The following is a 226,720-nucleotide window of genomic DNA, read 5'->3' on the forward strand; positions in this document are numbered from 1 at the left end:
CGCGGGGATGGGGGCGGGGCGCGGTCCCCGAAGGCGTGCCGGGGTCAGGAGCTCTTGAGGTGGCCGCGGCGGCGGGCGATGTCCAGGCCGAGCTGGCCCGGGCGGGCCGGAGTTCCGCCCGAGCGACCGGGAATGTTGGAGGGGCTGCCCGAGGGCGGGGTCGTGGGTGGCTGCGGAGCCCGCTGGCCGAAGAGTTCCGGGCGGCGCTCCTTCAGCTCGTCGGCGGCCCGGGCCAGTGCGGTGTCGTCCGCATCCGGGTCGACGAGGCGGCCGAGCAGGACGACGGCGTCCTCCAGTTCGGTGCCGGTGGCGCCCAGACCGACGAGCACGGCGCGGCGTGCGGCGTCTCGTTCCCGGGCAACGGCCGCGGCCTCGCGTTCCTGCGCCTGCCGCTCGCGTTCCGCGGCGGTCTGCTCCCGGCGCTCCGCCTCCGAGAGACGGGCCTGCTCGGCGTCCTTCTGCTGCTGGTCAGCCTCGCGCTGGGCCTGCACGTACTCGGTCAGGGCCTTCGCCGACTCGAAACCGAGCTGGCTGAGGAGGTCACGTACGCCGGCGCGGCGGCCCTGGTCCTTCTCGCGGGCGAAGCGGCGGGACAGCTCCTCCTGCGGGATGGTCACAGTCGCTGTGTCGGTGCTCTCCGGTGTCGTCTCCCCGGTAGGTGAGTTCCCAGGGTCGTCGGGGGAAGCGCCGAGGATCGGGAAGATGGGGCGGCCGTCGCGGCGGTAGCCGAGCGGTGCGAGCGGCAGCGGCGGTCGTGTTCGTACGGTCATGGGCAGACTCCTTGCCCAGACGCCCCCGCGTCGGGCGGAGTCTAACCTTCACCGCGCCGTCGGCGTGAGTGCCTCGTGCTGCGGTGCCGGCCGAGGATCGTGGCGAGGCCATGGCCGACTACATCTCGTTGACGGTCCCGCCAGTTCCGAGCTCCGTCTCGCGCTGCTCCCAGATGCGGGCGACCTCTTCTGCCGCGTCCTCGATGGGGAAGCCGGCGTCCACGAGCATGCGCACTCCGGTCTCCAGGGAGAGGACACCGGCAGTGACACCTTTGACCACCAGGTCGAGGACGCTGGCCTGATCGGTCGGCAGATAGGAGCCGAAAGCGATGGACGCCTGGGGCTGCTGCCCTGACGGCAGCACACCGGCGGCCTGGTAGAGGCGCAGCACCATCTTCAGCAGCAGCGGATACTTGGCCGCCCGCGCGAGCCGCATGGAGCGGACCATGGCGTCCAGCGGACCGAAGCTCAGCTGCATTGCGTAGCCGGAGGCCGCCTGCGAGGCGTCCATAGTGCCGAGCACGCTGGCCGGAAGCCGGGTGACCACGGACAGCCGGTCGCGTAGTCCCTCCACATAGGCGCGGAGTTCGGACAGCTGGGCGGAGGTGTCCACCGTGGTGAGCTGGCCGGTCTCCCCGAGTGGCCAGACCATCCCCGGCTCCACCTGTACCGGCAGTGGCCGGCCCGAAGCACGGTCGACCGGCAGCCGGGCGCCGGAGAGGCCGATGATCGGTGACCCGGTTGTCGCCGAAGCACGCTGACTGTCCGTGTCGGCAGCGCCGAGATCGTCAAGGAGTTGGGTGGCCTTCAGCAGGGTCGACTGGCCGAAGTGCTCGGCGCCGTTGATGGTGTTCGGTACATGGACGATCGGGATGAAGTCGATGTGCAGGTCGAGCCGGTCCAGTACCTCCCCGTCCGCGTTGGTGCGGAACCGGGCCCGGCGCGACGAGAGCGCGTCGATGTCGCCCGCGCGGTCGACCTGCTCCAGGTCCCATTCAGCGTCCGTCAGGTAGCAGGTGACGTTGGCGGGCTGGGCGGACCACGGATACGTGCGGACTGCGGCGGAGTCGGTATCGACCGGCCCGAGCTCGTACGTGACACGGCGCAGCGTGCCCTTCCGGCCCGACGCCGGATCGGTCGGTGTCTCCCACGCCAGGTGGACCCGCGTCGGGTACTCGTCCGCGTCGACCGCGTCATCAGACAACACCGGGAAGTAGAAGCCCGGGTCGATGGTCTTCAGATTCGGGCGTCCCTTCGCCCGCGACCACGCCAGGAGGTACACGGTGTCGCCGAGCAGGACGGCGTTGCGCTCAGCGTGCTGCATCCGCATCCACAGATGCTCGCGCTCTGCCCACTCTCGCAGCAGGGACTCGGCCGCACGTGCCGCCTCGCTGTCGTCCACTCCGCCGACGACGATCTGCTGCGTCTCACCGATGAGGTGCGTCAAGGTCTGGTCCACGATCAGCGCCGGATCCCCGTACTCGCGCCGGTCCGTACCGTCCTCGCCGAGCAGGGCGGCGGCCTGGTTGGTGTCGTACGTGGCGAGCACCGTGTACGCGGTGAGGCGACGAAGATCGGCCTCCGGCACCCAGGATGCGCCGACATGGCCGGGCAGGCGTCCAAGGCGGCCGTCTGCGGCCTGCCGAAACGCCGGCTTGTAGGACAACGCCCCCCAGGTATCGATGATCAAGTCGCGCCACCGTCGCATACACCGCTCCCTGCCGGTCGTCAGAAGTCGGCGGAGCCTAATGGGCGTAGCCCGAGGCATTTCACCTCGATCGGCAATCCACCAGCCGGTCGGGGCGTTGACTGGGCATTCGGCGTGGGGCTGGCGGGAGCACCGCGGCCCGTACCGCGTCCAGCGTCCTGCCGGCCTCGCAGGGTGACGGCCGCTCGCCATTGCTCCGCCTACAGAGGCCCGACAACCCGTTCAGGTCAGCCTTCCCCCCGTCAAACGCCTTACCAGTCAGCACAGTTCGAAGGCGTGATGTCGCCCATGACGCCCAGAAACCGAATGTGGCACCCTGACCAGGTGCGCACTCACGTTCGCATGTAAGTACATGGTCAGACTCACGGGGGCGAGAGCGATGTCGTTCGAAGAGGAATGGGCCAGTCTCAAGGAGGCTGCGCTCGCCCGACGGCAAGCTGCTGCGCAGATGCAACTCAACCAGGCGCCGACGGGTGGTGACCACCCAGAGAGCCCGACGGGCCGGGGCGACGGGTACTCGGTCAACGCAGCGTCGCTCGACGGAAGTTCACACCTGCTCATGGAGATCGCCGGACTCCTCTACGAGGGCCGCATGGACGGCGAGAACGCGACCCAGGCCCGCGCGCCCCGCGCGCACACGGACGTCGCCGCGCAGGTGGACACGCTCGCCCGGTTCGCCAAGGACCAGTACAACGACATGGTCGCGCTGCTCGCATCCCTGTCGACGAAGCTGAGGTCCGCCGGCAACAACTACACGACCGTGGACAAGGGTGTACAGGGCCAGATGAACGCCATGCTGGACTGCGGCCGCTTCGTGCCGCCGGAGAACAGGTGATCCGCTGTGGCATACCGTGACGACGTCCAGTTCCTCGAGGACGCGAACCCGACGCTCATCGATCGCAACGCCGCCGAGTTCCGGCGCCTCCACACACTCATCGAGTCGACCGACGACGCCTTCCGCAAGGCCGGAAAGGTCGAATGGGTGAGCGAGGCCCGCGACCTCTACGTCAGGAGGCTCGGTGAGAGCAAGAGCCTGGCCGATGCGCTCTCGGAAGCCTTTCGCAAGGCCGGCTCCGCGCTGGCCAGGTACGCCGATGCGGTCACCACCGCCAAGGTGCACTACAAGAACGGACAGCACACCGAGGGCAGACTCTCCGAGGTCATGGCCCGTGAAGCTCAGGCCATCACTCCCACCGCGCGGGCAGCAGAGCCCCTGCGGCAGTGGGAGGATCTGCGCGCAAGCACGGGGGTCCTGGACTGGCTCGCCGAAGTGACCGTGGACGTCGACGCGATCCGGGAAGACGCCGAGCGCTACTACAACCAGACCAAGGACCACTACGGTGACGCGCTCCGTGTCGAGTCCGCCGCGCGGGAGCTGTGCGTCGCCGACCTCAGGGCGGCGTACAAGTCGATACCCGACTACCAGGGGACTCTGCCCGACGCGGCCGAGTTCCTGAAGAACCTCGGGCCCCTGCAGAAGGAGGCCCGCGAGGCGAGCGACGACCCGAACACACAGCTGCCGGGCTCCGGGCCCAAGGTCGACGCGATCCCCACCATGGGCCGCGACGTGGTCGTCTCCGAAACGCTCTACCGCATCCAGACGCGCGTGGACGGCCTGCCCGAAGGACAGGGCAACAACTACTGGCTCCCGTCGAACGACGACGAGGGGCGCCGCTCGTACATCTCCGCGAACAAGGAGCTCATCAAGGCCGCCGCCGAGGATTCGGGGCTTCCGCCGGAGATGGTCGCAGGCATCGCCTGGCAGGAGGTCGAAGGCGACCCTGGCCTGCTGGACGACCTGGCCTACGAGGGCCGCAAGATCATTCCAGGCAGTGAGGATCCCGACCGGACCTCCATGGGGCCCATGGCCATCCAGGTGCGACGCGCCGCCGAGGTACTCGGCTACGATCCGCACAATCTCACGGATCTCCAGCGGAGCACCGTGGTGAACGCGATCAAGGATCCGGGCACGAACATCTTCATCGCCTCCGAGTACCTCGCCCAGTTGAAGGCCGAGAGCAGCTTCGCCGACGTACCACCGGAGCAGATGACACGCGCGCAGATGCAGGAGCTGGCCGCCCGCTACAACGGGGGCCCCTATTACGAGACCGACGCAGCCCAGGCATACGGTCGTGGCTTCGACAACAGGCTGGATCAGGCCAAGGAGGCGCTGCGGTGAAGGACGTCACGAGCCCTGCTGCACCAGGGCGCCGCGTGGCCGCAGGGAGGCCCCCCGGCCGGATTGGTTCCGCTGTGTGCGCCGTGGTGCTCTTGGTGGCGCACTTCGTCACGGCGTACCTGCTCCTCCTTGCCTACGCGGCCGAGCCGGCGGGGCCCTGGGACAGGGAGACGGTCTCCCACTCGGGCTTCGCTGCGGGTACGGCGCTGGCGGTGACCGTCGTCGCGGCACTGCTGACCGTGCTGTTCGTGAAGGCGCAGTGGCTGCGACGGTGGTGGTTCGCCGTGCCGATGGTGGCAGTCCTGGCCGCCCTCCTGCGACTGACCGTCCTGGCCCCGGAACTCTGACTCGAACCGCTTGACCGGCACACCGTGCGCGAGGGCGCACCCACAAGGGCACGACGTCCCACCCTGTTGTACGCACTCCTACCGTCGTCCCGTGAGCCGGTGATCGGACGGGGTGGCCGGACGACCCGTATCCCCGGCAAGGAACAGGTCGGTGAGCGCCCAGACGCAGGAGTCGAGGAGGTCCGGGGACTTCTCCTGGACCTCTGAGTGCGTTGTGGCAAAGGGAGTCTCTGTTCGATGAGCAGGGGTTTCTTCGTGTGCGGGGCATGTTCGCGGAGGGGTAGGGGCAGGCAGCGGACGGCTTGTTGTGGATCGAGGAGGGCGCGATGCCGTCGGTGCTGGGGTTGATGGAACGGCGTGAGGCGCGGGCGAGGCAGGAGCTGGAGTCCTGGACGGAGGTCCTGGAGCAGGCTCAGGCGGAGGTGGATGCTGCGCGAGAGCGAGTCGAGCGGGCCCGTGTGGGGCGTGAGGAGCTCGTGTCGGTGCTGGCCGAGGAGAGTGCGGTGAATACGCCGGCTTCCGTGGCGTCTGGTGGTGAGGCGGCTGCCGTGATGGGTTCGAGCGGCTCCGACGCGGTGCATGGCGAGCGGCCGCCGGTGTGGCGGTCGGGCATGGGCGAGGAGGTGCTCAGCGGCCTGTATCGGGAGGTGTTCGCCGCGGTGGTGGCCGCTTCGGGGCCGGTGAGCGGGGTGGAGTTGACGCGCGTGGTGGGCCGTGAGGCGGAGATCAAGAACGAGGTGGAGAAGATCCGTCACCGTGCCTACGCGCTGGAGAAGCGGGGCTGGCTGGTGCGGGAGAAGAATGGACGGTTCATGCCTGTGCCCGGGGCCGTCGGCCGGGACGCTTCTCCGGCCAGCGCGGGGCATCGCCGGCCACCTGGCGCGACAGCCTGATCGTGGCTGCCCACCACACCATCTGCTGGTGGTGATCGGGGCGGCGTTCGTGGTCGCGGTTGAGGCGGCGTGAGCGGGAGAGCCAGCTCAGCGTTCGTTCCACGACCCATCTGCGGGCCAGTACGACAAATCCGCGGTGTCCGTCGGATCGGCGCACGACCTCGATCCGGACTCCGTGACGGGCGAACGCCTTGGCCAGGGCCGAGCCCTGGTAGGCGCTGTCGACCCACACCAGTTTCAGCAGCCGACCCGGGTGGTCCATGAACGTCTCCAGCAGGGCGGGGGCGGCCTTGGAGTCGTGGACATCGGCCGTGGTCACGGTCACCTCCAGGAGCAGACCCTCGGTATCGGTCAGGATGTGACGCTTGCGCCCATCACGTGACTTGCCGCCGTCGTATCCGCGACTGTCCTCGCCGACGGTCTCGGAGGCGTCCACCGACTGACTGTCGATGACTCCCGCGCTGGGCTCGGCGTTGCGGCCTGAACGTTCCCTCGCCGAACGTCGCAGGCGTTCGTACAGCTCACGCGCGTAGTCGTAGGCCCGCCAGCGGCGGAAGAAGTCGTAGACCGCCCGCCAGTACGGGAAATCGACCGGCAGAGCCGTCCACTTCACGCCGTTGTCGACGAGGTAGCGCACCGCGTCAAGCATCTCGCGGTGGCAAAACGCCTCCGGACGCCCGCCCAGCTTGAGGAGCCACGCCGGCACCGGCATCGCGGCGCGGACCTCGGCCCACTCCGCATCCGTCATGTCACTGGGGTAGCAGCCTGCCCGCCGTCCCGGAGCGATCGAACCGAACCGGTGCACGTAGCAGTCACACCCAAGGGTGACCGCGGTGGACGCATGCACAGAGATACTGCTCAACTGATCAGGCAACGGGCTTCCTTGGTCGTGCTGGTGTCGTAACCGCGTCACTACCAAGGGGCCCGTTCTCTCATGCCCGCGACCGCACCCGAACCTCCGTCCAGATGATCACCCGCTGCCACTCGAACAAGATCCGGTTTGCCACAACGCACTGAGGCGCCGACGTACGTCGTCATCTGCTCCTCCAACACCGCGAACGTGCGGGGCGGGCCGGCGTGGGTGATGCGGGACTGCTCGTAGAGCATCGCGACCGGGGCGGCGCGGGCGCGTTTGCCGCGGGTGGCGTGGACGACGCGGCACGGGACGGTGGGGTCGACCTCGGCGAGGAGGGCGGGGAGGTAGTCGCCGCCGTTGTTGGCCTCGATGACCACGCAGTCGGCCTGGTGCTCGTGGTAGAGCGCGGCGGCGCGGCGCATCGCGGCTGTCGGGGTGTGACGGTCCTGTTCGGCGTGGAGGACGTAGCCGCGGGGGCGGCGGTCGCCGTACATCTGCTCCAGCGGGTAGGAGCGGCCGGCCACGGTGAAGGCGGTCAGGTCGGCGGAGTCGGTGGTGGTGACGGCGGGGTCGACGGCGACGACCAGGCGGTCGAGTGGTGGGACCGCAGTGCGGGCGATACGGAAACCCTCTACCTCGAACATCCACTGCTTCCACAGGGCGCCTTCGACGTCTTCGAGGAGGACGCCGTCGAGTTCCTGGCGGCCCAGGCGAGTGCCGCCGTACTCGGAGTCGAGCTCGGCGAGCGCGGCCGGGGAGAGGTTGGCGCGGTTGTCCTCGGTGCGGCCGGTGGTCAGGACCACGGTGGAGCCCGGGCGGCGACCGCGCTCGACGAGGCGTTTGACGTGGGGGAGCGGCTTTGGGGTGGTGGAGATGACGACCTGTGGGGTCGGGGCCTCGCGCAGGCAGAACCACAGCATGTCGTACACCGACTGGGCGGTGTGGCGGTTCCAGGCGGCGTACTCGTCGAGCCAGCCCTTGTCGAAGGCGAAGCCGCGGAGGTTGTCGGGGGTCTCGGCACCGAAGCCGTAGATCGCGGAGCCGTTCTTCATGCGCAGGGTGGTCAGGCCGTTGCCGGGGCTGTAGCGGCGGATGTCCTCGGGCGGGATGACCGCGAGGAGGCCGGACTTGGGGGACTCGAAGCAGATCTCCTTCACGAGCGTGGCGTTCTTCGCGACGACCGCGATCATCGTGCCCGGCGTGCTCGTCCACTCGCGTACGGCCTCGGCAGCGGATTTCGTCTTCCCCCAGCCTCGGCCCGTCAGCATCATCCAGGCTGCCCAGGCCCCCTGCGGGCGTTGGGCGGCGCGGGCGTGGTGGTGCAACCAGCCCTCGTGGGGCAGGCCGTCGCAGCCGGGGCGGTCGCAGGCCCAGCGGCGCGACGAGGCGGCGTCGGCCTCGATCAGCGCGGTGATCTCTGCGTGCAGCTCGGCGTCAGACATGCCGGCCGGGTCCGGAAGCGGGCCCGTCGGGTCCAGGGTCACGATGGCTCACCGCCCAGGGTGCCGATGCGGGCCTCCAGTTCGCGGCGCAGCTGCTCCATGCGGGCGCGGCGTTCCTCGTCCGTCAGGCCGGTGACGTCCGCCATCTGCGGGCCGGTGAACGTCGAGGGGACGTCGGCGAGGTCCATGCCGTACGCCTGGCGCTCGATGCGGATCGTGACCTCCAGCCAGCGGATCACGTCCGACGGGCTCAGCCGCGAGGGGTCGAGCTGCTGGAGCTGGGCCACGATCTTCGACTGGGCAGCGGACGCGAGGCGGGCGTGCCGGCGCGCGACCTCGCAGGCGGCCTGGTGCCGCTCGGCTCGCCAGAGCCGGTCCTGCTCCCGGTCCCACGCCTCGGCGCGCAGCACCCAGCGGTGGGACGTCGACCAGCGCTCGATCAGTGTGCGGGACTTCGCCAGCCGTTCCGCGACCTTGCCGATGCTGCGGGACAGGCCGAGGTCTCGGTAGCAGGCAAACGCCTCCCACGCGGCGGACGATTCGCCCGACTGCCGCTCCCATGCCTCGGCGCTGTCCGCCATCCGATCGTCGTGCTCCTACCTGGTGTCTTGCGTCCTCTCGTACGCGGCGAGTTCCTCTGCGGTGCCAATGAAGGCTGGGCCGCAGCCCGGAGGCAGCCGCTCGATAACCATGGCCACGGCCTCCTGCGCGGTGCTCGTGTCCCCGATCCACTCCGTGTCGTAGGGGCCGGCCTTCGGTTGCTCAACCCGATACCCGCCGACGCTGCGCCCGTAGACCAAGGGAATGTCCATGGTGAAGCGGGAGGCCGTGCACCGGCTGAAGCCGAGCCGCCAATGGCTCGTCCAGGGGTACAGCTGCCTGAGCAGCGGCTCCGCGTACGCTGCACGCACCAGCGTCAGGAACGGCTCAAGGGGAGGCGCTCCCGCGGGAAGTTCGGGCTCACCCGCGGTCGTTAGGAGTCTGTGCCACTGCGCTTCCACGATGTCGGTCATCCGGTCATTCTGCGGAGCGTCGGATCACGGAGCCCCAGGTGTTCCAGGAGGTCACGGCATTCGCCCCGGTCGGATGCGCGGGCGGCGACCTGGAGGGCGGCCTTGCGGCGTACGGAGTCGGGCAGGGGGGTGACGGAGACCGTGCGCTCCCACGACGAGGAGTCCTTGGCCAGGTTCACTGTGCGGTCCCTTCAGTCACATCGTCGGGTTCGAGGTCGCCGTCGAGGAGGCGGGCGAGCTGGTCGGCGAGGCGGAACGGTTCGTCGGCGAGATGCTCGGTCAGTGCGCGGGCCAGGCCGGTGGCGGTGCGGTGGACCGTGGTCAGGTGGTCGATCTCGGCGTGGAGCTGGTTCAGCTCCTCCGTGGGTGAGCCGCTCATGGGGTGGGTCTCCGGAAGTTCGGCGGGAGGACGGCACGCTGGCGCTCGGGGCCGAGCACTCGCAGCACGCTGTGCAGATCGCGAGGCCGCCAGACGGCGACCTCGAAGCCGCTGTCGGCCAGGTGGGCGAGCCACTCGCGCTGGGCAGGGCGGAGCCGGCCGGTGTCGGTCTTGAACTCGACGAACAGCGTGCGGCGCTGTCCGAGGTGCCCGAAGACCTCGTCGGGCCAGCCCGCGTCGGAGCGTCGGGAGTCTGCCGTGTGGTACTGCAGCCGCCAGCCGTACCGAGCGGCGATCTCACGGACCTTGCGTCGCCACTGCTCCTCGCTCGTGCCGGTCACTGGCTCCGCCCGGTCGGCGGCCACCGGGAAACGCTCGGCCTCCAGCCGGTCCAGCGGCCCGTACCGTTCGGCGAGCAGCTTGCGGTACAGCTCCCCGCTCACGGCGTACCGTCCAGCAGCCGGTAGCCGGTGCTCGTCGGCCGCATCCGCTCCAGCGCGATCCGGGTCCACTGCCTGGTCCGGCCGCCGGGTGTAGCGGAAGTGAGGACCGTGCAGTACGCGTACCGGACGTCGACACGGTCGACGCGTACAGTGCGGCCTTCGCTGCGCTTGTCGTTGTCGGCCCACACCTGGCCGACCCGCACGTCGGGCTGGGTCACGCCGCACCTGCCAGGTAGTCGGCGGCCCACAGCTCCAGGGCCCGCCACCGCTGCCCCGTCTCGATGTCGCCGTCCCGCTCCATTCGGTCGATGGCCCGCTGGACGACGGCCGCGGCGTCGGCCGGCATGGTGCGGGTGGCCAGCACCGTCTCGATCGGGGCGGTGCCCTTGCGGGTGACGGTCTGCTCGTCCGGGTCGTACCAGCCCTCGGCGAGTTCGCCGAGGTGCCGCTCCACGACCGCGAGGATGATCGCGAACGCGGCGGCGACGTTGCCGATGTTGTGCGCGCCCTTCGTCGTGTCGAGGGTGTCCAGCACGCTGTCGTACTGGTCGATGTGGGTCAGCCAGCGGGCGTCGGCGGACGCCGCCTTCCGGGCCGCTTCCAGGGCCTTCTCCGCGGCCTCCTTCTCGTCCGGCAGGAAGACGATCTGCACGGTCGCGAAGTCCAGGTTCGCCTCCGCGAGACTCGGCACGGTGACCTCGTCGAGGAGTTCGAGGGTCTTGTCGTCAAGGCCGGAGTACAGGCGCATGGAGACGTCCTCCAGCTCCTCGTACAGGGCCTTGAGGGTGGCCGGGTCGTCCTCGCCGGCAATCGCGTTGTGGGCGAGCTGGAGCGCGATCTGCCGCTGCCGGGGGAGCGGTTCGGTGATCTCCATCCACCAGATGCGCTCCAGGCCGGCCTCGATCGCCGCCTTGGTGCGGTGGTTGCCCGACAGCACGATGCGGCGGCCGGTCTCCGCGTCGTTCCACACCAGCGGCGTCGAGGTCAGCGCGCCGTCGTCACGGATGTTCGCGACGAGGCGCTGGAACTGCTCGTGACGCATGAACCGAGCGTTGATGTCCAGCAGCGTCAGCTCGCGCGGGTCGCCCTCCACCATGCGGGGCTTGAGTGGATCGCTCAACGGGGTTCCCCCTCCTTCTGTCCGTGCTTGCTCCTCCACTGCGCGAACCCTTCGGCCAGCGACCAGCGGCCCAGCTCGGAGCCGTAGTCGAGCTGGTAGCGGTAGGCGGGATCGGTGGAGTCCTTGCGCGAGTTCAGGCGCAGCAGCCCGCGGTACTTCATCGACACCGGCCGCTGCGTGAACGCCGTCGTGTTCAGCCGGGTCAGGCGGGTGTTCATGGCGCGCTGCGCGAGGAACTGCGCCTCGGTCGACAGCGCCGCGTACAGCACGAGCTTGGCCAGCCGCCCGTACGACGTCGGCGCGACCGGGAAGTCGGAGAGCAGGTACACGTTGTGCGGGTCGTACTTCGGCGTCGAGTACGCGAACGCGCCCACCACGACGCCGTCGACCAGGACCGCGAGCGCCATCGTCGGCGCGCCCGGACGGATGTTGTGGTTCATGTACTGCGACCGCAGCGTCGCGAACTGCCCCATCGTCAGCGGCGCGAGGGTCAGTGTCCCGCCGAGCTCCCGGCCCGGTACGAGCCGCGGTGCGCGCACCGGCTCCAGCCGCTGGTTCGGGCGTACGATCCGCGAGCGCGGGACCGACGCGTAGACGTTGATCGGCAGCCCGCGGTTGGCGGTCTGCACCTGACCGCGCAGGTGGTCACGCAGCTCCTCGACGTCGAAGTGCAGGCCGAGCACCCAGTGCGGCCGGTCGGTGATGCGCTCGATCAGGGTCTGCTTCGCGGCGTCGTCCAGCGTCGGGTACTCCGGCGCCGGCCAGCCCAAGTGTTTGTCCAGGGCCGCGAACTGGCCCTCGTAGTCCCCTGCGTAGAACGGCGGGAAGGCCACGACCGGCGCGTCCGTCGGCACCTGGTCGGCGAGCCACTGGTTCACGTCCATCGGCGCGTACGAGGCGAGCCGCAGCGGCAGCGCCTCGATCTTCTCGACTGTCTTCGCGTGCAGCTGCGGGAACTGCTGCCGGTAGGCGGCCAGCATCCGGCCGTAGTACGGATGGTCCCCGCGCCCGAGCCACTGGAAGAAGCGCGAGCCGAGCAGCACCACTGCGAGCGTTCCGGCCCGTCCGTCCATGTACGGGTCCAGCCAGTCGAGTTCGTACGCCGACTCGGGACGGATCGTGATGGGGAGCTCCTGCCCGGCGAGGTACCAGCCGATTGCCGACGAGTACAGCTGCACGTCGCAGCCGTGGAGCCGGAACCCGGAGTCGTGCAGGACGCGTTCGATGGTGAAGTTGCCCGAGCAGCCGACGTAGATGTCCTCGGCCTGGCCGCGCCAGGTGGTGGCGTGCTCGTGGATGATCGCGCGGAGGTCCGCGGGGATCGAGCCGTGGAACAACGCTGCCTCCCCTGCGCGGATCTGGTTGAGAAGGACGCGGGTCCGGGGGAGCAGGGGGCTGGTCCTGCCGTGCCGGGCCACCAGGGAACCAGGAGGCGCGGGGGACGCCTGGAGGGGGTGGTTCCTTGGCTGGTCGGCTCCGCACCACATGCCCGTGCGGACGCGTCCTCGAGCGCCGGGCCCGACTCGAACGGGCTCCTCCCCACTGGGGGCGGGGCGTGCTGCCAGGTGCACTACCGGCGCGTGGCGGGGCGGATCCGGGAAGATCACCCGCCATCAATCGAACCGTATCAGACGAAGTATTGTCACAACACATGTGGCGGATGCGATCACGCACCCGCCACATGTCTGGAGTCGCGGTCAGGCCCGCGCGCTGGCTGTCACCGGTCCGGCTGGAGCAGGTCCAGCAGGCTCATCGTCCCGATCGGGCACTCCTCTGGGAGCCGCAGCTTCGACTTCGCTCTTCCGGGCCCGGGCTCGAACAGCTCCATCTGTCCCGGAGGCGCCGGCTTCGGCCGTGGCGGAGCCTCGAAGTCCTCCCGTCTCATCTCCGCCCAGTTGGGCCTGCGCTCCTCGGTCACAGCAGCGTCCCTTGCTCGTACCCGGGCCCCAGCGGCCCGAGTTCCCTTACCTTCGCCCCGGTCTTCTCCTGCCACCACGCGGCGAACATCCGCCGGTGGCACCACTGATCCGGCTTTGCCAGGTCCTCGAAGCACAGCAGCACGAGCCGCAGATCCCCGGCCGCGACCGCGATCTCCTGGAACCGCGACGCGAAGAAGTCCACCCCATGCCGGTCCAGTTGGGACACGTACGCCGTCTCGTACGCCGGCCGTGCCGCACCGAAGTAGTCGCGGCTCGGCGCGGCCTCCCGCACCTGGTGCTCCAGTACGTACGGCAACGTCCACCGCGGCGCGCCCAAGGTGATGCGCACCGGCACGCCCATCGACGGCTCGAAGCCCTGGTACCTGTGTGTGAACAGCTCGAACATATTCCTCCCTCATGCTCACGCCGGACTCGCGACACCGCAGAGCGGGCAGTCCGGGTCCGGCTTCTCCTCGTGGCCCTCGTCGTTGTGGGTGTTCTCCCACCCGGCCAGCTCGTAGCAGCCGTCGCACAGCACACCGAGCGCGTCCCGCGAGACGCTGCCGGAGCCGAACACGAGGCAGCCCTCGCCGTCCACCGCGACGCTGCCGTCCGTGCCGCGTACCAGGACGACCCGCAGTCGCCGCCCGCACACCCGGCACGGGATCTTCGTGGCGAGGGCGGGCGCAACCCATTCGCTGCCGGGCGCCAACACTCCAGAGCACAGCAGCGCGGCCGCTTGATCGGGCGACAGCGTGTCGCCCTCGTTCGTGATCGCTAACATTCCCTGTCCTTCCTCGCTCCTGATTCAAAACGAATGATCGTCAAATAACATTCTATCGTCAATTGGCCTCGCTCGCCAATATTGTTTTATCGTCGAGGGGCTGGGGTCCGCCCCACTCGCACCCCACCACCGCCCCATGCCGCCCGCGCGTCGCCCGGGCCTTCGGAGACGCGAAACAGCCGGGACCCGCCTCGGGGTCCCGGCTGTCGCGCACGGTCGAACGTCAGCTCAGGCCGCGGCCTCAAGCTCCGTCTCCGAGGGCTCCTCGGCGGCGGCCTCGGCGATCTCGGTCTCGCTCGGCTCCTGCTCGGCCTCGGCGTCCTCCGCCTCGGGCTCGACCTTCAGCTCCGGCCGGACCGTCAGCTGCTTCGCCTCGGACATTGCCTTCGCCTTCCGCAGCTTCTTCACCGCCTCGGCCGCCGCCTTCCGCACCCGCTCCACCGCGTCCAGCTGCTTGCCCACCTCGCCCTCGAACAGCTCGGCCAGCTCCGTCGGCGTCAGCTTCGCCAGCTCCTCCAGGAGTGTCCCGGCGCGCTCGACCTGGTCCACCTTGGACTTGGCCTGCTTGCGCTCCTTGGCCTTGTCCTCCTTCTCCTTGTCCGACAGCTCCTTCTCGGAGAAGAAGCCCTCCTGGTTCTCCTTCATCCGCAGGGCCTGCGCGAAGGTGGAGGCGTCGGTCTCCGTCCTGAAGTCGCCCTTCATGTACCGGGTGACGGCCACCTTCTGGTTCGCCGGCGTGAGCTTCGACAGGTACCAGGCGAAGTCGGCCTTGATCTTGCCCTCGGCGACGAGTTCCGCGATGTCGGTGGTGAGGTTGAGCAGGTCCATCCGCCACTTCACGTAGTCGGTGGTCTTGCCGAACATCTCCGCGATGCGCTCCGCCTGGTATCCGAACCCGACCAGGTCCGCGTACGCCTGGGCCTCCTCCATGAGGGTCATGTCCGCGCGGCCGATGTTCTCGGAGATGCCCATGATGAACGCGTTCTCGTCGTCGACGCTCGAGACGACCTTGGCCTCGATGGTGGTGGCGCCCTCCACCAGGTGCATGGCCCGCCAGCGACGCTCGCCCATCACGATCTGGAACGTGTCGCCGGCCGGGCGGACCACGATCGGCTGGAGCTGGCCGACCGAGCGGAACTGGGCTGCCAGCTCCTCCAGCTTGGTCTCGTCGAAGAACTTGCGGGGCTGGTCCGGGTTGGGCTCGATGTCCGCGAGCGGGATCGCGATGACCTCGATGTTCGCCTCGCTGACGTTCATGTCGCTGACTCCTCGCACTCTCGGTCTCGCAGGATGGTTTCCTGTGAGGTGATGACTAAATACTATGATCAATCGATCTTGACCGTCAAGTGTCGTTTGTCGCGGATCGCCAGGGAATGCCTCGTGCGCGATGGGACTTGAACCGAGTGAGCCCCGCCCGCCTGCAGTGGACGGTCGGGGCTCACGGGTAAATGGACTTGCTTAGGCGTCTCTACTCTTCCTCGACACATGTTGACCCCAAATCTTCAGGGTCGAATTCGACGTCGGCCCCCATCAGTACCTTGAGGATCTCCTCGTCGAGCCAGCCGCCCTTGCCCAGCGGATCGGCGTCCGCTGTCCGGTCCATGTCACCCTCGCCGGTCCGTCTACCCGTCTGCGACGAGTCGCGCCGGTTCATGCTCCTCCCCTGAGCCATGGCGCAGGCGTCCGCCTGACGCGCCCCCTGTCCGCTCCCGTGGGACGCCGCCAAGGCGCTCCACAAGCAGTGACGAGACGTTCCACGGAGAGCGAGATCGTCAGCGTATGCCTGTTACTCGTCAGTCGCAAACAAATGTCCAGGCAGAGGGCGTCTGACCCGACAAGCCGAACCTCTGTGATCCGGTTGCCGGTTGCTACTCCCACCTCCAGAAGATCTCGAAGCGGGCCTCGTCGAACTTCCGTGAGCCCCTCACGGTGGCAGGCCCCACGCGCACTTCCCGTACGACGAGCTGAACGAGGTTCCGGCGCTGCTCGCGTCCGGCGGTCTCGTGCCACCAGGTTTCAACACCCTTGGGGGTCAACTCCGGAAGCTGCTCAAGGGCCTTGCCGCGGCGCACCGCGCCCATCGCTTCGGTGCGCCGGCCTTCCAGGGCGGCCTTGGCTGTCCTGTACTCGCCCAGGTTCATCTCCATCGCCCCATAGGCGCGCGCCAACTCGCTCTTGCGGTCGCTCAGTTGCTCCTTCAGGAACCGCTCCGCCTCACGAGCCTCGTTGACGTACTTGTCGCGCAGTGTGGCCAGACGCTTGAGGTGCGTCGGACCTTGCAGGCGGGCGACCACTCGCTCTCCGACGTACTCGTCCAGCGGCTCGGCGGAGATCCGCACCTTCCCGCAGCCCTCGGTCTCGCAGACGTACCCCCGCCCGCCGTTCGCTGTAGACCGGGACACCAGCGGCTGCCTGCATAGACCGCACGTCGCCGGCCCGCCCGACAGGTAGTGGACGTGCTTCAGCTTGGTGCCCTGGCCCTTCTTGTTCTCGCTGAACAGCTCCTGCAGGGCGTCGAACGTCTCGCGGTCGATCAGCTGCTCGGCCGGGCCTGGGATCAGTTCCCCGTTGGCGTTCTCCTTGAGGCCGGCGATCGCCGGGTTGCGCAGTCGGCGCCGCAGTGTCGTGGGCGCCCATGGTCGACCGGAGACCGTTGGTCCCGCGTTCTCCGTCATCCAGTTCGCGGTTTCCGCGAGCGTCTTCCTCTCATCGAGAAGACGCCTGGCTGCCGCCGCCAAGTGGGCAGCCTCATCAGGGACGGCAGTCACTCCGTCCGTTTCGTGGCCGTATGCCCTCATACTCTCTCCAGCCCAAAATCCCCCGGTGTAACCCATATGGTATGCGAAGGCGCAGCACTGTCACCCCTACATGTGAAGTCTGCCACCCATTGCTTACGTATTGGGTTCGATCTGCAGTGCGCAGTATGCCAACTTGCAGTTGGCATACAACCCGCGCGATCGCTGGTTGGATGACGGCTGGAGGGCTCCGGGGGCTGAAAACGCAGATGAGCGGCCTGCGCGGGGCGTCGACGTTCGCCGTCGGCGTCGAGAAGGCCGGAGTTTGCGCCGTCGGTCAGCCTAGCGGGTGACGATGAGCATTGTGGCCCACTCGACCAGGGCGTGCGGGAGGTCGAGTGCGGCAGGACAGGGAGTCAACGAGGGCCCTTGCACCTCTGCGGGTCAGACGGTGCGGCCCCGCCTGCGGGTGCTGCTCTCGTGCGCGCCGGATCCGTACTCCTCGTCCAGCTCCCGCTCGTCCTCGATCGGCAGCCACTCAGGCCGGAAATCGGGATGGTCGGCGTACGCCGCAACGAGTTCGTAAATCACTGGGCTACGGCGGTCCCGCGAGATTCCGGCGACCAAGTCCCCGGCCAACTTCTGCCAGGGGGCGCGCTCCCCGTTGTCCTCTGCCCTCCGCGGATACTCGTCCACCCACTCCATGAGCCTGTGCTTCGCCTCGATGTCGGCGAGGACCCGGTCCCGCAACCTTGCCACGTCCTGGTTCTTGCCGGGCTTCAGTGCTCGAGCGGCAGTCTCATCCTCACGAAGACGGGCCCGGAAGAACTCCATCATGACCTCGAAGTCGTTTCGTCTCATCGCTGTTACCCCCCTTGTCGGCAAGCGCGATGGGGCCATCATTCACCACAACCACGAGGAGCTCGCCATCCTGCGTAGCGGTGACGGGCTCCCCGTGGGGGGAACTTTGGGGTCGGCCGGTCACAGAGATGCTCAGCGAGTGCCGGTGTGGTTTCCCGCTCGGGGTGCCCCGCTGTTACTCCGGACGCACGCCCAGTGCCGCCCACAGCTCCGACGTCAGCACCCTGCGCTTGCCTTTGCCGTACGGGTGTACGGGCACGGGGAACTCCCCGGACTTGATCAGCTCGTACGTCGTGTTCCTGCTGAAGCCGAACGCCTTGCCGGCCGTCAGTACGTCGACCGTGACCGGCAGGGCCAGCACCTCATTCCGCGTCATGGGCACACCGCCACCGTCGCGTTCGAGGTGGCCGGATCGTTTCGATCTCGCATGGTCTGGCTCTCCTGTTCCGCCCCCGCGCCTCCCAGGAAGTCCCGACGCAGTCTAAGTTCTCATCAGGCGGCCGAACAAGATCGCGCTCGACGCCATCTGGTGCGATCGGCCAGGTTTGCTCCCACACATGTGGCAGCGCCTGTTCGGGTGACCGCTGAATCGTCAGCCGCGAAGTTTCGTGATCAGGTCTGACTCGATCCGGCTTCTCTGGCATGCATGCCGCCTCCACTCATCGGACGACGGTGTGTCTGTCTCCACATATGATCGCGCTGCGTGGCTGCTTGCACGACACACAGGAGGGGATGTGTTCAAGGGCTCGGTCTACAGGCGCTGCACCTGCAAGGCGCCGATGACCAACGAGGACGGGGAACCGGTCCTCGGCACCAACGGGAAGCCGAAGCTGAGGGAGCTGGGTGCCGCCTGCCCTGATCTCGGGAAGCGTGATCACGGCAGCTGGTACTACTACATTGAGCTGCCGCCAGGTCCCCGGGGTAAGCGGCGCCGGCCTCGCAAGGGCGGCTTCCTCACCAAGAAGAAGGCCGAGGAGGCGGCGCAGAAGATCTGGGACCAGGCGCAGGACGGCGTCGACGTCCTCTCGGATGAGACCGTCGAGCAGTTCCTCCTGCGCTGGTTCAGTAAGAGAGTCGACCTCAAGCGGTCCACCCGGAGCACCTACGAGGACCACATCAACCGGGTCTTCATCCCGCACCTCGGGCACCTCAAGATGCGCGACCTGCGCACGCGGCACCTCCAGGAGATGTTCGAGCAGATCTGGCGCGACAACGAGCAGCACGCCGCCAACCAGGACGCCGCCGACCTGGCGAAGATCGAGTGCGAAGCGGCCCACCGGGCCTGGAAGCAGGCGGCCAAGCCGCGCCCGTCCGAGCTGCGCCAGCGCTGGAACGAGGCCAAGGAGAAGCTGCGCGCGGCCCGCAGGAAGCCGCGGTACATCACCGGCCCCGGCGTCCAGCTCAAGATGAAGAACGAGCTCAGCGCCGCGCTCGACTACGCCAAGAACACCGAGAAGCTCATCAGCCAGAACTGGACGGAAGACCTCGTCCTGCCCAAGTACACCCCGCCCAAGCCGCTCGTCTGGACCGACGAACGTGTCGCCCACTGGCGCGAGACGGGGGAGAAGCCCGGGCCGGTCATGGTCTGGACGGCTGAGCAGACCGGCGCCTTCCTCGACGCCGTCGCCGAGCACCGGCTCTACCCGATGTTCCACCTCATGGTCTTCCGGGGCACACGCCGGGGCGAGTCCTGCGGCCTGCCCTGGCGCGAGACCGACATGACCGCCGGCACCGTCCACATCAGCGAGCAGCTCGTCGCGGCCTCCTATGACGTCTGGGAGGACACGCCCAAGAGCGACAGTGGCGCCCGCACCATCCGGCTCGACAGCCAGACCCACCAACTCCTGTTGTTCTGGCGGCGACGCCAGCAGACTGAGCGAGCGGAGTGGGAGGAGAAGCATCGCAAGGAGCCGAAGAAGTATGACCCGTACGTCGACTCGGGCCGCGTCTTCACCTGGGAGGACGGGCGCCCGTACCACCCGGAGTACCTCTCCCAGGTCTTCAACCGGCTCGTCCAGAAGCTCGGCCTCCCGCCGATCCGGCTCCACGATCTCCGCCACTGCGCGGCGACGCTGTCCCTCGCGGCCGGCGTTCACATGAAGACCATCCAGGTCCTGCTCGGGCACTCCTCGTACAAGCTCACCGCCGACACGTACACCAGCGTCCTTCCGCAGCTCGAGCTCGAGGCTGCTGACGCGCCCGTGGCGCTCGTGCCGCGCAAGGCCAACCAGCAGGAGCAGGAGGAGGGGGCGGCGGACGACGAGCAGCCGCAGGGGCCGCAGCCGGTCCCGCAGGACCAGCCCGCAGCCTCCGGCGACGCCGAGACCGCTGTTGAGCCGGATTCCGGTGTCGACGAGCACGCGCCCGTCCGCCCGCTGATCCGCTCCGTCGAGCCGGGTGAGGCGGCGGCGTAGCGGAAGCGGGCTCTGTCCCCGCCGAATGCGCCGTGTCCCCGATCTGTCCCCGCACACATGAAAACAGCCCCTCGGAAGATCACTTCCGAGGGGCTGTTCGATGCTCCGTGCCTGGTCAGACACAGTGCCCCCGGCAGGATTCGAACCTGCGACACCCGCTTTAGGAGAGCGGTGCTCTATCCCCTGAGCTACGAAGGCGGGGGCTTGTGCGAAACCTTGCACGGAACTCCATCGACGAGTCGCGGCAAGGTCTCTTGATCAAGCCCTGAGTGACCTGGAGCAGGTTCTGTGACGAGGAGGCGGGTTGAGCCCGCGACGCACGTCACAGCGCCCGCCAGGGCACTCGATCCACAGCGTACCGGATCGAGGCTAGGGCGGGCGCGGGTGTCGGGAGGCGGGAGAGGGATGTGGTCAGGCTGTGTGGCTCAGTAGGGGTTTTCCTCCCCGGTGCAGGGCACGGCTGAGCGAGGACGAAGCCGAGGGGCAAGAGCTGCTGGGCTTCGACTCCGTAGGATGAGGCGCCCGTTCCACAAGGAGGCGTCGAGCTGTGCGTGGCCGGACTCCGCGTCGCTTCTATAGGGGTAAACGAGCTGATGGGTGCGGGTGAACTCCGGGATCTGTTGTAGATGCTCGGCGCGGTGAAAGCCGCGTTCCCCGTCGCTCTCGCCGGGTGGGCGCTCGCCCTTTCGGCTTGTCGTTCCGACGGCGACTCTGTGCTCGTGGACGCCGCGCCGACAAGGAATGGTCAGGACGTGGTACCAGCGGAACGTTCGGCGTCCGCCTCGCTCCAGTCGCTTGATCGGTACCGGAACGAGTTCCGCGGTTCCGTCCGCGTAGTGAACCTTTTCCGCGATGCGTCCGCCGGTCGCCCACAATTCGTGGATGCATCGACCAGGGTGAAGTGATTCATAAAATTGCGGTTCGTTCCCTTTGTGCTGTTTGTTGATAACGAGGCCGCCGAGCCGGGCTATCGCGTCCCGGCCGGCCAGGGCCTCGGCGAACTCGGCCGCCGCGATCACCCGCCGCTCCAACAACGCCTCTGCCTCGGCGAGTTCAGCAAGAACTCGCTCAGCCTCGGCGCGAAGCTTCTCCGCCCGCCCCCGGACAGCCGCTTCCCGCTCCTCCACCAGCGCCATCACTGACGTCACGCTCAACTCCGCATCGCCGAGACCGAACCAGACGCCCGAACTCTCCCGCAGCAGCGCCGACACCATGCCTGACCAGCGGAAACTCAACGATCACATCCGGAAAGACAACGGCTTCTTGTAGGTGGGTGCGGCCTGCTCTTTCTCGGAGTGGCAGGTGACCAGCGTGGCGTCGAGGTCCAGAACCAGGCCGGGAAGCTCTCGTCTGTCGGCCTGAGCGGCAGGTATGCCCTCGCCGGTCTCGGTGGCCTGCGTCCAGGAGACTTCCCGGGCCGTGGCGCGGGCGGCTCGCAGGGAGGCGAGTGCAGCCTCGTCGGTGTCGGCGAGCATCACCGCCAGGTCGGTGGCGACCCGGCCCGGGTCATGCCCGGTCCCGCGCGGCCGAAGTGGCCTGAGCGCGGTGGAGTACGCGAAGGTGAGCCCGGTGGCGTCAGCGAGATCCGCCGGCAACCGTGCCCCGGCATGGCCTACCACCCCCGCACCATCGGCACTGACATGGATCTTGGGACGCAGCCCGATACCCCGCACGTAGAAAGCGCCCTCCGCCTGGACCGACAGAACCCCTCAGCAAGGTTCATCGTTCCAGGTCAGGAAGGCACTTTCGCGTTGCCGCCCCACAGTCAGCCGTACCCAAGTGAAACGGCGAGGCTACACGGCGCCGAACGAGGCCGCCGCGACCGAGCGGTTCAGCGAGTTCCAGGAAGCCCGGGGGAAGAAGTACCCGGCGGTCATCCGGCTCTGGGAGAACGCCTGGGCCGAGTTCGTGCCCTTCCTCTCCTTCGACGTCGAGATCCGCAAGGTCATCTGCTCGACGAACGCGATCGAGTCCGTCAACGCACGCATCCGCAAGGCCGTCGCGCCCGCGGACATTTCCCCAACGAGGCCGCGGCCATGAAGTGCGTCTACATGGCGCCCATGAGCCTGGACCCCACCGGCAGGGGCCGCAAGGGGTGGACCATGCGCTGGAAGGCGCCCCTGAACGCCTTCCAGATCGCCTTCGAAGACCGGCTCACCCCAGCCGCCAACTGAACCCCCACGAAAACTGGATCAGCCGTCTACTGGACACACCCCACCGACCACGTCCACCACCGGCCGGACGGCACCTCCCGGCCGTGGCGCCGCCATCTTCAGAGGCGGCGGGCCACGGTCAGGGGTTGAGGTCGAGGACGCGGACGGGCTCGCCCTCCCACCGGCCGGGGGCGGTGGTGGCGACGACGGCGCCGTCGGGGCGGTCGGCGGTGGGCTGGGCGGCGTGGTGGGCGTGGGCCTGGGCCCAGGTGTCCTGGCGCGCGACGTCCAGGACGGCCGGGAGGTCGAGGTCGAGGACGGTGATGCCGGGCAGGGCGGCCAGGTGCTCGGCGGTGCCGGGGCGGGCACGGTCGGCTTCGACGAGGGCGCAGGCCGGCGCGTAGAGGTACCAGTCGGGCTGGGCGTGGGCGCGGTGGATGAGGCGGGAGGCAAGAATGTTCCCGGAGCCGGCCGCGGCCATGGCGGTCTCGTCCAGGACGATGTGCATGGCGTCGCTCACGGGCGCTGCACCCGGGCGAGGCGGCGGTCGAGTTCGTCGTCGAGGCCGGCTTCCTCGGCGGCGGTGGGGGCGTAGCCGGTCCAGGCGTTCAGCACGGCCTTGGCCTTGTCGGCGCGCTCCGCTCGTTCGGCCGGGGTCAGGACGGTGTCGGCGAGCCGGGCCAGATACGCGCGCAGGGAAAGCCCCTCGGCCGCCGCGACGGCGGCCAGCCGGTCCCGGGCCTCCTCGGGGATTCTCACGTTGGCATCAGGCATGGTGCTCCTTCCCGTCGATCACGGGTACGGGTACGCACCCGTACCCTACGGGAGAGGGTGCCCGATACGGCAACGGGCAGACCGGGGTGATCAGCTCCAGGAAGGAGCACCCCACACCGGCGAGGTCACCGGCGGCCGCCCGGAAAGCCCGGGGTGGAGCGAGGAACAGAAGGCCCAGCACGCCCGCCTCCTCACGCTCGTCCAGGAGCCGTCGGTCAAGGTCGTCGACCATGCCTTCTGGGGGACCCTGCGCTTGACCATGCCCTCGTAGCGTGGAGCCCGTGATTGCAGGGGAAGTTGGGGTTCATGGGGTCCAAGAAGAAGCCGCCGTACGACGCCGAGTTCCGTGAGGGCGCCGTACGCATCGTGATCGAGACCGGGAAGCCGGTCGGCGACGTGGCCGAGGAGCTCGGCATCAACCCGGGCACGCCGCACAGCTGGGTCTCGCGCTGGCGCCGCAACGGCACGACGTCCTCGGACCGGCCCGTACAACCGACAGCCGCCAGTGGCGGTGGCGGTCGGGTGCGGGAGGCCGAGCGGGCCGAGCTGGAGCGACTGCGCCGGGAGATCGGGGAGAAGAACAAGCGACCTGGTGAATCGCCGTTTCGACGCGGTGGCCCCGGACGTGCTCTGGTACGGCGATATGACGGGGATCGAGACCGGCGAGGGCAAGATCTATCTGGCCACGGTCATCGACGCGTTCTCGCGCCGTTGCCTCGGCTACGCCATGGGCGAGCACCATGACGCGGCCCTGGTCGGAGCGTCGTTGAAGATGGCCGCCGCGGCGCGCGGCGGCCGAAGGGATGGGACGATCTTCCATAGCGACAGGGGAAGTGAGTACACGTCAGAGGCGTACAACAGCCTGTGTGACCGTCTGGGAGTGGTGCAGTCCATGGGGCGGGTGGGGTCGGCGCTGGACAATGCCGCCGCGGAGTCGTTCAACTCGCTGATCAAGGTCGAGTGCATACACCGGCACCGGTTCGCGACCCGCACCGAGGCCCGCCTGAAGATCGCCACCTGGATCACCGGGTTCTACAACCCGCGACGCAGGCACAGCGCGGCCGGCGGCCTGCCGCCGGAGGAGTTCGAACGAACCATCACCGAAGCACGCAAGAAGAGCGACCAGAGGTGCCAGGCCGCATAGGAGAGGTCTCTACGAAACCAGGAGATCGACAGTTCTGATCGAACGGGTTCCCTGGTCGCGTGATCTTGACCGGGTGGGCGCATGAAAGCAGGACCTCCGGTGCAGCACGAGGGTTGCGAAGCCGACTCGCGCACCAGGAGGCCCTGTTGTCCCCGTCCTGTGTGACGACACTGTTCCCGTCCAACTCCCGCGTGTCGGCGTGCGATTGCCTCGCTCGCCGGTTCGGGGGCGCGGCAGGCCGTCCCGACCGGGTGCGGCAGTACCCCTCCGACATGACGGACGCCGAGTGGGCGGTGTGTGACGCGCCGCCGGTCCCGGCCTGGCTCGAGGGCCGGGGCGGCCGGCCGGAGGGCTACTGCCACCGGCAGATGTTGGACACGATCCGGTACGTCGCCGACAACGCGGTCAAGTGGAGGAGCTGATTGCCCGAACTCTCACACGACGACACCGGATCCCTGCCTGAACAGCGGAAACTCTGTGATCACATCCGGCAGGGCAACGATGTCTCGCCGGGCTTGCCATGGATCCTCAAGCACCGGCCTTGACCACTGCGGCTAATTCGAATAGCTTTTTAGCTATTGGCATTAGCTGCGGAGGTAGGCATGACTGAGTTCCTGAACGTGGAAGGCGGCACCCTCGCCTACGAGGTGACCGGCTCCGGGCCGCTGATGGTGCTTGCGCACGGGATCGGCCAGAGCCGCGACGCCTATCGGTTCATGGTTCCGGAGCTGGTGGCCGCCGGTTACCGGGTCGCGGCCGTGGACCTGCGAGGCAGCGGCGAGTCGACCGCGACGTGGACGTCCTACACCCGCACCGACATTGCCGCCGACCTGATCGCACTGATCGAGCAGCTTGGCGGCCCTGCGGTGCTGGTCGGCCACTCCATCTCCGGCGGTGCCGCGACGATCGCCGCTGCCAGGGCGCCGGCGCTCGTGAGCGCAGTCGTCGAGCTGGCGCCGTTCACCCGCAAGGTGGAGTACTCGCTGAGCGCCCTGGGCGTGTCCCGCTACCGCAAGGCCGCGACGGCGATCTCGGCCGTCGCGATGTTCGGCAGCCACAAGCGATGGCGGAGGTACCTGGAGATCGCGACCCCGCAGCCGCGCCCGGCGGACTGGGCCGCGAGCCTTGAGCGCACCGACGCGATGCTGCACGAGCCGGGAAGGATGAAGGCCCTGCGGAAGCAGATGAACAGCGCTGCCGACGCCGGTGCCCAACTCGGCAACGTGCACTGCCCGGTCCTGGTCGTCATGGGCACCCTCGACCCCGACTGGGGTGACCCGAAGGCCGAGGGCGAGGCAATCGTGGCCGCGCTGCCGGAGGGCGTCGGCCGGCTCGAGATGCTCCCGGGGGCGGGCCACTACCCGCAGGTCCAATTCCCGACGGCGGTGATCGGCCTGGTGCGCTCGTTCCTGGAGACGGCCCGTGCCTAGGGCCGGACTCGACCGGGCCTCAGTCATCGCGGCCGCGGCGGAACTCGCCGACGAGGTCGGCTTCCCCCGCCTGACCATGGGCCTGCTGGCCGAGCGGGTCGGCGTGCGGACACCGTCGCTGTACAAGCACGTCGATTCGCTGGACGCCCTCCAGCGGGGCGTCGGCCTCCAGGCCGTCCGTGACATCGGCGCCGCCCTGACTCGGGCCGCGGTCGGCCGGTCCGGTCCGGACGCGGTCCGCGCGATCGCCGAGACGTATCGGAAGTGGGCCCTCGACCACCCCGGTCGGTACGCCGCCAGCGTCCGCGCCCCGCGCCCCGAAGACGAGGAATACCAGGCCGTGGCCTACGAAGCGGTGCAGATCCTGGTCGACGCGGTCGCCGGCTTCGGGCTGACCGACGAGCGCGCCATCGACGCGGTCCGAGCCCTGCGCACCGTCATCCACGGCTTCGTCGGCCTCGAAAACGACGATGCCTTCCAGATGGGGCGCGACCCCGCCGACAGCTACCGGTTCGTCGTCGACACGCTCATCAGCGGCATGCAGGCCGAGGCCGCCATCGGCGGGCCCGGCATCATGCCGCTCCATGCCGGGGAGGGGGCGTGACCTACGCCGCCGACTCCCCGAACCGCACCAACGCCGCCTCCCAGCTGCGGTTCCTGACTGAGCTGGTCGGCTGGACGGCCACCCCGTGGGCGCTGCACCGGCTCGGCTGGGCAGTCTCGATCGCCGCGTTGGTCCTGCTGATCGGACTGCCGGCGGTCGTCGGGACACCCGGCGACCGCCCGTTCGACCCGCCGGTGGCGATTCCCGGCGCGGCGATGCTCCTGCTCGTGCTCCTCGAAGTGACCGCCGCAGCCGTGGCGCCGTGGTTCGCATGGCCCACGTGGGCGGCAGTCGCCGCGACAGCGCTGGCCGCGACGTCGGTCTTGCTCGAACAACCCCGCTGGCGTTGGCTGCTGCACCACTAGCCTCGCGCTTTCGCGAGCCCAGCAGACTCGGAGGTCTTCGTGTCGTTCACGTAGCCGCCCGGCAACGAGAATGGCTCAAGCGCCGCGTGCAGCTGTTCCAGCCAGCGCAGGTGCGGGGGACCTACCGTCGCCACCTTCTGCGTCGTCCTGGCTTTCGCGGTCCTCCCACAAGGAGATCAGCTCGACCATCAGGTGCGGTTCGCGTCGGCCGAAAGCCGTCGAGCCGAGGGGCAGACGGGTGGCGGCACCATGGAACTGATGCCACACGATCGCGGAGAACGGTGAGGTGAACTCCCGGGCAGCCCGGTCCAGGACGGTCGCGATGGAGCCGGAGATGGTCTGGACGGTGCGCGTGCGAATAGCGCCCATCCGTCCGGGTGGGAACATGGCGTCCGTCGCGGCCAGTGCGGAGGAACGGGCGACAGGTCCAATCTCGGCCAGCACGGGTGTACCGAGTCTGGCCAGGGCACGCACCGGCCCGTTCTCGGCGTTCCCCACCTCGATGTCCCCTGACCAGATCGGCGCGACGTACACCGTCGGCTTCCCGTCCGGGCCGGGAAGGAACCCCACGTCCACCGTCATCCGGGCAGTCCTGAAGAATCCCACCGAGGTTGGCGAGAATGTCGGCGCTCTGGGCGATCGGGTACAAGATGGTTCCCGACACCACCGTCGGCACGGGGTACAGACGGATCCGCGCCGAGGTCACGACACCGAAGTTGCCGCCGCCGCCGCGCAACGCCCAGAGGAGGTCCGGATGGTGTTCGGCGTCGGTGTTCACTCGTGAACCGTCGGCCAGGACTACTTCGGCGCCGCGCAGGTTGTCGGCTGCGAGCCCGAACTGCCCGATCAGGGGGCCGTATCCGCCGCCGAGCGTGAGACCGACCATGCCGACGGCGCCAGCCGTTCCGGTGACGGCAGTCAGCCCGCCGTCTCGGCGGCGGGTACGACGTCGGACGAGAGCGCCCCGCCACCCACCGTCGCGACCCGGCGGCCGATGTCGACCTGGACTCCCCGCATATCGGTCAGATCGAGAACCAGGCCACCGGGACGGAACACCCGCCCCTAGAAGTCGTGCCCCCCGCCGCGCACCGACAACGGCACCCCGTGGTTGCGAGACGCGCGTATCCCAGCCCGCACATCAGCGGTGGTTGCGCACCACACGACGACAGAAGGACGGACATCGACCGCTGCGTTGAACAACGCCACTGCTTTCGCATACTCCGGTCCGTTGGTGAGCACACGGACCGCAGGGATTCTGGACCGCAGCTCAGCCAGTAGGGCAGTGCCGACCTCGTCGGGGGCATTGGCATTGGCATTGGCACGAGACTGCATGGTCACTCCTGTGTGTCGCTCACGGGTGTGGCCGTTGACGGCGGCGGCATGGAGCCGTAGACCGGCGCGGTCAACGAAGGTCGGTAATGTCCGCCCCGGTCGGCGGGGGCGTTCCAAGCCGCCGACCGGCCTCTCGGCGATGTGTCGGAAACAGAGCTGGCAGAGTCCGGAGAACTGTTCGGTGTCGTTCCTCGGATCAGCCCGCCGGTGATCCGTTGGGCGGGCCACTCGTCGTTCCGTCGCCAGATCTCGATGAGGCATCTGGTGAGTTCGGTCGACACCGGCCAGCCACGGAGATCACCGCTTCACCAGGTCAAGGATCAGTGTGGCGATGTCCTCCGGAGCCTCCTCGGCCATGAAGTGGCCTGCCTGGGTGGTGAAGTGCTCAAGGTCAGCTGCCCACGGCCGCCAGGTCGCAGCGGCGTCGAACCCCAGATGCTGGCCCCAGTCCTGCTGGACGACGGTCACCGGCATGGTGAGCTGGTTGCCGGCGTCAAGGTCGGCTTGGTCGTGTTCGATATCGATGGTGGCGGTGGCGCGATAGTCGGCGACGATCGACGGAACTGCCTCCCGGCATGAGCGAAGGTACTCGGCGCGCACGTCCGCCGGGATCGCCTGGGAGCTCGTGGACCAGGCGTCGAGGAAGTGGCCGAAGAATGCGTCGGCGCTGTTGGCGATCATCTGCTCGGCAAGACCGGGCGGCTGGGCCATCAGGTACAGGTGGAAGGCGACGGCCGCGTTGACCCCGTTGAGGACGTTCCAGGTGTCCAGGGTGGGAACGATGTCCAGGATTCCCAGGTGGCTGATCCGGTTCGGGTGATCCAGGCCGGCCCGGAAGGCGACGTGCGCGCCGCGGTCATGCCCGACCAGCGCGAACCGGTCGAGCCCGAGTGCGTCGGCCAGGTGGATGATGTCCGCGGCCATCGTCCGCTTCGAGTAGGTGTCCTCGCCCACCTCTTCCGGCTTGCTGCTGGCTCCGTAGCCGCGAAGGTCGGGGCAGACCACGGTGTGATGCTGGGCCAGGATGGGAGCGACATGCCGCCACATCAGGTGGGTCTGAGGAAAGCCGTGGAGCAGTACGAGGGCCGGCCCGTCTCCGCCGACCGCCGCGTTCAGCTCAACCCCGTCAGCCACGCCGATCGGCCTGGTCTCGAACCCCGTGATGATGTTGCCCATAGTTGCCGATCTCCCTCTCTTGAACGTGTGAGCTACTGCCGCTCACGCGTAGTTGTATGAACAACAGGAAGGATCGGAGAGCCGGATTAGCAGTGGATCAGCAGCGCATCCCGGAGTCGACGACAATGAGGACATGGAGATCCACGTCAGGGTGCTCGGACCGATCGAGGTCAGGGATGCCGAGGGCCGCCTTGTCGCGGTGGGCAGCCAGCGCCGCCGCGAGCTTCTGGGGCGGCTGGTCACGGCCGGCGGTCGGACCGTCCCGCTTTCGGTGCTGGTCGATGATCTCTGGGAGGACCCCCCGGCCACCGCGGCCGGGACGGTCCGCACCTTCGTCGCCGAGCTGCGCCGCGCCCTTGAGCCGGATCGTCCCCCGCGAACACCCTCGCAGTTCATCAAGACGGTCGGTACCGGATACGCCCTACGGATTCCAAGGGGACACGTCGACGCCCACCGATTCGAGGACACTCTTGCGGCCATGCGCGACGCACCCAGCGGCCAGGTTGCCAGTACCCTCAGCGAATCACTCTCGTGGTGGCAGGGCGAGCCGTACGCAGACCTCGACGCCTCGCGCTGGCTGGCACCAGAACGCGCCCGCCTGACAGAACTCCACTGTCAAGCCGTCGAACTGCGCGCCCGAGCAGTGCTCGACCTCGGACGCGGCGAGCCCCTCATCCCGGAGCTGGAGGCTTTCGCCACCGCACACCCGTGGCGGGAGCATGCCTGGGTCCTGCTTTCCCATGCTCTCTACCAAGCCGGCCGCCAGGTCGACGCGTTGGCCTCGCTGCGTGCCGCACGAGCCAGGCTGCTGGACCAGTTCGGACTGGAATCGGTGGACAGTCTCGACCATCTCGAACGTGACATCCTCCGGCACGCTGCGCACCTCACGCCCGCGCCCCGGGACGAGGAACGGCTACGCCTGCTCACGCGCACAGAAGCGACAGGGACCTACACGCGGCTGCGCTCGATGAGCTCCGTGGCCAGAGCCGCCGCGGTTACAGGCGGCACCAACCTGGTACTTGCCCAGGAGCACCGCGCCGCGGCCGCCGCGGAAGCGGAACGGACTGGAGACCCCGGCCTCACCGCCCGAGTGATCGCGGCGTACGACGTCCCCACCATCTGGACGCGCGCCGATGACCCCGGACGGTCCGAGGCCGTGGTAGCAACCACGCAACGCACTCTCCACCGGCTGGGACCAGGGGCATCACCAGCGCTTCGAGCACGTCTCCTCGCCACCATCGCACTCGAGCATCGCGGAACCAGAGACCAGTGGGCCGCCGAGGCGGCGAGGGAGGCCGAACAACTCGCCCGAGACCTCCACGACCCCAACGTGCTGGTACTCGCGCTCAACGCCCGGTTCGTACAGTCCTTCCAGCGCCCCGGGCGCACCGGCGAACGCGACGCCATCGCCGGCGAGCTCATCGAACTCTCCGCGCGACACGATCTCCCCCTGTTCGAGGTGCTCGGCCATCTGATCAAGATCCAGGTCCATGCGGCACGCGGCGCCACCGGGACCGCGCAACGCCACGTCGAAGCGGCCGAGCGGCTCGCCGCCCTCCACGAGGCCCCACTGGTTCCCGTTCTCACCGCCGCTTTCCGGACCATGTGTCTGGCAGAACGATCAAACGATGCCGCCGAGGTCGCTCACGCCTATCGCACCGTAGCCACCGACCTCGCCGGCGCTGGCATGCCCGGGGTGGAAGCCGGCATCTTCCCGCTCGCGCTCCTCTCCCTCCGCATGCGTCACCACCGTCCCGCGCCAACGGACCCCGACCTGGACTGGGGTCCCTACCGTCCGTGGGTCCAGCCCCTCCTCGACCTCGCCCGCGGCGACCTCGCGGCGGCCCGCCACGCCGCCGACGCCCTGCCCACACCGCCCGCCGACCACCTGTATGACGCGCTCTGGGCCGTCAACGCGCATACAGCGACTCTGCTCCACGACGGATCACTCGCCGCACAAGCACACGACGCCCTCTCCCCCTTGCGCGGCGAGATCGCGGGCGGAACGACCGCCATGGTCACCTTCGGCCCGGTCGCCCACATCCTGTCGGCCCTCGATCAGCACCTCAATCGGCGATAGCTCCCACCTCTTGAGCCGGGGGGCGGCTTGCCCCGGGGCCGGGTCGGGTTCAGGGCGGGGAGGCGAGCTGCCCGCCGGAGTCGCACGGAGAAGAGGACGCGTTGAGCGCTCAGTGACAGGTGCCGGTGCCGCTGTCGTTGTACGTCTTGCCCGCCTGTGACACGAACTCCCAGTCGTAGCTGGCCTCGTGCAGAGTCAGCTTCAGCACACCGAAGGTGTTGCTGTTGCGCGCCTCACTGTTGGGCTGGATGGTGCCGAAGCCGTAGAAGCTGGCGCCCCCATTCCAGCGACGAACTGCCTTATGCCGCGCGCGTTGTCGAGCCGGCCACTCGGGTTCTGCGGGGCGAAGCGCTCGTACTGGTGGTTGTGGCCGGTGAGGATGAGCTCGGCGTCGTAGTCGTACAGTGCCTGGACCAGGGGGCCGGTCGAGGTGCTCGGGCCGTGGCCCGAACTCGATGTCCAGCGGGGCTTGTGCCAGTAGGCCACGGCGCAGGGCTTGTTGCTCGCCGCGAGGTCACCGCGCAGCCACTGTTCCTGGGCGGAGCCAGCGGGCATGCTGATCTCCGAGTTCAGCGAGACGACGTGCCAGTTGCCTAGGTCATACGAGTAGTACCCCCTGCCTGCCGGCCCGGCGTTCGCCCCGAAGTAGCCGTAGTACGCGGAGGCACCCGAGGTGTGGTAGTCGTGGTTCCCCGGCGCCGGCCTGGTGCGGGGTTGCTGCGAGGTGCCGTAGTTCGTGGTGCTGTGGTTCGAGTCGAGGGTTGCCCCGCTGAGCACCGGCAGTTCCGCAGTGCGTCCGCCCACCCCGCCCGGGTACGGTCACTCAGTGCACTACGAAAGCCTGCCGGGCTCGTGCCCTGCCCGTCGTTCGCCGACGTCACACGGGTGGACCGCCGGAGGAAGGCAACCCGATGCCACAACTGTCCACTTGGGGCTCCTTCGTGCGGCGGGCCGCAACGTACGCCGGAAGCCAACAACAGCCCTGGAGAGCGCAAGATGCGCCCGGATACGATCGGTTGCGATTCCACCGCGCCGGACGGTCGGTGAACGTCCGGTCCCGCCGAGCCGTGAGAGAGAAGGAAGCCGGTCAGCCCTGAGGAAGCCCTGATGTCCGTGAACCTCCGCATGGAGGGCGTCGTCGAGAACACCGCCGACGTCCTGCGCCCTGCCCGTGCGGTGGTTGTCGCAGCCGTCTGCGTGATGACGACTGCGTTGGGCCACGCCCTGACTTCCGATGATCCGGTGCCGTGGTGGGCAGTGGGCTTCGCTCTCACCGCGACCGCCGCGGGCTCATGGTGGCTCACCGGCCGAGAACGCGGCCCCGTCACCGTCGTCGGCGCCACGGTCGCCGCGCAGGGTCTGCTTCACCTGCTGTTCAGCCTCGCGCACCCGCCGCTCCGACCGTCAGGGCGAGCCGCGCCAGGGGTTGAAGCCCCGGCGGGATCCGGCACGGGCGCGCATGTTCACCACGTCGCCGGGCATCTCGACCCGGCCGGCGGACTGCACGACTCCTCACCCCTGTTCGCCCTGGCGCACGGCAACTCCACCGGGATGCTTCTGGCACACCTACTGGCGGCGGTCGTGTGCGGGCTGTGGTTGTGGCGTGGTGAGGAAGCGGTGCACCGAACCGTCCGAGCGCTGGCCGCCCTACTGTTCGCGCCGCTGTCTCGGGTGTGGCGGGTAGTGCTCCACACGAGCCCCGGGCAAGAGCCGCGCACGTGCCGGACCCTCGTTGCCGGGCGCGTGTTCCCGCAGCCCACCTCCGTCTCGCTGCGGCACGCCGTCGTACGAAGGGGACCGCCGCAAGAGGGAGCGAAAGTCGCTTTCCCGTCCCCCGCGTCACCGGGTGCTGCCACTGGGACCTGAGACAGGTCCTCCTGGTAGCCGCCTTGGCCGGGGTGCAGGTGGACGACCTGCGTACCCGTAGGGCGTCGGTCACGTCTTTCCAGGCCCGTTCCGCCCACCGTCGGTGATGCAGCCGAGTTTGGTGCGCGCATGCACCACGTCGGGCGTTGGCCCCCGTCAGCAATCAGGAGTTCCCTCTATGAACCACCGCAAGTCCGAGCGCATGGCACATGACACCACTCCGGCGGTGCAGCCGGTGACATCCGATATGTGTGGCCGCCCCCCTGCCGCGCGCAGTTCACGCGGCAGGCTGGCCGTTGTCTGCATGACCCTGGTGGCCTCGGCCGCCCTTCTGTCAGCCTGTGGGGACAACTCCTCCGAAGACGCCGCGGCGGACAAGTCCGCGTCCCCGTCTCACTCCATGGCTACGGACAAGATGGACGGCATGGCGATGGGTGACCCCTCAGCCGTCCCTGCCGACAAGGTTCCCGGTGCCGAAGTGGTCAAGGGCCAATTGGAGTTGCTGGAAACCAGGCCGCCGGGCATGGACGATGTCAAGGGCACGGCCTGGCTCGCCCAGGGCCCGAAGGGCAGCACAGTCACGGTGTCCCTGACCGGCTTGAAGCCGGGCGCCGCCTACATGGCGCACCTGCACGCCAAGCACTGTGCGGACGGCAACGGCGGCCCGCACTTCCAATTCGAGAAGGGCGGCGCGACCATGCCACCCAACGAGGTGCACCTGATGTTCACCGCCGACTCGGATGGCAAAGGCATGACGACGGTGAACAACGCGCGCAAGACGGGCGCGGACGCCGTCGCCCTTGTCGTGCACCCGCGCGAGGCAATGGACAACCGGATAGCATGCGCGGACTTCGACTTCTGAGGGCGTCGGCGGCTCTGCCGGGGTGCCTGTGCGTGTTGTTCCTCCTCGGCGGCACTCCCGCGTACGCCCACACCGCGTTGGAGGACGCCTCACCGGGTCCTGGTGCGAAAGTCGGGCCCGGCCTCGACGTCATCGCGCTGACCTTCGACCAACTCAAGGCCGGCACCACGGCGGAGATCGGTCTGACCGGACCCGGCGGCGCCGCGATGGCCGTCGGTCAGCCGGTGATGGCCGATGACTCCCTCGCCTGCGTCGCCGTCCCTCCGTTGGTCCCGGGCATCACCACGGTCACGTACACCGTCACCGCCGCGGACGGGGACACCCAGACCAACTCCTACCAGTTCCAGGTCCTTGACGGCGCCAAGCCTGCCGTCACACCGCCTGTCTGCCGGGCCCTCAGCTTGCCTGCCCCCGGTGCACAGCGGGTCGGCACGCCGTCGGAGTCCGACCGCACCACGGCGTTGGTGGTCCTCGGGGGAGCTGTTGCGGTGGCCCTGGGCGGCGGTGTCCTCGTCCTGCGCTCGCTGCGCAGGTCGAAGCCCACGGGGAGGAGGAGGGCCAGCACCTGATCGCAGGGCGGCTCTAGCCGAGCCCAACTCCACACGGCCGGGGCCATGACACAGGGACGGTGGCCCGTGGCGCGGGCCACCGTCCCCGCGTCATCCGCCGGGAACCTACCGTGATCGCCCCTCCCAGCACCCCCCGTCGGCTGGATCGCGGGAGCACCCTCAACCTCGCCGTTTCGGTGGGGGCGATGAGGCGTCGTTGAGGGGCGGCTGCCGGGTGGTCGACGCGATTTCGGTGTTCGGGCATGGCGGAGTCCCGGCGCGGTGGTCGGGTTCTCCAGGGTCCTTCGGGTCGTGGGCGGTCAGGGTGGTTGCTGGTCAGCCGGCGGGACGGGGCAGTGCGGCGAGGCGGTGGAAGGCTGTGGCCAGTTCGTTTCTCCAGGGCCAGGTCGCGGAGATCCGCAGGCGCAGGCGTCGGCCGCCGCGGGTGAGGCGGGCGGCGACGTGCAGCAGCCGCTAGCGGAGCTTCTTCGCATCCCGGTCAGCTCGGCGACCTCGGCGCCATCACGTAGGGTGCCGTCCTGGTCCAGGGCGGGATGCCGAGGCGGTCGGGCATGGCCCGGACAGCGCGGCGGAGGGGCTCGGTGATGGCGTATCCGACCGAGAAGAAGGTACGGATTCCTCGTTTCCGCAGGTCGCGGACGTGGGCGAGGAAGGCTTTCGCGGATCCGGCACTGTCGGCGCGAATGAGGATGTCGGTGCCGTGCCGGTGAGCGTCGGGGATCTGCGCGAGAGCTTCGTCCAGCACGGCGATGTGGTCCGCGGCGGTATTGGCTCCGGAGTTCCCGGGCCTCAGCCGTCCCGACACGGCCTCGCCGGTGTTCGCGAGGAAACACAGCAACGGGTGGAAGCCGAAGCCGCCCTTATAGGTCGGGGCGGCCTCTTCCTTTTCCGAGTGGCAGGTGACCAGCGTGGCGTCGAGGTCCAAGACCAGGCCGGGAAGCTCTCGTCTGTCGGCCTGAGCGGCAGGTATGCCCTCGCCGGTCTCGGTGGCCTGCGTCCAGGAGACTTCCCGGGCCGTGGCGCGGGCGGCTCGCAGGGAGGCGAGTGCAGCCTCGTCGGTGTCGGCGAGCAACCGCCAAGCGGTGGGTATGGAGACGACCGGGCCGAACACGCCTGCCTGGTCCCGCAACACGGCCAGATCAGCGATCGTCTCACCGCCGTCGGCGAGCATCACCGCCAGGTCGGTGGCGACCCGGCCCGGGTCATGCCCGGTCCCGCGCGGCCGAAGTGGCCTGAGCGCGGTGGAGTACGCGAAGGTGAGCCCGGTGGCGTCAGCGAGATCCGCCGGCAACCGTGCCCCGGCATGGCCTACCACCCCCGCATCATCGGCACTGACATGGATCTTGGGACGCAGCCCGATACCCCGCACGTAGAAAGCGCCCTCCGCCTGGACCGACAGAACCCCTCAGCAAGGTTCATCGTTCCAGGTCAGGAAGGCACTTTCGCGTTGCCGCCCCACAGCCAGCCGTACCCAAGTGAAACGGCGAGGCTGATACTCCAGCAGGATTTCGGTGTCTGACCTGGTCTTTCGCCGGGTGGGCCGACACGCGCACCCGGAAGATCGCCGAGTTCGTGGCGATGCTGGCGCGGCATGAGACGATCCGCCCTCAGCGAGCCAGGCCGACGGACCCGCCGACGTCGTGACCGGGCGTCCGCCGGAATCGAATCATGCTCGTCGAGAATGGTCAGCACGTGGGCTGAGCGCCCCATGCCGGCGTCAGCCGTATCGCTCGACGAGCGCGTTGCCGATCGAGACCAGTTGGTCTCGCACGGCCGGAGGGCCGATCACTTCGAGCCATTCGACCAGCCCGGAGAGTTCACCGGCGATCGTGTACTCGTCGTAGCCGCGGATCGTGACGTCGATGCGTCCGTCGGTCGTAGTGCCTCCTATTTCGAGCCTGTCGCCGAACCCGATCCGGAGTATGCCGATGCCGTGGGGTGCGCAGACGGCCTGGACTTCGAAGGGCGTTCGTTTGCGGTCGATCTCGTCGGCGATCTCGCGCCAGCTTGCGGCGAGGTCGAAGCCCTCGGGCCGGTGCACAGGGTCGTCGGTCGGATCAACGGACGACACGCGGTCGATCCGGAAGGTCCGCCGACCCGTCTCGGTGTGGCAGACGAGGTACCAGGCCGGGCCTTTGGCAACGATGCCCAGCGGGTGGACGGTTCGCTTCGTTTCGGCACCTTTGCCGTCGACGTAGCCGAGCCGTACCTGGACGCCGCGGATCACCGCGTCTTGGAGTCCGGCGAGGAACCGAGGCGGTCGGAGCTCGACCCGGTTCGATCCCCATCGTTGCGGGTCCATGACCAAGGATGATGCTGCTGCCTCGGCCTGGGCACGGAAGGGTTCCGGCAGAGCCTGGACGAGTTTGCGCAGTGCGGCTTTCACGGCCGGCGTCGCGGCCGAGGCCGGTCCGGCGACCAGGAACAGGGCGCGGGCCTCGCTCGCGGTCAACCCCGACAGATCGGTGCGGGCGCCGCCCACCAGGCGCCAGCCGCCGCCCCGGCCTTGCGTGGAGTAGACGGGCACGCCGGCCATGGCCAGGGCGTCGAGGTCACGGCGGGCGGTGCGCTCGGAGACCTCCAGCTCTCGGGCGACCTCTGCCGCTGTCACCTGCTCGCGTCGTTGCAGCATGAGGAGGATGGCCACCAGCCGGTCGGTTCGCACGCCACGAAACTCCCACATAAACCGGTCATGAGGTGACCGGTTTAGGGCGGCACGATGGCGACATGACCTCAACCGATTTCCCCAAGCCCACCCTCATTCCGGTCAACGGTGTGGCACTCGAAGTCTTCGAAGCGGGCCAGGAGAACGCGGGAAGGCCCATCGTGCTGTGCCACGGCTGGCCGGACCACGCCTTCACCTGGCGCCACCAGATGCCCGCCCTCGCCGCAGCGGGCTACCACGTCATCGCACCGAACCAGCGGGGCTACGGCAACTCCTCCCGCCCGGCCGAAGTGACAGACTACGACATCGAACACTTGTCGGGTGACCTCGTCGCGCTCCTCGACCACTACGGATACGACGACGCCACCTTCGTCGGTCATGACTGGGGCGCGTTCGTCGTCTGGGGACTGACCCTGCTGCACCCCACCCGTGTCAACAAGGTGATCAACCTGAGCCTGCCCTACCAGGAGCGCGGTGAAAAGCCGTGGATCGAATCCATGGAAGCCATGCTCGGCGGCGACTTCTACTTCGTCCACTTCAACCGGCGGCCGGGCGTCGCCGACGCCGTATTCGAGGACAACACCACCCAGTTCCTCCGCAACCTGTACCGGAAGAACCAGCCGCCGCCGGAGCCTCAGCCGGGTATGGCGCTGATCAACCTCGCCCACGCGCGGACAGCCCTCGGCGAGCCCATCATGAGCGACAGCGAACTGGCCGTCCTCGTCTCCGCCTTCGAGACATCCGGGTTCACCGGCGGCATCAACTGGTACCGGAACCTCGACCGCAACTGGCGCCTCCTGGCGGCTGCGGACCCGATCATCCACCAGCCCGCCCTCATGATCTACGGCGACCGCGACCCCGTCGCAAGGTCCGAAAACCTGACAGAGTTCGTACCCAACGCAGAAGTGGTCAGCCTGGACTGCGGCCACTGGATCCAGCAGGAAAGGCCGGAAGAAACGAACCAGGTCATTCTCAAGTGGCTGGACAAGCGGGATACCGCCTAGTACTCCACCACGGCATGCCGCTCGTCGTGGCAGGCGGCAGCGAGGACAAGCCCGCGGTGGCCGCCCGGGTTGCGGACTTCGGCGTCGGTGTCGACCCGCGCACCGGCCGACCGGAGACCGCCGAGGTTGGGCAGGCCGTCCGGCGGGTACCGGACGAGCCGGCGTTCCGAGACCGGGCACGGGAATTGAGCGCGGACTACCAGGCAGCCGAACCGGTGCGCGCCGTCCTCGACATCATCGACGGCGCGTGACATCTCCGACCACCACCCGTCTGCGATGGCTCGTCCGACCTCGTCGACGGTGACTCGCATACCGCTCGCCACGGTCCCGGCAGTGTGGACGCGGGCACGCACCGCGTACCGGAGCTCTGGCTTCGGAGCACGCTGAGGTCTCCTGGCTGTCCCATGTCCTTGATCGTTCCCCGGCCGTGCCGAACCGCGGCGCCTGGAGCGCTGTCGCGGGAGAGGCACAGTACGTGGGGGTTCCCCGCGTACATCCCCTGCCTGCCGCCCAGCAGTGCACTTGATTGCGGAGGGCAAAGCAAAGCCTCTCAAACGACCTCGTGGACGGGTTGGCGTGGCGCGTCGAGACCATGATCGTGATCACAGCGGGGCTGTTGGCGCAGAGCGCCGAAACGGTGCTGGGTGTCCTGCGTGAGCGCGGCAGTCGTGGTCTGCCGTGTGAGGAACTGTAGCGACAGATGTTCGACTCGCAGTTATATCTCCTGGCCTACGGCCGGATCGCTGCGGTCGAGCAGCCGCAGCGCGAGCAGCCCCCCGACGCCCGGTACAAGGGCCGCGATGCTGACGGCCGGGGCAGGCCTGAGGCGCCATGTTGCGATCACTACGAACAGGTATGCGCAGCCGTGTGTGGGGCCCGTTACGGACGAGATGGGCTTGAGATGGATGGTGAACACGTTGGCCAGCATCACGGTCAGGGAGATCAGCTCGGCGTGAGCTGTGATGCGTAGGTGGCGCGGTGAACGCAGAGGAATGGTCATGCTCCTGTGGTCGAGCCGGGGCGGATGATCATGAGGACGGTGACAGTCGCCCAGAGGAGGTTGAAGATGCCGGTGGCCAGGGCGAGACGGCTCGCAGCTTCGTGCGCCAGCGACGGCGTTTCGTCCGGGCTCGCCGTGTCGGTCAGGGCACGGTCCTGGCCGGGCAGGATCAGCAGGATCAGGACCCCGGCGGCCGTTGCGGTCAGCACGATCGAGGTGATCAGCCAGGCGTCGCCGAGGACTCCGAGGCTGCTGGCTGTGGCGAGGCCGAAGACGGGGACCGCGATGCCGATGCCGGAGTAGACCCTGCAGATGCGGTGCAGCGTCTGCAGGGTCGCGCGGGTGCCGTCCCGGTCTCTCGCCGTACGGCGCAGCGTCCCGGGGAACATGCTGGCAGCGACGGTGACGGGGCCGACGGCCAGGATGGCGGCCAGGACGTGCAGGGACAGCAGAATCTTGGTCACGCCTGGTGCTCCGCGGCCGCCCGGCGCTCGCCGGTGACCATCGAGGCCGGGAGGCGACCGGCCTTGGAGGTGCCCTTGAGCGTGTCGCCGTCCACGGTCACGTCGAAGGCCAGGTTGAGCCGCATGGGCTTGGTGATGGCCTGCTTCCAGATGAGCCTGCCGCCGTCGAGGGTGATGTCGCTGAGTGGTACCTCCTCGCCGGTTCCGTGAGCGATGCCGGTCAGGGTGCCGTCGTTCTGCCTGCGCAGTTCCACCATGGTCTTGATCTTGCCGATGGGGGTGGAGATGGACAGGTTCCAGGTGCCTTCAACGGACATGGTGATGCTCTTTCTTGCGATGCGATACAGGCGTGAGGGGCGGCCCGCGGCGGTGGGTGCGGGCCCGGGGGCTCAGAAGGTGGCGGGAGCGGGGCCTTTGGCGCGCCAGACGGTGCCGCGTCGCTCATAGGCGAAGAGTTCCTCGACGGCGTGCGCGATGCGTGGGCCGACCTCGCGTTCCAGCAGGTACAGGCCGAGGTCGAGGCCGGAGGTGACGCCGGCGCCGGTGATCAGGTCGCCGTCGTCGACGACACGGGCGCGTACCGCGTGCGCTCCGGTGGCGTCCAGGATGTCCAGGCCCGTGTGGTGCGTGGTGGCGTGTCGCTCCTCCAGCAAGCCGGCCATGGCCAGGACGAGCGAGCCGCCGCAGACGGTGGCGACGGTCACGTCCGGGGCGTCCATCGCCTCCTTCAGGAGCGCGGGCAGCCCGGTGGTCAGCGTGCGGCCGAGCAGCACGGGGATGAACTCGTCCTGCTTCCACTCGCCGGTCCCCGCTTCCCCCTCCGGGACCTCACCGGGTTCCCCGACGCGGCCGGAGGCTCCGGGCACCAGGATCATGTCCGCACGTTCCGGGTCGAGTGCGGCGGTGGCGCGCAGTACCAGCCCCCCGGTACCGCTGATCACCTCGCGAGGTCCCTCCGCGGAGGCCAGTTCCACGCTCACTGCGCCCTCCGAGGCTGTGCCGCCGGCGTACAGCACCTCGTAGGGGGCGATGACATCGAGGGGGTCGAAGCCGTCGAACAGGCTGATCTGGACGTGCATTGGGTCATTCCTCCGGGATCCGGTTTGCTGCGTCGTGGTGAAGCCAACCGGCTGCGGACTCGATCGCCCAGTGGCACGAGTGCCATATCTCAACGGAAAATTGCCATACCCTTCAACAGGGATAAAAACTGCTGTCACATGGGCACACTGGCCTCCTGGCCCGGGTTCGCCGTGTACCGAACAGGTAGGTTCCCGCCATGCACACCATCGCCGTCCTCGCGCTGGACCAGGTGATCCCGTTCGACTTGTCCACGCCCATCGAGGTCTTTACTCGGACCCGCCTGCCCGACGGGCGGCCCGGCTACCAGCTGCGGGTCTGCGCAGAGCGCGACGAGCTCGACGCCGGCGCCTTCACCCTGCGTGCGCCGTGGAACCTGGAGGGTTTGAAGAACGCGGACACGATCGTCGTGCCGGGAATCGCCGACCCCACGGCCCCGCTTCCTCCTGCCGTACGTGATGCTCTGAGGTCGGCCGCCGCGTCCGGGACGCGGATCGCCTCGCTGTGCGTGGGCACATTTCCCCTCGCGGCCACCGGCCTTCTCGACGGGCTGCGTGTCACGACCCACTGGAGTGCGGCAAACCTACTGGCCGCCCTGCACCCGGACGTCACCGTCGACGCGGACGTGCTCTATGTCGACAACGGCCAGTTCCTCACCTCGGCGGGCGCTGCCGCCGGCATGGACCTGTGCCTGCACATGATCCGTCGTGACTACGGCTCGGCCGTCGCCGCCGACGCCGCCCGTCTTTCCGTGATGCCGCTCGAACGCGAGGGCGGGCAGGCGCAGTTCATCGTCCACGACCATGCCCTCCCTCCGCAGGGGTCCGAGTTGGAGACGCTGCTGGCCTGGCTTCGGGAGAACCTCGCCCGCGACCTCACCCTGGGTGACATCGCCGCGCAGTGCGGAACCAGCACCCGCACCCTGATCCGGCGCTTTCGCACCCAGACCGGCACCACCCCGCTCCAGTGGCTCCACCGGGCCCGCATCCGCCAGGCACAACACCTGTTGGAGACCACGGAGCACTCCGTCGAGCGCATCGGCCGCCAGGTCGGATTCGGCTCGCCCACCGCCTTCCGTGACCGCTTCAAGCGCACCACCGGCGTCAGCCCGCAAACCTACCGGCGCACCTTCAGCTGACTCGTGATCATTCTCCTGAATGGTCATCTGTGAGAATCCTTCCGCCGCTCGGGGCGGGCTGTTACCGCGCGGTGGCGCGGAGTGCGGCGTAGGAGGCGGTGGTGCAGATACCCAGGGCTGCGGTGATGTTGGTGCGGGTGTCGCCGGGGGCGCGGTACTGGGGGTCGAAGGGCTGGCCGGCGACGCCGCCGAACAGGGCGGCCTCGTGGTTGAAGCTTCTAACTACCCGGCCTTGGAAGCTTCCCCTTGATCGTGGACACCTGGAGACTGGGACCTGAGGTTCCAGAGGAAGTAGCACCAGGTGGGAAGCACGTACACGAAGCGGTACACCGAGGAGGTCAAGCGGGACGCGATCGCGCTCGTCGACTCCTCGGGCAAGACGGTCACCGCCGTCGCCCGGGAACTCGGCATCAGCTCCGAGTCCCTGCGCGGCTGGTACCGCCGGGCGGCGTGATCCCCCCGGTCAGGGCAGTACTGCCGTCTCGCTCGTACGGCTCCACGCTGAGTGACGGTCGTCCACGGCTCCCTCTCCGGACCGTCGGGCCTCCGGGTGTCGGGCCTCCGGGTGTGGGGCCGGGCCGGTGTTCTGGGAGACGTCCCTCGCTGCCGTGGAGCCGGCGCTGCCGTCAGGGGTGGAGGTCGGTGGCTTCGAGGCGGACGAAGGGGATGCGTTCCCCCGCCGTGCGGTAGCCGCCGTCCCCTTCGCCTCCCGGGAGCCCCATGAACCGGCACAGGGCCATCGCCGCTCTCGGATGCCGGCGCGCGTACTCGACCATGAGCCGGCCGCCGTCCTCCGAGGTCGGGAAGTGCGCGGTCACCACGTGGTACCGGCGGCCGAACTGGATCGTGGCCTGTGGGGCGTGGCGAAGGCTCCGGTACCAAGGGGTGCCCGGACCGAGGTCCGGGACGATGATCCAGATCCCGCGCTCACGGTCGTGGAGGACGACGCCCAGGACGGCCTCGCGGGACTGCCCGCCGCCCCGGCCGGTGTGGATCAGGCGCAGCAGACGGCCGCCGAAGAGCGGCCCGAGTCCGGCCCGGAAGAGGGTGAGGGGGAAGCGCGCCAGGCGGAGCTTCCACACGGAGGGCGCCCCGGGCCGGCGCGCTGTGGGCCGGGAGAGGCGTACGGGAGACACGTGCCGGTCCTCCTTCGGTGCCGCCCGGCGAGCGGAGCGGCGTCGGTTCGGTAACGGCTCCTGGCGTCCCCTCCTTGACCGAAAGAAACTATTGCATAGTCTAAAAGTGCGTGCGAGGGCTCGACTGACCGACCGGTTCCTCGGTCCCGCGCAGTACGAGGGCCGCGCCCCGCTGTGGCTGGTGACCGAGGGCCTGCTGGTCGCCTGCGCGGGGATGGTGGTGGTCGCGGGGGCGGGGGTCGCCTCCGTTCTGGGCGGTATGCCGCCGTCGTGGTGCACCGCGGCCGTTCTCGTGGCCGCCGCCGCCGTCCTGCTCTATCTGCTGATCACCCGTGCCGGTCATCTGTTCGTGGCGCTGGCCGCCGCGCTCGGGGCGCTGCTCGCGTCGGACGTGCCGGGCGTCACCGCGGACGTGGTGCTGAGGGGAGCCGGACACACCCAGGACGTGATCGTCACGGTGGTGTCCCACGAGCCGACGCAGCGCGGCCGTTCCGGCGCCCCCGCCTACTACTGCTCGGTCAGGCGGCAGGACGGTTCGCCGGTCGCGGCGCGGTTGTGGCGGGGCTGCGGTCCCTCGGTCAGCCCGGGGGATCTGATCGGGATGGTCCAGGATCCGGCGGGACGGGTGCCGCCGCGCGGGGTCGAGGGGCCGTTCACACTACTGAGGGGGGTCACCTGGGTCGTGGCGCTGCTCCTCGCCTTCGCCCTGGTCTGCCTCCTCGCCGTGCTGCGTTCCTACCGGGTGCCTTCCGCGGGGTCGGTCCAGCCGAGGGGGTTCGAGCCCGTGTCGGCGTCGCCGACGGCCGGCTCCTGACCCGCGGAGTTGAAGGCGCTGAGAGCCTCGACGAGCGCGTCGCGCTGCGCGGGCCCGAGGCGCCGCAGGATGGCGGTGATCTCCTCCCGGCGTCGCGAGGTCACGTCGTCCACCACCCGGTTCCCCTCCTCGGTGAGGCTGAGCACGGTCTCCCGGCGGTTCGCGGGGTTGGTCCGGCGGCTCACCAGCCCGGCGGTGATCAGGCGGTCCACCATGCGCAGCGCCGTCGACGGTTTCACCCCGAGGTGCTCGGCGAGGACCACCAGCTTCGACGGGCCGTGGGTGGACAGCACGACGAGCATCCGGAACTGGGGGAGGGTGATGCTCTCCTCGACGGTGGCGAGGGACCGGGCCGAGACGGCGACGAGCAGCCGGGACGCGGTCAGCACCGCGCGGGTGACGGCGTCGATGTCCCGTTCGGCCGGGCCGGCTTCCTCGTGCTCTCGCATACGGACCTTTGTACCGTGCGTCCCCGTACCTGTCGGAGGGGCCTCACTCCATGGTCTCGCGCGAACGGTAGCGCAGCAGCAGCATGGCGGCGTCGTCGCCCAGCGGGCCGCCGGCGTGGGCGGCGACGTCGTGGTGCAGGGCGTCGAGGGCGCCTTCCGGGGTGGCGCCCCGCAGCAGGTGCAGGCGTGAGGCGAGGGGGTAGAAGGTCCCCTCGTCGTCCCGGGCCTCGGTGACCCCGTCCGTGTAGAGCAGGAGCTGGTCGCCCGGACGGAACGTCGTCGTGAGTTTCTGGGGCAGACGGCCCCCGTGGAGCCCGAGGCCGAGCGGGACGGCGCGGACATCCGGGTCGAGGAAGGAGGCCGTGCCGTCGCCGCGGACGAGCAGGGGGGACGGATGGCCGTAGTTGACCAGGGCCAGGCTGCGGTCCTGCCGGATCTCGGCTATGACCGCCGTGACGAAGCGTTCGCCGCGCAGCGTCCGGTTCATGGCCCGCTCCAGCCGTGCGCTGACCCCCGTGAGCTCCGCCTCGTCGTGCGCGGCCTCGCGGAAGGCGCCGAGGACGTCGGCCGCCGTCTCCACGGCGTCGAGTCCCTTTCCCTGGACGTCGCCGACGATGACGCGTACGCCGCCGGGTGAGGTGACCACCTCGTAGAGGTCTCCGCCGATGCGGGCCTCGGCGACCGCGGCGGTGTAGGAGACCGCGATGCTGAGTTCCCCGGCGGTACGCGGAACGGGGCGCAGCAGCACTCGTTGTGCCACCTCCGCGATCGAGCGGACGTTCGCGAGTTCGGCCTCGCGTCGCTGGCGCATGACCGCCGCGAGCAGGCCCGCGGCCGTGACGCCGGCCACCGACACCATGGCCGTCGCCCCGCGGCGGCCGGGGAACAGGCCGTCGTACCACCCCAGTGCGAGGCACAGGACGAGGGCGACCGCGCCGATCAGCGCGGTGCGCCGCGGGCCGCCGGTGAGTCCGGCGAAGGCGGGCCCCAGGGCGATCAGGGGCAGCAGGCCGACCGTGGGGCCGGCGATGATGTCGGCGAGCGCCGTCAGTGCCATCACGGCGTAGGGGAGCAGAGTCAGGACGCGTGTTCCAGCCGCTCGCTGGTCGGGCAAGGCGATCTCCGGGGTCCGGTGGTGGCGCGGCTCGCCGCGGGTCCGGCGCCGTCCCGCGTGCGGACCCGGTCGAGGCGCCCGGATACCTTGAGCCTATGCAACGGTCGGGGGGCCGCCGAGCCGCCCCCGCGCAGGGTTTATCGAATCGAATCCGGGCGTTCCGCCGCTCCCGCCGCTCCCGCCGCTCCCGCCGCTCCCGCCGCGCGGGCCCGGCCGTGGGCCGCCGGGGCGGGCGGGTGACCTGGAGGGCGACAGGGGGGCCTGCGTCGCACGCCGGTCGGCTCACGGGCCGCCCCCGGGGCGTGGCGGTGTGGCCAGGAGCTCCGCGAGGCCGCGGCGGGTCGCGGCGATGACCACGCGGTCCTCGGGCCGCAGGACGTAGCCCGGGTGCAGGTCCCAGAGGAGCTGGGGCTGCTCGCCGTCGCGGTGGGCGGAGGCGAGGTCGGGGCGGCGGGCCGCCGGGGTGGCGGTGTCCAGCGCGAGGATGCGCCAGGCGCCGGGCCGGAACGCCTCATCGACCGTGCGGCCTTCGAACTGGGGGTGTCCGGCCACCAGGAGGGCCGCGAAGAGCAGCACCTTGCGTTCCACGGGTATGGCACCGAGGATCTGACGGCCCATCATGGCTCCGGCGAAGGCGGGGGCGGCGAGGTGGGAGACGCTGCGGCTGCGGGTGAGGGCGTCGGGGTGGGCGGTGCGCAGGGTGCGGTAGACGGCGGTGGCGAAGTCGTCGTCGTACAGCCGCAGTGCCACCCGCAGGTCGGGCTTGAGGGCGCGGGCGTAGAGCGTGGCCTCGAGGTTGGTCGTGTCGGAGCTGGTGAGCGCCAGCAGGGCGTGGGCGCGGTAGCTCTTGGCGGACTCCAGTACGCCCTCCTCGGTGACGTCACCGAGGACGACGGGCACGCCGAGGCTGCGGGCGAGGGGGATGCCGCGGGCGTCGGGGTCCTCCTCCACGCAGACGACGGGGATGCCGAGTTCGCGCAGCCGGGCCAGGACCCGGGTGCCGACCTTGCCGAGGCCGAGCAGGACGACATGGCCGGAAAGTCCCCGGGGCGGCCGGCTCAGCGCGCCCGCGCCGCGGAAGGTTCCGAGCGCTTCGAGGGCGCCGGCGACGAGGAGGGGCAGCAGCGCCAGGCCCACCAGGCCGGAGAGGAGTTGCAGGACCTGACGGGCGGTCGACTGGCCGAGGGCGGGGTCGTTGATGGAGAACAGGTCGAGCAGGGTGAGGTAGGCGGCCTGTACCGGGCCCGTGTCGGTGGCCACCATGGCGGCGGCGGTCAGGGCGAGGACCGAGCAGGCGATGCCCGCGAGGGCCCAGCGCAGGCGGCTGGAGAAGAGTTCGGCCAACGGGGCCCCGCGGGCGAGGCGTCGCCCCGGCAGTGCGGGACCGGCCTGGCGGAGGGTCTCCAGGACGATGGTCCCGCGCCCGGTCGCGGAGCGTACCGTCCGCTCGTCGGGCAGTAGTTGGGGTCCTTGGGGGCCGCTGGAGTCGGAGCCTTCGGCGCCGCCCGGGTCGGCGGTGGTGGAGGACAGCAGGGCCAGTGTGCACAGTCCGGGGTCGGGGACCCGGCCCGGGTCCGGCGGGGTCCGTTCCACGGCGCGCAGGAGCAGGCCGTCGGCCTGGACGACCTTGCTGGTGCCGGCGACGGCGGTGGCGGCGAGCGCGGGGGCGGCGGTGTCCGCGTCCGAGAGCACTGTCGTGGAGGCGTCCAGGACGGCCCGCTCCATGCCCGGCATCGCCACGAGGGCGGCCTGGTCGAGCAGTTCCTCCATGTGCTGGCCGAGCTTGCGGTTGTACATGCGGATCACGAGCCGCAGCCCGGGGCTGAGGCGCCGGGCTGCGAGCGCGGCCCGGACGTTGGTCTCGTCGTCCTCGTACAGCAGGGCCAGCGCCGCCGCCCCGGTGACTCCGGCCCGCAGGAGCGTCGTCTCCGTCGGGGCGTCCGACGTCACCTCCCGTACGGGCGCCGGGGTTCCGCCGATGGTGTCGTCGGGAGCCGGACCGGCGGATCGTCTGGTGGCCGTGCCGAAGCGGCCCATCAGCCCGGCGGCCCGGGTGAGCGCGGCGTGCTGCATGCCGGGCCGTCCCTCGGCGCGGTCGCCGGGGACGACGAGGACGACCTCTTGGCGGTAGACGTCCCGTAACTCGGCTGCCAGCCGGTGCGCGAGGCCGTCTTCGCCGCAGACGACCATGTGGCCGGCCTGGTCCCCGCGCTGGCTCTGGTGCGGCAGCGGCAGCACGACCGTTCCCCCTGTCTCGTTCCCGGGCCGTCCATCCGGCCGTCGGTCCGCGTCACCCCTCGGCGCGACGCGGGCCGGACGGCGCGGCCGGCCCGGCGTCCAAACTATCCGGACCGGATTCGGGGCGGTGACCGCGGGGGCCCGCACCGTGCGGCAGACGGGACCGGCCCGCCGCGTCGGGTGCGATGCACCGTGTCCGACGCGGCGGGCCGGTCCGCCGTGGCCACCCGCCGGGCCGTCAGCCGTTGATCTCGATGGCGCCGTCGTCGGAGGCGGGCGCCGCCGCCGGGGCGGGGACCTGCGGCTGCTTGCCGGTGATGCCCTGCAGCAGGGAGGCGAGGTCGACCCCGGTGGTGGAGCTGAGGAGTTCCATGCCCTGGGCGACATTGTCCGTGACGGTGCGGGACAGCCGGCTGGCGCCGTCGGTCGAGATGACGGTCATCTTGTCGATGGCGGCGAGCGGTTCGGCGGCCTTGCCGACGACCTGCGGGAGCACCTCGACGAGCATCTGCAGGACGGCGGCGTCGCCGTACTGGGCGAACGCGGCCGCCTTCTTCTGCATGGCCTCGGCCTCGGCGCGTCCCTTGGCGGCGGTGGCGGCGGCCTCCGCCTCACCCTCGATGCGTACGGCGTCGGCGAGGGCGGCGCGCTGGGCCTTCTGGCCCTCACCGGTCAGGCGCGACCGCTCGGCGTCCGCCTCGGCCTCCTTGACCAGGGCGATCCGGCGGGCCTCGGCCTCCTGCTCGGCCTGGTAGCGGGCCGCGTCGGCGGGCTTGCGGACCTGGGTGTCGAGCTGGCGGTCGGTCAGCGCGGCCTGTCGTTCGGCGACCTTCTCCTGCTCGCCGAGGATGTCCTGCTGACGGGCGGCCTCGGCGAGCGGACCGGCGGCGTTGGCCTGCGCGGTGGCCTCGTCCGTCTGAGCCTTGATCTCGGCCTGCTTCAGGTAGAGGGTCCGCTGGGCGATCGCGATCTCCTCCTCCGCCTTGAGCCGGGCCTGTTCGGCGGCACGCCGTGCGACGGCCTCGGCGATGTCGGCCTCCTGCTTGGCGCGGGCGGCCTCCGGGCGGCCGAGGTCCTCCAGGTACGAGCCCTCGGTGGCGATGTCCTGGATCTGGAAGGCGTCGAGTACCAGGCCCTGGCCGGACAGGCTGGCCTCGGCCTCCTCGGCGACCTGCCCCGCGAAGACGGCGCGGTCGCGGATGATGTCCTCGACCGACATCCGGCCCACGATGGAGCGCAGCGCTCCGGAGAGCACCTCCTGGGTGAAGCCCACGATGCCGTCCTGCTGCATCAGGAAGCGCTGGGCGGCGGCCCGGATGGAGTCCTCGGTGCCCCCGACCTTGACGATCGCGACGCCCTCCAGGTTCGCCTTCACCCCGCGCAGGGTGACCGCGCCGCGTACCGCGACGGGGATGTGGCGGCTGGACAGGTCGAGGGTGAACTTCTGCTGGACGAAGGGGACGACGAAGACGCCGCCGCCGACCACGACCTTCTGGCCGCTGTTGTCGGTGAAGACCCGGCCTGTGGTCGGGTCGGTGGACTGCTTGCCCCGTCTGCCGGTGATGATGAACGCCTCGCTGGGACCCGCGACCTTGTACCGGGTGATGACGACGAGGGCGAGCAGGACGACGAGTACGACGATGCCCACCACAGCGGTGAGTACAGGGCTCATGACACACATCCCTTTGATTTCGAGCCTGGTTGAACGGGTGAGCAGGACGCGTGGCGCCTCGGAGTCTGCCGGCGGACCTCCGACCGGGCGAAGGTCCCCCGACAGGCTCTCAGCGTTCCACGGGCCGGACGAGGACCGCTGTGGGTGACAGCAGGTTCTCGACCCATACCTCGGTGCCCCGCGCGAGCGGTGCGGCCGACTTGGCGGCGTACTTCACCGGCTGACCGGCGAGGTGCAGCAGCACCTCGCCGTAGCCGTCCGCCGGGATGGCGGTGACGACCGCTCCCGGCGCCCCCGCGAGGTCCTCGCCCCGCGGCGCGGGCGCGGCGTTGTCGTGCATCAACGCCCGGCTGAACTTCCAGGTCAGCCAGGCGACGGCACCCCCCGTGGCCACGCCCGCGCCGGTGGCGACCCCCGCCCCCGTACCGGTGACCCCCATCGTGATCGCCCCCGTGAAACCCAGCGTCGACACGAAACCGGCGATCACCGGCAACGACAGGAATCCGTCCAGTCCCCCGCCGATGCCGTCGAGGATTCCCTCCAGCACGCCGTCGAAGAGCAGGGCCAGGACCAGCAGCACGAGCCCGACCATGCCGAGACCGAGAAACCAAGCCATGCCCAGCTCCTTCGACTACTGAACGTTTCCGCCGTCCAGAGGATTGTTCCACCGGCCCGTACAGCAGTTCACTGCCAGTGTCCGGCAATCTTGACGCGCCTTTGATGCCGTTGTCGAGCGCTCGCGGGTACGGGCGCGGGCCGGGGAGGTGCCCGTCCGCCGGGACAGCCGAGGCCCGGCGGGAAGCGGACCGGGCGGCTCCCCACCGACAGGGTGTCAGAGCGGCTGCTCGGGCCAGTTCAGGAGACGGGCGCCGATGACGGCGGTCTGCAGGGTGTAGCGCTGTACGGCGTCTCCCGGGTTGGCGCCGGTCAACCGGTTGATGCGGTCGAGCCGGTAGGTGACGGCGCGGACGCTCAGGGACAGGCGCCGGGCCGCCTCGGCCGCCACGCAGTTGGTGTCGAAGTACGCGGTGAGGGTGTCGAGGAGGGGCTGGGCGCCGCCGCGGGCTTGCTGGAGGGGGCCGAGCACGCTGCGCACCAGATCGGCCATGGCCTGGCGGTCACGGGTGAGCACGGGGTACACGAGGAGGTCCGCGGCGTGCAGTACCGGGGCGTCCAGATCCATCCGCGCGGCCAGCTCGAGGGCGTTGAGCGCCTCTTCGTACGAGTGGACGACCCCGCCGGCGCCGGGGTGCGGGCGGCCGATGGCGACCTGGCCGCCGTCGGTCGCCGCGTACGCCTGCTTGGCGAAGTACGCCAGGACGTCCGGTTCGTCGCCCGGGGCGATGCAGATCAGCCGGCCGTCCTTGGTGGTGAGCAGGATCCGGCGGTTGCCGAAGCGTGAGACCAGCGCGGACTCGACGCCCCGGGTGACGGCGTACCCGTCGTTGTACGGTTCCGAGCCCTGGGCGACGGCCACGGCGTGGGCGTGCGAGAGGAGCAGCCCGAAGCGTTCGGCACGCTCGGCGAGGCGGCCGAGGGGGCTGCGCCCGTACAGCAGGTCGTCGATGAACTCCCGCCGGGCCGCCTCCTCCTGGCGCATGGCCAGGTGCTGTGCGCGCTCGTGGCCCTCGGCGAAGGCGTCCACGGCCTGTTCGACCGCGGTCAGCAGGTGCTCCGACGCGGGGCGCGGCAGGCCCGCCCGGACCCGCTGGGCCGCCGAGAGGTGGGCGCGGACCAGTGTGCGCAGTCCGATGCCGGCCTCCGCGGCGCGTTCCCCGCGCGACCGCAGCGCCTCCCGCTCCTCGCGGGTCAGCAGCCTGCCGGTGGCGCAGACCCGCGCCAGGATGTCCGGGTACCCCTCCAGGTACGCCAGGACCCGCTCCCCATCCGTCACTTCGCCTCCCCGCCCTCCCCGCGCACCCGGTGTGCGCGATGTGCACGTGACACCCGGTGCCCAAGACTCGCATGCCGCGGCCGAGGTGTCGCCACCGGCATCGAGAAGGCGGCAAGACTGCCGGAAAACGGCAATGTCCCGGGCCTTGTGGTCCTGTCAGGATGGTCCCGCCGGAGGACGCCGGCCCGGACCCATGCCGGGGGCCGGAAGGACCGACATGTCAGGGGGAGGGTCATGAGCGAGTTCCTGGACGTCGCGCTCGGCTTCCCCGCGATGCTGTTCACCGCGGCCCTGATCATCGCCCTGGGGTTCTGGCTGCTGGTCCTGTGCGGGGCGGCCGGGCGGGACAGCTTCGACTCCGACGTGGACGCCGAGGCATGGCACCTCGCCGGGGTGCCGGTCGCCGTGTCCGTCTCGGTGTTCCTGGTGACCGGCTGGTCCCTGAGCCTGCTGGGCTCCGTGGCGCTCGACCGGGCGGGCCTGCCCGGAGCCGTCGACCTGCTCCTCTCCCTGCTTCTGCTTCTCCTCGCGCCCTTCGTCTCCTGGCGCGTGACGCGCCGGATCGTCAGGCCGCTGGCGAAGCTGTTCCCGGACGAACCCGGGCTGCCCGCGCGGCCTTCACCCGAACCACGCGGCACGGCGGCGCACCGCTGAGCGGTGGCGCTCCCGCGCACCGGCCGGTACCCGGCGACCGCCTTCGGCGCGACGCCCGCACCGCCGGGGGCCGGCCGCGCCCTCGTTCCCCCACCTTCCTTCCTCACCTACGGGGTTTCTCATGAATTCCATCACCGTGGGCATCGGCGTGCTCGTCGTCGTTGTCCTGCTCGTCGCCGCGACGCTGCTGTTCGCGGTCAGCCGGCTCTTCCGGAAGGTGGAACAGGGCAAGGCGCTGATCGTCTCGAAGATGCGCAAGGTCGACGTCACCTTCACCGGCCAGGTCGTGCTGCCCGTGCTGCACAAGGCCGAGGTGATGGACATCTCGGTCAAGACCATCGAGATCTCCCGGACCGGACGGGACGGGCTGATCTGCCGGGACAACATCCGCGCCGACATCCGCATCTCGTTCTTCGTCCGGGTCAACAAGACCGTCGAGGACGTCGTCAAGGTGGCCCAGGCCATCGGGACCCACCGGGCCTCCGACAAGGAGACCCTGCAGGAGCTGTTCAACGCCAAGTTCTCCGAGGCGCTGAAGACGGTCGGCAAGCAGATGGACTTCACCGACCTCTACACCAAGCGCGAGGAGCTTCGGTTCCGGATCATCGAGATCATCGGCATCGACCTCAACGGCTACAGCCTCGAGGACGCCGCCATCGACTACCTGGAGCAGACGCCGCTGGCCCAGCTGGACGCCGGCAACATCCTCGACGCCCAGGGCATCCGCAAGATCACCGAGTTGACGGCGGTCGAGAACGTCCGGACGAACGAGCTGCGCCAGCACGAGAAGAAGGAGATCACCCGGCAGAACGTCGACGCCCGCGAGGCCATCCTGGAGCTGGAGCGGCGGCAGGCCGACGCGGAGATCAAGCAGCGCCGCGAGGTCGACACCGTCCGGGCCAGGGAGGAGGCCGAGACGGCCCGGGTGGTCGAGGAGGAGCGGCTCCGGTCCCAGGGCGCCTTCCTCAAGACGGAGGAGCAGCTCGGCATCCAGCGGGAGAACCAGGCGCGTGAGGTCGCCGTGGCGCAGAAGAACCGCGAGCGCGTGATCGCCGTCGAGAACGAGCGGATCGAGAAGGACCGGATGCTGGAGGTCATCGCCCGCGACCGGGAGACCGAACTGACCCGCATCTCCGCGGAGAAGGAGGTCGAGTCCCAGCGCCGGGACATCGCCGAGGTCATCCGCGAGCGGATCGCGGTGGACCGTACGGTCGCCGAGCAGGAGGAGTCGATCAAGCGGCTGCGGGCGGTCGAGGAGGCCGAGCGCGAGCGGCAGGCGATCATCATCGCGGCGGAGGCCGAGGCGCAGGAGAAACTGGTCAAGGACATCAAGGCGGCCGAGGCGGCCGAGCAGTCGGCGGTGCACCGGGCCGCGGAGGAGCTCACCCTGGCCGAGGCCCGGCACAAGGCCGCCGACATGGACGCGCGGGCCAAGGTCAGGCTCGCCGAGGGCATCCAGGCCGAGGCCGCGGCCGAGGGCCTGGCGTCCGTGCAGGTCCGCGAGAAGGAGGCCGACGCGATCGAGAAGGCGGGCCGAGCCGAGGCCGGGGCCACCGAGGCCCGGCTGCGTGCCGAGGCGGTCGGCACCCGCGAGAAGGCGCTCGCCGAGGCGACCGCGATCGGCGAGAAGCTGAAGGCCGAGGCGGCCGGCCTGACGGAGAAGGCGGCGGCGATGGCGGCACTCGACGAGGCATCACGCACGCACGAGGAGTTCCGGCTGCGGCTGGAGGCGGAGAAGGACATCCGTATCGCCGGGCTCGACGTCCAGCGTCAGGTCGCGGAGGCGCAGGCCACCGTCCTGGCGACCGGTCTGGAGCACGCCGACATCAGCATCGTCGGAGGCGAGTCCGTCTTCCTCGACCGGCTGGTGCGGTCGGTCGCGCTCGGCAAGTCGGTCGACGGCTTCATGGACTCCTCGCAGACCGCGCAGACGCTCGCGGGCCCGTGGCTGGACGGCTCGGGTTCCTTCACCGAGGACCTCACGCGGGTGCTCGGCTCGCTCTCCAGCTCCGACGTGCAGAACCTGAGCGTGTCCGCGCTGCTGGCGAAGGTCATGAAGTCCGGGGTGCTCGACGCGAAGACCATCGACAAGGCCGTGCTGAACGGAACGGCCGCCACGAGCTGACCGCCCCGGGGGAGTGGTCAGAAGGAGGTCCGGTGCCGGACACGGGGGAACGCCGGCACCGGACCTCAGTTGAATACTGTACTAGGGAGTGGGACGGTATGAGCACGGGCATCGACCAGGACACCTACGCCGTGCTGCGCGATCGCCTCGCCGCGCAGGCGACCGAACTGGCCCGGCGGGCCGAGGCCCTCAACGAGGCCCGGATCGCCGCCTTCGGGGGCGGAGAGCTCAGCCTCACCCGCACCGACCGCGTCCGCACGGAGCACGCCTGCCTGCCCCGGGACGTCGTCGCCGTCGGCGACCTGCTGCTCCTCGGGCACCACACCCCCTCCACGGGCCGCCCCGAGGCCGCGGTCGCCGACGTGTTCACCCTCTACGACCGAGACCTGAACCCGCTGCCCGAGGACGCGGTGCCCGGTCTCCTCGACGACCCCGCCTTCGTCCGCGAGTTCGCCGCGCTGCACCGCTACTTCCGCGGTGCCCGGCTGCTGCGGCTGCGCCGTGTCGAAGGCCGCCTGCTGGCCGTCTTCCGTACCGGGGAGAAGGCCGACGACCTCCGCGTGCTGCGCTGGTCGCTCGGCCCGTCGGGCGAGACGCGCTTCCTCGACGCCCGAGGGGAGCGCGACCACGTCCTCCCCGCCTCGCAGGACGTCGACTGGGTGGACACGACCCGCGACGACCACGTTCCGGGCCGCCACCCGCACATCTCGCTGGACGGCCGGGTCTACGTCTCCACCGTCGGCGGCACGCTGACCCTCAAGACCGAGAACGACACCGAGACCGGCGAAGGCGTCTACTCCGAGCCCGTCGACGAGCCGCTGCAGTCCCTGGCCGACGCCGCCGTCTCCTACGCGGTCGTGGGCCCCCTGGTCCTGGTGCGCGTCCACCCGTACAAGGAGGAGACCCGACGCCACCTGGTCTTCCACACACTGACCGGCGAGGCGGTGCGGCTCGACGGCATCGGACAGGCGTGCCTGCGGCTGCCCGAGGACCAGGGCATCGTGTTCCCCGGCGGCTACTGCCTCGCCTCCGGCGCCGTGAAGACCTTCGACACCGACCCGGCGGGCGCGGAGTTCGAGCGGACCGTCCGCTCCCCCAACGGAGAGGACCTCCTCTTCGTCTTCCACGACAGCAACCGGAGCCGCACCCTCCTCCTGCCCTACAACGTGATCCGCAAGGAGACCACCAGCCCCGTCTCCTGCCGCGGCCACGCACTCCTCGACGACGGGACGATGGTGGTCCTGCGCGCCGAGGACGAGGAGCCCGGCCGGGCCCATCTCGCGCAGATCTGGCGGACCCCTTACACCGCAGACACCCACGCGGCCCCGCCGGCCGCGGGACCGCTGGCCCGCATCGGCAACCCGGATCTCGTCCGCGGCGTCTCCGACTGCCTGTCCATCGCCCGCCAGGCCGCCGAACCGGCGGCCGCGGCGGGGATGTACGAGGCGCTGGCCGCCGCGTGCGTCCGGGCGACCGACGTCCACCACTGGCTGGGCGACCCGGAGACCGGAGACCTGCTCACCCCGCTCACCGCGCTGCGGACCACGGCCGCGCAGGTGCTCGACGAGTTCGAGACGGTGACCACACTCACCCGGCAGGCGGCCGAGGCCCTGGAGACGTCCACCCGGCAGATCGCCGGCCTGGTGCGGCGGGTCCGCGGCGAGGCGCCCGCCACGGCCGAGGAGTGGATCTCCCGGATCACCGAACTCCGCCGGGCCCAGGGACACCTGGTCACCCTGAAGGAGATGCGCTACGCCGACACCGAGGCCATCGACACCCTGACCGCGGACGTCGAGGCCGACATCGCCGCCGCGGCCCGGCGGGCCGTCGACTTCCTCCGCCGGGACGACGCCTTCCACCCGCACCACGCCGAGGCCGAACGCCTCGCGGGGGAGGCGGCCGGACTGGCGACCGCCGCCGAGGCGGGCCCGGTCCGCGACCGGCTCGACGAGCACACCCTCGGGCTGCGGACGCTCACCGAGATCGTCGCCGGCCTGGACATCGGCGACGCCACCGTACGCACGGCGATCCTGGAGAGCGTCGCCGACGTCCTGGCCACGGTGAACCGCGCCCGCGCCGTCCTCGACGCCCGCCGTGCCGAACTCCTCGACCAGGAGGGACGGGCGGAGTTCGCCGCCGAACTCGCGCTGCTCGGCCAGGCCGTCACCGCGGCCCTGGCCGCCGCGGACACCCCCGAGCACTGCGACGACCAGCTCGGCCACCTCCTGCTGCGGCTGGAGAACCTCGAGTCCCGCTTCGCCGAGCACGACGGCTTCCTCGCCGGCGTCGACGACAAGCGCGCCGAGATCCACGACGCCTTCGCCGCCCGCAGACAGGCCCTCCAGGACGCCCGCGCCCGGCGCACCGAGCGCGTCGCCGAGTCCGCCGGACGCATCCTCGAATCCATCGCCCGGCGGGTCGCGACCCTGACGGGCCTCGACGAGGTGCACACCTACTTCGCCTCCGACCCGATGGTCGCCAAGGTGCGCCGCGCCGTCGCGGAACTGCGCGAACTGGGCGACCAGGTACGCGCCGAGGAGCTCGACGGACGGCTCGCCGCCGCCCGGCAGGAGGCCGGACGGGCGCTGCGCGACCGCACCGAGCTGTTCGCCGACGGCGGCGACACGATCCGGCTGGGCCGGCACCGGTTCGCCGTCCACCACCAGGTCCCCGAACTGACCCTCGTCCCCCACGAGGACACCCTCGTGTTCGCGCTGACCGGCACCGACTTCCGGCAGCCCGTCACGGCAGCGGACTTCGCCGCCACCCGCCCGTACTGGGGACGCACCCTGCCCTCGGAGTCGGCCGAGGTCTACCGCGGCGAGTACCTGGCCGCCCGCCTGCTCGCCGAGCACGGCGCCGACGCCCTGGCCGGCGCCGACCTGCCCGCGCTCGCGCGCCGGGCGGCGGAGTCCGCCTACGACGAGGGCTACGAGCGCGGGGTCCACGACCACGACGCGGCGGCGATCCTCGACACCCTGCTGCGGCTGCGCGACGGCGCGGGCCTGCTGCGCTACGCGCCGGAGGCGCGGGCCGCCGCCCAGGTCTTCTGGGAGCAGGCCACCACCGCCGAGACCCGTGACCTGTGGAGCCGCCGCGCGGTCTTCCTGAACCAGGCCCGCGACACCTTCGGCGTCGCGACGGCCGTGGACGGGCTGTGCGCGGAACTCGCGGAGGAGATCGGAGACCGCGCGGCGGCCGAGTACCTCGTGGAGGAACTGGTGTCCGGGCCGCCGGGATTCGCCGTCTCGGACACGGCCCGCACCTTCCTGGACAAATTCCGCCGGGCCGTCGGGACGTCCGCCTACGACGACGGCCTCGCGGCCTTCACGGACCCGTCCGCGCGGCGGCAGCTCGTCGAGAGCTGGCTCACCTCCTACGCGGCGGGGTCCGGGGAGCGGCCCGACGACGGAGCGCTCGCCGAGGCCGTCGCCGTCGAGCTGTGCCCCGGACTCGACCGCTACGACCTGGGAGTGACGACCGCCGCGACGGTCACCGGGCTCCTCGGCGCCCACCCCCGCATCGAGAACCGCGCGCTGCCCCTGCGCCTCGACGAGTTCCTCGACCGGACCGGGAGCTTCGCCGAGCACGACGCCCCCGGCTTCCGCGCCTACCAGCAGCGCCGCACCGCGCTCGTCGCCACCGAACGCGCCCGCCTGCGGATCGACGAGTACCGCCCGCGGGTCATGTCGTCCTTCGTCCGCAACCGGCTCGTCGACGAGGTCTACCTGCCGCTGATCGGAGACAACCTCGCCAAGCAGCTCGGCGCCACCGGCGACGCCAAGCGGACCGACTCGCACGGCCTCCTGCTGCTCCTGTCCCCTCCCGGATACGGCAAGACGACGCTCGTCGAGTACGTCGCCGACCGTCTCGGCCTCCTGCTGGTCAAGGTGGACGGGCCCGCCCTCGGCCACGACACCACCTCGCTCGACCCCGAGGACGCGCCGAACTCCGCCGCCCGCCGGGAGCTGGAGAAGATCGCCTTCGCGCTCCGCGCGGGCAACAACGTGATGCTGTACGTCGACGACATCCAGCACACCGCGCCGGAGTTCCTGCAGAAGTTCATCCCGCTGTGCGACGCCACCCGGACCCTGGACGGGCACGACCTGCGCGGCAAGCGCTTCGCGGTCTGCATGGCCGGAAACCCGTACACGGAGTCGGGCCGGCGCTTCCGCGTGCCGGACATGCTCGCCAACCGCGCCGACGTGTGGAACCTGGGCGACGTGCTGACCGGCAAGGAGGAGGTCTTCGCGCTCAGCTTCGTCGAGAACGCCCTCACCTCCCACCCGGTCCTCGCGCCCCTGGCCGGCCGCGACCGCGACGACCTCGAACTCCTCGTGCGGCTGGCGGCCGGCGACCCGACCGCCCGCCGGGACCGACTCGTCCACCCCTACGCCGCCGCCGAACTCGACCGTCTCCTCGCCGTGTTGCGCCACGTCCTGACCGCGCGGGCGACCGTCCTCGCCGTCAACGAGGCGTACATCGCCTCGGCCGCCCGGTCCGACGACGCCCGAACCGAGCCGCCCTTCCGCCTCCAGGGCTCCTACCGCAACATGAACAAGATCGTGGCGCGCGTCTCGCCGGCCATGAACGACGCCGAACTCGCCGCCGTCATCGACGACCACTACACCGCCGAGGCGCAGACCCTGACCGCCGAGGCCGAGGCCAACCTCCTCAAGCTCGGCGACCTGCGCGGCACCCTCACCGCCGCGCAGCGGGACCGCTGGACGGAGATCCTCACCGCCCACGCGCGCGTCCGGGCCCTCGGCGGCTCCGGCGACGATCCGCTGGACCGCGCGGTCGCCGCCCTGGGACTGCTCGCCGATCGCATCACGGCCGTCGAGTCGGCGATCACCCGGGCGACGGACCCGCGAAACGTGCTCGCGCGTCCCACGGGACGGCACGCCTCGCGGGACGCCGGCCGGCCGTGACGGGGAACGGGGCGACCGGTCCCGTGCTCATCCGGCGCTCGTGAGGCCCGGCGCGCCCCACACCGGGAACCACCGCCCCAGATCGGCTTCCATCCGCAGGTCGTCCGCGAGGAGCGACCGGACCTGCAGTTCCAGCGGGTTGTCACGCTTCTCGGCCCCACCGGGGAGCGGCGCGAAGGGATAGAAGGTGCCGCGCTTGTAGAGATAGACGAGCGCAAGGGAGCGTCCGCCCGCCGCCGGGCGGAAGCCGATCAGCGAACAGAGCAGCTGCGGGCCGAAGCCGGCGTCCTGGAGCAGGGTGTTGACGGCGTGCAGGTCGTTGACCAGCCCGACGGTGTCCTCGGCGGGGTGGCGGGTGAGGAGCCAGGTGTAGCCGTAGGCGTCCCGGCTGAACTCCACCGGCGTGCCGCCGCGCCCGGTGTCCGCGTCGAGCAGGTCGCGTACGTCCTGCCGGAGCCGGGCGAAGGCGCCTCCCTCGACGCTCGCGAAGCACACCGAGCCGGTACCGGTCGGGGCCAGCCCCGTCCCCGCCTCCAGGGTGATCGCGGCGGAGGGCAGGCCGAAGAGCCGGTCGAGGTCGGGACGGACCGGCTTGCTGCGGCCGAGGATGGCGTCGAGAAATCCCACGGCACGAACCTCCGTCGGTCGTCAGCGGCCGAGCTGCGCCGAGATCCGGCCCAGCTGGTCGAGGCGCTGTTCAAGGGTGGGGTGGGAGGAGAGCAGCCGGCTCAGGCTCTCCTTGGAGGAGAACGCGGGGGCGAACCAGAACGCGTTGAACGGCTCGGCCTTCCGCAGGTCCCGGGTCGGGATCCGGGCCATCTGGCCGGTCACCTTGGTGAGCGCGGAGGCGAGTGCGGACGGCCGGCCGGTGAGCAGCGCCGCCGCGCGGTCGGCGGACAGTTCGCGGTAGCGGGAGAGGACCCGGGTGAGCAGGAAACTGATCACGTAGATGACGGCGCTGACCACGGGGACCAGGATGACCGCGATGGCGGTGTTGCTGTCGCGGCTGCGTCCGAGGCCGCTGTAGAGCGCGACGCGGGTCATCACGCCCGCGAGGACGCCGAGGAACGACGCGATCGTCATCACGGCGACGTCGCGATGGGCGACGTGCGACAACTCGTGGGCGAGGACGCCTTCCAGTTCCTCCGGTTCCAGTCGCCGGAGGAGGCCGGTGGTGGCGCACACGAGGGCGGTCTTCTCGCTGCGTCCGGTGGCGAAGGCGTTCGGTACGTCGCTGTCGGCGATCGCCACCCGGGGTTTGGGCATGTCGGCGAGCGCGCAGATGCGGTCCACGGCGCCGTGCAGCTCGGGTGCCTGCTCGGGTGTGACCTCGCGGGCACCCATGCTGTAGGCGGCGATCCGGTCGCTGAACCAGAACTGCGCGACGAAGAGAGCGCCCGCGATCAGCAGGATGACGGGCCAGGAGCCGCGCAGGAGGACCATCAGGACGCCGACGAAGACCACGTAGAGCAGCCCGATCAGGAACATCGTCGTCACCATGCGGGTGGTGAGCCCCCGATCCGGGGCGTAGCGCGAACGGGACAGGGACCTGGCCATCCGAATCAGCCTCCAGCGAAGACGCCGCACGAGCCCTGCTGCCAGTGTGCTCCTTTCGCGCCGATCCGCTCAGTTCTGGTTACATTCGCTCGGTGACCGGCCGTCCGGGGTTCCCGTAGGGCCCGCACGACATGCGCGTCCGCGGATTACGCTCCTGACCTGCGGAGATAAGTGCCCGGTGAACGGATGTAGGTGTCCGGATAACGGTCGCGTCACGCTCGCTGGGGTTTTCGTAGATCACCTTCCGTAGTGTGACATGCGCCACACACCATTCTGGCGGTGACGTGGTAGGAATGCCCAACTCCGCAGGTGGCACCACCCCTCGCCACCTCGCGCAGCGGCCGGCCGAAGCCGGTCAGCACGACCAGGATGATCACGGTCCGAGTCCACGGGCCAGCACACCCTGGCCCGCCGCTCGGACAAACGGCATTCGCTCAGAGACCGCACATCCACTGGCGCACCCTCCCAGGCGCCGGTCCTGCGTCACGAGGTACTCACCGTGTCACTCGACTCCATGACCCAGTCCGTTGACGAAGCCGTCAGCGGAGTCTTCAAGCCCGTCGCCCAATGGCTCGGGGACGTCGTCTTCTACTCCGTCCCTGTCGCCGGTACGCAACTCCCCCTGATCGTGGCCTGGCTCGTCGTGGCCGGTCTGGTCTTCACGGGCTGGTTCGGGTTCGTCCAGTTGCGCAAGTTCCGCCTGGCCATCGACGTGGTGCGCGGTAAGTACGACGAGAAGGGCGCGACCGGCGAGGTCAACCACTTCCAGGCCCTGACCGCCGCCGTCTCCGGCACGGTCGGCCTCGGCAACATCGCGGGTGTGGCCGTCGCCGTCTCCATCGGTGGCCCCGGCGCCACCTTCTGGATGATCCTGTGCGGCCTGCTGGGCATGGCCACCAAGTTCGTCGAGGTCACGCTCGGCGTGAAGTACCGCGAGGTGCACGCCGACGGCACCGTCTCCGGCGGCCCGATGCACTACCTGCCCAAGGGTCTCGCCGAGCGCTTCGGCAAGAACGGCCTGCGCTTCGGCAAGGTGCTCGCCTTCCTGGCCGCCTTCATGGTCCTGTTCTTCGGTCTGTTCGGCGGCAACCTCTTCCAGGTCAACCAGTCCTACGAGCTGCTCGTCAACGTCACGGGAAGCGACACCCTGGGCTCGTCGACCGGTGCCCTCTTCTTCGGCATCCTGATCGCCTCGCTCGTCGGCCTGGTGCTGCTCGGCGGCATCCGCTCCATCGCCTCGGTCACCAGCCGCCTGGTTCCGGCCATGGCCGCCATGTACATCGTCGCCTGCCTCGTCGTCATCCTGGTCAACGTCACGGCCGTGCCCGCCGCGGTCTCCACGATCATCGAGGGCGCGTTCAACCCCCAGGGCGTCGCGGGCGGTGTCATCGGTGCCCTGATCGTCGGCTTCAAGCGGGCCGCCTTCTCCAACGAGGCCGGTCTCGGCTCCGCGCCGATCGCCCACTCCGCGGTCAAGACCAAGCACCCCGCGAGCGAGGGCCTGGTCGCGCTGCTGGAGCCGTTCATCGACACGGTCGTCATCTGCACCATGACGGCGCTGACCATCGTCATCGCCAACCCGGCCAGCTGGGTCGAGGCCCGCGCGGGCCAGTCCATCGGCGGTGTCACGATCACCTCCGACGCCTTCAGCTCCGTGATGCCGTGGTTCAAGTACGCCCTGGCCGTGGCGGTCCTGCTGTTCGCCTTCTCCACGCTGATCACCTGGGGCTACTACGGCCTCAAGGCATGGTCGTACATGTTCGGCCGCAGCCGCGCCAGTGAGACCGTCTACAAGCTGCTCTACACGATCGTCGCGGTCGCCGGCTCGCTGCTGACGCTCCAGACCCTGATCGACATGGCCGACGCGGTGCTGTTCATGCTCGCGGTCATCAACATCATCGGTCTCTACCTCCTGGCCCCGGTCGTCAAGCGGGAACTCAACTCCTTCCTGGAGTTCGTCCGTGCCCGCAAGGCCGGCGAGTCCACCGACGATGACGACGACGCGGACGAGGAGCCGGTGAAGGCCGGCGTCGGCGTCTGACCGTTCCTTTCGGAGACCTCCCCGAGGGGGTCCGTTCCCGCCACCCACAACGGCGGGAACGGACCCCCTCGGGTGCGTTTCAGCAGGTGAGAACTGATCTGGTGAGATCGGAACAGGGTCGATAGGGTGAAAGAACGCGTCAGTCGACGCTGGTGTGCCGGGAAGTCTGGTCGGCGTCCGAGGGCCCGTGCGCCCATCAGTCGAACCGCCCCGGAGGCCCACCCGTGACGCCCACCCGCCAGCGAGACCCCCTCTTCGGCGTCCTGCCGTGGCCCGAACGGCAGGCCCTTTCCGAAGCCCTCCGCACCGAGACCGTCGGAGGACTGGTCCTCCTCGGCGCGGCCGTCGTCGCGCTCTTCTGGGCGAACAGCCCGTGGAGCGAGGCATACGAGCAGATACGGCACTTCCACTTCGGCATCCCCGCCCTGGGGCTCGACCTGTCCGTCGCGCACTGGACCGCCGACGGACTGCTCGCGGTGTTCTTCCTGATCGCCGGCATCGAGCTGAAACGCGAACTCGTCGTCGGCGAACTGCGCACCCCCGCCACCGCGGCCCTGCCCGTCATCGCCGCGCTGTGCGGCATGGCCGTCCCCGCGGCCCTGTACACCCTGACCGCCAGCGCGGGCGGCGGGAGCCTCGACGGCTGGGCCGTGCCGATGGCCACCGACATCGCCTTCGCGCTCGCCGTCCTCGCGGTCATCAGCACCCACCTGCCGTCCGCGCTGCGGGCGTTCCTGCTCACCCTGGCCGTCGTCGACGACCTCGGCGCCATCCTGATCATCGCCGTCTTCTTCACCTCCGGCCTCAACTTCTGGGCCCTCGGCGGAGCCGTCGCCGGACTCGTCCTCTTCTACTTCCTCCAGCGCTTCCGCGTCCGGGGCTGGTGGTGGTACGTCCCGCTCGGCGTGGCCGTCTGGGCGCTGATGTACAACTCCGGCGTCCACGCCACGGTCGCCGGCGTCGCCATGGGCCTCATCCTGCGCACCACCCGCGACAAGGGCGAGGAGACCACTCCCGCCGCCCGGGTCTCGCACCGCGTCCACCCCTTCTCGGCGGGCGTCGCGGTACCGCTGTTCGCACTCTTCGCCGCCGGGGTCAGCGTCTCCGGCGACGCCCTGAAGCACGTGTTCGCGGACCCGGAGCCGCTCGCGGTCCTCGTCGGCCTGGTCGCCGGCAAGATCCTCGGGGTCTTCCTCGGCACCTATCTCGCCGCCCGGTACACCAAGGCCAGACTCAACCCCGACCTGGCCTGGGCCGATGTGTTCAGCCTCGCCACACTGGCCGGCATCGGCTTCACCGTCTCGCTCCTCATCGGCGAACTCGCCTTCCCGGACCCCGCCGAGGCCGAGCACGTCAAGACGGCCGTGCTCGTCGGCTCCTTCGTCGCCGCCACCCTGGCCGCCGTGCTGCTGCGCCGGCGCAACCGCGTCTACCGGCGCCTGTGCGAGGAGGAGAACCGGGACGAGGACGCGGACGGCATACCCGATATCTACCAGACCGGGGCACGGGCCGACGGGGCCGCGCGGGGCTGACCGCCGTACGGTGCCGTGCCGTGCCCGCGGGGCGGGCGGCGCGGTGCCACCGGCGTGCGATTGCCGTGGACCGGCAAGAACGGCCCCTTCCGGTTGCACGTCAGGGGGCTGTCGATGCCGCGTAGGGAACCTATAAAGTCGGTACCGGTGTGCCGGGAAGCCTGGTCGGCGAACAGGGGACACGTCTCTTCGCCGATCGGAGGATTCCTGACATGGTGCTCGTCGCCGTCTTCGGGGCCGCGCTGCTTGTCGCCGTCCTGCTGTCCGGGCTCGCCGCCCGTACCGTCCTGTCGACCTCGCTGCTCTTCCTGCTCGGAGGGGCGCTGGTCAGCGACGGCTTCCTCGGGCTGATCCACATCACGCCCGACAGCGAGATCGTGTCGGTCACCGCCGACCTCGCGCTGTTCGCGGTGCTCTTCACCGACGGCATGCACGTCTCCTTCGCCAAGCTGCGGGCCAACTGGCGCAACCCGGCCCGCGCGCTGGGCCTGGGCATGCCGCTCGCCTGCGTCGGCATGGCCCTCCTCACCCACTACCTGGTCGGTCTGGACTGGACGACGTCCTTCCTGGTGGGCGCGGTCCTCGCACCGACCGACCCGGTGTTCGCCTCCGCGATCGTGGGGCGCAAGGAGGTTCCGGCCCGGCTGCGGGAGCTCCTGAACGTCGAGAGCGGTATCAACGACGGACTCGCGCTCCCGGTCGTCCTGATCCTGATCGCCGCCGCCGGCCCGACCTCCCCCCACGCCGAGGCGTCCCTCGGGAAGATCGGCCTGGAGCTGGGCCTCGGCCTCGCGTTCGGCGTGCTGATGCCGCTGCTGCTCAACCTGCTCGTACGGGTGCGGTTCCTGGGCGCCGAGCCCAAACTCCAGCCCCTGCTGCCGCTGGCCACCGGCATCATCCTCTACGCCGCCTGTCACCTCACCCACGCCAACCCCTACCTCGCCGCGTTCTCCGCGGGCGCGGTCCTCATGGCCGTCTCACCGGAGTCCCAGAAGGCGTTCGAGCCGCTGGGCGAGTCGCTCGCCGAGCTCGCGAAGTTCGCCGCGCTGCTGGTCTTCGGGGCGCTGCTCACCCCGCGGCTCTTCTCGGACCTGTCCCTCGGCGGCTACGTGGCGGTGATCCTGGCGATCGTCCTGATCAGGCCCGCGTCCCTGCTCATCTCGCTGGTCGGGACCCGGATCGACCGGCGGGAGAAGCTGGTCGGCGCCTGGTTCGGCCCGAAGGGCTTCGCCTCGGTCGTCTACGGGCTGCTGGTGCTCCAGGCGGGAATCCCGCAGGGGCAGGAGGCGTACACCCTCATCGCCGTGTGCATCGCCTTCTCGATCATCGCCCACAGCAGCACGGATGTCCCCATCGCGCGTCTGTTCCACGTCGAGGACATCGTCACCCCGCCGAGCGGCCGGGAGGCTACGGCCGACGCGGCCGGGGGGACGCCCGAGGCCCGGGACACCTCCGACGCGCGCGTGTGACCCGGCTCCCCGCGCCGCCGTGACCGTCACGGCTCGGAGGCCGGCGAGCCGCCGCCGTCCTTCCGCACGCCGTCCCGCCGACCCCGGCGGATCCCCGCGCGGAACCCGCCGCCGGGGGCACCCGTGCCCCGCGGCCGCTCCGACGGCTCCGGAACGCCCGCGCCGCCCCCCGACCGCCCACAGGCACCGCACCGTGCACCCACGCCACCCCTCGACCCACGCATCCACATCGCCCCGAGGCACATCCGCAACCACCGAGGCCGGTCAGGCCGACGCCGCACCGGGTTCCACCGGTACGGCGAGAACGCGACGAAGAACGACGAAGAACGAGGTCAGCCGTATGACGTTCCCCACCCTCGCCCGCACCCCCGCCACACTCCGCCGCCTCGCCGCGCTGGCGGCCGGCGTCGCCCTCACGGCCGGCTGCGCCGCCGGCGGCGTGTCGGTCGACAAGGCCAACGACGAACTGCGCTCGACGTCCTTCCACGGGCGCGGCTCGACGACCGCGCTCGGCGGCGGGTCGCAGGAGATCTGGTCGGATCCGGACCAGGGGCTACGCATCAAGGCGTCCGGAGCGAGCGCGACCGGCGAGATGTACTGCAAGGACGGGAAGACCTACACCAGCGCGCCGATGTTCGCCGACGCCCTCAAGCAGCGGGGACAGGCCATCGACCTGCCTGAGCGGCTGGCCGACGTCTTCGTGACGACCGAGACCGGTCAGGGCTGCGACGTCTACTTCGTGATCTCCGACAGCGCGGAGCACGCGCCGGAGAGCGACAAGACCTTCGACGGCAGGCGGACGACCGCCTTCTCGGTCTCCTCGGGCGCGGCCACCGACACGTACTACCTGGAGAGCGAGAGCTCACGCCTCGTACGCCTGGAGGCTGAGCGCGACGGGCGGACGAGCACCACGCGGTACGACTCCTTCGGGGAGAAGTTCACGATCACGATGCCGGACGAGGACAAGACCATGCCGATGGACGACTTCCGCCGCGAGGTCATGGGCGGCTGACGGCGACCGCGTCCCGGTTCCCGCACGGACGCCGATAGGCGCCGGAACCGGGACGGGGGTCAGCCGAGGAACAGCAGGGCAGCCGCCCACAGAACAGCGGCCGTGACCAGCAGCGGGCCCAGCGGCAGGCCGTGACCGGGCGCGGCGGCCGGGCCGACCGGGCGCAGGTGCGGATGACGGATCAGGACCCCGAGGGTCTCCGCCGCCTCCCGGGCCGCCGGGCGCCGGCCCGAACGCCGGTCGAGCCAGGACCAGCCGGTCGGGGCGAGCCGCAGCTCGTCTCCGTCGGACGTGGCGACGCGGATGCCGTCGCCGACGTGCGAGACCGCCCGGACCGCGTCCCAGGGGACGTGTCGCACCCGCCACGCGCCGCAGACCCACAGACCGGCGCTGTCGGCGGTGACCCGCCAGTTCAGGGCGGTGGCGGCGACATGGGCGAACCAGAGGACGGAGACGGCGGTGAGCCCCCATCGCCAGGAGACGTCGTCCTCGAGCGCGCCCCAGACGCCGCCGGCCCCGATCGCCAGGAAGAAGAGCCCCACCAGCCGTGAGCCCTCGTCCGCCGACCAGGTCAGCGGTGCGCGTGACAGCGGCAGGCCGGCCACGATCCCGGCGGTGGAGCGGCCCGGCCCGGACGCCTCGGCCGCCCAGGCCCGTGCGGGCGGCAGCGTCCGCGCCGGGGCGACGGTGCACTCCGTCAGCGGGCCGCCGTCCTCGTCCGCGGAGAGCAGCACCAGCTCCGCGCCCGTGTGCGGAGTGCCGAAGAGCACCGCCTCGCGCATCCGCCACGCCCCGTCCGGCGCCCCCGCGTCGTACCCCCCGTCCGCGAGACCGGTGTCCTCCTCCGGTACCCGCTCCTCCTCGAAGGCGTACCGGGTGCCCAGCGAGAGCAACGGCCGTTCACCCGCCGCGTCGTCCGCCGCGTACACCCGTGTGCGGGTACCGTCGCGTTCCGTGCCGAGGAGGACCCGCAGGACGGGCAGCGGAGCCGACCGCAGGCGCTCGGTCCGGCGGCGGGCCACCAGACCGCCCGCCAGCAGGGCCAGACCGGACGCGGCGGCCACCAGCAGCGACAACTCCCAGCCGAAGGTGTCGTACGGCTGGGCGGGCAGGCCGGTCCAGCCGCCGTCCACCAGCACGTCCACGTGCGAACCCACGGGGTGGTCCTCGGGGAACGCCACCTTCACCGCGCGGGTCCCGAGCTCCTCCGAGCGCAGGGTCAGGGTCCACGTGTCGGCGTGTCCCACGACCCGCATCGTGGCGGGCGTCGCCCGCGCCGCCCGCTCCTCGTACCCGGCGGCGACCTGCTCCGCCTGCCACCAGGCGAAGACCGCCGCCGCGAGCAGCAGCGAGGACAGTACGAGGGGCGCCCGTCCGCGGCGGAAGGTCCGGGCGGGGCCGGGCAGCGGGGCGCGCGCCTGGCCGGCCGCCGTCAGTACCAGCAACTGCTGCTGCCGCACGCACACCAGACGGTGGAGGAGTGTGGCGCAGGCGTACAGAGCGGCGAGCAGCAGGGCCACGTTCGGCGCGGCCAGCGGGTCGGCGGAGCCGTCCGGCGCCGCTTCGAGGACCAGGGACGCGGCGGACACCACCACACCGGCCAGGGAGAGGGCCGGGTGGCGCCACAGCATCACCAGGGTGAGCACCTGGACCACCGCGAAGGCCAGCCCCGGCCAGTCGGCGGCGCAGGGCGTGGCGGTGGCGCACACGGGGTAGGGAGTCTCGGCGACGGCCCAGACGGCCGTCGCCGACAGAGCGAGGAACGGCCACAGCGGCCGGGCCCAGCGCCCGGGGGCGGCGGCGCGCCAGCGTTCGGCGTCGGACGAGCGCCAGGCGTGCGTGCCCGGCGGTATCCGTTCGGGGGCCAGAGGCAGGGGAAGGTCGCTCACTCGCGCATTATGTGTGCAGTCCGGGATCGACCGGCCGGGCGGGTGGGCATGACGTCCGGCCCGGACCGGGCAGGCAGTGGGAAAGGAACGACGATCGTGGTCGCGTCGCACACCGAGCCGTCCGCGGCGAAGACGACACCCGCCTCGGCGGCGGAACGCCCGGCGGTGAGCGTGGCCGCCGAGGCGGTGGCCGCGCGGCTCTCCGCACCCGGCGCGCCGTTCGCCGTCGAGGAGGGGGTGTACCGCGAGGGGCCCCGGACGCTGCGGGAGTTCGTCGAGGCGACCTGGGCCTACGGCGACCGGCCGTTCCTCCTCTCCGAGGACGGGGTGCTGAGCTACCGGGAGTTCTTCGACGCCGCGTGCGGCCTGGCCCGGCTGCTGACCGACACCTACGGCCTGCGGCCGGGCGACCGGGCGGTCGTCGCCATGCGCAACCACCCCGAGTGGCAGATCGCCTTCTGGGCGGCCCAGCTCGCGGGGCTCGTCGCGGTGCCGCTCAACGCCTGGTGGACGGAGGAGGAGTTCGCGTACGCCCTCGACGACTGCCGGCCCCGCGTGCTCCTCGTGGACGGCGAGCGCGTCGAACGGGTACGCGCCTGGGCCCAGGCGCACCACGTGCCCGGCATCGTGTTCCGCGGGGAGCCCACCGAGGGGTTCCGGGCGTACGTCCGCGCCACGGACTCCCTGCTCGGACCGCCCCTCGTCGACGTGCTGCCCGAGCACGACGCCACGCTGATCTACACCTCGGGCACCACCGGCCGTCCCAAGGGCGCCGTCGCCACCCACCTCGCCCAGGCCGGGGCGGCGATGCACCCGCGCTACTTCGCCGCCGCCTCCGCCGTCGGCCGCGGCACTGTACCCGGGTGCGGTGTCACTCCCGTCTCGCTCACCACCTTCCCGTTCTTCCACGTCGCCGCCTTCACGTCCTTCTACTCCGTCATGGCCGCCGGCGGCTCGCTCGTCCTCATGCGCAAGTGGGACGCGGCCCGCGCGCTGGACCTGATCCGCGAGCACGGTGTCACCCACTACGCGGGCGTGCCGGCGACCGCGCTCCAGCTGCTCGACCTCGCCGAGCGCACCGGCGACCCGCTGCGCACCCTCGTCATGTTCAACACCGGTGGCGCCGCCGCTCCGGCCGGGATCGTCACCCGGCTCACCGCCCGCTTCGGGGAGCGTGTCGAACCGCGCAACGGGTACGGGCTCACCGAGACCTGCGGCGGTGTCCTGGCCAACTTCGGCGCCGAGTACCGGAGGTGGCCCGAGTCCGTGGGCCGGCCCGCGCCCGCCATCGAGGTCCGCGTCGACCGGCCGGACGCGCGGGGCGTGGGCGAGTTGCTGCTGCGCGGCCAGTCCCTGTTCCGCGGCTACTGGGGCGACGAGGCCGCCACCGGGGACGCCTTCACCGAGGACGGATGGTTCCGCACCGGAGACCTCGCCCGGGTCCGCGACGGGCGGGTCACCGTCGTCGACCGGCTCAGGGACATGGTGATCCGGGGCGGTGAGAACGTGTACTGCGCCGAGGTGGAGGCCGTGCTGCACGCGCACCCGGAGGTCGCCGACGCGGCCGTCCTGGGCGTCCCGCACCCGGTTCTCGGCGAGGAGGTGGCCGCCGTGGTGCGGCTGCGCGCGGGCGCCACGGTGACGCCGGACGGACTGCGGGCCCATGTGGGCCGGCGGCTGGCCGCGTTCAAGGTCCCGGCGAGGGTCGTCGTACGGGAGGACGAGCTGCCGCGCAATCCCACCGGGAAGATCCTCAAGCGGGAGCTGAGGGACCGGTTTTCCGCCGGCTGAGCGACCGGCGGTCGGCGTGCGGCCGCGGCCGGGGTCAGGAGCGGGTGATGCGGACGCGGTACGCGCCCGACGCGTCCTCGTCCAGCACCGAGATCCGGATGCCGTTCGCCCGGTCCGTGAAGGTCTCGCCCGGCCGGAAGGGGGCGTCCGACAGCTCCGCGTGGACGTTGGGCCGGCGGGTGCAGCCGCCGCTCTCCCGGTCGCTGTCCGCCACGGTCACGGGGCCGTGGCCGGTGTCCACGTCGGACTCGACGCGGTAGATGAGGACGCCCGGTTCGCAGACGGCCTCGTCGTTGCCGTCCCGGGTACGGACCTCGACCGCGTATCCGGACTTCTCGCCGAGGGGCGCGAAGGCGAGCTTGGGCCCGCCCGCCGTGGCCAGCGGGGTCAGCGTGTGCTCGCTCGTGCCCGGGGCCGACGCGCAGCTCACCTGGTCGTTGTCGAGCCAGCCCAGCTTCCACTTGTGCCAGCCGAGGAAGTCGTTGTTGGCCCCCCAGTCCTCGGACATGATGTCCCAGTGCCCGACGGTGCCGCCGCCGTCCAGGGTGTAGAGGTCGGGCAGGCCGAAGACGTGGCCGTTCTCGTGCGGCAGGACCCGGTAGCCGGTGTCCGCGTACGTGCCGGAGCCGTCGTCCTGCCGGCTGTAGACGAAGGACGTGTTGGCGAGCGGGACGCCGTCGGCGTACGGGGCGTCGTCGTTGCCGGAGAAGGTCACGGACAGGACGGTGTCCAGGGCCGAGGGGCCGGCGTTCGGTGTGACCAGGATGTTCACGAGGTCGTAGGCGCTGAAGTCGACCAGCGGGTCGGCGGACTTCACGACGTCCTCGACGAGCCCTCGGTAGCCCGGTTCGTACGGGGAGCCGCGCTCGATCCCGTACGAGGAGAACGGCCGGGGCATCCGCAGCCAGTCGGTGAGGGGGGCCTCGGGGAGGTAGTGGAGACGCCCGTAGGAGCTGGTGCGGAACCACTCGGCGGTCTGCGGGAAGAACTCCTCGTAGCGCGCCGTCGCCGTACCGGCCGCGGGCGCGTCCGGGAAGTCGACCATCAGGTTGAGGGCCCTGACGCGGCCCGTGGAGCGGGCGTATCCGGGGGCGGTGGGCAGTCCCTCCGACATCTGCACACCCAGCGTCGTCGCGATCCTGCACGGACCGAGTGGCGCCTCTCCCGGACCCGTGGCCACCGGTCCGGCCGAGGCCGGAGCGGGTTCGGGGAGGTTCGCGCTGGCGGAGAGCAGAGCGGCGAACGTGAGAGCCGACGCCGCTGCCAGCACGGCGGGTCTGCGTATCCGCCGGGGGGTCTGCTCCATGCGTCGCCCTCTCTGATCTGCGGATCGTCTGCGGCTCCGCGTTTCGATCAGCCTGTGTCGGGAGGCGCGGGGGCGCGCGCCGGATTGGCCCGATCAGGGGGTGCACGCCCCCGCCCATCGATGTGGTCCAGGTCATACGGGACAGCGGAACATCCGGGGAGTCCTTCCCCGTTTACGCTTGTGTCCGAGCGAAACGGGGACCTGGTCCCCGGATGTTTCCGGCTCGGCGGAAGATCGAAGACATCCGAAGTGGCCGAGGAGGCAGGGCGTGACCAATACCGCCGACACCGCGCCCGTCCGTCGCGCACCCCGCCCGCGGGCCGACGCCCTGCGCAACCGCGAGCGGATCGTGACGGCGGCCCGCGAGATGTTCGTCGAGTTCGGGCCCCAGGTCCCGTTCGACGAGATCGCGCGCCGCGCCGGAGTCGGCAACGCCACGCTCTACCGCAACTTCCCCGAGCGCGCCGACCTCATCCAGGAGGTCGTCGTCTCGGTCATGTCCCGCACCACGGACCTGGCGGAGTCGGCGGCCGAGGAGGGCGACACTCTCGACGCGCTCCGCCGCTTCACCCACGCCGCCGCCGACGAACGCATCGGCGCCCTGTGTCCGGTGCTCGACGGCGCCTTCGACCGGGAGCATCCCGAGCTTCTCGCCGCGCGCGAGCGCCTGGAGGAGGCCGTGCAGAGCCTCGTCCACCGCGCGCAGCGGGCGGGCCGGCTCCGCGCCGACGTCGGTGCGGGCGACCTGATGATCGCCGTCTCCCAGCTCACCCGCCCGCTGCCCGGTACCGCCTGTCCTGACATGGACCGGTTCGTCCACCGTCATCTGCAGCTCTTCCTGGACGGCCTGGAAGCGCCCGCGCGCTCCGAGCTGCCCGGATCGGCCGCCACTCTGGAGGATCTGCGGGGTGGCTCCGGCCGGTCGTGACCACCTCGGACACGGCCGTCCGCACCCCACTGCACTCGTGAACCGTCGCGCCTCGAGCGCTCAGTAAGTCCGTTTTCTCCTCGTACGCACCAAGAGGTGGCTCGTCCATGCCGAAAATCACCGAGACCGCTCCGCCGGTCCAGGCCGACCCCAGCCGCTGGAAGGCGCTGGTCTTCATCGCCCTCGCCCAGCTGATGGTCGTGCTCGACGCGACCATCGTGAACATCGCGCTGCCCTCCGCCCAGCAGGACCTGGGGATATCGGACGGCAACCGGCAGTGGGTCATCACGGCCTACGCGCTGGCCTTCGGCGGTCTGCTTCTCTTCGGCGGACGCATCGCCGACCTCTGGGGCCGCAAGCGCACCTTCGTCGTCGGTCTGATCGGCTTCGCCGCCGCCTCCGCGCTCGGCGGTGCGGCCGGCGGTGAGGGCATGATGCTCGGAGCCCGCGCGCTCCAGGGTGCCTTCGGCGCGCTGCTCGCCCCCGCCGCGCTCTCGTTGCTCGCCGTCATGTTCACCGACGCCAAGGAACGCGCCAAGGCGTTCGGCATCTACGGTGCGATCGCCGGCGGCGGCGGCGCCGTGGGTCTGATCCTCGGCGGCTTCCTCACCGAGTACCTGAACTGGCGCTGGACCTTCTTCGTCAACATCCCGTTCGCGGTCATCGCCGCCGCCGGCGCCTACCTCGTGATCCGCGAGCCGGCCGGTGGCCGCAACCGCTCGTCGCTGGACATCCCCGGTGTCGTCCTGTCGACCCTGGGTCTGGTCGCGCTCGTCTACGGCTTCACCCGCGCCGAGTCCGAGGGCTGGTCGGACGCCACCACGATCGGCCTGTTCGTCGCCTCGGCCGTGCTGCTCCTCGCCTTCGTGGTCACCGAGGCCCGGGTGAAGTCCCCGCTGCTGCCGCTGCGCGTGCTCACCGACCGCAACCGGGGCGGTGTCTACCTCTCCCTCGGTCTCGCGGTCATCGCGATGTTCGGCCTGTTCCTCTTCCTGACCTACTACCTGCAGGTCGTGAAGGGGTACTCGCCGGTCAAGACGGGCTTCGCGTTCCTCCCGATGATCGCGGGAATGATCGCCGGCTCCACCCAGATCGGCGCCCGGCTGATGACCCGGGTCCCGCCGCGCCTGCTGATGGGGCCGGGCTTCCTCACCGCCGCCGTCGGCATGCTGCTGCTGACCCAGCTGGAGATCGGCTCCTCCTACGCCGGGCTGATCCTGCCCGCGCAGCTGTTGCTCGGCCTCGGCATGGGCACGGCGTTCATGCCGGCGATGTCGCTGGCGACCCACGGTGTGGACCCGCGGGACGCGGGTGTGGCCTCGGCGATGGTCAACACCTCCCAGCAGGTCGGCGGCGCGATCGGCACGGCGCTGCTGAACACGATCGCGGCCTCGGCCACGACCGCGTACATCGCCGACCGCGCCGCCGGGGCGACCACCCCGGGCGCCCAGAAGCTGCTCCAGCTCCAGGGCATGGTCGAGGGCTACTCGGCGGCCATCTGGTGGGCGGTCGGCATCCTGGCCGTCTCGGCCGCGATCGCCGTCACCCTCATCACCACCGGCAAGCCCGGTTCCGGTGTGGTGGCCGCCTCCGGCGAAGGGGCCGAGGAGGAGCCGAGGATTCCCGTCGTCGCCCACTGACCCCGACCGCGTCCCCGTACCCGCCGCGTGTGCGCCCGAGCCGTCCGACCGGCCCGTGCGCACGCGCGGCGCGGCCGTGGAGCGGTCGGGGTGGTGAGACGGCCACGGCTGCTGTCGATCCACCGCTGGGCGTTCTGGTAGCCCTGGGCCTTGTACTCGATGCCTGCAGCATGCACTCCAGTTTGTCGACGTCACGGGCGCGGACGGCCTCGGCGGACTCCTTGGTCTGGTGCTCCGAAACCAACTCCCGGATGGTGGAGGCGAGCGGCTCCGGCATGACCTGCGTCTGGTCGGCGGTGGCGGCCTCCGGGTCGGCCCCCTCGGCGTACTTCTTGCCCAGGTGGTTCACATCTCCGGTGCGGGTCTCCTGGGAGTCGTGCCACACCGCGAGGAACGCCGCCCGCGCCGGTCCGCGCCTTCCAGCTTGGCGATGGCCGATGCGATCAGCGAGGTGCGCCAGGAATGCTCGGCCACGCTCTCGGGGTCGCGGACACCGGCCATCCACCAGCCGGTGCGCCTGGCCTGCTTGAGCGTCCCTGCCTCGTACAGGAGTCGGGCCACCGTGGACAGATCGTCTGTCACCGTCCGTCTCCTCTCCTCACGCCTCAGCGAGGCGCATCGCGTACCGGACGCTCTCCGGCTTCTACATCGCGAAGCGTGGAGAACGGCCGTCCCCGCCGTCCCGTGAAGATCCGCAGGTCAGCAGGACGAGTGACCTGCGAGGTTTCGCCGAGCTCAGCGCAGCCAGGGCAGGTCCGCGTGCGGGTCCGCCGGCTGGAGTCCCTCCGCCATCACCCGCATGATCTCGCCGAGCTGCCGCACCTGTGCGGGCGTGAGCCGGTCGAACATGGCCTGCCGGACGGCCGCGACATGGCCCGGCGCGGTCCGCTCCAGTACGGCGAAACCCTCCTCCGTCAGCCGGGCGAACTGGCCCCGCTTGTCGGAGGGGCAGTCCTCGCGCACCACCCAGCCGTTCCTCTCCAGTCGGGCGACGGCGTGCGAGAGGCGGGAGCGGGTGATCTTGGCGTCCTTGGCCAGCTCGGTCATCCGCAGCCGGCGGCGGGGCGCCTGGGAGAGCTGGACGAGCAGGCCGTAGTAGGTGTGCGGCATCCCGGCGTCGCGCTGCAACTGGCGATCGAGGTGGTCCTCGAGGAGGGTGGTGGCGTGGAGGTAGGCGCGCCAGACGTGCTGTTCCTCGTCGCTGAGCCAGCGGGGTTCTTCCGTGGATGCGGTGGTCATGCGTCCATCGTACGACCCATCCTTGAAAGTTGAACTATATCCGGGTAGGCTCGCCCTCCTTGAGCTTGAACTTTCAAAGAAAGCCCTGGAGCCGGAACGGAGGCGGTCACCATGGACGCCACGCTCGAACGGATGCCCGCCCTCTTCCTGTCGCACGGCGCGCCCCCGCTCGCCGACGACCCGGTCTGGCCCGGCCAGCTCGCCGCCTGGGCCGCCGTGCTGCCCCGGCCCACGGCGATCCTGATGGTCTCCGCCCACTGGGAGGAGGCTCCGCTCGCGCTCGGCGCGACCGACACCGTGCCGCTCGTCCACGACTTCTGGGGCTTCCCCGAGCACTACTATCGCGTGCGGTACCCGGCTCCGGGCGCCCCCGGCCTGGCCGCCTCCGTACGCGCGCTGCTCCAGGCCCCCGGCATGCCGGTGCGGGACGTTCCCGGGCGGGGTCTCGACCACGGCGCGTACGTGCCGCTGGTGGAGATGTTCCCCGACGCCCGTCTGCCCGTCCTCCAGATCTCGCTGCCCACCCTGGAACCGCGCCGGCTGATGGACATCGGGCGCCGTCTCGCGCCCCTGCGCGACGAGGGGGTGCTGATCGTCGGCAGCGGCTTCTTCACCCACAACCTCGCGGCGCTGCGGCACACCGACGCCGGGGTGCCGGGCTGGTCGGCGGAGTTCGACGACTGGGGGCACCGCGCCCTCCTCGGCCGCGACGTCGACGCCCTCCTCGACTTCGAGCACGCCGCGCCGGCGGGCCGGCTCGCCCACCCGCGCACCGAGCACTTCGCACCGCTCTTCGTGACGCTGGGCGCCGCCGATGCGGCCGGCGACCTGGACGGCGGCCGGAGCGTCATCGACGGATTCTGGATGGGGCTCGCGAAGCGCTCGGTGCAGTTCGGCTGACGCCCGGACCGGCACGTCCCGGACCCGCTCTCGCGCACCCGCCTCCTCCTGGGCAACCAGGAGGAGGCGGGTGCCGTCCTCATGAGGGGAGCGGGGTCGGGGGAGAGGCGCCGCCGGACGGAAGAGGGGGAGTGTCGACGTGATCGTCGCCTCGGGGGCGTAGCGGCCGCACGGCGCGGGGAGCGGCGCCGGATCGCCTCTCTGACCAGCCTGACCTGCGTTTCCGCGGTAGGCGACGGCGTAAGGACCCCCTCGGCGGCGGCGCAGGATACTGCATGATCGCGAAAATCAATGCGTCGTGTGGGAATTCTGTCCTGATTCCAGTCGTTGTTTCCGTCGGATGCAGGGCACTCGAAAGGGTGTCGCTACCTACTCAGCAAGGGAGCACGCATGGCAACCCGTGCCGTCGCCCGCCGTTCGTCCGCCACGCGCGGAAGCAGCCGGGCAAGCAGCGTTCGCGCCGTGGGCGGGGAGATCGCCGACCGCGACCTGGTCGGCATGTACCTCGACGAGATCGCCCGCACGCCCCTGCTCGACGCCGCCAAGGAGGTCGAGCTGTCCCAGACCATCGAGGCCGGCGTGTACGCCCGGCAGATCCTGGACGGCGAGGTGGAGAGCGAGGCGGGCGGGGCGACGCGCGAGGAGCTCGAAGCGCTGGTCGCCGAGAGCGAGCGGGCCAAGGACGTCTTCATCAAGTCCAACCTCCGGCTCGTCGTGGCCGTCGCCCGCCGCTACCCGCGCAGCGGGCTGCCGCTGCTCGACCTGATCCAGGAGGGGAACGCGGGCCTGGTGCGCGCGGTCGAGAAGTTCGACTACGCCAAGGGCTTCAAGTTCTCCACCTACGCCACGTGGTGGATACGTCAGGCCATCACACGGTCCATAGCCGACCAGTCCCGCACCATCCGGCTTCCCGTGCACCTCGTCGAGGAACTCGGACGGATCCGGCGCGTCCAGCGCGAGTTCAACCGCGAACACGGCCGGGAGCCGGAGCCGGCGGAGATCGCGGCGGAGCTGGACTCGAAGCCCGAGCGCGTGGTGGACGTCCTCGACTGGGCGCGCGACCCCGTCTCGCTGAACATGTCGGTGGACGACGAGGGCGAGACGCAGTTCGGCGACCTGCTGGAGGACACGTCGGCGGTGTCGCCCGAGCAGTCGGTGCTCACGCTGTTGCGCAGCGAGGAGCTCGACGACCTGATCGACAAGCTCGACCACCGCACCGCGTCGATCATCCGCATGCGGTACGGCATCGAGGACGGCCGGGAGCGGACCCTGACGGAGGTCGGCAAGGAACACGGCCTGACCCGCGAGCGGATCCGCCAGATCGAGAAGCACGCGCTGCTGGAACTCAAGAAGATGGCGCGGGACACCGGCTTCGACGCCGTGGCCTGAGGGCCTCTCGGGTGCCCCGCGCGGCGGCGGCGGGCTCCGGGTCGCCTGAGAGCCAGGCTCTCAGGCCCCGGTCGCCGCACCCAGGCGGGCCGAGAGTTCCCGCACGTGGGTGATCAGCGGGTCCGGGGCGTGGATTCTGAAGGGGCAGTCGACCAGGGCCAGGCGCAGCGCGATCCATTCCAGCGAGTCCGCGCAGCGGGCGCGGAGCCGACAGGTCCGCGGGGAGGTGGACTCCGGGGCGAGATGGGCGGGCAGGCGTGCCGCCACGACGTCCGCCGGAGCGTCGAACTCCACGTCCAGCGCGAGGTCCGACGCCGTCCGCGCCATCGACCGGGCCATGTACGCGACCGCACCCCCTTCCGGCAGCTCCCGCGGACCGAAGCGGGCCCCCGTCGCGAAGGGATCGCTCACCCGGTCCACCCGGAACGTCCGCCAGTCCTCGCGCCCCAGGTCGTACGCCACCAGGTACCAGCGCATGCCGGTCGACACGAGCCGGTACGGCTCCACCAGCCGCCGGCTCTCCGTGCCGTCGCCCGCCCGGTAGCCGAACCGCAGTCGTTCCTGACCCGTCACCGCGCCCGCGAGCGTCGTCAGCGTCTGCGGCGCGACCGTCGCGCCGTCCCCGCGTGTCAGCGGGATCGTCGCGTTCTGCAGCGTGGAGACCCGGTGCCGCAGCCGCGACGGGAGCACCTGCTCCAGCTTGGCCAGCGCCCGTACCGACGCCTCCTCCACGCCCTCGATCGCGTGACCCGCTCCCGCCCGCAGCCCGACCGCGATCGCCACCGCCTCCTCGTCGTCGAGGAGCAGCGGAGGCATCGCCGAACCCGCGACCAGGCGGTACCCGCCCACCGCGCCCTTGGTCGCCTCGACGGGATAGCCCAGCTCCCGCAATCGGTCGACGTCCCGCCGGATCGTCCGCGCCGAGACCAGGAGCCGTGCCGCCAGCTCGCTGCCCGGCCATTCGCGCGGAGTCTGAAGCAGGGAGAGCAGATTCAGAAGTCGTGCCGGAGTGTCCGTCATGCCCTCCAGGATGCGGTGCATCTAGGACATGTACTGACCTATTTGGCCTCTAACTTTCTCGTATGAGTTCACACGACGCCACCGACAGAAGGCGCTGGATCGCCCTCGCCATCGTCATGACCGCCGCCTTCATGGACCTGGTCGACGCCACGATCGTCAACATCGCGATCCCCAGCATCGAGCGCGGTCTCGGCGCCTCGTTCGGGGCGATCCAGTGGATCACCGCCGGCTACGCACTGGCGTTCGCCGCCGGTCTGATCACCGGTGGCCGACTCGGTGACATCTACGGCCGCAAGCGCCTCTTCCTCCTCGGCACCGCCGGCTTCACCCTCGCCTCGGCGCTCTGCGGCTTCGCCGCCAACCCGGAGATGCTGGTCGCCTCCCGCCTCCTCCAGGGCGCCGCGGCGGCGATGATGGTCCCGCAGGTCCTGTCGATCATCCACGTCACCTTCCCCGCGCACGAGCGCGGCAAGGTCTTCGGCATGTTCGGCGCGGTCATCGGGCTCGGCGCCGTCTCCGGACCGCTGCTCGGTGCCCTGCTGACCCAGTGGAACCTCTTCGGCCTGGAGTGGCGGCCGATCTTCCTCATCAACCTGCCGGTCGGCATCGCGGGACTGATCCTGGGCCGCAGGTTCATCACCGAGTCCAAGGCACCCAAGGCGCTCCGCCTCGACCTCGTCGGCGTCCTGCTCGTGACGCTGGCGCTGCTGATGCTGGTCTACCCGCTCACACGCGGCCGCGAGCTGGGCTGGCCGCTGTGGGGGCACCTCTGCATGGCCGGCAGCGTCCTCGTCTTCGCCGCCCTCGTCGCCTACGAGAAGTACAAGACGAGGAAGGACGGATCGCCGCTGGTCGAGCTGTCGCTGTTCAAGGTGAAGAGCTTCGCCGCCGGTATCGCCGTGCAGCTGACCTTCGGCGTCGTGCTCGGCATCTTCTTCCTGGTCTGGACGCTCTACATGCAGATCGGGCTCGGCTGGAGCCCGATCAAGGCCGGTCTGACCGGTGTGCCGTTCTCGGTCTCCGTCTCGCTGGCGGCCGGCATGTCGGTGCAGAAGCTGGTGCCGCGCTTCGGCCGCAAGGTACTGCAGGCGGGCGCCCTGACGATGGTCGCCGGAGTGCTGTTCTACCTCTGGGAGGCCGGCCGCTACGGCGACGGCATCCACCCCTGGCAGATGATCCCGCCGCTGGTCGTGATGGGCCTGGGCATGGGTCTGATCGTGGCCCCGCTGACCGACGCCGTGCTCTCCGAGGTCCCGCGTGAGCATGCGGGCTCGGCCTCCGGCCTGATCAACACGACCGGGCAGATGGGCAACGCCCTCGGGCTCGGCCTCGTCTCCGTGGTCTTCTTCGGATCGATCGACGAACGACGGCTGGGGGAGCTGCCGGAGCAGGTCGGCACGGCGTACGCGGGCGCCTTCCAGAACGCCCTGTGGTGCGTGGCCGCCGTGCTCGTCGCGATCTTCCTGGTGATGTTCGCGCTCCCGGCGAAGCCGAAGCAGCACGTGGAGGGTGCGGGGGACGAGGCCGACGGGAACCCGGGCGGGCCGGCCGTCTCCACGGGGGTCCCCGAGCACGGGGAACGCTCCGACGAGAGCTCCGGCCTGCAGGACCGGCCGGTGCTCACGCACTGAGGCGAGTGGTGGGGCGGTGTGGGCCCCGGGGGTACACCCCCGGGGCCCACACCTCTTTCGCACCCTCCCGGTCTCGTCGCACCCCCGGTGCCCCGGCACCACGCTCCGCCGGGGGCGACCAGGAAAGGGGGCGTGTGACGGCGAAATGTCCGCACGTCGTCGGCGTGCCGCCCCCGGGCTGCCTGGTCCCGTGCGTAGCGTCGCCTCCGACCTCCCCCGGAAGCGGTGTCGCCGTGAAGCCGTCCTTCTGCCTGTGCATGATCGTCAAGAACGAGGCCGCAGTCATCGAGCGCTGCCTCGCCTCCGTCCGCGGCCTGGTGGACACCTGGGTCATCTCCGACACCGGTTCCACGGACGGCACGCAGGACCTGATCCGCGACACGCTCGACGGCATCCCCGGAGAGCTGCGCGAGGAGCCCTGGGCGAACTTCGGCCACAACCGGAGCCTGAACATCGCCCACGCCCGCGAAAAGGCCGACTACCTGCTGCTCCTCGACGCCGACCACGTGATCCGCCGGGCCGGAGCCCTGCCCGAACTGACCGCCGACGCCTACCTGCTGCGGCACGCCGGCACCCTGGAGTACCGAAGCAAGCGCCTGGTCAGGGGAGACGTCCCCTGGCGCTACGAGGGTGTCACCCACGCGTACCTCACCGCCGACCGGCACCAGGCCCAGGAGGACCTCGACGCGCTCGTCATCGAGCACTTCGCCGACGGCGGCTCCCGCCACGACAAGTTCGACCGCGACGCCCGACTGCTCGGCGCCGAACTCGACCGCGACCCCGGCAACACCCGCACGGTCTTCCACCTCGCCCGGACCATGCGCGACATGGGCCGCACCGCCGAGGCGATCGCCCTCTACGAGCGCCGCGCCCGGATGGGCGGCTGGGGCGAGGAGGTCTACCACGCGCTGCTCCAGTGCGGCATCCTCAAGGCCGACTCCGACGACCGGCCCGGGGCGATGGACGCCTTCACCCGCGCCTGGGAAACCCGCCCGCAGCGCCTCGACGCCTGCTACGAACTGGCCGCGCGACTGCGCACGATGAGCCGGCAGCACACGGCACACGCCCTGGTCTCCACGCTCCCGGACCGGGAACAGCCGGACGACCTGCTGTTCATGCGGCCCTGGGTGGACCGCTGGGGCCTGCTGTTCGAGTTCTCGGTCACCGCCTCCTGGGTCGGGGACCTCACCGGCGCGCTCGCCGCCTGCGACCGGCTCCTCGCCCTGCCGGACCTGCCGGAACCGTACCGCGAGCAGACCCGATCCCACCGGGAGTTCGCCGTCCGGCGCCTCGCGCCCGTCCCGCACCCCGCCGGGCGCGCGAGCACACCGTCGCGGGTCTGAGCGCCCGCACGGGTGGCCTCCGACCGGTCGAAGGCCACCCGTGCGGGCGCTGACGCCCCGGTGGGCCGGCCGCCGGGCCCCGGCCCGGCACCCGCCGCCGGAGTACCCGGAGACGGGTGCCGGCCGTGGACCGGGCGGGCGTCCGAGGTCAGCCGACCCGCGCGCGGTGCTCCATCGCCTGGCGCGCCGCGCCTTCGTCGGCGTACACCTCGCACATGTGGCGGCCGTCGGGCGTGGCCGTGTGCTCCACCTCCCACAGACTCATCTCACTGCCGTCGATCAGCAGGAACGCGTGCTCGTAGAGGGTGAAACCGGCGTCCCGGCCGCTGCGCACCGGGCAGCGGCGCCCGAACGCCCGCGTGATGTGGTGCGCGAACGCCGTCCGCAGCCGGCGTGCCGTCTCCTCGTCCGGGCGGTCCGCGTTCTCCGCCCTTCGCAGCACCCGGCGCGCGTGGTCCGCGGAGTTGTCCGGCGCGTACGCCCGGGGCCGCGCGGGTATCGACCGGGACAACAGCGCGCTCAGCAGCTCGAGTTCACCGTCCTCGTCGGAGCCCCGGCGCTCGGAGCGCTCCGTGTCGCGGTCGGGCCCCGTATCGGTGGGCAGCCGGGACGCGGCCAGCCGGGCCTCGCCCTCCTCCGCGTACAGCTCGTGGTGCCGGCTGCCGCCCCGGCCGGAGTTGTGCACCAGCTCCCACAGGCTGAGCGCGGTGCCGTCGGCGAGCAGATACGCGTGGCGGTAGGTGGCGCGACGCAGCGACGCGCTGTGGTGCGAGGAGTACAGCGTGCTGGAGTGGGCGAGCGCCGTCTGCAGGCGCTCGACCGTGGTGTCGGGCAGATCGAAGGAGTTGAGCGCCCGTCCGAGGAGCCGCTCAAGGTGCGTCTCGGTGGTCTCGTATGGATCGTGAGGATCCTGCGGATCGTTCAAGAGGGTCTCCAGGCCGTCGCCGCATGTCACTCGGTGCTTGCTTAACGTAGCCCCTGGGTCTGACACCGTGTCCGGGGTTCGGCAAAACGAAGGGCGCGCGGGGGAAGTTCCCGCCCCCCTGGAGGGGCTTGCGCGGGGGATCGCGTAACTCCCCTGCGTGTCAAGGGAGTCGAGCGTGGCGGCTGGTCTCCGAGGGGGTGCGGAGACGCCCGGGGCGGGCCCTCAAACGCCGTCCCCGTACAGCTCGCGGTAGGCCGGAAAGGTACCCCCCGGACCCGAGGAGCCCTCGGTCGTCGCGAGGACCGCCTGGACGATCGCCCGGGTCACCGTGTCCGCGCCCGCGGCCAGCACGTCGTTGAGGGCGAGCGGCCCCGGCCCGGGAGGCAGCGCCCGCTCCCCGGTCGCGAGAGCGAAGACCGTGTCCCCGTCGTTCATCAGGTGCACGGGGCGGATCGCGCGGGCGATCCCGTCGTGCGCCGTTCCCGCCAGCTTCTGGGCCTGCGCGCGGGTGAGGGCGGCGTCGGTGGCGACGACCGCGAGCGTGGTGTTCAGCGGCGGCGCGGTGCTCGTCGCGCGGGCCTCCGCGAGGCGGCGCCGTGCCGCCTCGTGCACCGCCGGTTCGGGGTAGTGCGGCCGGCCCTGGAGGTACGCGCCGTAGAGGACACCGGTCTCCGGATCGACCGCCGAGCCGACCGCGTTGACGACGACGAGGGCGCCGACCGTGAGGCCCGACTCCAGGCGGGTTCCGGCCGTGCCGACCCCGCCCCTGAGGCCGCCGACGACGGCTCCGGTGCCCGCGCCGACGGCTCCCGTCTCCACCCGCGCGTGCGGCTCGGTCGCCGCGGCGGCCTCCACCGCGGCCCGGCCTGTCCCGGCGTCGGGGCGGGCCCGGAAGTCCCCGCCCCGTCCGAGGTCGAAGACACAGGCGGCGGGAACGACCGGCACGACGTGCGCGGGGTCCGGACCGACCCGCACGCCGCGGTGCCGCTCCTCCAGCCAGGCCATCACGCCGGCGGCCGACTCCAGGCCGTAGGCGCTGCCACCGGTCAGGACCACGGCCTCGACCCGCTCGACCACGTTGCGCGGGTCGAGCGCGTCCGTCTCCCGGGTGCCGGGGCCGCCCCCGCGTACGTCCACGGCCGCCACCACCCCACCCTCGGGGGCGAGGACGACGGTGGTGCCGCTGAGGGTGTTCGGCCCCGCCAGGCGCGCGTGGCCGACGCGTAGCCCGGCCACGTCCGTGAGGGCGTCGTGCGGTGCGGATCGCTTCGCCATGTTTCCCTGGGTACCACGCCGGTCGGCTCCGTGCCGAGCCCCGGGCACCCGCGGCACCGGCCGGCCAAGACGCTCCCCGCTCCGGTGCCGCGGTCCTCGTCGCTCAGGAGGCTTCTCCCGGGCCGGTCGCGGGCCGGCGCGTGCTCAGCGTCACGCCGACGGCGACCGTCGCCGCCGCGACCAGACCGGCCGCGAGCACCGCCCAATGGCCGGCGAACGAGCACATCAACAGGGCGAACGCCGATACCGGCAGCACGAGTTGCTGGGCGATGCCGATCTTGTAGTAGCGGGCGTGCAGGACCCAGACACAGAGCAGGAAGAGCGCCGACGGGATCGTCACCGCCGAGGAGGCGGCGAGCCTGGAGATGTGTGCCTCGCCCACGGCCTGCTCCACGGCGATCTCGATACCGGCGCCGATGGCGGCGGCGGAGGCGAAGATCAGGTAGTGGCCGTAGCCCCACAGGAAGCCCTGGCGGTTGGAGGTGAGGCGGTCGTGAGCGGGGACGACGAAGTAGATCCACCATGCCGAGAACACGATGAGCAGTCCGCCTGCGGCGATCGGGAGCAGTTCGCCGAGGGCGTCGTTCTCCTTGACCCCGGACTTCACGGCGACGGTGGACGCCGCGATCGTCTCGCCCAGGACGATGATGGTGAACAGGCCGTAGCGTTCGGCGATGTGGTGGGGGTGCCAGTGCGTCGGGGACCTCCGCTCCGCGTACACCGGTACGGCCATCTCGGCGATCGCCATGACGAGGAAGACCCAGGGCAGGGCGGGCTCGGGCGCGAAGAGGAGAGCGGTCCAGCCGACCTGGCAGAGGGCGACCCCGCCCGCGTACCGAAGGCAGGTCGCGCGCTCGGCGGGACTCGTGCCGTGGTGGGCCGCGCGCAGCCACTGGGAGGCCAGCGCGAGCCGCATGACGACGTAGCCCAACCAGACGACGAAGAAGTCGTGGTCCTCGAAGGCGCGCGAGATCCCGGCGGCCAGGATGAGGACACCGGTGATCTGGACGAAGGTGACGACGCGGTAGAGGACGTCGTCGTTGTCGTAGGCGGAGGCGAACCAGGTGAAGTTCATCCAGGCCCACCAGATCGCGAAGAAGACCATCGCGTAGTCGAGGATCCCCTCCCCGGCGTGGCCCCCGGCGACCGCGTGCACGAGTTCCGCGCCCGCCTGGGCGACGGCGACGACGAAGCAGAGGTCGAAGAAGAGCTCGAGCGGGGTGGCGGCGCGGTGGGACTCGCCGCGGGAACGCGCGATGAGCGGCAGGAACGGTTGCGTCATGTGCTCCAGGACACCAGAGCGCGGCCTTGCGCCGCTTCCACGGCGCGCGGAGCCGTGCCCGCGGCCCGCCTTGCGTCCACTCCGCCGCCGGCCGCCCCGCGGGCGTACCCTGAAAGCATGAGCACCGCCCCCGCCCACGGACCGCGAGACGCGAAGCAGTCCGACGACGCACCGTCTTCCCGACCCAGGCCGGCACTGATCTTCGACGATCCACTGGACCGGCAGTCAGCGGACGATACGGACCGCGGGTGGGGCGAGCGGCCCGCAGGTGGCGGCGGCGCCGCGGATCTCGCGCGCTTCCTCGACGAGAAGCCGCCGCACCACCTCTGACACCGGCGCGGCCCGGTTCGGGCGGTGGGCGCGACCGGCCCGCGGGATCGGTGGGGACTACCCGGCCTACAGCGTCTTGGGCGGGCTCCCCGCGCCGCCGGCCTCCGGGCCCGAGTTCGGTCCACGCTGGGCGACCAGCGCGTCGCGGATCTCCTTGAGCACCTCCAGTTCGCTGATCTCCAGCGTCTCCTGGACGCCTTCCTTCGCCTTCTCGTGGGCGGCCCGCTTGGCGAGGAACCTCGCCATCGGCAGGACCATCAGGAAGTAGACGACGGCCGCGGTGATCAGGAAGCTCAGCACGGCGCTGAGGACCAGGCCCCACGCGATCGGGATTCCGGAGACCACGTTGCCGGCGTCGTCCACCTCGCAGGGGCCCTTGAGACAGGACGAGTAGCTCTCCAGGTCCTTCGTCCCGAAGGCGCCGACCAGCGGGTTGATGACACCCCTGACCACCGCGTTCACGATGTTCGTGAACGCGGCGCCCACGACCACCGCGACCGCCAGATCGATCACGTTGCCGCGTGTCAGGAAGGCCTTGAAGCCAGCCAGCACGCTTTCGTTCTTCGGGCTCACCCGGATGCCTTTCGCCGTATGTGTGGGGGGTGTTGCCATTACGCCGCGATCGGCGCGAAAAGGTCCAATCCGTACACACGTATCGGTTACTTGACAGATCGTCAGTGCGAATCAGCACAGGATCACCGCCAGTGGGGACGACATCCCGGCGCCCGCCAGGGCGGTCGCCGTCGGCCGGGGGACGGACAGCACGACCAGCGCCCCGCGCCCCGTGGCGTCCGGGCCACCATCCCTGTCCGGCCCCGGGCGGGGGACCTCGGCGACCCGCACGCCCGTGGCGACGACCCGCGCCTCGCCGTCCTGGTGCGGGCCGGGCGGCGCGGCGATCACGTCCACCCGGTCTCCCGGGCGCAGTAGCCGTACCGTCGCCGCGTCCGCGATCCGTACCGGAGCCGACACCAACCGCACCGCGGGCGGTTTCCGCTGCGCGGGCGGGGCGTGCGGCGTCGGCGGTCCGGCGGGCACCGCCCCCGCCCCCGCCCCGGTCGCCCCGCTGACCGCGAGCGCCGCCGCCGCCAGGGCGAGCACCCCGGACGGTGTCCCGCGCCCGCGCCGCAGCAGGCGCCGCACGCGCAGCCGCCCCCGCCCTCGGACCCGGAGCGGTTCGAAGTGCGGTACCCCGCGGGTCTCGGGAACGGCGGAGAAGGTGAGAGGGGACGGGTACGCCGGAGAGGGAGGAGGCGGCGAAGAGACCGCCGGGTACGGCGCGGCCGGGAAGGGCGGGGGTGGCGCCGTGTACGGAGCCACCGGGCCCGAGGGCGAGGGCGCGGTCGAGGAATCGGAGGGGGGGAAGGCGGCGAAGGGAGGGGGAGCGGCCGAGGGAGAAGCGGCATGGGGGGAAGCGGCCGAGGGGGAGGAAGGCGAAGGCGTCATGGTGGGCACCACCCGTCAGGCGTCGAGTTCCCCGGACCGTCCGGGGAACGTCCACCGTCCCGTCTCCGCCGGAATCCCGCTCCGGCCTGTGGACGGCCCGCCGCCTGTGGACAACTCCCTCACCCCCTCGGGCGCTTTACGGCAGTTCGATCCCCAGGTCCCAGCCGTCGTGCGCATGGGTGCACAGGCAGTCCCGGTCCGCCGTGTCCGGCAGCGCCCCCACCGCGTCGAAGAGGACCTCGCGCAGTCGGCCGACGTTCGCGCCGAACACCCGGAGCACCTCCGTGTGGGAGACGCCCTCGCCGGTCTCCGCGCCCGCGTCCAGGTCGGTGACCAGCGCCAGCGAGGTGTAGCAGAGTCCCAGTTCACGGGCGAGGACGGCCTCCGGGTGTCCGGTCATCCCGACGACCGACCAGCCGGCTGCCGCGTGCCAGCGGGACTCCGCCCGTGTCGAGAACCTCGGCCCCTCCACCACGACCATCGTGCCGCCGTCCACCGGCTCCCAGCCCTTCCCGCGTGCCGCCTTCAGGGCCACCCGCCGGCCGTCGGGGCAGTAGGGGTCGGCGAACGTGGTGTGCACGACGTTCGGTGTGGCGCCGCCCCAGGCCGTCGGGAGCGGCTCCCCGTCGAAGTAGGTCTGCGCCCGTGTCTTCGTCCGGTCGACGAGCTGGTCCGGGACGACCAGGGTCCCCGGACCGTACTCCTCGCGCAGTCCGCCCACCGCGCACGGCCCGAGCACCTGTCGTACGCCGAGGGAGCGCAGTGCCCACAGGTTGGCGCGGTAGTTGATCCGGTGTGGCGGCAGTGTGTGGCCGCGGCCGTGCCGGGGCAGGAACGCCACCCGCCGGTCGGCGATCTCGCCGAGGAAGAGGGAGTCGCTCGGGTTGCCGTACGGGGTGTCCACGGACACCTCCGTCACGTCCTCCAGGAAGGAGTAGAAGCCGGAGCCGCCGATCACGCCGATATCCGCGAAAGCCTTGGTCGCCATGAAGGTCAGATTAACTGCCGGCGACAGGGCGAAAGCCCCGCCGCGGTGCGCGGCAGGGCTTTCGTGAGTACGGGGCCGGATCCGGCTCAGGCGGCCGAGCTTGTGCTCGACGCGCCGGACGAGCCGGAGCCCGAGGACGTGCTCGACGAAGCGGCGGGCTTCGCGTCGGACGACGAGGGCGAGGCGGACGACGTGTTCGCCGAGGGCGACTTCGAGGCGGCCGGCGAGCTGCTGGACGACGAGCCGCGGCTGTCGTTCCGGTAGAAGCCGGAACCCTTGAAGACGATGCCGACGGCGGAGAACACCTTCTTCAGGCGCCCCTGGCAGCCGGGGCACTCGGTCAGCGCGTCATCGGTGAACTTCTGCACCGCCTCGAGGCCCTCGCCGCACTCGGTGCACTGGTACTGGTAGGTCGGCACTTGTCTTCCTCCTGGCACTCACACTCATCGAGTGCTAACGACGATCCATAGTGACCTATTCCGCGGGTTCAGTCCACCGTCACCGGCACTCGGTGACCGATACCACGCGCGGTCACCCGTCCCGGCACCCGGGGCCTCAGCCGCGAGCGCAGGGCCACCAGGGTGACGAGCGCCAGCGCCGTGCCCCCCAGCGGCACCAGGAATCCGGTGCTCGCGCCGTGTGCGTCGGCGAGCCGGCCGGCGACCGTGACGGCGGCGGCCTGGCCCAGTGCGACCGCGCCCGTGAGCCAGGTGAATGCCTCGGTGCGGGCGGTCGCCGGGACGAGCGTCTCGACGATGGTGTAGCCGGTGATCAGGGCCGGGGCGATGCACAGGCCGACGACGAGGCCGAGCGCGCCGAGCAGGAGCACGGAGTGCGCGGACCACAGCAACGAGGCCGCCACGGTCAGCCCCGTGTAGCCCAGCAGCAGGCGCTTGCGCGGGCCGGTCTTCCAGGCCACGGCCCCCGTCGCGATGCCCGCGAGCATGTTGCCCGCGGCGAAGGTCCCGTACAGCAGGCCGTTTGCGCCGGGGTTGCCGATCTCCTCGGAGAACGCGGTCAGCGAGACCTGCATGCCGCCGAAGACCGAGCCGATCCCCAGGAAGGCGACGGCCAGGACACGGACGCCGGGGATGGACAGGGCCGAGACGCGGGGCCCGGCGGAGGCCGCCGCGATCAGCCCGTGGGCGGGCTGGGTGCGCCGCTGGGCGGCGAAGAACAGGCCGCCGAAGAGGGTCAGGGCGGCCTCGGCGATCAGGCCGGCCGCCGGGTGGACGCCGGTGCACAGCGCGGTGGCGAGCACGGGGCCGACGACGAAGGTGAACTCGTCGGTGACCGACTCGAAGGCCGCGGCCGTCGGCAGCAGCCGTGCCCCGCTGCCGCCGGGGGAGCCGGAGCCGAGGACGGCGGCCCAACGGGCCCGGACCATGGGGCCGACCTGCGGGACGGAGGCGCCGGCCGGGACGGCCGCCAGGAAGAGTCCCCACAGCGGGGCGCCCGCCAGGGCCAGGACGACCAGCAGGGAGACGGAGAAGGTGTGGACGAGCACGCCGGGGACCAGCACGGCACGCTGGCCGAAGCGGTCCGCCAGCTTGCCGCTCTGCGGAGCGAACAGCGCCATGGAGACGCCGGTGACGGCGGCGACGGCGCCCGCGCTGCCGTAGGAGCCGCTGGTGTGCTGGACGAGCAGGACGATGCCGATGGTCAGCATCGCGAACGGCTGCCGCGCGGCGAATCCGGGCAGCAGGAAGGACAGGGCTCCGGGGGTGCGGAGAAGCCGCCCGTAACCGGCCTTCCCGCCGGTTTCGCCGGTCGCCTCGGTGGGCACAGGCGCGTCAGAAGTGACCGTGGATGCCACGGCCCTTGCCTTTCCGCCGCCTGGTAGCGCCCCCGAGCACGGTGGTGCGGGTCGCCGAGAGCTGTCCTCATGCGCGGAACTGCGGTAGATGCCGTGCCCCACTGCGGAGGGGGCCACGGCCGCCATACGGTCGCGCCAGCTCTGCGTCAGGCAGAGTTGGTTCGATCAAGTGTGCCTTCATGATACAGGGAGCGGCGGGTGCCTGCCTGGGAAACTCCCGGCTCGGGCAATCGGCGCCTGCGATCAACCAGATGTTCGCTTGTGCTCGGCGTCGCCGTGCGCCGCGTCCCGGCGGCCGAAACCCTGCCGGCCGGTGATCCGGTGCCCGGAGCCGCGGTGCCCGGAGACCGCGGTCGCGCCGCCCGTTCCCAGCCAGCCGGCCAGCTTGCCGCCCTGCCCGACCGCCCGCAGCCGCCGCTCGGCGGTGTCCCGCACCGGATCGGTGGCGACCACGAGCAGCTCGTCGCCGCGGCGCAGCACCGTCGTCGGCCCCGGCACGAAACTCCTGTCGTCCCGTACGACGAGCGTGACGGCGGCCCCGGCGGGCAGTCGCAGCTCCGCCACCTCCACGCCGTGCATCTTGGAGCCCTCCGGGATCGCGACCGAGAGCAGGTGTCCGCGCAGCCGCTCCAGGGGGGCGGACTCGACCCCGAGGTCGGCCGCCTCCGAGGAGTCCCCGAGCTTGAGGGCCCGCGCGAGCCAGGGCAGCGTCGGCCCCTGGACCAGCGTGTAGACGACGACGAGCACGAAGACGATGTTGAAGATGCGCTCACTGCCCGCGATCCCGGACACCATCGGGATCGTGGCGAGGATGATGGGGACGGCTCCGCGCAGGCCGGCCCAGGACATCAGGGCCTGCTCCTGCCAGGGGATGCGGAACGGCAACAGGCTGAGGAGGACCTCCAGGGGCCGGGCCACCACCGTCAGGACCAGTCCGATGATCACCGCGGGCCAGAAGTCGGCGAGCAGCTTGGACGGCGTCACCAGCAGCCCGAGCAGGACGAACATGCCGATCTGGGCGATCCAGCCGAGTCCCTCGGCGAAGCCGCGGTTGGCCGGCGCGTGCGGCAGCCTGGCGTTGCCCAGGACCATCGAGGCCAGGTAGACGGCGAGGAAGCCCGAGCCGTGCGCCATGGCGCCGGCCGCGTACGCCACCACCGCGATCGCCATGACGGCGATCGGGTAGAGGCCGGAGGCGGGCAGGGCGACATGGCGCAGGCCGTAGGCGCCGAGGAAGCCGACCGCCAGGCCGATGGCCGCGCCGATGGCGAGTTCCAGGGCGATCGTGCCGACCAGGACGTACCAGGCGTCGACGGGGCCGACCGCCGAGAAGGCGACGACGAGGATGACCACCGGGGCGTCGTTGAATCCGGACTCGGCCTCGAGGACTCCGGTGACCCGCGCGGGAAGCGGCACCTTGCGCAGCACGGAGAAGACGGCGGCGGCGTCCGTGGAGGAGACGACCGCGCCGATGATCAGGGCCTGGCGCCATTCCAGGCCGACGAGGTAGTGCGCGGCCGAGGCCGTGACCCCCACGCTCACCGCGATGCCGACGGTCGACAGCACGACCGCCGCGGGCAACGCGGGTTTGATCTCCTTCCACTTCGTGCCCAGGCCGCCCTCGGCCAGGATCACCACGAGTGCGGCATAGCCGATCACCTGGGTCAGCTCGGCGTTGTCGAACGCGACGTTGCCGATCCCGTCCTGCCCTATGGCGACCCCGATCCCGAGGTACAGCAGCAGGCTGGGGAGCCCGCTCCGGGACGAGATCCGTACCGCCGCGACGGCGATGAGCAGCACGAGCGAGCAGATGAGCAGGAGCTCGTTGAGCTGGTGGACAGTCAGTGGCCGTTCCTTCCCCTCACGTGCGGCCGGATCGTTCCTCCCGCAACCGACACTTCGTTACCTTACCTAATCTTTAACGCTTTCTTGACGCCGCTCCGCGCTTCGTTCGTTCACCAGTGCGCTCCGCTTACCGGCACCGCGTCCAGGCGGGTGAGGCGCTGCGCCTAAGGTTGCTCCCGTACTCCAGGACCACCCTGCCCCTCGAAGGACAGCGATGCCCTCCAACACGACCGCGCCTCCCGCCAAGAAGAGGGGGCGCCGCGCCCGCCTGATCGTCTTCGTCCTGGTCCTTGCGCTGGTCGCGGGCTTCGGTTACGGCGGTTACTGGGGCGTCAGCACCGTCCGGGCCTCGTTCCCGCAGACGACCGGCACGATCCGGCTCGACAGCCTCTCCGGGCAGGTCGAGGTCAAGCGGGACGCCTACGGGGTTCCGCAGATCTACGCGGACACCGAGGCCGACCTCTTCCGCGCCCAGGGCTTCGTCCAGGCCCAGGACCGCTTCTACGAGATGGACGTACGACGGCACATGACGTCGGGCCGTCTGTCCGAGATGTTCGGCAAGAGCCAGGTCGACACCGACGCCTTCCTCCGCACGCTGGGCTGGCGTCATGTCGCGCAGCAGGAGTACGACAAGCTCCTGTCGCCGGAGACGAAGAAGAACCTCCAGGCGTACGCGGAGGGCGTCAACGCCTACCTCAAGGGCCGGAGCCCCTCCGGCATCTCGGTCGAGTACGCGGCGCTGGCCTTCACCAACGACTACACCATCGAGCCCTGGACGCCGGTCGACTCGGTGGCCTGGCTCAAGGCGATGGCCTGGGACCTGCGCGGCAACATGCAGGACGAGATCGACCGCTCGCTGATGACGAGCCGGCTGACCACGCGGCAGATCAAGGACCTCTACCCGAGCTACCCGTACGACCTCCACCAGCCGATCGTCCAGAGCGGCGCCGTCGACGAGGACAAGGGCGCCTTCGACCCCGCGGGCACCGCCTCGGACGCCGACGGCTCGACCACGAACCCGGTCGGCGGCGCGCTGCGGGGCATGCAGTCCCAGCTCGGCGCCCTCTCCGACTCGCTCGACGAGATCCCGGCGCTGCTCGGCCCGAACGGCAACGGCATCGGATCGAACTCCTGGGTCGTCTCGGGCGCGTACACGACCTCCGGCAAGCCGCTGCTGGCCAACGACCCGCACCTGGCGCCGATGCTGCCGTCCCTCTGGTACCAGATGGGCCTGCACTGCCGTTCCGTCTCCGCGACCTGCCGCTACGACGTCGCCGGCTACACCTTCTCCGGTATGCCCGGCGTGATCATCGGCCACAACGACACCATCGCCTGGGGCTTCACCAACCTCGGCGCCGACGTCAGCGACCTCTACCTGGAGAAGATCAGCGACGCCGGATTCCTCGTGGACGGCAAGACCAAGGCGTTCACCACCCGCGAGGAGATCATCAAGATCGCGGGCGGCGGAAGCCGGAAGATCACGGTCCGTTCGACCGGGCACGGTCCGCTCGTCTCCGACCGCTCCTCCGAACTGGAGAAGGTCGGCCGGAAGGCCCCCGTCGGCAACGCCGCCCCCGACCGGGGCAACGGCTACGGCGTCTCCCTCCAGTGGACCGCGCTGCAGCCCGGCAAGTCCATGGACGCGGTGTTCGAGCTCAACCGCGCGCAGAACTTCGAGCAGTTCCGTGCCGCGGCCGAGCACTTCGAGGTCCCCTCGCAGAACCTGATCTACGCCGACGCCGAGAACATCGGCTACCAGGCACCCGGCAAGATCCCGCGGCGCGCGAAGGGCGACGGCACCCTGCCGGCCCCCGGATGGGACTCCTCGTACGCGTGGAAGGACTACATCCCCTACGACGAACTGCCCTACGAGAAGAACCCCAAGCGCGGCTACATCGTCACCGCCAACCAGGCCGTGGTCGACGCGGACAAGTACCCCCACCTCCTGACGAAGGACTGGGGCTACGGCTCGCGCAGCCAGCGGATCAACGACCTCATCGAGGCGAAGACCAAGGACGGCGGCAAGATCTCGCCCGACGACATGCGGACCATGCAGATGGACAACCGCAGCGAGATCGCCACCCTGCTGAACCCGCTGCTGCTGAAGATCGACATCTCGGACCCCTACGTCCGCGAGGCGCAGAAGCTGCTGGAGGGCTGGGACTACACGCAGGACTCCGACTCGGCCGCCGCCGCGTACTTCAACGCGGTCTGGCGCAACCTCCTCAAGCTCGCCTTCGGCGACAAGCTGCCCAAGGAGCTCCGCGCCGAGGGCGACTGCATCAACGTCCGCCCGGCGGACTTCACCGGCCCGGCCGACGAGCAGAACAAGCTCGTCCGGGAGTGCGGCCAGCGCGACGGTGACTCCGCGCAGCCCGATGGCGGGGACCGCTGGTACGAGGTCGTCCGCCCCCTGCTGAAGCAGGAGGACAGCGCCTGGTGGAAGACCGAGGCCAACCGCACCGACCAGGCCACCGAGACCCGTGACCAGCTGCTCGCCCGGGCGATGAAGGACGCCCGCTGGGAGCTGACGGCCAAGCTCGGCAAGGACGTCTCCACCTGGAGCTGGGGCCGCCTGCACCAGCTGACCCTGCAGAACCAGACTCTCGGCACCGCAGGACCCGGCTTCGTCCGGACACTGCTCAACCGCGGCCCGTGGAACCTGGGCGGCGGCGAGGCGGCGGTCGACGCGACCGGCTGGAACGCGGCCGGCGGCTACAAGGTCGTCTGGGTCCCCTCGATGCGGATGGTCGTCAACGTCGGAGACTGGGACAAGTCCCGCTGGATCAACCTGAGCGGCGCCTCGGGACACGCGTACCACGGCAACTACACCGACCAGACCGACAAGTGGGCCAAGGGAGAGCTGCTCGACTGGTCCTTCGGAAAGGCCGCGGTCGACGCCTCGACACAGGACACCCTGGTCCTGAAGCCATAGCCGAGCCGGGGCCGCCGGGCAGGCTCTCAGGCCGGTTCGAAACGGCTGACCCCCGCCGGGGTCACCACCGCGTGCACGGGGTGGTCGTGCGGTTCCTCCGGGACCCGCGCGACCACCTCGTGCGCGTAGAGGAGCACCACCAGCGCCGGATGCGCGCCGGCCCGCCCGAGCCGGGCGAGCACCCGGTCGTAGGAGCCGCCGCCGCGGCCGAGCCGCATCCCCCGCCCGTCGACGGCCAAGCCGGGCAGCAGCACCACGTCCGCATCGCACACGGCGTCCGGCCCGAGGCGCGGCCCCGTCGGCTCCAGGAGACCCCGGCCCGCCTTCGCCAGGCCCTCCCCGCCCTCGTACACGGCCCAGTCGAGGTCGTTGTCGGGCAGCAGGACCGGCAGCAGGACCCGGACGCCCCGTGCCCGCAGCACGTCGAGCAGGGCGCGCGTGCCGGGCTCGCGCCCCACGGACACATAGGCGGCGACGGTCGACGCCCGCGCCATCTCGGCCAGCTCCAGCGCGGTCACGGCGATCCGCTCCGCCGCGGCCCCGACGTCCCGGGCGTCCAGCGTGGCACGGGCGGCGAGGAGTTCGCGGCGCACCGCGGACTTCTCGGACGGATCGCCGGAGGACCCGGCGGTCGCCCCGGCGGAAGATCCGGCGGAGGGGCCGGTGGACGGATCACCGGATGGTTCAACGGTCACTGTGGCCTCACCCTGCATTCACGAACCTCTCGTACGCGTCTTTATACGGAGGAAGTCAATGGGAGTCACATCTTCCTCTCATACCCAACGGCTAAGGTGCTCCGCATGACTCAGTCGCTCCCCAGGATCAACAAGGCTGTCATCCCGGCCGCGGGCCTCGGCACCCGGTTCCTCCCGGCCACCAAGGCGACGCCGAAGGAGATGCTTCCGGTCGTCGACAAACCGGCGATCCAGTACGTCGTCGAAGAGGCCGTGGAAGCCGGACTCTCCGACGTCCTGATGATCACCGGACGCAACAAGCGTCCCCTGGAGGACCACTTCGACCGGAACTACGAGCTGGAGGAGGCGCTGACCCGCAAGGGAGACGCCGAACGCCTCTCCAAGGTCCGGGAGTCCAACGAACTCGCCACCATGCACTACGTCCGTCAGGGCGACCCGCGCGGCCTCGGTCACGCCGTTCTGTGCGCCGCTCCGCACGTCGGCGAGCAGCCCTTCGCCGTCCTCCTCGGCGACGACCTGATCGACCCGCGCGACCCGCTGCTCGCCCGCATGGTCGAGGTACGGGAACGCGAGGGCGGCAGCGTCATCGCCCTGATGGAGGTCGAGCCCTCGCAGATCGGCCTCTACGGCTGCGCCGCGGTCGAGCCCACCGCCGACTCCGACGTCGTCAAGGTGACGAACCTGGTGGAGAAGCCCGACCCGTCGGAGGCGCCCAGCAACTACGCGATCATCGGACGCTATGTGCTGGACCCCGCCGTGTTCGGGATACTGCGGGAGACCGAGCCGGGCCGCGGCGGTGAGATCCAGCTGACCGACGCCCTGCAGAAGCTCGCCATGGACGAGAAGGCCGGCGGCCCGGTGCACGGAGTCGTCTTCAAGGGCCGCCGGTACGACACCGGCGACCGGGGGGACTACCTGCGTGCCATCGTCAGGCTCGCGTGCGAACGTGAGGACCTGGGCCCGGACTTCCGGACCTGGCTGCGCAGTTACGTCGACAAGGAGTTGTAACACCGTGAGCAGCAGTACGGCAGCGTCGCCCGGTGACCCCTGCACGGGTCCGTCCCGTGATCTGTGGTCCGTGGACGCACACCTGGAGGACGTCCTCGCGGCGGTCTCGCCGCTCGAGCCGATCGAGCTGCAGCTGCCCGACGCCCAGGGCTGTGTCCTGGTCGAGGACGTCACGGTGCCCGTCGCGCTGCCGCCGTTCGACAACAGCTCGATGGACGGATACGCGGTGCGCGTCGCGGACGTCGCCGGGGCCTCCGAGGAGTTCCCGGCCGTCCTGACCGTGATCGGCGACGTGGCGGCCGGAGCCCGGAGCCTGCCCGAGGTCGGCCCCGGCCAGGCCGCCCGGATCATGACCGGCGCCCCGCTGCCGCCCGGCGCCGAGGCCGTCGTGCCGGTCGAGTGGACCGACGGCGGCGGTGGCGGCGGAGCGGCCGGCGGCATGCGCGCCGCGAGCGACGCCCCCGAAGGCGCGCGGGGTCAGGTCCGGGTCCACCGCTCCGCCGAGGCCCGCGCCCATGTGCGTGCCCGGGGCAGCGACGTCCGGGCCGGCGACCTGGCCCTGGCGGCCGGCACGGTCCTCGGCCCGCCGCAGATCGGACTGCTGGCCGCGATCGGCCGCGGCACCGTCCGGGTCCGGCCCCGCCCCCGGGTGGTCGTGATGTCCACCGGCAGCGAGCTGGTCCAGCCCGGCGAGGCGCTGGGCGAGGGGGAGATCTACGACTCCAACAGCTTCGCGCTCGCCGCCGCGGCCCGCGACGCCGGCGCGCTCGCCTACCGCGTCGGCGCCGTCACCGACGACGCCGAGACGCTCCGCGCCACCATCGAGGACCAGCTGATCCGTGCCGACCTGCTGGTCACCACGGGAGGCGTGAGCGTCGGAGCGTACGACGTCGTCAAGGAGGCACTGAGCGCCGACGGCCAGGTCGACTTCCGCAAGCTGGCCATGCAGCCGGGCAAACCGCAGGGCTTCGGCACGGTCGGCCCCGAGCAGACCCCGCTGCTCGCCCTGCCCGGCAACCCGGTCTCCTCGTACGTCTCCTTCGAGCTGTTCGTACGTCCCGTGATCCGGACCCTGATGGGCCTCCGCGAGCTGCACCGCCCGCGGGTGCGGGCCGAGGTCGTCGCCGACAAGGCGCTGACCTCCCCGGCCGGTCGCCGCCAGTTCCTGCGCGCGACGTACGACGCCCGGTCCGGCACGGTCACTCCGGTGGGTGGCTCCGGCTCCCACCTGATCGCCGCGCTCGCGCACGCCGACGCCCTGCTCGTCGTGCCCGAGGACGCCACGTCGGTGGAGCCGGGCAGCACACTGGAAGTGGTCCTCCTCGGCTGAGGAGGCCCTGGTGGCGGTACCGTGTCGTCCCACACAGCGACCGGGAGTGTCACGGCCATGAGCACGCAGCAAGGACTCACGCACATCGACGAGGCGGGTGCGGCCCGCATGGTCGACGTCTCCGCGAAGGACGTCACCGCGCGGACCGCACGCGCCAGCGGCCGTGTCCTCGTGGCGCCGCGCGTGATCGAACTGCTGCGGGGCGAAGGCGTGCCCAAGGGCGACGCGCTCGCCACGGCCCGGATCGCGGGGATCATGGGCGCGAAGAAGACCCCCGACCTCATCCCGCTCTGCCACCCGCTGTCCGTCTCCGGCGTCACGCTCGACCTGAGGGTCGCGGACGACGCCGTCGAGATCCTCGCGACCGTGAAGACCACGGACCGCACAGGCGTCGAGATGGAGGCCCTGACCGCCGTCTCGGTGGCCGCGCTGACCGTCGTCGACATGGTCAAGGCGGTCGACAAGGGCGCGGTCATCTCCGACGTGCGAGTGGAGGAGAAGACCGGCGGCAAGTCGGGCACCTGGTCGAGGACCGGCCTCGGGGCGGAGGAACCGGCATGACGGCCGCCGCCCCGCGGGTGCGTGCGGGCCGTGTGCCGGAGCCGCACCACGGCCACGACGGACCGCACCGTTCCCCCGGCGGGCCCGGCGAGTCCCCGGCAGGGGAAGGGCACACCGCCCACCCGGACCCCCGCGCGAAGGACGGCCTCGGGGGCGCGCTCACGGCCCCGTACGCGGCACTGGTCGTCACCGCCTCCAACCGCGCGGCGGCCGGCGTGTACGAGGACCGGGGCGGCCCGCTGCTCGTCGAGGGCCTCACCCGGATGGGTTTCGCCGTCGACGGACCTCAGGTCGTCCCGGACGGCGAGCCCGTCGCGGCGGCCCTGCGGGCCGGTGCCGCGGCCGGCTACGACGTCATCCTCACCACCGGCGGCACGGGCATCTCGCCCACCGACGCCACACCCGAGGCCACCCGGCCGCTCCTGGAACGGGAGATCCCCGGCATCCCCGAGGCGATCCGCGCCCACGGACGCCGGAACGTTCCCACCGCCGCGCTCTCCCGGGGACTCGCCGGAGTCGCCGGAGGCACCCTGATCGTGAACCTGCCCGGCTCCACCGGCGGTGTCCGCGACGGCCTGGCCGTCCTGGAGGAACTCCTCGTCCACGCCGTCGACCAGATCCGCGGCGGTGACCATCCCCGACCCGGCCCGGGACAAGGATCATGATCCCGTCCTGGCCGGTGGTCCTCGTCGACGGAGACGTCGTACTCCGCCCGATAAAACTCCGCGACCAGCGGACCTGGCGCGAGGTGAACCGCCGCAACCGCGACTGGCTGCGCCCCTGGGAGGCGACGGTACCGCCGTACGCCCCCGGCGCCCCGGTCGCGCAGCGGCCCACCTACCGCCAGATGGTCCGCCACCTGAGGGCGGAGGCGAACGCGGGGCGGATGCTGCCGTTCGTGATCGAGTACCGAGGCGAGCTGGTGGGCCAGCTCACTGTGGCCGGCATCACCTGGGGATCGATGTGCTCCGGTCACGTCGGCTACTGGGTGGACAGCGCCGTGGCCGGCCGGGGCGTCATGCCGACGGCGGTCGCGCTCGCCGTCGACCACTGCTTCCGCACGGTGGGACTGCACCGTATGGAAGTCTGTATTCGGCCCGAGAACGGCCCTTCCCGGAGGGTCGTGGAGAAACTGGGATTCCGCGAGGAGGGTGTGCGCCCCCGCTATCTCCACATCGACGGCGCCTGGCGGGACCATCTCGTCTTCGCGCTCACGGTGGAAGAGGTCCCGGAGGGGCTGCTGCGGCGCTGGCACCGGGCGCGACCGCCCCACCCCGCACAATGAAATAGATGTTCGAATTCTCTCGACGGTCGATCGACGGTCGGTCGCCAATCGATCCGAACAATCACAAAAAAGTTCAGTGATATCAGCCAGATCGTGCGACACACCGGGCCAATTGGCCGATGCCCTCACCTGAACCCCTCTACGGTGAGAGGCGTGAGCAGCAGCGGCCTCATCTACGCAGTCATCGTCGGGGCCTGGGCCGCCTACTTGGTACCGATGTGGCTCCGCAGGCAGGACGAGCTGAACGAGGCTCGTCCGACGGAACGCTTCAGCACCGCCATCCGGCTGCTTTCCGGACGGGCGGGCATGGAGCGCCGGTACGCCAAGGAGCTGAAGGACCGGGACCGTACGGCGGACCACGCGGAACCCGACGTCGACCCGGACGCCGAGACGGAGCATTTGAGCTCGGTCGACGTCCGGGCCTTTTCCGCGCCTCCGGCCAGGACGGAAGCCCGGCTCGAACTCCCGGCCCCGGCCCCCGCGCCGGCCCCCCGCCGGCCCTCGAAGACGTCGGCCGAGCGGGCCCGCCGGAGCAAGGTGCTCGCACGGCGCCGGCGCACCACCGTCGTCCTCTTCCTCGCCTTCACCCTCGGCGCGGTCGTCGCTGCCGTGGGCGGCCTCACGTTCCTGTGGGCGCCGGCCGTCCCCGCGGTGCTGCTGAGCACGTACATCGTGCATCTGCGGGTGCAGGAGCGGCGGCGTTTCGTCTACGTGATGGACCGCCGCCGCGCCGAGGCGGCGGCGGCCCGGCTCCGCGAGAGCCGGCCGCAGCGCCGGCAGCCCACGTCCTCCTCGTCGTCGGCGTCCTCCGCCGACGACGAGTCGAGCCACCCGGAACCGGCGCCCTCACCCGAGCTCTCCCCGCAGGAGGCCGGCCGCCGCGCGCTCGTCGAGCAGACCGACCACGCGGAGTGGGTGGACCAGCAGCGCGAGCGCGGCCCGGCCCGGGGGGACAGCTGGGAACCGGTCCCGGTGCCACTCCCCACCTACGTCACCGCCCCGGTCGCGCCTCGCGCCACGAGCGGGATCGACATCACGGACCCGGACACCTGGAGCGCCGCCCGCTCCTCCACGGCCGCGGACCCCGCCCCGGCCGCCGCCCCGTCCCCCCGCCGCCGCGGCACCCCCCAGCGCGGCGCCCGCGACCACGGCCGTACCCCGCTCTTCGACCAGTACGCGGACGAGGACCGCCCGCGCGCCGCCAACGAATGAGACCCGTCGACTGACCTGCGGGGAGCGGATTTCCGAGTATCCCGATCGGGGTGCTAATGTTTCACACGTCGCAAGGGCCTGTGGCGCAGTCTGGTAGCGCACCTCGTTCGCATCGAGGGGGTCTGGGGTTCAAATCCCCACAGGTCCACAAGCGACTGTTCTTGAGTTCGCTCAGGGAGAGTTCACGAGATCCCGTCCGATCTGATTGATCGGGCGGGATCTCGGCGTTTCCTGGGTCTGTTCGAGGTGCGTCCGAACGAGGTCGATGCTGGGGACGGGTGTCTGGCGGTCGTCGGCCTGAAGTTTCGGGGTGATTCCGGTGCGTCTGGCGTTTTGGGGCCGTCGGTGGGCGCGTGTGATCCCCGCTTGTGGTGCTGAGGTCTCAGGTGGTCGTGCAGATCTCCGGACCCTTGGGTGGAGGCAGGCCGGCCGCGTCGGGTGGCCGTGCGGCAGGTCCGGCGGTGGGGGCGACTTCATGCATCCAGGCGACTTCCCGGGCCGTGGCGCGGGCCGCTCTCAGCGAAGCGAGTGCGGCCTCGTCGGTGTCGGCGAGCAACCGCCAGGCCGTGGGCGTGGAGGCGACCGGGCCGAACACCCCTGCCTGGTCCCGCGGCACGGCCAGATCCGTATTGGCCTCGCCGCCGTCGGCGAGCATCACCGCCAAATCGGTGGCGATCCGGCCCGGATCATGCCCGGTCCCGCGCGGCCGGAGCGGCCTGAGCGCGGTGAAGTACGCGGCGGTGAGCCCGGTGGCATCAGCGAGATCAGCCAGCAACCGTGCCCCGGCATGACCGACCACCCCCGAACCATCGGCACTGACCTGAACCCTGGACGCAACCCGATAGCCCGCACGTAGAAAGTGCCCTCCGCCTGGACCGACAGAACCCCTCAGCAAGGTTCATCGTTCCAGGTCAGGAAGGCACTTTCGCGTTTCCGCCCCACAGCCAGTCGTCCCCAAGTGAAACGGCGAGGTTAACCGCAGGTTCCTCACGTACACCTTCTGGCCTCGCTTGCCGGACCCGCACCGTCTGGCAGTACCGGCGCGTCCCGTCGTTGTCGGGGCTGCTTCCCGCCCTCCCCGGCATCCCCCGGGTCGGACTGCCCCCAGCTTCTACCGGACCGCTGCGACGGCCCGGCGGTAGTGGTCTTTCACCACCACTCGGTCACACAGAACTTCGTGGCGCACCCATGCATCGCTTGAAGACATCACGCTCCATCTCCAGCTCCCGGATCCGCTTGTTCTTCTCCCCGATCTCCCGGCGCAGCCGCTCCAGCTCGGCCCGCTCGGCCTCCCGCACCCGACCGCCACCGCCACTGGCGGCTGTCGGTTGTACGGGCCGGTCCGAGGACGTCGTCCCGTTGCGCCGCCACCGCGACACCCAGCTGTGCGGCGTGCCCGGGTTGATCCCGAGCTCCTCGGCCACGTCGCCGACCGGCTTCCCGGTCTCGACCACGATGCGCACCGCGCCCTCACGGAACTCGGCGTCGTACGGCGGCTTCTTCTTGGACCCCATGAACCCCAACTTCCCCTGCAATCACGGGCTCCACGCTACGAGGGGATGGTCACCTGGCCGCATAGGGAAGGTCTCTACGTTTCCAGGAGATTGACAATGCCGAGTTCCCCCACGGCTTGTAGATGTCGCACAGCCGCGTCGGGCAATGGAAGGCTCGCTTATCCAGGGCATCGCGAACGGCGTACCGACGCCTGTGGCGATGATGCTGGGTGGCGCGCGGATCAATTTCTCCTCGCCTCAGGAGGTCATCGACTCCGGCTTCGGTACCGACTGGGCCTCGAAGGTCCGGACGGTGCCCACGCGCGCATTCAACATGATCCGTGCCGACGTGCCGGACGACGGCACGCTGGTTCAGGGGACCGGCGGGAATTCTCCCGTCGCGGCGATCATCGGTGGCGCGCGGGTCAACTTCTCCTCGCCTCAGGAGGTCATCGACTCCGGCTTCGGTACCGACTGGGGCTCGAAGGTCCGCGCGCTCCCCGCCCGGGCGTTCAGCCTGATCCCCGACCGGATCGGGGACGGTACGCGGGTGAAGAAGGCCGGTGCCGCGTCGCAGGCCGGCATCGTCGGGGGCGCCAAGGTGCCGTTCGCGTCGATGGACGAGCTGATCGCCTGCGGGTTCGGGGACAAGCGGATGTGGACCGTCCCCGACCGCGTGTGGGAAGCGCTCACGACCAAGATCGAGGACGGCACCCGGCTGAAGAAGGCGGGGTGGTCGTCGGAGGCCGCGGTCGTCGGTGGCGCGAGGGTGGACTTCCACACGGAAGCCGAACGTAACGACGCCGGATACGGCGGCGTCATGCTCCAGTACATCCCGGCCCGGGTGTGGGACGCGATGACGACGAGGATCGCGGACGGCACGCGCATCGCGAAGAGCGGGTGGTCGTCGGAGGCCGCGGTCGTCGGTGGTGCGAGGGTGGACTTCCACACGGAAGCCGAACGTAACGACGCCGGATACGGCGCCAAGCCTCGCCAGGTCGTCCCGGTCCGGGTGTGGGACGCGCTCCCCCGCCAGATCGCGGACGGTACGCGGGTGAAGAAGGCCAGTGCCACGTCACAGGCAGGGATCATCGGAGGGGCGAAGGTGCCGTTCGCGTCGATGGAGGAGCTGATCGCGTCCGGGTTCGGGGACAAGCCGATGTGGACCGTCCCCGACCGGGTCTGGGACGCCCTTCCGACCCGGTTCGCGGACGGCACCCTGCTCAAGGCGCGTGACTCGTCGACGGTTTGGCGAATGCTCGACGGCAAGAAGGCCGGGATCACCGGTCCGGCCGGAACCGTATGGGTCGTTCCCCAGCGCATTCTGGATGCCATTCCACAGGGCTGACCAGCACGTGGCGGCATGGCGGGGCAGGGAGGGTGTTGCTTCCCTGCCCCGCTTCGTTCTCGATGACGGGCCGGTTCCGCATTCCGTTGCCGGGTTGATCACTATCAGGTTCCGAGACGAGCTGTGGAGGCCGCTGGGATCACGCCGTGCGTCCTCTGACAGCTGAGGAAGCCTGGACCTCGGAGAGGTGGGAAACGATCTTCGTCGTTTCGGGGATCGTTCGATGCCTGTTCGGGGGGCGGGTTGATGTGAGATACGGCTTCTGGCCTTGCTCCCAGCCAGGTCACGGTGACTGTGTGTGGTGATCGGCTTCTCGATGGTCAGCGACTGACGACCCGCCCGTAGGCGGGTCCGGCGCGAGAGCGGACACTGATGGCTGATTCGAGTGTCTCGTCCACGCCGTCGCGCTGGCAATCGGCGGGGCGGCGTGCTGCGAGGTGTCTGCGGCGGGCTCGTGCTGGGGGTCGGTCTTCGCGAGGCGGTGGTGGCGGGGCACGCACGCACGACGGCCTTTGACTCGTCCCAACCTCCTGCCCCTGAACGTCGATTGGCTTGTCATGGGGTCGTGATGCAATGGCGTGATGGCATGGGATGAATGGGACCGCGCGAAAGCGGACGTGACCGCCCAACGGCAAGCCTCGATGCGACTCAATCAACTGCCGGGCGGTCCAGGGGGTGGCGGGCAGGCCGATCTCGTCGTGAACCAGGACGACCTCGGCGGCGTCGGCCATGAAGCCTTCGTCCTGCACAGCCAACTGCATAGGGCGGCTGACATCGCCGGTGCCGGTGCCGACAAGGAGGGGGCCGGCTCCACGATGCAGGCGGCATCGGCCTTGAAGGGCAGCGGTTTCGCCCTCGGGGATGAGCTGCAGACGACGGTGTCCATATGGACTTCGCAGGTCAAGAGCGTCCTTCAGGCATGTGCGCATATCTCGAACCACCTGGACTACTCGAAGAAGGCGCACGCGGAGGAGGACGCCGCGATCGCCGCGTCCCTCCGGAACCGGGACGGCTCGGCCGTGCCTGTTTCCCGGCTCACCGAGCACTTCAAGTAGGGGAGGTTCATCATGAACTACACCGAGCTCATGGAAGTCGACCTCGGTAAATTGGGGACGGCGGTCGCCGACTGGAAGCGCGTGGCCGGGGAGATGCAGCGGCTCGGCGGCGAGGCCCGCGACGGTATGAAGGCGAAGGCTGACAAGGCACGGTGGGAGGGCGTAAACGCGGGTGTGACCCGGGACTTCGTCGGCAAGACGGTGAAGGAGTTCGCGGACCTCCACGTGGAGGCGCAGAGCATCTTCAGTGTCCTCGATGATGCGCACACCGAGCTGAAGAGCATCCAGCAGCATGCCAGGAGCGTGACCGCCGAGGCCAAGGAGAAGGGCTTCAGCGTCACCGGACGCGAGGACGGCACCGTAGTGATCGCGGACGCCCTCATCTGCGAGGTGGATGGGCCCGGGCAGAGGAAACGCGACATGATGCAGTGGTACGCCGACACGCTGACCGGGATCGTGAGCCATGCCTCCGAGGTCGACGCGGCTGCGGTACGGGCGCTGCGCGCGAGCCACGGCGGTGATCCGAACAATGCCGGCCACGCGGCGTACACGTCGCTCGACCAGGACATGCTGCCCCGCGCCGTGAAACTCGCCGGTCTGGGCGAAGACGCCAACGACAAGCAGCGCGCGGAGCTGCGGCGGCTGTGGCAGTCCCTGAGTCCCGAGGCCCGGGCGCAGCTGTGGACCCAGAGCAAGGACGACCTGCTGGCCGCCGGCCTGTTGACCCCGACGGTGAAGCGGGTGGCCGCTGACGACGGGGCCGGACCGTACGACGCCGATTCACCCGGTCTCGGGGACTACTGGAAGGAGTTCCAGGCCAACGGGATCTCGAACAGCGGTGACTTCATCGGCAAGACGGATGCGGCCCGGCACATGGATCACTATCTGAACGGGACTGGCAAGACCCTCGACCTTGACGTCGACAGGATGCTGACAGACGACGGGAAGCTGCGAGATGCGGCGGCGAAGGCGCGCGCCGCAGAGCAGGATGAGTGGCGCCGCCAGGCGTTGGATGCCTTCGCGCAGTCGGGCGGCAAGGCCGTCGCGATCCCCGTGGAATCCTTGGGCCAGTCGTATACCCACGAGGACCGCAACTGGTACCTGGCTGTGGGTAGTGCAATGTCGAACACAACGGGTGTGGTGACAGCCGTGCCCGGTCCGGACGGCAAGCCGCAGGTGACCATCGACTACCAGGTGAACGTGTGGGACCGGTACAACTGGGACCCAGGCAAGGCAACCCCCATTGGTCCGACCACGGTGACCGACTCCGACATGGCCCGGATGCACACCACTGGGCTTGCGAGGGAGTTCGACATGAGAGGCAGCAGTTCGGTGCAGCAGCACGAGATGAGTTCGGGCGACGCCTGGCCCGACCCGAAGGAACCGGGGCGGGACGGTACGCGCACGGATATCGGTCGGAACGGGGACGCCCGTTGAGCTCGACACGAGCACGGACACGGCGCCCGCTGCTCATCGCCGGTGCGGGATTGCTTGCTTGTCTGCTGGCCGGCTGCATGGGGTCGACAGCCGAACACGGGAGTCAGAAGGAGAGCCGCTCACCGGGACGGCAGGTTCCGTACTGGGTGGACGGGGCCACCGTGGAGTCGGTCGCCAAGACGCTGCGGGTGCAGATTCCCTCGACAGCGACCGAGGCCAAGTCCGCTTACCAGAAGGGCTTGCAGGACGACGGCCTGCTCTTGTCCTTCGTTCTGCCCACCGACGCGGTGGACGGATTCCTCACACAGCTGAAGCCGGAGCGGCCCCTGCGTCTACGGGAACAGCCATTCGTGGGGGAGGGGAAGACGACGCCGTTCTCGCACCTGGGCCTGCCGGAGCCGGATTCGCTCGCCGGCGTTCGCGAAGGCATGGTGTGCGCACCCTGCAAGGGTGACCTGAACGCGCTGGAGGTCGCCGTGGCAAGGATCGATGACCACAGCAGCCGCGTGTACCTGAGCGGCGTGGACTGACGAGCGGTATACGGCGTGCCGTCGGGGTTGCGGTCTCATGATCGTTTCGCTGTTCCGCGTGATCGCGGCATCATCCGCTGACAGGTCACGACGGAGCTCCGCACCGGAGGCGTCCCTCGGGGCGGGTCCTGGTGGGGGCGGGTGCCGGGAGGTTTGGGTCCGATCGTGGAGCGACTTCGCGTCGTCGCCGATGTACTGCCGAACGCGCGGTTCGGCAGTATGGCGCATCCGAAGTCGTTCGAGGGGACCTGGAAGCCCGTTCCGGTGGACTGGTCTCAGCGGGGAACCGCCGGCCGTCGCTGGAACCGCCGGTCATGTCTTAGGTCAGGCTGTGGTCCCGCGAGGGGAGGGCGTCCTTCGGGGAGTTCACGGGGCGGTGGATCAGCCTGCTGCCGTCAGGGGACGAGGCGGCCGGGAGCCGAGGCGTACATCGGTCCGTCGGCTTGTCGTCGCCGTCGTTGAAGCGGACGCCCTGGGCTCCGGCGGCCGAGGTGAGGGTTCGGCCGTTCGGCAGGGCGCAGACCGCCGACGAGAGGGCTGCGGCTGTGCGATGGCGTCTCGCGCATGTCTTCTTCTGCCGGGGCGGGTCGGGAGGGGGCGGTGCGGATCGACGTGCGTGAGAAGGGTGCCGGAGAAGCCCCCGAATGTCAGGGGCGTGTCAGGCTCTTGGCGTAGCAGCGACTGCTCTCGTACTCCCGGTAGTGGCCGAACTTGGCGCAGGGCGCGTAGCCGCTGGACTCGTAGAGGGTGATGGCCTCCGGCTGCATGGTCCCGGTCTCCAGGACCATGCGGGTCCGCCCCGCGGCGCGGGCGTCGTCCTCCAGGGCCGCCAGGATGCGGCGCGCCAGGCCGAGGCCGCGGGCCTCCGGGATCACGTACATGCGCTTGAGCTCGGCGTCGCCGTCCGAGTAGCCCTCGTCGTTCTCGTCCTGGGTGCGCCAGCCGCCGGTGGCCACCGGGCGGTCCTCGGTGTCGTACGCGAGGAGGTAGAGGCCGAGCGGCGGCGCGAACATCGCCGCGTCGAGGGGCGTGGCGTCGCCCTCGTCGCCGTATCGGGCGATGTACTCCAGCTGGACGGCGTCGTCGAGTTTGACCGCGTCGGGGTGGTCGTACGGGGTGGGGTGGATATTCATGCGAGCCATCGTACATGTATGCGCCACCCGTCGTCGGGTGGCTCGTGTCGGTATTCTCCCGGGATGCTCACTGTGACGAGTGCGAATGTCAATGGTCTCCGTGCCGCCGCGAAGAAGGGGTTCGTCCCGTGGCTGGCCGGAACCGCCGCCGACGTGGTCTGCCTTCAGGAGGTGCGCGCCGAGGAAGCCCAGCTTCCGGTGGAGGTCCGGTCGCCCGAGGGGTGGTTCACCGCCCACGCGCCGGCCGCCGCCAAGGGGCGGGCCGGGGTGTCCCTCTACACCCGCCGCGAGCCGGACCGCGTCCAGGTCGGCTTCGGGTCGAGCGAGTTCGACGGCAGTGGCCGGTACATCGAGGCCGACCTGCCCGGTGTCACCGTGGCCAGCCTCTATCTGCCCTCCGGCGAGGTCGGCACCGACCGGCAGGACGAGAAGGTCCGCTTCATGGACGCCTTCCTGCCCTACCTGTGCGAGCTCAAGGCGCGTGCGGCGGCCGACGGCCGCGAGGTCGTCGTCTGTGGCGACTGGAACATCGCCCATCGCGAAGCCGACCTGAAGAACTGGAAGAGCAACCGGAAGAACTCCGGCTTCCTCCCCGAGGAGCGGGCCTGGCTCGATCGCGTCTTCGGAGAGGCCGAGTACGTCGACGTCGTCCGTGCCCTCCATCCCGACCAGGAGGGTCCGTATTCGTGGTGGTCCTACCGTGGACGCGCCTTCGACAACGACAGCGGGTGGCGCATCGACCTGATCGTCGGTTCGCCTCGCCTGGCCGAGCGCTGCGTGAAGGCGTATGTGGAGCGGGCGGCGAGCCACGCGGAACGGTGGAGTGACCATGCGCCCGTGACGGCTGTCTTCGACCTGTAGTCAGCGACGGCGGAAAGCCCCGCCCGGCCGTGTTGCTCGGCGTCGCCGGACGGGGCCACGCCGGCGCGCTCGGCGCGCTTCACGCTGTCGGGCGGACCGGCCACTCGGGCCCCCCGCCCCCACCCTCGACCGCGGGGACGCCGTAGGGCGCTTCCATCGCCTGCTCGCCTGCTCGCCTGTTCGGCAGCTCGGTGGCCTGGCGGCTCGGCGGGGCGCGCGGGTCGTCAGGGCAGGTCGCGGAGTCTCCGGTCGAGGGCCAGGGACAGTTCGGACTCCACGACGCTCTTGGCCAGCGGGCGCAGCCGCTCGATGTCCTTCTCCTCGGCGTGGCTGCGCAGCAGGTCCGTGAAGAGCGCGGCCAGGGCGTCGGCGTGCTCGCGGACCCGGCCGCCCGCTTCCAGTACAGCGGCCAGCGGCACGCCCTCCCGGACCAGGGTGGCCGAGACGTCGAGCAGTCGGCGGCTGATGTGGATGAGCTCCTCGCCGTCGGTCGCCAGGTAGCCGAGGTCGAGTGCCGCGGCGAGGTTCTCCGGGGTCACCTCGCCCGCGAAGTGGTCGGCCAGCTCCCCCGGCGTGAGCCGGACCGGCTCCTCCTCGGTGGGTTCGCCCAGGCTCAGCACCTCGCCGACGTCCCGGCCGCTCTCGAAGGCGGCGGTGAGGTCGGCGATGCCGTTGAGGGTGTGGCCGCGTTCCAGCAGGGCGGCGATGGTGCGCAGCCGGGCCAGGTGGTGCTCGTCGTACCAGGCGATGCGGCCCTCGCGACGGGGCGGCGGGATCAGGCCGCGTTCGCGGTAGAAGCGCAGGGTGCGCACGGTGATGCCGGCCGCCGCGGCCAGTTCCTCCCTGCGGTACTCGCGGACGCCGTCCGTCCGGTCCGTCCGCTGCGTGCGGTCCGCCCCGTCCCGGTTCCCCCTCGTCCGCCCCGCCGACTGATCCGTCACGTGATCCGATCCTTCCGCCACGCCCGCCAGCCTATGTTGTACCGCCGGTAACTTTCCCTTGTCGTACCCCTACCGCCCGGTAGCGGGCTGCTCTACCCTCCCAATCGTGCCAGTGATTGCTGGCGGAGTCTTGGGTGCGGCGGAGGCGGCATGACGAACCACGAGCACGTTCGGGTGGCGGTGATCGGATCGGGCTTCGGTGGCCTCGGCGCGGCGGTGCGGCTGCGTCGCGAGGGGATCACCGACTTCGTCGTTCTGGAGCGGGCGGACTCCGTGGGCGGCACCTGGCGGGACAACAGCTACCCCGGCTGCGCCTGCGACGTCCCCTCGCACCTCTACTCCTTCTCCTTCGCGCCGAACCCGGACTGGCCGCGGACGTTCTCGGGCCAGCGCCACATCCGCGCGTACCTGGAGCACGTCACCGACACCTTCCGGCTCCGCCCGCACCTGCGGCTGGGACACGAGGTGCTGATGATGCGATGGGACACCGACGCGCTGCGCTGGGAGATCGAGACCTCCCAGGGCTCCTTCACCGCCGACGTGGTCGTCTCCGCGACCGGCCCGCTCTCCGACCCGAAGATCCCGGAGATCCCCGGCCTCGCGGACTTCCCGGGCAAGGTCTTCCACTCGGCGCGCTGGGACCACGACTACGACCTCGCGGGCAAGCGGGTCGCCATGATCGGCACCGGCGCCTCCGCCATCCAGATCGTGCCCGCGATCCAGCCCCGGGTGGGTTCGCTCACCCTCTTCCAGCGCACGCCCCCGTGGGTGATGCCGCGTATGGACCGCGCCATCACCGCCCCGGAGCGCTGGCTGCACCGCAGGCTGCCGGCCACCGGGACGATGCGCCGCGGACTGCTCTGGGGTATCCGGGAACTCCAGGTCAGCGCCTTCACCAAGCGTCCGACCGAGCTGGGCCTGGTCGAGTCCCTCGCCAAGGCCAACATCGCCAGGGCGGTCAAGGACCCGGTGCTGCGCGCCAAGCTGACCCCCTCGTACCGCATCGGCTGCAAGCGGATCCTGCTCTCCAGCGAGTACTACCCGGCCGTCGTACGTCCCAATGTGGACGTGGTCGCCTCCGGGCTGCGCGAGGTCCGCGGCAGCACGCTCGTCGCCGCCGACGGCACCGAGACCGAGGCCGACGCGATCATCTTCGGTACGGGCTTCCACGTCACCGACATGCCGATCGCCGAGCGCGTCGTCGGCGCCGACGGCCACACGCTCGCCGAGGCGTGGAAGGACGGCATGGAGTCGCTGCGCGGCGCCACCGCCGCCGGCTTCCCCAACTGGATGACGATCATCGGTCCCAACACCGGACTCGGGAACTCCTCCATGATCCTCATGATCGAGTCCCAGCTGAACTACCTCGCCGACTACCTGCGGCAGCTCGACGTGCTGACCCGCGACGGCGCCGAGGGCCGCGCCGCCCTGGCCGCCAGGCCCTCCGCCGTCGGCGCCTGGAACCGCAAGGTGCAGTCCCGGATGGAACGCACCGTGTGGAAGGCCGGCGGCTGCGACAGCTGGTACCTCGACGCAGGCGGCCGCAACACCACGCTGTGGCCCGGCACGACGAGCGAGTTCCGGCGGGAGACGCGGCAGCTCGACCTCGCGGAGTACGAGGTGCTGCGGGTCCCCGGCCCGGCGGCGTCCGCCCCCGCCCGGCGGCCCGCCAGGAAGAAGGAGACGGCCAAGTGAGCCGCCCCGCCGCCCCGCGGCCCGTCCGCGAGCTGACCGCCGTCTCGGCCGACGGCTCGACGGTCCACGTCGAGGTGTCCGGGCCCGAGGACGCCCCGCCCGTCGTGCTCGCCCACGGCTGGACCTGCTCGATCGCCTTCTGGGCCGAGCAGATACGCGACCTGTCCGCCGACCACCGGGTCATCGCCTACGACCAGCGCGGTCATGGCCGTACGCCGCCGGCCGGCCGGTACGGGTACTCGACCACGGCCCTCGCCGACGACCTGGAGGCCGTGCTCGCCGCGACCCTCGCACCCGGCGAGAAGGCGGTCCTGGCGGGCCATTCCATGGGTGGCATGACGATCATGGCCGCCGCGGACCGTCCCGGGCTGCGGGAACACGCCGCCGCCGTCCTGCTCTGCTCCACCGGCCCGGCGCGGCTGACGGCGGAGTCCCTCGTCGTGCCGATCCGGGCCGGCGGCCTGCGGACCCGGCTGACCCGGTGGATCCTGGGGGCGAGGGCGCCGCTGGGGCCGGTGACGCCCGTCTCCCGGCGGATCCTCGAGTACGCCACGATGGGGCCCCGTTCCGCTCCGGAGCGGGTCGACGCCTGCGCCCGGATCGTGCACGCCTGCCCGCGGGCCTCCCGGGTGGCCTGGTCGCGTGTCCTGGCGGAACTCGACCTGGAGGCGGGGCTCGCCCGGCTCACCCCGCCGGCGGCCGTGCTCGTGGGCTCGGCCGACCGGCTGACCCCGCCCGTCCACGCCCGCACCCTCGCGGCGGCGCTGCCACGGTGCGTGGGGCTCGTCGAACTGCCGGGCATGGGCCACATGACACCGGTGGAGGCCCCGGAGGCCGTCACCGCGCAGATCCGCGAACTGACCGCCACGTACCTGGGTGTGAAGGAGGACACATGAGCAGGGTGAGCCTGGAGGGACAGGTCGCGGTCGTCACGGGCGCGGCCCGTGGTGTCGGCGAGCTGCTCGCCCGCAAGCTGTCCGCGCGCGGCGCGCGGATCGCGCTGGTCGGCCTGGAGCCGGAGGAGCTGAAGCAGGTCGCCGGGCGGCTGCACACCGAGGCCGACTGGTGGCACGCGGACGTCACGGACCACGAGGCGATGACCCGGGTCGCGCGGGAGGTCAAGGAACGCTTCGGCAAGGTCGACATCGTCGTCGCCAACGCGGGGGTCGCGTCGGGCGGGCCCTTCGTGGACTCCGACCCGGTCGCCTGGCGCCGGGTCGTCGAGGTCAACCTGATCGGCGGAGCGGTCACCGCCCGGTCCTTCCTGCCGGTCCTGATGGAGTCGCGCGGCTACTTCCTCCAGATCGCCTCGCTCGCGGCGATCACCCCGGCGCCGATGATGACGGCGTACTGCGCCTCGAAGTCGGGTGTCGAGGCATTCGCGCACAGCCTGCGGGCGGAGGTCGGGTACAAGGGGGTGCGGGTCGGCGTCGGCTATCTGTCCTGGACCGACACCGACATGGTCCGGGGGGCGGACCAGAACGACGTGATGCGGGAGCTGAGGTCCCGGCTGCCCTGGCCGTCGAACCGCACCTACCCGCTGGGCCCGGCCGTCGACCGGATCGTGGCCGGCATCGAGCGGCGCTCGCCGCATGTGTACGCGCAGTGGTGGCTGCGCGGGATGCAGTCCGTGCGGGGCGCTCTGCCGGGGCTCATCGCCACCGTCGGGCAGCGTGAGATGAAGCGCTTCGAACCACGGCTCTCCGGGGTCTCCCGGGGGCTGGTGGGGGCGGGCGGAGCGGCCGACGAGCAGGCCCGTGGAAGGGGCGACGCGGCCCGGTAGCTCGCCCCGTCTGATCGAAATGCGTGGATTGTCCTGCCGTGCCACGCTGGTCGAGGCCCCAGGGGCGACACGCCCCGTATCCCTCACCCACCCAGGAGTGAACGTTCATGGGCAAGGCAGAACAGTTCAGGGACAAGGCGCAGGACCTCGCCGGTCAGGCGAAGGCGAAGATGGGCAACGCGAAGGACGAGGCGTCCGAGCGCGCTTCCCAGGCCAAGGACCGCTCCGACGAGGAGCGCCGGGCCCAGACGGAGGCGCAGGACCGTTTCGACCAGGACTACGACGTCTGACGGCCGTTCCCTGAGGAAGGCGCACCCGGGACGCCGGGTGCGCCTTCGCGTGGTCCGCCCGCGCCGTGACGCCGCGATGCCGCCGTCCCCGGTCCGTCCCCGTCCGTCACCGCGCGGTCGGGCCGTCGGGCGCCCGCGGGTCTGTTCGCCGCGCCGCCGGGGCGGCAATCCGGATGCCTCCGCCCGCCGTGGCGCGTAGCGTCCCCCCATGCCCGGACTCGAAGCCCTCCGCCCCGACCACGCGCCCGCCCTGCTCGCCTTCGAGCGGGAGAACCGGGCGTACTTCGCCGCGTCCGTACCCGATCGCGGGGACGCCTACTTCGCCGCGTTCGACGACCGGCACCGGGCGCTGCTCGAGGAGCAGCGGACCGGCGCGATCCTCTTCCACGTGCGGGTCGGGGACGACGGGGAGATCCTCGGGCGGTTCAATCTCGTCGACGTGGCGGACGGCTCGGCCGAACTCGGCTACCGCGTCGCGGAGAAGGCCGCCGGGCGGGGTCTGGCCACCGCCGGTGTACAGGAGCTTTGCGGGCTGGCGGCCCACGTGTACGGGCTGCGGACGCTGCGCGCCGCGACGACCCTCGACAACGCGGGCTCGCGCGCGGTGCTCGCCCGGACCGGTTTCCGGCCGGTCCGGGACGAGCGCTTCGACGGCCGGCCGGGCGCCGCCTACCTGCTGGACCTCGGCGGCAGCTTCGGGCGCGAACGGTCGGGCACCGAGTCGTAGTCCGGCGGGCTGGCTGCGGGGTTCCCGGCCAGCAGCGACAGCGCCAGGGCGACCGCGTCGTCCAGCTGCGCGTGCCGGCCCTCCGCCCAGTCCAGGGGGGTGCGGAGGATCTCCAGGTCCGGTTCCACGCCGTGGTTCTCGACGGACCAGCCGTACTCGGGGAACCACGCGGCGTTCATCGGCACCGTGATCTGCGTTCCGTCCACCAGGCGGTGACGGCCCGTCATGCCGACGACGCCGCCCCAGGTCCGCTGTCCCACCACCGGGCCGAGGCCGAGCAGCTTGAAGGCGACCGTGATCATGTCGCCGTCCGAGGACGTGGCCTCGTCGGCGAGGGCCACGACAGGCCCGCGCGGCGCGTTCGAGGCGTAGCTGACGGGCTGCGCGTTCCGGGTCAGGTCCCAGCCCAGGATTCTGCGGGTGAGCTTCTCCACGACGAGCTCGCTGATGTGGCCGCCGGCGTTGCCGCGCACGTCCACGATCAGGGCCGGCCGGGAGACCTCCATCCGCAGGTCGCGGTTGAACTGGGCCCAGCCCGAACCGCCCATGTCCGGGATGTGCAGGTAGCCGCACGCGCCGCCGCTGATCCTCCGGACCACGGCACGTCGTTTCGCCACCCAGTCCTGGTAGCGCAGCGGCCGTTCGTCGACCAGCGGGACGACCGCCACCCGCCGCGCGGGCCCCTCGCCCTCGGCCGGCCGGAAGGTGAGTTCGACCGTGGTGCCGCCGCAGGACGAGAGCAACGGGTACGGGCCGCACACGGGGTCCACCGGGCGGCCGTCCACATGGGTGAGGACCGCGCCCTCCCGGATGCCGGTGCCGGCCAGCGGAGAGCGGGCCTTGGAGTCGGAGGAGTCGCCGGGCAGGATGCGCTTGACCGTCCAGCCCTCGTCGCGCCGCACCAGGTTCGCGCCCAGCAGCCCCATCGGCCGCTGGTAGTGGGGCGGGCCCTCGTTGCGCCGGGCGGGGGTGACATACGCGTGCGAGGTCCCGAGTTCACCCATGACCTCGCGCAGCAGATCGGCGAACTCGTCCGGCGAGGCGACCCGTTCGACGAGCGGGCGGTACTGGTCGAGCACCGCGGTCCAGTCGACACCGCCCAGATCGGGCTCCCAGAAGTAGGAGCGGACGATCCGGCCCGCCTCGTCGAACGCCTGACGCCACTCCGCCTTCGGGTCGACCTCGTGCAGGATCCGCCGCAGGTCGATGTAGACGGTCGAGTCGCCGTCGCCGGGCTCCGTCGCCGGTACCGCCCGTAGTTCGCTCTCGTCGGCCACGACGAGCCGTGAGCCGTCCCCGCTGACCGCGAACCAGTCGAGGTGCTGGACGAGTTCGGTCTTGCGGGCCTTGGTGATGCCGAAGTGCTCCAGGGTGGGGCGTCCGGAGGTGTCGGAGGGGTTGGCGAAGGTCTCGCCGAGCGCCCCCGAGATGGGCCAGCGCAGCCAGACCAGGCCGCCGCCGCTCACCGGCTGGAGCGCCGAGTACTTGGAGGCCGTCACCGGGAAGGGCGTCACCCGGCTCTCCAGCCCTTCGGCCTCCACGGTCACCGTGCCGTCGCCCGCCTCACCGGTGTCCTCGACCGGGTCGAGGCCGCCCGCCACGGGGCGGCCGTCCGGCAGCAGCGCGAAGGGGGAGGGGGTGGCCGAGGACAGCGGGACGAGATAGGGACGGCAGCCCAGCGGGAAGGACAGGTCGCCGGTGTGCACGTCGTACACCGGGTCGAAGCCCCGCCAGGAGAGGAAGGCGAGATAGCGGCCGTCGCGGGTGAAGACCGGGTTCTCGTCCTCGAAGCGGCCGTTGGTGACGTCGACGATCGTGGGGGCACCGGGGCCCGCGATCCTGGCCATCTTGATCTGCCGCAGGGAGCGGCCGATGCCTGGATGGGACCAGGTCAGCCAGGCGCCGTCGGGCGAGAAGGCGAGGTCGCGCACCGGTCCGTTGAGCGAGCGGATCAGCTCGGTGACCTCGGCTCGCCCGGACTCCTCGGGCGGGGAGGCGTCCCCGGGGTCCTCGGCGGTGTCGACGAGCAGCAGCCGGCCGTCGTCGGAGGCGATGGCGAGGCGTTCGCCGTCGGGGTCGGCGACCAGTTCCTCGACCCGGCCGAGTTCCCCGGCGGCGAGCCGACGCGGGGGCCGGGCGCCGCTGGCCCGCGGGAGGTAGGCGAGCTCCACGGCGTCGTCGCCCTCGGCGTCGGTGACGTAGGCGATCCGGCCGCTGCTGCCCAGCATCTCGGGCAGCCGGACCCGGACGCCCGGGGTGTCGGTGATCGTGCGGGCGGGCCCGTCGCGATGAGTCAGCCAGTAGAGACTGCCCCGGACCGAGACGGCGCCGGCGCGCCCGGTCTCGTCGACGGAGAGCGCGTCCACGTGGTGGGAGGCGGGGACGTGATAGCGGCGGCGCCCGGCGCGCGGGCCGCCGAGCCGGACGTCGAGCCTGCGGGGCGTGGCGTCCGGGGAGGTCAGGTCCTCCACGATCCACAGGTCGCCGGCGCACTGGTACACGACCCGGCGTCCGTCGCTGGAGGCGTGCCGGGCGTAGAAGGCGTCGTGGTCGGTGTGGCGGCGCAGGTCGGTGCCGTCGGGGAGGCAGGAGTAGAGGTTGCCGACGCCCTCGTGGTCCGAGAGGAACGCGATCCGGCCGGCGACGAACATCGGCGCCGCCAGGTGGCCGCCGATGTCCGGGAGCAGTCGCCTGCCGTGCATCCACAGCCGTCCCGTCGCGCCGCCCCGGTACCGCTTCCAGGCCGCCGGTTCGTGCGGCGGTTTGCCGGTGAGCAGCAGGGTGCGCCGTTCGCCCTCGATGTCGGCGACCGCGATGTCGGAGACCGGACCCCAGGGCATCCGGCCGCCGGGGGAGCCGTCGGTGGGGACGGTGTACGCCCAGGAGTAGTACGAGAAGGGCTGTCCGTGCGAGGAGACGGCGAGGATGTCGCCGTCGGGTGACCAGCCGCAGACCCGGGTGTCGGTCGAGCCCCAGAAGCCGAGCCGGCGCGAGGGTCCGCCGGCGACCGGGGCGAGGTGGATCTCCGGGTCGAGACTGCGCCAGCTCGTGTAGGCGATCTGGCGCCCGTCGCCCGAGAAGCGCGGGTGGCCGACCCGGGTCCGGTCGACGGTGATCCGCCAGGCCCGGCCGGACGGTTCCCCCTCGGGGGCGAGGGGCGCGACCCAGAGATCGTCCTCGGCCGCGAAGCACAGCAGGTCGTCGTGGAGGTGCGGGAAGCGGAGATACGCGAGGTCGTCACTCACTCCCCAATGCTTTCCGCGGGGAGGGGGCGCGGCAACTCGGGAACGTGACTCTTTCGGGCGGAGTTCCGCCTTCCGTGGCCGGGCCGGTGTGGGACACGACACGTACGAAACGGTTTCGTTTCGCAGTGGGGTCGGGTAGCGTCATGCCGTACGAAACGGTTTCGTTCGGAAGGAGGGTCCCATGGCCCGCAGCAGGCTCACCCCGGAGCGGGAGGCCGAGCTGTACGAAGCCGTGCTCGACCTTCTGCGCGAGGTCGGATACGACGCCCTCACCATGGACGCCGTCGCCGCCCGCACCCGCTCCAGCAAGGCCACCCTCTACCGCCAGTGGGGGAGCAAGGCCGAACTCGTCGCCAGGGCCCTGCGCCACAACAAGCCCGTCAGCCTCGCCGACATCGACACCGGCACCCTGCGCGGCGACTTCCACGCGATGCTGGAGCGGACCGACGACTGCCAGATGGAGAAGGACTCCGCGCTGATGCGGGGTCTGGCCCATGCCGTCCACAACAACCCCGAACTGCTCCAGGCACTGCGCGAGCTGCTCGTCGAACCCGAGATGACCGGACTCGACGAGGTGCTGAGGCGAGCGGTGGACCGGGGCGAGGTCAGTGCCGGGAACCCGGCTCTCAAGCTCGTGCCCCACCTCCTGATCGGGGCGTTCATCGCCCGCCCGCTGATCGAGGATCAGCCGGTGGACCACGCCTTCCTCACCGGCTACGTCGACGCCGTCGTGCTCCCCGCACTCGGCGTCTGACCCGGAGGCCCCGGCCTCCGACCCGGCCCCGTCACGACGCCGAGGTGCCCCCTCACCCGGCGTCCGGCGCCCCTTCGACCGCAGTACCTGACGTCGCACCGCTCACGCCGTCGGGCCGGCTCCCCATGCCCTTGTCCCCCTCACCAATGGGAGTACGCCCCCGTGGCCACGTTCCTCTACAAGCTGGGTCGCTCCGCCTTCCGGCGCCGACGGCTCGTCGCCCTGCTCTGGGTCGCGCTGCTCGCGCTCGCCGGGGTCGGCGCCGCGTCCGCGCCCGCCGCGACCTCCGGCTCCTTCTCGATCCCCGGCACCGAGGCCCAGCGCGCCTTCGACCTCCTGGAAGAGCGTTTCCCCGGCGGCAGCGCCGACGGCGCCACCGCCCGGGTCGTCTTCAAGGCCCCCGAAGGGCAGAAGATGACCGACCCGGCCCCCAAGGCCGAGGTCCAGGAGACCGTAGCCGCGCTGAAGTCCGGTTCGGACCAGGTCGCCTCGGTCAACGACCCCTACGAGGCCAAGGCCGTCTCCGAGGACGGCTCCACCGCCTACGTCTCCGTCAGCTACAAGGTCTCCGCCATGGAGCTGACCGACGAGACCCGCGAGGCGCTGAAGGAGACGGCGCACGACGCCCAGGGCAAGGGCATGACCGTCGAGATCGGCGGTGACGCGCTCCAGGCCATGCCCGAGACGGGTGCCGGCGAGATCGTCGGCGTCGTCATCGCCGGCATCGTCCTCGTCATCACCTTCGGCTCGCTGGTCGCCGCCGGACTTCCGCTGCTGACCGCGATCATCGGCGTCGGCATCGGCGTCTCCACGATCACCGCGCTCGCCAGTGTGCTGGACCTCGGCTCCACGACGTCCACCCTCGCGATGATGATCGGCCTCGCCGTCGGCATCGACTACGCCCTCTTCATCGTCTCCCGCTACCGCGCGGAGCTCGCCGAGGGCCGCGAGCCCGAGGAGGCTGCCGGCCGGGCGACCGGAACCGCGGGCTCCGCCGTGGTCTTCGCGGGCCTCACCGTCGTCATCGCACTCGTCGGTCTCGCCGTCGTCAACATCCCGATGCTGACGAAGATGGGCTTCGCCGCCGCCGGCACGGTCCTGATCGCCGTGCTGATCGCGCTCACCCTGATCCCCGCCCTCCTGGGCTTCGCCGGTTCCCTGGTCGTGGGCCGCAAGCAGCGCAAGGGAACCCGGAAGGACGACGGCACGCCCAACATGGGCACCCGCTGGGCCCGGTTCGTCATCCGCCGCCCCGTCATGGTGCTGCTGGCCGGTGTGATCGGCCTGGGCGCGATCGCGGTGCCGGTCTCCTCGCTGGAGATGGGCCTGCCCGACGAGGGCTCCCAGCCGACCTCCACCACCCAGCGCCGCGCCTACGACCTGCTGTCGGACGGCTTCGGTCCGGGCTTCAACGGGCCGCTGCTGGTGGTCGTCGACGGCGACGAGGGCGCCGCCGAGTCCACCGCCGACACGATCGAGGGCCTGGAGGGAGTCGTGGCGGTCACCCCGCCGACCCCCAACAAGGCCGGCGACACCGCGACGATCACCGTGATCCCGAAGGACCGGCCGTCCTCGGTCGCGACCGAGGAGCTGGTTCACGACATCCGGGACGCCACCGGCGACGACGTCCTGGTGACCGGCGCCACCGCGATGAACATCGACTTCTCGCAGAAGATGAACGACGCGCTGGTGCCCTATCTCGCGCTGGTCGTCGGGCTCGCGTTCCTGCTCCTGATGGTGGTCTTCCGCTCGCTGCTGGTCCCCCTGAAGGCGGCTCTCGGCTTCCTGCTGTCGGTCGTCGCCGCCCTCGGCGCGGTGGTCGCGGTCTTCCAGTGGGGCTGGCTCGGCGACCTCTTCGGGGTCGAGCAGACCGGCCCGATCATGTCGATGATGCCGATCTTCATGGTGGGCGTGGTCTTCGGCCTGGCCATGGACTACGAGGTCTTCCTGGTCACCCGGATGCGCGAGGCGTACGTCCACGGGGAGCGGCCCGGCGAGGCGATCGTGACCGGCTTCCGGCACGGCGCCCGGGTCGTCACCGCCGCCGCGGTGATCATGATGGCCGTCTTCGCCGGCTTCATCGGCTCCAGCGAGCAGATGGTGAAGATGATCGGCTTCGGGCTGGCCGTCGCCGTCCTCTTCGACGCCTTCGTCGTCCGGATGGCGATCGTGCCCGCGGTGCTCGCCCTGCTCGCGCACAAGGCGTGGTGGCTGCCGAAGTGGCTGGACCGGCTGCTGCCGAACGTGGACGTCGAGGGCGAGGGCCTGGCCCGGCCCGCCGGGTCCCCGGGCGACCCCGGCGCGGACACGGACCGCAGGCTCGTGAAGGTCTGACCCCCGGTACGTCTGAGACCCCCCGTACTCCGGGGCCGCGAAGAGCGGTCGCGCCCCGGATCGCGCCGGAACCCGTGGGGACGGGGAACCGACGCCGCCCTACGCCGTCATCGTGTCGAGCTCGACGCGGTGACGGCGTAGGTGTGTCTGAGGAAGCGCAGCAGGGCGGTGGTGTCGAACTGCACGACGGCGACGCCGTCCGCCGTGTGGAACTCCACGACCGTCTGCACCCGGCCGCACGGCCAGATGCCGATGTCGCCGCGACGGGCGGGGGCGCGCACCCCGGACTCGAGCAGCGTGCGCGGGAAGGACCATTCGACGTTTCCGGGGAAGGCGAAGCGCACGGCGTCGGGAGCGGCGTCGGGGTCGTAGCGCAGGGCGACCGGCACGGGCCGGGAGAGCGGGGCGTCGGTGATGATCCGGCCTTTGGCGTGATCCTCGACGCCGTGGTCGTCGACAGGGTGCATCGGTCGACTCCTCACGCTTGACTCATTTATTACCTAATGTCCCATATTTCACGGCGTACGCGCGCTGCGACTTCTGTATCAAGTGCGCTCTTGCAAGCTCTTTGCAGGTACCGCCTATCATCAATGCCGTGCATGTACCTGATGGATTCATCAACGCTCCGGTCTCGGCCGCCGCCGGAGTCCTCGCCGCGGGCGCCGTCGCGGTCAGCCTGCGCGGTGCCCGCCGCGAGCTGGCCGGCGACGGCGCCGGAGGCCACGGCGACGACCGGACCGTCCCGCTCGCCGGTCTCGTCGCGGCCTTCGTCTTCGCCGTCCAGATGCTGAACTTCCCGGTCGCCGCCGGAACCAGCGGGCATCTGCTCGGCGGCGCGCTGGCGGCCATCCTCGTCGGTCCCTACACCGGCGTGCTCTGCATCGCCGTCGTGCTGCTGATCCAGGGCATCCTCTTCGCCGACGGCGGCCTCACCGCGCTCGGTGTGAACATCTCCGTCATGGGTGTCGTCACGGTCGTGGTCGCCTACGCGCTCTTCCGCGGCCTCGTCCTCGTCCTGCCGCGCACCCGCCGCTCGGTGACCGTGGCCTCCTTCGTGGCCGCGCTCGTCTCCGTGCCCGCCGCGGCCGTCGCCTTCACCCTCGTCTACGCGGTCGGCGGCACCACCGACGTGCCGCTGCCCAAGGTCCTGACCGCCATGGTCGGCGTCCACGTGCTGATCGGCCTCGGCGAGGCCGTGATCACCATGCTGACCGTCGGCGCGGTCATCGCCGTCCGCCCCGACCTCGTCCACGGAGCCCGCGGTCTGCGTACGCCGCTCAAGCTGCGCATCGCCGGTGAACTGGTCGACGCCGCCCCGTCCCGGGAGACCGCCCCCGCCGGCGGCCCCTCGCCGCGGAAGCTGTGGGCCGGCGGCCTGGTCACCGCCCTCGTACTGGCCGGCTTCGTCTCCTTCTACGCCTCCGCGAGCCCGGACGGACTGGAGAAGGTCGCCGCCGACAAGGGCATCGACCGGAAGGTCGAGGAGCACGCCGCAGCGGGCTCCCCGCTCGCCGACTACGGCGTCGAGGGCATCGAGACGACCCGGCTCTCCGGCGGCCTCGCGGGCATGATCGGCGTGGGAGCGACCCTGGCGGTCGGCTCCGGCGCCTTCTGGCTCGTCAGGCGTCGCAGGGACACGGCCGAGGCGCCGCACGAGGCCCGGGTCTGAGGTGGGGGCGGGACACGCGCACACGCTCTACCGGCGGGGGGACTCGCCGGTCCACGCGCTGCCCGCGCACACCAAACTGGCCGCTGTCCTCGCCTTCGTGCTGGTCGTGGTCTCCACGCCGCGCGAGGCTGTCTGGGCCTTCGGCCTCTACGCCCTCCTGCTCGGCGCGGTGGCGGCACGGGCCCGCGTGCCGGTCGGCTTCCTGCTGCGGCGGCTCGTGATCGAGGTCCCCTTCGTGGCCTTCGCGTTCCTCATGCCCTTCGTGGTCCCCGGCGAGCAGACCGGGTTCCTCGGCCTCCAGCTCTCCGTCCCGGGCCTGTGGGGCGCCTGGAACGTCCTGGCCAAGGGCACCCTGGGCGTCGCCGCCTCGGTGCTCCTCGCCTCCACCACCGAACTGCGCGCCCTGCTGCTCGGACTCCAGCGGCTCGGCCTCCCGCCGCTGCTTGTCCAGATCGCCGCCTTCATGATCCGGTACGGCGACGTGATCGGCGACGAGATGCGCCGGATGTCGATCGCCCGCCGCTCCCGGGGCTTCGAAGCGAAGGGCCTCCGCCACTGGGGCGTCCTCGCCAAGTCCGCAGGCGCGCTCTTCATCCGCTCCTACGAGCGGGGCGAACGCGTCCACCTCGCCATGGTCAGCCGCGGGTACGCGGGGACCATGCCGGTCATCGACGAGGTGACCGCCTCCCGGGCCCAGTGGGCGGGAGCCGCCTCGCTCCCGCTCGCCGCCCTCGTGATCTGCCTCCTCGGATGGACGCTATGACCTCCCCCTCGACGGCCTCGCCCGGCTCCGTGCCCCCTTCGCTGGAGGTGCGCGGCCTCGCGTACGCCTACCCGGACGGCCACCAGGCCCTCTTCGGCGTCGACCTGACCGTCGGCCGGGGCGAGCGCGTCGCTCTGCTCGGCCCCAACGGCGCCGGCAAGACCACCCTCGTACTGCACCTCAACGGCATCCTCACCGGCGGCGCCGGCACGGTCGCCGTCGCCGGGCTGCCCGTCGAGAAGCGGAACCTCGCCGAGATCCGGCGCCGGGTCGGGATCGTCTTCCAGGACCCTGACGACCAGCTCTTCATGCCGACCGTGCGCGAGGACGTCGCCTTCGGTCCCGCCGCGGCCGGTGTCCGCGGCGCCGCGCTGGAGTCGGCCGTCCGCACCGCACTGGAGCGCGTGGGCATGGCGGAGTACGCTGACCGGCCGCCGCACCACCTCTCCTTCGGGCAGCGCAGGCGGGTGGCGGTGGCGACGGTGCTCGCGATGGAACCGGAGATCCTCGTCCTGGACGAGCCCTCCTCCAACCTGGACCCCGCCTCACGCCGCGAACTCGCCGACGTCCTGCGCTCCCTGGACGTCACCGTCCTGATGGTCACCCACGACCTGCCCTACGCCCTGGAACTCTGCCCGCGCTCGGTGATCCTCAGCGACGGCGTGATCGCGGGCGACGGGCGGACCCCGGACGTGCTGGGCGACGCCGCGTTGATGGCGCGCCACCGCCTCGAACTGCCCTTCGGATTCTCGCCGCAGACCGTCTGACGCCGACTCCGCCGGGAACCCGCGGTTCCCGGTCGCGGCAGCATGAGCCGGCATTCGCGCGACGGGCGTCCCTCACCCTTCCGGGACCTCGCCGAGCTTCCGGCACCCGCGCACGCCGTGTGCCGTCCTCACGATGCGCGCTGCTCCGTCCACGCCCGCGGCGGCGAGTACATCGACCTGGCCTCCCGTGCGCGGCGTCCTCCTGCCCCCGACCCCTGGCAGACGTTCACGACGCGGGCCGTGAGCGGGGCTGCCTCCGGGCGCGGGGCCGTGCGCTCGGGCAGGATGAGGGGATGCGACCTGTGCTCGTCTACGACGGTGACTGCGCGTTCTGCACGGCATCGGTGACCTACCTCAAGCGGCGACTGCGGCCGGCCTGCGTCGTGACGCCGTGGCAGTTCGCGGATCTGGCCACCCTCGGCGTCACCCAGCAGCGGGCCGAGCACGAACTGCTGTGGGTCTCGCGGGCCGGCACGGTGTACGGCGGCGCGCAGGCCGTCGCCAGGATCCTGTTGAGCGTCGGTGGGCTCTGGGCGTGGCTGGGCGGCCTGCTCACCCTGCCTCCTCTGCGGTGGATCGCCCATGGCGTGTACCGGATCGTCGCCACCAACCGCACCCGCCTGCCCGGCGGCTCGCCGGCCTGCGCGTTGCCGCCGGACCGCAGGCCCGGCGTCCGGCCCCCCGCGGCTTAGTGCCGCGTCAGGCACGGTCGCTCGTCGAGGAGCGGCGTCCGGCGCGGTGGATCGCCAGGCGCCGCATCCACCTCCTCGTGGGCCCGCTCGGCTGACGCGCCGACGCCGTGGGACGCCGTGCCGGGCGTCGCGACGGGGCGAACGTCGCCTGACAGGTCCTCAGGGGCGACCGCGGAGCAGGGATGCGGGGTTTCCCTGCTTCGGCATGGACCCCGTGCGTGCTCCTGACGCGGTCCGGGCCGTCCGCAGCCGCCGGACCGGCCGTCGGCACAGGTCTGCCACCGCGGTGTAGAAGCGGTCCGGCAGGAACACGGCGTCGGCGATGATCATCGCACCGGAGAACAGGGGAAGTCCCATGAGTACGGCGATGCCGACGTGCATGCCGAGCAGCATGGTCAGTACCGGGTACTTGAGCCTGCCGAACAGCACGAAAGGGAAGGCGACCTGGAGGAGCACGGTCAGGTAGCCGGCCACCGCGATGGCGACCGCGTGGCCGTCCAGCCAATGGGAGAGCGCGGGCCACGGCTGGAAAAGTTCAAGGTTCAGCACGTAGTGCAGCGCGGTTCCGGCACCCCAGGTGCCGCCCTGCACCTTGTACAGGCCCGCCGCGCCGTAGAGGAAGCACACCTGGAACGCGATCACGAGGAGCCCGCAGTTGTGCACCGTCGTGACCAGAGTGCGCCGTGCCTCACGGAGTCGCGGTACCGCGCCGGACCGCCAACGGCCCCGCGTACGAGTGGCGGACCTGCGGCGGAGCCTTCGGGCGTCCAGGGACCAGCGGCGGCCGGATGCGGTGAGGACCAGGTAGAGCGCCATCAGGAGAACGAGGTTGTCGCCTCCGTCCGTCATGAAGATCGACCGCGCGTGGAACGAGGTCACCACGACGGCGAAGAGCACGGACAGGGCACGGGTCCGCCAGCCCAGCGCGAACAACGCGCAGACGACGAGAGCCGCCGCGTAGCAGCACTCGAAGTAGACCCGGCCGTCCGACAGCGTGAGCATGCTGACCCAGCCCGTCTGGTCGAAGAGCTGCCGCGCCAGTGCCGGCGTCCATGGTGAACCGGGGCCCCAGATCTCGTCGCGGTACGGGAATTCGCGCAGCAGGTAGACCAGGTAGAGCAGGCCGTACCCGATGCGCAGGACCGACACCGCGTAGAGCGAGAGGGGGCGTGCGGTCAGCAGCGTCCACGCGCGATGTGCCGAGACGGACAGACGGGCGGGCGCCCGGCGCCCGGACGCTTCGCCAGGGGACGCGGAGGAACGGATCAGGTCATTTCCCGTCAGGGGCATCGGAGTCAACCTTCCACCAGGGCAGCAGCCGTGTTTCGGCTTTCGTGGCAGAGGCACGGCGGTCAGCGGCCACAGTGCCTGGAGCGGAGACGGGCAGGGTGACCACCCGGAGCTGGATGTACTCGAACGGCTTGCCGTGCAGATCGGTCATGCGGTCGGCGGCGATGTTGCGCAGGTACTGGCGCATCATCACGGCCCGGTCCGAACGCGCGACGTCGTCGCCCCCGTGGAGTTCGACGTAGGACGTCCAGGACCGACGCAGAAGGTTCTGGGAGGTGTGGCTCGGGAAGACGCTGTGGTCGATGGCTGTTTCGTCGACCGTGGTCAGTTCGGTCCAGGGGCCGACCTGTACGGAACCGTTCCGAGCCGTGTGCGCGGTTCGTGCGGAGATTCTCCGGTTGACTGAATCCGGGTCCGGGGCGAAGAGCCGCCAGTTCTGTTCGAAGAGGGGGTAGATCCAGGCGTTCACCTGTTTGCCGTAGGTCCGGGAGACGACATTCGAGGGTGCGACGTGCAGGAACACCAGGGCGACGTGCGTCAGGGCGGTGACCAGGCAGAGGACCACCACGGTGTTCAGGGCCCTCCTCCCCGCCCGCCAGGCTCCCCGCTGCCCGGCTTCCTCTTCTCCGCGCGTGGCGTCCACGACTGGTTCCGGAGTCTCGGTCCGCCCCATGGCCCGCCCTCGCTCCTGCCTTTGCCCTGCCGCGACTTCGTCCAGCACTGCCTCGCCCTGTTCGTCTCGTCGTCCGTCTCGTGGAAGCGCGCGGCGGGCGCCCGAAGAGGCGCTCCGCCGCTCGCTGTCAGCCTTCAGCGCGCGGGCCGCGCTGCCGGCTAGCCTTCGTAGCCGCCGTGTCCCTGAGGCTTGTCGCCGTAACCGGCGTGCGCGTCGGGCTTCTCGCCGTAGCCGTATCCGCCGTGGTCGTGGCCCGGCTTGCCGCCGTGGTCGTGGCCCGGCTTGCCGCCGTCGTGACCGCCGGTCATACCTCCCTTGCCGCCCCCCGTGGTGTTGCCGGCGATGTTCCCGGCGGTGTTTCCGACGGTGTTCCCCGTGGTGGCCCCGGTGGTGCCGCCGGTGGTGCCGCCGGTCACGACCCCGCCGAGCACGCCGCCCAGCACGCCGCCGAGGACACCGCCAGTGCCGCCGCCGGTGCCGGCGGTGGTGCCGCCGGTGGTGCCGCCGGTCACGACCCCGCCGAGCACGCCGCCCAGCACGCCGCCCGTCGTGCCGGTGGTGGTGCCCGTCGTTGTGCCGGTCGTGGTGCCGGTCGTCGTGCCCGTCGTGGTTCCACCGGTGCAGGTGGCGCGGGTGATGCGGTTGGTGTCCAGAGTGACCGAGCCATTACGGGCCAGTGCCCGGCCGTCGATGCTCGCGCCGGTGGTGGCGCTGATCGAAGTCAGGGCCAGAATGTTGCCCACGAAGGTCGAGTTGGTGCCGAGCGTGGCCGAACTGCCGATCTCCCAGAACACGTTGCACGGCTGCGCACCGTTGATGAGGGCGACGCGGCTGGCCGACGCCGTCGTCAGCTCCGAGCCGACCTGGAAGACCCAGACCGCGTTGGGGTCGCCCAGGGCGTCGAGGGTGAGGGTGCCGGTCAGACCCAGGGCCGAGGAGGCGGTGTAGACGCCCGGGACCAGCGTCAGGCCCCCGGCGTTCGGCGGAAGCGCCGCGTCGGTGGCCTGGCCCGCGGCGTTGTCGAACGCCGCCACGAGGTCGGACTTGGCCTGGAGCGCGACAGCGTCCGCGGAGTGAAAGACCCCGTTCACGATCCCCGGCGGAAATCCACTGATGGCCGTACCCGGACTGACGCCGACGTCCCCGGTGATCACGGACGGGCCGGTGTTGGTGACCGACTGGCCGGCCAGGACAGCGAAACTGTCCGCGGTACCCAGCGGCACGGGAGTGGCAAGGGCGAATGCCTGGGACGGCGCCACGGCCACCAGCGCGGCGGCGACCGTGGTGGTGAGAGCCGCGGCGAGCCAGGACGAAGCGGTGCGCCGTTGCGCGGCGCGAGTGGATTTGAGCTTCATCAGAAACCGTCTTTCCTGTGTGAGGCGTCGGCTCCCGGGTGGTTCACGTCCCCGGAAGCACCCATGTTGGTCGCCAGCACACTACGCACGAAAAGGGACGCCAATCCCGGATAAACAGGGCACGTCGAAGCCTATTCTCGAATAGGAATTCAGGATCATGGGAATTGATTCTTGTTACAATTCCCCTCTGCGGGTCCATTCTGAATCGCGGAAAACGTTTCTTCGTGATGCCGAATTGTTTCTTCGGAAGTGGGTTCCTCGAACGGAAATGAAATGTGTCACATGTTCTCCTGTCGAGGCATGAGACGCGTCGACGCGCTCTTGGCCGAGGGGCCTGTCGGGTGGCCTGCCGTCGGACGGACCGGTCTCCGGCCCGCCCCGGCGCCTCGGCGCCCCGCCGTCCGGACGGCCCCGGAAGCGGACCCCGGGGGGCGGGCGTTGCACCATGGGAGGACGCGGGCGGCGCGCGGCAACGAACGAGGGAGTGGGGAACGTGGACCTCAGGGGCACGGTGGCGGCGGGGTTCGAGCCGGTCGGGGACGCGTTCCAGCGCAACTTCGAGCAGCGCGGCGAACGAGGCGCGGCGCTCGCCGTCTACCGCGACGGCGTGAAGGTCGTGGACCTCTGGGCGGGCGCCAGGGACGTCGACGGGAACGCCGCGGAAGCACCCTGGGCCGTGGACACCGCGCAGGTGGTCCGCTCGGCGACCAAAGGCGTCGCCGCAGCCGTGCCCCTGCTGCTCCACCAGCGCGGTCAGCTCGACCTGGACGCACCCGTCGGCACGTACTGGCCCGAGTTCAAGGCGGCGGGCAAGGAACGGGTGACCGTACGCCAGTCACTCGCGCACCAGGCGGGCGTACCCGTCCTGGACCGCCCGCTGACCCTCGCCGAGGCCGCCGACCGGGAGACCGCCCTGGCGGCGATCGCCGCCCAGGCTCCCGCCTGGGAACCCGGCACCGCCCACGGCTACCACGCCCACACCTTCAGCTGGCTGCTCGCCGGGCTCGTCCACCGGGTCACCGGCCGGACCATCGGCCGCTGGGTCGCCGAGGAGATCGCCCGCCCGCTCGGCCTCGACCTGTGGATAGGTCTGCCGGACGACGAGGCGTACCGCGTCGGCCGCCTCGGTCCCGTCGAGGAGACCGAACCCCCCGGCGGCGGAGCCCTGCGGCTGCGCGCCAAGCGCTCGGTCACCGAGGCATACCGCGACCCCGACTCGCTCACCCGGCGCGCCTTCGGAGCGATCGATCCCCAGCCCGACGAGAACGACCCCGCCTACCGGGCCGCCGAACTGCCCGGTTCGAGCGGCGTCTCGACCGCCCGCGCGCTGGCGCGCTTCTACGCCGCCACGCTGGGTCCCGTCGACGGAGTCCGGCTCTTCGCCCCCGCGACCCTCACCCTCGCCCGCACCGAGGAGTCCGCGGGTGGCGACCGCGTGCTCATGGTCGGCACCCGCTTCGGTCTCGGCCACATGCTCCACGGGCCGGCCTCCCCGCTGCTCGGCCCCACCTCCTTCGGACACCCCGGACGGGGCGGGTCGCTGGGCTTCGCCGACCAGGAGTCGGGCATCGCCTTCGGGTACGTGACCAACGGCATGCGCCCGACGGTGACCGCGGACCCCCGTGCCCAGGCACTGGTGCGGGCGGTGCGTTCGGTGCTGTGATCCCTCCACGAACCGCGCCCCGCGTACTTCCCCGGCCGCTTCGAGGGGCACACGGCGCTGATCACCGGCGCGGCCCGCGGCATCGGTGAGGCCACGGCCCGCCGGCTGGCCGCGGAGGGCGCCCGGGTGCTGGTGACGGCCTGGACGAGGAGGCGGTGCACGCCGCGGCCGGGACGATCCCCGCGGCCGGGAGGGCCGCGAGGCCGGGCCGGCGGCGCCGGCCGAGCGCGTCTATCCGCTCGGCCGGGGCACACCGCGGGACATCGCCGCAGCGGTCGCCTTCCTGGCCTCGGCGGACGCCTCGTGGATCACGGGCACGGTGCTGCGCGTCGACGGCGGCCTGCTCGCCGTGAACACCCATTTCCGTGAGGTGCTGGACGGGTCCGGCGGCTGAAACTCCCCTCACCCCGCATCCTTTCGTACGGGTCCGTCCGCGCTCCGGCCCATCCCGTCCTGTCGGGACCGTCTTGTCCGGCAGATGCCGGTATCCGGCGATCACGGTCCGGCAAAGGACCGGGCCCCGCCGTCGAGGGCGCGAAGGGCGCCTGATAGAGATTCAGGTCTGGCCGTCGTCCACCGCGCAGGAGCGATGACACCGCCGGGGGGATCACCGAAGTCGGGTCCCGGGCCGGGCCCGGACCCAGGAACGCATCCGCACGTGTCTCATCGTGCCCGTACAGCCGCACGGTCACGCCCTCCCGCGGTCTCACCCCGCCCGTACACCGGGACGACGGGAACGCGAAAAGGGGAGTGTGCATGGGTCGAAACGCCCGTGAGAAGGCATTCAGATGGGGTGCGGCGACGGTCGCCGCCCTCGCCGTGACCGCCGCCGGCATACCGGCGGCACAGGCCGCCACCACAGAGGAGCCCGGTCCGAAGCGGGTCGGCTCGGCTCCGAAGATCCCGCGGGGCGCCGTCCGTACGGCGGACCCGGCCGCGGGCGAGAAGCTCGACCTGAACGTCGTGCTGGAACCCCGCGACCAGGCCGCGCTGAACCGTTTCGTCGCGGCGGTCTCCGACCCCACGTCGCCGCAGTACCGCCAGTACCTCGGCACCGGCGAGTTCGCCGCCACCTTCGGCGCCGCGCCGCGGACGGTCGCGAAGGTCAGGGCCGAACTGGAGGCCAAGGGCCTCACGGTCGGCGAGCTGGAGGCAGACGGCCTCACCCTGCCGGTGACCACGACGGTCGGCGGCGCGGCGAAGGCGTTCCGGACCGACTTCGACGGCTACCGCCTGAAGGACGGCAAGAAAGGCGTCGCCAACACCGCGGCGCCGCAGTTCGACGGCGCGACGGCCGACGCCGTCCGCGGTGTCGTGGGACTGAGCAGCCTGGCCTCCTTCGAACCCCGGAACACCGGCGCGCGGCGCGCGGCCCGGGTGCAGAAGGAGAGCGACGGCAGCGGCACGGCGGCCCGCCAGCCGCGTCTGACGGGAACGACCCCGGCGCTCTGCTCCGGCATCGTGGACCTGTTCGCGGACGACTCGGACCCGAACTACCCGCCGATGCACGACAAGCAGGACTACTGGAGCGCCCGGTCGCTCGCGTCCGCCTACAACATGGCGAACCAGCCCAACGTGCAGACCGGCACCACGGTCGCCGTCTACTCGCTGGAGAACTACGACCCGAAGGACATCGCGAGCTACCAGGCGTGCCACGGCACCAAGGTGCCCGTGACGTCCGTCAAGGTCAACGGCGGCCCCACGGTCCCGGCGGGCCTCGACACCGGCGCCGGCATGGAGACCGCGCTGGACGTCCAGACCATCATCGGTCTCGCCCCGCAGTCCAAGATCCTCGTCTACCAGGGCCCCAACACCTGGGACGACGGCACGGACGTCTTCCGCAAGATCGTCACGGAGAACCGCGCCAAGGTCGTCTCCGTCAGCTGGGGCAGCTGTGAGATGAACACCCCGACCGAGGTCATGGACGCCGAGAACCTGGCGTTCCAGCAGGCCGCGGCGCAGGGGCAGACCATCGTCGCCGCGTCCGGCGACAGCGGTTCGACCGGCTGCTACTCCGACTACGACGGCAACGGCGTCCCGGACCAGCCGAACAGCGACAAGCTCGTGACCGACAACCCGGCCTCCTCGCCGTACGTCCTCGGCGTCGGCGGCACCACCATGCGGGGCTCGGTCGCCAACCAGACCACCTGGAACGGCTCCGGCGGCGGTGTCTCGCGGCACCACGCCGTGGCGGCCGACGGGTTCCAGAACGGGAGGACCGGCCCCGGCTACGGCGACGCCTGCGTCGCCGGCCCCGGCATGAAGTGCCGTCAGGTCCCGGACGTCGCCGCGGTCGGCGACGGGAACACCGGATACCCGGTCGCCTTCGGCCAGGACGGCGGCCAGTGGTGGTGGATCATCGGCGGCACCAGCGGCGCCGCCCCGGTCTGGGCCGCGCTCCTCGCCCAGGCCGACCAGGACCTCGCCTGCCAGGCCAACGGCGCGGTCGGCTACGTCCACCCGGCGCTGTACGAACTCCCGGCCGGCGCCTTCCGTGACGTGACGACCGGTCACAACAACATGACCGCGTCCGGCAACAGCAGCGGTCTCTACCAGGCCGCCGCCGGCTACGACCTCGCCACCGGCCTCGGCACGCCGAACGGCCGCGAGATCGTCAAGGGTCTGTGCCAGGCCGTCCCGCGGTCCCCGGCGACCACGTTCCACGCGCTCGCCCCGGCCCGCGTCCTCGACACCCGCGCCGGCGTCGGCCGCGCCGGCACCGCGCCCGTCGGCGCGAACGGCACGGTCAAGCTCAAGGTCACGGGCGTCGGCGGCGTCCCGGCCACCGGCGTCACCTCGGTCGTCATGAACGTCACGGTCACCGCACCGACCGCGCCCGGTTACCTGACCGCGTACCCGACCGGCACCACCCGTCCGACCGCGTCGAACATCAACTGGCTGAAGGGCCAGACCAACCCGAACCTGGTGACCGTCCCGGTCGGCAAGGACGGCTCGGTCGACCTCTACGCCGCGAGTTCCGGCACCAGCCACCTGGTCGCGGACGTGTCCGGCTACTACTCCGTCGACGAGGGGGGCAGCACCTACGTCGCCGCGGGCCCGGCCCGCGTCCTCGACACCCGTGCGGGCGTCGGCCGCGCCGGCACCTCGCCGGTCGCGGGCAAGGGCACTCTCACCCTCACCGTCGCGGGCGCCGGCGGCGTCCCGGCGAGCGGGGTCACCGCCGTCGTCCTCAACGTCACGGAGACCGCGCCGACCTCGGACGGCTACCTGGTCGTGTACCCGAGCGACACCAGCCGTCCGACCGCGTCGAACATCAACTGGCTGAAGGGCCAGACCCGGCCGAACATGGTCGTGGTGCCGGTCGGTGCGGACGGCAAGGTGAAGCTGTACAACGCCGGCGGCGGCACCGTGCACCTCATCGCCGACGTCTTCGGCTACTTCACCGACGAGACCGCGGGCGTGTCCTTCCACACCGCGGGCCCGAGCCGGCTGCTCGACACCCGCTCCGCCCTGGGCACGGGTTCGACCGCGCCGCTGGGCGCCGGCACCAACCTGGTGCTGGACCTCAACGACGGTCACACCCTGGCCAACGCCAAGGCGGTCGTCCTCAACGTGACGATCACGGCGCCGTCCACCGCCGGTTTCCTGACCGTGTGGCCCGACGGGACGTCGCTGCCGACCGCGTCCAACCTCAACTGGACGGCCGGTCAGACCACGGCCAACCTGGTGACCGTGCCCGTCGTCAACGGAAAGATCGACTTCCGTTCGAAGAGCGGCACCGTGCATGTGATCGCCGACCTGTTCGGCTACTACATGTAGGACGCCCCGGCGTCACGAAGGAGGCCCCGCCCCACCGCGTAAGCGGTGGGGCGGGGCCTCCTTCGTGACGGGGCCCGGCGCCGGGCCCCGTACGGTCAGGCGTCGCGCGGTGCCTGACCGATGCCGGCGGCCTTCGGCGCCGCCGTGGGGACCACGGGACCGTCGGCCCCGCCACGTACGAGGCTCCCGTGCCGCCGCCACGCGAGGTGCTCCGTGGGGCGGGGGAGGCGGTCACCGGGCGTTGAGGACCTGCGCCACGATCGGGCCCGCGGCGGTACCGCCGTGCCCGCCGGCCTGGACGACCGCCGCCGCGGCGAGGTCGTCGGCGAAGCCGGTGAACCAGCTGTTGGAGGTCTCCTGCCCGCCCACCTCGGCCGAGCCGGTCTTCGCGCCCTTGTCGCCGCGGACCGAGGCCATCGCCTTCGCGCCGGTGCCGCCGGTGGCCGTCAGGCGCATCATGTCGCGCAACTGGCGGGCCACCGAGAGGGGCAGGGACCGCCGGGCGGTGGCGATGGGCCGGTCGTCCAGGCCCTTGCTCACGAGGACCGGCTGCCGGAAGGTCCCGTCCTTGGCGGTGGCGGTGATCGAGGCCATGTTGAGCGCGTTCATCTGCACGGTGCCCTGCCCGATGTACTGGGCGGCGGCCTCGCCGCCCGTCTCGGCGGGGATGCTGCCGTCGTAGCTGTCCACGCCCGTCTGCCAGTCCAGGCCGATCCCGAAGACCTCCTCGGCCTCCTTGCCCAGCGCCGCGTCGTCGTGGACGTCGTCGATCTTCTTGATGAAGGCGGTGTTGCAGGACTGCGCGAAGCTCCGCGAGAAGGGCACGTCGCCGAGCGCGAAGTGGTCCAGGTTGTGGAAGCTCCGGCCGTAGTACATCGCGTCGCGCGGGCACTCGGTGGGCCGGTCGGCCTTCACCAGGCCCTTCTCCAGGAGCAGGGCCGCGGTGACGATCTTCAGGGTGGAGCCGGGGGCCTGCTTGCCGAGGAAGGCCGTGTTGTAGCCGGTGGCGGGGTTGTTGGCGACGGCCCGGATCTCGCCCGTGGACGGCTTCACCGCGACCACCGAGGACTGCGCGTGCTGCCGTACCGCCCGCTCGGCCGCGGCCTGCACGCCGGCGTCGATGGTCGTCTTCAGCAGTCCGGGCTCGCCCTCGCGGAGCGTCAGCAGGGTGGAGTCGGGGACGTTCTCGTCGCGGGACTCCAGCCAGGTCTCGACGCCCGTGGTGCCGCCGGCCGCGGCGCCGTACTTCTCGCGGAGCTTGTCGAGGAGCGGGCCGAGCGAGGGGTACTTCTCCTTGGTCAGTTCGACGCCCTCGCGGTCGACGGTCCTGACGGCGGCGGCCTTCGCGGTGCCCGTGCGCAGCCGGGTCTCCGCGGTCAGCCTCGGATGCAGGACGGAGGGTTTCCAGTCGACCAGGGGCCGCCCGGTGCTCAGCCCCCGGACGACGGTCAGCCGTGAGGCGTAGGTCCAGGACTTCGACCGGCCCTCGTACGTCACGGTGGCGTCGACCGTGAACGGGACGGTGGTGCCCTCGGGCTCGCCCGGGGTGATGACCGCCTTGGAGACCAGCGCGCCCTCGCGGTAGTCGAGCACGGCCGGGCCGGCCGCGACGGGGTCGTTGGTCAGCTGTGCCGCCCGGTCCGATTCCCCGGCCGCCCAGGCGGCGAGGAAGCTCTCCGCCGTGGAGGCGATCTCGTCGGCCCCGAGACGGCCGGATCGTTTCTCCTCGGAACCGGATTTCGACGACAGGCCGGAATCGTTTCCCCCGGTTATTCCGGACCAGAGATTATAGCCGCCGTATCCGACGCCGCTCGCCACCACGGCGAACACCCCTCCGACGATCGCGACCTTGGCTCCACTGCGCATGACTGCGAATCCCCTCCCCAGGTGGTCGCCGCAGTCAACCATCGGCCCGGTCCGCGTGTCGAGCGGGATCCGGTCACACAGGAACCCCCGAGGCCGGTCGTGGCGCGGGCTCCGCCTCCCTTCTCGCGCCTCGCCCGCGCGGCGCCGAGGGTTTGCGGGGAATCAAGGTCCCGCTTCCCCGTAAGCCCTCAGATCCAGGTGTCCAGCCACATCCTGTTCCGCCACTGGTCCATCGGAATCGCCGTTCCGGTGTACAGCGGCCAGAAATACACGAAATTCCAGATGATGAGGAGAACCAGCACCCCGGCACCGGCCGCGCCGAATGTCCGGCGCCTTTCCGAGGAGCCCGGCGGTCCGATGATCGCGCCGATCATCATCGTCACCGCGAGGCACAGGAAAGGCACGAACACCACCGCGTAGAAGAGGAAGATGGTGCGTTCCTGGTAGAGGAACCACGGCAACCAGCCCGCCGCGATCCCGCAGGCGATCGCGCCCGCCCGCCAGTCCCGGCGGAAGAACCAGCGCCACAGCACGTAGAGGATCGCGAAGCAGGCCGCCCACCACAGCAACGGCGTGCCGATGGCCAGGACCTCCTGCGCGCACTTCTCCGTCGCGGTCGGGGGACAGCCGGCCTCACCGGGCGCCGGACTCTCGTAGAAGTACGAGACGGGGCGCCCCAGGACGATCCAGCTCCACGGGTTCGACTGGTACGTGTGGTGCGAGGTCAGGTGCACGTGGAACTGGTAGACCTCGCTCTCGTAGTGCCACAGGCTCCGCAGCCACTCCGGCAGCCACGACCAGAAGCCGCCCCCGTTCACCTTGTCCTGCTCGGCCGCCCAGTGACGGAAGTACCCCTTGTCCGTGCTGATCCAGCCCGTCCAGGTGGCCAGGTAGGTCAGCACCGAGACCGGGACCACCGAGACGAAGGCCGGAAGCAGATCCCGGCGGGCCACCGCCGCGTACGGGCGGAACGCTCCGGCCGTACGCCGGGCGCCCGCGTCCCACAACACCGCCATCAGGCCGAACGCGGCCATGACGTAGAGCCCGTTCCACTTCGTCGCGAACGCCAGGCCCAGCATCACCCCGCCCGCCAGCCGCCACGGCCGCAGACCCAGCCGCAGGGTCGCCGCGACCGTGTCGTCGGGGCGCAGCACCCCTTCCTCGTCCTCCGGCAGGGCAGCGGCCAGCCGGAGGCGCGCCCAGTCGCGGTCGATCAGGAGACAGCCGAAGGCGCCGAGCACGAAGAACATCAGCACCTGGTCGAGCAGCGCCGTGCGGCTCATCACGAAGTGCAGGCCGTCCACGGCGAGCAGCGTTCCCGCCAGACAGCCGAGGAACGTCGAACGGAACAGCCGGCGGCCGATCCGGCAGAGCATCAGCACCGACAGCGTGCCGAGCAGAGCCACCATGAACCGCCAGCCGAAGGGCGTGAAGTCGAAGATCTTCTCGCCCAGGCCGATGACCCACTTGCCCATCGGCGGGTGCACCACGTAGCCGGGATCCGTCGGCACGATCACGCTCGACGGATCGCTCAGGATCGTCTTGTCGATGTCCTTCGGCCAGGCCCCCTCGTACCCCTGGTTGATCAGGGCCCAGGAGTCCTTGGCGTAGTACGTCTCGTCGAATATCACCGCGTGCGGCTTGCCCAGGTTCCAGAACCGGAGCAGCCCGGCGAAGGCCGCGACCAGCAGCGGGCCGCCCCAGGCCGACAGCCGCCACAGCCGCTCGCCCGCGCCCGGTGACACCCCGAGCAGCGCCCACAGCCCCTGCGAGGGCCGGGTGTACGGCGGCACGAGGCGCTCCCGCAGCCCCGGCCCCTTCGCCCCGCGTGCCGGGGGTGTGTAGCCGAAGCGCCGCAGACGGTGCTGCCATGCCGGCGTCGTCGAGACCGATGAGGGCTCTTCCACGGCGCGTTGACCCTCCGGGGCCTCAGGTGCGGTACTGGTCACGGCGCCATCGTAGGGAACGTGTCTGTGCGAGTCGCCTCCGAAGGGCTGCGAGGATGGGCCATGTGACAGGAACGGTGACCGGAACGCTCGTACTCGCAGGCACTCCCATCGGTGACATCGCGGACGCCCCGCCACGGCTCGCCGCCGAACTCCAGGCGGCCGACATCGTGGCCGCGGAGGACACCCGCAGGCTGCGCGGCCTGACCCGCGCCCTCGGGGTACACACCTCCGGGCGCGTCGTCTCCTACTTCGAGGGCAACGAGGCCGCCCGCACGCCCGAGCTGGTCGAGGCGCTCGCCGGCGGTGCCCGGGTCCTGCTCGTCACCGACGCCGGCATGCCCTCCGTCTCCGACCCGGGGTACCGGCTGGTCGCCGCCGCGGTGGAGCGGGACATCAAGGTCACCGCCGTCCCCGGCCCCTCCGCCGTACTCACCGCGCTCGCCCTGTCCGGGCTGCCCGTGGACCGGTTCTGCTTCGAGGGCTTCCTGCCCCGCAAGGCCGGTGAGCGGCTCGGCCGGCTCCGTGAGGTCGCCGGGGAGCGCCGGACCCTCGTCTACTTCGAGGCCCCGCACCGGCTCGACGACACCCTCGCCGCGATGGCCGAGGTCTTCGGGGCGGAGCGCCGTGCCGCCGTCTGCCGTGAGCTGACCAAGACGTACGAGGAGGTCAGGCGCGGCGGTCTCGGGGAGCTCGCGGCGTGGGCGGCCGAAGGCGTCCGGGGTGAGATCACCGTGGTCGTCGAGGGTGCCCCGGAGACCGGGCCGGCGGAGTTCGGAGCCGAGGAGCTGGTGCGCAGGGTGCGGGTGCGGGAGGAGGCGGGGGAGCGGCGCAAGGAGGCCATCGCCGCCGTCGCCGCGGAGGCGGGGCTTCCCAAGCGGGAGGTGTTCGATGCCGTCGTCGCGGCAAAGAACGCGGCTGCGCAGAGCCCCGTGAACGGTAAAGGACTATCGTGAAAGGCAAAGCGAAACCCGCGCGGCGGGCCCGCTGAGGGCCTCAGGGCAAGGGAAGACCAAAGAGCCTTCCATTGTTGCACCGGCGCTGATGCGCTCCGGCCCTGAAAGGCGTCCACTGGATCAGTGGAGAGGAGCTGGCATGAGTGAGATCACCGGCACCGGCGCACCCGTCGCGCACGAGGCGTACGCCTTCGCCTGCATGCGCTGCGGATACGGCTGGGAGCAGGAGTACGACATCGAGCACCATGTCGACGCGACCGGTCAGACAATGGTCGTCTACAAGGCGGGCGGCGCACGCGTACCGTCCCCGCTGTCCAGCCCGACCTGCATGAACTGCGGCGGGCACGTCGTCCGCATCATGCGGGCCGGACAGGTTTCCTCGGTCCTCGACCTGATGGCCGCGACCGAACAGCACCGGCGCGGAGCCCGGGCGACGAAGCCGGTGTCGCCGGCCGGACCCATCGGACAGGAACTCACCGAAGGCCCCACCGAGGAGAACGCGCGCCCCGAGAAGCCCGACCACCACTGGCACCTCTCGGACCTGCTGCACCCCTTCCAGCACCGTAAGTGAGCCACCCCGTCGCGCCCGGACGCCCGGCCCCGGGCCACTCTCCGACCGTCCGGCCCCTCGTACCATCGGGGCCATGAGTTCCAAGGACACCCCGCCGCCGCTGCCCGAGCCCCTTCCGGTGCCGGTGGCGGACTCCCACACCCATCTGGACATGCAGTCCGGCACCGTCGAGGAGGCCCTGACCAAGGCCGCCGCCGTGGGGGTCACGACCGTCGTCCAGGTCGGCTGCGACCTCAAGGGCTCACAGTGGGCCGCCGAGACCGCCGCCGCCCACGAGCAGGTGCACGCGGCCGTCGCCCTGCACCCGAACGAGGCCCCCCGGATCGTCCTCGGGGTGCCGGAGGACCCCTCCATGCCCGCCGGGACGGACGCCGGCCCGTCCCGCCGCGCGGCCCGCGAGGCCGGCGGCGACGCGGCACTCGAGGAGGCGCTCGCCGAGATCGACCGGCTGGCTTCCCTTCCGCACGTCCGGGCCGTCGGGGAGACCGGACTGGACTGCTTCCGCACCGGCCCCGAGGGCATGGCCGCCCAGGAACGCTCCTTCCGCGCCCACATCGAGATCGCCAAGCGGCACGGCAAGGCGCTCGTGATCCACGACCGGGACGCCCACGCCGACGTGCTGCGGGTCCTCGAGGAGGAGGGCGCGCCGGAGCGGACCGTCTTCCACTGCTACTCCGGTGACGCCGAGATGGCCCGGATCTGCGGGGCCAGGGGCTACTACCTGTCCTTCGCCGGGAACATGACCTTCAAGAACGCCCAGCCGCTGCGCGACGCCCTCGCCGTCGCCCCGCTGGAACGCGTGCTGGTCGAGACGGACGCCCCCTTCCTCACCCCCGCCCCGTACCGAGGCCGCCCCAACGCGCCCTACCTGATCCCCGTCACCGTCCGCGCCATGGCCGCCGTGCGCGGTATCGGCGAGGAGGAGCTCTGCGAAGCCCTCGCCCACAACACCGCGCAGGCATTCGACTACTGATCCATAATGGTTACGTCACGCAGTCGAGTAGTCATCGAGAGTCACCACCCTCCGGGATAGGGTCCCGGCCTCGTGAGCACTTCCCAGGGCGGTCACCGCGCCCTACGCGGGCAGCCGGCGGGCACACCGCCCCTCCGGCAGCAGACCCCGGCCACGCCGCCCGTCGTCCCGGGGCAGGCCGGCCGGGCCCCGGCCCGGCGGGCCGCACGCCGCCGCCGGACGTCCCCCTTCGCCGTCCAGGGCCTGCGGCGCATCGTCCCGCAGGCCCTCGTCGTCGCGTTCCTGGCCGGCGGCACCAGCGCCTTCGTCGCCGACGACAAGACCGTCCGGCTCTCCGTCGACGGCGTCCCGCGTACCCTGCACACCTTCGCCGACGACGTGGGCGAGCTCCTCGCCCACGAGGGTCTGGCGATCGGGGCGCACGACCTCGTCGCCCCCGCCCCCGACGGCCGGCTGACGAGCGGCGTCGACGTCGTCGTCCGCTACGGCCGGCTCGTGCGGCTGACCCTCGACGGGCAGCGCCGCGAAGTCTGGACCACCGCCAGGACCGTCGACGACGTCCTGCGCCGGCTCGGCGTCCGCGCCGAGGGCGCCTACCTCTCCGTCTCCCGCTCGACCACCGTCTCCCGCCACGGCCTCGCCCTCGACGTCCGCACCGAACGGACGGTCACCCTCCTCGCCGACGGCCGCGAGCGCGTCCTGCGCACCAACGCCGCCACCGTCCGCGAGGCCGTCGAGGAGGCCGGCATCACGCTCTCCGGCCAGGACACCACCTCCGTGCCGCTCGACTCCTTCCCGGGTGACGGCCAGACGATCACCGTCCTGCGCGTCACCGGCACCCGGGAGGTCCGCGAGGAACCGGTCCCGTACGCCGTCGAGCGGACCCGCGACCCCCGGCTGTTCGCCGGCACCGAGGTCGTCGAACGGCAGGGCCGGGCGGGCGTGCGCCGCGTCGTCTACGCGCTGCGGACCGTCGACGGCGTCCCGCAGCGCCCGCGGCGGATCGGCGAGGAGATCGTCCGCGAACCCGTGACCAGGAAGGTCCGGGTCGGCATCCGGCGACCGCCCTCCTCGGTGGCCGGAGCCGACGGCCTCGATTGGGGCGCGCTGGCCGCGTGCGAGTCCGGCGGCCGGCCCGACGCCGTCGATCCGTCGGGCACCTACGGCGGGCTGTACCAGTTCGATCCCGCCACCTGGCGCGCGCTCGGCGGCAGCGGCGCCGCCCAGAACGCGCCGGCCACGGAACAGACGTACCGGGCGAAGAAGCTCTACGTGCAGCGGGGGGCGAGTCCCTGGCCCCACTGCGGCCGTAGGCTGTACCGGTGAGCAACACCGATCCCGACGCCCTCCTCGGCCCCGCCGACATCCGCGAACTGGCGGCGGCGCTTGGCGTCCGCCCGACCAAACAGCGCGGCCAGAACTTCGTCATCGACGCCAACACGGTCCGGCGGATCGTCCGCACGGCCGACGTGCGCCCCGACGACGTGGTCGTGGAGGTGGGACCGGGACTCGGGTCCCTCACCCTGGCCCTGCTGGAGGCCGCGGACCGGGTGACGGCCGTCGAGATCGACGACGTCCTCGCCGGCGCGCTGCCCGCGACGATCGCGGCCCGGATGCCCGGCCGGAAGGACCGCTTCGCGCTCGTGCACTCCGACGCGATGCACGTCCGGGAGCTGCCGGGCCCGCCGCCGACGGCGCTGGTCGCCAACCTGCCCTACAACGTGGCCGTCCCGGTCCTGCTGCACATGCTGGACCGCTTCCCGACGATCGAGCGGACCCTGGTCATGGTCCAGGCCGAGGTCGCCGACCGGCTCGCCGCCCGGCCCGGGAACAAGGTCTACGGCGTGCCCTCGGTCAAGGCCAACTGGTACGCCGAGGTCAAGCGGGCCGGCGCGATCGGCCGGAACGTCTTCTGGCCGGCCCCGAACGTCGACTCCGGACTGGTCTCCCTGGTCCGCCGGACCGAACCGGTCGCCACCACCGCGTCCAAGGCCGAGGTCTTCGCGGTCGTGGACGCGGCCTTCGCCCAGCGCCGCAAGACCCTGCGGGCCGCGCTGGCCGGCTGGGCCGGCTCGCCCGCCGCGGCCGAGGAGGCCCTGGTGGCGGCGGGCGTCTCGCCGCAGGCCCGCGGCGAGGCACTGACGGTGGAGCAGTTCGCGCGGATCGCGGAGGCGAAGAAGTGAGCACCGTCGAAGAGGACACCGCCCCGGACACGGGCGCGCCGGCCGGCGGCGTCACCGTACGCGTCCCCGCCAAGGTCAACGTGCAGCTCGCCGTCGGCGCGGCGCGCCCCGACGGATTCCACGACCTGGCCAACGTCTTCCTCGCCGTCTCCCTGTACGACGAGGTGACGGCCACCCCGGCGACCGGCCTGACCGTCACCTGCGAGGGACCGGACGCCGGCCAGGTCCCCCTGGACCGGACGAACCTGGCCGCCCGCGCCGCCGTCCTCCTCGCCGCCCGGCACGGCATCACCCCGGACGTCCACCTCCACATCGTCAAGGACATCCCGGTGGCCGGCGGCATGGCCGGCGGCAGCGCCGACGCCGCCGGGGCCCTGCTCGCCTGCGACACCCTCTGGGGCCTGCGCTCCTCGCGCGCCGAACTCCTGGAGATCTGCGCCGAACTCGGCAGCGACGTGCCGTTCAGCCTTGTCGGAGGCGCCGCCCTCGGCACCGGCCGCGGCGAGCGACTGACCGGGGCGGAGGTCGGCGGCACCTTCCACTGGGTGTTCGCCGTCGCCGACGGCGGCCTGTCCACCCCGGCCGTCTACGGAGAGTTCGACCGCCTCAACGAAGGCGTCGACGTGCCCGAACCCGTGGCCTCCCCGACGCTCCTGGAGGCCCTGCGCACCGGGGACGCCGGCGCGCTCGCCGGGGCCCTGGCCAACGGCCTCCAGCCGGCGGCCCTCTCCCTGCGGCCCTCGCTGTCCGCGACCCTGGAGGCCGGACTGACGGCCGGTGCGCTCGCCGCCCTCGTCTCCGGCTCGGGCCCGACGACCGCGTTCCTGGTGAAGGACGCCGAGTCCGCCGCGTCCGTCGCGGCGGCCCTCGTCTCCTCGGGCACCTGCCGCACGGCGCGCACGGCCACCTCACCGGCACCCGGCGCCACCGTCCGGTAGGCACACCCGGCGCCGCACAGTGGCGGAGTTCTCCGCGGCTCTGTCGTGACGCTCAGGTAGGCCGCCCCTGGCCGGCCGGCTCCTCGTCGAACGGGCCGGGCCGGACCGGGGGAAGGGCGGGGGATCGGTCGCGTCGCGCGGGCGTCCGGCGTGCGGCCCCAGTGGGCCGGTACCCGGTCGCCTGCGACTACCCTGGGGGATCGGTCCGTCCCAGCCCTATGGAGCACAGCGCCTGTGGCAGTCAATTTGGTCAATGTCGAGGCCGTCAGCAAGGTGTACGGCACCCGTGCCCTGCTCGACGGCGTCTCGCTCGGCGTCTCCGAGGGGGAGCGGATCGGTGTCGTCGGCCGCAACGGCGACGGCAAGACCACCCTCATCCGGATGCTCGCCAAGCTGGAGGAGGCCGACAGCGGCCGGGTCACGCACAGCGGCGGCCTGCGGCTCGGCGTGCTCACGCAGCACGACTCGCTCGACCCCGCGGCGACCATCCGCCACGAGGTCATCGGTGTCATGGCCGACCACGAGTGGGCCGGCAGCGCCAAGATCCGCGACGTGCTCACCGGCCTCTTCGGCGGGCTCGACCTGCCCGGGTTCGACCAGGGGCTCGACACCGTCATCGGGCCGCTCTCCGGTGGCGAACGGCGCCGGATCGCGCTCGCCAAGCTGCTCATCGAGGACCAGGACCTGCTCGTCCTCGACGAGCCCACCAACCACCTCGACGTCGAGGGCATCGCGTGGCTCGCGGGCCACCTCCAGCAGCGCCGCTCCGCGCTGGTCTGCGTCACCCACGACCGTTGGTTCCTCGACCAGGTCTGCACCCGGATGTGGGACGTGCAGCGCGGCGCCGTCCACGAGTACGAGGGCGGCTACTCCGATTACGTCTTCGCCCGCGCCGAGCGCGAACGCATCGCCGCCACCGAGGAGACCAAGCGCCAGAACCTGATGCGCAAGGAGCTGGCCTGGCTGCGACGCGGCGCCCCCGCCCGTACCTCCAAGCCGCGCTACCGCATCGAGGCCGCCAACGAGCTGATCGCCGACGTGCCGCCGCCCCGCGACACCTCCGAGCTGATGAAGTTCGCCAACGCCCGGCTCGGCAAGACGGTCTTCGACCTGGAAGACGTCACCGTCACCGCCGGGCCGAAGGAACTGCTCCGACACCTCACCTGGCAGCTCGGTCCCGGCGACCGGATCGGTCTCGTCGGCGTCAACGGGGCCGGCAAGACCTCGCTGTTGCGCGCCCTCACGGACGCCGCCGTCAGCCACGGCGAGACGCAGCCCGCCGAGGGCAGGATCGTGGTCGGCAAGACCGTACGCCTCGCCTACCTCTCCCAGGACGTCACCGAACTCCCCGCCTCCCTGCGGGTCCTGGAGGCTGTGCAGCAGATCCGCGACCGGGTCGACCTCGGCAAGGGCCGGGAGATGACCGCCGGCCAGCTCTGCGAGCAGTTCGGCTTCGCCAAGGAGAAGCAGTGGACGCCGGTCGGCGACCTCTCCGGCGGCGAGCGGCGCCGGCTGCAGCTGCTGCGCCTTCTGATGGACGAGCCGAACGTCCTGTTCCTCGACGAGCCCACCAACGACCTCGACATCGAGACCCTGACCCAGCTGGAGGACCTCCTCGACGGCTGGCCGGGCTCCATGGTCGTCATCTCCCACGACCGCTTCTTCCTCGAGCGCACCACGGACCGGACGTTCGCCCTGCTCGGCGACAGGACCCTGCGGATGCTGCCACGGGGGATCGAGGAGTACCTGGAGCGGCGGCAGCGGATGATCGAGGCGTCGGTCCCGGCTCCGGCCGCTCCCACCGCGCAGCAGAAGCCGGGAGTCTCGGCGGCCGACGCCCGCGCCGCGAAGAAGGAACTCCAGAAGGTGGAGCGCCGGCTGGACAAGCTCGCCGAGAAGGAGAGCACGCTGCACGCGCGGATCGCGGAGAACGCCACGGACTTCGAGAAGGTCGCCGGGCTGGACGCGGAACTCCGTGAACTCGCCGAGGAGCGCGAGGAACTGGAGATGCGCTGGCTGGAACTCGCCGAGGACGCGTAACGACGACATCACGGACCGGTCCTCCGTTGGGAACAGTGGACGGACCGGTCGCTTTTGCGCCATCACGTGAGTGGTAGAAAGAAAACCCGCTCACACCAAGGGGGAAGCGCTGATGACCCAGCCGCCCAGCAATCAGCCACCGGGCTTCGGCGCTCCGGAAGACCCGCGGTACCCAGGCCAGGGTGACCCGGCCGTGCCGCCGATGCCTCCGGCCCCGCCCGCCGCCCCGCCGTCCGCCGCGCCCGGCCCCTTCGACAAGGCCCCGCAGACGCCGCCGGCCGCGCCGGGTCCGTACGGCCAGCCACCGCAGCCGGGTGACGGCCACCCCCAGCAGGCGCCCCAGCCCGGCTACGGCTACCCCGCCCAGCAGTCCCCGCAGCCCGGCTACGGCTATCCGGCGCAGGACCAGCCCGGCCCGTACGGCCGGCCGCCGCAGCCCGGTCCCTACGGTCAGCCCGGTCCGTACGGTCAGCCCGGTTCGTACGGTCAGCCGCCGCAGCCCGCTTACGGCTATCCCGGTCAACCGCAGTATCCCGGTCAACCGCAGTACCCCGGTCAGCCGCAGTACCCCGCTCCGTCCGGCGGCTCGAACCCGTTCAAGGGGAAGCCCGGCGTCGTCGTCGCCGCGGCCGTCGTCGGCCTGCTGCTCGTCGGCGGCGGTACCTGGTTCGCCCTGAGCGGCGACGGCGAGAAGACGCCGGTGGCTCAGCCGACCGCCTCCTCCAGCGACAGCCCGAAGCCGAGCGAGTCCGTCGACCAGGGCGACGGCGACGGAGACGGCGACAAGGGCCAGGAGGACCTCAACGCCGGCCGGCAGCCCGGCGAGGCGAAGGTCGACTGGCTGCTGAAGAACGACGTCGACCTGCCCAAGAACGGCTCCGCCGTCCTCGGACCGTGGATCGTCGGCGACGTCGTCGTGAAGGCCATGTACAAGAGCGTCGACGCCTACAGCCTGAGCGACGGCTCGCCGAAGTGGCACCTGGACGTCCCCTTCGAGCTGTGCGGCGCGCCGCCGGAGCCCGCGGCCGACGGCACCATCGTCTTCGCGCACGAGGACAAGGCCGGTGACCGTGCCAAGTGCACGGAGCTGCAGAAGGTCGACCTCAAGATCGGCAAGGCGGGCTGGAAGAAGGCGGTGCCCAAGGCGCAGGGACTGTTCGCCTTCGACGACAACACCCTCGCCATCAGCGGCGACACGGTGACCGCCGCCGGGACCAGCAGTTCCTACGGCTTCTCGCTGACCGACGGCAAGCAGCTCTTCGCCGGGCCCGGCAGCGGCTGCAAGCCCTACGCGTACGCGGGCGGCGAGAAGCTGATCGCCGCCTCCTCCTGCCCCACCGGCGACGTGAACAAGAAGCAGCAGCAGATCGGGGAGGTGGACCCGACCACCGGCAAGGCCCGGTGGAACTACAAGCTCCCGGCCGGCTGGGAGGTCGACAGGGTCTACTCGGTCGTCCCGCTGGTCGTCTCCGCCACGCAGCGGGACGAGAAGAAGTGGATGGTCTTCGCGCTCACCGCCGACGGCCGGATGCGCTCACAGATCAAGGGCGGCGACGACAAGTTCGCCCCCAAGTGCGGCGGTTCCTTCGTCGTCTTCGGCAAGAACCTCCAGGGATGCGTCGGTGTCGCGGCCGACGCGAACACCTTCTACATGGCCACCGAGACGAGCTACGGCACCCCGAACGAGATCGTCGCCTTCGACCTGAACACCGGCAAGGCCAGATGGCGATCCAAGGCGCCCGGAGAGCGGAAGATGCTCCCGCTGCGCATGGAGGGCTCCCAGGTCCTCGTCTACATCGACGCGGCCTACGACAAGGGCGGGGCGGTCGCCACCGTCGCACCGGCCGGTGGCGCGCCGAAGGTCCTGCTCCAGCACCCGGCGTCGACCGCCCGGGTCGAGAACACCTTCTACAACCCCGGTTACGCCTACGGCAACGGCACCTTCGTGATCAGCAGCGGGCGTGTGTCGGCGCTGAACGACAAGGCGGAGATGGAAGTCAAGACGATGATGGCCTTCAGCAAGTGAGGTACGAAGACCGATGACCCAGCCCCCTCCGCCGCCGAACCAGCCCCCGGGCCCGCCGCCGGGCGGTTTCGGTGCGCCCCAGGACCCGGGGCCGCAGGACGGACACGGCGTGCCCCAGGGCCCGCCCCCGGGCGGTTTCGGTGCTCCGCAGGATGGTTTCGGCGCGCCCCAGGACCCCCCGCCGGGCGGCTTCGGCGCGCCCCAGGACCCCCCGCCGGGCGGCTTCGGCGCCCCGGCGCCCTCGCCGCAGGGGCAGCCCTACGGCTACCCGCAACAGCCGCAGCCGCAGTACCCCCCGTACGGCTACCCGCAGCAGGCCCCGCCGGCGTACGGGTACCCGGCGCCGCCGCAGTACCCGCAGGCGCAGCCGGGACCGCAGGGCCCGGCGGCTCCCTCCGGCGGCCGGATCTCCGCCCAGCTGTGGATCGTCATCGCGGCGGTGATCACCGTGGTGCTGCTGATCGGCGGCAGCGTCTGGTACGTGAACTCCGGCGGTGACAACGGCCGGAACGACACCGCCAAGGGCGAGTCCGGCGGAGCGCAGGGCACCGGCGGCACCACCGGTGCGGGTGCCGGGGGGAAGGAGAAGCCGCCCGCGAACACCCGGTCGCAGGTGGCGTTCCAGCTTCCCGTCCCCAAGGTCCCGGACATCACGGACGTCTCGGGGTCCTGGCTCACCGGCAAGGCGTACGTGAAGCCGGGCGTCGACTCGGTCGTCGGCTACGACCTCGACAAGGGCACCCCGCTCTGGACGCTGTCGCTCCCCGGCCAGGTCTGCGGCGCCTCACGGCACGTCACGCCGGACAACAGGACGGCGATCCTCTTCGAGGCGGCCAAGCGCGTCCCGCCGAAGTACTACGAGAAGTGCACCGAGGTCGGTGTCATCGACCTGGACACCGGAAAGCTGGTGTGGTCCACCTCGGTCACCGGCGGCTCGGCAGGCGACGGCAAGGCCCGGTTCAGCGAGGTCACGCTGAGCGGCTCCACGGTCGCGGTCGGCGGTCTGGACGGCGGCGCGGCCTTCGACCTGGCCAACGGCAACCCCCGCTGGAAGCCCCAGACGAAGACGGACAACTGCTACGACATGGGCTACGGCGGCGGTCCGGCCCTGGCCGTCGCGCGCAAGTGCGGCCCCTACGGCTCCCAGACCGTCACGATCCAGAACATCAACCCGACGACCGGCGCGCCGATCTCGGAGTACAAGATGCCCAAGGGCGTCGACTACGCCTCGATCGTGTCCACCAAGCCGCTGGTCGTGGCCGCCGACGTCGGTGACACCGCGGGCGACGGCAGCGGCATCTCGGACTTCTTCTCGATCGACGAGCAGACCGGCAAGCTGAAGGCCAAGATCACCGCTGACGCGGACCGGTACGCGGCCCGCTGCCGCTCCACCAAGGTCGAGTCCTGCACCCAGGCGCTCGTCGGCAACGGCCGGCTGTACCTGCCGACCGAGGAGCACGACGGCAGTACCGGCGAGTACGGGGACGAGACGAACGAGATCGTCTCCTTCGACCTGGCCACCGGGAAGATGGGCAGCGGCAAGGCGGACGCGGGCGACCGCTACACGCTGATGCCGCTGCGCATGGACGGCGGCAACCTCATCGCGTACAAGCAGCCGCCGTACGACAAGGGCGGTCGGATCGTCTCCATCGACGGCACCTCGTTCAAGGAGACGCTGCTGCTGGAGAACCCGTCCGACAAGGCCGTGCGGAACGCGGAGACGGGCTTCACCGAGAACGGCTCCGAGTACCGCTACGCGGACGGCCGGTTCTTCGTCTCCCAGACGCTGCTGAGCAAGCCGCGGGAATCCTCCTCGACGGACGACAAGGAGTACCTGGCGGTCGCCTTCCGCGCCGCGCCGTGATCCCCTGCGCGGCGCTCGGGTGTGGGCCTCTCCGGGCGACCGGAGGGGCCCACACCCGTCCGGGGGTCCCAGGGACGACGGTCAGGCCCACCCGGACGCGGTCCGGTCGCCGAAGCGCGGCAATTTGCCCTCAGCCGGGGTGGTTTCGGCCTGTCGGCGGTCTTCCGTGGGAGTTCGGGGCACGTCGGGCCGGAGGACCGTGTAACTTGCCGGGGCATCAGGGACGCTGGGACCGGGGGACGGTTCCAGGGGGATAAGGGGTTGCTCGATGGGCGTGCGGCTCATGGTGGTCGACGACCACCGTCTGCTTGCCGAGGCGCTCGCCTCGGCGCTGAAGCTGCGTGGGCACAGGGTGCTCGCGGCGGCGGCACCGGTCGCGGGCGCGGCGGAGCTGGTCGTGAGCCGGGCGCCGGAGGTGTGTCTGCTCGGCACGGCGGCGCCGGCCGAACCGGGTACCTTCGACCCGGTCGTCAGGATCAAGAGGGAGCGGCCCCAGATCGCGGTGGTCGTGCTGGGCCCGGTGCCCTCGCCGCGCGGGATCGCGGCGGCGTTCGCGGCGGGTGCCTCGGGCTACGTCCGGCACGACGAGCGGATCGAGGGTGTCGAACGGGCCCTGATGAAGGCGCGGGCCGGGGAGGCGGCGGTGGCGCCGCAGCTCCTCCAGGGCGCGTTCGCGGAGCTGCTGAACCCAGTGGCGCAGCCCGACGACGAGGGGCGGCGGCTGTTGCGCATGCTCACCCCGCGCGAGGTCGAGGTCCTGGTCCGGGTGGCCGAGGGGGAGGACACCCGGCTGATCGCGGCGGGAATGGGGATCGCGTCGAGCACGGCGCGGACCCATGTGCAGCGGGTGCTCATGAAGCTGGGCGTCGGGTCGCGGCTGGAGGCCGCCGCGCTCGCCGCACGGACGGGTCTGCTGGACCACGCGCCCGTGCCGGCGCCTCGGGGGGAGCGGCGGTAGCGCCGTCCCGCGAGTCCGCCGCCCTCCCGCGGAGCGGGCTTCCCGCGGTGCCGCCCGGCCCCCGCGCCCGCGTCCGGCTCCGGTGCCCGCCGCCCGGTCGGGGCCGTGTCGGCTCCGGGCGCCCGGTGACGGGACGCACCGCGCGCCGGGGGGCCCGGCGGCGCATGGTGCTTCGCTGTGACGTTGACGTTGACGTTGACACGAATGTTTGATTATGGTTCCTTGTGTGTGATTATGTTTGACTGTCGGCGGAGGCGCGCTTGTGAAGAAGACCGTCACCACCCTGGCCGACGGACGTGAGCTCATCTACTACGACTCCCGTGCCGACACGGTTCGGGACGCCGTGGACACCCGTCCGCTCGCGCCGGTCTCGTCCCGTGCCGAGATCCGCCACGACGCGCTCCTCGGGGACAGTGTCGTCGTCGCCTCGCACCGCCAGGGCCGCACCTTCCACCCGCCCGCCGACGCGTGCCCGCTCTGCCCCTCCCGTGAGGGGCGGCTCAGCGAGATCCCGGCCGCCGACTACGAGGTCGTCGTCTTCGAGAACCGCTTCCCCTCCCTGGTCGGCGAGTCGGGCCGCTGCGAGGTCGTCTGCTTCACCTCCGACCACGACACCTCCTTCGCCGGTCTCACGCCCGGTCGGGCCGCGCTCGTCCTCGACGCCTGGACCGACCGCACCGCCGCGCTCGCCCGGCGTCCGGGCATCGAGCAGGTCTACTGCTTCGAGAACCGCGGCGCCGAGGTCGGTGTCACGCTCGGACATCCCCACGGCCAGATCTACGCCTTCCCGTTCGCCACGCCCCGGACCGCTCTCATGCGGGGCAACGCCGCCGCGCACCGTGCCCGCACCGGACGCAACCTCTTCGACGACGTCGTCGTCCGGGAACGCGCGGACGGCGTACGGATCGTCCTGACGGGTGAGCACTGGATCGCCTTCGTGCCCTACGCCGCGCACTGGCCGTACGAGGTGCACCTCTACCCGGTCCGTCGGGTGCCCGACCTGCGGGACCTCGACGACGCGTCCCGCGCGGAGTTCCCGGGCGTCTACCTGGAACTCCTGCGGCGCTTCGACCGGCTCTTCGGCCCGGACGCGCCGCCGACCCCGTACATCGCCGCCTGGCACCAGGCGCCCTTCACGGCCGACGGGCGGGAGGAGTTCGCGCTCCACCTGGAGCTTTTCACCGTGCGCCGGGCCTCTGACAAGCTGAAGTACCTCGCGGGCACCGAGTCCGGCATGGACGCGTTCATGAACGACGTGCCGCCGGAGTCCGCGGCCGACAGAATCCGAGAGGTAGCGAGCAAGTGAGCAAGTATCTGGTGACGGGCGGGGCCGGCTACGTGGGCGGCACGGTCGCGCAGCACCTGCTGGAAGCGGGCCACGAGGTCACCGTCCTCGACGACCTCTCCACCGGCTTCCGCGAGGGCGTCCCGTCGGGGGCGGCCTTCGTGGAAGGCCGCATCCAGGACGCGGCCCGGTGGCTGGACCACTCCTACGACGGTGTCCTGCACTTCGCCGCCTTCTCGCAGGTGGGCGAGTCGGTGGCGAACCCGGCGAAGTACTGGGAGAACAACGTCGGCGGCACGATGGCGCTGCTCTCCGCCATGCGCGAGGCCGGCGTGCGCCGGCTCGTCTTCTCCTCGACGGCCGCCACCTACGGGGAGCCGCGGAGCGTACCGATCACCGAGTCCGCGCCGACCGCGCCGACCAACCCGTACGGCGCCACCAAGCTGGCCGTCGACCACATGATCAGCGGCGAATGCGCCGCACACGGCCTGGCCGCGGTCTCCCTGCGGTACTTCAACGTGGCCGGCGCCTACGGGGAGTGCGGCGAGCGCCACGACCCCGAGTCGCACCTCATCCCGCTGGTCCTGCAGGTGGCCCAGGGCACGCGCGAGGCGATCAACGTCTACGGCGACGACTACTCGACGCCCGACGGCACCTGTGTGCGCGACTACATCCACGTCGCCGACCTCGCCGAGGCCCATCTGCTCGCCCTGGGTGCCATGACCTCCGGCGAGCACCTGATCTGCAATCTCGGCAACGGGAACGGCTTCTCGGTGCGCGAGGTCGTCGAGACCGTGCGCAAGGTCACCGGTCACCCGGTCCCCGAGGTCACGGCCGCGCGCAGGGCCGGTGACCCGGCCGTCCTGGTCGCCTCGGCCGACACCGCGCGCGAGCGGCTCGGCTGGAACCCGTCCCGCCCGGACCTGGCGGACATCGTGCGGGACGCGTGGGCGTTCGCGAACAGGACGGAGCGGGGACGGGCATGAGTGTGGCGGGAGAGTTCACGGCCCTCTACGGAGCGCGCCCGGAGGGACTCTGGGCGGCTCCGGGACGAGTCAACCTGATCGGCGAGTACACCGACTTCAACGAGGGTCTCGTCCTGCCGCTGGCCCTCCCGCACACCACGGTGGCCGCCGCCTCGCGCCGTACCGACGGCGTGCTGCGGCTCCATTCGGCGGACGCCGACGGCGGAGTCGTCACACTCTCCGTCGAGGGGCTCGCACCGGGCTCCGTCGAGGGGTGGGCCGCCTATCCGGCCGGTGTGGCCTGGGCCCTGCGTGAGACGGGGCACCCGGTCACCGGCGCGGACGTCCACCTCGCCTCGACGGTCCCGGCGGGCGCCGGGCTGTCCTCCTCGGCCGCCCTGGAGGTCGTCACCGCCCTCGCCCTCGACGACCTGTTCTCCCTGGGCCTGAGCCGCCCCGAGCTCGCCGTGGCCGCCCAGCGCGCCGAGAACGCCTTCGTCGGGGTGCCCTGCGGGGTGATGGACCAGATGGTGTCGGCGTGCGCGGCCGACGCGCACGCCCTGTTCCTGGACACCCGGGACCTCTCGTACCGGCAGGTGCCCTTCGACCTCGCCGCTATGGGTCTGCGGCTGCTGGTGGTGGACACCCGCGTGCGGCACGCACTCGGGGACGGCGCTTACGCGGAGCGGCGCGCCGGCTGTGAAGCCGGTGCGCGGGCGCTCGGGGTATGCGCGCTGCGCGAGGTCAGCGCCGCGCAACTGTCCGATTCCCTCGCGCGTTTGACCGACGAAACGGTTCGTCGGTATGTCCGGCACGTCGTCACCGACAACGACCGGGTGGAGCGCACCGTCGCCCTCCTCGACGCCGGCGACGTCCGGGCCGTCGGCCCGGTCCTCGGTGAGGGGCACCGGTCCCTCCGGGACGACCTGCGCGTCTCCTGCCCGGAACTGGATCTCGCCGTCGAGGCCGCCGAGGCGGCCGGGGCGCTCGGTGCGCGGATGACGGGCGGCGGCTTCGGGGGCTCGGCGGTGGTGCTGGTCGAGGAGGCCGCGGCGGAACCGGTCGCCGCCGCTGTCGTGGGGGCCTTCGCCGAGGCCGGGTACAGGACTCCGCGGGTCTTCCCCGCCGTCCCCGCCACCGGCGCCCGACGCCTCTGAAGCTGTCGACTTCTGTCGGTATTCGGCCCATGTGGCCCACGTGTCACACCTGTGACGACCACTTCTGTGAATCGGCTTGCCCCTCCGGGCGCCGCCCGTACTCTGATGCACAGCGCCGGTGGGGGCCGGCGCCGTTCAGGGGGCGTGACCAGCAGGGTACGGCGCCCGGGGTGGGGTAGAAGTCACCGCACGGCGGCGGCCGCGCGTACGACGGGCCCGCCCCCGGCGCCGTATCCGCGTTGGTCCTTTCCTCGACACTTGGGGGTGTCCGTGGTCCGCATCCGGGTCCTGGTGGTGGACGACCACCGCATCTTCGCCGAGTCGCTGGCAGCCGCCCTCGCGGCCGAGCCCGACGTCGACGTCTCCGCCGCGGGCAGCGGCCCGGCCGCCCTGCGGTGCCTGGACCGTGGCGCCGCCGAGGGGCGACGCTACGACGTGCTGCTGGTCGACGCCGACCTCGGCGCGGTTCCCGGGGCGCCCCCGGCCGCCCGCGCGGTGCCGGACGACGCGGAGGCCGTGGTGGACGGCATCTCGCTGGTCGCCGGGGTCCGCGAGGCCCGGCCGGCCATCCGCTCGATCGTGCTCGCCGAGAAGGACGACCCGCACCGGGCCGCTCTCGCCCTCCAGGCCGGTGCCTCGGGGTGGGTGGCCAAGGACTGCTCGCTGCAGCGGCTCCTCGCCGTGATCCGCGGGGTCCTGAGGGACGAGACCCATCTGCCGCCCGCGCTGCTGACCGGGGTGCTGCGGGAGCTGACGGCGGCCCGCAAGCACCGCACCGAGAGCGAGCGGCTCGTGGAGTCGCTGACCCCGCGCGAGCGGGAGGTGCTGCGCTGCATGGTGGCCGGCCTGGGGCGCAAGGCGGTCGCCGAGCGTCTGTTCCTGTCGCCGCACACCGTCCGCACGCACATGCAGAACGTGCTCGGGAAGCTCGGTGTGCACTCCACGCTGGCCGCCGTGGCGCTGGCGCGCCGGGCGGGTGTGGGTCCGGCCGAGCTAGCCGGGGGTGTTGTCGAACGGGGCGGTCAACTGGCGTAGCAGGGCTGCCAGTTCGCCGCGCTGGCCCCGGGAGAGCTGGGCGAGGATGGCCCGCTCCTGGGCGAGCAGTCCGGCGAGCGCCTGGTCGGCCCGGTCACGGCCCTCGGGGGTGAGCCGGACCAGGACCCCGCGCCGGTCGCTCGGGTCGGGGAGCCGTTCGACCAGTCCCTTCTTGGTGAGCCGGTCGATGCGGTTGGTCATGGTGCCCGAGGTGACCAGGGTCTGGGTGAGCAGTTGGCCCGGGGAGAGCTGGTAGGGGGCGCCGGCGCGGCGCAGCGACGTGAGGACGTCGAACTCCCAGGGCTCCAGCTGGTGCTCGGAGAAGGCGAGCCGACGGGCGCGGTCGAGGTGCCGGGCGAGCCGCGAGACGCGGCTCAGCACCTCGAGCGGTTCCACGTCGAGGTCCGGGCGCTCGCGGCGCCATGCAGCGACCAGTCGGTCGACCTCGTCCTCCATGACGATCAGTGTAGAGGGTCTGTTGACATAAAGTCTCTTGACATCAAGATATATTCGCCTGGACTATGGGGAAGGACCGGGGCCGGACCACCGTTCCGCTTCGGTAGCTCGTTCCAGCAAGGGGGCTCGAACATGCATTCCGCACCAACTTCTGCTTCTGCCGCACCGATATGGGATCCCCAGCAGTACCTTCGCCACGCCGGCCTGCGCGCCCGTCCGTTCCTCGACCTGCTCGCCCGCATCCCGCACCTGCCCACCGAGGGCCGGCCCGCCCGGATCGCCGACCTGGGCTGCGGTCCGGGCAACGTGACCGCCCTGCTCGCCGACCGCTGGCCCGACGCCCACATCACCGGCTTCGACCTGTCCGCCGACATGCTTGAGCGTGCCGAGAAGGACTACGCGGGGACCACCGCCGGCGGCGGATGGCTCGACTTCCGTCCCGCCGACGCCGCGCACTGGAGTCCCGACGAGCCCTACGACCTGATCGTCTCGAACGCGGCCCTGCAGTGGGTACCCGGCCATCCCGAGTCCTTCGCTCCCTGGGTCGAGGGGCTGACGCCCGGCGGCACGCTCGCCTTCCAGGTCCCCGGCAACTTCACCTCGCCCAGCCACGCCCTGCTCGGGGAGCTCTGTGACGCACCGCAGTGGCGGGAACGCCTCGCCGGGCAGGGCCGCCGCTTCGTCCACGTCCTGGACCCGGCCGACTATCTCCGGCGGCTCGCCGACCTCGGCTGCGCGACCGACGTCTGGGAGACCGTGTACTCGCAGCTCCTGCCGGGCGAGGACCCGATCCTCGACTGGGTCAAGGGCACCGCGCTGCGACCTGTCCTGACCGCGCTCGAAGGCGACCCGCAGGCGACGGACGCCTTCCTCGCCGCCTACCGCGACCTGCTGCACGCGGCCTACCCGCCAGGCCCGCACGGCACGGTCTTCCCGTTCCGCCGTATCTTCGCCGTCGCCACGAAGAGGCTGTGACGCGCACCGCCGTCCGACCTGCCCGGTTCACGCCGTCGTACCGGGCCGGTCGGCTCCGCCTGTTCCCGGCTCCGCCGCGGTGACAGGCCGGACGGGGGCGCCGCGTCCGCGGCACCCCCGTCCGGCTCTCAGCTCTTGCGGTGGCCTATCAGGCGGGGCTTCTGCTCCAGGCCGTCCAGACCGTGCCAGGCCAGGTTCACCAGGTGCGCCGCGACCTCCGCCTTCTTCGGCCTGCGCACGTCCAGCCACCACTGCCCGGTCAGCGCCACGCTGCCGACCAGCGCCTGCGCGTACAGCGGCGCGAGCTTCGGGTCGAAACCGCGGTTCTTGAACTCCAGGCCCAGGATGTCCTCGACCTGGGTGGCGATGTCGCTGATCAGCGACGCGAACGTGCCGGTCGACTGTGCCACCGGAGAGTCGCGTACCAGGATCCGGAAGCCGTCCGTGTAGTTCTCGATGTAGTCCAGGAGGGCGAACGCCGCCTGTTCCAGCAGTTCGCGCGGGTGCCCGGCCGTCAGCGCGCCCGTCACCCCGTCGAGGAGCTGGCGCATCTCCCGGTCCACCACGACCGCGTACAGCCCTTCCTTGCCGCCGAAGTGCTCGTACACCACCGGCTTGGACACCCCGGCCTTCGCCGCGATCTCCTCCACCGACGTGCCCTCGAAGCCCTTCTCGGCGAAGAGCGCGCGGCCGATGTCCAGCAGCTGTTCCCGGCGCTCCGCCCCCGTCATGCGGACCCTGCGACCCCTGCGGGGCTTACCCGGTCCACTGCTGCCGGTAGTCGTACTGCCATCGATCGCCACGTCCTCCATCATGCCGCTTTCGTGGCCCTGTCCTGGCGGCGGGCCTCGATCCGGGACGCGTTCGGCCAGCGCACGTCGTAGGCCCAGCCGAGCTGCTCGAACCAGCGGATCAGGCGGGCGCTGGAGTCGACCTGGCCGCGCAGCACCCCGTGCCGCGCCGACGTCGGGTCCGCGTGGTGCAGGTTGTGCCAGGACTCGCCGCAGGACAGCACCGCCAGCCACCAGACGTTGCCCGAGCGGTCACGCGACTTGAAGGGCCGCTTGCCGACGGCGTGGCAGATCGAGTTGATCGACCAGGTCACGTGGTGCAGCAGGGCCACCCGCACCAGCGAGCCCCAGAAGAAGGCGGTGAACGCACCCCACCACGACATCGTGACCAGACCGCCCACCAGCGGCGGAATCGCCAGCGACACCACCGTCCAGAGGACGAACTGGCGGGAGACCGCCCGGAGCGCAGGATCCTTGATCAGGTCCGGCGCGTACTTGTGCTGGGGCGTCTGCTCCTCGTCGAACATCCAGCCGATGTGCGCCCACCACAGGCCCTTCATCAGGGCCGGGACCGTCTCGCCGAACCGCCACGGCGAATGCGGGTCGCCGTCGGCGTCGGAGAACTTGTGGTGCTTGCGGTGGTCCGCCACCCAGCGCACCAGCGGTCCCTCCACGGCCAGCGAACCCATGACCGCCAGCGCGATGCGCAGCGGACGTTTCGCCTTGAAGGAGCCGTGCGTGAAGTACCGGTGGAAGCCGATCGTGATGCCGTGGCAGCCGATGTAGTACATCGCCACCAGCAGCCCCAGATCGAGCCAGCTCAGTCCCCAGCCCCAGGCCAGCGGCACCGCCGCGAGCAGCGCCAGGAACGGGACCGTGATGAACAGCAGCAGCATGATCTGCTCGATCGACCGCTTGCTGTCACCGCCGAGCGTGGCGGAGGGTAGATCCGGATCGGTGACCCGCGCCTCGGGTTGCGAGGTCACCTCGGGGGTTGTGGTCATGGGGGTCCCCTGGGGGTGAAGGGATGAAAAGGGAGAGAAAGGGGCGCGTGGCTACGCCTCCGTAACCTACGGCGACGTAAGTATGGCAGCGCGATGCCGCGCGGCAAGAGGGCGCAAGGAGGGGCATGCGAGGCGTCTCTGAACGGGACACCTATCCTGGGTGCGTCGGACAGCGCGGTCCGCAAGCCTCCAGTTCCCCTCCAGACGTGCCCAAACACTGCAAGGAGCCGCACCTGTGAGCAGTGCCGACCAGACCCCCACCGCCAGCGCCGAGCTGCGTTCCGACATCCGCCGACTGGGTGACCTGCTGGGCGAGACCCTCGTCCGCCAGGAAGGACCCGAGCTTCTCGAACTCGTCGAGAAGGTTCGCCGGCTCACCCGTGAGGACGGCGAAGCCGCCGCCGAGCTGCTTGGTGACACCGACCTCGAGACCGCGGCCAAGCTCGTACGCGCGTTCTCCACCTACTTCCATCTGGCGAACGTCACCGAGCAGGTCCACCGTGGCCGCGAGATGCGAGAGAAGCGCGCCGCCGACGGCGGCCTGATCGCCCGGACCGCCGACATGCTCAAGGACGGCGACCCCGAGCACGTCCGCGCCACGGTGCGGAACCTCAACGTACGGCCCGTCTTCACCGCGCACCCGACCGAGGCGGCCCGCCGCTCCGTCCTCAACAAGCTGCGCCGCGTCGCCGCCCTCCTGGAGACCCCGGTCATCGCCTCCGACCGGCGCCGTCACGACCTGCGCCTCGCCGAGAGCATCGACCTCATCTGGCAGACCGACGAACTCCGGGTCGTCCGGCCCGAGCCCGCCGACGAGGCACGCAACGCCATCTACTACCTCGACGAGCTGCACGCCGGCGCCGTCGGCGACGTCCTGGAGGACCTCGCCGCAGAGCTCGAACGCGTGGGCATCGAGCTGCCCGCCGGCACCCGCCCGCTCACCTTCGGTACCTGGATCGGCGGCGACCGCGACGGCAACCCCAACGTCACCCCCGCGGTGACCTGGGAGGTGCTCATCCTCCAGCACGAGCACGGCATCAACGACGCCCTCGACCTGATCGACGAGCTGCGCGGATTCCTCTCCAACTCGATCCGCTACGCGGGGGCCACCGAGGAACTCCTCACCTCCCTCCAGGCCGACCTGGAGCGGCTGCCCGAGATCAGCCCCCGCTACAAGCGCCTCAACGCCGAGGAGCCCTACCGGCTCAAGGCGACCTGCGTCCGCCAGAAGCTCGTCAACACCCGCGAGCGCCTCGCCAAGGGCACCACCCACCAGGAAGGCCGCGACTACCTCGGCACCTCCGAGCTGGTCCACGACCTCGCCCTGATCCAGGAGTCGCTGCGCGCGCACCGCGGCGGCCTGTTCGCCGACGGCCGGATGGACCGCACCATCCGCACCCTGGCCGCCTTCGGCCTCCAGCTCGCCACCATGGACGTCCGGGAACACGCCGACGCGCACCACCACGCGCTCGGCCAGCTCTTCGACCGCCTCGGCGAGGAGTCCTGGCGGTACGCGGACATGCCGCGTGACTACCGGCAGAAGCTGCTCGCCAAGGAACTGCGCTCCCGCCGGCCGCTCGCGCCCACGCCCGCCCCACTGGACGCCGCGGGCGAGAAGACCCTGGGTGTCTTCCACACCATCAAGGAAGCCTTCGAGCGTTTCGGCCCCGAGGTCATCGAGTCGTACATCATCTCGATGTGCCAGGGGGCCGACGACGTCTTCGCCGCCGCCGTCCTCGCCCGCGAGGCCGGACTGATCGACCTGCACGCCGGCTGGGCCAAGATCGGCATCGTGCCGCTCCTGGAGACCACCGACGAGCTCAAGGCCGCCGACGTCATCCTCGACGGCATGCTCGCCGACCCGTCCTACCGCCGGCTCGTCTCCCTTCGCGGAGACGTCCAGGAGGTCATGCTCGGCTACTCCGACTCCTCCAAGTTCGGCGGCATCACCACCTCGCAGTGGGAGATCCACCGCGCCCAGCGTCGGCTGCGCGACGTCGCCCACCGCTACGGCGTCCGCCTGCGGCTCTTCCACGGCCGTGGCGGAACCGTCGGCCGCGGCGGCGGCCCCTCGCACGACGCGATCCTCGCCCAGCCCTGGGGAACCCTGGAGGGCGAGATCAAGGTGACCGAGCAGGGCGAGGTCATCTCCGACAAGTACCTCATCCCGTCGCTGGCCCGCGAGAACCTCGAACTGACCGTCGCGGCGACGCTCCAGGCATCCGCCCTGCACACCGCGCCCCGGCAGTCCGACGAGTCGTTGTCCCGCTGGGACGCGGCCATGGACACGGTCTCGGACGCCGCCCACACCGCCTACCGGGCGCTGGTCGAGGACCCGGACCTGCCCGCGTACTTCTTCGCCGCCACACCGGTCGACCAGTTGGCCGACCTGCACCTCGGCTCCCGGCCCTCGCGGCGCCCGGACAGCGGCGCCGGCCTCGACGGACTGCGGGCCATCCCGTGGGTGTTCGGCTGGACCCAGTCCCGCCAGATCGTCCCCGGCTGGTTCGGCGTCGGCTCGGGCCTCAAGGCCCTGCGCGAGGCCGGCCTCGACCCGGTGCTCGGCGAGATGTACGAGAAGTGGCACTTCTTCCGCAACTTCCTCTCCAACGTCGAGATGACGCTGGCCAAGACGGACCTGCGGATCGCCCGCCACTACGTCGACACCCTGGTCCCGCAGGAGCTGAAGCACGTCTTCGACGTGATCGAGGCCGAGCACGCGCTGACCGTCGCCGAGGTCCTGAAGGTGACGGGCGGACAGCAGCTGCTCGACTCCAACCCGGAGCTCCAGCAGACCTTCGCCATCCGTGACGCCTACCTGGACCCCATCTCCTACCTCCAGGTGGCCCTGCTGGCCCGCCAGCGCGAGGCGGCCGAGCGGAACGAGCCGGCGGACCCGCTGCTGTCCCGCGCGCTGCTGCTCACGGTGAACGGTGTGGCGGCCGGCCTGCGCAACACCGGCTGATCCCCGGAACGTACGAGGGTGTCCCCGCCGGCCCGGCGGGGGCACCCTCGTTCTCGAACTCCGCCGCCGTCAGCGGGAGCTTCCGTCGCAGGGTCGGATGATCAGGGTCGCCAGCGGCGGAGGCGGCCGGAGCGAGGTCGAGAGAGCCCGCCATGGCGGCGACGAGCGCGGCCGCGGGGATGAAGGATCGTCGCATGCGCAGTCGTTCAGCTGGGATGAGGGGGGCCGTGGGGAGTGGCGACGGCAGCTTGGACACACCATCGAGCCACTCCGAACCCACTGGTCGATAGCGATCCCACGGGAACGCGTCAGTCTGTCCTGAACAGGTCAGAGCGCGAAGAAGGCCGCCAGCAGCAGCGCGCCCCCCGTCCCCGCCAGAGCCCAGGCGGTACGCGTCATCCGCAGACCGCCCCCTACGAGCGGCGCCGCCAGCAACAGCGCTCCGCCCAACGGCAGCCAGGCGTGCAGCCCGCCGCCCCAGCCGGCCCGCACCGCCTCCTGCGTCCCCGGCTTCACCACCACCGGCAGCGTCTGTCCCCGGGACGCCGCGACCGAGTGCGCGATCGTCAGGGAAGGGTGCGGCTGCGCCGGGTCCTCCGGCACGTACCGGCCGCTGCACGTCTTCTCGTCGCAGCCGGTCACCGTCAGAGTGCCGTGTTCACGGCCCTTGGACAGCAGGACGTGCTGGGCGGTCCCCCAGGAGGACCAGGCACCCGCGACGACGAGCAGCAGGGCGACCAGTGCCAGGGCGGCGTTACGGGCATGCGTCATGACCCGCGATCGTACAGTCGTACTGATTCGGCGTGTCGGTCAGGAGTTGTAGGCCGACTGCGCCCGCTCCAGACCTTCCGCCACCAGGCACTCGACCGCGTCGGCCGCCCGGTCCACGAAATAGTCGAGTTCCTTGCGCTCGCCCGAGGAGAAGTCCTTCAGCACGAAGTCGGCGACCTGCATCCGGCCGGGCGGACGCCCGATCCCGAACCGCACCCGGTGGTACTCGGCACCCATGGACTTCGTCATCGACTTCAGGCCGTTGTGGCCGTTGTCGCCCCCGCCGATCTTCAGGCGCAGCACGCCGTAGTCGATGTCCAGCTCGTCGTGGATCGCCACGACGTGCGCCGTCGGCACCTTGTAGAAGTCGCGCAGCGCCGTGACCGGTCCGCCGGAGAGATTCATGTACGACATCGGCTTCGCGAGGACCACCCGGCGGTTCGCCGGACCGATCGGCCCCATCCGGCCCTCGACCACCTGCGCCTGTGCCTTCTGCGCCCGCTTGAACTTCCCACCGATCCGCTCGGCCAGCAGGTCCGCGACCATGAAGCCCACGTTGTGCCGGTTGGCGGCGTACTCGGGGCCCGGGTTGCCGAGTCCGACGATCAGCCAGGGGGCGTTCGCGTCGTCCGTCATGTGCGTCACGTCTCCTCGTGTGGGTACTCGCGTGCGTGCAGAAAGAAACGGGGTGGCGGACCCTGCGGCCCGTCACCCCGTCACCCGACAGGCTCTCAGGCCTCGGCGCCCTCGGCCGCGGTCTCGGCCTCGGCGGACGGCTCCTCGGCCTGCGCGGCCAGGATCTGCAGCACGACGGCGTCGGCGTCGGTCGCCAGGGCGACGCCCTTCGGCAGGGTGATGTCCTTGGCGAGGATGGAGGCGCCGGCCTCCAGGCCCTCCACGGAGACCGTGACGGCCTCGGGGATGTGGGTGGCCTCGGCCTCGACGGACAGCGTGTTGAGGACGTGCTCCAGCAGGTTGCCACCGGCGGCCAGCTCGCCCTCGGCGTGGACCGGAATCTCGACCGTGACCGTCTCGCCGCGCTTCACGAGGAGCAGGTCGACGTGCTCGAGGAAGCCCTTCAGCGGGTCGCGCTGCACGGCCTTCGGGATCGCGAGCTCGTCGCGGCCCTCGATGTCCAGCGCCAGCAGGACGTTCGGCGTACGCAGGGCGAGCAGCAGCTCGTGGCCCGGCAGGGTGATGTGGACCGGGTCCGAACCGTGGCCGTACAGGACACCCGGAACCTTGCTGTCACGGCGGATCCTGCGGGCGGCGCCCTTGCCGAACTCCGAGCGGAGGCTCGCGGCGATCTTGACCTCGGACATGTGCACTCCTCGTAATGTGGTGACGGGACGACTGTCACCCGGCCACGACTGGCGATGGCCTGCTACGAAGAGCGCGTCGATAACGGACCGCCGCACCACACCGGGTACGGCCTCCCTCGCCGAGCAACGACGGCAGTCTACTCGGTGCGCCCCCGGCGACCCAATCGGATCTCCCCGGCACCCCCGCAGGGCCCGTACCGCCCCGCACCCGCACCACTGGGCGGGAGCCCGGCGCACCTATCCTTGCCGCCCATGGACCTGCTCCTGCACCTGCGGTACTTCCGGACCGTCGCAGAGGAACAGCACTTCGGACGCGCCGCCGAACGCCTGCGCATGGCCCAGCCCTCCCTCTCCCAGCGCATCCGGCGCCTCGAACGCGAATTCGGCGTCCGCCTCCTCGACCGCGACAGCCGCGGCACCACCCTCACACCCGCCGGCCGCCTCGTCCTCACCGAGACCGAACACCTTCTCGCCGCCGCCGACCGGCTCACCGCCGTCGTCGCACGCGTCCACGACGGCCAGGCCGGCACCCTCCGGGCGGCCGTGCCGCCCCACCTCGGCGCCACCGCCGTCGGCGCCCTCCTCATCGCCTTCCGCGACCGGTCGCCCGGCGGCGACCTCGCGCTGCGCGAACTCACCAGCGCCGAACAGGCCGCCGAACTCACCGCCGGCACGCTCGACGCCGGTGTCGTCCGCCATCCCTGCCCCGCCCCGGGACTCGCCTTCGGCCCCGTCCTCCACCAGCCCCTCGGCGTCCTCCTCGCCGGCACCGATCCCCTCGCCGCCCTCCCCGAGATCCCCACCGCCGCGCTCACTGGCCGTGACCTCGTCCTCTTCCCCCGGGCCGAGGCGCCCGCCCTGCACGACGAGACCCTCACCGCCGCCGCCCGGCACGGCTGCACCCCGGGCACCGTGCAGGAAGCCGCCGGAGCCGACTTCCTGCACGGCCTCGTCCTCTCCGGCCGTGCCGTCGCCCTCGTCCCCCGGACCCCCGCAGGGACCGGCACCCTCTGGCGTCCCCTCCGCGGCAACCCCCTCGCCTGGCGCACTTCCACGGCCTGGCCCCAGGGCCGCGACGGACCCGCCCTCCGGCTCTTCGCCGACACCGTCCACCAGACCCTGCGCGACCACGCCGGCATGCTCACCGCGGCCACCCCCCGGATGGTCTTCCCCCGCCCCGCATCGGAGTTCCCCCTGTGACGCCCGAGCCCACCGCGCCCTCCGGCCCCGGGTGCACCCCCGCCGTCCACGACCGGATCACGGCCGCCTTCACCGACGCCGGGGTCACCGGACAGCTCTACGCCACCGACATCGACACCGGTGCCGGTTGCGCCGTCGCCGCCGACACCCCCACACCCACCGCCAGCGTCCACAAGCTGTGCCTCGTGGCCACCCTGTATCACGAGGCCGCACACGGCCGCGTCGACCTCGGTCACCCCCTCGACATCCCCGCCGAAGGCCGCTCACCCGGCTCCACCGGACTCGCCGTCATGCGCGACGCGGCCCGCCTCTCGCTGCGCGACCTCGCCTCCCTCGCCATCGCCGTCAGCGACAACACCGCGGCCGACCTCCTCTTCGACACACTGGGCCTCGACACCGTCAACGCCTGCATGCGCCGCCTCGGCCTGACGGGCACCATCGCCGTGCAGACCATGCGCCGGCTCTACGCCACCCTCCGCGAGGACGCCGGACCAGGTCCCGCCGCCCTCACCGACCCCGCGGCCGTCGGCCGGCTCCGTGCCCTCGACCCCCGACACACCAACCACTCCACCCCCCGCGAGACCGCCGCCCTGCTCACCGCCGTCTGGCGCGACGAGGTCTGTGCCGGCGGCTACGGCGAGGAACTGCGCGCCCTCCTCGGACTCCAGGCGTGGAGCCACCGCCTCGCCGCCGGATTCCCCTTCGACGACGTACGCGTCAGTGGCAAGACCGGCACCCTGCCCACCCTGCGCCACGAGGCCGGCGTCGTCGAATACCCCGACGGCGGCCGGTACGCCGTCGCCGTCTTCACCCGCGCCGCCACGACCACCGTCACCCTGCCCGCGGCCGACGCCGCCATCGGCCACGCCGCCCGGATCGCCGTCGACGCCCTGCGCGCCTGAGGGCCTGTCCGTCGAAGGTCACCCGACAGGCCGACGGGCTCTGAGCGGACCCGCGGGCACGAGAAAGGCCGCCTCCCCGAAGGAAAGCGGCCTGCCCCGGAATCGCCCGAGGCTCAGTGCTCCTCGAAAAGGCTCGTCACCGAACCGTCCTCGAACACCTCACGCACGGCGCGCGCGATCGTCGGAGCGATCGACAGCACCGTGATCTTGTCCAGCTCCAGAGCACTCGGGTCCGGCAGCGTGTCCGTGAACACGAACTCGCTCACCTTGGAGTTCTTCAGACGGTCCGCCGCCGGCCCGGACAGGATGCCGTGCGTCGCCGTCACGATCACGTCCTCCGCGCCGTGCGCGAACAGCGCCTCGGCCGCGGCGCAGATCGTGCCACCCGTGTCGATCATGTCGTCGACCAGGACGCACACCCGGCCCTTCACGTCACCGACGACCTCGTGCACCGTCACCTGGTTGGCGACGTCCTTGTCACGGCGCTTGTGCACGATCGCCAGCGGTGCGTCCAGACGGTCGCACCAGCGGTCGGCCACCCGCACCCGGCCCGCGTCCGGGGACACGATCGTCAGCTTGTCCCGGTCGACCTTCGCACCCACGTAGTCCGCCAGCACCGGCAGCGCCGACAGGTGGTCCACCGGGCCGTCGAAGAAGCCCTGGATCTGGTCGGTGTGCAGGTCCACCGTCAGAATCCGGTCCGCGCCCGCCGTCTTCAGCAGGTCCGCGATCAGACGGGCCGAGATCGGCTCACGGCCGCGGTGCTTCTTGTCCTGACGGGCGTACCCGTACGAGGGGATGATCACGGTGATGCTGCGCGCGGACGCCCGCTTCAGGGCGTCCAGCATGATGAGCTGCTCCATGATCCACTTGTTGATCGGAGCCGTGTGGCTCTGGATCAGGAAGCAGTCCGCGCCGCGCGCCGACTCCTGGAAGCGGACGTAGATCTCGCCGTTGGCGAAGTCGAAAGCCTTGGTCGGCACGAGGCCGACACCCAGCTGGTGCGCGACCTCCTCGGCCAGCTCGGGGTGGGCGCGGCCGGAGAAGAGCATCAGCTTCTTCTCGCCGGTCGTCTTGATCCCGGTCACAGCACTGTCTCCTCGGACGTGTTGTCTGGCCGCGAATCCCGCGCTCCCGTGCGCGTGTGCGGGCCAGCCGAATTTGTGTGCACGTATCACGGTACGCCGAGTTCGACGCACTCGTTTCCGGTCAGCTTTCGCCGGTGGAAGCCCCGGTGGTCGACTGGGCGGCCTGCGCGGCGGCGCTTCCGGGCCGCTTCCGGGCCACCCAACCCTCGATATTCCGCTGCTGGCCCCGGGCGACGGCGAGTGAACCGGCCGGGACGTCCTTGGTGATCACGGACCCGGCCGCGGTGTAGGCGCCGTCCCCGATGGTGATGGGCGCCACAAACATGTTGTCCGAGCCGGTCCGGCAGTGTGAACCGATCGTGGTGTGGTGCTTCGCCTCGCCGTCGTAGTTCACGAACACGCTCGCGGCGCCGATGTTCGTGAAGTCGCCGATGGTCGCGTCACCCACGTAGGAGAGGTGCGGGACCTTCGTGCCCTCGCCGATCGTGGCGTTCTTCATCTCCACGTACGTGCCGGCCTTCGCCTTCGGCCCGAGGGTCGTCCCCGGACGCAGGTAGGCGAAGGGGCCCGCCAGGGCGCCGTCACCGATCACGGCCGAATCCGCGACCGTGTTGTCCACCCGCGCCCCCCGGCCGACGCGCGTGTCCTTCAGCCGGGAGTTCGGGCCGACCTCGGCGTCCTCGCCGAGGTGCGTCGTGCCGAGCAGCTGCGTACCCGGGTGGATCACGGCGTCCCGCTCGAAGGTCACGGTCACGTCCACCAGGACCGAGGACGGGTCGACCACCGTCACGCCCGCCGTCATCGCGCGCTCCAGCAGGTGCCGGTTCAGCAGCGTGCGGGCCTCGGCCAGCTGGACCCGGTTGTTGATGCCCAGGATCTCCCGGTGGTCACCGGCCGGCGACGCGCCGACCCGGTGACCCGCCTCGCGCAGGATGGACAGGACGTCGGTGAGGTACTCCTCGCCCTGGCTGTTGTCCGTCCGCACCTTGCCGAGCGCGTCGGCGAGCAGCCGCCCGTCGAAGGCGAACACGCCGGAGTTGATCTCCTTCACGGCGCGCTGCGCCTCGGAGGCGTCCTTGTGCTCCACGATCGCGGTCACGGCGCCGGTGGCCTCGTCCCGCACGATCCGCCCGTAGCCGGTGGCGTCCGGCACCTCGGCGGTCAGCACGGTGACGGCGTTGGCGTCGGCCGTATGGGTGGCGGCGAGGCCGCGCAGCGTCTCGCCGGACAGCAGCGGCGTGTCGCCGCAGACGACGACGACCGTGCCGTCGGGGGTCTGCTCCAGCTCTTCGAGCGCGATGCGGACGGCGTGCCCGGTGCCGTTCTGCTCGTACTGCACGGCGGTGCGGGTGCCGGCGTAGTGCGCGTCGAGATGGGCGGTGACCTGCTCGCGTGCGTGGCCGACGACCACGACGAGGTGCTCGGGCTCCAGCTCCCGCGCGGCGGAGACCACGTGTCCGACGAGCGAGCGCCCGGCGATTTCGTGCAGGACCTTGGGGGTCTTCGACTTCATGCGGGTGCCCTCACCCGCTGCGAGGACGACGACGGCTGCCGGGCGGTTGGCGCTCACGGGTGTGCCCTTCGGCTTCGGTGGGTGGACCACCGAAGGATACCGGGGGGGTCCGGGGCGGACATGAGTAAGGGTCCCGACCGGCGAGGTCGGGACCCGGAGCGCCGCCATGGGCGAAATGGCTCCCCCGCCAGGACTCGAACCCGGACATAAGGCACCAAAAGCCTCAGTGCTGCCAATTACACCACAGGGGATCAAAGCCGACAGAGCCGGACATCTGGTCAGGTCGTCGGATGGCCACCCCACACTATGCCGTACCGAGCCCGTTCCACGCGACGGTGAAACCTGCCACCCCGGACCGGGCCCCGCCGCGTCCCCGCGCACCGTCCGCACCGCGCCGGGCGCCGCGCGGCCCCTACCTCCCCAGCCCGGACGCGGCCCTGACCGGGGGAGCACCGCGGCCCTCGCTCACCGGAAAACGGGTCGCGGGCGCCCGTAGGGTGGATGGCATGACCGCAACGGGGGCACACCGGGACGCGGCGGGCACGCCCGCCCGCGGCTGGTGGTGGTGGGGAAGACGGCGCAGCGCGGTGCTCGACATCGGGCTCGCTCTGATGTCGGCGCTGGAGTGCGCGCTCGAGGGTGTCGGCTTCGCCGGCAAGGCCGGGCTGCCCGTGCCGCTGGGGGTGCTGTTCGGGCTGTCCGTGGGGTCCGTGCTGCTGGTGCGGCGGAAGTGGCCGATCGCCGTCGTGCTCGTCTCGATCGCCGTCGCGCCGGCGGAGATGGGCTACCTGATGGGGATGGTCGGCCTGTACACGCTCGCCGCCTCGGAGGTGCCCCGCCGGATCACGGCGGCGCTGGCGGGTATGTCGACGGTCGCCGTGTTCCTCGTGACCATGGTGCGGCTGCGCCAGGACATCACACAGGCCGACGCCGGCCGGCAGGACTTCGATCCCAGTGGCTGGTACGTCCCGGTCGTGTCCCTCTTCATGACGCTGGGGCTCAACGCCCCGCCGGTGCTGACCGGCCTCTACGTCGGCGCTCGGCGGCGGCTCATGGAGAGCCTGCGGGAGCGGGCCGACAGCCTGGAGCAGGAGCTGTCGTCGTTGGCGGACCGGGCCGAGCAGCGGGCGCAGTGGGCGCGGCAGGAGGAGCGGACGAGGATCGCGCGGGAGATGCACGACGTGGTGGCCCACCGGGTGTCGCTGATGGTGGTGCACGCGGCGGCCCTGCAGGCGGTGGCGTTGAAGGACCCGCAGAAGGCGGTGAGGAACGCGGCGCTGGTGGGGGACATGGGCCGACAGGCGTTGAGCGAGCTGAGGGAGATGCTCGGGGTGCTGCGGGAGGACGTTCCCGCGGGGGCGCCGTCGGCCGTTCCGCTGGCCGCGGTGGGGCGGGCCGCCGCGGCGGCCGCGGAGGCGGCTTCGGAGGACGGTCCGTGTCTGGACGCCCTGGAGGCACTGGTGGAGCAGTCCCGGGCGGCGGGCGTCGTCGTGGAGCTCACGGTGCTGGGCGAGGCGCGGGCGTACGGGGCGGAGGTCGAGCGGACCGCGTACCGGGTGGTGCAGGAGGCGCTCACCAATGTGCACAAGCACGCGGCGGGCGCGAAGGTCGTGGTGCGGCTCGCCCATCGCGAGGCGGAGGTGGCCATGCAGGTGGAGAACGGTCCTTGCGACGCGGCGGTGGCCGACGCGCGGCTGCCGAGCGGGGGGAACGGTCTGGTGGGGATGCGGGAGCGGGTGACGCGTCTGGGGGGTGTGTTCGTGTCGGGTCCCACGGACGCGGGGGGCTTCCGGGTGTCGGCGGTGCTGCCCGCGACGGGGCGGGCGGCGTGACATCACCGGTGTGACATCACCTGCGTGGCATGACGTGAGGCGGCGTGACGTGCGGCGGCATGAGGTGACGGCGCCGGGGAGGCGCGCGCGGACGGCTCGGAGGCACCCACACCCGTGACCCGGTGCGGGCCGGACGCTGTTGGTGCGTCCGGGCCGCACCGGGTCACGGGTGGTCAGCCCGTGGTGAGCCGGGCCGGCTGGGAGCCGGTGACGAGGGTCGCGAGGGCGGCGTCGACGTCCTGGCCGAGGAACCAGTCCCCGGTGTGGTCGAGGCTGTAGACCCGGCCTTCCTGGTCTATCGCGAGGACGGCGCGGTGCTCGTCCTCCTCGCCCAGGGGGGAGATCTCGGTGTCCAGGGCGCGCCCCAGGTCGGAGAGCGTGCGGGCGAGGTGCAGGCCGGCCAGGGGGTCGAAGCTGACGGTCGCGGGGGCGATCTGGCGGCCGCTGCCGGGCGCGGTGAGGCGCAGGCCGCCGAATTCGGCCCATGCCTCGACGGCCGCGGGGAAGACGCTGTGCCGGTGTCCGGCGGGCGAGGTGTGGGCGCGCAGCGCGTCGGCCCACTCTTCGGCGATCTTGATGTCCCAGCGGCCGGGCCGCCAGCCGGCTTCGCGGAGCGCGGCGTCGACGTTGACCGGGAATCGGGTGGTGCTCAGATGGTCGGGCATTTCAGGTGCAGTCAGCCGTTCTCGACGGTCGAGGTGGGATCGACGGTGCGCACGCCGAAGTGGGCGAGCAGCGCCGTGCAGGAGCGGCAGGGCGCCGCGTAGCTGCCGTGCAGCGGGTCGCCGTCCTCGCGGATGCGGCGGGCGGTGAGTTTGGCCTGTTTGAGTGAGCGGCGTGCCTCGCCGGCGGTGAGCGGCTTGCGCTGGGCGCGTCTGGAGCGGCCGGTCTCGGTGGCGGTCAGGTGACGGGAGAGCAGGATCGCTTCCGGGCAGCGGCCCGTGAAGCGTTCGCGCTGTCCGCTGGTGAGGGTGTCCAGGAAGTCCTGGACGAGCGGGTGCAGGACGGGCGGCTGGTCACCCCGGCCCGCGGTGCAGGTCAGGGTCTCGCCGCGCACGGAGAGCGCGGCACCGACCGTGGGGAGGATTCCGTCGCGGCGGAAACGCAGTATCGGTGTCCGGGCGGGCTCGGTGCTGCTCCAGTTGAGGCGTGGATCACCCTGGGTGGGTGGTGGTGCTGCGTGCATGGTGCCTGTCTTCCCCTCCGCGCAATCCCCCGAGTTGCTGGACCAGAGTGCCAAACACGGTGCCTCATGTGGAAGCTGGGTAGCGGAAAGGTGCCTTCGGTGTGTCGGAACCATCGCCGTTGTGTCATGCGGACGTGACACGTGGTCACGGTGGCCGCCGGGACGGATCGGGCCGGGTCACGGGCTCGCGGCACCGCTTAGTCTGTGCGGAAGCAGCCAGCAGCCAGCGCAGGGGGCAACCGCCATGACGACAGGTCGGCTCGGGCAGTCAGCCGCGCCACCGAACGCGGCCTACGCCGGGCAGGTCGTGCATTTCCCGGACCCGGTCCGGGCCTCCCGGCACCCCAGAGGGGTGCGGGTGGACGAGCAGGGCTACCCGGACTTCTCGCCGTACGCGCGGGCGGCGGCGGAGATCGCCGAACCGCCCGAGGGATTCGGTGTCGACGAGCTGCGGCTGACGGACTACGTGTCGGCGAACGCGACGCTGGCCGCCACCGGCCACGCGTTGTGGGACACGGTCCCCTCCGTGGCGACGCCGCACGGCTGGACCTGGCATCACGTGGCGGGCAGCCGTCGTATGGAGCTGATCCCGGTCGAGGTGAAGGCGCTGCTGCGCCATCACGGCGGGGTCGCGACGGCGGCGGTCGACCAGGGCAAGCGGGGCACCCGTCCGCTCCAGGAGACGCGGCCGGTGCACTTCGGGCTCCCGAAGGGCCGGATGTCGGTGACCGAGCAGCAACTGCTGGGCGTGGAGGAGGATCTGGGCTACCGCCTGCCGGGCGCGTACCGGTCCTTCCTGAAGGCGGCGGGTGGCTGCGCGCCGGTCGGGGCGGCACTCGACGCGGAGCTCGGCCTGCTGGTGGACCAGCCGTTCTTCACGGTGCGCGAGGAGGCGGGGGTCAACGACCTCGTCTACGTCAACAAGTGTCTGCGGGATCACCTGACGAAGGACTACCTGGGGGTGGCGTTCGTCCAGGGCGGCATTCTCGCGGTGAAGGTGAAGGGAACGGCCGTGGGCACGGTCTGGTTCTGCGCCTACGACGACGCGCGGGACCAGGACGGCTGGAGCGTGAACGAGCGGGTGGAGCGTCTGCTGCTGCCGTGCGGTGACGACTTCGACGGGTTCCTGCAGCGGCTGGCGGGCAATCCGCCGGAGCTGGAGACCGTCGCGAACCTGATGGTGGACGGCGGCTTCGCGCGCGTCGTGTCCGCCGTTCCGGTGGGGGAGTGAGCTGACTGTGGTGACGTTCGCGCAGGCGCAGGAGCGCGCCGAGGAGTGGATCAACGCGGATCTGCCCGCCTACCAGCATCGCGAGGTGCGGGTCAGGGAGTTCGAGCTGGGCTTCGTCGTCTGGGCGGAGGACCGCGAGGACGGACCGAGGTCGGACGGCGGCCGGCAGCGGCTGGTGATCGCGCGGGACAGCGGTGAGGCGACGCTGTGGCCGGGGCTGCCGGTCGGTGAGGTGATCCGCCGTTACGAGGAGGAGTACGGCGCGCCGGCCGACGCGGGCCGGGGAGCGGCCCCCGCACCGCCGGAGCGCATCGATCTCAACCAGACGTCGTTCCTGCTCAGTCCGCCCGAGTGGCTGCAGGACGCGGCGGACCGGATGGGTCTGCCGAAGACGCCGGACACCTCCGGGGCGGGCGGCGGTCCGTCCGCACCCGGGCCGGCGGACGAGGCCGGGACGGCGGAGCCTCTGGGCCGCCCCGACGCGGCGGACCGGCCGGAGCCCGATCGCGAGCCGACGGCGCGGGACGGCGTGCCCGCGAGGACCCCGGCGGACAGCCCGTGGGCCGACGCGAACGCCGGCTCGGGCGGCGTGGACGGAGTGCCCCTGCCGGCGACGGTCTTCGCACCGCCGCTCTCGGGCGCGGACGACGAGGACACGCCACTCCCCATGGTGGGCGCCGACACCCCCACCGCGCTGATGTCCGGCGGCAGCGCGCTGCCGCCGACGGCGGTGGCTCCCCGGCTCGAACCCTCGCCCCCCGGCCCGGACGGTCCGGCGGACCGCGCCGCGCCCCCGGCCGCTCCCGGCACGCCGCCGCCCGCACCCGCGCCTCCCGGCGCTCCCGGGGCCGCGGACATCGCGGACGCGGCCACCAGCAAGGCGTCCGCGGCGCCGCGGACGCCCCGCGGCGGCACCGGGAACCCCCCGCCGCCGCCTCAGGCCCCCGGTACGCCCGGACGGCCCGCCGCGCCCTCCGGCGGCGGCGGTTACATCCCCACGCAACTCGTGCCGCAGCTCGGACCCGACGGGCCCCAGCCGCCCGGACCGCCCGCCCCGCCCACGCCCGAACAGCCGGTACACCAGGCGGCGACGATGCTCGCGCGCCCGCCCCAGGGCGGCCCCGGTGGGCCCCCGCCCCCGCCCCCGCCGCCGGGCGTGCCCGGCACGCCCCCGGGCGGGGTACCGCACGCGGCGACGGTGCTGGCCCAGCCCGGCCCCGGCGACACACCGGCCCCGCCCGGACCCCCCGGTGCGCCGGCCCCGCCCGGACCCGCCGGCGCCCACCACGCGGCGACGGTGCTGGCCCCGCCCGGCCCCGGGACGCCTCCGCCGCCCGCACCGGCGCCCGGCGCGCCCCCGGCGTACGGATACCCGCAGCAGCCGGCCGGCCCGCCGACCGTGGGCCCCGGCTACCAGGCCGTGCTGCGTTACCGCGCGCCGGACGGCTCCGAGGCGCAGATCATCCGGCGGTCCGCGCCGGGGACGCCGCACCCGGAGTGGCAGATCCTGCACGAGTTGCGCGCGATGAACGTGCCGCCGCAACAGGTGCTGGAACTGCACACCGAGCTGGAGTCCTGCGAGCTGCCCGGCGGTTACTGCGCGCGGATGATCCGGGAGACCTGGCCGCAGGCCCGGATCACCAACATCGCGCCGTACGGCCGTGACCACGCGGGCCGCCGCCAGGGCGTGCAGCAACTGCTCACTCATCAGGGCGAGTTGCATCAGGTCGCGGACGGTCCGGCCAGGCCCGCGCCGGTCCGTGCCCCGCTGCCGCAGGTGCAGCCGCTGCCGCCGGTCCCCCCGGAGGGAGTCGCTCAGGAGATGGCCGGCGCCTTCGGTCCGGGGATCTGCCGGTTCGACCAGCGGGCCGTGTCCCGGCAGGGCGTTCCGGAGATCGTGGCACTCACTCTCGTGTGGGCGGGCCTGCCGGCCGACTTCGGGCCGTTCTTCTGGGCGCAGCCGGCGCACCCGGTGGTGCCGACGCTGGCCGAACTCGCCGCCCAGCGGCAGATCCAGCCGGCCTCGGACGCGGGCTCGTACCTGGTGATCGGCTCGGACTTCGGGCGGGCGATCTGTGTGCAGTACGGGACCGCGCACATCGTCGCCGTGCCGGTCGAGGCCGGTCCGGGCGGGCAGCCGGTGCCGCCGCAGTTCGTGAACAGCGGCCTGCCGGAGTTCGCCCGCTGCATGGCACTGCTCGGCCGGATGTGGCGGCTGCGGTTCGGACTGAACCCGGAGCAGGCGGGCCGCTGGACAGTCGATTTCCAGGCGCAGTTGGCCATGCTGGATCCGGCCGCTCTGTCGTCGCCGGACACCTGGTGGTCGGTGCTCCTGGAGCAGATGTGGGACGGCCTCCTGTAGCGCGCGCGGACCGTGTCCGCTGGTGGCGGGCCGTGACGCGCGGAGTTCGCCGGACCGGCGGGGTCCACGGGCTCCGGCCCCGCGCCGCCGTTCCGGTGTGACCCTGGGCGCCCGACGTGTTCGTCACGCCGGGCGCCTTTTGTCCTTTCCCTGGTGTTCCGTGACGCATCCTTGGTCTGCGGGCCGTTCAGGAGGAAGGGGCGTCAGGGATGGATTTCGCCGTCGTACGGGGTGGCCGCGGGTACCGCCCCGAGCAGGTCGACCGCTTTCTGACCGCTCTCACCGTCGAACGGGACGCGGCCCGGGAACGTGTGGAGCGCCTGGCCGCCCTCGCCGAGGAGGCCGGGGCCGAGGCGGCGCGCCTGCGTGAGGCGGTCGCGGGCCTCGCGCCGCAGCGGTACGAGTCCCTCGGCGTGCGGGCCCGGCGCCTCCTCCTCCTGGCGGAGGAGGAGGCCGAGGCGCTGCCGGCGGCCGCGGCGGAGGCGGCGCGGGTGCTCGACGAGGAGGCCCGGACGGCGGGCGCCGCGGCGGCGGAGGCGGCGTGGGCGTACGCGGCCGAGACCGGGAAGGCCGCCGATTCGGCCGCCGGCGCGGTCTTGGCGGCGGCCCGCGCGGAGGCCGAGGCGCGGTGCGCGGAGGCCCGCCGGGAGGCGCGGGAACACGTGGGCCAGGCGCGGGCCGGCCTGGAGGAGACGGTGCGCCGGACCACGGCCCTGCTGGAGGGGCAGCGCGCCGAGCAGGCGTCGGTGCGGGAGCGGACCGAGCGGGCCGAGTCGGCGCGGGCGGCGGAGGCCGACGCCCGGCACGCCGAGCTCGACGCGGGCGCGCAGGCACGGCTGGCCGAGGCGCGGCGGGCCCTTGCCGAGGCCGAGGAGAACGCCCGGCACGGGCAGGAGGACGCGGCGGCGCGGGCGGCGGAACTGCTGGCAGGGGCCCGGACGCACCGGGAGCGCACCGAGCGCGAGACCGCGCGGACGCTGCGGGCGCACGAGGAGGCCCGCGAGGAGATCCAGGCGCACATGGAACACATCCGTAGTTCGCTGGCGACCCTGACGGGCCGATCCGGACCACGGGTGCCGGAGGGCGACGCGCCCCGCGACGGCACTCCGGGGCCGCGCGACGCAGAGCCGGCCGGCTGAGCTCCGGCCGGGTGGCGGCGCCCCGGTACGCCCGCCTCCGGCATGGCCGTCCCGGCGGCCGGAATGCCCGTACCGGCCCGCGTCCGTCTTCCGGCCCAGGCCACCCGGCAGGCGCCGGGCACCCCTTTCCCGGTCCCGCCTTTCCCGGCCCCCTCACGCAGGGCCGCCGCGCCTGCCTGGTTCCGCCCCGCCGCGCCCGTCCGCCCGCGGTCCGATGGGTCGTACATCCATGCCGCCCGTGCGTCCTCCCTCCTCCCTCTGCGGGGGGAGGACCCCTAAGGGGCTCTCCCCCAGAGAGGGCAGGGACCGGTCGTTCCGGCGGAGGACGAGAAGCGGTTCCCCCCGTCCTTAGCTTGTTCCTACGGGAAACCCCCGGGCGAAGACTGCGCCAGGCACCAGTGACCCGGCCACCCCGCACCTCGCAGACTCGTGGACGAGTCGGATCTGAACCAGGCATAGGAGACATACCGTGACTTCGGCTGTGACCATCCCCAAGCACGAGGGCGCCGCGAGGCGCACGGCGGTGGCCGCGCGGGCGCGGCAGGTCGTCAAGGCGTACGGAGCCGGTGAGACGCGGGTCGTCGCGCTGGACCACGTCGACGTGGACATCGCCCGCGGGCGGTTCACCGCCATCATGGGCCCGTCCGGGTCCGGCAAATCGACCCTGATGCACTGCCTCGCCGGCCTCGACACCGTCACCAGCGGACAGATCTTCCTCGACGAGACCGAGATCACCGGCCTGAAGGACAAGAAGCTCACCCGGCTGCGACGCGACCGGATCGGATTCATCTTCCAGTCGTTCAACCTGCTGCCGACACTGAACGCGCTCGAGAACATCACGTTGCCGATGGACATCGCCGGCCGCCGCGCGGACCGGGAATGGCTCGACCGGGTCGTCTCCACCGTCGGCCTGGCCGACCGCCTCGGACACCGGCCCACCCAGCTCTCCGGCGGCCAGCAGCAGCGCGTCGCGGTGGCCCGCGCACTCGCCGCCCGCCCCGAGATCATCTTCGGGGACGAGCCGACCGGCAACCTCGACTCCCGCGCCGGCGCCGAAGTCCTCGGCTTCCTGCGCCGGTCCGTGGACGAGCTCGGCCAGACCATCGTCATGGTCACCCACGACCCGGTGGCCGCCGGCTACGCCGACCGCGTCCTCTACCTCGCGGACGGCCGGATCGTCGACGAGATGCTGCGTCCCACCGCCGAGGCCGTCCTGGACCGCATGAAGGACTTCGACGCCCGGGGGCGCACGTCATGACCGTCCTGAAGACCTCACTGCGCAACTTCCTCGCGCACAAGGGCCGTATGGCACTGTCCGCCGTCGCCGTCCTGCTGTCCGTGGCGTTCGTGAGCGGCACGCTCGTGTTCACGGACACCATGAACACCACCTTCGACAAGCTCTTCGCGACGACCGCCTCGGACGTCACGCTGAGCCCGAAGACCGCCGACGGAGACGACACGCCGGGCACCGGCAGACCCGAGTCCTTCCCGGCCTCCGTCGTCGAGCGGGTCAGGAAGGCCGAGGGAGTCAAGGACGCCCAGGGGGCCGTGGTATCGCAGAGCGTGACCGTCGTCGACGGCCACGGCGAGAACGTCGGCCCCACCAGCGGCGCGCCGACCATCGCCGTCGGCTGGCGCGCCGACGAACTGCGCTCGGTGGAGATCACCTCCGGTCACGAGCCGCGCGGACCCACCGACGTGATGGTCGACGGAGGCACCGCCGGGAAGCACGGACTGAAGATCGGCGACGAGCTGCGCACCATCGCCGTCACCGGCGACTTCACCGCGAAGGTCTCCGGGATCGTCGACTTCAAGGTCACCAACCCCGGTGCCACCGTCGTCTACTTCGACACCGCCACCGCCCAGCGCGAACTGCTCGGCAAGGAGGGCCTGTTCACCCAGGTCACCGCCGACGCCCAGTCCGGTGTCACGCACGAGCGGCTGAAACGGAACATCGCCGCCGTGGTCGGCTCCGACTACAAGCTCCAGACCGCCGCCGAGGCCGCCGACGAGGGCCGCAAGGAGGTCGCGAGCTTCCTCGACGTCATGAAGTACGCCATGCTCGGCTTCGCCGGCGTCGCCTTCCTCGTCGGCATCTTCCTCATCGTCAACACCTTCTCGATGCTGGTCGCCCAGCGCACCCGCGAGATCGGCCTGATGCGCGCCATCGGAGCCGGCCGCGAGCAGGTCAACCGGTCCGTGCTGGTCGAGGCGCTGCTGCTCGGCATCGTCGGCTCGGTCGCCGGTGTCGCGGCGGGCGTGGGCCTCGCCGTCGGCCTGATGGAGTTCATGTCCTCCCTGGGCATGGAGCTTTCCACCCAGGACCTCACCGTGGCGTGGACGACCCCCGCCGTCGGTCTCCTCCTGGGGATCGTCGTCACCGTCGTCGCCGCCTACATCCCGGCCCGCCGGGCAGGCAAGATCTCCCCGATGGCCGCGCTGCGCGACGCCGGCACCCCGGCGGACGGCGCCGCGGGCCGGGTCCGCGGCGGGATCGGCCTGCTGCTCACGACGGCCGGCGCGGCGTGCCTGTGGACCGCGACCCAGGCCGAGAAGGCCGGCGTCGGCTCGCTGTGGCTCGGCGCGGGGATCGTGCTCTCCCTCGTCGGCTTCATCGTGATCGGCCCGCTGCTCTCCGGCGGGATCGTCCGGGCCGTCAGCCTCGTCGTGCTGCGGGTCTTCGGCCCCGTCGGCCGGATGGCCGAGCGCAACGCGTTGCGCAACCCGCGCCGTACGGGTGCCACCGGCGCCGCCCTGATGATCGGCCTGGCGTTGGTCGCGTGCCTGTCCGTGGTCGGCTCCTCGATGGTCGCCTCGGCCACCGAGGAACTGGACCGCTCGGTGGGCGCCGACTTCATCGTCCAGTCGGCCAACGGGCAGCCGATCGTCCCGCAGGCGCAGGCGGCCCTGGAGAAGACCCCGGGCCTGGACCACGTCACCGAGTACAAGTGGCTCGCGGTGAAGGTCACCGACCCGCGCGGCACCTCCGCCGAAGAAGAACTGGTCGCCGCCGACCCGACGTACGCGCAGGACGTGCGGCGCGCCACCACGTCAGGCCGGCTCGCCGACGCCTACGGCACGGCCGCCATGTCAGTCGGCAGCGACTACGCGGCCGAGCACGGCGTGCGGGTCGGCGACGAGCTGACCGTCGCCTTCACGGGCGGCCGGAGCGCGAAGCTGCGGGTCGCGGCGATCACCTCGGACACGAACAACATCGACAGGGGCGTGATGTACACGAACATCACGACTGCGGCCCGCTACCTGCCGGCCGAGCGGATGCCGCAGAGCGTGGTCATGTTCGCCGAGGCGCGCGACGGCGAGGAGACGGAGGCGTACGCCGCGCTCAAGAAGTCGCTCCAGCCGTACCCGCAGTACCAGGTGAGCAACCAGGCCGACTACAAGCAGGCGCTGAAGGACCAGGTCGGCCAGCTCCTGAACATCGTGTACGGGCTCCTCGCCCTGGCGATCATCGTCGCGATCCTGGGTGTGGTGAACACCCTGGCCCTGTCGGTGGTCGAGCGGACCCGGGAGATCGGCCTCCTGCGGGCCGTCGGGCTGTCGCGCCGCCAGCTGCGCCGCATGATCCGCCTGGAGTCGGTGGTCATCGCCCTGTTCGGGGCCCTGCTGGGGCTCGGCCTGGGCATGGGCTGGGGCACGGCGGCCCAGAAGCTGCTGGCTCTGGAGGGCCTGGGGGTGCTGGAGATCCCGTGGCCGACGATCCTGACGGTCTTCGTGGGGTCGGCCTTCGTGGGCCTGTTCGCGGCGCTCGTCCCGGCCTTCCGGGCCGGCCGGATGAACGTCCTGAACGCGATCGCCGCCGAGTAGCCGGCGGGCGCGTCTCGGGGCACGGGGGAGAGGAACGGGGGTACGGCCCCGGCGGGCATCGGTGAGACGCCCGCCGGGGCCGTCCGCCGTGCGCGCCCCGGACCCGCCTTCGTTCGCCTCATCGACCGGCCACCGGCCCCGGACCGCGGCCTTCCCCGGCGCCGCTCGTCGCGCGGCGGTCGGGTGACCGGCGGGCGTAGGCTGGAACCTCCCCCGGCCCGTGAGAGACGTGTCGGGCTGTCCGCGTTGCCCGTTCTGCCAGCCACCCCCGGGATGGAAGTCCATGAGCCTGCACGGTCTGCTCGACGTCGTCGTCAAGGACGCGGCCCTCGCCGAAGCGGTGAAGGCCGCAGCCGACGGCAACCGCTCCCATGTGGACCTGGTCGGCCCGCCCGCCGCGCGGCCCTTCGCGGTGGCCGCGCTCGCCCGCGAGACCGGCCGGCCGGTGCTCGCCGTGACCGCCACCGGCCGCGAGGCGGAGGACCTGGCGGCGGCCCTGCGCAGCGTTCTCGACCCGGACCGGGTCGTCGAGTACCCCGCGTGGGAGACACTCCCGCACGAGCGGCTCTCGCCGCGCTCCGACACCGTCGGCCGGCGCCTCGCCGTGCTGCGGCGCCTCGCCCACCCCTCGCCCGACGACCCCGCCGCCGGCCCGGTCTCGGTGGTCGTCGCGCCCATCAGGTCGGTGCTCCAGCCACAGGTCAAGGGCCTGGGCGACGTGGAACCCGTGGCCCTGCGGACCGGTCGGCAGGCCGATCTGAACGAGGTCGTCGAAGGGCTCGCGGCGGCTGCCTACGCCCGGGTGGAGCTGGTCGAGAAGCGCGGCGAGTTCGCCGTGCGCGGCGGCATCCTGGACGTTTTCCCGCCGACCGAGGAACACCCGCTCCGGATCGAGTTCTGGGGCGACGACATCGAGGAGATCCGCTACTTCAAGGTCGCCGACCAGCGCTCCCTCGAAGTCGCCGAACACGGTCTGTGGGCGCCGCCCTGCCGCGAGCTGCTGCTGACCGAGGACGTCCGGCACCGGGCGGCGGCGCTCGCCGAGCGCCACCCCGAGCTCGGCGACTTGCTCGGCAGGATCGCCGAGGGCATCGCGGTCGAGGGCATGGAGTCCCTGGCGCCCGTCCTGGTCGACGACATGGAACTGTTGATCGACGTCCTGCCGGAGGGCTCGATGGCCGTGGTCTGCGACCCGGAACGGGTCCGCACCCGGGCCGCGGACCTGGTGGCGACCTCCCAGGAGTTCCTCCAGGCGTCCTGGGCGGCCACGGCCGGCGGCGGCGAGGCGCCGATCGACGTCGGCGCCGCCTCCCTGTGGGGCATCGCCGACGTCCGCGACCGGGCGCGCGAGATCGGCATGATGTGGTGGTCGGTCTCCCCGTTCGCGGCGGACGCGACGGCCGACGACGGTGACACGCTGACGCTGGGCATGCGCGCCCCGGAGGCGTACCGGGGCGACACCGCCCGCGCGCTCGCCGACACCAAGGGCTGGCTGGCCGGCGGCTGGAGCACGGTCTACGTGACGGAGGCGCACGGTCCGGCCTCCCGGACCGCGGAGGTCCTCGGCGGCGAGGGCATCCCGGCACGGCTCGCCGCGGACCTCGCCGAGATCACGCCGTCCGTGGTGAACGTGTCCTGCGGCTCGATCGACTACGGCTTCGTCGACCCGGCGCTGAGGCTCGCCGTGCTGACCGAGACCGATCTGTCCGGGCAGAAGGCGGCGGGCAAGGACGGCCGGCGGATGCCCGCCAAGCGCCGCAAGACCATCGACCCGCTGACCCTGGAGGTCGGCGACTACATCGTCCACGAGCAGCACGGCGTCGGCCGGTACATCGAGATGGTCCAGCGCACGGTGCAGGGCGCCACCCGCGAGTACCTCCTCGTGGAGTACGCCCCGGCCAAGCGCGGCCAGCCCGGTGACCGGCTCTACATCCCCACCGACCAGCTGGAGCAGGTCACCAAGTACGTGGGTGGCGAGGCGCCGACCCTGCACCGGCTGGGCGGTGCGGACTGGACGAAGACCAAGGCGCGGGCGAAGAAGGCCGTCAAGGAGATCGCCGCCGACCTGATCAAGCTCTACAGCGCCCGGATGGCGGCGCCCGGCCACGCCTTCGGCGCGGACACCCCCTGGCAGCGGGAGCTGGAGGACGCCTTCCCGTACGCCGAGACGCCCGACCAGCTGTCCACCATCGCCGAGGTGAAGGAGGACATGGAGAAGACGGTCCCGATGGACCGGCTGATCTGCGGCGACGTCGGCTACGGCAAGACCGAGATCGCGGTGCGCGCCGCGTTCAAGGCCGTGCAGGACGGCAAGCAGGTCGCCGTCCTCGTCCCGACGACCCTGCTCGTGCAGCAGCACTTCGGCACGTTCTCGGAGCGGTACGCGCAGTTCCCCGTCGTCACACGGGCACTCAGCCGCTTCCAGACGGAGACCGAGTCGAAGGCGACGATGGAGGGCCTGAAGGACGGCTCGGTCGACATCGTCATCGGAACGCACCGGCTGTTCTCGTCCGAGACGAAGTTCAAGGACCTCGGTCTCGTCATCGTCGACGAGGAGCAGCGCTTCGGCGTCGAGCACAAGGAACAGCTGAAGAAGCTGCGGGCCGACGTCGACGTCCTGACGATGTCCGCCACTCCCATCCCGCGCACCCTGGAGATGGCGGTCACCGGCATCCGGGAGATGTCCACGATCACCACGCCGCCGGAGGAGCGGCACCCGGTGCTGACCTTCGTCGGTCCGTACGAGGAGAAGCAGATCGGCGCGGCGGTCCGCCGCGAGCTGCTCCGCGAGGGGCAGGTCTTCTACATCCACAACCGGGTCGAGTCGATCGACCGGGCGGCGGCGCGGCTGCGGGAGATCGTCCCGGAGGCGCGGATCGCGACCGCGCACGGCCAGATGGGCGAGAGCGCCCTGGAGCAGGTGGTGGTCGACTTCTGGGAGAAGAAGTTCGACGTGCTGGTCTCCACGACGATCGTCGAGTCCGGCATCGACATCTCCAACGCCAACACGCTGATCGTCGAACGCGGGGACAACTTCGGACTGTCGCAGCTGCACCAGCTGCGGGGCCGGGTCGGGCGTGGCCGCGAGCGCGGGTACGCCTACTTCCTGTACCCGCCGGAGAAGCCGCTGACCGAGACGGCGCACGAGCGGCTCGCGACCATCGCCCAGCACACCGAGATGGGCGCGGGCATGTACGTGGCCATGAAGGACCTGGAGATCCGCGGCGCGGGCAACCTGCTGGGCGGGGAGCAGTCCGGCCACATCGCGGGGGTGGGTTTCGACCTGTACGTACGGATGGTGGGCGAGGCGGTCGCGGACTACCGGGCACAGATGGAGGGCGGGGCGGAGGAGGAGCCCCCGCTGGAGGTCAAGATCGAGCTGCCGGTCGACGCGCACGTCCCGCACGCGTACGCGCCGGGCGAGCGACTGCGGCTCCAGGCGTACCGGGCGATCGCCTCCGCCGATTCCGAGGAGGACATCAGGGCGGTGCGGGAGGAGCTCACCGACCGCTACGGCAAGCTGCCGGAGCCCGTGGAGAACCTCCTCCTGGTCGCCGGTCTGCGGATGCTGGCCCGTGCCTGCGGGGTGGGCGAGATCGTGCTCCAGGGACCGAACATCCGCTTCGCGCCGGTGGAACTGCGCGAGTCCCAGGAACTGCGGCTGAAGCGTCTCCACCCGCGTACCGTGATCAAGCCCGCGGCGCACCAGATCCTGGTGCCGCGCCCGACGTCCGGCAAGATCGGCGGCAAGCCGGTGGTCGGGCGCGAACTGCTGGCGTGGACAGGAGAGTTCCTCACCACGATCCTGGGATCCTGACGCGGCGCCGGGCTGTCCCCCGGCCGTCGGCTCGCCCGGGGGCCCGCGGTCGCCCGCCTCGGAGTCGGCCGCCCGGTCGGAGGCCACCCGACAGGCTCTGAGGCGTGAGTGGTGTGTGTGGCCGGGGCGGAGCCTAGCGCCGGGCCGGGGCCGTGCGCCCTCGTGCGTCAACGCCGTTCGGGGGCCTTCAGCGCTGTCCCGCCCTCAGGGAAGGGCTCCGTCGTCCGGTGCGGGCCGGGCGTCGGCGGTGCCCGGACCCGGTGGACCGCCCTGGAAGAGCAGGCGGGTGAGGCTCCGGAACAGGTCCTCCGGATCGTCCGGATGCCCCGGGGGCGCGTGCCCTCGGCGGCGTCGTCCAGGTTGTGGGCCAGGAGCAGGGTGGCGAAGCCGTGGGCCAGGGACCAGGCGGCGATGCCCGCGGTGCGCGCGCCCGCGCGCCGCCCCGGGGTGTGGGCACCCGGGGCCGGCGCGCGGGGAGGGAATCAGCTCGGCGGCCGCTCCGGCTTGTCCGGCATGCCGAGCGAGCCCTCGACCCTCCGCTGTGCCTCGTCGACCTGGCCGGTGTGCTTGTCGTCGGTTCTCTCGTTCACCTTCTTCTCCGCTGCGTCGGAGGCATGGCGGGCCTTGTCGGGATGCTGGCCCATCATGTCCTTCAGCTTGTCCATGATCCCCATGGTCGTCGCGCTCCTTCGGGAAGGGGACATACGGCGCTTTCGACGCTACGCGCCCAGGGAGCGATCCGCGCGCCGGGAACGCCGCCGGGCTGGGTAGGGTCCGGGGGAGGCGCACACGCGCGAAGAGCGGGGGACCGGATGACCGGGGAACGTACGGGCAAGGGTCGGGAAGCCGGCGAGCGGGCGGGCGGCGCCGGGCGGCGACGGACCGCGCGGGCGACCGCCGGCGTCATGGCGGGCGCCGCCGTGATGGCGGGCGCGCTGACGGGCTGCACGGGTGACGGGATCGGCGGCGCGGGAAGTCCCGGCGTGTCGTCCGCACCCGCGGGGGGTGGCCCAGGAGCCAGTCCCCTCCGCAACCCGGACGGCACCGAACCGGGACTCGCCGCCCTCACCACGGAGGCGGACAGGGCCGACGCGCGCGAGCTCATCGAATCGCTCACCACGAAGGGGCGCGGGCCCAAGACGGGTTACGCGCGGGGGAAGTTCGGTTACGCGTGGATGGACACGGCGGACGGGGTACCGCTGGCGCGGAACGGCTGTGACACCCGGAACGACCTGCTGAAGCTCCATGGGCGCACTGTCCGGTTCCGCGACGGTTCCGACTGTGTGGTCGTGTCGATGGACCTGTACGACCCTTACACCGGCAAGGACATTTCCTGGAAGAAGGCGGAGGCCGCCGAGGTCCAGATAGACCACGTCGTCCCGCTCTCCTACAGCTGGCAGTTGGGCTCCGCCCGCTGGCCGGAGAGCAAGCGGAAGCAGCTCGCCAACGACGTCCTCAACCTGCTCCCGGTCGAGGGGCGGGCCAACGCGGCCAAGGGAGACTCCGGCCCCGCGACCTGGCTGCCGCCGAACAAGCCGATCCGGTGTGCCTACGCGGTCCGGTTCGCCCAGGTCGCCCTGAAGTACGAGCTGCCGGTGACGGTGGCGGACAAGCAGGCGATGCTGCGTCAGTGCGGCGGCTGACCCGCCCCTCCGGGCCGCGGTTTCCGGCGGGCGGGGCCTGCGAAAACCGGTGGGGTTTCCGTTCGGAGATCGTTAGCCTGCGCCCATGAACGTGACCGTGACCACGCTTGCCGAGCGCCCCGCGCTGCGGGAGGCCCTGTGGGCGATGAAGGACCTCTGGCCGGAGTTCACGCTGCACGACCCTGTCAGTTGGGCCTACATGGGGAGGATCGTCACCGAACTGCCGGAGTACGTGCTGGTGGCGACCGACGAGGCGGACGAGGTCGTCGCCCGTGCCGTCAGCGTGCCCTTCCGGCTCGACGCCGAAGGCCGCGGCGAGCTGCCGGACCGTGGCTGGGACGAGGTGATGCTCTGGGCGTTCTCCGACCTGCGGCACGGCCGCACCCCCGACACGGTCAGCGCGATCGAGGTGTGCGTGGCCACGGAGGCGCTCGGGCGGGGGCTGTCGGGACGGATGCTCGCCGCGATGCGGGACAACGCCCGCCGGCTCGGCTTCTCCGAGGTCGTCGCCCCGGTCCGGCCCAACGCCAAGCACCTGGACGCCGTTTCGTCCTTCCACGCGTACGTCCTCCGCACCCGGACGGAGGACGGTCTGCCGTACGATCCCTGGCTCCGTGTCCACGTCCGAGCGGGCGGCACGATCGAGTCGGTCGCCCCGGCCTCGATGACGGTGTCCGGCTCCCTGGAGCAGTGGCGCCGGTGGACCGGACTGCCGTTCGACACGGACGGTCCGGTGGCGGTTCCCGGCGCGCTGGTGCCGGTCCGGTGCGACACCGCGCGGGACCACGCCGTCTACGTCGAGCCGAACGTGTGGGTGCGCCACCGGCTGTGAACACCCGGGCGGCGGGTGGGGAAGCGCCCCGCGAGGGAGGCGCGGCGGGGGCACCGCCCCCTGTCACGGTCCCTCGTCACGCCTCCCTCACGGGGGCGCCGCCGGTACGGGCGGTCCCGGCCCGTTCACGGCCGGCCGGACGTCAGCCCAGTGCCTTCTCGTCGAGGACGTCCTCGGCCGGCGGGGCCTTCGCGTCGACCGGCTCGCCGTAGTCGGCGAAGGTGACGGTCCCGGGCTCGTCGCCGCCCGCCGTCACGACCTTCAGCAGGTAGGGCGTGCCCTCGGTGGCCACGTAGAGGGTGGTCTTCTCCTCGTCGAGCGCCTGCGTGAGCATGAGCGCCTTCTTCCCGCCGACCGTGGTCTCCCCGCCCTTCACGGCGAGGTTGACCCCCGTCTCGAACTGGCCGAGCAGCGCCTTCAGATCGCAGAGTTCGAGACTGTCGGCGGCCTCCGGGTCCGTCACCGGCGTCTTCATCCACCGCCCTCTGAGCTGCTTGACCACGGCCTCCTGGACCGCCGCGTCCTCGCCCTCCGCCTGCTCCCGCAGGAGCGCCTCGTCGAAGCGGAGGTAGGCGTCCTTCGCGTCGGGCTTGATCAGCTCGACGGTGCCCGTGGTCCCGAAGGTGAGGGTGCCGGCGCACCTGCCCTCGGTGTCCAGCGTGAGGTGTGCCTTCAGCGGGCCGTCGGCCGTCTTCGTCGCGACGTCCAGGGAGAGGGAGTCGGCGGTCTTCGTCGCGGCTATCGCCTTGTTGGCGATCTGTGGTCCGGTCAGGCTCCCGAAGGGGCCTTCGGCCCGTGTGCCGCCGGAGAACGGTCCGCAGGCGGTGACGCCCAGGGCGGTCGAGGCGCAGAGCGTGGCGGCGAGGGCCGCGTGGCGCGTGCGGCGGCGGGGGGTGGCGGGCATGGTGCGTTCTCCGGGATGCGAGGCGGTGGGTTCGACAGGTGCCGCGAGGCGGCGGGTGCGACACCCGCGCGGGGGCCTGCGGTGCGGGTGTGGGCGCGGGCGGTGCGGGTCGCGCGGTGCGGTGCGTGGTCCGGGGTGCCGGTGAGGTGTGCGGGCGGCCGGGCCGTGCCCGACAGGGGAGGGGGGCCTGAAGGCCCCCTCGGGGCGGCCGTGGTCAGCCGACCTTCAGCTCCCACTGGGAGGCGTTGTGCTCCAGTCCGGGGGACACCTCGACCGTGAGGTCGCCGGCGTCGGCCGGGGCGTCGAAGGCGAAGACGGCGGTGGCCTTCTTGCCGGGCAGGATCGTGCCGCTGAAGCCGCTGCCGACCTTCTCGTCGAAGATCTCCTCGGCGGTGACGCCGTCCTCGCCTGCGCGGGCGTCGGCCGTCACGAGTCCGGCGTCGAACTTCTCCTTGCCGCCGTTCTCGATCACCACGGTGACCTGGTACGCCTTGTTGCCCTTGGTGTGACCGACCGCGAACTCGCCGGGGGAGTAGGGCGTCGCCTTGGAGACCGTGACCTTCAGCTCGTCGTCGTAGACGGAGGTGTCGCCGGCCGCGAGGCCCTTGCCCTGCTCGCCCTGGTCGCCCGGGTCGTCGGCCGTCCCGGCGGCGGGCGTCTTGCCGGACGGGTCCTTGGGCGCGGCGTCCTCGACGGCCTTGTTGATCTCGTCGACCGCGTCGCTCACCGCCGTGAACGTGATCACGGCGCCGACGACCGAGAGGACCAGGGCCGCCAGGCCCAGCACGGCACCGGTCGTCGTCACGCCCTTGTTGTTCGCCTCGCCCCGCTTGACGCGGCCCCGTCCCACCAGGCCGAGGATCAGCGCGATCACGCCGAGGATTCCGGCCAGCCAGAAGAAGAGTGGAATGAGGCCGGAGACGGTGCCGATGATGCCGAGGATCAGGGCGGTGGTGCCGAGCCCGTTGCGCAGGGCGGCCGGCGAGGGCTGAGGCGCCTGCGGAGTCTGGGTGTCGTACGACATGCGTGTCCTCCCGGACATGGGGATGCGCGGAATGGGTGACCAAGGCTCCTTCCGGAGCCGGTTGTTCGATGGATCAATCACAACAGAGCCTGTGAACCGAGTCAACATCGTTCACATGAATTGAGTCGGATCACGACGTGAAGAGGTGAGTCTTGCGTTCATCAGTAAGATCGGGGCCACGACAGCGAGGCGAGCGGTACGAAGGGAGTCGGCCAGGTGCCGGAGAGCGCAGCAGAGGTGACCGCCGCCGGAATCGCCCGGCTCGCGGGAGTCGGCCGGGCCGCGGTGAGCAACTGGCGGCGCAGACACCCCGACTTCCCCCGCCCGGTGGGCGGCACGGAGACCAGTCCGTCCTTCGTGCTCGCCGACGTCGAACAGTGGCTGCGTGCCCAGGGCAAGCTCGCCGAAGTGCCGTTGCGCGAACGCGTCTGGCAGCAGGTCGCGGGCCACCCGTCCGGTGTGGTGACCGCGCTCGTGCGGGCCGGCGCGGTGCTGCTGCTCCTGCGGGAGCGGTCCGCGGCCTGGCTGGAGCTCGCCGCCGCCTCGGACGAGCGGCTCGCCGAGACCCTGCCGGCCGCCCTGGAGGAGACCCTCACTCGCCGCTTCGGCGCCGAACGGGCCGTCCGCACCCCCCCCGCCGCCGAACTGGCCGGCTCCGTCCCCCTACTGCGCGGGGCCGCCGAACTCGCCGCGGAGGCGGGCGCCCGGCAGGTCTTCGAGTTCCTGCTCGGACGTCACCTCGACGCCAACCCGCGGCAGTACACGCTCACCCCGCCCGGCCCCGCCGCGCTGATGGCCGCCCTCGCCGCCACCTCCTCCGACGCCCGCCCCACCGTGCTCGACCCCGCCTCGGGCTCCGGCACACTCCTGCGCGCGGTCCGGACCCCGAGCGTGCTCTGCGCCCAGGACACCGACCCCGACCTGGCCGCCCTCGCCGCCCTGCGCCTGGCCCTGGCCTCCGGAGCCGAGGTCCGCGTACGTACCGGTGACAGCCTGCGCGCCGACGCCTTCCCGGGGCTCGCCGCGGACGCGGTGCTGTGCCACCCGCCGTTCAACGAGCGCAACTGGGGTCACGAGGAACTCGCCTACGACCCGCGCTGGGAGTACGGCTTCCCGGCCCGGACCGAGTCCGAGCTGGCCTGGGTCCAGCACGCCCTGGCCCGGCTCCGCCCCGGCGGGACAGCCGTCCTCCTGATGCCTCCGGCCGCCGCCTCACGACGCTCCGGCCGCCGTATCCGCGCCGACCTGCTCCGCAAGGGCGCCCTGCGGGCCGTCGTCGCGCTGCCCGCGGGCGCCGCGCCCCCGTACGGCATCCCGCTCCACCTGTGGGTGCTGCGCAGGCCCGCCACCGGAGTCGCCGCCTCCCCCGAACTGCTGCTCGTCGACGCCACCGGCGACGGTCGGCCCGGTGCCGCGGGACGCGACCGGCTCGACTGGCCGGCCGTGCACACCGCCGTCCTCGACGCCTGGCTGCCGTTCGACAAGCACGGCACCGTCGCCGAGACCCCCGGCGCGAGCAGGGCGGTGCCCGTCATCGAACTCCTCGACGACGACGTCGACCTGGCCCCCGCCCGTCATCTGCCGCCGCCGGCCGCCGGCGGCGGGGCCACCGAACTGGCCGAGGTCCGCGAGCGGCTGTCCGCCACGCTGAGCCGGACCGTCGCCCTCACACCGCCGCCCGCCGCGCCGCCCCGCACCGACCCGGCCGGGGCGGCCCGGCCGACCGGCGTCACCGTCGGCGAACTCGCCCGTGCCGGGGCACTCGAACTGCGCGCCGGCGGGGCGAGCAGCGCGGGCGCCTCGGCCGGCCCGGTCCGCGTCCTCACCGAGCACGACGTGCTCGCCACCCAGCAGGCATCCGGCACGCTCCCCGAGGAAGCCGCCGAGGACGCCGTCCTGCTGCGCGCCGGCGACGTCGTCGTCCCGGTCCTGGGCGGCGGCTCGGTCGCCCGGGTCGTCGACGAGACCACCGCCGGAGCGGCCCTCGGCCGCAACCTCCAGCTCCTGCGGCCCGACCCGGCCGCGCTCGACCCCTGGTTCCTGGCCGGCTTCCTGCGCGGGACCGCCAACCACCGCCAGGCCAGCAGCTACGCCTCCACCGCCACCCGGCTCGACGTCCGCCGCCTCCAGCTTCCGCGCCTCCCTCTCGCCGAACAGCAGCGGTACGGCGAGAGGTTCCGCGCGCTGGCGGTGTTCGAGGAGGCGCTGCGGCTCGCGGGGCGCCTCGGCGAACGACTGGTCCGGGGCATGTACGACGGACTCGCGGACGGCACCGTCGAGCCGTGACGACCCCGAGGGGACCGGCGGCCCGGCGGGCCGGCCACCGGGCGTGATCGGTTCGGCAACGGTTCCGTACAACCGGCGGGAAGCCGTCGGTGCCGGTGTATACGCTCGACTCCCCAAGCGACCCTTCCGAGCAGGAGCAGGAATGTACGGCCCTGGCTACGTGCCCCCGCCACCTCCGCGCGGCGTTCCGACATCGGTCATCGTGCTCCGCGTGCTCTTCGCGCTGCTTCCGCTCTTCAGCATCGGTTTCCTCACCTGGGCCACCATGATCCGCCTCGCCGTGGTGACCCGCCGTGCCCTCGACTGGGTCCTCTGCGCCGTCTCCGCGGCGATCATGCTGACCGGGCTGCTCCTGATGCCCGAGGACACCGAGAGCACCCGGGCCGATGTGGCGATGAGTCTGGTCCTGCTCAACGCCGCCGCGTTCACCGCCTACTTCCTGGTCGCCGACATCCGGCACGACAGGCTCCGCGTCGGGGCCGCGCCGTACCCGCCCTACGCGACGACGGTCCCGCGGCACCGGTCCGGCTACGTCCCCCCGGTGCCCGCCCCCGCCCCGACACCCGCCCCGCGGCCCCGGCTCGCGCCGCAGCGGCCCCCGCGGCAGCCGGAACCCCCCGTCGTGCCGCCCGCGCCGCACGAACCGCCCGCGCCGCACCCCGGGGCCCGCCCCCGGATCGACCGGGTCCGCGCTGAACTGGACGAGCTCAGCCACCTCCTGCGCAAGGACGAGGAGAAGTGAACGGACGCGTCATCGGGAGCCGTTACGAACTCTCCACGCTCATCGGGCAGGGCGGCATGGGGCAGGTCTGGACGGCGTACGACGGACGGCTCGACCGCCGGGTCGCGGTCAAACTCCTGCGTCCCGACTACCTGGCGGCGGCGACCGCCGCGGACGAGATCCGGCGCCGCTTCGTCCGTGAGTGCCGGGTCACCGCCCAGGTCGACCATCCGGGCCTGGTCACCGTCCACGACGCCGGCAGCGACGGCGACGACCTGTACCTGGTGATGCAGTACGTCGAGGGGGCCGACCTCGCCGACCACCTCGCCGAGCACGACCCCTACCCGTGGGAGTGGGCCGTCTCGGTCGCCGCCCAGCTGTGCGCGGTGCTCGCCGCCGTCCACGCGGTCCCGATCGTCCACCGCGACCTCAAGCCCCGCAACGTGATGGTCCGCCCCGACGGCACCGTCACCGTCCTCGACCTCGGCGTCGCCTCCGTCCTGGACACCGACACCACCCGCCTCACCCACACCGGCTCACCCATCGGCAGCCCCGCCTACATGGCGCCCGAGCAGGCCATGGGCGGCGCCGTCGGCCCGTACACGGACCTGTACGCGCTCGGCATCCTGCTCCACGAACTCCTCAGCGGAAACGTGCCGTTCGCCGGCTCCACCGCGCTGGGCGTGCTGCACCGGCACCTCTACGAACCGCCACCGCCGGTCAGCCAGGTGCGGCCCGGGGTCCCGAAGGCCCTGGAGGCGCTCGTGCTGCGTCTGCTCGCGAAGGACCCCCAGCACCGCCCGTCCGGCGCGCACGAGGTGTACGAACAACTGCTGCCCCTGCTCCCGGCGCGCGGGACGCCCGTCGGGCCGCTCGATCCGACCCGCCCCTTCCTGCGCCCGCACGCGCCCTGGCCCGACCGCGCCGCTCCGCCCCCGCCGCCCGCCCCGCCGAACGCCCCCGCGCGGACCGACGTCGCCGCCGCCGTCGACGAGGCGAAGCGACTGCTCGGGGAGGGCTCCCTCACCCAGGCCGTCGACATCCTCGGCGGCATCCTGCCGGTCGCCGCGTCCGAGCACGGCGAGCACTCGCCGGTCGTCCGCATCCTGCGCAGGCAGTACGCCGCGACCCTGCTGGACGACGGCCAGTACCGCCGCGCCCTGCCGGAGTTGCGCCGGCTCGCCGACGACCGCGCGGTGGAGGCCGGACCGTCCGACGAGGAGGCCCTCCAGTTCCGCTACGACGCGGCGCAGTGCCTGGAGCAGCTCGGCGAGACCGCGGCGGCGCTCGCGGAGTACCGGGCCCTCCTGCCGTACCACGAGAACGGGGCGCCCGGCGCGGACCAGAGCAGGGCCTTCGACATCCGCCGCCGGACCGGGAACCTGCTGCTGGCGATGGGGGACCACACGGCCGCGAGCCGGCAACTCCAGGCGCTGCTCTACGACACGGAGCGGGCGTACGGCCCCTACCACCCGTTGCCGACGGATCTCCGGCGCGCACTGGACCGGCAGCGTCAGATGGGGCGCCTGGGGTGACAATGCCCGTGTGATGATGATCAAAGGCAAGTTCAGAACGGCCGCCACCTCGCTCGCGCTGGGAGGTCTGCTCCTGGCCACACCGGCGGCCGGGGCGGCCGAGCCGGTGCCGACGGTCACCACCGGCCCCGTGTTCAACGACCCCTCGGGAGACACGGCCGCCGAGGGGCGGATCCTGTCCCATCTGGGACGCCTGGTCGACGGCGCGGAAGCGGGATCGTCCATCCGGATATCCCTGTACCTCTACGGGTCGCAGTGGCTCACCGACCGGCTGCTCGCCGCCCACGCGCGCGGCGTGACGGTCCAGATGATCCTCGACCACGACACCGCCGGATACCCGGCCGTGTCGAACCTGCGGAACGGGCTGACGGGGGACTCCTGGGTGCGGGTCTGCGAGGCGGAGGAGGCGTGTCTCGCCAAGGACCCGGGCACCACGGCCGCGGACCCCGACGGCTGGTACGACAACGTCAACCACAACAAGACCTTCCTGTTCTCCCGCACCCGGGGCAACGGCGCGGTCGCCGTGGACGACGTGGTGGTGCAGTCCTCCGGCAACCTCGTCGAGTGGGACCGCACGTCGGGCTGGAACGACGCGATGACGGTCGTCGGCAACAAGGCGCTGTTCGACGCGTACACGGCGTACTTCACCGACCAGGCCAGGGCCGCCGCCGGTGAGGTGCCCCGGGTCGCCGACTACGCCCACGACACGCAGGCGGGCCCGGCCAAGGTGTACTTCTTCCCGCGCTCGGACACCGACGTGATCGTGAACGTCCTCAGGACGGTGGCCAGGCCGGTCGGCACCGCGCCGCCCTGCCACGGCAACGACGCGGGCTTCGGCACCTCCGACGGGCGGACGAGGATCCGCATCGCCCAGGGTCACATCACCCGCCCCGAGGTGGCCGAGCAGCTGTGGCGGCTCGCCGACGCCGGCTGCCTGGTCGAGATCGTCTACCGCAAGCTCGACAACTGGCCGCTCAATCCGGACACCGCGGCGCGGGTGGCGGACTGGCTGACCCGGCCGACCGCGCGGGGCCGCATCGCACTGCACCAGCTCGGCAACGACGTGCGCGGCGGCACCGGTACCCACACCAAGTACCTGCTGGTGGAGGGCACGTACTACGGAGGAGCGAACAAGAAGATCGTCTTCACGGGCAGCCACACCTACACCGTCACGGCGCTCAAGTACAACGACGAGACGCTGCTCAAGTACGAGGACCCGGCGGTCTTCGACGCCTACGTGGCGAACTTCGAGGCCCAGCGGACAGCGGCCGAGGGGGAGGGCCGGTAGGGCGCCGGGGGGGGACGGGAGGAAGGGCTGACGGGGCGACAGGATCACGACTCCGTATCTGATTGGCCAACGGAGCGCAGCCCGTCCCTTTTGGGTGTTCCGCGACCGGTAGCGTACGCGCGTTCGATCATGTACACGTCCCCAAGGAACCCTTCATGACCACGCCTCCCGCGCCGCAGGACCCTGAGCTGCCCGTCGCCCCCGCCGCGCCGGCCGAGCCCGAGAAGAAGAAGGGCGGCCTGGGCAAGAAGATCCTCGGCGTCCTCGTGGCGATCGCCGTCATCCTGTTCTGGCGCGTGGGCCTCCCGCACCTCACGGGCGAGGCCCCCGTGCACGCGGAGGCCGGGGACTGCGTCGTCGTGACCGGTCCGAACGACGACCCCGACGTCGAGACCAAGGGCTGCACCGAGAAGGTCGCCGACCTCTACAAGGTCGTCAAGGTCGTCGACAACACCTTCGACCTCGACAAGTGCGAGGGCGTGGCCGAGGTCGCCCTCGCGCAGCAGCTCGACATGGACAAGTTCGTCCTCTGCCTGGATCCCGTCAAGAACTGACGCGGCCCTGCGGCGCCCCGGAGGGGGCCGGACCCGGGTCACCCGACCCGGGTCCGGCCCCCTTTGGCGTGAGCGCCCCCCCGGGGAGGGGCCGCGGCCGACGGCACGGTGCGCACCGGGGGCCAGTTCACGCGATGTCCGTCTCGCCGTCATGTGGCGAATCCGCCCACGCCATCCCGCTCCGTTGTCGTTGCCGTGTGCTGCTCTCGATTGTGGTCCCGTGTTTCGACGAAGAGGAGATCATCGGTCGTTTCCACGACCATGTCACCACCGAACTCGCGCGATTCGACGGTGAGTTCGAGCTGGTCTACGTGGACGACGGAAGCCAGGACCGTACGCTCCCGCTCCTGGAGGAGATCGCCGCCTCCGACCCCCGCGCCCGCTACGTCTCCTTCAGCCGCAACTTCGGCAAGGAGGCGGCGATGCTGGCCGGCCTCCAGCATGCCGAGGGCGACGCCGTCGTGATCATGGACGCCGACCTCCAGCATCCGCCGGAGCTCGTGCACCGCATGGTGGCCCTGCACGCCGAGGGATACGACCAGGTCATCGCCCGCCGGACCCGCACCGGCGACCGGGTGACCCGGACCGTTACCGCCCGCGCCTACTACTGGGCGGTCAACCGCCTGGTGGACGTCGAGCTGGTCGACGGCGTCGGCGACTTCCGACTCCTCTCCCGCCGCACGGTCGACTCGATCCTCGAACTGACCGAGTACAACCGCTTCTCCAAGGGCCTCTTCGCCTGGGTCGGATTCCGCACCACCACCTTCGCGTACGAGAACGAGACGCGCGAGGACGGCCGCTCGAAATGGAGCTTCGGGAAACTGCTCAACTACGGTCTCGACGGGCTGCTCTCGTTCAACAACAAGCCGCTGCGGGCGGCCGTCTACCTGGGCATGGCCCTGGTATCCGTCGCCCTGGCCTACGCGGCCTGGATCGTCGGAGTCGCCCTGGTGAACGGCGTGGACACGCCCGGATACGTCACGCTGATCGTCACGGTCACGGCACTGGCGGGCGTCCAGATGGTGATGCTCGGACTGGTCGGCGAGTACGTGGGCCGTATCTACTACGAGGTGAAGCGGCGCCCCCACTTCCTCGTGAAGGCGACGAACGCGGGCGTCCCGCGGCAGCACCGGCGCCCCGAGGAGCTCGCACGACGATGACGGTGACCTGGCAGGTGGTGCGCTTCGCACTGGTCGGGGTCGTGAACACGGCCACCTACTACGGCCTCTACCTGATCCTCACGCTGTGGCTGCCCTACCTCGCGGCCCATGTGCTCGCCTTCGCGTTCTCCATGGTCGGCTCCTTCTTCCTCACCTCCTACTTCACCTACCGCACCCGTCCCACCTGGCGGAAGTTCCTGCTCTTCCCGCTCACCAACGCGGCGAACTTCGTGATCACCACGGTCGGCGTCTACCTCCTCGTCGACGTCGCGGGGCTCGACAGCCGCCCCGCCCCGCTGATCGCCGCCGCCGCGGCGATCCCGGTGACCTTCCTGCTCTCCCGAACGATCATGCTGCGACCCGACACCACCCGAACATCCGACTCGTTGGTCGGGACAGTCGCCCCGAAGTAGTGACCGCGAAGTAGTGGCCTCGATCACGGCGACTGCCTAACATCGATCACCGCAAGGTCGTTCTACTGACGCACGACCCACGCCGGGAGGCTCCTTTGCACCGCCGCACCGCGCTCGCCGTCTCCGCCGCGTTCCTCGCCGCGGCCCCGCTGCTCACCGCCTGCGGCGGTGCGGCCCACCCAGGTGCCGCGGCCGTCGTCGGCGGCGAGCGGATCGAGGTGTCCAGTCTCCAAGCGCAGGTGGCGGACGTCCGGACCGCCCAACAGAATTCACCCCAGGCCGCCCAGCTGATCCAGGCGACCGGGGACCTCAGCCGTGAGAAGCTCAACGTGATGATCTTCGACCGGGTGGTGGACCGGGTCGCCGAGGACAACGGCCTCGGCGCCGACCGCGGCGAGATCCAGCGGGCCCGTGCCGAGTTCGCCCGGCAGAGCGGCGGTGAGGACCAGCTCGCCGCGATGCTGCTCCAGCAGCAGGGCGTCGCCCCGGACCAGATCGACGGGGTGGTCCGCCGCACGGTCCTGATGAACAAGATCGCCGAGAAGCTGGGAATCGCGAACACTCCCGAGGGCCAGCAGAAGCTCACCCGGGTGTTCACCGACGCCTCCACCGCGCTGGAGATCGACGTCAATCCGCGCTTCGGTGCCTGGGACGACGACAAGATCCAGCTCGGCACCTTCACCGCACCGTGGCTGCGGCAGATCAGCAAGGCCCCGGAGCCGGTCGAGGCCGGCGCCTGATCCGGTACGCGACGCCGCGTAAGGTCGAGGGGTGAACGCTGAAGCACCCCTCGGCACCGGCCGCATCGTCCTGCTCACCACCAGCCACCGGGTCGCCCCGGGACTGCTGTCCTGGCCGGCCTGGCAGGTGCTGCGCGGAGCCGACCGGGTGCTGTGCGCCGACGAGCACCACCCGCAGCTGCCGTACCTCCGCGAAGCCGGGGTCGCCGTGGAGCACACCTCGCTCGCCGCGCCGGAACTCGTCGACGCCTGCGCCGGCGGCCGGACCGTCGTCGTCCTGCCCTCCGGCGAGGGCGACCGGGCCCTGACCGACGGGCTCGCCCGGCTGGCCGGCTCCGGCCGGATCGCGATGCCCGACCTGGAACTCCTCCCCGGTTCCTACGACCTGCCCGGCTCCCGGCTCCTCGACCTCGTCCAGGTCATGGACCGCATTCGCCGCGAGTGCCCCTGGTCCTCGCGCCAGACCCACGCGGGGCTCGCCAAGTACGGCATCGAGGAGGCGTACGAACTCGTCGAGGCCATCGAGGACGGGAACCGCGAGGACCTGCGCGAGGAACTCGGTGACGTCCTGCTCCAGGTCGTCTTCCACGCCCGGATCGCCGAAGAGGACGAGGAGGCACCCTTCTCGGTCGACGACGTCGCAGGCACCATCGTCGAGAAACTGATCCACCGCCACCCGCACGTCTTCGGTGACGCGAGCGCGAGCACCCCCGAGGACGTCAAGGCGCACTGGCTTCGCACCAAGGCCGTGGAGAAGCAGCGTGACTCGGTGACCGACGGAGTGCCCCTCGGTCAGCCCGGTCTGGCGCTCGCCGCCAAGCTGGCGGGCCGGGTCCGGACCGCCGGCCTGGACGTGAAGCCGCCCCTGGGGGAGGGCGTCGGCTACGAACTGCTGCACCTCGCCGCCCGCGCGGAGGCGCAGGGAGTGGACCCGGAGGCGGCCCTGCGGGCCGCCGCCCGGGTATACCGGGACACCATCCGCGCGGCGGAGGGACACGGCCCCGGCACCGAGGGCTGATCCCGCCGGCTCCCGAGCCGCAGCGGCCCGCGCCCGTGACCCCGGTGCGGCGGTCCGTCCGGCGGGACTCAGCGGGACCGGGGTGCCCGACCCTCGGGGTTGTGCCATTCCGGGGTCGGCGGGTCGAGCAGACGCTCCGCCGGGGTGGCCGGGCGCACGAGGAACCGGCCCACGGCCGGCAGCACGTCGTGCAGGACCCGGCCGGGATCGGCGCCGAGGTGCTCCAGTACGGGCACGGTCTCGTCGAGGAGGCGGGCCGGCCCGGCGAGGTACACGTCGTGCGCGGGCCAGTGGCCGCACATCCCCAGGGCCTGGTGCAACCGCTCGGTGGCCTGGGCGCGGCGACCGCGCGGCGCCGCGGTGATGCAGCTCAGCCGCAGGCCGGGAATCCGCTCCCCGAGCCGCTCGGCCTCCGCGCGCCCGTAGAGGTACTCCCGGGCCCGCGCGACGAGGAAGAGGCGCGCCTCGGTGTCCCCGGGGGCCTCGGCCAGCTCTTCGAGGAGCGCCTTCACCGGCGCCCACCCGGTGCCGGCGGCTATGTAGGTGCGCGGCTTCCCGAGTGGGGTCCGCGCGGTCAGCCCGCCGCCGGGCGGGCTCAGCCGCAGCGTCTCTCCCACCCGCACCCCGTCGACCAGTGCCGTGCTCATCAGCCCGCCGCGGATGAGACTGACGTGCAGGTCCAGTGTCCCGTCCGGGCGGGGCGCGTTGGCGACCGAGTAGGTACGCCAGATCCGAGGGACCCGGGGCGAGCTCACGCCGACGTACTGTCCCGGCCGGTAGGGGTACGGCTGCCGGGGCCGCAGCGTCAGGACCGCCAGGTCGTCCCCGAGCCGCTCGTGCCGCACCACCTCGGCGTCCCACCAGACCGGCTCCCCGGACTCCCGCGCCCGCTCGGCGCCCGTCATCATCAGGTCCGCGACGAAGCCGTACGCCTCGGTCCACGCCTTCTCGGCCTCGACGCTCCAGGAGGCCCCGGCGGCGTGCGCGAAGGCCGCGACCAGGCTGGCCCCGACCGCGGCGTAGAGCGCGGGCGCGGCGAGGTACTTGCGGTGGTCGCGCCCCAGATGCGCGAGGTACTCCGCCAGGCCGGGGTCCTCCAGCCGGGTCACGACCTCGGTGAGCGCGGCGAACAGCCGGTCGCGTTGCGGGCGCATGTCCTCGGGGAACAGCTCCCGCACACCGGGGTTGTTCCAGAAGAGATGCGAGTAGAAGTACGTCACGGCGTGCTCGGCGCGTCTCTCGACGACCGCGAACGTACTCCTGAGCAACTGAGGGTCCACGCGGGAGAATCTAGGGCACCTGCCTTCACGTGACCGACACACCTTCTCCCCAAGGGGGCTTCGCACGGCGGGAATCGCTCGTGGCCGGGCCGCCCGGCGGCGGGCTGTCCGCTCCCCGTCCGGGCCGCCGACCGGGGCGGACGTGCCCGTCCGGACAGCCGGGCCCGCGCGGGCCCGGCGGCGGGGCGCACGGCCGACGGGTCCGGATAGTGTCGGGGCCATGCACGACCAGCTCCCCGCGTCCGCGCCGGAACTCTTCACCTGGGAGTTCGCGACCGACCCCTATCCCGCCTACGCGTGGCTGCGCGAGCACGCGCCCGTGCACCGCGCGAAGCTGCCGAGCGGCGTCGAGGCATGGCTGGTGACACGCTACGCGGACGCCCGGCAGGCCCTCGCCGACCAGCGGCTCTCCAAGAACCCGGCGCACCACGACGAGCCCGTGCACGCCAAGGGGAAGACCAGGATCCCCGGGGAGCGCAAGGCCGAGCTGATGACCCACCTGCTCAACATCGACCCGCCGGACCACACCCGGCTGCGCGGACTCGTCTCGAAGGCGTTCACCCCGCGCCGGGTCGCCGAGTTCGCCCCGCGCGTGCGGGAACTGACCGACCAGCTCATCGACCGGTTCGCGCGGGAGGGCAGCGCCGACCTCATCCACGACTTCGCCTTCCCACTCCCCATCTACGCCATCTGCGACCTGCTCGGCGTACCGCCCGAGGACCAGGACGACTTCCGGGACTGGGCCGGAATGATGATCCGGCACGGCGGCGGGCCGCGGGGCGGGGTCGCCCGCTCGGTGAAGAAGATGCGCGGATATCTCGCGGAGCTGATCCACCGCAAGCGTGAGGATCCGGGCGACGACCTCATCTCCGGTCTCATCCGGGCCTCCGACCACGGTGAGCACCTCACCGAGAACGAGGCGGCGGCGATGGCCTTCATCCTGCTCTTCGCGGGCTTCGAGACCACCGTCAACCTGATCGGCAACGGGATGTACGCGCTGCTGCGCCATCCCGGGCAGCGCGAGCGGCTCCAGACCTCGCTCGCGGCGGGCGACCGGGGGTTGCTGGAGACCGGCGTCGAGGAACTGCTCCGCTACGACGGGCCGGTGGAACTGGCGACCTGGCGGTACGCCAGGGAACCGCTGGCCCTCGGCGGCCGGGACATCCCGGCCGGGGACCCGGTGCTCGTCGTGCTCGCCGCCGCCGACCGGGACCCGGCGCGGTTCGACGAGCCGGACACGCTCGACCTGTCCCGGCGCGACAACCAGCACCTCGGCTACGGGCACGGCATCCACTACTGCATCGGTGCCCCGCTGGCCCGGCTGGAGGGCCAGACGGCGCTGGCCGCACTGCTGACCCGACTGCCCGATCTGCGACTTGCGTGCGATCCGGCCGATTTGCGCTGGCGGGGCGGGCTCATCATGCGCGGATTGCGCACGCTTCCGGTGGAGTTCACCCCTCTTGCGAACTGACCTCTCGTCAAAACTGTGACTTTTATGTGATCTCCGCTGCATCGACTTGTGACTGACGTTCGAATGCGGCTACGTTCACCGTCGTCTCAAGCAGTCAGGCGAAAGGCACTCCGTATGCGCTCCGGGAACGGACGACACCGCAGACCACGACAGGCCCCCGCGATCGTCGTGGCGGCAGGCGTGACCGGCTCGGCCCTCGCCCTGCCGCTGCTCGCGACCGGCTCGGCCTCCGCCGCCGACGCCGCCACCTGGGACCGGGTCGCCGAGTGCGAGTCGGGCGGCCTGTGGAGCGCCGACTTCGGCAACGGTCTCTACGGCGGACTCCAGTTCACCCAGGAGACCTGGGAGACGTACGGCGGAACGGCCTACGCGTCCCGCGCCGATCTGGCCAGCCGTTCCCAGCAGATCGCGGTCGCCGAGCAGGCGCTCGCCGCGCAGGGCACCCAGGTGTGGGCCACCTGCGCCCCCATCGCCAAGCTGACCAACGACGGCGCCGCGCCCGAGGTCGACCCCGGTACGAGCCCGGCGCCGGCCGCCCCCTCCGCGCAGGCCGAGCCCGGCCGGCCCGCCTCGAAGCCGGCCGGCCCGGCGGACCCCGGCGCGTCGGCCGCGAGCCCGGCCGGCCCGGGAGCGTCCGGCGCGGCCGAGCCGCAGGAGACGGCGGAGCGGTCGGTCCTGCCGGACGCCTCCGCCGGGACGTCGGTGCCGGACGAGACCGGCGCGCCGGTCACCGGCGGCGCGCCGGCCTCCGGTATCGGCAAGCATCGGGGCGAGGCCGCGCCCGAAGGGGCGGGCGACGCGGGTACGGGGCAGGAGGGCGGGCGGCACGCCTCGCCCGCTGACGGGCAGGCAGGTGGACCGGCTCCCGGCGACGGTTCGGAGGATTCGGGCACTGTGGACACTTCGGGCGAATACACCGTCCAGCCTGGCGACAGTCTTTCCGAGATCGCTCGGGAGAAGGAGCTGTCCGGCGGCTGGACCGCGCTCTACGAGACCAACCGTCGCACGGTCGGTGCCGATCCGGATCTCATCCTCCCTGGTCAGAGCCTCGATCTGAGCGAAGAACCGATCGTCGACCAGGGGTAGTTCAGGGCTTTATGTCCGTTCTGTCCAAATGAGACATGAGTCTCTTCGGCCCTCGGGGCGTGTCACGTCCGCAAAGTTTGCTCCAATCGCTCCTCACCTGCATAAACACCCCTCATAGGGACGCAGGGAGGGGCGATTTGGCCGTTTTGGCCTTCTTTGAACTTCGTGCGGTCTGTGTCTACGGTCGTGACCGCTCGCCACCGCGGGCCCCGTCGACCGGTAACGCCGAATCCTGCCGCCGGCCGAGGGGAACAGTCGTCGCGCAAGCGCCGCAGGCAGGAGCGGGGGACCCAAGGTAAGTGCCGTTCCCGGCCGTTGAGACAGACGGCCGCAGGACCGGCTTGGGGTGAAGCCACGTGCTCGTCACGCGGCCGGGCAACTCACATGGCCCGAACCCGACAGCTCACCTCGCAGGCGTCGGTGAGGAGAATCCCCATGCTGTTTTCCGCCAAGGGCAAGCACCGTCGTCCTTCCAAGGCCACCCGTGCCCTCGCCCTCGCCGGCGTGGCCGGTGTCGCCGTCGCCGCTCCGCTGATGGCGGCCGGCTCCGCCTCCGCCGCGACCGCCGCCGAGTGGGACACCGTCGCCCAGTGCGAGTCCGGCGGCAACTGGTCCATCAACACCGGCAACGGCTACTACGGCGGCCTGCAGTTCTCGGCCTCCACCTGGGCGGCCTACGGCGGCACCGCCTACGCGGCCACCGCGAACCAGGCGTCGAAGTCCCAGCAGATCGCGATCGCCGAGAAGGTCCTGGCCGGCCAGGGCAAGGGTGCCTGGCCGAGCTGTGGCGTGGGCCTGTCCGGCGCCGCCTACACCGGTGGCGTCACCGCGACCGCCCCGCAGCCGGAGCGGAAGGCCGAGCGGCCGACCACCCGCAGCGAGCAGCGCACGGCCCCGAAGGCGACGCCGAAGAAGGCCGAGTCGAAGACCGTCACCACCCCGACCGGCAAGAAGGTCGAGAAGGGCGACGGCGAGTACAAGGTCGTCGCCGGCGACTCCCTGAGCAAGATCGCCGCCGCCCACGACGTCAAGGGTGGCTGGGCGAAGCTCTTCGAGCTGAACAAGGACGTCGTCCAGGACGCCGACCTGATCTACCCGGGCCAGCAGCTCCACCTGAAGTGAGCCCGACAGACTGAGAGCCTGTCGGGTGGCCTTCGGTCGACAGGCTCCTCCCCGGGTCTCCCGACCCTCCCGCGGTGACCACCCCGTCCCGGCGCGCCCTCCCCCGTGCGCGCCGGGACGGGGTTTCCGCGTTACCGCCCGGTAGCTTCGAGGTGCTTCGCCCCTTTATGCATGCCCTTGGGTCCTTTTTCGTCCCAGGGGGCGGGCGCCCGGCTGGCCGGGGCTCCGGAGCCGGTTAGGCTCTTGTCGCAAGGCCAAGCGACCCTGCACGGCTCTTGCGTCACATCCCGCGTCACATCCCAGAAGGAGATGCTCGTGCCGTCCATCGACGTCGTCGTAGCCCGGGAAATCCTGGACTCCCGAGGCAACCCCACGGTCGAGGTCGAGGTCGGCCTCGACGACGGCAGCACCGGCCGTGCTGCCGTTCCGTCCGGCGCATCCACCGGTGCGTTCGAGGCCCTCGAGCTCCGCGACGGTGACCCGAACCGTTACCAGGGCAAGGGTGTCGAGAAGGCCGTCCTCGCCGTCATCGAGCAGATCGGCCCGGAGCTCGTCGGCTACGACGCCACCGAGCAGCGACTGATCGACCAGGCGATGTTCGACCTGGACGCCACCCCGGACAAGTCCTCGCTCGGCGCCAACGCCATCCTCGGTGTCTCCCTCGCCGTGGCGCACGCCGCCTCCGAGGCATCCGACCTGCCGCTCTTCCGCTACCTCGGCGGCCCGAACGCGCACCTGCTGCCCGTTCCGATGATGAACATCCTGAACGGCGGCTCGCACGCCGACTCCAACGTGGACATCCAGGAGTTCATGATCGCCCCGATCGGCGCGGAGTCCTTCTCCGAGGCCCTGCGCTGGGGCACCGAGGTCTACCACACCCTCAAGTCCGTCCTGAAGACCAAGGGCCTGTCCACCGGCCTGGGCGACGAGGGCGGCTTCGCCCCCAACCTGGACTCCAACCGCGCCGCGCTCGACCTCATCCTCGAGGCCATCAAGCAGGCCGGCTACGTCCCGGGCAAGGACATCGCGCTCGCGCTCGACTGCGCCGCCTCCGAGTTCTACAAGGACGGCGCCTACGAGTTCGAGGGCAAGTCCCGCTCGGCCGCCGAGATGACCGAGTACTACGAGGAGCTCGTCTCCGCGTACCCGCTCGTCTCCATCGAGGACCCGCTGTTCGAGGACGACTGGGCCGGCTGGAAGGTCATCACCGACAAGCTCGGCTCCAAGGTGCAGCTGGTCGGTGACGACCTGTTCGTCACCAACCCCGAGCGCCTGGCCCGTGGCATCGAGGAGGGCTCCGCGAACGCCCTCCTGGTCAAGGTCAACCAGATCGGCTCGCTGACCGAGACGCTGGACGCCGTCGAGCTGGCCCAGCGCAGCGGCTTCAAGTGCATGATGTCCCACCGCTCCGGCGAGACCGAGGACGTCACCATCGCCGACCTGGCCGTCGCCACCAACTGCGGCCAGATCAAGACCGGCGCCCCGGCCCGCTCCGAGCGGGTGGCCAAGTACAACCAGCTGCTGCGCATCGAGGAGATCCTCGACGACGCGGCCGTGTACGCCGGCCGCAGCGCCTTCCCGCGCTTCAAGGGCTGACGGCTTCACCCCCGGCGGTTCCGTCCGTCCCCGCACCCGGTCCCGTACCGTGTGCGGGGACGGCTCCGCTTCCACGACCGGGAGCGCGTCCGGGCAGCGAGCGTGGACACAGGGGAGGCGCCCGACCATGGCAGCGAAGGACCGCGACCGGTTCTCGACCACGACCCGGATCAGGCTGCTCGGCGAACAGACCGCCGCCCGCGTCTACCGGTCCCAGACCCGCCGCCAGGCCCGCCGCTCCCGGCTCACCGGCCGCGCGGCCTTCCTCGCCCTGATCGTCTGCTCGCTGGTGGTGGCGCTCGCCTACCCGATGCGCCAGTACGTCTCCCAGCGCGGCGAGATCGCCGGGCAGGAACGCCAGGCCGCCGAGACCGCCGACCGGGTCGAGCGCCTGCGCGACGAGAAGGCCCGGCTCCAGGACCCGGCCTACATCCGCCGCCTCGCCCGCGAGCACCTGCACTACGTCGTCCCCGGCGAGACCGGCTTCACCGTGAACGACCCCGACGCGGCCCGCGGCCCGCGCGGCGAGCAGGGCGAGGCCGGCCATCCCTGGTACTCCCACCTCTGGGACGGCGTCGACCAGGCCGACGCGGCCCGCTGACACGGCGACGCGAGACAATGGCCCCGGGCCGCCACGCCCGTGGAGGTCCGCGCACCGGTTCGCCGGCCGCGCGGCCACCGCACGCACGACCACCGCACCGAACCGCCCCCGACGAGAAGACAAGACGCAGGCATGCAAACGCCCCCTCCGCAGACCGCACGCACCGAGCCCACCGAGGCGGACGTCGCCGCCTTCCAGGACCAGCTCGGCCGCCCGCCCCGGGGGCTGCGCGCCATCGCGCACCGCTGCCCCTGCGGCAACCCGGACGTCGTCGAGACCGCGCCCCGGCTCCCGGACGGCACCCCCTTCCCCACCACCTACTACCTCACCTGCCCCCGTGCGGCCTCGGCCATCGGCACCCTGGAGGCCAACGGGGTCATGAAGGAGATGCAGGCCCGGCTGGGGACCGATCCCGAGCTGGCCGCCGCCTACCGGGCCGCGCACGAGGACTACCTCGCCCGCCGTGACGCCATCGAGGTCCTGGAGGGCTTCCCGAGCGCCGGCGGAATGCCGGACCGGGTGAAGTGCCTGCACGTCCTCGTCGGCCACTCGCTCGCGGCCGGCCCCGGGGTGAACCCCCTGGGCGACGAGGCCCTCGCGATGCTGCCCGAGTGGTGGGCCAAGGGCCCCTGCGTCACCCCGTGCGCCGACCGGGTCGCGGAAGAGGGGGAGGAGAAGTGACGCGGGTCGCGGGCATCGACTGCGGTACGAACTCCATCCGCCTGCTGGTCGCCGACGTCCACCCCGAGACAGGCGAACTGACCGAGCTGGACCGGCGGATGACGATCGTGCGGCTCGGTCAGGGCGTCGACCGCACCGGGCAGCTCGCCCCGGAGGCCCTGGAGCGCACCTTCGCGGCCTGCCGCGCCTACGCCGACGTGATCAAGGAGTTCGACGTCGAGCGGGTCCGTTTCGTGGCCACCTCGGCCTCCCGCGACGCCCGCAACCGCGACACGTTCGTCGCCGGCGTCCTGGACATCCTCGGCGTCGAACCCGAGGTGATCACCGGCGACCAGGAGGCCGAGTTCTCCTTCACCGGGGCCACCGGCGAGCTGAACGGCGCCGAGAAGTACCTCGTCGTGGACATCGGAGGCGGCTCCACCGAGTTCGTCGTCGGCGGGCGGCACGTCGAAGCCGCCAGGTCCGTCGACATCGGCTGCGTCCGCCTCACCGAGCGGCACGTCCGCAGTGACCCGCCCGCCGCCGAGGAGGTCGCCGCGATCCGTGCCGACGTCCGGGCCGCCCTGGCGCTGGCCGAGGAGACCGTCCCCGTCACCGAGGCCGACATCCTGGTCGGCCTCGCCGGTTCGGTGACCACGGTCGCCGCGATCGCGCTGGGCCTGGAGGAGTACGACTCGGAGCGCATCCACCACGCGCGGATCTCCCGCCGGCAGGTCGCCGAGGTGGTCGACCGGCTGCTCGTCTCCACCCACGAGCAGCGCGCCGCGATCCCGGTGATCCACCCGGGCCGGGTCGACGTCATCGTCGCCGGGGCCCTGGTCCTGCTGGAGATCATGGAGCGGACCGGGGCCCGTGAGGTCGTCGTCAGCGAGCACGACATCCTCGACGGGATCGCTCACTTCACGGCGAGCCAGTCGCGTTGAGCGGCGGTGCCCGGCGGTCTCGGTGTCGGGTGGGGCGGCACAGGTTGCGGTGGACGTCCCGCCGGTCGCCCACCCCGACGACCAGGACGACGAGTTCGCCGTCGTTGATCCGGTAGGCGATCCGGAATCTTCTGCCCCGGAGCCGGTAGAGCCCGGACGGGCCGGTGAGCTTCTTGACGTCGGCGTCCAGTCGGTACGGGTCGCCGCCGCGCGGGCGGTGGAGACGGAGGCGTGCGGGCCCTGACCGGGCGGAGCGCCGGGTGGCGGCGGTCGCCGTGCGGCGCGCGGGCCGGTGGGCGGCCGGGCGATCGTGACGGGAGCGCGCCCTCCGCGGCATACCGGGCACCACGCGAACCGCTCGGGGGCCCGCCGCCGGGAAAGTTCGTGAAGTTCTTCACAAGGAAAAGAGGCCCGATGGGGGCCGCGGAGGGCCTTTCGGGCCCTTGTGGGCCCCATCGGGGCTCTATCGCAGCCGTGAGGGTCCCTTCACGCCATGTTTCCCACGGGTGACCGCACTCGGTGGTCCGGCGTTAACGAGAGCTCTCCGGTCCAGTTCACATGGGGTGAGCAACGTCCGCCGCGAACCGGTGGTTCCTCCTCCGCCCATGACGTGGGTCACGTGGGGCGCGGAGTGTAGCAGAGGACCCCCAGGACCTTGTGAAGGGGCGCACGAGCGACCCCTGTCCGAGGGGTGGATACTCGATGGCATGAGCACCACGGAGCGTCCCAGGATCCTCGTAGTAGGCGGTGGGTACGTAGGCCTGTACGCAGCTCGACGCATTCTCAAGAAGATGCGTTACGGAGAGGCGACCGTCACGGTCGTCGACCCGCGCTCGTACATGACGTACCAGCCCTTCCTCCCCGAAGCCGCCGCCGGCAGCATCTCGCCGCGCCACGTCGTCGTCCCGCTGCGACGCGTCGTGCGCGGAGCCGAGGTGCTCACCGGTCGCGTCACCACCATCGATCAGGACCGCAAGGTCGCCACGGTCGCGCCGCTCGTCGGCGAGGCATACGAGCTGCCCTTCGACTACCTGGTCGTCGCGATGGGCGCGGTCTCCCGCACCTTCCCGATCCCCGGCCTCGCCGAGCAGGGCATCGGCATGAAGGGCGTGGAGGAGGCCATCGGCCTCCGGAACCACGTTCTGGAGCAGCTCGACAAGGCCGACTCGACGACCGACGAGGACGTCCGCCGCAAGGCGCTGACCTTCGTCTTCGTCGGCGGTGGCTTCGCCGGCGCGGAGACCATCGGCGAGGTCGAGGACATGGCCCGCGACGCCGCGAAGTACTACACCAACGTGAGGCGCGAGGACATGCGCTTCATCCTGGTCGACGCCGCGGACAAGATCCTTCCCGAGGTGGGTCCGGAGCTGGGCCGCTGGGGCAAGGAGCACCTCGAGGGCCGAGGCGTCGAGATCTACCTCTCGACCTCCATGGACTCCTGCGTCGACGGCCACGTGGTGCTGAAGAACGGCCTCGAGGTCGACTCCAACACGATCGTGTGGACCGCCGGCGTGAAGCCCAACCCGGCGCTCGCCCGCTTCGGCCTCCCGCTCGGCCCGCGCGGCCACGTGGACGCCCAGCCGACCCTCCAGGTCACCGGCACCGACCACATCTGGACCGCGGGCGACAACGCCCAGGTGCCGGACCTCGCCGCCCGCAAGGCCGGCGTGGAGAACGCCTGGTGCCCGCCGAACGCACAGCACGCGCTGCGCCAGTCGAAGGTCCTCGGGGACAACGTGGTCGCCGGCATGCGGGGCTTCCCGCAGAAGCCGTACAGCCACGCGAACAAGGGCGCGGTGGCGGGCCTCGGCCTCCACAAGGGCGTCGCGATGATCGTCATGGGCAAGATGAAGATCAAGCTCAAGGGCCGTCTCGCCTGGTACATGCACCGTGGCTACCACGGTCTGGCCGTGCCGACCTGGAACCGCAAGATCCGCGTCTTCGCCGACTGGACCCTCGCGATGTTCCTGAAGCGCGAGGTCGTCTCCCTCGGTGCCATGGAGACGCCGCGCGAGGAGTTCTACGAGGCCGCCAAGCCCGCCCCCGCCCCGGCCACCGCCGCGGCGAGCCAGGAGAAGGCCAAGGCCTCCTAGCCCCCCAGCGGGAACCGCAGGACCTTAGATGTCGAAGGGCCGTCCGCCATCCGTGGTGCGGACGGTCCTTCGGCATGTCCGGCCGGGTGTTTTGCCGACTCGTTGCGTGGGTCCGGGACTGTAATCGCCTACAGAGGGTGTTTACGTGGTGACGAGCGTTTCCGGGGCACGACATCACGGAGGTGTGCACCATGGCCGACGCCGCATCGCGGCTGACGACTCTCGCCGAGGACCTGCTCGGCACCCCGTTCCCCGTCCGTCTGCGGGCCTGGGACGGCAGCGAGGCCGGCCCCGAGGGCGGCCCCGTCCTCATCGTCCGCCGGCGCCGCGCCCTGCGCCGACTGCTCTGGAAGCCCGGCGAACTCGGCCTGGCCCGCGCCTGGGTGGCCGGGGAGGTCGACGTCGAGGGCGACCTCTACGAGGTGCTGGACCGGCTCACCGGACTGCTCTGGGAACGCGAAGAGGAGACCAGGAGCGCCCTGGGGTCCGTACGCGACCCGAAGCTCCGCGCCGCGGCCCTCGCCCTCCTCGGACTTGCCGGGCCCCTGCCGCCCCCGCCCCCGCCCGCCGAGGAACTCCGCCGGCGCAGCGGCTCCCGCCACAGCAAGCGGCGGGACAAGCAGGCCGTCAGCCACCACTACGACGTGGGCAACGACTTCTACGCCCTGGTCCTCGGCCCCTCCATGGTCTACTCCTGCGCCTACTGGACCGAGGGCGGCACCCTGGAGGACGCCCAGCGCGACAAGCTGGACCTCATCTCCCGCAAACTCGGCCTGAAGGAGGGCGTCCGGCTCCTCGACGTCGGCTGCGGCTGGGGCTCCATGGCCATCCACGCGGCCCGCGCCTACGGCGCCCGGGTCGTCGGTGTCACCCTCTCCCGCGAGCAGGCCGCCTACGCCCGCAAGCGGATCGCCGAGGAGGGCCTGGCCGACCGGATCGAGATCAGGGTCCAGGACTACCGGGACGTCTCGGACGGCCCGTACGACGCGATCTCCTCGATCGGCATGGCCGAGCACGTCGGCGCCGTCCGCTACCGCGAGTACGCCGACACCCTGTACGCCCTCCTGAAGCCCGGCGGCCGGCTGCTCAACCACCAGATCTCCCGCCGCCCGGAACCGGACGAATCCGCCTACCGTGTCGACGCGTTCATCGACGCCTACGTCTTCCCCGACGGCGAGCTGGCCCCGATGGGCCGCACCCTCACCCTGCTGGAGGACGCCGGCTTCGAGGTCCGCGACGTGGAGGCGCTGCGCGAGCACTACGCCCTGACGCTCCGCCGCTGGGTGGCCAACCTGGAGGGCGACTGGGCCCGCGCGGTGCGCGGCACCTCGCCCGGCCGGGCGAGGATCTGGCGGCTCTACATGGCCGCCTCGGCCGTCTCCTTCGAGCGCAACCGGATCGGCGTGAACCAGTTCCTGGCGGTCCGGACGCCGGTGTCCGGACCGTCGGGCGTCGGGCTGCGCCCGCGGGTCTGGAACGAGGCGCGTTAGCGCGCTGAGACCCTGCCCACCGGGAAGGGCCGGCACCCCCGGTACGGGGAGCCGGCCCTTCCTCCTGCTCGCCTCCTGCTCCCGGCCTTCCGGCCGGACGGCCCTACTCGGCCTTGATCGCGGTCAGCATGTTCAGCTTCGCCGCGCTGCGCGCGGGCCACAGCGAGGCCAGCACACCGACCAGTCCGGCCAGGAGGAGGAAGACGCCGATCCGGTCCCAGGGCAGCACCAGGGAATAGCCGGGCATGGTGTCCCGCAGGGTCTCGCCGATCGCCCAGCCGAGGAACGAGCCGAGCCCGATGCCGACCACCGCGCCGAACAGCGAGATGACCACGGCCTCCAGACGCACCATCCGCTTCACCCGGCGCCGGTCGAGGCCGATCGCCCTCAGCATGCCGATCTCCTGCTGACGCTCGAAGACCGACATCGCCAGGGTGTTCACGACCCCCAGCACCGCGATGATCAGGGCCATCGCCAGCAGGCCGTACATGATGTTCAGCATCGTGTTGATGATGCCGCCGAAGGATTCCCGGATGTCCTGCTGGTCCATGACCGTCATGGCCGGGTTGTCGCCGAGGGCCTTCGTCAGGGCCTTCTCCCCGGCGTCCGAGGCGCCGCGGTCCATCTTCACGAAGATCTGCGGGATGTACGGTTCGGCGCCGTGCGCGTCGAGGATCGCGCTGTCGAGGACGACCGGGGAGACGAACTCGCTGTCCTCGAAGACGGCGCCGACGGTCAGTTCGCCCTTCTTGCCGTCGGAGAACTCCACCGGGAGGGTCGTGCCGGCCTTCCAGCCCCGCATCCGTGCCGTCGTGTCGGCGACGGCGATCCGGCCGTCGGCCAGCGAGGCGAGCGATCCGCTCGTGACCTTCAGGTTGAGCACCTGCTCCACGGCGCCGGGGGTGACACCCGAGGCCGAGGCGAAGTCGCCCTTGATCTCCAGGGAGCCGGCCTGCTGCGGCGAGACGGCCGCGACGCCGGGAGCGTTCTCCAGGGCCGTCAGCGCTTCCCGGTTCAGTCCGTCGCCGCTGGCCATGGTGACCATGTAGTCGGCCTTGATCTGATCCGTCGTCATCCGGTCGACGGCCGAGCCGACCGTGACGCCCAGCACCGACAGTCCGGTGACCAGCGTCAGCCCGATGGCGAGCGCGGACGCGGTGGCACCGGTACGCCGGGGGTTGCGGACCGCGTTCCGGCCGGCCAGCTCGCCCGCCACGCCGAAGGACCTCAGGACCGGTCGCGCCAGCGCGATCACGGGGCGGGACAGCAGCGGGATCAACACGATCACGCCGACCAGGGCGAGGAAGGCGCCACCGCCGATCAGCATCCGTCCGTTGTCGCCGCCGGCGCCCGCACCGGCGACGATGCCGAGGGCGCCGAGGGCGGTGAGGACCGCGCCGACCGAGTTGCGCAGGACCAGGGACTTGGTGGTGGCCACCGCGTGGACGCTGCTCATCGCGGCCACCGGCGGGATCTTCGCGGCACGGCGGCCGGGCAGCCACGCGGCCAACATCGTGACCAGCACGCCGACGGCCAGCGCCGAGATCAGCGGGGTGGTGCCGATGACCAGACCGCCTTCCGGGATCCGCATGCCGAAGGAGGCCATGCCGGCCCGCAGGCCGACGGCCAGCAGCACGCCCAGACCGAACCCGGCGAGCGAGGCGACCAGGCCGACCAGACCGGCCTCGGCCAGCACCGAGCGGGTGATCTGCCGACGGGAGGCACCGACCGCGCGCATCAGGGCCAGTTCCTTGGTGCGCTGCGCGACCAGCATCGCGAAGGTGTTGGAGATCAGGAAGACGCCGACGAAGAGCGCGATGCCGGCGAAGGCGAGGAGCATCTGGTTGAGCGCGCTCAGCCCGGACTCGATCTGACGGGCCTGCTCGTCGGCGAGCGCCTGCCCGGTCTGGGCATCGGCCTCCTCGCCCACCAGCGGCTTCACCGCGGCCAGGATCGTGTCGGCGTCGGCGCCGGGCTCTGCGACGACCGAGACGTCCGAGAAGAATCCGGGCTTCAGGTAGAGCTTCTGGGCCACGGCGGTGTCGAAGAGGACCAGGCTGCCGCCGGCGTTCACGGCCCCGTCCTCGGTGGTGAAGACGCCGGAGAGGGCGTACTCCTTCACCGGGCCGTTGGTGGCGACACGGACGGTGTCGCCCACCTGGTAGCCGCCCTGCTCGGCGGTGTCCTTGTCGAGGGCGATCTGTCCGGCCTCGGCCGGGCCGCCGCCCGCGGTGAAGCGGTACGCGGGATCCCGGCCGTCCTCGCCGGGCGCGAAGTTGGCACCCCGGTTGGACCAGCCGACGCCGATCAGCTTGCCGTCCCGGTCGGGCACTCCCGCGAAACCGCCGACCCGGCCGGTCGCGGAGGCGACGCCGTCGAGGCCCGCGATCTTCTCCCGGACCTGCTCGGAGAGGCCCGGTGTCCCGGTCGGGTCGTCTCCGGTCGGACGGGCGGAGACGGCGACGGCCACGTCGCGGTAGCTCTTGGCGGACTGGTTGCGGAAGGCGTCGGAAAGCGTGTCGGTGAAGACCAGCGTGCCGGAGACGAAGGCCACGCCGAGCATCACGGCGAGCACGGTCATCAGCAGCCTGGCCTTGTGCGCGAGCACGTTACGCAAGGCGGTACGGAACATGGTGGGTGTCCTGGGGTGGGGCCGGCGCGAGGCGCCTGGGGCGCGTCGGGCGGGGAGGAGAAGGGCAAGGGGAGGGCGATGGGGAGGGCCCGCGCCGCCGGGCGTCGCCGGGACGGCCGGTGCGGGAGGGCGTCGCCCGGTCGGCCCGCGCGGACCCGGCTCCCGGGGGCGGGTGCCAGGGGGCGGGCGGCAGACGGCTGGGATGCCCGGGGCGGGCGGTTCAGGGCGGCGGCGCGGCCTCAGCTCGTGCGGCCCTTGGCGTCGAACGCCTTCATACGGTCGAGGACACCGTCCGCCGTCGGGCTGATCATCTCGTCGACGATCCGTCCGTCGGCGAGGAAGACGACCCGGTCCGCGTAGGAGGCGGCCGCCGGGTCGTGGGTGACCATGACGACGGTCTGGCCCAGCTCACGCACCGAGTTGCGCAGGAAGCCCAGCACCTCCGCGCCCGAGCGCGAGTCCAGGTTTCCGGTCGGCTCGTCACCGAAGATGATCTCGGGGCGGGAGGCCAGCGCGCGGGCCACGGCGACCCGCTGCTGCTGACCGCCGGAGAGCTGCGCGGGGCGGTGGCTCAGCCGGTCGGAGAGGCCGATCATGTCGATGACCCGCTCCACCCACTGCTTGTCGGGCTTGCGGCCCGCGATGTCCATCGGGAGCGTGATGTTCTCCAGCGCGGTCAGCGTCGGCAGCAGGTTGAACGCCTGGAAGATGAAGCCGATCTTGTCCCGGCGCAGCTGGGTCAGCTGCCTGTCCTTCAGCGTGCCGAGTTCGGTGTCGCCGATCCGGGCCGACCCGGAGCTGAAGGAGTCCAGGCCCGCGACGCAGTGCATCAGCGTGGACTTGCCGGAACCGGAGGGCCCCATGATGGCGGTGAACTCGGCCTGCCTGAAGTCCACGGAGACCCGGTCGAGGGCGACCACCTGGGTCTCGCCCTGTCCGTATACCTTCGAGAGATCCTGGGCACGGGCGGCCACCGCGGTGGCGCGGGGCACGGTGGTGGTGGTCTGCACGAGGGGGACTCCTGTCACTGCGGCTTGCGGGAACCACTCCATCGTGTCGGTCGTTCCGGAGCCGGTCGTCCGTCCACATGCCCGTTCCCGGGGCCGCCTGGAGTCGCATCGGGGAGCAGCACCCTCCTCCTGAGGTATGACGGAAACCCCGAGCCGTCCCGGTGGGTGCTCCCGCGCCGGACGCCCCGCGACGCGTGCGCCACCGGGCGGCGACTTTCCGTCAATCCGAAGCGCGCGTCTTTGCGCCTGCGAGCCCCGTCACCGTTTGCCCGGGGGGCCTCCCACCTGCGCTGACACACCCTCAGGCCCCAATAAAATAAGACAACATCGGGACGGCGTTCGGCTGAACGGGGGAAGCGCCCCGATAGGCTCATGTGCCAACGCGGAGACGCGCACCACGCCCGGATGGTGGAACGCAGACACGGCGAGCTTAAACCTCGCTGGCCTTCGGGCCGTACCGGTTCGAGTCCGGTTCCGGGCACAGCTCCCCCTCCTCGCACCCTCGCTCTCACCGGGATCACACAAAAGATCCTCCCCGAGCACTAGGGTGATTCTTTTGCTCGCGCATTACTCTTGACGCGAGGCTGCGCCGTGCGGCCATGGAGGAGTGAGATGAGGAGCAGTAACCCGGTCTTCTCGCGACGGGGGTTCAGCCGCGACAACGGCCCCGCCGGCTTCGACGGGCAGCAGCCGCAGGCCGGGGGCCCCGCCGTCGGGACGAACCCGTATGCCCAGGGCACCGGTCATCCCTACGCGACCAACCCGTACGCGACGCAGGACACGCAGTACGCCACCCCGCCGCAGGCCCGCGGCGACGTGATGACGATCGACGACGTGGTGAGCCGTACGGCCATCACGCTCGGCACGGTCGTCGTGACCGCGGCCCTCGCGTGGATCGTGATGCCGGTCGACCCGGCGAACCTCGGCAAGTCGTACGGCATCGCCATCGGTGCCGCGCTGGTCGCCTTCGTCCTCGCGATGGTCCAGTCGTTCAAGCGCACGCCGTCCCCGGCGCTCATCCTGGCCTACGCGGCGTTCGAGGGCTTCTTCCTCGGTGTCATCTCCGCCGCGGTCTCCACCTATATCTCGCCTGGTGTGGTGGTGCAGGCCGTCCTCGGCACGATGGCGGTCTTCGCCGGCGTGCTGATCGCCTACAAGATGCGCTGGATCCGCGTCACCCGCCGCTTCTACGGCTTCGTGATGGCCGCGGCGATGGGCTTCGTCCTGCTGATGGCCGTCAACATGCTCTTCTCGCTCTTCGACGGAGCCGGTGACGGCCTCGGCTTCCGCAGCGGCGGCCTGGGCATCCTCTTCGGCGTCATCGGCATCATCCTCGGCGCCTGCTTCCTGGCCCTGGACTTCAAGCAGGTCGAGGACGGCGTGACCTACGGCGCCCCGCGCCAGGAGTCCTGGCTGGCTGCCTTCGGTCTCACCATGACCCTGGTGTGGATCTACCTGGAGATGCTGCGTCTGCTGTCGATCCTTCAGGGCGACGACTGACACTTCCGCGCGGGCGACCGCGTGACGGAGTGAGAAGGGCCTGCCCGGCCGGGCAGGCCCTTCCGCGTGCCCGGAGGGGCGACGGTGCGCCGCCCCTCCGGTTCGGACGCCGCCGGTGCCCGCGTGTCAGAGCAGCCGACGGGCCGCTCTGCGCAGGTCGTACTCGTGGACGATCGCCTTCGCGTGGCCGTACGCGAGGTCGTGCGCGCCGCGGAGCCAGCTGACCTTCTCCTCGAAACGGACGAGGGAGGGGCCTTCCTCCACGGTGCGGAGCCAGTCGGACACTTCACGACCGGTGCAGTGGGGGATGCGGGCGAGCAGGTTGCGGTGGGTCTCTTCGGAGAAGACGTGGGACATCGGCGCCTCCGGACGCGTGTTGCCGTGTGCTTCTTCCCGTCACCGTGCCTGACCGTTCCCCCGTTGGCAACAGTCCCTCGAGGGCGCGTAGGGTCGCGGCGTGCTTGATACGACTGAACTGACCTCGGCCGTCGAGCGCTTCGCCGACCGGCTGCGGACCGCCCCGCAGAGCCGACTCCAGCGCGGAGCCGCCGCCGAAGGACTCGAACTGGCAAGGGAGTTGGCGCTGCGCGCGCAGCGCATCGAGGAGCCGCGGCACCCCGGCCGGATCATCCCGGACGCCGGAGTCTTCGCGGTCGCGGACCAACTCGTCGTCGCCGGTCGCGATCTGGCCGAAATCCTGCGAGCGGCCCCGGCCGATTCCCCGGAGCGGGAACGGGACGAGGCCGTGAGGCTGGTGCGTGAGGCTGAGGGCCGGTCGGGACTGTAGTCACCCGCGGAGCCGCGGGCGCCGGCCGGGACCCCGGCCCCGCTGACCGTACGGTCAGAGCGAGGCGATGACGCGGTCCGCCAGAATGTAGACGCTCCCGGAGTCGCCACAGGAGAACGTCAGGGCGTAGGCGCCCGAGACGCCCGAACCGCCCAGCAGCACCGGGGCGTGGCCCGCGCGCAGCGCCTCCGCGAGGCGTTCGGCGGTCTCGCGGTGACCGGGGGTCATGCAGAGCGTGGTGCCGTCGGCGAACACGTACACGTCGAGCGTGCCGAGCGGGCCGGGACGGACGTCGGTCAGCGCGGTGGCCGTGTCGGCCAGGTCCTCGAGGCGGGCCACCGTGCGCTCGTGGTCCGTCACGACGGGAGTCTGGACCGGCACGAAGTCCGGGTGCGACGGGTGTCTGCGGCGGGCCGCGGCGAGCTCCGGGGAGTCCTCGGTGTACTCGGTCAGCTCGGGGAACTCCTCCAGGACGCTCTCCGTGGCGACCCCGTCGAGAGCGGCGGCCTCCGCCTCCATCGCCTCCAGCGCCATCGCCTCCAGACCCACGAAGTCGGCCTGGCGCGGGACGAAGAACGGACCCTCCTCGCCGGACCCCGGCAGGCCGCCGGGCAGAGAGGGCGCGTCGGCCGAATCCCGCACCTCCTGCGCCGCCCAGAAGGCACGCGCCTCGGCGAGCTCCCGCTCCCGCTCCTCGGCCAGCGCCTCGGCGACCGCGGCGCGTATCTCGGCGGCCGGCGTCTGACGGGCCGCAGGGACGGACACGCCCTGTGGGGCGGCGAGTTCACTACGGAGAGCAACGACCTGCTTACGGAGACCGTGGGCAGCGTGCAGGGCGGCGGCGCCCACGGCCGTGGCGGCAGCCGTGGTCACCAGCAGGGCAAGAGACATGGCGCTCACTGACGTACTCCCGATTCCGAGTCGATCCCCCGACTTCCTACATCAGCTTGGCGTGGGAGTGCGCCTCCTGTCAGTGCATTACGTCACGAATTGGACAGGTATTTATGCCCGATGTTTAGTCCCGATGTGCCCGTGACCTGCGAAAACGACTCTCCCCCGGGATATAGGTCACATCCTGGGGGAGATTCGGTCACGGCTGGGACGCGGAGCGGTTCGATCCGGCGCCGTCAGGCCGTGGGAGCGCTGTCGGCCGAACCCCGCACAGGCCGGCGGACGCGCGCCGCGCGCCGCCCGGCCGCCGGAGCCGCCGCCCCACGAGACGCTCACCCTCCGCTACGGCTCAGAGCCTGTCGGGTGGCCTTCGGTCGACAGGCTCTCAGCCCGACCGCCGGGCCGTGCCGTTCGCGTGGTGCCTCGCCACCGCGGCTCAGCTCAGTCGCTCGATCACCATCGCCATGCCCTGCCCGCCGCCCACGCACATCGTCTCCAGGCCGAACTGCTTGTCGTGGAACTGCAGGCTGTTGATCAGCGTGCCCGTGATGCGGGCACCGGTCATGCCGAAGGGGTGGCCGACGGCGATCGCGCCGCCGTTGACGTTCACCTTGTCCAGATCCAGTCCCAGCTCCTGGTACGAGGGGATGACCTGCGCGGCGAACGCCTCGTTGATCTCCGCCAGATCGATGTCCCCGACGCCCAGCCCGGCGCGCCGCAGTGCCTGCTTCGACGCCTCGACCGGACCGAGGCCCATGATCTCGGGAGACAGGCCCGAGACGCCGGTCGAGACGATGCGGGCGAGCGGCGTCAGACCCAGCTCGCGCGCCTTCGTGTCCGACATGATGACGAGCGCGGCGGCACCGTCGTTGAGCGGACAGCAGTTGCCCGCCGTCACCAGACCGTCGGGACGGAAGACCGGCTTGAGGCCCTGGACGCCCTCCAGGGTGACCCCCGCGCGCGGGCCGTCGTCCGCCGAGACGACCGTGCCGTCCGGCGTCGTCACCGGCGTGATCTCGCGCTCCCAGAAGCCGTTCTTGATGGCCTGCTCGGCGAGGTTCTGCGACCGTACGCCGAACTCGTCCATCTCCCGGCGCGAGATGCCCTTCAGGCGCGCCAGGTTCTCGGCCGTCTGCCCCATCGCGATGTACGCGTCCGGGACGACGCCGTCCTCGCGCGGGTCGTGCCAGGTGGAACCCTCGGACGCGGCGACGGCGGCCGTCCGGGCCTCCGCCTCGGCGAAGAACGGGTTGTGCGTGTCGGGCAGCGAGTCGGAGTTGCCCTTCGCGAAGCGGGAGACCATCTCGACACCGGCCGAGACGAAGACGTCGCCCTCTCCGGCCTTGATGGCGTGCAGCGCCATGCGGGAGGTCTGCAGGGAGGACGAGCAGTAGCGGGTGATCGTGCAGCCGGGCAGGTGGTCCATTCCCATCTGCACCGCCACGATGCGGCCCAGGTTGTTGCCCTGCTCGCCGCCCGGCAGACCGCACCCGAGCATCAGGTCGTCGATGTCCCGCGGGTCCAGCTCGGGAACCTTCGCGAGAGCGGCCTGGATGATGGTCGCGGTGAGGTCGTCGGGCCGCAGGTCCTTCAGGGAGCCCTTGAAGGCCCGGCCGATGGGGGAGCGGGCGGTCGAGACGATGACGGCTTCGGGCATCACGGCTCCATGAGGGGTACGCGGTTCTGGCAGGACTGAAGGGGAAGTTACCTGTACGTATCGCATCGGTCACCGTGCAGACGGTGTGATGCCGGACTCTTTTCTAAGCGAGCGCTCACTTTTCTCCTGGAGGACTCCTCCCCCTCCGGCCCCTCCCCGAACCCTCCGCGCCCCGAACCCTCGCCGGTCCGGGGCGCGGCACATCCCGCACCGGCGGCTCTGGGCGCCCCGTGAGCCGCCCGCTGCCCGGCGGGGGCCCGCCGGGCCCCCGCCGGGCAGCGGGCGGCTGGGTGCCCGCCCTCAGGGGCGGCGGGCGTCCGCCTGGGAATCGGCCGGCTCCGGTGCGGCCTCGGGCAGACGCCGCCGCCTGCGGTGCTTGAGCAGTGCCCAGGGGGCCCGGGCGCCCGTGACCTCCGTGCCCGCCTCCCGCACGGCCTCCGCCGCGGCCTTCGCCACCGGGAGCATGTCCTCGTGGCGGTCGGGCTCCAGCCGGTCCGTGCCCGGCCACACGCCCAGCGCCGCGCACAGCGTGGGCAGCACCGCCATCGCGGCCGTCGCGTACCCCTCCGCCGACGGGTGGAAGTTGTCCACCCCGAACATCTCCCGCGGGTTCGCCGCGAACTCCGGGCCCAGCAGATCGCCCAGCGACACCGTCCGGCCGCCCTGCTCGACCACCACGATCGTCTGCGCCGCCGCCAGCTGCCGCGACACCCGCCGGGCCAGCCAGCGCAACGGCTGGTACACCGGCTCGATCGTGCCCAGGTCCGGGCAGGTGCCGACGATCACCTCCGCGCCCGCCGTCCGCAGCCGCCGCACCGCCGCCGCGAGAGACCGCACGGACTCCGTCGGCGGCATCCGGTGCGTCACGTCGTTCGCCCCGATCATGATCACGCAGACGTCCGGCGGTCCCGCCGGCGTCGCCAGCAGCAGGGAGACCTGGCGCTCCAGGTCGTCCGAGCGGGCTCCCGGCAGCGCCACGTTCCGCAGCACCACCGGACGCTCCGCCACCGCCGCCAGCCCCGAGGCCAGCAGTGCGCCCGGTGTCTGGCCCGCCCGGCGGACCCCCTGGCCCGCCGCCGTCGAATCACCCAGAAGGGCCAGCCGCAGCGGGACGGAGGCGGGGTCCGAGGACGCGAACGAGCGCCCGTAGAGCCCGTCGGCCCCGGGAGGCAGCGGCGCGACCCCGCCGCCGACCGACCTCTTCGCCAGCTGGACCTCGGCCAGCAGGACGCCGACGGCCGCCACTCCCAGCAGCCCGATGCTCCCGCCGCCGAACGCGGCACCCGCCGCGATCCGCCGTGCCACCCTCGCCCTCGACATGGGGGCAGTCACCTCCTTCACGCTGTTCAGGATGTAACTGCCCCGTAACCGGCTCCGACTACGCATACGCTGGCTCCACCATTACGGAGACCCCGGAGATTACGGTGCAATTCCACGACTCGATGATCAGCCTCGTCGGCAACACCCCGCTGGTGAAGCTCAACAGCGTCACAACGGGCATTCAGGCAACCGTCCTGGCCAAGGTCGAGTACTTCAACCCGGGCGGCTCGGTCAAGGACCGCATCGCCATCCGCATGATCGAGGCCGCCGAAGAGAGCGGCGCGCTCAAGCCCGGCGGCACGATCGTCGAGCCGACGTCCGGCAACACCGGCGTCGGTCTCGCCATCGTGGCCCAGCAGAAGGGCTACAAGTGCATCTTCGTCTGCCCCGACAAGGTGTCCACGGACAAGATCAACGTGCTGCGGGCGTACGGCGCCGAGGTCGTCGTCTGCCCCACCGCCGTCGACCCCGAGCACCCCGACTCGTACTACAACGTCTCGGACCGACTCGTCCGTGAGACCCCGGGAGCCTGGAAGCCCGACCAGTACTCGAACCCGAACAACCCGCGCTCGCACTACGAGACCACCGGTCCCGAACTGTGGGAGCAGACCGACGGGAAGATCACCCATTTCGTCGCGGGCGTCGGTACCGGCGGCACCATCTCGGGCACCGGCAAGTACCTGAAGGAGGCCAGTGGCGGCCGTGTCGAGGTCGTCGGCGCGGACCCCGAGGGCTCGGTCTACTCAGGCGGCTCCGGCCGTCCGTACCTGGTCGAGGGTGTCGGTGAGGACTTCTGGCCCACCGCCTACGACGCGACGGTCACCGACCGCATCGTCGCCGTGTCCGACAAGGACTCCTTCCAGATGACCCGCCGCCTCGCCAAGGAGGAGGGCCTCCTGGTGGGCGGCTCCTGCGGCATGGCGGTCGTCGCCGCGCTCGAGGTCGCCAAGGACCTCGGGCCCGACGACGTCGTGGTCGTCCTGCTCCCGGACTCGGGCCGCGGCTACCTCTCCAAGATCTTCAACGACGAGTGGATGGCGGACTACGGCTTCCTGGAGGACACCGACTCCGCCACCGTCGCCGACGTGCTGCGCCACAAGTCCGGCGGCCTTCCCTCGCTGGTCCACATGCACCCCGAGGAGACGGTCGGCCAGGCCATCGAGGTGCTGCGCGAGTACGGCGTCTCGCAGATGCCCATCGTCAAGCCCGGCGCCGGTCACCCCGACGTCATGGCCGCCGAGGTCGTCGGCTCCGTCGTCGAGCGCGAGCTCCTCGACGCGCTGTTCACCAAGCGCGCCTCCCTGGAGGACCCGCTGGAGCGTCACATGAGCGCCCCGCTCCCGCAGGTCGGCTCCGGCGAGCCGGTCGCGGACCTGATGACCGTGCTCGGCGCGGCGGACGCCGCGATCGTGCTGGTGGAGGGCAAGCCGACCGGTGTCGTCAGCCGCCAGGACCTGCTCGCCTTCCTCGCGAACGGCGGCGTCAAGCACCCCGTGAAGTAGCGGTTCGCCGCTCGCGCGGGTGTTCGCGAAACCGGTACGAGGGCGACACGTACCCGCAGCACCCGCTTAACACGCGTCCGGCACATTGGTGGATGTCGGCGTCAAGGACAACGGAGCGGCTCCCGGACCTCCTGACGACGCCGCGGACGCGGCGGCCGGCCCTGACCCGGGCCCGTGTCCCTCGCGGGGACCGCCGTCGTCCCGCCCCCCAGTGATGGGGGTGCGGCGGTCCCCGCCATACCTCCCCCGAGGGCCGGGTCCTCCTGGTGAAGCCGGCGGGACCCGGCCCTCGGGGCACGCCGTACCCGCGGTCAGAAGGCGTCTTCCCGGGCCTCTCGGCCCTCGGTGCGACCGGGTAGGCGGTCGCGGAGGGCGTGGAGGGCGTTCACGCCGACGATGCCCGTCCAGGCGACGAGCAGCCCCGGGAGGTGCGCCTCGGACGCCGCGATCGCCGACAGCGGGACGGCCAGGACCAGCGAGACGATCCCGAAGCCGAAACGTTCCCCGAAGCCCTCGATCCGACCGCTGGACGGCGAGCGGCCGTCCCGGGCCGACGCGGTCCGGGACTCGGCCAGACGGCGGCGGACCCGGCGGTCGACCGCGGAGTCGAGGCTTTCCTCGAACCTGGCGAGGAAGGACTCGATCAGCGCGGTCTCGTACTCCGTGCCCAGCTCCCGGCGGACCCGCAGGGTGGCGTCGAGCCCGGTCCTGAGTTCTTCGTGACGGGTGGGGTCGTGGGAATCCATGGGCGCCACCGTACGGAGAGCACCGGCTTCCGTCAGTGGGGACAACCCCCGGTTCTTCTTGCTCTGCTGCATATCCTCATGCAGAGTTCGGGGTGGATGAATAGCAGGAAGGGGGACGGCGTGAGCGACAGCCCGGCCGGACGGCTGCAGGTGCTCTTCGAAGGGCATCGGCTGACACCGACGCAGCGGCGGATCGCGCACTGCATGGTGCGCCGAGCCGCCGACGTCCCGTTCCTGTCCAGCGTGGAGCTGGCCGAGCTCGCCGGGGTGAGCCAGCCGTCCGTCACGCGTTTCGCCGTCGCGCTCGGCTTCGACGGGTACCCCGCGCTCCGCCGTCATCTGCGCGAGGTCGCGCCGGCCGAGCGGAAGGCCGAGGAGCGCGCGGAGCACAACGAGTACCAGCAGGCCGTCCTCGCCGAGATCGAGAACCTGCGCCATCTCGCCGGGCTGCTAGCCGACCCCGAGCCCGTCGCACGCGCCGGGCGACTGCTCGCCGCGTCCCGGCCGCTGCCGGTGCTCGGACTGCGCGCCGCGTCGTCCCAGGCGCGCGGGTTCGCCTACTTCGCGGCCAAGGTCCACCCCGACGTCCGCCTCCTCGACGAGGGCGGCTCGATGCTCACCGACCGGATCGACGCGGCCGTGCGGGCCGGGTCCACGGCCCTGCTCTGCTTCGCGCTGCCCCGCCACCCCCGGGAGGTCGTGGAGGCGCTGGAGCACGCGCGTGGCATCGGACTGACCGTGGTGACGGTCGCCGAATCGGCCTTCGCCCCCGTCGCCGCCCACAGCGACCTGCTCATCCCGGCCGCCGTCGGCACCGGCCTCGCCTTCGACACGGCCTGTGCGCCGATGCTGCTCGGGCGGGTCCTGCTGGAGGCGATGGCGGACGAACTGCCGGACGCCCAGGCGCGGCTGGAGGAGTTCGACACCAAGGCGGCGGCGCGGGGTCTGTTCGTGGAATGACCCCGCGGACGCCGGCTCAGATGTCCAGCTCGGCCTCGATCTTCCTCAGCTGGTGACGGGCCATGGCGAGGTTCGCCCGGTCCTTGCTCAGCGCCAGGTAGAGGAACAGGCCGTTGGTGCCCCGGCCCTTGAGCAGGCGGATCAGGTGGTACTGGCCGCTGAGCGTGATGAGGATGTCCTCGATGTCGTCGTTCAGGCCGAGCATCTCCATCGTCCGGACCTTGGCGCGGACCACGTCCGTGTTGCCCGCCGCCGCGACGTTGAGGTCGAGATCCTTGCTCCCCCCGATCGTGCCCAGGGCCATGCCGCTGGTGTAGTCGACCAGGGCGGCGCCGATGGCGCCTTCGATCGTGGCGGCTTCCTTCAAGGACGTCTCGGTGTTCGCCATGGGTGTCGCACTTCCTTTTCGTGTTCGTCTTCTGTGGTGTGTTCGTACGGGTGGTCTTGTCGGGGATCAGGGCAGGTCTTTGCGTTCCAGTGCCTCGTCGACGAGTTCCCCTATCCGGGCGCTGGAACGGCGTGCCTCCAGGTGGAGCCGCCCCACGTTGATGCGAGGTTCCGCGAGGAGCGTGAGGACCGCAGAGCCACCCGCGGCGTAGGTGGCGACATAGCCGTGGTCGCCGCGGACGAGCAGTTCGCGGAAGCCGCCCTGCCCGGTGGAGTCGGTCAGCCGCAGTGCCACGCCCAGGGCCGCCGCCGTCAGTGCCGCCACGCTCTCCGCCTCGCCGTCGACCGTGTCCTGGGCGAGCACCAGGCCGTCGGCGCTCGCCGCGAGGGCTCCGGTGAGCTGGGGCAGCCGGGCGCGCAGCCGTCTCAGCTCACCGAGCACCTCGGCTTCTGCGGTCATCAACTGTCTCCTCTCGGCGCGCATGCGCAGGGCACGCCTCATCACAGACTTGCCTCCAGGGCGTCACGGAGCCGGCGCAGCAGGGCGATGTCCGGGTCGGCCGTCATCTCGCCGACCCAGGGCGGCAGGGTCGGCACGGGTTCCGGTAGCGGGTCCAGCGGGGTCACGACGAGTCCGGCGGCTGCGAGGCGCCGGACGTCGAGCAGGGTGTGGAAGGCCGGCCGGCCGAGCAGCCGGGCGATGTCCGCCGGAGTCCGGGTGCCGTCGGCGACGGACAGCAGGGAGCGCTGACGCGCGCTCACGGTCTGGCCGGGGGCGGCCGGGCGCGGGAGGACCGGGGCGCCGTCCACGGACGCGTACGGCCAGACCTGGTCGAGCAGCTCACGGCGGCGTACGGTCTCGCGCTCGACGGCCTCGGTGGAGACCGGCCGCACCGAGCCGAACCAGTGGCCGACCCCGTAGCGGAAGCGGGTCGGCCCGCTGCCGGGCGCGAGGGCGAAGAAGGCGGCGTCGAACACGGCTCCGAGATGGCAGATCTCCAGCTCGCCGCCGTGCAGCCGGCCGCTGTCGACGAGGAACCGGCCGACCGCCCGACTGGCCCCGGCCCGGTCCACGGCCTCGTCCCAGCGCTCCCGGGGCAGCCGCCCGCCGGTGGTCAGCAACACGTCGAGACCGGGCGCGGCGGGGCTCTCGGCGTGGACCACCCGTCCGTCGACGAGGTACAGCGTGCCGTGGTCGCGCAGCAGGGCCCCGGTGGCGCGTTCCTCGGCCAGCCGGACGAGCATGGGGGAAACGGTCATCCGAGAACCAGTCTCTCGGCCAGGTCGCGCAGCCGTATCCGGGCCAGCGCCAGGTTCCCCGTCTCGCGGTCGAGCCACAGGTGCAGGAAGACGCTGCTGTCGAAGGCCGTCTCCACGAAGCGCAGCACGTGGTAGCCGCCGCGGCAGGTGACGATCAGGTCCTCGACCGGCGGGCCCTTGGGTAACTCCGCCGCGCCCTGCGGGCCCTCGCCGGCGGCGAAGGAGTCGTACTCCGCTGCCGCGCGGGCCAGTTCGGCCGTCTCGGCGGCGGTGGTCTCGTGGTCGCCGACCGGCGAGTCGCCTGCCGTGCCGAGCGCGAGGCCGCTGGTCCAGTCGACCAGGGAGGCCCCGAGCGCGCCCGGCAGGGTCATCGCCTCCATCAGGCACTCGTCGATTCCGGGCACGCGGGTTCCCCTCCCGATGCGGCGTGCGGGTGTACGGCAGTGACGGAGACGTTACTCAACGTTCCTGCCGTGGGGAGGAGTTCTGGCATTTTCCATCGGAACATGCCTCAGGCTGATTGAATGCGCTCCGCTTCTGAGCGGAGTCGCCCGCGCGCGCCCCGCGCGCCGGGTCCCGCGCCGTGCTCCGCGCCCCCGTAGGGTCAGCCGTGGCGCTGCACCGCGACCGCGACGTCCGCCAGGTCCCGGGCCACCGCCCTGCGGACCGCCCGCGACCCGAGGTCGCCGAGCAGCCGGGCGAGCAGGCCGGACGCAGCGCCGCCGGCGGGGGTCGCCGAGAAGGTCATTCGTACCATCGTCGCGCCCGGCCCCGCGGGCCGGAGGGTGAACTCCGTCACGTAGTGCATGCCGTGCGAGTCCGCCTCGACGACATACCGGTCCGGCGGCTCGCTCACCGTCACGCGCATCTCCTCGGTGGCCTCCCGGCCCAGCATCCGCCGGGTCTCGCGCCAGCGGGTGCCGACCCCGAAGCCGCCCTCGGTGAGCACCTCGACGCGGTCGACCCCGCCGAGGACCCGTTCCAGGCCCTTCAGATCGGTCAGTGTCTCCCACACCGGCCCGGGGGTGGCCTCGATCCGGCGCTCGACGACGACGTTCTTGGTGGTCATGGGGTCATCGAACCACCGGGATGGCACTCGCGCCCCCGGTACTACGTCAGCAGGGCGTCCGGCCACCCGCCGCCGGACTCGGCGACGATCTCGTCGAGGGTCTGCGCCGGGCGGACGGTCGTGAAGACCACCTCCGCGCCGGCCGTCCCCTCGCCCGTGACGGTGAAGCCGTGCACGGAGGGCCGGGGAAGGCTGTTGTACGCGTAGTGATGGGCGAAGTAGTACGCGCCGGTGTCCGGCACGGCGACCACGTCACCCGGGCGGAGCAGCGGCAGGGTGCGGGCGGTGACCAGCAGATCACCGGCGAAGCAGGCGGGTCCGGCCACGTCCTGGACGGTCTCCTCGCCGGTGCTGGGCCGCCCTCCGGCGTCGTAGGCGAGGACGCGCAGCGGCCAGGACTCCGGGGCGTACACCGTCCGGGTGGCCACCTGGACCCCCGCGTGGGTGACGGCGATGGGACGGGAGCCGGAGGTCTTGGTGTACTCGACGCGGGTCAGGATCGTGCCGTGCTTGGCGAGCAGGGAGCGGCCGAACTCGGTGACCAGGGCGTAGCGCCCGTCGAACAGCCCCGGAACGGTCGAGGCGAGCAGTTCCGCGTAGGCGGCGTACGTCGGGGTCTCCTCGTCGGAGGCGAAGTTCACCGGCAGCCCGCCGCCGATGTCGATCGTGTCGATCTGCCGGCGTCCGGCCTTGGTGTCGATCTCCTCGGCGAGGACGTAGGCCGCCTTGACGCCCTCGGCCATCAGGGTCGGCGGCACCCCCTGGGAGCCGGAGTGGGTGTGCAGCCGGCGGAGCCAGGGGCGGTCGAGGAAGAGCCGGACGACGGCCTCCCGCGCTCCCGGGTCGCGCAGGGCGACGCCGAACTTCGAGGTCCCGGTCGCGGTCGAGAGAGCGCCGATCGCACCGGCTCCCAGCTGCGGGTTCACCCGCAGTCCCAGAGGGCTCGCGGTCGGCGCCCCGGCGACCAGGGCGTCGATCCTGGCGAGTTCCTGGAGGTTGTCGGCGTTGACGGCGATCCCGAGGGCCAGCGCCCGGCGCAGTTCCTCGTGGGTCTTCGCGGGGGAGTCGAGCACGGTGCGGTCCGGCGGGACTCCGGCCGCGCGGGCCAGTGCCAGTTCGCCGGGGCTGGCGACCTCGGCTCCGAGTCCGCACGCGTCCAGCAGCCGCAGGACCGGCACGAGGGGAGCGGCCTTGACGGCGAAGGCGTGCAGTACCCGGGTGTCGGTCACCGCGGCGAAGGCGGCGGTGAGGGCGGCGGCGGACGCGCGGATGCCGGCCGTGTCGAGGAGCGCCACGACCGGCTCGGCGGCGGACAGGAGTCCTTGTGCGACGGCCGCGCGGACGGCCTGATCGCGACGATCGGAAGCCATGTCCTCCATCCCAGCACCGCGACGCGTGCCCCGCACTGTTGACTACAAGTATTCAGCAGTCCAGGATGTGAATATCTACTTCACATGAGCGTGATCGCCCGCATGGGGTGTGATCGTCTCGGAGTTGTGCCGGAGGAGGCATTCCCATGTCAGGACCCCGCCCCGTACGGGCAGCGCGCGGTACGGAACTGAGCGCCCTGGGATGGCAGCAGGAGGCCGCCCTCCGGATGCTGCAGAACAACCTCGACCCCGAGGTCGCCGAGCACCCCGACAAGCTCGTGGTCTACGGCGGCACCGGCAAGGCGGCCCGCGACTGGCGCTCCTACGACGCGATGGTGCGCACCCTGCGGACGCTGAAGCAGGACGAGACGATGCTCGTCCAGTCGGGCCGCCCCGTCGGCGTCATGCAGACCCACGAATGGGCGCCGCGCGTGCTCATCGCCAACTCCAACCTGGTCGGCGACTGGGCGAACTGGGAGGAGTTCCGCCGCCTGGAGCAGCTCGGACTCACCATGTACGGCCAGATGACGGCCGGTTCGTGGATCTACATCGGCACCCAGGGCATCCTCCAGGGCACCTACGAGACCTTCGCCGCAGTCGCCGCGAAGAAGTTCGGCGGGACCCTCGCGGGCACCATCACCCTGACCGCCGGCCTCGGCGGCATGGGCGGCGCCCAGCCGCTCGCCGTCACCATGAACGACGGCGTCGCGATCTGCGTCGACGTCGACCCCCGCGCCATCGAGCGCCGCATCGAGCACCGCTACCTGGACGTGAGGGCCGACGACCTCGCCCACGCCCTCCGGCTGGCGGTCGAGGCCCGCGACGCCCGCCGCCCGCTCTCCATCGGTCTGCTCGGCAACGCCGCCGAACTGCTCCCGCGGATGCTCGCCGAGGGCGCCCCGGTCGACATCGTGACCGACCAGACCTCGGCCCACGACCCGCTCTCGTACCTCCCGGTCGGCGTCGACTTCGACGACATGGCGACATACGCGGCGAAGGACCCGGCCGGCTTCACCACCCGCGCCCGCGAGTCGATGGCCCGGCACGTCGAGGCCATGGTCGGCTTCATGGACGCCGGCGCCGAGGTCTTCGACTACGGCAACTCCATCCGCGGCGAGGCGCAGCTGGCCGGCTACGACCGCGCCTTCGCCTTCCCCGGCTTCGTGCCGGCGTACATCCGGCCGCTGTTCTGCGAGGGCAAGGGCCCGTTCCGCTGGGCGGCGCTCTCGGGCGAACCCTCCGACATCGCCAAGACCGACCGGGCGATGCTGGAGCTCTTCCCGGAGAACGAGTCCCTCCACCGCTGGATCAAGCTGGCCGGCGAGCGGGTCCACTTCCAGGGCCTGCCGGCCCGGATCTGCTGGCTGGGCTACGGCGAGCGGGACAAGGCCGGCGAGCGCTTCAACGACATGGTCGCGAGCGGCGAGCTGGCCGCGCCGCTGGCGATCGGCCGCGACCACCTCGACTGCGGCTCGGTGGCCTCGCCCTACCGCGAGACCGAGGCCATGCTCGACGGCTCCGACGCGATCGCCGAC

Annotated in this window: 202 protein-coding genes, 5 tRNA genes, 10 pseudogenes and 1 riboswitch (1 of these 218 running past the window's edge); of the genes and pseudogenes, 114 read left to right on the forward strand and 103 right to left on the reverse strand. The window is 71.5% G+C overall.

Going from position 1 to position 226,720, the window contains the following annotated elements; translation table 11 throughout:
- Positions 1-44: 44 nt before the first annotated feature.
- Complete coding sequence (locus tag OG393_RS18740; protein ID WP_327375820.1) at positions 45-770, reverse strand: hypothetical protein; 726 nt, start codon at positions 768-770, stop codon at positions 45-47.
- A gap of 118 nt (positions 771-888) precedes the next feature.
- The gene (locus tag OG393_RS18745; protein ID WP_327375821.1) at positions 889-2,478 is read right to left on the reverse strand and encodes a hypothetical protein; all 1,590 of its coding nucleotides are present in this window, start codon (positions 2,476-2,478) and stop codon (positions 889-891) included.
- Between the two features lie 379 nt (positions 2,479-2,857).
- Here OG393_RS18745 and OG393_RS18750 point away from each other — a divergent pair, with 379 nt between their 5' ends.
- From OG393_RS18750 to OG393_RS18765, 4 genes are all read left to right on the forward strand, one after another.
- Entirely contained in the window at positions 2,858-3,313 is a 456-nt protein-coding gene (locus OG393_RS18750; protein WP_327375822.1) for a hypothetical protein, read from the forward strand.
- A gap of 6 nt (positions 3,314-3,319) precedes the next feature.
- The gene (locus OG393_RS18755; RefSeq protein WP_327375823.1) at positions 3,320-4,657 is read left to right on the forward strand and encodes a hypothetical protein; all 1,338 of its coding nucleotides are present in this window, start codon (positions 3,320-3,322) and stop codon (positions 4,655-4,657) included.
- A 95-nt stretch (positions 4,658-4,752) separates the two neighbouring features.
- A complete protein-coding gene (locus tag OG393_RS18760; RefSeq protein WP_327375824.1) occupies positions 4,753-5,004 on the forward strand; it encodes a hypothetical protein in 252 nt (83 codons plus the stop codon).
- A gap of 326 nt (positions 5,005-5,330) precedes the next feature.
- The gene (locus OG393_RS18765; RefSeq protein ID WP_327373031.1) at positions 5,331-5,897 is read left to right on the forward strand and encodes a hypothetical protein; all 567 of its coding nucleotides are present in this window, start codon (positions 5,331-5,333) and stop codon (positions 5,895-5,897) included.
- Here the strand turns inward: OG393_RS18765 and OG393_RS18770 are convergent.
- The 20 genes and pseudogenes from OG393_RS18770 to OG393_RS18865 form a co-directional block, all read right to left on the reverse strand.
- Positions 5,815-6,645 carry an IS5 family transposase gene (locus tag OG393_RS18770; protein ID WP_327372459.1) on the reverse strand — a complete coding sequence of 277 codons (831 nt, stop codon included), beginning with the start codon at positions 6,643-6,645 and terminating at the stop codon, positions 5,815-5,817. The genes OG393_RS18765 and OG393_RS18770 overlap by 83 nt on opposite strands.
- A gap of 164 nt (positions 6,646-6,809) precedes the next feature.
- Positions 6,810-8,195, reverse strand: coding sequence for a terminase large subunit domain-containing protein (locus OG393_RS18775; RefSeq protein WP_327375825.1), 1,386 nt, complete (start codon positions 8,193-8,195; stop codon positions 6,810-6,812).
- 38 nt (positions 8,196-8,233) lie between these two features.
- Entirely contained in the window at positions 8,234-8,776 is a 543-nt protein-coding gene (locus tag OG393_RS18780; RefSeq protein ID WP_327375826.1) for a hypothetical protein, read from the reverse strand.
- 15 nt (positions 8,777-8,791) lie between these two features.
- Entirely contained in the window at positions 8,792-9,208 is a 417-nt protein-coding gene (locus OG393_RS18785) for a DUF6193 family natural product biosynthesis protein (RefSeq protein WP_327375827.1), read from the reverse strand.
- A complete protein-coding gene (locus OG393_RS18790) occupies positions 9,205-9,387 on the reverse strand; it encodes a hypothetical protein (protein WP_327375828.1) in 183 nt (60 codons plus the stop codon). Before OG393_RS18790 ends, OG393_RS18785 begins: the two co-directional genes overlap by 4 nt.
- On the reverse strand, positions 9,384-9,587 hold the full coding sequence (locus OG393_RS18795) for a hypothetical protein (protein ID WP_327375829.1): 204 nt from the start codon (positions 9,585-9,587) through the stop codon (positions 9,384-9,386). The genes OG393_RS18790 and OG393_RS18795 overlap by 4 nt, the downstream gene beginning before the upstream one ends.
- On the reverse strand, positions 9,584-10,030 hold the full coding sequence (locus OG393_RS18800) for a VRR-NUC domain-containing protein (protein WP_327375830.1): 447 nt from the start codon (positions 10,028-10,030) through the stop codon (positions 9,584-9,586). The genes OG393_RS18795 and OG393_RS18800 overlap by 4 nt, the downstream gene beginning before the upstream one ends.
- Positions 10,027-10,248 carry a hypothetical protein gene (locus OG393_RS18805; protein WP_327375831.1) on the reverse strand — a complete coding sequence of 74 codons (222 nt, stop codon included), beginning with the start codon at positions 10,246-10,248 and terminating at the stop codon, positions 10,027-10,029. Before OG393_RS18805 ends, OG393_RS18800 begins: the two co-directional genes overlap by 4 nt.
- Positions 10,245-11,150 carry a ParB/Srx family N-terminal domain-containing protein gene (locus tag OG393_RS18810; protein WP_327375832.1) on the reverse strand — a complete coding sequence of 302 codons (906 nt, stop codon included), beginning with the start codon at positions 11,148-11,150 and terminating at the stop codon, positions 10,245-10,247. Before OG393_RS18810 ends, OG393_RS18805 begins: the two co-directional genes overlap by 4 nt.
- On the reverse strand, positions 11,147-12,487 hold the full coding sequence (locus OG393_RS18815) for a putative antirestriction adenine methyltransferase (protein ID WP_327375833.1): 1,341 nt from the start codon (positions 12,485-12,487) through the stop codon (positions 11,147-11,149). The genes OG393_RS18810 and OG393_RS18815 overlap by 4 nt, the downstream gene beginning before the upstream one ends.
- Positions 12,488-12,658: 171 nt before the next feature.
- Positions 12,659-12,730 (reverse strand) — tRNA-Gly (locus OG393_RS18820).
- A gap of 137 nt (positions 12,731-12,867) precedes the next feature.
- Entirely contained in the window at positions 12,868-13,068 is a 201-nt protein-coding gene (locus OG393_RS18825) for a hypothetical protein (protein ID WP_327375834.1), read from the reverse strand.
- Positions 13,065-13,475, reverse strand: a complete 411-nt coding sequence (locus OG393_RS18830; protein WP_327375835.1) for a hypothetical protein — start codon at positions 13,473-13,475, stop codon at positions 13,065-13,067. Before OG393_RS18830 ends, OG393_RS18825 begins: the two co-directional genes overlap by 4 nt.
- A 15-nt stretch (positions 13,476-13,490) precedes the next feature.
- Positions 13,491-13,853: a hypothetical protein gene (locus tag OG393_RS18835; RefSeq protein ID WP_327375836.1), complete on the reverse strand. Its 363-nt coding sequence runs from the start codon at positions 13,851-13,853 to the stop codon at positions 13,491-13,493.
- 228 nt (positions 13,854-14,081) lie between these two features.
- Positions 14,082-15,110 carry a ParB/RepB/Spo0J family partition protein gene (locus tag OG393_RS18840; RefSeq protein WP_327375837.1) on the reverse strand — a complete coding sequence of 343 codons (1,029 nt, stop codon included), beginning with the start codon at positions 15,108-15,110 and terminating at the stop codon, positions 14,082-14,084.
- Positions 15,111-15,321: 211 nt separating this feature from the next.
- Entirely contained in the window at positions 15,322-15,507 is a 186-nt protein-coding gene (locus OG393_RS18845; protein ID WP_327375838.1) for a hypothetical protein, read from the reverse strand.
- 214 nt (positions 15,508-15,721) lie between these two features.
- Positions 15,722-16,687, reverse strand: a complete 966-nt coding sequence (locus OG393_RS18850; RefSeq protein ID WP_327375839.1) for a recombinase family protein — start codon at positions 16,685-16,687, stop codon at positions 15,722-15,724.
- A gap of 246 nt (positions 16,688-16,933) precedes the next feature.
- Positions 16,934-17,008: pseudogene (locus OG393_RS18855) on the reverse strand (IS5/IS1182 family transposase); the annotation flags it as partial.
- A 24-nt stretch (positions 17,009-17,032) separates the two neighbouring features.
- Positions 17,033-17,449 carry a DUF6221 family protein gene (locus OG393_RS18860; protein ID WP_327375840.1) on the reverse strand — a complete coding sequence of 139 codons (417 nt, stop codon included), beginning with the start codon at positions 17,447-17,449 and terminating at the stop codon, positions 17,033-17,035.
- A 175-nt stretch (positions 17,450-17,624) separates the two neighbouring features.
- Positions 17,625-17,825, reverse strand: a complete 201-nt coding sequence (locus OG393_RS18865) for a helix-turn-helix transcriptional regulator (RefSeq protein WP_327375841.1) — start codon at positions 17,823-17,825, stop codon at positions 17,625-17,627.
- A gap of 358 nt (positions 17,826-18,183) precedes the next feature.
- On the opposite strand from OG393_RS18865, the gene OG393_RS18870 reads away from it, so the two are divergent.
- Positions 18,184-19,863 (forward strand): tyrosine-type recombinase/integrase, encoded by a 1,680-nt coding sequence (locus tag OG393_RS18870; RefSeq protein WP_327375842.1) that lies wholly within the window; start codon positions 18,184-18,186, stop codon positions 19,861-19,863.
- A 125-nt stretch (positions 19,864-19,988) separates the two neighbouring features.
- Here OG393_RS18870 and OG393_RS18875 read toward each other — a convergent pair.
- The 3 genes from OG393_RS18875 to OG393_RS18885 form a co-directional block, all read right to left on the reverse strand.
- Positions 19,989-20,061 (reverse strand) — tRNA-Arg (locus tag OG393_RS18875).
- A 227-nt stretch (positions 20,062-20,288) separates the two neighbouring features.
- The gene (locus tag OG393_RS18880) at positions 20,289-21,077 is read right to left on the reverse strand and encodes a hypothetical protein (protein ID WP_327375843.1); all 789 of its coding nucleotides are present in this window, start codon (positions 21,075-21,077) and stop codon (positions 20,289-20,291) included.
- A 24-nt stretch (positions 21,078-21,101) separates the two neighbouring features.
- Entirely contained in the window at positions 21,102-21,482 is a 381-nt protein-coding gene (locus OG393_RS18885; RefSeq protein ID WP_442817324.1) for a hypothetical protein, read from the reverse strand.
- A 175-nt stretch (positions 21,483-21,657) separates the two neighbouring features.
- Between OG393_RS18885 and OG393_RS18890 the strand changes: the two are divergent.
- Positions 21,658-22,037, forward strand: a pseudogene (locus OG393_RS18890) (transposase); the annotation flags it as partial.
- A 118-nt stretch (positions 22,038-22,155) separates the two neighbouring features.
- Here OG393_RS18890 and OG393_RS18895 read toward each other — a convergent pair.
- From OG393_RS18895 to OG393_RS18905, 3 genes are read right to left on the reverse strand one after another with little or no spacing between them, the layout of a single operon-like run.
- Positions 22,156-22,524 (reverse strand): hypothetical protein, encoded by a 369-nt coding sequence (locus OG393_RS18895; RefSeq protein WP_442817425.1) that lies wholly within the window; start codon positions 22,522-22,524, stop codon positions 22,156-22,158.
- A gap of 8 nt (positions 22,525-22,532) precedes the next feature.
- Positions 22,533-22,790, reverse strand: a complete 258-nt coding sequence (locus OG393_RS18900) for an Arc family DNA-binding protein (RefSeq protein ID WP_327375845.1) — start codon at positions 22,788-22,790, stop codon at positions 22,533-22,535.
- A complete protein-coding gene (locus tag OG393_RS18905) occupies positions 22,783-23,022 on the reverse strand; it encodes a hypothetical protein (RefSeq protein WP_327375846.1) in 240 nt (79 codons plus the stop codon). The genes OG393_RS18900 and OG393_RS18905 overlap by 8 nt, the downstream gene beginning before the upstream one ends.
- Positions 23,023-23,096: 74 nt before the next feature.
- Here OG393_RS18905 and OG393_RS18910 point away from each other — a divergent pair.
- The 6 genes and pseudogenes from OG393_RS18910 to OG393_RS18935 form a co-directional block, all read left to right on the forward strand.
- Positions 23,097-23,348: pseudogene (locus OG393_RS18910) on the forward strand (transposase); the annotation flags it as partial.
- 34 nt (positions 23,349-23,382) lie between these two features.
- A complete protein-coding gene (locus tag OG393_RS18915) occupies positions 23,383-23,934 on the forward strand; it encodes an IS3 family transposase (RefSeq protein WP_327375847.1) in 552 nt (183 codons plus the stop codon).
- 272 nt (positions 23,935-24,206) lie between these two features.
- On the forward strand, positions 24,207-24,356 hold the full coding sequence (locus OG393_RS18920) for a hypothetical protein (protein WP_327375848.1): 150 nt from the start codon (positions 24,207-24,209) through the stop codon (positions 24,354-24,356).
- A 180-nt stretch (positions 24,357-24,536) separates the two neighbouring features.
- The gene (locus tag OG393_RS18925) at positions 24,537-25,364 is read left to right on the forward strand and encodes an alpha/beta fold hydrolase (RefSeq protein WP_327375849.1); all 828 of its coding nucleotides are present in this window, start codon (positions 24,537-24,539) and stop codon (positions 25,362-25,364) included.
- Positions 25,357-25,968, forward strand: coding sequence for a TetR/AcrR family transcriptional regulator (locus OG393_RS18930; RefSeq protein ID WP_327375850.1), 612 nt, complete (start codon positions 25,357-25,359; stop codon positions 25,966-25,968). Before OG393_RS18925 ends, OG393_RS18930 begins: the two co-directional genes overlap by 8 nt.
- On the forward strand, positions 25,965-26,333 hold the full coding sequence (locus OG393_RS18935; protein ID WP_327375851.1) for a hypothetical protein: 369 nt from the start codon (positions 25,965-25,967) through the stop codon (positions 26,331-26,333). The genes OG393_RS18930 and OG393_RS18935 overlap by 4 nt, the downstream gene beginning before the upstream one ends.
- Before the next feature lie 75 nt (positions 26,334-26,408).
- On the opposite strand, the gene OG393_RS18940 is transcribed toward OG393_RS18935, so the two are convergent.
- From OG393_RS18940 to OG393_RS18950, 3 genes are all read right to left on the reverse strand, one after another.
- A complete protein-coding gene (locus OG393_RS18940; protein WP_327375852.1) occupies positions 26,409-26,915 on the reverse strand; it encodes a hypothetical protein in 507 nt (168 codons plus the stop codon).
- A 336-nt stretch (positions 26,916-27,251) separates the two neighbouring features.
- On the reverse strand, positions 27,252-27,389 hold the full coding sequence (locus tag OG393_RS18945; RefSeq protein ID WP_327375853.1) for a hypothetical protein: 138 nt from the start codon (positions 27,387-27,389) through the stop codon (positions 27,252-27,254).
- Between the two features lie 573 nt (positions 27,390-27,962).
- Complete coding sequence (locus OG393_RS18950; protein WP_327375854.1) at positions 27,963-28,841, reverse strand: alpha/beta fold hydrolase; 879 nt, start codon at positions 28,839-28,841, stop codon at positions 27,963-27,965.
- 133 nt (positions 28,842-28,974) lie between these two features.
- Here OG393_RS18950 and OG393_RS18955 point away from each other — a divergent pair, with 133 nt between their 5' ends.
- Positions 28,975-30,921 carry an AfsR/SARP family transcriptional regulator gene (locus OG393_RS18955; RefSeq protein ID WP_327375855.1) on the forward strand — a complete coding sequence of 649 codons (1,947 nt, stop codon included), beginning with the start codon at positions 28,975-28,977 and terminating at the stop codon, positions 30,919-30,921.
- Positions 30,922-31,122: 201 nt separating this feature from the next.
- On the opposite strand, the gene OG393_RS18960 is transcribed toward OG393_RS18955, so the two are convergent.
- A complete protein-coding gene (locus OG393_RS18960; RefSeq protein WP_327375856.1) occupies positions 31,123-31,725 on the reverse strand; it encodes a metallophosphoesterase family protein in 603 nt (200 codons plus the stop codon).
- Between the two features lie 1,240 nt (positions 31,726-32,965).
- On the opposite strand from OG393_RS18960, the gene OG393_RS18965 reads away from it, so the two are divergent.
- Entirely contained in the window at positions 32,966-33,649 is a 684-nt protein-coding gene (locus tag OG393_RS18965; RefSeq protein ID WP_327375857.1) for a superoxide dismutase family protein, read from the forward strand.
- Between the two features lie 32 nt (positions 33,650-33,681).
- Positions 33,682-34,218, forward strand: coding sequence for a copper resistance protein CopC (locus tag OG393_RS18970; protein WP_327375858.1), 537 nt, complete (start codon positions 33,682-33,684; stop codon positions 34,216-34,218).
- A 470-nt stretch (positions 34,219-34,688) separates the two neighbouring features.
- Here OG393_RS18970 and OG393_RS18975 read toward each other — a convergent pair.
- Together OG393_RS18975 and OG393_RS18980 are read right to left on the reverse strand one after the other, a co-directional pair.
- A pseudogene (locus OG393_RS18975) lies at positions 34,689-35,617 on the reverse strand (transposase); the annotation flags it as partial.
- Between the two features lie 318 nt (positions 35,618-35,935).
- The gene (locus OG393_RS18980) at positions 35,936-36,883 is read right to left on the reverse strand and encodes a helix-turn-helix transcriptional regulator (RefSeq protein ID WP_327375859.1); all 948 of its coding nucleotides are present in this window, start codon (positions 36,881-36,883) and stop codon (positions 35,936-35,938) included.
- 62 nt (positions 36,884-36,945) lie between these two features.
- Between OG393_RS18980 and OG393_RS18985 the strand changes: the two genes are divergently transcribed.
- Together OG393_RS18985 and OG393_RS18990 are read left to right on the forward strand one after the other, a co-directional pair.
- Positions 36,946-37,887: an alpha/beta fold hydrolase gene (locus OG393_RS18985; protein WP_327375860.1), complete on the forward strand. Its 942-nt coding sequence runs from the start codon at positions 36,946-36,948 to the stop codon at positions 37,885-37,887.
- A gap of 14 nt (positions 37,888-37,901) precedes the next feature.
- Positions 37,902-38,138, forward strand: a complete 237-nt coding sequence (locus tag OG393_RS18990) for a hypothetical protein (RefSeq protein ID WP_327375861.1) — start codon at positions 37,902-37,904, stop codon at positions 38,136-38,138.
- A 464-nt stretch (positions 38,139-38,602) separates the two neighbouring features.
- Here OG393_RS18990 and OG393_RS18995 read toward each other — a convergent pair whose 3' ends face one another.
- The 4 genes from OG393_RS18995 to OG393_RS19010 all read right to left on the reverse strand — a co-directional run bounded on the left by OG393_RS18995 (position 38,603) and on the right by OG393_RS19010 (position 40,430).
- Positions 38,603-38,887, reverse strand: a complete 285-nt coding sequence (locus OG393_RS18995; RefSeq protein WP_327375862.1) for a DUF3817 domain-containing protein — start codon at positions 38,885-38,887, stop codon at positions 38,603-38,605.
- Complete coding sequence (locus tag OG393_RS19000; RefSeq protein WP_327375863.1) at positions 38,884-39,351, reverse strand: DUF2269 family protein; 468 nt, start codon at positions 39,349-39,351, stop codon at positions 38,884-38,886. Before OG393_RS19000 ends, OG393_RS18995 begins: the two co-directional genes overlap by 4 nt.
- The gene (locus tag OG393_RS19005) at positions 39,348-39,668 is read right to left on the reverse strand and encodes a hypothetical protein (RefSeq protein ID WP_327375864.1); all 321 of its coding nucleotides are present in this window, start codon (positions 39,666-39,668) and stop codon (positions 39,348-39,350) included. The genes OG393_RS19000 and OG393_RS19005 overlap by 4 nt, the downstream gene beginning before the upstream one ends.
- A 72-nt stretch (positions 39,669-39,740) precedes the next feature.
- Positions 39,741-40,430: a DJ-1/PfpI family protein gene (locus tag OG393_RS19010; RefSeq protein WP_327375865.1), complete on the reverse strand. Its 690-nt coding sequence runs from the start codon at positions 40,428-40,430 to the stop codon at positions 39,741-39,743.
- 197 nt (positions 40,431-40,627) lie between these two features.
- Between OG393_RS19010 and OG393_RS19015 the strand changes: the two genes are divergently transcribed.
- Complete coding sequence (locus OG393_RS19015) at positions 40,628-41,566, forward strand: GlxA family transcriptional regulator (protein WP_327375866.1); 939 nt, start codon at positions 40,628-40,630, stop codon at positions 41,564-41,566.
- Between the two features lie 301 nt (positions 41,567-41,867).
- Positions 41,868-42,020 (forward strand): transposase, encoded by a 153-nt coding sequence (locus tag OG393_RS19020; protein WP_327375867.1) that lies wholly within the window; start codon positions 41,868-41,870, stop codon positions 42,018-42,020.
- A 172-nt stretch (positions 42,021-42,192) separates the two neighbouring features.
- Here the strand turns inward: OG393_RS19020 and OG393_RS19025 are convergent, their stop codons facing one another.
- Complete coding sequence (locus OG393_RS19025; RefSeq protein WP_327375868.1) at positions 42,193-42,702, reverse strand: nitroreductase/quinone reductase family protein; 510 nt, start codon at positions 42,700-42,702, stop codon at positions 42,193-42,195.
- 106 nt (positions 42,703-42,808) lie between these two features.
- Between OG393_RS19025 and OG393_RS19030 the strand changes: the two genes are divergently transcribed.
- Entirely contained in the window at positions 42,809-43,516 is a 708-nt protein-coding gene (locus OG393_RS19030) for a hypothetical protein (RefSeq protein ID WP_327375869.1), read from the forward strand.
- Here the strand turns inward: OG393_RS19030 and OG393_RS19035 are convergent.
- The 6 genes from OG393_RS19035 to OG393_RS19060 all read right to left on the reverse strand — a co-directional run bounded on the left by OG393_RS19035 (position 43,438) and on the right by OG393_RS19060 (position 50,883).
- Positions 43,438-43,965: a MarR family winged helix-turn-helix transcriptional regulator gene (locus OG393_RS19035; RefSeq protein WP_327375870.1), complete on the reverse strand. Its 528-nt coding sequence runs from the start codon at positions 43,963-43,965 to the stop codon at positions 43,438-43,440. The two genes, OG393_RS19030 and OG393_RS19035, sit on opposite strands and share 79 nt — an antisense overlap.
- 43 nt (positions 43,966-44,008) lie before the next feature.
- On the reverse strand, positions 44,009-45,022 hold the full coding sequence (locus tag OG393_RS19040; RefSeq protein WP_327378471.1) for a PP2C family protein-serine/threonine phosphatase: 1,014 nt from the start codon (positions 45,020-45,022) through the stop codon (positions 44,009-44,011).
- 339 nt (positions 45,023-45,361) lie between these two features.
- Entirely contained in the window at positions 45,362-47,269 is a 1,908-nt protein-coding gene (locus OG393_RS19045; protein WP_327378472.1) for an NAD-binding protein, read from the reverse strand.
- 286 nt (positions 47,270-47,555) lie between these two features.
- Positions 47,556-48,989 (reverse strand): flotillin family protein, encoded by a 1,434-nt coding sequence (locus OG393_RS19050; protein WP_327375871.1) that lies wholly within the window; start codon positions 48,987-48,989, stop codon positions 47,556-47,558.
- 109 nt (positions 48,990-49,098) lie between these two features.
- Complete coding sequence (locus OG393_RS19055) at positions 49,099-49,605, reverse strand: hypothetical protein (RefSeq protein WP_327375872.1); 507 nt, start codon at positions 49,603-49,605, stop codon at positions 49,099-49,101.
- A 216-nt stretch (positions 49,606-49,821) separates the two neighbouring features.
- Positions 49,822-50,883, reverse strand: coding sequence for a PucR family transcriptional regulator (locus OG393_RS19060; protein WP_327375873.1), 1,062 nt, complete (start codon positions 50,881-50,883; stop codon positions 49,822-49,824).
- 234 nt (positions 50,884-51,117) lie between these two features.
- Between OG393_RS19060 and OG393_RS19065 the strand changes: the two genes are divergently transcribed.
- From OG393_RS19065 to OG393_RS19075, 3 genes are all read left to right on the forward strand, one after another.
- Positions 51,118-51,537, forward strand: coding sequence for a hypothetical protein (locus tag OG393_RS19065; RefSeq protein ID WP_327375874.1), 420 nt, complete (start codon positions 51,118-51,120; stop codon positions 51,535-51,537).
- Positions 51,538-51,658: 121 nt separating this feature from the next.
- Positions 51,659-53,662, forward strand: a complete 2,004-nt coding sequence (locus OG393_RS19070) for an SPFH domain-containing protein (protein ID WP_327375875.1) — start codon at positions 51,659-51,661, stop codon at positions 53,660-53,662.
- Positions 53,663-53,760: 98 nt separating this feature from the next.
- A complete protein-coding gene (locus OG393_RS19075) occupies positions 53,761-58,593 on the forward strand; it encodes a DNA repair ATPase (RefSeq protein WP_327375876.1) in 4,833 nt (1,610 codons plus the stop codon).
- 27 nt (positions 58,594-58,620) lie between these two features.
- On the opposite strand, the gene pspAB is transcribed toward OG393_RS19075, so the two are convergent.
- Positions 58,621-59,220, reverse strand: coding sequence for a PspA-associated protein PspAB (gene pspAB, locus OG393_RS19080; RefSeq protein ID WP_327375877.1), 600 nt, complete (start codon positions 59,218-59,220; stop codon positions 58,621-58,623).
- A gap of 21 nt (positions 59,221-59,241) precedes the next feature.
- Positions 59,242-60,150 (reverse strand): zinc metalloprotease HtpX, encoded by a 909-nt coding sequence (gene htpX / locus OG393_RS19085; protein WP_327375878.1) that lies wholly within the window; start codon positions 60,148-60,150, stop codon positions 59,242-59,244.
- A gap of 499 nt (positions 60,151-60,649) precedes the next feature.
- Between htpX and OG393_RS19090 the strand changes: the two genes are divergently transcribed.
- From OG393_RS19090 to OG393_RS19105, 4 genes are all read left to right on the forward strand, one after another.
- Positions 60,650-62,191, forward strand: a complete 1,542-nt coding sequence (locus OG393_RS19090) for an alanine/glycine:cation symporter family protein (RefSeq protein ID WP_327375879.1) — start codon at positions 60,650-60,652, stop codon at positions 62,189-62,191.
- A gap of 224 nt (positions 62,192-62,415) precedes the next feature.
- The gene (nhaA, locus tag OG393_RS19095) at positions 62,416-63,723 is read left to right on the forward strand and encodes a Na+/H+ antiporter NhaA (RefSeq protein ID WP_327375880.1); all 1,308 of its coding nucleotides are present in this window, start codon (positions 62,416-62,418) and stop codon (positions 63,721-63,723) included.
- A 212-nt stretch (positions 63,724-63,935) separates the two neighbouring features.
- Positions 63,936-65,192 (forward strand): cation:proton antiporter, encoded by a 1,257-nt coding sequence (locus OG393_RS19100; protein ID WP_327375881.1) that lies wholly within the window; start codon positions 63,936-63,938, stop codon positions 65,190-65,192.
- Between the two features lie 340 nt (positions 65,193-65,532).
- Positions 65,533-66,204: a hypothetical protein gene (locus OG393_RS19105; RefSeq protein ID WP_327375882.1), complete on the forward strand. Its 672-nt coding sequence runs from the start codon at positions 65,533-65,535 to the stop codon at positions 66,202-66,204.
- A 59-nt stretch (positions 66,205-66,263) separates the two neighbouring features.
- Here OG393_RS19105 and OG393_RS19110 read toward each other — a convergent pair whose 3' ends face one another.
- Positions 66,264-68,093, reverse strand: a complete 1,830-nt coding sequence (locus OG393_RS19110) for a hypothetical protein (protein WP_327375883.1) — start codon at positions 68,091-68,093, stop codon at positions 66,264-66,266.
- Positions 68,094-68,189: 96 nt separating this feature from the next.
- Between OG393_RS19110 and OG393_RS19115 the strand changes: the two genes are divergently transcribed.
- A complete protein-coding gene (locus tag OG393_RS19115; protein WP_442817325.1) occupies positions 68,190-69,884 on the forward strand; it encodes a class I adenylate-forming enzyme family protein in 1,695 nt (564 codons plus the stop codon).
- A gap of 34 nt (positions 69,885-69,918) precedes the next feature.
- On the opposite strand, the gene OG393_RS19120 is transcribed toward OG393_RS19115, so the two are convergent.
- Positions 69,919-71,190: a M6 family metalloprotease domain-containing protein gene (locus OG393_RS19120; RefSeq protein WP_327375884.1), complete on the reverse strand. Its 1,272-nt coding sequence runs from the start codon at positions 71,188-71,190 to the stop codon at positions 69,919-69,921.
- Positions 71,191-71,458: 268 nt separating this feature from the next.
- On the opposite strand from OG393_RS19120, the gene OG393_RS19125 reads away from it, so the two are divergent.
- Both OG393_RS19125 and OG393_RS19130 read left to right on the forward strand, forming a co-directional pair.
- A complete protein-coding gene (locus OG393_RS19125; RefSeq protein ID WP_327375885.1) occupies positions 71,459-72,118 on the forward strand; it encodes a TetR/AcrR family transcriptional regulator in 660 nt (219 codons plus the stop codon).
- 107 nt (positions 72,119-72,225) lie between these two features.
- Positions 72,226-73,758 (forward strand): MFS transporter, encoded by a 1,533-nt coding sequence (locus OG393_RS19130; protein ID WP_327375886.1) that lies wholly within the window; start codon positions 72,226-72,228, stop codon positions 73,756-73,758.
- Between the two features lie 74 nt (positions 73,759-73,832).
- Here OG393_RS19130 and OG393_RS19135 read toward each other — a convergent pair.
- Positions 73,833-74,340 (reverse strand): annotated as a pseudogene (locus OG393_RS19135) (HD domain-containing protein); the annotation flags it as partial.
- 153 nt (positions 74,341-74,493) lie between these two features.
- On the reverse strand, positions 74,494-74,997 hold the full coding sequence (locus tag OG393_RS19140) for a MarR family winged helix-turn-helix transcriptional regulator (RefSeq protein ID WP_327375887.1): 504 nt from the start codon (positions 74,995-74,997) through the stop codon (positions 74,494-74,496).
- 111 nt (positions 74,998-75,108) lie between these two features.
- Here OG393_RS19140 and OG393_RS19145 point away from each other — a divergent pair, with 111 nt between their 5' ends.
- Both OG393_RS19145 and OG393_RS19150 read left to right on the forward strand, forming a co-directional pair.
- Complete coding sequence (locus tag OG393_RS19145; RefSeq protein WP_327375888.1) at positions 75,109-75,897, forward strand: dioxygenase family protein; 789 nt, start codon at positions 75,109-75,111, stop codon at positions 75,895-75,897.
- Between the two features lie 390 nt (positions 75,898-76,287).
- Positions 76,288-77,286: a sigma-70 family RNA polymerase sigma factor gene (locus OG393_RS19150; protein ID WP_327375889.1), complete on the forward strand. Its 999-nt coding sequence runs from the start codon at positions 76,288-76,290 to the stop codon at positions 77,284-77,286.
- A 60-nt stretch (positions 77,287-77,346) separates the two neighbouring features.
- Here the strand turns inward: OG393_RS19150 and OG393_RS19155 are convergent, their stop codons facing one another.
- On the reverse strand, positions 77,347-78,306 hold the full coding sequence (locus tag OG393_RS19155; protein WP_327375890.1) for a helix-turn-helix transcriptional regulator: 960 nt from the start codon (positions 78,304-78,306) through the stop codon (positions 77,347-77,349).
- A gap of 62 nt (positions 78,307-78,368) precedes the next feature.
- Here OG393_RS19155 and OG393_RS19160 point away from each other — a divergent pair, with 62 nt between their 5' ends.
- Together OG393_RS19160 and OG393_RS19165 are read left to right on the forward strand one after the other, a co-directional pair.
- Complete coding sequence (locus OG393_RS19160) at positions 78,369-79,937, forward strand: MFS transporter (RefSeq protein ID WP_327375891.1); 1,569 nt, start codon at positions 78,369-78,371, stop codon at positions 79,935-79,937.
- Between the two features lie 233 nt (positions 79,938-80,170).
- The gene (locus OG393_RS19165) at positions 80,171-81,280 is read left to right on the forward strand and encodes a glycosyltransferase (protein ID WP_327375892.1); all 1,110 of its coding nucleotides are present in this window, start codon (positions 80,171-80,173) and stop codon (positions 81,278-81,280) included.
- A 148-nt stretch (positions 81,281-81,428) separates the two neighbouring features.
- Here the strand turns inward: OG393_RS19165 and OG393_RS19170 are convergent, their stop codons facing one another.
- The 3 genes from OG393_RS19170 to OG393_RS19180 form a co-directional block, all read right to left on the reverse strand.
- Positions 81,429-82,205 (reverse strand): DUF6227 family protein, encoded by a 777-nt coding sequence (locus OG393_RS19170; protein ID WP_327375893.1) that lies wholly within the window; start codon positions 82,203-82,205, stop codon positions 81,429-81,431.
- 222 nt (positions 82,206-82,427) lie between these two features.
- Positions 82,428-83,480, reverse strand: a complete 1,053-nt coding sequence (locus tag OG393_RS19175) for a P1 family peptidase (RefSeq protein ID WP_327375894.1) — start codon at positions 83,478-83,480, stop codon at positions 82,428-82,430.
- A gap of 103 nt (positions 83,481-83,583) precedes the next feature.
- Complete coding sequence (locus tag OG393_RS19180) at positions 83,584-84,762, reverse strand: low temperature requirement protein A (protein WP_327375895.1); 1,179 nt, start codon at positions 84,760-84,762, stop codon at positions 83,584-83,586.
- A gap of 117 nt (positions 84,763-84,879) precedes the next feature.
- Between OG393_RS19180 and OG393_RS19185 the strand changes: the two genes are divergently transcribed.
- A complete protein-coding gene (locus OG393_RS19185) occupies positions 84,880-85,092 on the forward strand; it encodes a hypothetical protein (protein ID WP_327375896.1) in 213 nt (70 codons plus the stop codon).
- Between the two features lie 66 nt (positions 85,093-85,158).
- Here OG393_RS19185 and OG393_RS19190 read toward each other — a convergent pair whose 3' ends face one another.
- From OG393_RS19190 to OG393_RS19215, 6 genes are all read right to left on the reverse strand, one after another.
- The gene (locus tag OG393_RS19190; protein ID WP_327375897.1) at positions 85,159-85,665 is read right to left on the reverse strand and encodes an MscL family protein; all 507 of its coding nucleotides are present in this window, start codon (positions 85,663-85,665) and stop codon (positions 85,159-85,161) included.
- Between the two features lie 111 nt (positions 85,666-85,776).
- Positions 85,777-86,235 (reverse strand): RcpC/CpaB family pilus assembly protein, encoded by a 459-nt coding sequence (locus tag OG393_RS19195; RefSeq protein WP_327375898.1) that lies wholly within the window; start codon positions 86,233-86,235, stop codon positions 85,777-85,779.
- Positions 86,236-86,674: 439 nt separating this feature from the next.
- Complete coding sequence (locus tag OG393_RS19200; protein ID WP_327375899.1) at positions 86,675-87,526, reverse strand: S-methyl-5'-thioadenosine phosphorylase; 852 nt, start codon at positions 87,524-87,526, stop codon at positions 86,675-86,677.
- Between the two features lie 86 nt (positions 87,527-87,612).
- Positions 87,613-87,945: an FmdB family zinc ribbon protein gene (locus OG393_RS19205; RefSeq protein WP_327375900.1), complete on the reverse strand. Its 333-nt coding sequence runs from the start codon at positions 87,943-87,945 to the stop codon at positions 87,613-87,615.
- Between the two features lie 68 nt (positions 87,946-88,013).
- Positions 88,014-89,342 (reverse strand): MFS transporter, encoded by a 1,329-nt coding sequence (locus OG393_RS19210; RefSeq protein WP_442817326.1) that lies wholly within the window; start codon positions 89,340-89,342, stop codon positions 88,014-88,016.
- A 243-nt stretch (positions 89,343-89,585) separates the two neighbouring features.
- The gene (locus OG393_RS19215; protein WP_327378475.1) at positions 89,586-91,187 is read right to left on the reverse strand and encodes a potassium/proton antiporter; all 1,602 of its coding nucleotides are present in this window, start codon (positions 91,185-91,187) and stop codon (positions 89,586-89,588) included.
- Between the two features lie 214 nt (positions 91,188-91,401).
- Here OG393_RS19215 and OG393_RS19220 point away from each other — a divergent pair, with 214 nt between their 5' ends.
- Positions 91,402-94,122 (forward strand): penicillin acylase family protein, encoded by a 2,721-nt coding sequence (locus tag OG393_RS19220; protein WP_327375901.1) that lies wholly within the window; start codon positions 91,402-91,404, stop codon positions 94,120-94,122.
- Positions 94,123-94,148: 26 nt separating this feature from the next.
- Here OG393_RS19220 and OG393_RS19225 read toward each other — a convergent pair whose 3' ends face one another.
- Entirely contained in the window at positions 94,149-94,817 is a 669-nt protein-coding gene (locus OG393_RS19225) for a 5-formyltetrahydrofolate cyclo-ligase (RefSeq protein ID WP_327375902.1), read from the reverse strand.
- A 105-nt stretch (positions 94,818-94,922) separates the two neighbouring features.
- On the opposite strand from OG393_RS19225, the gene galU reads away from it, so the two are divergent.
- The 7 genes from galU (at position 94,923) to OG393_RS19260 (ending at position 100,361) form a co-directional block, all read left to right on the forward strand.
- Positions 94,923-95,825, forward strand: coding sequence for a UTP--glucose-1-phosphate uridylyltransferase GalU (gene galU, locus OG393_RS19230; protein WP_327375903.1), 903 nt, complete (start codon positions 94,923-94,925; stop codon positions 95,823-95,825).
- 4 nt (positions 95,826-95,829) lie between these two features.
- Positions 95,830-97,155 (forward strand): molybdotransferase-like divisome protein Glp, encoded by a 1,326-nt coding sequence (glp, locus tag OG393_RS19235; protein WP_327375904.1) that lies wholly within the window; start codon positions 95,830-95,832, stop codon positions 97,153-97,155.
- A 57-nt stretch (positions 97,156-97,212) separates the two neighbouring features.
- Positions 97,213-97,716 carry a cyclic pyranopterin monophosphate synthase MoaC gene (moaC, locus tag OG393_RS19240; protein WP_327375905.1) on the forward strand — a complete coding sequence of 168 codons (504 nt, stop codon included), beginning with the start codon at positions 97,213-97,215 and terminating at the stop codon, positions 97,714-97,716.
- Positions 97,713-98,381 (forward strand): MogA/MoaB family molybdenum cofactor biosynthesis protein, encoded by a 669-nt coding sequence (locus tag OG393_RS19245; protein WP_327375906.1) that lies wholly within the window; start codon positions 97,713-97,715, stop codon positions 98,379-98,381. Before moaC ends, OG393_RS19245 begins: the two co-directional genes overlap by 4 nt.
- Positions 98,378-99,001 carry a GNAT family N-acetyltransferase gene (locus OG393_RS19250; RefSeq protein WP_327375907.1) on the forward strand — a complete coding sequence of 208 codons (624 nt, stop codon included), beginning with the start codon at positions 98,378-98,380 and terminating at the stop codon, positions 98,999-99,001. The genes OG393_RS19245 and OG393_RS19250 overlap by 4 nt, the downstream gene beginning before the upstream one ends.
- 153 nt (positions 99,002-99,154) lie before the next feature.
- A complete protein-coding gene (sepX, locus tag OG393_RS19255) occupies positions 99,155-100,213 on the forward strand; it encodes a divisome protein SepX/GlpR (protein ID WP_327375908.1) in 1,059 nt (352 codons plus the stop codon).
- Positions 100,214-100,287: 74 nt separating this feature from the next.
- Positions 100,288-100,361, forward strand: a tRNA-Ala gene (locus tag OG393_RS19260).
- A gap of 285 nt (positions 100,362-100,646) precedes the next feature.
- On the opposite strand, the pseudogene OG393_RS19265 reads toward OG393_RS19260, so the two are convergent.
- Both OG393_RS19265 and OG393_RS19270 read right to left on the reverse strand, forming a co-directional pair.
- Positions 100,647-101,095: pseudogene (locus OG393_RS19265) on the reverse strand (IS1380 family transposase); the annotation flags it as partial.
- A gap of 281 nt (positions 101,096-101,376) precedes the next feature.
- The gene (locus tag OG393_RS19270; protein ID WP_327375909.1) at positions 101,377-101,727 is read right to left on the reverse strand and encodes a transposase; all 351 of its coding nucleotides are present in this window, start codon (positions 101,725-101,727) and stop codon (positions 101,377-101,379) included.
- 145 nt (positions 101,728-101,872) lie between these two features.
- Here OG393_RS19270 and OG393_RS19275 point away from each other — a divergent pair, with 145 nt between their 5' ends.
- The 4 genes from OG393_RS19275 (at position 101,873) to OG393_RS19290 (ending at position 106,076) form a co-directional block, all read left to right on the forward strand.
- On the forward strand, positions 101,873-103,054 hold the full coding sequence (locus tag OG393_RS19275) for a hypothetical protein (protein ID WP_327375910.1): 1,182 nt from the start codon (positions 101,873-101,875) through the stop codon (positions 103,052-103,054).
- 581 nt (positions 103,055-103,635) lie between these two features.
- The gene (locus OG393_RS19280) at positions 103,636-104,109 is read left to right on the forward strand and encodes a hypothetical protein (protein ID WP_327375911.1); all 474 of its coding nucleotides are present in this window, start codon (positions 103,636-103,638) and stop codon (positions 104,107-104,109) included.
- Positions 104,110-104,121: 12 nt separating this feature from the next.
- Positions 104,122-105,546, forward strand: a complete 1,425-nt coding sequence (locus OG393_RS19285) for a hypothetical protein (protein WP_327375912.1) — start codon at positions 104,122-104,124, stop codon at positions 105,544-105,546.
- A 146-nt stretch (positions 105,547-105,692) separates the two neighbouring features.
- Positions 105,693-106,076 carry a hypothetical protein gene (locus tag OG393_RS19290; protein ID WP_327375913.1) on the forward strand — a complete coding sequence of 128 codons (384 nt, stop codon included), beginning with the start codon at positions 105,693-105,695 and terminating at the stop codon, positions 106,074-106,076.
- Positions 106,077-106,723: 647 nt separating this feature from the next.
- On the opposite strand, the gene OG393_RS19295 is transcribed toward OG393_RS19290, so the two are convergent.
- The gene (locus OG393_RS19295; protein WP_327375914.1) at positions 106,724-107,209 is read right to left on the reverse strand and encodes a GNAT family N-acetyltransferase; all 486 of its coding nucleotides are present in this window, start codon (positions 107,207-107,209) and stop codon (positions 106,724-106,726) included.
- A gap of 63 nt (positions 107,210-107,272) precedes the next feature.
- Between OG393_RS19295 and OG393_RS19300 the strand changes: the two genes are divergently transcribed.
- Positions 107,273-108,070 (forward strand): exodeoxyribonuclease III, encoded by a 798-nt coding sequence (locus tag OG393_RS19300; RefSeq protein ID WP_327375915.1) that lies wholly within the window; start codon positions 107,273-107,275, stop codon positions 108,068-108,070.
- Between the two features lie 224 nt (positions 108,071-108,294).
- Here OG393_RS19300 and OG393_RS19305 read toward each other — a convergent pair whose 3' ends face one another.
- The gene (locus tag OG393_RS19305) at positions 108,295-109,011 is read right to left on the reverse strand and encodes a MerR family transcriptional regulator (protein WP_327375916.1); all 717 of its coding nucleotides are present in this window, start codon (positions 109,009-109,011) and stop codon (positions 108,295-108,297) included.
- Between the two features lie 150 nt (positions 109,012-109,161).
- Between OG393_RS19305 and OG393_RS19310 the strand changes: the two genes are divergently transcribed.
- The 5 genes from OG393_RS19310 (at position 109,162) to OG393_RS19330 (ending at position 113,506) form a co-directional block, all read left to right on the forward strand.
- Positions 109,162-110,706: a flavin-containing monooxygenase gene (locus OG393_RS19310; RefSeq protein ID WP_327375917.1), complete on the forward strand. Its 1,545-nt coding sequence runs from the start codon at positions 109,162-109,164 to the stop codon at positions 110,704-110,706.
- Positions 110,703-111,602, forward strand: coding sequence for an alpha/beta fold hydrolase (locus tag OG393_RS19315; RefSeq protein WP_327375918.1), 900 nt, complete (start codon positions 110,703-110,705; stop codon positions 111,600-111,602). The genes OG393_RS19310 and OG393_RS19315 overlap by 4 nt, the downstream gene beginning before the upstream one ends.
- Positions 111,599-112,489, forward strand: a complete 891-nt coding sequence (locus tag OG393_RS19320; RefSeq protein ID WP_327375919.1) for an SDR family oxidoreductase — start codon at positions 111,599-111,601, stop codon at positions 112,487-112,489. The genes OG393_RS19315 and OG393_RS19320 overlap by 4 nt, the downstream gene beginning before the upstream one ends.
- A gap of 107 nt (positions 112,490-112,596) precedes the next feature.
- Positions 112,597-112,779 (forward strand): hypothetical protein, encoded by a 183-nt coding sequence (locus OG393_RS19325; RefSeq protein WP_327375920.1) that lies wholly within the window; start codon positions 112,597-112,599, stop codon positions 112,777-112,779.
- 208 nt (positions 112,780-112,987) lie between these two features.
- Positions 112,988-113,506: a GNAT family N-acetyltransferase gene (locus OG393_RS19330; protein ID WP_327375921.1), complete on the forward strand. Its 519-nt coding sequence runs from the start codon at positions 112,988-112,990 to the stop codon at positions 113,504-113,506.
- On the opposite strand, the gene OG393_RS19335 is transcribed toward OG393_RS19330, so the two are convergent.
- Positions 113,449-116,751 (reverse strand): S41 family peptidase, encoded by a 3,303-nt coding sequence (locus OG393_RS19335; protein ID WP_327375922.1) that lies wholly within the window; start codon positions 116,749-116,751, stop codon positions 113,449-113,451. The genes OG393_RS19330 and OG393_RS19335 overlap by 58 nt on opposite strands.
- 181 nt (positions 116,752-116,932) lie before the next feature.
- Here OG393_RS19335 and OG393_RS19340 point away from each other — a divergent pair, with 181 nt between their 5' ends.
- A complete protein-coding gene (locus OG393_RS19340; protein ID WP_327375923.1) occupies positions 116,933-117,505 on the forward strand; it encodes a TetR/AcrR family transcriptional regulator in 573 nt (190 codons plus the stop codon).
- A 162-nt stretch (positions 117,506-117,667) separates the two neighbouring features.
- The gene (locus tag OG393_RS19345; protein WP_327375924.1) at positions 117,668-119,839 is read left to right on the forward strand and encodes an MMPL family transporter; all 2,172 of its coding nucleotides are present in this window, start codon (positions 117,668-117,670) and stop codon (positions 119,837-119,839) included.
- 107 nt (positions 119,840-119,946) lie between these two features.
- Here OG393_RS19345 and OG393_RS19350 read toward each other — a convergent pair whose 3' ends face one another.
- Positions 119,947-120,306 carry an SsgA family sporulation/cell division regulator gene (locus tag OG393_RS19350; RefSeq protein ID WP_327375925.1) on the reverse strand — a complete coding sequence of 120 codons (360 nt, stop codon included), beginning with the start codon at positions 120,304-120,306 and terminating at the stop codon, positions 119,947-119,949.
- 128 nt (positions 120,307-120,434) lie between these two features.
- On the opposite strand from OG393_RS19350, the gene OG393_RS19355 reads away from it, so the two are divergent.
- The 4 genes from OG393_RS19355 (at position 120,435) to OG393_RS19370 (ending at position 123,730) form a co-directional block, all read left to right on the forward strand.
- Positions 120,435-121,508 carry an energy-coupling factor ABC transporter permease gene (locus OG393_RS19355; RefSeq protein WP_327375926.1) on the forward strand — a complete coding sequence of 358 codons (1,074 nt, stop codon included), beginning with the start codon at positions 120,435-120,437 and terminating at the stop codon, positions 121,506-121,508.
- Between the two features lies 1 nt (position 121,509).
- A complete protein-coding gene (gene cbiQ, locus OG393_RS19360) occupies positions 121,510-122,271 on the forward strand; it encodes a cobalt ECF transporter T component CbiQ (protein ID WP_327375927.1) in 762 nt (253 codons plus the stop codon).
- Positions 122,268-123,038, forward strand: coding sequence for an energy-coupling factor ABC transporter ATP-binding protein (locus tag OG393_RS19365; protein ID WP_327375928.1), 771 nt, complete (start codon positions 122,268-122,270; stop codon positions 123,036-123,038). Before cbiQ ends, OG393_RS19365 begins: the two co-directional genes overlap by 4 nt.
- 293 nt (positions 123,039-123,331) lie before the next feature.
- The gene (locus OG393_RS19370) at positions 123,332-123,730 is read left to right on the forward strand and encodes a thiol-disulfide oxidoreductase DCC family protein (RefSeq protein WP_327375929.1); all 399 of its coding nucleotides are present in this window, start codon (positions 123,332-123,334) and stop codon (positions 123,728-123,730) included.
- 159 nt (positions 123,731-123,889) lie between these two features.
- Here OG393_RS19370 and OG393_RS19375 read toward each other — a convergent pair whose 3' ends face one another.
- The 3 genes from OG393_RS19375 to OG393_RS19385 all read right to left on the reverse strand — a co-directional run bounded on the left by OG393_RS19375 (position 123,890) and on the right by OG393_RS19385 (position 127,048).
- Positions 123,890-125,020 (reverse strand): HTTM domain-containing protein, encoded by a 1,131-nt coding sequence (locus OG393_RS19375; protein WP_327375930.1) that lies wholly within the window; start codon positions 125,018-125,020, stop codon positions 123,890-123,892.
- On the reverse strand, positions 125,001-125,663 hold the full coding sequence (locus OG393_RS19380) for a DUF5819 family protein (RefSeq protein ID WP_327375932.1): 663 nt from the start codon (positions 125,661-125,663) through the stop codon (positions 125,001-125,003). Before OG393_RS19380 ends, OG393_RS19375 begins: the two co-directional genes overlap by 20 nt.
- Before the next feature lie 188 nt (positions 125,664-125,851).
- Positions 125,852-127,048 (reverse strand): ice-binding family protein, encoded by a 1,197-nt coding sequence (locus tag OG393_RS19385; RefSeq protein ID WP_327375933.1) that lies wholly within the window; start codon positions 127,046-127,048, stop codon positions 125,852-125,854.
- Positions 127,049-127,493: 445 nt separating this feature from the next.
- On the opposite strand from OG393_RS19385, the gene OG393_RS19390 reads away from it, so the two are divergent.
- From OG393_RS19390 to OG393_RS19400, 4 genes and pseudogenes are all read left to right on the forward strand, one after another.
- The gene (locus tag OG393_RS19390) at positions 127,494-128,711 is read left to right on the forward strand and encodes a serine hydrolase domain-containing protein (protein WP_327375934.1); all 1,218 of its coding nucleotides are present in this window, start codon (positions 127,494-127,496) and stop codon (positions 128,709-128,711) included.
- Positions 128,712-128,768: 57 nt separating this feature from the next.
- Positions 128,769-128,911, forward strand: a pseudogene (locus tag OG393_RS35510) (SDR family NAD(P)-dependent oxidoreductase); the annotation flags it as partial.
- A 20-nt stretch (positions 128,912-128,931) separates the two neighbouring features.
- A pseudogene (locus OG393_RS19395) lies at positions 128,932-129,105 on the forward strand (SDR family oxidoreductase); the annotation flags it as partial.
- Positions 129,106-129,467: 362 nt separating this feature from the next.
- Positions 129,468-132,491, forward strand: a complete 3,024-nt coding sequence (locus OG393_RS19400) for a S53 family peptidase (RefSeq protein ID WP_327375935.1) — start codon at positions 129,468-129,470, stop codon at positions 132,489-132,491.
- A gap of 231 nt (positions 132,492-132,722) precedes the next feature.
- Here OG393_RS19400 and OG393_RS19405 read toward each other — a convergent pair whose 3' ends face one another.
- Together OG393_RS19405 and OG393_RS19410 are read right to left on the reverse strand one after the other, a co-directional pair.
- Complete coding sequence (locus OG393_RS19405) at positions 132,723-134,357, reverse strand: penicillin-binding transpeptidase domain-containing protein (RefSeq protein WP_327375936.1); 1,635 nt, start codon at positions 134,355-134,357, stop codon at positions 132,723-132,725.
- Positions 134,358-134,545: 188 nt separating this feature from the next.
- The gene (locus tag OG393_RS19410; protein ID WP_327375937.1) at positions 134,546-136,306 is read right to left on the reverse strand and encodes a dolichyl-phosphate-mannose--protein mannosyltransferase; all 1,761 of its coding nucleotides are present in this window, start codon (positions 136,304-136,306) and stop codon (positions 134,546-134,548) included.
- Between the two features lie 74 nt (positions 136,307-136,380).
- Between OG393_RS19410 and rsmI the strand changes: the two genes are divergently transcribed.
- The 14 genes from rsmI (at position 136,381) to OG393_RS19480 (ending at position 153,254) form a co-directional block, all read left to right on the forward strand.
- Positions 136,381-137,259 carry a 16S rRNA (cytidine(1402)-2'-O)-methyltransferase gene (gene rsmI, locus OG393_RS19415; RefSeq protein WP_327378477.1) on the forward strand — a complete coding sequence of 293 codons (879 nt, stop codon included), beginning with the start codon at positions 136,381-136,383 and terminating at the stop codon, positions 137,257-137,259.
- Between the two features lie 139 nt (positions 137,260-137,398).
- Positions 137,399-137,830, forward strand: coding sequence for a hypothetical protein (locus OG393_RS19420; protein ID WP_327375938.1), 432 nt, complete (start codon positions 137,399-137,401; stop codon positions 137,828-137,830).
- 73 nt (positions 137,831-137,903) lie between these two features.
- Entirely contained in the window at positions 137,904-138,803 is a 900-nt protein-coding gene (locus tag OG393_RS19425) for a TatD family hydrolase (protein WP_327375939.1), read from the forward strand.
- Between the two features lie 72 nt (positions 138,804-138,875).
- On the forward strand, positions 138,876-140,129 hold the full coding sequence (locus tag OG393_RS19430; RefSeq protein ID WP_327375940.1) for a ubiquitin-like domain-containing protein: 1,254 nt from the start codon (positions 138,876-138,878) through the stop codon (positions 140,127-140,129).
- Positions 140,126-140,986, forward strand: coding sequence for a 16S rRNA (adenine(1518)-N(6)/adenine(1519)-N(6))-dimethyltransferase RsmA (gene rsmA / locus OG393_RS19435; protein ID WP_327375941.1), 861 nt, complete (start codon positions 140,126-140,128; stop codon positions 140,984-140,986). The genes OG393_RS19430 and rsmA overlap by 4 nt, the downstream gene beginning before the upstream one ends.
- On the forward strand, positions 140,983-141,924 hold the full coding sequence (locus OG393_RS19440; RefSeq protein ID WP_327375942.1) for a 4-(cytidine 5'-diphospho)-2-C-methyl-D-erythritol kinase: 942 nt from the start codon (positions 140,983-140,985) through the stop codon (positions 141,922-141,924). The genes rsmA and OG393_RS19440 overlap by 4 nt, the downstream gene beginning before the upstream one ends.
- 234 nt (positions 141,925-142,158) lie before the next feature.
- Entirely contained in the window at positions 142,159-143,964 is a 1,806-nt protein-coding gene (locus tag OG393_RS19445) for an ABC-F family ATP-binding cassette domain-containing protein (RefSeq protein ID WP_327375943.1), read from the forward strand.
- Positions 143,965-144,076: 112 nt separating this feature from the next.
- The gene (locus tag OG393_RS19450; protein ID WP_327375944.1) at positions 144,077-145,990 is read left to right on the forward strand and encodes an outer membrane protein assembly factor BamB family protein; all 1,914 of its coding nucleotides are present in this window, start codon (positions 144,077-144,079) and stop codon (positions 145,988-145,990) included.
- A 13-nt stretch (positions 145,991-146,003) separates the two neighbouring features.
- Entirely contained in the window at positions 146,004-147,854 is a 1,851-nt protein-coding gene (locus OG393_RS19455) for an outer membrane protein assembly factor BamB family protein (RefSeq protein ID WP_327375945.1), read from the forward strand.
- A gap of 268 nt (positions 147,855-148,122) precedes the next feature.
- A complete protein-coding gene (locus OG393_RS19460) occupies positions 148,123-148,812 on the forward strand; it encodes a helix-turn-helix transcriptional regulator (RefSeq protein WP_327375946.1) in 690 nt (229 codons plus the stop codon).
- Positions 148,813-149,074: 262 nt separating this feature from the next.
- On the forward strand, positions 149,075-150,118 hold the full coding sequence (gene galT / locus OG393_RS19465; protein ID WP_327375947.1) for a galactose-1-phosphate uridylyltransferase: 1,044 nt from the start codon (positions 149,075-149,077) through the stop codon (positions 150,116-150,118).
- Positions 150,115-151,083, forward strand: a complete 969-nt coding sequence (galE, locus tag OG393_RS19470) for a UDP-glucose 4-epimerase GalE (RefSeq protein ID WP_327375948.1) — start codon at positions 150,115-150,117, stop codon at positions 151,081-151,083. Before galT ends, galE begins: the two co-directional genes overlap by 4 nt.
- On the forward strand, positions 151,080-152,219 hold the full coding sequence (gene galK / locus OG393_RS19475; RefSeq protein WP_327375949.1) for a galactokinase: 1,140 nt from the start codon (positions 151,080-151,082) through the stop codon (positions 152,217-152,219). Before galE ends, galK begins: the two co-directional genes overlap by 4 nt.
- A 270-nt stretch (positions 152,220-152,489) precedes the next feature.
- Positions 152,490-153,254, forward strand: coding sequence for a response regulator transcription factor (locus OG393_RS19480; RefSeq protein WP_327378478.1), 765 nt, complete (start codon positions 152,490-152,492; stop codon positions 153,252-153,254).
- On the opposite strand, the gene OG393_RS19485 is transcribed toward OG393_RS19480, so the two are convergent.
- On the reverse strand, positions 153,213-153,710 hold the full coding sequence (locus tag OG393_RS19485; RefSeq protein WP_327375950.1) for a MarR family winged helix-turn-helix transcriptional regulator: 498 nt from the start codon (positions 153,708-153,710) through the stop codon (positions 153,213-153,215). The two genes, OG393_RS19480 and OG393_RS19485, sit on opposite strands and share 42 nt — an antisense overlap.
- Positions 153,711-153,842: 132 nt before the next feature.
- Here OG393_RS19485 and OG393_RS19490 point away from each other — a divergent pair, with 132 nt between their 5' ends.
- Complete coding sequence (locus OG393_RS19490; protein ID WP_327375951.1) at positions 153,843-154,685, forward strand: trans-aconitate 2-methyltransferase; 843 nt, start codon at positions 153,843-153,845, stop codon at positions 154,683-154,685.
- Between the two features lie 128 nt (positions 154,686-154,813).
- Here the strand turns inward: OG393_RS19490 and OG393_RS19495 are convergent, their stop codons facing one another.
- Together OG393_RS19495 and OG393_RS19500 are read right to left on the reverse strand one after the other, a co-directional pair.
- Entirely contained in the window at positions 154,814-155,500 is a 687-nt protein-coding gene (locus OG393_RS19495; protein WP_327375952.1) for a TetR/AcrR family transcriptional regulator, read from the reverse strand.
- Entirely contained in the window at positions 155,497-156,480 is a 984-nt protein-coding gene (locus OG393_RS19500; protein WP_327375953.1) for an acyl-CoA desaturase, read from the reverse strand. The genes OG393_RS19495 and OG393_RS19500 overlap by 4 nt, the downstream gene beginning before the upstream one ends.
- Positions 156,481-156,715: 235 nt before the next feature.
- Here OG393_RS19500 and ppc point away from each other — a divergent pair, with 235 nt between their 5' ends.
- Entirely contained in the window at positions 156,716-159,445 is a 2,730-nt protein-coding gene (gene ppc, locus OG393_RS19505; RefSeq protein WP_327375954.1) for a phosphoenolpyruvate carboxylase, read from the forward strand.
- A 327-nt stretch (positions 159,446-159,772) separates the two neighbouring features.
- On the opposite strand, the gene OG393_RS19510 is transcribed toward ppc, so the two are convergent.
- From OG393_RS19510 to OG393_RS19520, 3 genes are all read right to left on the reverse strand, one after another.
- Entirely contained in the window at positions 159,773-160,216 is a 444-nt protein-coding gene (locus tag OG393_RS19510) for a hypothetical protein (protein ID WP_327375955.1), read from the reverse strand.
- Positions 160,217-160,255: 39 nt separating this feature from the next.
- Positions 160,256-160,852 (reverse strand): aminoacyl-tRNA hydrolase, encoded by a 597-nt coding sequence (gene pth, locus OG393_RS19515; protein WP_327375956.1) that lies wholly within the window; start codon positions 160,850-160,852, stop codon positions 160,256-160,258.
- 95 nt (positions 160,853-160,947) lie between these two features.
- Positions 160,948-161,538, reverse strand: coding sequence for a 50S ribosomal protein L25/general stress protein Ctc (locus OG393_RS19520; RefSeq protein WP_327375957.1), 591 nt, complete (start codon positions 161,536-161,538; stop codon positions 160,948-160,950).
- Between the two features lie 252 nt (positions 161,539-161,790).
- On the opposite strand from OG393_RS19520, the gene OG393_RS19525 reads away from it, so the two are divergent.
- The gene (locus OG393_RS19525; RefSeq protein WP_327375958.1) at positions 161,791-162,738 is read left to right on the forward strand and encodes a LysR family transcriptional regulator; all 948 of its coding nucleotides are present in this window, start codon (positions 161,791-161,793) and stop codon (positions 162,736-162,738) included.
- Entirely contained in the window at positions 162,735-163,640 is a 906-nt protein-coding gene (locus OG393_RS19530; RefSeq protein ID WP_327375959.1) for a serine hydrolase, read from the forward strand. The genes OG393_RS19525 and OG393_RS19530 overlap by 4 nt, the downstream gene beginning before the upstream one ends.
- Positions 163,641-163,753: 113 nt before the next feature.
- Here the strand turns inward: OG393_RS19530 and OG393_RS19535 are convergent, their stop codons facing one another.
- The 3 genes from OG393_RS19535 to OG393_RS19545 form a co-directional block, all read right to left on the reverse strand.
- Positions 163,754-164,728, reverse strand: a complete 975-nt coding sequence (locus tag OG393_RS19535; protein WP_327375960.1) for a ribose-phosphate diphosphokinase — start codon at positions 164,726-164,728, stop codon at positions 163,754-163,756.
- 121 nt (positions 164,729-164,849) lie between these two features.
- Positions 164,850-166,298 carry a bifunctional UDP-N-acetylglucosamine diphosphorylase/glucosamine-1-phosphate N-acetyltransferase GlmU gene (gene glmU / locus OG393_RS19540; protein WP_327375961.1) on the reverse strand — a complete coding sequence of 483 codons (1,449 nt, stop codon included), beginning with the start codon at positions 166,296-166,298 and terminating at the stop codon, positions 164,850-164,852.
- A gap of 119 nt (positions 166,299-166,417) precedes the next feature.
- Positions 166,418-166,492: transfer RNA gene (locus tag OG393_RS19545), tRNA-Gln, on the reverse strand.
- A 255-nt stretch (positions 166,493-166,747) separates the two neighbouring features.
- Here OG393_RS19545 and OG393_RS19550 point away from each other — a divergent pair.
- Positions 166,748-168,073, forward strand: a complete 1,326-nt coding sequence (locus tag OG393_RS19550) for a sensor histidine kinase (protein ID WP_327375962.1) — start codon at positions 166,748-166,750, stop codon at positions 168,071-168,073.
- 173 nt (positions 168,074-168,246) lie between these two features.
- On the opposite strand, the gene OG393_RS19555 is transcribed toward OG393_RS19550, so the two are convergent.
- Together OG393_RS19555 and OG393_RS19560 are read right to left on the reverse strand one after the other, a co-directional pair.
- Positions 168,247-168,738: an SUKH-3 domain-containing protein gene (locus OG393_RS19555; RefSeq protein WP_327375963.1), complete on the reverse strand. Its 492-nt coding sequence runs from the start codon at positions 168,736-168,738 to the stop codon at positions 168,247-168,249.
- 11 nt (positions 168,739-168,749) lie between these two features.
- The gene (locus OG393_RS19560) at positions 168,750-169,259 is read right to left on the reverse strand and encodes a YwqJ-related putative deaminase (RefSeq protein ID WP_327375964.1); all 510 of its coding nucleotides are present in this window, start codon (positions 169,257-169,259) and stop codon (positions 168,750-168,752) included.
- 244 nt (positions 169,260-169,503) lie between these two features.
- Between OG393_RS19560 and OG393_RS19565 the strand changes: the two genes are divergently transcribed.
- From OG393_RS19565 to mfd, 6 genes are all read left to right on the forward strand, one after another.
- Positions 169,504-170,490: an SMI1/KNR4 family protein gene (locus tag OG393_RS19565; RefSeq protein WP_327375965.1), complete on the forward strand. Its 987-nt coding sequence runs from the start codon at positions 169,504-169,506 to the stop codon at positions 170,488-170,490.
- A 7-nt stretch (positions 170,491-170,497) separates the two neighbouring features.
- Complete coding sequence (locus OG393_RS19570) at positions 170,498-172,852, forward strand: SUKH-4 family immunity protein (protein ID WP_327375966.1); 2,355 nt, start codon at positions 170,498-170,500, stop codon at positions 172,850-172,852.
- 209 nt (positions 172,853-173,061) lie between these two features.
- Complete coding sequence (locus OG393_RS19575; RefSeq protein WP_327375967.1) at positions 173,062-173,991, forward strand: cellulose-binding protein; 930 nt, start codon at positions 173,062-173,064, stop codon at positions 173,989-173,991.
- Positions 173,992-174,460: 469 nt separating this feature from the next.
- Entirely contained in the window at positions 174,461-175,249 is a 789-nt protein-coding gene (locus tag OG393_RS19580; protein WP_442817327.1) for an ABC transporter ATP-binding protein, read from the forward strand.
- A complete protein-coding gene (locus OG393_RS19585) occupies positions 175,246-177,816 on the forward strand; it encodes an ABC transporter permease (RefSeq protein ID WP_327375968.1) in 2,571 nt (856 codons plus the stop codon). Before OG393_RS19580 ends, OG393_RS19585 begins: the two co-directional genes overlap by 4 nt.
- A 283-nt stretch (positions 177,817-178,099) precedes the next feature.
- Complete coding sequence (gene mfd / locus OG393_RS19590; RefSeq protein WP_327375969.1) at positions 178,100-181,633, forward strand: transcription-repair coupling factor; 3,534 nt, start codon at positions 178,100-178,102, stop codon at positions 181,631-181,633.
- A gap of 204 nt (positions 181,634-181,837) precedes the next feature.
- On the opposite strand, the pseudogene OG393_RS19595 reads toward mfd, so the two are convergent.
- Positions 181,838-182,076 (reverse strand): annotated as a pseudogene (locus OG393_RS19595) (hypothetical protein); the annotation flags it as partial.
- A 39-nt stretch (positions 182,077-182,115) separates the two neighbouring features.
- Positions 182,116-182,298 (reverse strand): antitoxin, encoded by a 183-nt coding sequence (locus tag OG393_RS19600; protein WP_442817328.1) that lies wholly within the window; start codon positions 182,296-182,298, stop codon positions 182,116-182,118.
- Positions 182,299-182,538: 240 nt separating this feature from the next.
- Between OG393_RS19600 and OG393_RS19605 the strand changes: the two genes are divergently transcribed.
- Positions 182,539-183,276, forward strand: coding sequence for an HNH endonuclease family protein (locus OG393_RS19605; protein WP_327378480.1), 738 nt, complete (start codon positions 182,539-182,541; stop codon positions 183,274-183,276).
- A gap of 85 nt (positions 183,277-183,361) precedes the next feature.
- Complete coding sequence (locus OG393_RS19610) at positions 183,362-184,108, forward strand: N-acetyltransferase (protein WP_327375971.1); 747 nt, start codon at positions 183,362-183,364, stop codon at positions 184,106-184,108.
- Between the two features lie 142 nt (positions 184,109-184,250).
- Here the strand turns inward: OG393_RS19610 and OG393_RS19615 are convergent, their stop codons facing one another.
- Complete coding sequence (locus tag OG393_RS19615; protein WP_327375972.1) at positions 184,251-185,012, reverse strand: hypothetical protein; 762 nt, start codon at positions 185,010-185,012, stop codon at positions 184,251-184,253.
- 214 nt (positions 185,013-185,226) lie between these two features.
- Positions 185,227-186,036 carry a DUF4190 domain-containing protein gene (locus OG393_RS19620; protein WP_327375973.1) on the reverse strand — a complete coding sequence of 270 codons (810 nt, stop codon included), beginning with the start codon at positions 186,034-186,036 and terminating at the stop codon, positions 185,227-185,229.
- 216 nt (positions 186,037-186,252) lie between these two features.
- Between OG393_RS19620 and OG393_RS19625 the strand changes: the two genes are divergently transcribed.
- The 9 genes from OG393_RS19625 to OG393_RS19665 all read left to right on the forward strand — a co-directional run bounded on the left by OG393_RS19625 (position 186,253) and on the right by OG393_RS19665 (position 195,751).
- Positions 186,253-188,322 carry an N-6 DNA methylase gene (locus tag OG393_RS19625; protein WP_327375974.1) on the forward strand — a complete coding sequence of 690 codons (2,070 nt, stop codon included), beginning with the start codon at positions 186,253-186,255 and terminating at the stop codon, positions 188,320-188,322.
- A 142-nt stretch (positions 188,323-188,464) separates the two neighbouring features.
- Entirely contained in the window at positions 188,465-189,064 is a 600-nt protein-coding gene (locus OG393_RS19630; RefSeq protein WP_327375975.1) for a hypothetical protein, read from the forward strand.
- Positions 189,061-190,578, forward strand: coding sequence for a serine/threonine-protein kinase (locus OG393_RS19635; RefSeq protein WP_327375976.1), 1,518 nt, complete (start codon positions 189,061-189,063; stop codon positions 190,576-190,578). Before OG393_RS19630 ends, OG393_RS19635 begins: the two co-directional genes overlap by 4 nt.
- A 13-nt stretch (positions 190,579-190,591) precedes the next feature.
- Positions 190,592-191,866, forward strand: a complete 1,275-nt coding sequence (locus OG393_RS19640; RefSeq protein ID WP_327378481.1) for a phospholipase D-like domain-containing protein — start codon at positions 190,592-190,594, stop codon at positions 191,864-191,866.
- A 155-nt stretch (positions 191,867-192,021) separates the two neighbouring features.
- Entirely contained in the window at positions 192,022-192,420 is a 399-nt protein-coding gene (locus OG393_RS19645) for an LppU/SCO3897 family protein (RefSeq protein WP_327375977.1), read from the forward strand.
- 197 nt (positions 192,421-192,617) lie between these two features.
- Positions 192,618-193,580, forward strand: coding sequence for a glycosyltransferase family 2 protein (locus OG393_RS19650; protein ID WP_327375978.1), 963 nt, complete (start codon positions 192,618-192,620; stop codon positions 193,578-193,580).
- Positions 193,577-193,993, forward strand: coding sequence for a GtrA family protein (locus OG393_RS19655; protein WP_327375979.1), 417 nt, complete (start codon positions 193,577-193,579; stop codon positions 193,991-193,993). Before OG393_RS19650 ends, OG393_RS19655 begins: the two co-directional genes overlap by 4 nt.
- A 95-nt stretch (positions 193,994-194,088) precedes the next feature.
- Positions 194,089-194,733 (forward strand): SurA N-terminal domain-containing protein, encoded by a 645-nt coding sequence (locus tag OG393_RS19660; protein WP_327375980.1) that lies wholly within the window; start codon positions 194,089-194,091, stop codon positions 194,731-194,733.
- 31 nt (positions 194,734-194,764) lie between these two features.
- Complete coding sequence (locus tag OG393_RS19665) at positions 194,765-195,751, forward strand: nucleoside triphosphate pyrophosphohydrolase (RefSeq protein WP_327375981.1); 987 nt, start codon at positions 194,765-194,767, stop codon at positions 195,749-195,751.
- Between the two features lie 68 nt (positions 195,752-195,819).
- Here the strand turns inward: OG393_RS19665 and OG393_RS19670 are convergent, their stop codons facing one another.
- Positions 195,820-197,031 (reverse strand): globin domain-containing protein, encoded by a 1,212-nt coding sequence (locus tag OG393_RS19670; protein ID WP_327375982.1) that lies wholly within the window; start codon positions 197,029-197,031, stop codon positions 195,820-195,822.
- Positions 197,032-197,251: 220 nt separating this feature from the next.
- On the opposite strand from OG393_RS19670, the gene OG393_RS19675 reads away from it, so the two are divergent.
- From OG393_RS19675 to OG393_RS19705, 7 genes are all read left to right on the forward strand, one after another.
- A complete protein-coding gene (locus OG393_RS19675; protein ID WP_327375983.1) occupies positions 197,252-198,502 on the forward strand; it encodes a cytochrome P450 family protein in 1,251 nt (416 codons plus the stop codon).
- A gap of 114 nt (positions 198,503-198,616) precedes the next feature.
- Entirely contained in the window at positions 198,617-199,588 is a 972-nt protein-coding gene (locus OG393_RS19680) for a transglycosylase family protein (RefSeq protein ID WP_442817329.1), read from the forward strand.
- A 257-nt stretch (positions 199,589-199,845) separates the two neighbouring features.
- Positions 199,846-200,020, forward strand: a riboswitch (cyclic di-AMP (ydaO/yuaA leader).
- A 3-nt stretch (positions 200,021-200,023) separates the two neighbouring features.
- A complete protein-coding gene (locus OG393_RS19685) occupies positions 200,024-200,710 on the forward strand; it encodes a transglycosylase family protein (RefSeq protein ID WP_327375985.1) in 687 nt (228 codons plus the stop codon).
- A 309-nt stretch (positions 200,711-201,019) separates the two neighbouring features.
- The gene (gene eno, locus OG393_RS19690; protein WP_327375986.1) at positions 201,020-202,306 is read left to right on the forward strand and encodes a phosphopyruvate hydratase; all 1,287 of its coding nucleotides are present in this window, start codon (positions 201,020-201,022) and stop codon (positions 202,304-202,306) included.
- A 127-nt stretch (positions 202,307-202,433) separates the two neighbouring features.
- Positions 202,434-202,907: an FtsB family cell division protein gene (locus OG393_RS19695; protein ID WP_327375987.1), complete on the forward strand. Its 474-nt coding sequence runs from the start codon at positions 202,434-202,436 to the stop codon at positions 202,905-202,907.
- A gap of 132 nt (positions 202,908-203,039) precedes the next feature.
- Positions 203,040-203,588: a DUF501 domain-containing protein gene (locus OG393_RS19700; RefSeq protein ID WP_327375988.1), complete on the forward strand. Its 549-nt coding sequence runs from the start codon at positions 203,040-203,042 to the stop codon at positions 203,586-203,588.
- Positions 203,585-204,511, forward strand: coding sequence for a Ppx/GppA phosphatase family protein (locus tag OG393_RS19705; protein ID WP_327375989.1), 927 nt, complete (start codon positions 203,585-203,587; stop codon positions 204,509-204,511). Before OG393_RS19700 ends, OG393_RS19705 begins: the two co-directional genes overlap by 4 nt.
- Before the next feature lie 40 nt (positions 204,512-204,551).
- On the opposite strand, the pseudogene OG393_RS19710 reads toward OG393_RS19705, so the two are convergent.
- Positions 204,552-204,848 (reverse strand): annotated as a pseudogene (locus OG393_RS19710) (type II toxin-antitoxin system RelE/ParE family toxin); the annotation flags it as partial.
- A gap of 370 nt (positions 204,849-205,218) precedes the next feature.
- Between OG393_RS19710 and OG393_RS19715 the strand changes: the two are divergent.
- Positions 205,219-206,604 (forward strand): NAD(P)/FAD-dependent oxidoreductase, encoded by a 1,386-nt coding sequence (locus OG393_RS19715; RefSeq protein ID WP_327375990.1) that lies wholly within the window; start codon positions 205,219-205,221, stop codon positions 206,602-206,604.
- A gap of 191 nt (positions 206,605-206,795) precedes the next feature.
- Entirely contained in the window at positions 206,796-208,094 is a 1,299-nt protein-coding gene (locus OG393_RS19720) for a cyclopropane-fatty-acyl-phospholipid synthase family protein (protein ID WP_327375991.1), read from the forward strand.
- Between the two features lie 103 nt (positions 208,095-208,197).
- Here OG393_RS19720 and OG393_RS19725 read toward each other — a convergent pair whose 3' ends face one another.
- On the reverse strand, positions 208,198-210,726 hold the full coding sequence (locus OG393_RS19725) for an ABC transporter permease (protein ID WP_327375992.1): 2,529 nt from the start codon (positions 210,724-210,726) through the stop codon (positions 208,198-208,200).
- Positions 210,727-210,965: 239 nt separating this feature from the next.
- Positions 210,966-211,778 carry an ABC transporter ATP-binding protein gene (locus OG393_RS19730; protein WP_327375993.1) on the reverse strand — a complete coding sequence of 271 codons (813 nt, stop codon included), beginning with the start codon at positions 211,776-211,778 and terminating at the stop codon, positions 210,966-210,968.
- A gap of 357 nt (positions 211,779-212,135) precedes the next feature.
- Between OG393_RS19730 and OG393_RS19735 the strand changes: the two genes are divergently transcribed.
- Positions 212,136-212,217: transfer RNA gene (locus OG393_RS19735), tRNA-Leu, on the forward strand.
- A gap of 131 nt (positions 212,218-212,348) precedes the next feature.
- Positions 212,349-213,236 (forward strand): Bax inhibitor-1/YccA family protein, encoded by an 888-nt coding sequence (locus OG393_RS19740; protein ID WP_327375994.1) that lies wholly within the window; start codon positions 212,349-212,351, stop codon positions 213,234-213,236.
- A gap of 126 nt (positions 213,237-213,362) precedes the next feature.
- Here OG393_RS19740 and OG393_RS19745 read toward each other — a convergent pair whose 3' ends face one another.
- Positions 213,363-213,593, reverse strand: coding sequence for a DUF4287 domain-containing protein (locus OG393_RS19745; RefSeq protein WP_327375995.1), 231 nt, complete (start codon positions 213,591-213,593; stop codon positions 213,363-213,365).
- A 100-nt stretch (positions 213,594-213,693) separates the two neighbouring features.
- Here OG393_RS19745 and OG393_RS19750 point away from each other — a divergent pair, with 100 nt between their 5' ends.
- A complete protein-coding gene (locus tag OG393_RS19750; protein WP_327375996.1) occupies positions 213,694-214,023 on the forward strand; it encodes a hypothetical protein in 330 nt (109 codons plus the stop codon).
- Positions 214,024-214,077: 54 nt separating this feature from the next.
- Here OG393_RS19750 and OG393_RS19755 read toward each other — a convergent pair whose 3' ends face one another.
- The 3 genes from OG393_RS19755 to OG393_RS19765 all read right to left on the reverse strand — a co-directional run bounded on the left by OG393_RS19755 (position 214,078) and on the right by OG393_RS19765 (position 217,876).
- Positions 214,078-214,914, reverse strand: a complete 837-nt coding sequence (locus tag OG393_RS19755; protein WP_327378482.1) for a hypothetical protein — start codon at positions 214,912-214,914, stop codon at positions 214,078-214,080.
- 436 nt (positions 214,915-215,350) lie between these two features.
- Positions 215,351-216,571 (reverse strand): acetyl-CoA C-acetyltransferase, encoded by a 1,221-nt coding sequence (locus OG393_RS19760; RefSeq protein ID WP_327375997.1) that lies wholly within the window; start codon positions 216,569-216,571, stop codon positions 215,351-215,353.
- A gap of 300 nt (positions 216,572-216,871) precedes the next feature.
- On the reverse strand, positions 216,872-217,876 hold the full coding sequence (locus OG393_RS19765; protein WP_327378483.1) for an SGNH/GDSL hydrolase family protein: 1,005 nt from the start codon (positions 217,874-217,876) through the stop codon (positions 216,872-216,874).
- Positions 217,877-217,995: 119 nt separating this feature from the next.
- On the opposite strand from OG393_RS19765, the gene OG393_RS19770 reads away from it, so the two are divergent.
- Positions 217,996-219,393 carry a cystathionine beta-synthase gene (locus OG393_RS19770; protein WP_327375998.1) on the forward strand — a complete coding sequence of 466 codons (1,398 nt, stop codon included), beginning with the start codon at positions 217,996-217,998 and terminating at the stop codon, positions 219,391-219,393.
- Positions 219,394-219,704: 311 nt separating this feature from the next.
- Here the strand turns inward: OG393_RS19770 and OG393_RS19775 are convergent, their stop codons facing one another.
- Complete coding sequence (locus OG393_RS19775; RefSeq protein WP_327375999.1) at positions 219,705-220,139, reverse strand: hypothetical protein; 435 nt, start codon at positions 220,137-220,139, stop codon at positions 219,705-219,707.
- Between the two features lie 96 nt (positions 220,140-220,235).
- Here OG393_RS19775 and OG393_RS19780 point away from each other — a divergent pair, with 96 nt between their 5' ends.
- Positions 220,236-221,099 carry a MurR/RpiR family transcriptional regulator gene (locus tag OG393_RS19780; protein WP_442817330.1) on the forward strand — a complete coding sequence of 288 codons (864 nt, stop codon included), beginning with the start codon at positions 220,236-220,238 and terminating at the stop codon, positions 221,097-221,099.
- Positions 221,100-221,115: 16 nt separating this feature from the next.
- Here OG393_RS19780 and OG393_RS19785 read toward each other — a convergent pair whose 3' ends face one another.
- The 6 genes from OG393_RS19785 to OG393_RS19810 form a co-directional block, all read right to left on the reverse strand.
- Entirely contained in the window at positions 221,116-221,487 is a 372-nt protein-coding gene (locus tag OG393_RS19785) for a hypothetical protein (RefSeq protein ID WP_327376001.1), read from the reverse strand.
- Between the two features lie 66 nt (positions 221,488-221,553).
- A complete protein-coding gene (locus tag OG393_RS19790) occupies positions 221,554-221,988 on the reverse strand; it encodes a roadblock/LC7 domain-containing protein (RefSeq protein WP_327376002.1) in 435 nt (144 codons plus the stop codon).
- A complete protein-coding gene (locus tag OG393_RS19795) occupies positions 221,988-222,746 on the reverse strand; it encodes a transcriptional regulator (protein WP_327376003.1) in 759 nt (252 codons plus the stop codon). Before OG393_RS19795 ends, OG393_RS19790 begins: the two co-directional genes overlap by 1 nt.
- On the reverse strand, positions 222,743-223,150 hold the full coding sequence (locus OG393_RS19800) for a hypothetical protein (RefSeq protein WP_327376004.1): 408 nt from the start codon (positions 223,148-223,150) through the stop codon (positions 222,743-222,745). Before OG393_RS19800 ends, OG393_RS19795 begins: the two co-directional genes overlap by 4 nt.
- A 200-nt stretch (positions 223,151-223,350) precedes the next feature.
- Positions 223,351-223,815 carry an SRPBCC family protein gene (locus OG393_RS19805; RefSeq protein ID WP_327376005.1) on the reverse strand — a complete coding sequence of 155 codons (465 nt, stop codon included), beginning with the start codon at positions 223,813-223,815 and terminating at the stop codon, positions 223,351-223,353.
- 41 nt (positions 223,816-223,856) lie between these two features.
- The gene (locus OG393_RS19810) at positions 223,857-225,194 is read right to left on the reverse strand and encodes a diaminopimelate decarboxylase (RefSeq protein ID WP_327376006.1); all 1,338 of its coding nucleotides are present in this window, start codon (positions 225,192-225,194) and stop codon (positions 223,857-223,859) included.
- Between the two features lie 137 nt (positions 225,195-225,331).
- Here OG393_RS19810 and hutU point away from each other — a divergent pair, with 137 nt between their 5' ends.
- A protein-coding gene (gene hutU / locus OG393_RS19815) for a urocanate hydratase (RefSeq protein WP_327376007.1) crosses the window boundary here: on the forward strand, positions 225,332-226,720 show its 5' portion. Its footprint extends 276 nt past the window's final position; 1,389 of the gene's 1,665 nt are visible here — the first part of the coding sequence; it begins with the start codon at positions 225,332-225,334; its stop codon lies off the right edge, out of view.

Source organism: Streptomyces sp. NBC_01216 (assembly GCF_035994945.1).
Lineage (GTDB): Bacteria > Actinomycetota > Actinomycetes > Streptomycetales > Streptomycetaceae > Streptomyces.

Excerpts from the sequence above, each read along its gene's own strand:
- OG393_RS18740 (WP_327375820.1), bottom strand. The coding sequence starts at position 770 with ATGACCGTACGAACACGACCGCCGCTGCCGCTCGCACCGCTCGGCTAC.
- OG393_RS18745 (WP_327375821.1), bottom strand. The coding sequence starts at position 2,478 with ATGCGACGGTGGCGCGACTTGATCATCGATACCTGGGGGGCGTTGTCC.
- OG393_RS18750 (WP_327375822.1), top strand. The coding sequence starts at position 2,858 with ATGTCGTTCGAAGAGGAATGGGCCAGTCTCAAGGAGGCTGCGCTCGCC.
- OG393_RS18765 (WP_327373031.1), top strand. The coding sequence starts at position 5,331 with ATGCCGTCGGTGCTGGGGTTGATGGAACGGCGTGAGGCGCGGGCGAGG.
- OG393_RS18770 (WP_327372459.1), bottom strand. The coding sequence starts at position 6,645 with ATGACGGATGCGGAGTGGGCCGAGGTCCGCGCCGCGATGCCGGTGCCG.
- OG393_RS18775 (WP_327375825.1), bottom strand. The coding sequence starts at position 8,195 with ATGTCTGACGCCGAGCTGCACGCAGAGATCACCGCGCTGATCGAGGCC.
- OG393_RS18780 (WP_327375826.1), bottom strand. The coding sequence starts at position 8,776 with ATGGCGGACAGCGCCGAGGCATGGGAGCGGCAGTCGGGCGAATCGTCC.
- OG393_RS18785 (WP_327375827.1), bottom strand. The coding sequence starts at position 9,208 with ATGACCGACATCGTGGAAGCGCAGTGGCACAGACTCCTAACGACCGCG.
- OG393_RS18795 (WP_327375829.1), bottom strand. The coding sequence starts at position 9,587 with ATGAGCGGCTCACCCACGGAGGAGCTGAACCAGCTCCACGCCGAGATC.
- OG393_RS18830 (WP_327375835.1), bottom strand. The coding sequence starts at position 13,475 with ATGTTCGAGCTGTTCACACACAGGTACCAGGGCTTCGAGCCGTCGATG.
- OG393_RS18835 (WP_327375836.1), bottom strand. The coding sequence starts at position 13,853 with ATGTTAGCGATCACGAACGAGGGCGACACGCTGTCGCCCGATCAAGCG.
- OG393_RS18840 (WP_327375837.1), bottom strand. The coding sequence starts at position 15,110 with ATGAACGTCAGCGAGGCGAACATCGAGGTCATCGCGATCCCGCTCGCG.
- OG393_RS18845 (WP_327375838.1), bottom strand. The coding sequence starts at position 15,507 with ATGAACCGGCGCGACTCGTCGCAGACGGGTAGACGGACCGGCGAGGGT.
- OG393_RS18850 (WP_327375839.1), bottom strand. The coding sequence starts at position 16,687 with ATGGGTTACACCGGGGGATTTTGGGCTGGAGAGAGTATGAGGGCATAC.
- OG393_RS18860 (WP_327375840.1), bottom strand. The coding sequence starts at position 17,449 with ATGAGACGAAACGACTTCGAGGTCATGATGGAGTTCTTCCGGGCCCGT.
- OG393_RS18865 (WP_327375841.1), bottom strand. The coding sequence starts at position 17,825 with ATGACGCGGAATGAGGTGCTGGCCCTGCCGGTCACGGTCGACGTACTG.
- OG393_RS18880 (WP_327375843.1), bottom strand. The coding sequence starts at position 21,077 with ATGGTGTCGGCGCTGCTGCGGGAGAGTTCGGGCGTCTGGTTCGGTCTC.
- OG393_RS18895 (WP_442817425.1), bottom strand. The coding sequence starts at position 22,524 with ATGCACATCGTCCTGGACGAGACCGCCATGGCCGCGGCCGGCTCCGGG.
- OG393_RS18900 (WP_327375845.1), bottom strand. The coding sequence starts at position 22,790 with ATGCCTGATGCCAACGTGAGAATCCCCGAGGAGGCCCGGGACCGGCTG.
- OG393_RS18905 (WP_327375846.1), bottom strand. The coding sequence starts at position 23,022 with ATGGTCGACGACCTTGACCGACGGCTCCTGGACGAGCGTGAGGAGGCG.
- OG393_RS18920 (WP_327375848.1), top strand. The coding sequence starts at position 24,207 with ATGACGGACGCCGAGTGGGCGGTGTGTGACGCGCCGCCGGTCCCGGCC.
- OG393_RS18925 (WP_327375849.1), top strand. The coding sequence starts at position 24,537 with ATGACTGAGTTCCTGAACGTGGAAGGCGGCACCCTCGCCTACGAGGTG.
- OG393_RS18940 (WP_327375852.1), bottom strand. The coding sequence starts at position 26,915 with ATGACGGTGGACGTGGGGTTCCTTCCCGGCCCGGACGGGAAGCCGACG.
- OG393_RS18950 (WP_327375854.1), bottom strand. The coding sequence starts at position 28,841 with ATGGGCAACATCATCACGGGGTTCGAGACCAGGCCGATCGGCGTGGCT.
- OG393_RS18955 (WP_327375855.1), top strand. The coding sequence starts at position 28,975 with ATGGAGATCCACGTCAGGGTGCTCGGACCGATCGAGGTCAGGGATGCC.
- OG393_RS18965 (WP_327375857.1), top strand. The coding sequence starts at position 32,966 with ATGAACCACCGCAAGTCCGAGCGCATGGCACATGACACCACTCCGGCG.
- OG393_RS18985 (WP_327375860.1), top strand. The coding sequence starts at position 36,946 with ATGACCTCAACCGATTTCCCCAAGCCCACCCTCATTCCGGTCAACGGT.
- OG393_RS18990 (WP_327375861.1), top strand. The coding sequence starts at position 37,902 with ATGCCGCTCGTCGTGGCAGGCGGCAGCGAGGACAAGCCCGCGGTGGCC.
- OG393_RS18995 (WP_327375862.1), bottom strand. The coding sequence starts at position 38,887 with ATGACCATTCCTCTGCGTTCACCGCGCCACCTACGCATCACAGCTCAC.
- OG393_RS19005 (WP_327375864.1), bottom strand. The coding sequence starts at position 39,668 with ATGTCCGTTGAAGGCACCTGGAACCTGTCCATCTCCACCCCCATCGGC.
- OG393_RS19010 (WP_327375865.1), bottom strand. The coding sequence starts at position 40,430 with ATGCACGTCCAGATCAGCCTGTTCGACGGCTTCGACCCCCTCGATGTC.
- OG393_RS19015 (WP_327375866.1), top strand. The coding sequence starts at position 40,628 with ATGCACACCATCGCCGTCCTCGCGCTGGACCAGGTGATCCCGTTCGAC.
- OG393_RS19035 (WP_327375870.1), bottom strand. The coding sequence starts at position 43,965 with ATGCGAGAGCACGAGGAAGCCGGCCCGGCCGAACGGGACATCGACGCC.
- OG393_RS19040 (WP_327378471.1), bottom strand. The coding sequence starts at position 45,022 with ATGGCACTGACGGCGCTCGCCGACATCATCGCCGGCCCCACGGTCGGC.
- OG393_RS19045 (WP_327378472.1), bottom strand. The coding sequence starts at position 47,269 with ATGGTCGTCTGCGGCGAAGACGGCCTCGCGCACCGGCTGGCAGCCGAG.
- OG393_RS19050 (WP_327375871.1), bottom strand. The coding sequence starts at position 48,989 with ATGAGCCCTGTACTCACCGCTGTGGTGGGCATCGTCGTACTCGTCGTC.
- OG393_RS19055 (WP_327375872.1), bottom strand. The coding sequence starts at position 49,605 with ATGGCTTGGTTTCTCGGTCTCGGCATGGTCGGGCTCGTGCTGCTGGTC.
- OG393_RS19065 (WP_327375874.1), top strand. The coding sequence starts at position 51,118 with ATGAGCGAGTTCCTGGACGTCGCGCTCGGCTTCCCCGCGATGCTGTTC.
- OG393_RS19070 (WP_327375875.1), top strand. The coding sequence starts at position 51,659 with ATGAATTCCATCACCGTGGGCATCGGCGTGCTCGTCGTCGTTGTCCTG.
- OG393_RS19075 (WP_327375876.1), top strand. The coding sequence starts at position 53,761 with ATGAGCACGGGCATCGACCAGGACACCTACGCCGTGCTGCGCGATCGC.
- htpX (WP_327375878.1), bottom strand. The coding sequence starts at position 60,150 with ATGGCCAGGTCCCTGTCCCGTTCGCGCTACGCCCCGGATCGGGGGCTC.
- OG393_RS19100 (WP_327375881.1), top strand. The coding sequence starts at position 63,936 with ATGGTGCTCGTCGCCGTCTTCGGGGCCGCGCTGCTTGTCGCCGTCCTG.
- OG393_RS19105 (WP_327375882.1), top strand. The coding sequence starts at position 65,533 with ATGACGTTCCCCACCCTCGCCCGCACCCCCGCCACACTCCGCCGCCTC.
- OG393_RS19120 (WP_327375884.1), bottom strand. The coding sequence starts at position 71,190 with ATGGAGCAGACCCCCCGGCGGATACGCAGACCCGCCGTGCTGGCAGCG.
- OG393_RS19130 (WP_327375886.1), top strand. The coding sequence starts at position 72,226 with ATGCCGAAAATCACCGAGACCGCTCCGCCGGTCCAGGCCGACCCCAGC.
- OG393_RS19140 (WP_327375887.1), bottom strand. The coding sequence starts at position 74,997 with ATGACCACCGCATCCACGGAAGAACCCCGCTGGCTCAGCGACGAGGAA.
- OG393_RS19145 (WP_327375888.1), top strand. The coding sequence starts at position 75,109 with ATGGACGCCACGCTCGAACGGATGCCCGCCCTCTTCCTGTCGCACGGC.
- OG393_RS19150 (WP_327375889.1), top strand. The coding sequence starts at position 76,288 with ATGGCAACCCGTGCCGTCGCCCGCCGTTCGTCCGCCACGCGCGGAAGC.
- OG393_RS19155 (WP_327375890.1), bottom strand. The coding sequence starts at position 78,306 with ATGACGGACACTCCGGCACGACTTCTGAATCTGCTCTCCCTGCTTCAG.
- OG393_RS19160 (WP_327375891.1), top strand. The coding sequence starts at position 78,369 with ATGAGTTCACACGACGCCACCGACAGAAGGCGCTGGATCGCCCTCGCC.
- OG393_RS19175 (WP_327375894.1), bottom strand. The coding sequence starts at position 83,480 with ATGGCGAAGCGATCCGCACCGCACGACGCCCTCACGGACGTGGCCGGG.
- OG393_RS19180 (WP_327375895.1), bottom strand. The coding sequence starts at position 84,762 with ATGACGCAACCGTTCCTGCCGCTCATCGCGCGTTCCCGCGGCGAGTCC.
- OG393_RS19185 (WP_327375896.1), top strand. The coding sequence starts at position 84,880 with ATGAGCACCGCCCCCGCCCACGGACCGCGAGACGCGAAGCAGTCCGAC.
- OG393_RS19200 (WP_327375899.1), bottom strand. The coding sequence starts at position 87,526 with ATGGCGACCAAGGCTTTCGCGGATATCGGCGTGATCGGCGGCTCCGGC.
- OG393_RS19220 (WP_327375901.1), top strand. The coding sequence starts at position 91,402 with ATGCCCTCCAACACGACCGCGCCTCCCGCCAAGAAGAGGGGGCGCCGC.
- galU (WP_327375903.1), top strand. The coding sequence starts at position 94,923 with ATGACTCAGTCGCTCCCCAGGATCAACAAGGCTGTCATCCCGGCCGCG.
- moaC (WP_327375905.1), top strand. The coding sequence starts at position 97,213 with ATGAGCACGCAGCAAGGACTCACGCACATCGACGAGGCGGGTGCGGCC.
- OG393_RS19245 (WP_327375906.1), top strand. The coding sequence starts at position 97,713 with ATGACGGCCGCCGCCCCGCGGGTGCGTGCGGGCCGTGTGCCGGAGCCG.
- OG393_RS19250 (WP_327375907.1), top strand. The coding sequence starts at position 98,378 with ATGATCCCGTCCTGGCCGGTGGTCCTCGTCGACGGAGACGTCGTACTC.
- OG393_RS19270 (WP_327375909.1), bottom strand. The coding sequence starts at position 101,727 with ATGGGGTCCAAGAAGAAGCCGCCGTACGACGCCGAGTTCCGTGAGGGC.
- OG393_RS19275 (WP_327375910.1), top strand. The coding sequence starts at position 101,873 with ATGGAAGGCTCGCTTATCCAGGGCATCGCGAACGGCGTACCGACGCCT.
- OG393_RS19280 (WP_327375911.1), top strand. The coding sequence starts at position 103,636 with ATGGCATGGGATGAATGGGACCGCGCGAAAGCGGACGTGACCGCCCAA.
- OG393_RS19285 (WP_327375912.1), top strand. The coding sequence starts at position 104,122 with ATGAACTACACCGAGCTCATGGAAGTCGACCTCGGTAAATTGGGGACG.
- OG393_RS19295 (WP_327375914.1), bottom strand. The coding sequence starts at position 107,209 with ATGAATATCCACCCCACCCCGTACGACCACCCCGACGCGGTCAAACTC.
- OG393_RS19300 (WP_327375915.1), top strand. The coding sequence starts at position 107,273 with ATGCTCACTGTGACGAGTGCGAATGTCAATGGTCTCCGTGCCGCCGCG.
- OG393_RS19310 (WP_327375917.1), top strand. The coding sequence starts at position 109,162 with ATGACGAACCACGAGCACGTTCGGGTGGCGGTGATCGGATCGGGCTTC.
- OG393_RS19320 (WP_327375919.1), top strand. The coding sequence starts at position 111,599 with ATGAGCAGGGTGAGCCTGGAGGGACAGGTCGCGGTCGTCACGGGCGCG.
- OG393_RS19325 (WP_327375920.1), top strand. The coding sequence starts at position 112,597 with ATGGGCAAGGCAGAACAGTTCAGGGACAAGGCGCAGGACCTCGCCGGT.
- OG393_RS19330 (WP_327375921.1), top strand. The coding sequence starts at position 112,988 with ATGCCCGGACTCGAAGCCCTCCGCCCCGACCACGCGCCCGCCCTGCTC.
- OG393_RS19340 (WP_327375923.1), top strand. The coding sequence starts at position 116,933 with ATGGCCCGCAGCAGGCTCACCCCGGAGCGGGAGGCCGAGCTGTACGAA.
- OG393_RS19350 (WP_327375925.1), bottom strand. The coding sequence starts at position 120,306 with ATGCACCCTGTCGACGACCACGGCGTCGAGGATCACGCCAAAGGCCGG.
- OG393_RS19365 (WP_327375928.1), top strand. The coding sequence starts at position 122,268 with ATGACCTCCCCCTCGACGGCCTCGCCCGGCTCCGTGCCCCCTTCGCTG.
- OG393_RS19370 (WP_327375929.1), top strand. The coding sequence starts at position 123,332 with ATGCGACCTGTGCTCGTCTACGACGGTGACTGCGCGTTCTGCACGGCA.
- OG393_RS19375 (WP_327375930.1), bottom strand. The coding sequence starts at position 125,020 with ATGCCCCTGACGGGAAATGACCTGATCCGTTCCTCCGCGTCCCCTGGC.
- OG393_RS19385 (WP_327375933.1), bottom strand. The coding sequence starts at position 127,048 with ATGAAGCTCAAATCCACTCGCGCCGCGCAACGGCGCACCGCTTCGTCC.
- OG393_RS19390 (WP_327375934.1), top strand. The coding sequence starts at position 127,494 with ATGGGAGGACGCGGGCGGCGCGCGGCAACGAACGAGGGAGTGGGGAAC.
- OG393_RS19400 (WP_327375935.1), top strand. The coding sequence starts at position 129,468 with ATGGGTCGAAACGCCCGTGAGAAGGCATTCAGATGGGGTGCGGCGACG.
- OG393_RS19405 (WP_327375936.1), bottom strand. The coding sequence starts at position 134,357 with ATGCGCAGTGGAGCCAAGGTCGCGATCGTCGGAGGGGTGTTCGCCGTG.
- OG393_RS19420 (WP_327375938.1), top strand. The coding sequence starts at position 137,399 with ATGAGTGAGATCACCGGCACCGGCGCACCCGTCGCGCACGAGGCGTAC.
- OG393_RS19425 (WP_327375939.1), top strand. The coding sequence starts at position 137,904 with ATGAGTTCCAAGGACACCCCGCCGCCGCTGCCCGAGCCCCTTCCGGTG.
- OG393_RS19450 (WP_327375944.1), top strand. The coding sequence starts at position 144,077 with ATGACCCAGCCGCCCAGCAATCAGCCACCGGGCTTCGGCGCTCCGGAA.
- OG393_RS19455 (WP_327375945.1), top strand. The coding sequence starts at position 146,004 with ATGACCCAGCCCCCTCCGCCGCCGAACCAGCCCCCGGGCCCGCCGCCG.
- OG393_RS19460 (WP_327375946.1), top strand. The coding sequence starts at position 148,123 with ATGGGCGTGCGGCTCATGGTGGTCGACGACCACCGTCTGCTTGCCGAG.
- galK (WP_327375949.1), top strand. The coding sequence starts at position 151,080 with ATGAGTGTGGCGGGAGAGTTCACGGCCCTCTACGGAGCGCGCCCGGAG.
- OG393_RS19485 (WP_327375950.1), bottom strand. The coding sequence starts at position 153,710 with ATGGAGGACGAGGTCGACCGACTGGTCGCTGCATGGCGCCGCGAGCGC.
- OG393_RS19490 (WP_327375951.1), top strand. The coding sequence starts at position 153,843 with ATGCATTCCGCACCAACTTCTGCTTCTGCCGCACCGATATGGGATCCC.
- OG393_RS19495 (WP_327375952.1), bottom strand. The coding sequence starts at position 155,500 with ATGATGGAGGACGTGGCGATCGATGGCAGTACGACTACCGGCAGCAGT.
- OG393_RS19500 (WP_327375953.1), bottom strand. The coding sequence starts at position 156,480 with ATGACCACAACCCCCGAGGTGACCTCGCAACCCGAGGCGCGGGTCACC.
- OG393_RS19510 (WP_327375955.1), bottom strand. The coding sequence starts at position 160,216 with ATGACGCATGCCCGTAACGCCGCCCTGGCACTGGTCGCCCTGCTGCTC.
- pth (WP_327375956.1), bottom strand. The coding sequence starts at position 160,852 with ATGACGGACGACGCGAACGCCCCCTGGCTGATCGTCGGACTCGGCAAC.
- OG393_RS19520 (WP_327375957.1), bottom strand. The coding sequence starts at position 161,538 with ATGTCCGAGGTCAAGATCGCCGCGAGCCTCCGCTCGGAGTTCGGCAAG.
- OG393_RS19525 (WP_327375958.1), top strand. The coding sequence starts at position 161,791 with ATGGACCTGCTCCTGCACCTGCGGTACTTCCGGACCGTCGCAGAGGAA.
- OG393_RS19550 (WP_327375962.1), top strand. The coding sequence starts at position 166,748 with ATGACCGCAACGGGGGCACACCGGGACGCGGCGGGCACGCCCGCCCGC.
- OG393_RS19555 (WP_327375963.1), bottom strand. The coding sequence starts at position 168,738 with ATGCCCGACCATCTGAGCACCACCCGATTCCCGGTCAACGTCGACGCC.
- OG393_RS19560 (WP_327375964.1), bottom strand. The coding sequence starts at position 169,259 with ATGCACGCAGCACCACCACCCACCCAGGGTGATCCACGCCTCAACTGG.
- OG393_RS19565 (WP_327375965.1), top strand. The coding sequence starts at position 169,504 with ATGACGACAGGTCGGCTCGGGCAGTCAGCCGCGCCACCGAACGCGGCC.
- OG393_RS19575 (WP_327375967.1), top strand. The coding sequence starts at position 173,062 with ATGGATTTCGCCGTCGTACGGGGTGGCCGCGGGTACCGCCCCGAGCAG.
- OG393_RS19585 (WP_327375968.1), top strand. The coding sequence starts at position 175,246 with ATGACCGTCCTGAAGACCTCACTGCGCAACTTCCTCGCGCACAAGGGC.
- mfd (WP_327375969.1), top strand. The coding sequence starts at position 178,100 with ATGAGCCTGCACGGTCTGCTCGACGTCGTCGTCAAGGACGCGGCCCTC.
- OG393_RS19600 (WP_442817328.1), bottom strand. The coding sequence starts at position 182,298 with ATGGACAAGCTGAAGGACATGATGGGCCAGCATCCCGACAAGGCCCGC.
- OG393_RS19605 (WP_327378480.1), top strand. The coding sequence starts at position 182,539 with ATGGCGGGCGCCGCCGTGATGGCGGGCGCGCTGACGGGCTGCACGGGT.
- OG393_RS19610 (WP_327375971.1), top strand. The coding sequence starts at position 183,362 with ATGAACGTGACCGTGACCACGCTTGCCGAGCGCCCCGCGCTGCGGGAG.
- OG393_RS19615 (WP_327375972.1), bottom strand. The coding sequence starts at position 185,012 with ATGCCCGCCACCCCCCGCCGCCGCACGCGCCACGCGGCCCTCGCCGCC.
- OG393_RS19620 (WP_327375973.1), bottom strand. The coding sequence starts at position 186,036 with ATGTCGTACGACACCCAGACTCCGCAGGCGCCTCAGCCCTCGCCGGCC.
- OG393_RS19630 (WP_327375975.1), top strand. The coding sequence starts at position 188,465 with ATGTACGGCCCTGGCTACGTGCCCCCGCCACCTCCGCGCGGCGTTCCG.
- OG393_RS19640 (WP_327378481.1), top strand. The coding sequence starts at position 190,592 with ATGATGATCAAAGGCAAGTTCAGAACGGCCGCCACCTCGCTCGCGCTG.
- OG393_RS19645 (WP_327375977.1), top strand. The coding sequence starts at position 192,022 with ATGACCACGCCTCCCGCGCCGCAGGACCCTGAGCTGCCCGTCGCCCCC.
- OG393_RS19655 (WP_327375979.1), top strand. The coding sequence starts at position 193,577 with ATGACGGTGACCTGGCAGGTGGTGCGCTTCGCACTGGTCGGGGTCGTG.
- OG393_RS19675 (WP_327375983.1), top strand. The coding sequence starts at position 197,252 with ATGCACGACCAGCTCCCCGCGTCCGCGCCGGAACTCTTCACCTGGGAG.
- OG393_RS19680 (WP_442817329.1), top strand. The coding sequence starts at position 198,617 with ATGCGCTCCGGGAACGGACGACACCGCAGACCACGACAGGCCCCCGCG.
- OG393_RS19685 (WP_327375985.1), top strand. The coding sequence starts at position 200,024 with ATGCTGTTTTCCGCCAAGGGCAAGCACCGTCGTCCTTCCAAGGCCACC.
- eno (WP_327375986.1), top strand. The coding sequence starts at position 201,020 with ATGCTCGTGCCGTCCATCGACGTCGTCGTAGCCCGGGAAATCCTGGAC.
- OG393_RS19695 (WP_327375987.1), top strand. The coding sequence starts at position 202,434 with ATGGCAGCGAAGGACCGCGACCGGTTCTCGACCACGACCCGGATCAGG.
- OG393_RS19700 (WP_327375988.1), top strand. The coding sequence starts at position 203,040 with ATGCAAACGCCCCCTCCGCAGACCGCACGCACCGAGCCCACCGAGGCG.
- OG393_RS19715 (WP_327375990.1), top strand. The coding sequence starts at position 205,219 with ATGAGCACCACGGAGCGTCCCAGGATCCTCGTAGTAGGCGGTGGGTAC.
- OG393_RS19720 (WP_327375991.1), top strand. The coding sequence starts at position 206,796 with ATGGCCGACGCCGCATCGCGGCTGACGACTCTCGCCGAGGACCTGCTC.
- OG393_RS19725 (WP_327375992.1), bottom strand. The coding sequence starts at position 210,726 with ATGTTCCGTACCGCCTTGCGTAACGTGCTCGCGCACAAGGCCAGGCTG.
- OG393_RS19730 (WP_327375993.1), bottom strand. The coding sequence starts at position 211,778 with ATGGAGTGGTTCCCGCAAGCCGCAGTGACAGGAGTCCCCCTCGTGCAG.
- OG393_RS19740 (WP_327375994.1), top strand. The coding sequence starts at position 212,349 with ATGAGGAGCAGTAACCCGGTCTTCTCGCGACGGGGGTTCAGCCGCGAC.
- OG393_RS19745 (WP_327375995.1), bottom strand. The coding sequence starts at position 213,593 with ATGTCCCACGTCTTCTCCGAAGAGACCCACCGCAACCTGCTCGCCCGC.
- OG393_RS19755 (WP_327378482.1), bottom strand. The coding sequence starts at position 214,914 with ATGTCTCTTGCCCTGCTGGTGACCACGGCTGCCGCCACGGCCGTGGGC.
- OG393_RS19760 (WP_327375997.1), bottom strand. The coding sequence starts at position 216,571 with ATGCCCGAAGCCGTCATCGTCTCGACCGCCCGCTCCCCCATCGGCCGG.
- OG393_RS19775 (WP_327375999.1), bottom strand. The coding sequence starts at position 220,139 with ATGGATTCCCACGACCCCACCCGTCACGAAGAACTCAGGACCGGGCTC.
- OG393_RS19780 (WP_442817330.1), top strand. The coding sequence starts at position 220,236 with ATGAATAGCAGGAAGGGGGACGGCGTGAGCGACAGCCCGGCCGGACGG.
- OG393_RS19785 (WP_327376001.1), bottom strand. The coding sequence starts at position 221,487 with ATGGCGAACACCGAGACGTCCTTGAAGGAAGCCGCCACGATCGAAGGC.
- OG393_RS19790 (WP_327376002.1), bottom strand. The coding sequence starts at position 221,988 with ATGAGGCGTGCCCTGCGCATGCGCGCCGAGAGGAGACAGTTGATGACC.
- OG393_RS19795 (WP_327376003.1), bottom strand. The coding sequence starts at position 222,746 with ATGACCGTTTCCCCCATGCTCGTCCGGCTGGCCGAGGAACGCGCCACC.
- OG393_RS19805 (WP_327376005.1), bottom strand. The coding sequence starts at position 223,815 with ATGACCACCAAGAACGTCGTCGTCGAGCGCCGGATCGAGGCCACCCCC.
- OG393_RS19810 (WP_327376006.1), bottom strand. The coding sequence starts at position 225,194 with ATGGAGGACATGGCTTCCGATCGTCGCGATCAGGCCGTCCGCGCGGCC.